The 230,686-nt window shown below is 52.7% G+C and carries 203 protein-coding genes, 12 tRNA genes, 1 other RNA gene and 4 pseudogenes (2 of these 220 cut by a window edge); 89 read left to right on the top strand and 131 right to left on the bottom strand.

Annotated elements, in window-relative coordinates:
* Window positions 1-2,579: the 5' portion of a TMAO reductase system sensor histidine kinase/response regulator TorS gene (torS, locus tag HV345_RS17110; protein WP_181635853.1), read on the bottom strand. It extends 208 nt beyond the left edge of the window; only the first 2,579 of its 2,787 coding nucleotides appear in the window; the start codon lies at window positions 2,577-2,579; its stop codon lies beyond the left edge, outside the window.
* A gap of 82 nt (window positions 2,580-2,661) precedes the next feature.
* Here torS and torT point away from each other — a divergent pair, with 82 nt between their 5' ends.
* Window positions 2,662-3,693 carry a TMAO reductase system periplasmic protein TorT gene (gene torT, locus HV345_RS17105; protein ID WP_181635852.1) on the top strand — a complete coding sequence of 344 codons (1,032 nt, stop codon included), beginning with the start codon at window positions 2,662-2,664 and terminating at the stop codon, window positions 3,691-3,693.
* Here the strand turns inward: torT and torR are convergent.
* On the bottom strand, window positions 3,666-4,358 hold the full coding sequence (gene torR, locus HV345_RS17100; protein WP_016152137.1) for a two-component system response regulator TorR: 693 nt from the start codon (window positions 4,356-4,358) through the stop codon (window positions 3,666-3,668). The two genes, torT and torR, sit on opposite strands and share 28 nt — an antisense overlap.
* A 131-nt stretch (window positions 4,359-4,489) precedes the next feature.
* Between torR and torC the strand changes: the two genes are divergently transcribed.
* The 3 genes from torC to torD are packed head-to-tail and all read left to right on the top strand — an operon-like array spanning window position 4,490 to window position 8,809.
* The gene (gene torC, locus HV345_RS17095) at window positions 4,490-5,668 is read left to right on the top strand and encodes a pentaheme c-type cytochrome TorC (protein ID WP_181635851.1); all 1,179 of its coding nucleotides are present in this window, start codon (window positions 4,490-4,492) and stop codon (window positions 5,666-5,668) included.
* On the top strand, window positions 5,658-8,198 hold the full coding sequence (gene torA / locus HV345_RS17090; RefSeq protein WP_181635850.1) for a trimethylamine-N-oxide reductase TorA: 2,541 nt from the start codon (window positions 5,658-5,660) through the stop codon (window positions 8,196-8,198). The genes torC and torA overlap by 11 nt, the downstream gene beginning before the upstream one ends.
* Complete coding sequence (gene torD / locus HV345_RS17085; RefSeq protein WP_019076213.1) at window positions 8,195-8,809, top strand: molecular chaperone TorD; 615 nt, start codon at window positions 8,195-8,197, stop codon at window positions 8,807-8,809. Before torA ends, torD begins: the two co-directional genes overlap by 4 nt.
* A 240-nt stretch (window positions 8,810-9,049) precedes the next feature.
* Here torD and uspF read toward each other — a convergent pair whose 3' ends face one another.
* Window positions 9,050-9,478 (bottom strand): universal stress protein UspF, encoded by a 429-nt coding sequence (gene uspF, locus HV345_RS17080; RefSeq protein WP_003021923.1) that lies wholly within the window; start codon window positions 9,476-9,478, stop codon window positions 9,050-9,052.
* A gap of 528 nt (window positions 9,479-10,006) precedes the next feature.
* On the opposite strand from uspF, the pseudogene HV345_RS17075 reads away from it, so the two are divergent.
* Window positions 10,007-10,165, top strand: a pseudogene (locus tag HV345_RS17075) (NapC/NirT family cytochrome c); the annotation flags it as partial.
* A gap of 61 nt (window positions 10,166-10,226) precedes the next feature.
* Window positions 10,227-11,378, top strand: a complete 1,152-nt coding sequence (locus HV345_RS17070) for an IS30-like element IS30 family transposase (RefSeq protein WP_001254932.1) — start codon at window positions 10,227-10,229, stop codon at window positions 11,376-11,378.
* Here HV345_RS17070 and HV345_RS17065 read toward each other — a convergent pair.
* From HV345_RS17065 to HV345_RS17055, 3 genes and pseudogenes are all read right to left on the bottom strand, one after another.
* Window positions 11,374-14,346 (bottom strand): annotated as a pseudogene (locus tag HV345_RS17065) (ESPR-type extended signal peptide-containing protein); the annotation flags it as partial. The gene HV345_RS17070 and the pseudogene HV345_RS17065 sit on opposite strands and share 5 nt — an antisense overlap.
* A 196-nt stretch (window positions 14,347-14,542) precedes the next feature.
* Window positions 14,543-15,121: a LuxR C-terminal-related transcriptional regulator gene (locus HV345_RS17060; RefSeq protein ID WP_131380880.1), complete on the bottom strand. Its 579-nt coding sequence runs from the start codon at window positions 15,119-15,121 to the stop codon at window positions 14,543-14,545.
* A 618-nt stretch (window positions 15,122-15,739) separates the two neighbouring features.
* A complete protein-coding gene (locus tag HV345_RS17055; RefSeq protein ID WP_016152164.1) occupies window positions 15,740-16,915 on the bottom strand; it encodes a DnaJ family molecular chaperone in 1,176 nt (391 codons plus the stop codon).
* Between the two features lie 246 nt (window positions 16,916-17,161).
* Between HV345_RS17055 and pheP the strand changes: the two genes are divergently transcribed.
* The 5 genes from pheP (at window position 17,162) to HV345_RS17030 (ending at window position 23,213) form a co-directional block, all read left to right on the top strand.
* Window positions 17,162-18,556: a phenylalanine transporter gene (pheP, locus tag HV345_RS17050; RefSeq protein WP_032931079.1), complete on the top strand. Its 1,395-nt coding sequence runs from the start codon at window positions 17,162-17,164 to the stop codon at window positions 18,554-18,556.
* Window positions 18,557-18,721: 165 nt separating this feature from the next.
* Window positions 18,722-19,963, top strand: a complete 1,242-nt coding sequence (locus HV345_RS17045; protein ID WP_181635849.1) for an MFS transporter — start codon at window positions 18,722-18,724, stop codon at window positions 19,961-19,963.
* Between the two features lie 15 nt (window positions 19,964-19,978).
* The gene (locus tag HV345_RS17040) at window positions 19,979-21,007 is read left to right on the top strand and encodes a sugar phosphate isomerase/epimerase (protein WP_181635848.1); all 1,029 of its coding nucleotides are present in this window, start codon (window positions 19,979-19,981) and stop codon (window positions 21,005-21,007) included.
* Window positions 21,004-22,155, top strand: a complete 1,152-nt coding sequence (locus HV345_RS17035) for a Gfo/Idh/MocA family protein (RefSeq protein ID WP_181635847.1) — start codon at window positions 21,004-21,006, stop codon at window positions 22,153-22,155. The genes HV345_RS17040 and HV345_RS17035 overlap by 4 nt, the downstream gene beginning before the upstream one ends.
* 77 nt (window positions 22,156-22,232) lie before the next feature.
* On the top strand, window positions 22,233-23,213 hold the full coding sequence (locus tag HV345_RS17030; protein WP_181635846.1) for a LacI family DNA-binding transcriptional regulator: 981 nt from the start codon (window positions 22,233-22,235) through the stop codon (window positions 23,211-23,213).
* Window positions 23,214-23,216: 3 nt separating this feature from the next.
* Here the strand turns inward: HV345_RS17030 and HV345_RS17025 are convergent, their stop codons facing one another.
* From HV345_RS17025 to HV345_RS17010, 4 genes are all read right to left on the bottom strand, one after another.
* Window positions 23,217-24,461, bottom strand: coding sequence for a mechanosensitive ion channel family protein (locus HV345_RS17025; RefSeq protein WP_016152170.1), 1,245 nt, complete (start codon window positions 24,459-24,461; stop codon window positions 23,217-23,219).
* Between the two features lie 64 nt (window positions 24,462-24,525).
* Window positions 24,526-25,179, bottom strand: coding sequence for an oxygen-insensitive NAD(P)H nitroreductase (nfsB, locus tag HV345_RS17020; protein ID WP_016152171.1), 654 nt, complete (start codon window positions 25,177-25,179; stop codon window positions 24,526-24,528).
* Window positions 25,180-25,298: 119 nt separating this feature from the next.
* On the bottom strand, window positions 25,299-25,667 hold the full coding sequence (locus tag HV345_RS17015) for an MmcQ/YjbR family DNA-binding protein (RefSeq protein ID WP_115190851.1): 369 nt from the start codon (window positions 25,665-25,667) through the stop codon (window positions 25,299-25,301).
* On the bottom strand, window positions 25,667-26,248 hold the full coding sequence (locus HV345_RS17010; RefSeq protein ID WP_016152173.1) for a TetR/AcrR family transcriptional regulator: 582 nt from the start codon (window positions 26,246-26,248) through the stop codon (window positions 25,667-25,669). The genes HV345_RS17015 and HV345_RS17010 overlap by 1 nt, the downstream gene beginning before the upstream one ends.
* Before the next feature lie 189 nt (window positions 26,249-26,437).
* On the opposite strand from HV345_RS17010, the gene HV345_RS17005 reads away from it, so the two are divergent.
* Window positions 26,438-27,550 (top strand): MBL fold metallo-hydrolase, encoded by a 1,113-nt coding sequence (locus HV345_RS17005; RefSeq protein WP_016152174.1) that lies wholly within the window; start codon window positions 26,438-26,440, stop codon window positions 27,548-27,550.
* Window positions 27,551-27,567: 17 nt separating this feature from the next.
* Complete coding sequence (locus HV345_RS17000) at window positions 27,568-27,909, top strand: RamA family antibiotic efflux transcriptional regulator (RefSeq protein WP_003021996.1); 342 nt, start codon at window positions 27,568-27,570, stop codon at window positions 27,907-27,909.
* Between the two features lie 21 nt (window positions 27,910-27,930).
* On the opposite strand, the gene HV345_RS16995 is transcribed toward HV345_RS17000, so the two are convergent.
* Together HV345_RS16995 and HV345_RS16990 are read right to left on the bottom strand one after the other, a co-directional pair.
* Window positions 27,931-28,179 carry a DUF1158 domain-containing protein gene (locus HV345_RS16995; protein ID WP_016152175.1) on the bottom strand — a complete coding sequence of 83 codons (249 nt, stop codon included), beginning with the start codon at window positions 28,177-28,179 and terminating at the stop codon, window positions 27,931-27,933.
* Window positions 28,180-28,245: 66 nt separating this feature from the next.
* Complete coding sequence (locus HV345_RS16990) at window positions 28,246-29,364, bottom strand: YbdK family carboxylate-amine ligase (RefSeq protein WP_019076232.1); 1,119 nt, start codon at window positions 29,362-29,364, stop codon at window positions 28,246-28,248.
* A gap of 169 nt (window positions 29,365-29,533) precedes the next feature.
* Between HV345_RS16990 and HV345_RS16985 the strand changes: the two genes are divergently transcribed.
* Window positions 29,534-30,238, top strand: coding sequence for a GNAT family N-acetyltransferase (locus tag HV345_RS16985; protein WP_103765988.1), 705 nt, complete (start codon window positions 29,534-29,536; stop codon window positions 30,236-30,238).
* A gap of 75 nt (window positions 30,239-30,313) precedes the next feature.
* On the opposite strand, the gene HV345_RS16980 is transcribed toward HV345_RS16985, so the two are convergent.
* From HV345_RS16980 to HV345_RS16965, 4 genes are read right to left on the bottom strand one after another with little or no spacing between them, the layout of a single operon-like run.
* Window positions 30,314-31,822, bottom strand: coding sequence for an FGGY family carbohydrate kinase (locus HV345_RS16980; RefSeq protein ID WP_181635845.1), 1,509 nt, complete (start codon window positions 31,820-31,822; stop codon window positions 30,314-30,316).
* Between the two features lie 32 nt (window positions 31,823-31,854).
* The gene (locus HV345_RS16975; RefSeq protein WP_181635844.1) at window positions 31,855-33,273 is read right to left on the bottom strand and encodes an L-fucose/L-arabinose isomerase family protein; all 1,419 of its coding nucleotides are present in this window, start codon (window positions 33,271-33,273) and stop codon (window positions 31,855-31,857) included.
* Window positions 33,274-33,310: 37 nt separating this feature from the next.
* Window positions 33,311-34,258, bottom strand: coding sequence for a transketolase family protein (locus HV345_RS16970; protein ID WP_181635843.1), 948 nt, complete (start codon window positions 34,256-34,258; stop codon window positions 33,311-33,313).
* Window positions 34,251-35,081 carry a transketolase gene (locus tag HV345_RS16965; protein ID WP_016152181.1) on the bottom strand — a complete coding sequence of 277 codons (831 nt, stop codon included), beginning with the start codon at window positions 35,079-35,081 and terminating at the stop codon, window positions 34,251-34,253. The genes HV345_RS16970 and HV345_RS16965 overlap by 8 nt, the downstream gene beginning before the upstream one ends.
* 316 nt (window positions 35,082-35,397) lie before the next feature.
* Here HV345_RS16965 and HV345_RS16960 point away from each other — a divergent pair, with 316 nt between their 5' ends.
* The gene (locus HV345_RS16960) at window positions 35,398-36,348 is read left to right on the top strand and encodes a sugar-binding transcriptional regulator (RefSeq protein ID WP_047358065.1); all 951 of its coding nucleotides are present in this window, start codon (window positions 35,398-35,400) and stop codon (window positions 36,346-36,348) included.
* Window positions 36,349-36,430: 82 nt separating this feature from the next.
* Here HV345_RS16960 and HV345_RS16955 read toward each other — a convergent pair whose 3' ends face one another.
* From HV345_RS16955 to HV345_RS16930, 6 genes are all read right to left on the bottom strand, one after another.
* Window positions 36,431-37,519 (bottom strand): ABC transporter permease, encoded by a 1,089-nt coding sequence (locus HV345_RS16955; protein ID WP_016152183.1) that lies wholly within the window; start codon window positions 37,517-37,519, stop codon window positions 36,431-36,433.
* 1 nt (window position 37,520) lies between these two features.
* Window positions 37,521-39,047, bottom strand: coding sequence for a sugar ABC transporter ATP-binding protein (locus HV345_RS16950; RefSeq protein WP_170976005.1), 1,527 nt, complete (start codon window positions 39,045-39,047; stop codon window positions 37,521-37,523).
* Entirely contained in the window at window positions 39,047-39,655 is a 609-nt protein-coding gene (locus HV345_RS16945; protein ID WP_181635842.1) for a DUF2291 family protein, read from the bottom strand. Before HV345_RS16945 ends, HV345_RS16950 begins: the two co-directional genes overlap by 1 nt.
* Window positions 39,656-39,666: 11 nt before the next feature.
* A complete protein-coding gene (locus HV345_RS16940; RefSeq protein WP_016152186.1) occupies window positions 39,667-40,608 on the bottom strand; it encodes a D-ribose ABC transporter substrate-binding protein in 942 nt (313 codons plus the stop codon).
* A 117-nt stretch (window positions 40,609-40,725) separates the two neighbouring features.
* Window positions 40,726-41,388 carry an enterobactin synthase subunit EntD gene (gene entD, locus HV345_RS16935; RefSeq protein WP_047415103.1) on the bottom strand — a complete coding sequence of 221 codons (663 nt, stop codon included), beginning with the start codon at window positions 41,386-41,388 and terminating at the stop codon, window positions 40,726-40,728.
* A gap of 50 nt (window positions 41,389-41,438) precedes the next feature.
* Complete coding sequence (locus tag HV345_RS16930) at window positions 41,439-43,712, bottom strand: TonB-dependent siderophore receptor (protein WP_016155941.1); 2,274 nt, start codon at window positions 43,710-43,712, stop codon at window positions 41,439-41,441.
* Between the two features lie 253 nt (window positions 43,713-43,965).
* Here HV345_RS16930 and fes point away from each other — a divergent pair, with 253 nt between their 5' ends.
* The 3 genes from fes to entF are packed head-to-tail and all read left to right on the top strand — an operon-like array spanning window position 43,966 to window position 49,319.
* A complete protein-coding gene (fes, locus tag HV345_RS16925; protein WP_181635841.1) occupies window positions 43,966-45,183 on the top strand; it encodes an enterochelin esterase in 1,218 nt (405 codons plus the stop codon).
* Between the two features lie 30 nt (window positions 45,184-45,213).
* Window positions 45,214-45,432 carry an MbtH family protein gene (locus HV345_RS16920; RefSeq protein WP_181635840.1) on the top strand — a complete coding sequence of 73 codons (219 nt, stop codon included), beginning with the start codon at window positions 45,214-45,216 and terminating at the stop codon, window positions 45,430-45,432.
* Entirely contained in the window at window positions 45,429-49,319 is a 3,891-nt protein-coding gene (gene entF / locus HV345_RS16915) for an enterobactin non-ribosomal peptide synthetase EntF (RefSeq protein WP_181635839.1), read from the top strand. The genes HV345_RS16920 and entF overlap by 4 nt, the downstream gene beginning before the upstream one ends.
* A 45-nt stretch (window positions 49,320-49,364) precedes the next feature.
* On the opposite strand, the gene fepC is transcribed toward entF, so the two are convergent.
* From fepC to fepD, 3 genes are read right to left on the bottom strand one after another with little or no spacing between them, the layout of a single operon-like run.
* The gene (gene fepC, locus HV345_RS16910) at window positions 49,365-50,186 is read right to left on the bottom strand and encodes an iron-enterobactin ABC transporter ATP-binding protein (protein WP_016152192.1); all 822 of its coding nucleotides are present in this window, start codon (window positions 50,184-50,186) and stop codon (window positions 49,365-49,367) included.
* Window positions 50,183-51,175: an iron-enterobactin ABC transporter permease gene (fepG, locus tag HV345_RS16905; protein ID WP_016152193.1), complete on the bottom strand. Its 993-nt coding sequence runs from the start codon at window positions 51,173-51,175 to the stop codon at window positions 50,183-50,185. The genes fepC and fepG overlap by 4 nt, the downstream gene beginning before the upstream one ends.
* The gene (gene fepD, locus HV345_RS16900) at window positions 51,172-52,179 is read right to left on the bottom strand and encodes a Fe(3+)-siderophore ABC transporter permease (protein ID WP_181635838.1); all 1,008 of its coding nucleotides are present in this window, start codon (window positions 52,177-52,179) and stop codon (window positions 51,172-51,174) included. Before fepD ends, fepG begins: the two co-directional genes overlap by 4 nt.
* Before the next feature lie 109 nt (window positions 52,180-52,288).
* On the opposite strand from fepD, the gene entS reads away from it, so the two are divergent.
* Window positions 52,289-53,527 (top strand): enterobactin transporter EntS, encoded by a 1,239-nt coding sequence (entS, locus tag HV345_RS16895; protein ID WP_181500120.1) that lies wholly within the window; start codon window positions 52,289-52,291, stop codon window positions 53,525-53,527.
* A 58-nt stretch (window positions 53,528-53,585) separates the two neighbouring features.
* Here entS and fepB read toward each other — a convergent pair whose 3' ends face one another.
* On the bottom strand, window positions 53,586-54,542 hold the full coding sequence (gene fepB / locus HV345_RS16890; RefSeq protein WP_016155944.1) for a Fe2+-enterobactin ABC transporter substrate-binding protein: 957 nt from the start codon (window positions 54,540-54,542) through the stop codon (window positions 53,586-53,588).
* A gap of 187 nt (window positions 54,543-54,729) precedes the next feature.
* Here fepB and entC point away from each other — a divergent pair, with 187 nt between their 5' ends.
* The 7 genes from entC to HV345_RS16855 all read left to right on the top strand — a co-directional run bounded on the left by entC (window position 54,730) and on the right by HV345_RS16855 (window position 62,142).
* Window positions 54,730-55,905 (top strand): isochorismate synthase EntC, encoded by a 1,176-nt coding sequence (gene entC / locus HV345_RS16885; RefSeq protein WP_016152197.1) that lies wholly within the window; start codon window positions 54,730-54,732, stop codon window positions 55,903-55,905.
* 33 nt (window positions 55,906-55,938) lie between these two features.
* A complete protein-coding gene (gene entE / locus HV345_RS16880; protein ID WP_181635837.1) occupies window positions 55,939-57,549 on the top strand; it encodes a (2,3-dihydroxybenzoyl)adenylate synthase EntE in 1,611 nt (536 codons plus the stop codon).
* Between the two features lie 13 nt (window positions 57,550-57,562).
* Complete coding sequence (locus tag HV345_RS16875) at window positions 57,563-58,420, top strand: isochorismatase (RefSeq protein WP_016152199.1); 858 nt, start codon at window positions 57,563-57,565, stop codon at window positions 58,418-58,420.
* Window positions 58,420-59,175 (top strand): 2,3-dihydro-2,3-dihydroxybenzoate dehydrogenase EntA, encoded by a 756-nt coding sequence (gene entA, locus HV345_RS16870; protein ID WP_016155947.1) that lies wholly within the window; start codon window positions 58,420-58,422, stop codon window positions 59,173-59,175. The genes HV345_RS16875 and entA overlap by 1 nt, the downstream gene beginning before the upstream one ends.
* A 2-nt stretch (window positions 59,176-59,177) precedes the next feature.
* Window positions 59,178-59,591, top strand: a complete 414-nt coding sequence (gene entH, locus HV345_RS16865) for a proofreading thioesterase EntH (protein WP_181635836.1) — start codon at window positions 59,178-59,180, stop codon at window positions 59,589-59,591.
* A gap of 184 nt (window positions 59,592-59,775) precedes the next feature.
* Complete coding sequence (gene cstA, locus HV345_RS16860) at window positions 59,776-61,881, top strand: pyruvate/proton symporter CstA (RefSeq protein ID WP_181635835.1); 2,106 nt, start codon at window positions 59,776-59,778, stop codon at window positions 61,879-61,881.
* Between the two features lie 63 nt (window positions 61,882-61,944).
* On the top strand, window positions 61,945-62,142 hold the full coding sequence (locus tag HV345_RS16855; protein ID WP_019076244.1) for a YbdD/YjiX family protein: 198 nt from the start codon (window positions 61,945-61,947) through the stop codon (window positions 62,140-62,142).
* A 103-nt stretch (window positions 62,143-62,245) separates the two neighbouring features.
* Here the strand turns inward: HV345_RS16855 and HV345_RS16850 are convergent, their stop codons facing one another.
* On the bottom strand, window positions 62,246-63,334 hold the full coding sequence (locus tag HV345_RS16850) for an oxidoreductase (protein WP_047358075.1): 1,089 nt from the start codon (window positions 63,332-63,334) through the stop codon (window positions 62,246-62,248).
* Window positions 63,335-63,466: 132 nt separating this feature from the next.
* Here HV345_RS16850 and HV345_RS16845 point away from each other — a divergent pair, with 132 nt between their 5' ends.
* Window positions 63,467-64,627 carry a pyridoxal phosphate-dependent aminotransferase gene (locus HV345_RS16845; RefSeq protein ID WP_181635834.1) on the top strand — a complete coding sequence of 387 codons (1,161 nt, stop codon included), beginning with the start codon at window positions 63,467-63,469 and terminating at the stop codon, window positions 64,625-64,627.
* On the opposite strand, the gene HV345_RS16840 is transcribed toward HV345_RS16845, so the two are convergent.
* The 4 genes from HV345_RS16840 to dsbG all read right to left on the bottom strand — a co-directional run bounded on the left by HV345_RS16840 (window position 64,628) and on the right by dsbG (window position 68,473).
* The gene (locus tag HV345_RS16840) at window positions 64,628-65,245 is read right to left on the bottom strand and encodes a ParB/RepB/Spo0J family partition protein (RefSeq protein WP_046275109.1); all 618 of its coding nucleotides are present in this window, start codon (window positions 65,243-65,245) and stop codon (window positions 64,628-64,630) included.
* Entirely contained in the window at window positions 65,230-66,453 is a 1,224-nt protein-coding gene (locus HV345_RS16835; RefSeq protein ID WP_181635833.1) for a phosphoadenosine phosphosulfate reductase, read from the bottom strand. Before HV345_RS16835 ends, HV345_RS16840 begins: the two co-directional genes overlap by 16 nt.
* Before the next feature lie 148 nt (window positions 66,454-66,601).
* Window positions 66,602-67,522, bottom strand: a complete 921-nt coding sequence (locus tag HV345_RS16830) for a LysR family transcriptional regulator (RefSeq protein WP_181635832.1) — start codon at window positions 67,520-67,522, stop codon at window positions 66,602-66,604.
* A gap of 204 nt (window positions 67,523-67,726) precedes the next feature.
* Window positions 67,727-68,473 (bottom strand): thiol:disulfide interchange protein DsbG, encoded by a 747-nt coding sequence (gene dsbG, locus HV345_RS16825; RefSeq protein WP_181635831.1) that lies wholly within the window; start codon window positions 68,471-68,473, stop codon window positions 67,727-67,729.
* Between the two features lie 374 nt (window positions 68,474-68,847).
* On the opposite strand from dsbG, the gene ahpC reads away from it, so the two are divergent.
* Together ahpC and ahpF are read left to right on the top strand one after the other, a co-directional pair.
* Window positions 68,848-69,411, top strand: coding sequence for an alkyl hydroperoxide reductase subunit C (gene ahpC / locus HV345_RS16820; RefSeq protein WP_004859485.1), 564 nt, complete (start codon window positions 68,848-68,850; stop codon window positions 69,409-69,411).
* A gap of 154 nt (window positions 69,412-69,565) precedes the next feature.
* Entirely contained in the window at window positions 69,566-71,131 is a 1,566-nt protein-coding gene (ahpF, locus tag HV345_RS16815; protein WP_016152210.1) for an alkyl hydroperoxide reductase subunit F, read from the top strand.
* Window positions 71,132-71,381: 250 nt separating this feature from the next.
* Here the strand turns inward: ahpF and uspG are convergent, their stop codons facing one another.
* Window positions 71,382-71,810 (bottom strand): universal stress protein UspG, encoded by a 429-nt coding sequence (gene uspG, locus HV345_RS16810; protein WP_016152215.1) that lies wholly within the window; start codon window positions 71,808-71,810, stop codon window positions 71,382-71,384.
* 187 nt (window positions 71,811-71,997) lie between these two features.
* Window positions 71,998-72,408 (bottom strand): nucleoside diphosphate kinase regulator, encoded by a 411-nt coding sequence (gene rnk / locus HV345_RS16805; RefSeq protein ID WP_005120853.1) that lies wholly within the window; start codon window positions 72,406-72,408, stop codon window positions 71,998-72,000.
* A 275-nt stretch (window positions 72,409-72,683) separates the two neighbouring features.
* Here rnk and HV345_RS16800 point away from each other — a divergent pair, with 275 nt between their 5' ends.
* Window positions 72,684-73,514 carry an alpha/beta fold hydrolase gene (locus tag HV345_RS16800; RefSeq protein ID WP_053388577.1) on the top strand — a complete coding sequence of 277 codons (831 nt, stop codon included), beginning with the start codon at window positions 72,684-72,686 and terminating at the stop codon, window positions 73,512-73,514.
* 96 nt (window positions 73,515-73,610) lie between these two features.
* The gene (locus HV345_RS16795; RefSeq protein ID WP_131405712.1) at window positions 73,611-74,234 is read left to right on the top strand and encodes a flavin reductase family protein; all 624 of its coding nucleotides are present in this window, start codon (window positions 73,611-73,613) and stop codon (window positions 74,232-74,234) included.
* Between the two features lie 41 nt (window positions 74,235-74,275).
* On the opposite strand, the gene rna is transcribed toward HV345_RS16795, so the two are convergent.
* From rna to citC, 8 genes are all read right to left on the bottom strand, one after another.
* Window positions 74,276-75,082: a ribonuclease I gene (rna, locus tag HV345_RS16790; protein WP_019076250.1), complete on the bottom strand. Its 807-nt coding sequence runs from the start codon at window positions 75,080-75,082 to the stop codon at window positions 74,276-74,278.
* Window positions 75,083-75,192: 110 nt separating this feature from the next.
* On the bottom strand, window positions 75,193-76,656 hold the full coding sequence (citT, locus tag HV345_RS16785) for a citrate/succinate antiporter CitT (RefSeq protein ID WP_016152219.1): 1,464 nt from the start codon (window positions 76,654-76,656) through the stop codon (window positions 75,193-75,195).
* Window positions 76,657-76,681: 25 nt separating this feature from the next.
* The gene (gene citG / locus HV345_RS16780) at window positions 76,682-77,587 is read right to left on the bottom strand and encodes a triphosphoribosyl-dephospho-CoA synthase CitG (protein WP_181626360.1); all 906 of its coding nucleotides are present in this window, start codon (window positions 77,585-77,587) and stop codon (window positions 76,682-76,684) included.
* Window positions 77,556-78,110 (bottom strand): citrate lyase holo-[acyl-carrier protein] synthase, encoded by a 555-nt coding sequence (gene citX, locus HV345_RS16775; protein WP_153646825.1) that lies wholly within the window; start codon window positions 78,108-78,110, stop codon window positions 77,556-77,558. Before citX ends, citG begins: the two co-directional genes overlap by 32 nt.
* Before the next feature lie 3 nt (window positions 78,111-78,113).
* Complete coding sequence (gene citF, locus HV345_RS16770; RefSeq protein WP_181635830.1) at window positions 78,114-79,646, bottom strand: citrate lyase subunit alpha; 1,533 nt, start codon at window positions 79,644-79,646, stop codon at window positions 78,114-78,116.
* 9 nt (window positions 79,647-79,655) lie between these two features.
* Window positions 79,656-80,564, bottom strand: a complete 909-nt coding sequence (locus HV345_RS16765; RefSeq protein WP_046274582.1) for an aldolase/citrate lyase family protein — start codon at window positions 80,562-80,564, stop codon at window positions 79,656-79,658.
* A complete protein-coding gene (gene citD / locus HV345_RS16760; protein WP_181635829.1) occupies window positions 80,561-80,857 on the bottom strand; it encodes a citrate lyase acyl carrier protein in 297 nt (98 codons plus the stop codon). The genes HV345_RS16765 and citD overlap by 4 nt, the downstream gene beginning before the upstream one ends.
* Window positions 80,854-81,930 carry a [citrate (pro-3S)-lyase] ligase gene (gene citC / locus HV345_RS16755; RefSeq protein WP_016152224.1) on the bottom strand — a complete coding sequence of 359 codons (1,077 nt, stop codon included), beginning with the start codon at window positions 81,928-81,930 and terminating at the stop codon, window positions 80,854-80,856. The genes citD and citC overlap by 4 nt, the downstream gene beginning before the upstream one ends.
* 389 nt (window positions 81,931-82,319) lie before the next feature.
* Between citC and dpiB the strand changes: the two genes are divergently transcribed.
* Complete coding sequence (gene dpiB / locus HV345_RS16750; protein WP_181635828.1) at window positions 82,320-83,981, top strand: sensor histidine kinase DpiB; 1,662 nt, start codon at window positions 82,320-82,322, stop codon at window positions 83,979-83,981.
* Window positions 83,950-84,630, top strand: coding sequence for a two-component response regulator DpiA (gene dpiA / locus HV345_RS16745; protein WP_016152226.1), 681 nt, complete (start codon window positions 83,950-83,952; stop codon window positions 84,628-84,630). The genes dpiB and dpiA overlap by 32 nt, the downstream gene beginning before the upstream one ends.
* Before the next feature lie 149 nt (window positions 84,631-84,779).
* Here dpiA and dcuC read toward each other — a convergent pair whose 3' ends face one another.
* Window positions 84,780-86,162 (bottom strand): anaerobic C4-dicarboxylate transporter DcuC, encoded by a 1,383-nt coding sequence (gene dcuC / locus HV345_RS16740; protein ID WP_016152227.1) that lies wholly within the window; start codon window positions 86,160-86,162, stop codon window positions 84,780-84,782.
* 451 nt (window positions 86,163-86,613) lie between these two features.
* Between dcuC and pagP the strand changes: the two genes are divergently transcribed.
* The gene (gene pagP, locus HV345_RS16735) at window positions 86,614-87,177 is read left to right on the top strand and encodes a lipid IV(A) palmitoyltransferase PagP (protein ID WP_353622555.1); all 564 of its coding nucleotides are present in this window, start codon (window positions 86,614-86,616) and stop codon (window positions 87,175-87,177) included.
* Window positions 87,178-87,366: 189 nt separating this feature from the next.
* Window positions 87,367-87,576 (top strand): transcription antiterminator/RNA stability regulator CspE, encoded by a 210-nt coding sequence (gene cspE, locus HV345_RS16730; RefSeq protein ID WP_000034825.1) that lies wholly within the window; start codon window positions 87,367-87,369, stop codon window positions 87,574-87,576.
* A gap of 51 nt (window positions 87,577-87,627) precedes the next feature.
* Here cspE and crcB read toward each other — a convergent pair whose 3' ends face one another.
* A complete protein-coding gene (gene crcB, locus HV345_RS16725) occupies window positions 87,628-88,011 on the bottom strand; it encodes a fluoride efflux transporter CrcB (RefSeq protein ID WP_003831281.1) in 384 nt (127 codons plus the stop codon).
* Window positions 88,012-88,101: 90 nt separating this feature from the next.
* Here crcB and HV345_RS16720 point away from each other — a divergent pair, with 90 nt between their 5' ends.
* Together HV345_RS16720 and tatE are read left to right on the top strand one after the other, a co-directional pair.
* The gene (locus HV345_RS16720; RefSeq protein ID WP_181635827.1) at window positions 88,102-88,890 is read left to right on the top strand and encodes a deaminated glutathione amidase; all 789 of its coding nucleotides are present in this window, start codon (window positions 88,102-88,104) and stop codon (window positions 88,888-88,890) included.
* 128 nt (window positions 88,891-89,018) lie between these two features.
* Complete coding sequence (gene tatE, locus HV345_RS16715) at window positions 89,019-89,222, top strand: twin-arginine translocase subunit TatE (RefSeq protein WP_016152230.1); 204 nt, start codon at window positions 89,019-89,021, stop codon at window positions 89,220-89,222.
* A 77-nt stretch (window positions 89,223-89,299) separates the two neighbouring features.
* On the opposite strand, the gene lipA is transcribed toward tatE, so the two are convergent.
* From lipA to HV345_RS16665, 10 genes are all read right to left on the bottom strand, one after another.
* A complete protein-coding gene (gene lipA, locus HV345_RS16710) occupies window positions 89,300-90,265 on the bottom strand; it encodes a lipoyl synthase (RefSeq protein WP_003022702.1) in 966 nt (321 codons plus the stop codon).
* Between the two features lie 206 nt (window positions 90,266-90,471).
* Window positions 90,472-91,113, bottom strand: coding sequence for a lipoyl(octanoyl) transferase LipB (gene lipB / locus HV345_RS16705; protein WP_016152231.1), 642 nt, complete (start codon window positions 91,111-91,113; stop codon window positions 90,472-90,474).
* A 96-nt stretch (window positions 91,114-91,209) separates the two neighbouring features.
* Window positions 91,210-91,473 (bottom strand): DUF493 family protein YbeD, encoded by a 264-nt coding sequence (ybeD, locus tag HV345_RS16700; RefSeq protein ID WP_003022706.1) that lies wholly within the window; start codon window positions 91,471-91,473, stop codon window positions 91,210-91,212.
* A gap of 106 nt (window positions 91,474-91,579) precedes the next feature.
* Window positions 91,580-92,791, bottom strand: a complete 1,212-nt coding sequence (gene dacA / locus HV345_RS16695; protein ID WP_003022711.1) for a D-alanyl-D-alanine carboxypeptidase DacA — start codon at window positions 92,789-92,791, stop codon at window positions 91,580-91,582.
* A 142-nt stretch (window positions 92,792-92,933) separates the two neighbouring features.
* The gene (gene rlpA, locus HV345_RS16690) at window positions 92,934-94,043 is read right to left on the bottom strand and encodes an endolytic peptidoglycan transglycosylase RlpA (protein WP_016152232.1); all 1,110 of its coding nucleotides are present in this window, start codon (window positions 94,041-94,043) and stop codon (window positions 92,934-92,936) included.
* Between the two features lie 10 nt (window positions 94,044-94,053).
* The gene (mrdB, locus tag HV345_RS16685) at window positions 94,054-95,166 is read right to left on the bottom strand and encodes a peptidoglycan glycosyltransferase MrdB (RefSeq protein ID WP_006685529.1); all 1,113 of its coding nucleotides are present in this window, start codon (window positions 95,164-95,166) and stop codon (window positions 94,054-94,056) included.
* 2 nt (window positions 95,167-95,168) lie between these two features.
* A complete protein-coding gene (mrdA, locus tag HV345_RS16680; protein WP_016152233.1) occupies window positions 95,169-97,070 on the bottom strand; it encodes a peptidoglycan DD-transpeptidase MrdA in 1,902 nt (633 codons plus the stop codon).
* Between the two features lie 30 nt (window positions 97,071-97,100).
* Entirely contained in the window at window positions 97,101-97,568 is a 468-nt protein-coding gene (gene rlmH, locus HV345_RS16675) for a 23S rRNA (pseudouridine(1915)-N(3))-methyltransferase RlmH (protein ID WP_003022725.1), read from the bottom strand.
* 3 nt (window positions 97,569-97,571) lie between these two features.
* Window positions 97,572-97,889 (bottom strand): ribosome silencing factor, encoded by a 318-nt coding sequence (rsfS, locus tag HV345_RS16670; protein WP_003022728.1) that lies wholly within the window; start codon window positions 97,887-97,889, stop codon window positions 97,572-97,574.
* Between the two features lie 254 nt (window positions 97,890-98,143).
* Window positions 98,144-98,755 carry an adenosylcobalamin/alpha-ribazole phosphatase gene (locus tag HV345_RS16665; RefSeq protein WP_137381010.1) on the bottom strand — a complete coding sequence of 204 codons (612 nt, stop codon included), beginning with the start codon at window positions 98,753-98,755 and terminating at the stop codon, window positions 98,144-98,146.
* 96 nt (window positions 98,756-98,851) lie between these two features.
* Here HV345_RS16665 and cobD point away from each other — a divergent pair, with 96 nt between their 5' ends.
* Window positions 98,852-99,946: a threonine-phosphate decarboxylase CobD gene (gene cobD / locus HV345_RS16660; protein ID WP_016152235.1), complete on the top strand. Its 1,095-nt coding sequence runs from the start codon at window positions 98,852-98,854 to the stop codon at window positions 99,944-99,946.
* On the opposite strand, the gene nadD is transcribed toward cobD, so the two are convergent.
* Genes nadD through leuS form a run of 4 tightly spaced genes read right to left on the bottom strand, consistent with a single transcriptional unit; the run spans window position 99,921 to window position 104,785 of the window.
* Window positions 99,921-100,562, bottom strand: a complete 642-nt coding sequence (gene nadD, locus HV345_RS16655; RefSeq protein ID WP_049259746.1) for a nicotinate-nucleotide adenylyltransferase — start codon at window positions 100,560-100,562, stop codon at window positions 99,921-99,923. The two genes, cobD and nadD, sit on opposite strands and share 26 nt — an antisense overlap.
* Window position 100,563: 1 nt before the next feature.
* Window positions 100,564-101,595 carry a DNA polymerase III subunit delta gene (gene holA, locus HV345_RS16650; RefSeq protein ID WP_019076260.1) on the bottom strand — a complete coding sequence of 344 codons (1,032 nt, stop codon included), beginning with the start codon at window positions 101,593-101,595 and terminating at the stop codon, window positions 100,564-100,566.
* On the bottom strand, window positions 101,595-102,188 hold the full coding sequence (gene lptE, locus HV345_RS16645; protein ID WP_016152238.1) for an LPS assembly lipoprotein LptE: 594 nt from the start codon (window positions 102,186-102,188) through the stop codon (window positions 101,595-101,597). The genes holA and lptE overlap by 1 nt, the downstream gene beginning before the upstream one ends.
* Before the next feature lie 14 nt (window positions 102,189-102,202).
* Window positions 102,203-104,785 (bottom strand): leucine--tRNA ligase, encoded by a 2,583-nt coding sequence (gene leuS, locus HV345_RS16640; protein ID WP_016155970.1) that lies wholly within the window; start codon window positions 104,783-104,785, stop codon window positions 102,203-102,205.
* Window positions 104,786-105,020: 235 nt separating this feature from the next.
* Between leuS and HV345_RS16635 the strand changes: the two genes are divergently transcribed.
* Window positions 105,021-105,503: a zinc ribbon-containing protein gene (locus tag HV345_RS16635; protein WP_003022748.1), complete on the top strand. Its 483-nt coding sequence runs from the start codon at window positions 105,021-105,023 to the stop codon at window positions 105,501-105,503.
* A 45-nt stretch (window positions 105,504-105,548) separates the two neighbouring features.
* Here HV345_RS16635 and rihA read toward each other — a convergent pair whose 3' ends face one another.
* From rihA to miaB, 10 genes are all read right to left on the bottom strand, one after another.
* Window positions 105,549-106,484 carry a pyrimidine-specific ribonucleoside hydrolase RihA gene (gene rihA / locus HV345_RS16630; RefSeq protein WP_046274594.1) on the bottom strand — a complete coding sequence of 312 codons (936 nt, stop codon included), beginning with the start codon at window positions 106,482-106,484 and terminating at the stop codon, window positions 105,549-105,551.
* Window positions 106,485-106,600: 116 nt separating this feature from the next.
* Window positions 106,601-107,326 carry a glutamate/aspartate ABC transporter ATP-binding protein GltL gene (gene gltL / locus HV345_RS16625; RefSeq protein WP_003022754.1) on the bottom strand — a complete coding sequence of 242 codons (726 nt, stop codon included), beginning with the start codon at window positions 107,324-107,326 and terminating at the stop codon, window positions 106,601-106,603.
* Window positions 107,326-108,000, bottom strand: coding sequence for a glutamate/aspartate ABC transporter permease GltK (gene gltK, locus HV345_RS16620; protein ID WP_003022757.1), 675 nt, complete (start codon window positions 107,998-108,000; stop codon window positions 107,326-107,328). The genes gltL and gltK overlap by 1 nt, the downstream gene beginning before the upstream one ends.
* Complete coding sequence (gene gltJ, locus HV345_RS16615; protein ID WP_016152241.1) at window positions 108,000-108,740, bottom strand: glutamate/aspartate ABC transporter permease GltJ; 741 nt, start codon at window positions 108,738-108,740, stop codon at window positions 108,000-108,002. The genes gltK and gltJ overlap by 1 nt, the downstream gene beginning before the upstream one ends.
* Before the next feature lie 288 nt (window positions 108,741-109,028).
* The gene (gltI, locus tag HV345_RS16610) at window positions 109,029-109,937 is read right to left on the bottom strand and encodes a glutamate/aspartate ABC transporter substrate-binding protein GltI (protein WP_047359493.1); all 909 of its coding nucleotides are present in this window, start codon (window positions 109,935-109,937) and stop codon (window positions 109,029-109,031) included.
* 357 nt (window positions 109,938-110,294) lie between these two features.
* Complete coding sequence (gene lnt, locus HV345_RS16605; protein WP_094760687.1) at window positions 110,295-111,833, bottom strand: apolipoprotein N-acyltransferase; 1,539 nt, start codon at window positions 111,831-111,833, stop codon at window positions 110,295-110,297.
* Between the two features lie 24 nt (window positions 111,834-111,857).
* The gene (gene corC, locus HV345_RS16600; RefSeq protein ID WP_005121418.1) at window positions 111,858-112,736 is read right to left on the bottom strand and encodes a CNNM family magnesium/cobalt transport protein CorC; all 879 of its coding nucleotides are present in this window, start codon (window positions 112,734-112,736) and stop codon (window positions 111,858-111,860) included.
* Window positions 112,737-112,898: 162 nt separating this feature from the next.
* Complete coding sequence (gene ybeY / locus HV345_RS16595) at window positions 112,899-113,366, bottom strand: rRNA maturation RNase YbeY (RefSeq protein WP_003835559.1); 468 nt, start codon at window positions 113,364-113,366, stop codon at window positions 112,899-112,901.
* Window positions 113,363-114,409, bottom strand: coding sequence for a PhoH family protein (locus tag HV345_RS16590; RefSeq protein ID WP_019076268.1), 1,047 nt, complete (start codon window positions 114,407-114,409; stop codon window positions 113,363-113,365). The genes ybeY and HV345_RS16590 overlap by 4 nt, the downstream gene beginning before the upstream one ends.
* A gap of 190 nt (window positions 114,410-114,599) precedes the next feature.
* Window positions 114,600-116,030: a tRNA (N6-isopentenyl adenosine(37)-C2)-methylthiotransferase MiaB gene (miaB, locus tag HV345_RS16585; protein ID WP_181635826.1), complete on the bottom strand. Its 1,431-nt coding sequence runs from the start codon at window positions 116,028-116,030 to the stop codon at window positions 114,600-114,602.
* Between the two features lie 145 nt (window positions 116,031-116,175).
* Here miaB and ubiF point away from each other — a divergent pair, with 145 nt between their 5' ends.
* Window positions 116,176-117,351, top strand: a complete 1,176-nt coding sequence (gene ubiF, locus HV345_RS16580) for a 3-demethoxyubiquinol 3-hydroxylase (protein WP_181635825.1) — start codon at window positions 116,176-116,178, stop codon at window positions 117,349-117,351.
* 103 nt (window positions 117,352-117,454) lie between these two features.
* On the opposite strand, the gene HV345_RS16575 is transcribed toward ubiF, so the two are convergent.
* The 12 genes from HV345_RS16575 to nagB all read right to left on the bottom strand — a co-directional run bounded on the left by HV345_RS16575 (window position 117,455) and on the right by nagB (window position 124,446).
* Window positions 117,455-117,529: transfer RNA gene (locus tag HV345_RS16575), tRNA-Gln, on the bottom strand.
* A 36-nt stretch (window positions 117,530-117,565) separates the two neighbouring features.
* Window positions 117,566-117,640: transfer RNA gene (locus HV345_RS16570), tRNA-Gln, on the bottom strand.
* A 43-nt stretch (window positions 117,641-117,683) separates the two neighbouring features.
* Window positions 117,684-117,760 (bottom strand) — tRNA-Met (locus tag HV345_RS16565).
* Window positions 117,761-117,781: 21 nt separating this feature from the next.
* A tRNA-Gln gene (locus HV345_RS16560) sits at window positions 117,782-117,856 on the bottom strand.
* A gap of 37 nt (window positions 117,857-117,893) precedes the next feature.
* Window positions 117,894-117,968 (bottom strand) — tRNA-Gln (locus tag HV345_RS16555).
* A 23-nt stretch (window positions 117,969-117,991) separates the two neighbouring features.
* Window positions 117,992-118,076, bottom strand: a tRNA-Leu gene (locus HV345_RS16550).
* Between the two features lie 8 nt (window positions 118,077-118,084).
* Window positions 118,085-118,161 (bottom strand) — tRNA-Met (locus tag HV345_RS16545).
* Window positions 118,162-118,383: 222 nt separating this feature from the next.
* Window positions 118,384-120,048 (bottom strand): asparagine synthase B, encoded by a 1,665-nt coding sequence (asnB, locus tag HV345_RS16540; protein WP_003835552.1) that lies wholly within the window; start codon window positions 120,046-120,048, stop codon window positions 118,384-118,386.
* 251 nt (window positions 120,049-120,299) lie between these two features.
* Complete coding sequence (gene nagD / locus HV345_RS16535) at window positions 120,300-121,052, bottom strand: ribonucleotide monophosphatase NagD (RefSeq protein WP_005121413.1); 753 nt, start codon at window positions 121,050-121,052, stop codon at window positions 120,300-120,302.
* A gap of 155 nt (window positions 121,053-121,207) precedes the next feature.
* Window positions 121,208-122,428 (bottom strand): N-acetylglucosamine repressor, encoded by a 1,221-nt coding sequence (locus HV345_RS16530; RefSeq protein ID WP_016152247.1) that lies wholly within the window; start codon window positions 122,426-122,428, stop codon window positions 121,208-121,210.
* Between the two features lie 8 nt (window positions 122,429-122,436).
* The gene (gene nagA, locus HV345_RS16525) at window positions 122,437-123,585 is read right to left on the bottom strand and encodes an N-acetylglucosamine-6-phosphate deacetylase (protein WP_032931096.1); all 1,149 of its coding nucleotides are present in this window, start codon (window positions 123,583-123,585) and stop codon (window positions 122,437-122,439) included.
* 60 nt (window positions 123,586-123,645) lie between these two features.
* Window positions 123,646-124,446: a glucosamine-6-phosphate deaminase gene (gene nagB / locus HV345_RS16520; protein ID WP_085047509.1), complete on the bottom strand. Its 801-nt coding sequence runs from the start codon at window positions 124,444-124,446 to the stop codon at window positions 123,646-123,648.
* A gap of 342 nt (window positions 124,447-124,788) precedes the next feature.
* Between nagB and nagE the strand changes: the two genes are divergently transcribed.
* Together nagE and glnS are read left to right on the top strand one after the other, a co-directional pair.
* Window positions 124,789-126,738: a PTS N-acetyl glucosamine transporter subunit IIABC gene (nagE, locus tag HV345_RS16515; protein WP_016152249.1), complete on the top strand. Its 1,950-nt coding sequence runs from the start codon at window positions 124,789-124,791 to the stop codon at window positions 126,736-126,738.
* A 187-nt stretch (window positions 126,739-126,925) separates the two neighbouring features.
* Window positions 126,926-128,593 (top strand): glutamine--tRNA ligase, encoded by a 1,668-nt coding sequence (gene glnS, locus HV345_RS16510; RefSeq protein WP_016152250.1) that lies wholly within the window; start codon window positions 126,926-126,928, stop codon window positions 128,591-128,593.
* Window positions 128,594-128,651: 58 nt separating this feature from the next.
* Here the strand turns inward: glnS and HV345_RS16505 are convergent, their stop codons facing one another.
* The 3 genes from HV345_RS16505 to HV345_RS16495 are packed head-to-tail and all read right to left on the bottom strand — an operon-like array spanning window position 128,652 to window position 133,113.
* Entirely contained in the window at window positions 128,652-129,935 is a 1,284-nt protein-coding gene (locus tag HV345_RS16505; RefSeq protein WP_181635824.1) for an ABC transporter substrate-binding protein, read from the bottom strand.
* 33 nt (window positions 129,936-129,968) lie between these two features.
* Complete coding sequence (locus HV345_RS16500) at window positions 129,969-132,077, bottom strand: ADP-ribosylglycohydrolase family protein (RefSeq protein ID WP_181635823.1); 2,109 nt, start codon at window positions 132,075-132,077, stop codon at window positions 129,969-129,971.
* Window positions 132,078-132,111: 34 nt separating this feature from the next.
* On the bottom strand, window positions 132,112-133,113 hold the full coding sequence (locus tag HV345_RS16495; protein WP_181635822.1) for a LacI family DNA-binding transcriptional regulator: 1,002 nt from the start codon (window positions 133,111-133,113) through the stop codon (window positions 132,112-132,114).
* Window positions 133,114-133,749: 636 nt separating this feature from the next.
* On the opposite strand from HV345_RS16495, the gene chiP reads away from it, so the two are divergent.
* Window positions 133,750-135,156, top strand: a complete 1,407-nt coding sequence (gene chiP, locus HV345_RS16490; RefSeq protein WP_016152254.1) for a chitoporin — start codon at window positions 133,750-133,752, stop codon at window positions 135,154-135,156.
* A gap of 49 nt (window positions 135,157-135,205) precedes the next feature.
* Complete coding sequence (gene chiQ / locus HV345_RS16485) at window positions 135,206-135,538, top strand: ChiQ/YbfN family lipoprotein (RefSeq protein WP_016155980.1); 333 nt, start codon at window positions 135,206-135,208, stop codon at window positions 135,536-135,538.
* Between the two features lie 51 nt (window positions 135,539-135,589).
* Here chiQ and HV345_RS16480 read toward each other — a convergent pair whose 3' ends face one another.
* The 9 genes from HV345_RS16480 to ybfF form a co-directional block, all read right to left on the bottom strand.
* The gene (locus tag HV345_RS16480; protein ID WP_181635821.1) at window positions 135,590-136,885 is read right to left on the bottom strand and encodes an MFS transporter; all 1,296 of its coding nucleotides are present in this window, start codon (window positions 136,883-136,885) and stop codon (window positions 135,590-135,592) included.
* A 53-nt stretch (window positions 136,886-136,938) separates the two neighbouring features.
* Window positions 136,939-138,078 (bottom strand): tricarballylate utilization 4Fe-4S protein TcuB, encoded by a 1,140-nt coding sequence (tcuB, locus tag HV345_RS16475; protein WP_181635820.1) that lies wholly within the window; start codon window positions 138,076-138,078, stop codon window positions 136,939-136,941.
* Window positions 138,065-139,468, bottom strand: coding sequence for an FAD-dependent tricarballylate dehydrogenase TcuA (gene tcuA, locus HV345_RS16470; protein WP_181635819.1), 1,404 nt, complete (start codon window positions 139,466-139,468; stop codon window positions 138,065-138,067). The genes tcuB and tcuA overlap by 14 nt, the downstream gene beginning before the upstream one ends.
* Window positions 139,469-139,565: 97 nt before the next feature.
* A complete protein-coding gene (tcuR, locus tag HV345_RS16465) occupies window positions 139,566-140,492 on the bottom strand; it encodes a tricarballylate utilization LysR family transcriptional regulator TcuR (protein ID WP_019076276.1) in 927 nt (308 codons plus the stop codon).
* A gap of 129 nt (window positions 140,493-140,621) precedes the next feature.
* A complete protein-coding gene (gene fur, locus HV345_RS16460; protein ID WP_003022836.1) occupies window positions 140,622-141,068 on the bottom strand; it encodes a ferric iron uptake transcriptional regulator in 447 nt (148 codons plus the stop codon).
* Window positions 141,061-141,147 carry a ryhB-regulated fur leader peptide gene (locus tag HV345_RS16455; RefSeq protein ID WP_049259739.1) on the bottom strand — a complete coding sequence of 29 codons (87 nt, stop codon included), beginning with the start codon at window positions 141,145-141,147 and terminating at the stop codon, window positions 141,061-141,063. The genes fur and HV345_RS16455 overlap by 8 nt, the downstream gene beginning before the upstream one ends.
* A 210-nt stretch (window positions 141,148-141,357) precedes the next feature.
* Complete coding sequence (gene fldA / locus HV345_RS16450) at window positions 141,358-141,888, bottom strand: flavodoxin FldA (RefSeq protein WP_181635818.1); 531 nt, start codon at window positions 141,886-141,888, stop codon at window positions 141,358-141,360.
* A 155-nt stretch (window positions 141,889-142,043) separates the two neighbouring features.
* Window positions 142,044-142,331: a LexA regulated protein gene (ybfE, locus tag HV345_RS16445; RefSeq protein ID WP_003022842.1), complete on the bottom strand. Its 288-nt coding sequence runs from the start codon at window positions 142,329-142,331 to the stop codon at window positions 142,044-142,046.
* Between the two features lie 128 nt (window positions 142,332-142,459).
* Complete coding sequence (ybfF, locus tag HV345_RS16440; protein ID WP_032947058.1) at window positions 142,460-143,233, bottom strand: esterase; 774 nt, start codon at window positions 143,231-143,233, stop codon at window positions 142,460-142,462.
* A 194-nt stretch (window positions 143,234-143,427) separates the two neighbouring features.
* Here ybfF and seqA point away from each other — a divergent pair, with 194 nt between their 5' ends.
* Both seqA and pgm read left to right on the top strand, forming a co-directional pair.
* Window positions 143,428-143,970: a replication initiation negative regulator SeqA gene (gene seqA / locus HV345_RS16435; protein WP_016152261.1), complete on the top strand. Its 543-nt coding sequence runs from the start codon at window positions 143,428-143,430 to the stop codon at window positions 143,968-143,970.
* Between the two features lie 24 nt (window positions 143,971-143,994).
* Window positions 143,995-145,635, top strand: a complete 1,641-nt coding sequence (gene pgm, locus HV345_RS16430) for a phosphoglucomutase (alpha-D-glucose-1,6-bisphosphate-dependent) (protein WP_016152262.1) — start codon at window positions 143,995-143,997, stop codon at window positions 145,633-145,635.
* A 71-nt stretch (window positions 145,636-145,706) separates the two neighbouring features.
* Here the strand turns inward: pgm and potE are convergent, their stop codons facing one another.
* From potE to kdpF, 9 genes are all read right to left on the bottom strand, one after another.
* Window positions 145,707-147,026: a putrescine-ornithine antiporter gene (potE, locus tag HV345_RS16425; RefSeq protein ID WP_181635817.1), complete on the bottom strand. Its 1,320-nt coding sequence runs from the start codon at window positions 147,024-147,026 to the stop codon at window positions 145,707-145,709.
* Window positions 147,023-149,221, bottom strand: coding sequence for an ornithine decarboxylase SpeF (gene speF, locus HV345_RS16420; protein WP_053388601.1), 2,199 nt, complete (start codon window positions 149,219-149,221; stop codon window positions 147,023-147,025). The genes potE and speF overlap by 4 nt, the downstream gene beginning before the upstream one ends.
* 255 nt (window positions 149,222-149,476) lie before the next feature.
* A complete protein-coding gene (speFL, locus tag HV345_RS16415; protein ID WP_114149115.1) occupies window positions 149,477-149,581 on the bottom strand; it encodes a leader peptide SpeFL in 105 nt (34 codons plus the stop codon).
* Between the two features lie 278 nt (window positions 149,582-149,859).
* The gene (kdpE, locus tag HV345_RS16410) at window positions 149,860-150,537 is read right to left on the bottom strand and encodes a two-component system response regulator KdpE (protein ID WP_049269245.1); all 678 of its coding nucleotides are present in this window, start codon (window positions 150,535-150,537) and stop codon (window positions 149,860-149,862) included.
* On the bottom strand, window positions 150,534-153,218 hold the full coding sequence (gene kdpD, locus HV345_RS16405) for a two-component system sensor histidine kinase KdpD (protein ID WP_047359485.1): 2,685 nt from the start codon (window positions 153,216-153,218) through the stop codon (window positions 150,534-150,536). The genes kdpE and kdpD overlap by 4 nt, the downstream gene beginning before the upstream one ends.
* 10 nt (window positions 153,219-153,228) lie before the next feature.
* The gene (kdpC, locus tag HV345_RS16400) at window positions 153,229-153,795 is read right to left on the bottom strand and encodes a potassium-transporting ATPase subunit KdpC (protein WP_181635816.1); all 567 of its coding nucleotides are present in this window, start codon (window positions 153,793-153,795) and stop codon (window positions 153,229-153,231) included.
* 8 nt (window positions 153,796-153,803) lie between these two features.
* Window positions 153,804-155,852, bottom strand: coding sequence for a potassium-transporting ATPase subunit KdpB (kdpB, locus tag HV345_RS16395; RefSeq protein ID WP_016152268.1), 2,049 nt, complete (start codon window positions 155,850-155,852; stop codon window positions 153,804-153,806).
* A 20-nt stretch (window positions 155,853-155,872) separates the two neighbouring features.
* The gene (kdpA, locus tag HV345_RS16390; protein WP_046274707.1) at window positions 155,873-157,552 is read right to left on the bottom strand and encodes a potassium-transporting ATPase subunit KdpA; all 1,680 of its coding nucleotides are present in this window, start codon (window positions 157,550-157,552) and stop codon (window positions 155,873-155,875) included.
* Window positions 157,552-157,641 carry a K(+)-transporting ATPase subunit F gene (kdpF, locus tag HV345_RS16385; protein WP_001670793.1) on the bottom strand — a complete coding sequence of 30 codons (90 nt, stop codon included), beginning with the start codon at window positions 157,639-157,641 and terminating at the stop codon, window positions 157,552-157,554. Before kdpF ends, kdpA begins: the two co-directional genes overlap by 1 nt.
* Before the next feature lie 308 nt (window positions 157,642-157,949).
* Here kdpF and HV345_RS16380 point away from each other — a divergent pair, with 308 nt between their 5' ends.
* The 3 genes from HV345_RS16380 (at window position 157,950) to HV345_RS16370 (ending at window position 160,799) form a co-directional block, all read left to right on the top strand.
* Window positions 157,950-158,156, top strand: coding sequence for a YbfA family protein (locus HV345_RS16380; protein WP_003022870.1), 207 nt, complete (start codon window positions 157,950-157,952; stop codon window positions 158,154-158,156).
* Window positions 158,157-158,280: 124 nt separating this feature from the next.
* Window positions 158,281-159,699, top strand: a complete 1,419-nt coding sequence (phrB, locus tag HV345_RS16375) for a deoxyribodipyrimidine photo-lyase (RefSeq protein ID WP_181635815.1) — start codon at window positions 158,281-158,283, stop codon at window positions 159,697-159,699.
* A 161-nt stretch (window positions 159,700-159,860) separates the two neighbouring features.
* Window positions 159,861-160,799, top strand: coding sequence for an Rpn family recombination-promoting nuclease/putative transposase (locus HV345_RS16370; RefSeq protein ID WP_131348052.1), 939 nt, complete (start codon window positions 159,861-159,863; stop codon window positions 160,797-160,799).
* A gap of 49 nt (window positions 160,800-160,848) precedes the next feature.
* Here the strand turns inward: HV345_RS16370 and dtpD are convergent, their stop codons facing one another.
* Complete coding sequence (gene dtpD / locus HV345_RS16365; protein ID WP_047497726.1) at window positions 160,849-162,330, bottom strand: dipeptide permease DtpD; 1,482 nt, start codon at window positions 162,328-162,330, stop codon at window positions 160,849-160,851.
* A gap of 289 nt (window positions 162,331-162,619) precedes the next feature.
* Between dtpD and ybgI the strand changes: the two genes are divergently transcribed.
* The 8 genes from ybgI to nei are packed head-to-tail and all read left to right on the top strand — an operon-like array spanning window position 162,620 to window position 168,915.
* A complete protein-coding gene (ybgI, locus tag HV345_RS16360; protein ID WP_029139454.1) occupies window positions 162,620-163,363 on the top strand; it encodes a radiation resistance protein YbgI in 744 nt (247 codons plus the stop codon).
* Window positions 163,364-163,378: 15 nt separating this feature from the next.
* Complete coding sequence (gene pxpB, locus HV345_RS16355) at window positions 163,379-164,035, top strand: 5-oxoprolinase subunit PxpB (protein WP_181598449.1); 657 nt, start codon at window positions 163,379-163,381, stop codon at window positions 164,033-164,035.
* Window positions 164,029-164,961, top strand: coding sequence for a 5-oxoprolinase subunit PxpC (gene pxpC, locus HV345_RS16350; protein ID WP_016152275.1), 933 nt, complete (start codon window positions 164,029-164,031; stop codon window positions 164,959-164,961). The genes pxpB and pxpC overlap by 7 nt, the downstream gene beginning before the upstream one ends.
* Window positions 164,951-165,685, top strand: a complete 735-nt coding sequence (gene pxpA, locus HV345_RS16345; protein WP_181635814.1) for a 5-oxoprolinase subunit PxpA — start codon at window positions 164,951-164,953, stop codon at window positions 165,683-165,685. The genes pxpC and pxpA overlap by 11 nt, the downstream gene beginning before the upstream one ends.
* 55 nt (window positions 165,686-165,740) lie before the next feature.
* Window positions 165,741-166,463, top strand: a complete 723-nt coding sequence (locus tag HV345_RS16340) for a DUF969 domain-containing protein (protein WP_003831395.1) — start codon at window positions 165,741-165,743, stop codon at window positions 166,461-166,463.
* Complete coding sequence (locus HV345_RS16335; protein WP_016152277.1) at window positions 166,460-167,455, top strand: DUF979 domain-containing protein; 996 nt, start codon at window positions 166,460-166,462, stop codon at window positions 167,453-167,455. Before HV345_RS16340 ends, HV345_RS16335 begins: the two co-directional genes overlap by 4 nt.
* A gap of 9 nt (window positions 167,456-167,464) precedes the next feature.
* Complete coding sequence (pcp, locus tag HV345_RS16330) at window positions 167,465-168,109, top strand: pyroglutamyl-peptidase I (protein WP_181635813.1); 645 nt, start codon at window positions 167,465-167,467, stop codon at window positions 168,107-168,109.
* 14 nt (window positions 168,110-168,123) lie between these two features.
* Window positions 168,124-168,915, top strand: a complete 792-nt coding sequence (gene nei / locus HV345_RS16325; protein WP_104651689.1) for an endonuclease VIII — start codon at window positions 168,124-168,126, stop codon at window positions 168,913-168,915.
* On the opposite strand, the gene HV345_RS16320 is transcribed toward nei, so the two are convergent.
* Both HV345_RS16320 and HV345_RS16315 read right to left on the bottom strand, forming a co-directional pair.
* Window positions 168,912-169,958, bottom strand: a complete 1,047-nt coding sequence (locus HV345_RS16320) for an AbrB family transcriptional regulator (RefSeq protein WP_047359477.1) — start codon at window positions 169,956-169,958, stop codon at window positions 168,912-168,914. The two genes, nei and HV345_RS16320, sit on opposite strands and share 4 nt — an antisense overlap.
* A gap of 173 nt (window positions 169,959-170,131) precedes the next feature.
* Window positions 170,132-171,415, bottom strand: a complete 1,284-nt coding sequence (locus HV345_RS16315) for a citrate synthase (RefSeq protein ID WP_016152281.1) — start codon at window positions 171,413-171,415, stop codon at window positions 170,132-170,134.
* 697 nt (window positions 171,416-172,112) lie between these two features.
* Here HV345_RS16315 and sdhC point away from each other — a divergent pair.
* From sdhC to sucD, 8 genes are all read left to right on the top strand, one after another.
* Window positions 172,113-172,517 (top strand): succinate dehydrogenase cytochrome b556 subunit, encoded by a 405-nt coding sequence (sdhC, locus tag HV345_RS16310; RefSeq protein WP_016152282.1) that lies wholly within the window; start codon window positions 172,113-172,115, stop codon window positions 172,515-172,517.
* Window positions 172,511-172,858, top strand: coding sequence for a succinate dehydrogenase membrane anchor subunit (gene sdhD / locus HV345_RS16305; RefSeq protein WP_005122550.1), 348 nt, complete (start codon window positions 172,511-172,513; stop codon window positions 172,856-172,858). Before sdhC ends, sdhD begins: the two co-directional genes overlap by 7 nt.
* Complete coding sequence (sdhA, locus tag HV345_RS16300; RefSeq protein WP_181635812.1) at window positions 172,858-174,624, top strand: succinate dehydrogenase flavoprotein subunit; 1,767 nt, start codon at window positions 172,858-172,860, stop codon at window positions 174,622-174,624. The genes sdhD and sdhA overlap by 1 nt, the downstream gene beginning before the upstream one ends.
* Window positions 174,625-174,639: 15 nt before the next feature.
* A complete protein-coding gene (gene sdhB / locus HV345_RS16295) occupies window positions 174,640-175,356 on the top strand; it encodes a succinate dehydrogenase iron-sulfur subunit SdhB (RefSeq protein WP_003022921.1) in 717 nt (238 codons plus the stop codon).
* 235 nt (window positions 175,357-175,591) lie between these two features.
* Window positions 175,592-178,393, top strand: coding sequence for a 2-oxoglutarate dehydrogenase E1 component (sucA, locus tag HV345_RS16290; RefSeq protein ID WP_016152283.1), 2,802 nt, complete (start codon window positions 175,592-175,594; stop codon window positions 178,391-178,393).
* Between the two features lie 14 nt (window positions 178,394-178,407).
* Window positions 178,408-179,631: a 2-oxoglutarate dehydrogenase complex dihydrolipoyllysine-residue succinyltransferase gene (gene odhB, locus HV345_RS16285; protein WP_016156001.1), complete on the top strand. Its 1,224-nt coding sequence runs from the start codon at window positions 178,408-178,410 to the stop codon at window positions 179,629-179,631.
* A 90-nt stretch (window positions 179,632-179,721) separates the two neighbouring features.
* Window positions 179,722-180,888 (top strand): ADP-forming succinate--CoA ligase subunit beta, encoded by a 1,167-nt coding sequence (gene sucC / locus HV345_RS16280; protein ID WP_003022927.1) that lies wholly within the window; start codon window positions 179,722-179,724, stop codon window positions 180,886-180,888.
* Window positions 180,888-181,757, top strand: coding sequence for a succinate--CoA ligase subunit alpha (sucD, locus tag HV345_RS16275; RefSeq protein WP_003022929.1), 870 nt, complete (start codon window positions 180,888-180,890; stop codon window positions 181,755-181,757). Before sucC ends, sucD begins: the two co-directional genes overlap by 1 nt.
* An 81-nt stretch (window positions 181,758-181,838) precedes the next feature.
* Here the strand turns inward: sucD and HV345_RS16270 are convergent, their stop codons facing one another.
* Window positions 181,839-182,555 (bottom strand): GntR family transcriptional regulator, encoded by a 717-nt coding sequence (locus HV345_RS16270; RefSeq protein ID WP_019076293.1) that lies wholly within the window; start codon window positions 182,553-182,555, stop codon window positions 181,839-181,841.
* Between the two features lie 184 nt (window positions 182,556-182,739).
* Here HV345_RS16270 and mngA point away from each other — a divergent pair, with 184 nt between their 5' ends.
* Together mngA and mngB are read left to right on the top strand one after the other, a co-directional pair.
* The gene (gene mngA / locus HV345_RS16265; RefSeq protein ID WP_047497748.1) at window positions 182,740-184,656 is read left to right on the top strand and encodes a PTS 2-O-a-mannosyl-D-glycerate transporter subunit IIABC; all 1,917 of its coding nucleotides are present in this window, start codon (window positions 182,740-182,742) and stop codon (window positions 184,654-184,656) included.
* A 24-nt stretch (window positions 184,657-184,680) separates the two neighbouring features.
* Window positions 184,681-187,316, top strand: a pseudogene (mngB, locus tag HV345_RS16260) (mannosylglycerate hydrolase).
* Between the two features lie 53 nt (window positions 187,317-187,369).
* Here the strand turns inward: mngB and HV345_RS16255 are convergent.
* Genes HV345_RS16255 through otnK form a run of 8 tightly spaced genes read right to left on the bottom strand, consistent with a single transcriptional unit; the run spans window position 187,370 to window position 194,124 of the window.
* Window positions 187,370-188,023 carry an aspartate/glutamate racemase family protein gene (locus HV345_RS16255; protein WP_016152288.1) on the bottom strand — a complete coding sequence of 218 codons (654 nt, stop codon included), beginning with the start codon at window positions 188,021-188,023 and terminating at the stop codon, window positions 187,370-187,372.
* Window positions 188,020-188,439, bottom strand: a complete 420-nt coding sequence (locus HV345_RS16250) for a heme-binding protein (RefSeq protein WP_016152289.1) — start codon at window positions 188,437-188,439, stop codon at window positions 188,020-188,022. The genes HV345_RS16255 and HV345_RS16250 overlap by 4 nt, the downstream gene beginning before the upstream one ends.
* 5 nt (window positions 188,440-188,444) lie before the next feature.
* Complete coding sequence (locus HV345_RS16245; protein WP_181635811.1) at window positions 188,445-189,791, bottom strand: bile acid:sodium symporter family protein; 1,347 nt, start codon at window positions 189,789-189,791, stop codon at window positions 188,445-188,447.
* Window positions 189,792-189,812: 21 nt separating this feature from the next.
* Window positions 189,813-190,625: a 3-keto-5-aminohexanoate cleavage protein gene (locus HV345_RS16240; protein ID WP_016152291.1), complete on the bottom strand. Its 813-nt coding sequence runs from the start codon at window positions 190,623-190,625 to the stop codon at window positions 189,813-189,815.
* Between the two features lie 28 nt (window positions 190,626-190,653).
* A complete protein-coding gene (locus tag HV345_RS16235) occupies window positions 190,654-191,430 on the bottom strand; it encodes a hydroxypyruvate isomerase family protein (RefSeq protein ID WP_131405733.1) in 777 nt (258 codons plus the stop codon).
* Window positions 191,411-192,217, bottom strand: coding sequence for a DeoR/GlpR family DNA-binding transcription regulator (locus HV345_RS16230; RefSeq protein ID WP_016156008.1), 807 nt, complete (start codon window positions 192,215-192,217; stop codon window positions 191,411-191,413). Before HV345_RS16230 ends, HV345_RS16235 begins: the two co-directional genes overlap by 20 nt.
* A 9-nt stretch (window positions 192,218-192,226) precedes the next feature.
* Window positions 192,227-192,871 carry an aldolase gene (locus HV345_RS16225; protein ID WP_016152294.1) on the bottom strand — a complete coding sequence of 215 codons (645 nt, stop codon included), beginning with the start codon at window positions 192,869-192,871 and terminating at the stop codon, window positions 192,227-192,229.
* Window positions 192,868-194,124 (bottom strand): 3-oxo-tetronate kinase, encoded by a 1,257-nt coding sequence (otnK, locus tag HV345_RS16220; RefSeq protein WP_181635810.1) that lies wholly within the window; start codon window positions 194,122-194,124, stop codon window positions 192,868-192,870. The genes HV345_RS16225 and otnK overlap by 4 nt, the downstream gene beginning before the upstream one ends.
* A 371-nt stretch (window positions 194,125-194,495) precedes the next feature.
* On the opposite strand from otnK, the gene HV345_RS16215 reads away from it, so the two are divergent.
* Window positions 194,496-195,389, top strand: coding sequence for a PocR ligand-binding domain-containing protein (locus tag HV345_RS16215; protein WP_181635809.1), 894 nt, complete (start codon window positions 194,496-194,498; stop codon window positions 195,387-195,389).
* Here HV345_RS16215 and cobA read toward each other — a convergent pair.
* On the bottom strand, window positions 195,368-196,156 hold the full coding sequence (gene cobA / locus HV345_RS16210) for a uroporphyrinogen-III C-methyltransferase (protein ID WP_019076302.1): 789 nt from the start codon (window positions 196,154-196,156) through the stop codon (window positions 195,368-195,370). The genes HV345_RS16215 and cobA overlap by 22 nt on opposite strands.
* A 405-nt stretch (window positions 196,157-196,561) precedes the next feature.
* Here cobA and HV345_RS16205 point away from each other — a divergent pair, with 405 nt between their 5' ends.
* Window positions 196,562-197,464, top strand: a complete 903-nt coding sequence (locus HV345_RS16205; protein WP_016152298.1) for a LysR substrate-binding domain-containing protein — start codon at window positions 196,562-196,564, stop codon at window positions 197,462-197,464.
* Window positions 197,465-197,546: 82 nt separating this feature from the next.
* Here the strand turns inward: HV345_RS16205 and cobO are convergent, their stop codons facing one another.
* The 10 genes and pseudogenes from cobO to glmS all read right to left on the bottom strand — a co-directional run bounded on the left by cobO (window position 197,547) and on the right by glmS (window position 208,700).
* Window positions 197,547-198,149 carry a cob(I)yrinic acid a,c-diamide adenosyltransferase gene (gene cobO, locus HV345_RS16200; protein ID WP_016156012.1) on the bottom strand — a complete coding sequence of 201 codons (603 nt, stop codon included), beginning with the start codon at window positions 198,147-198,149 and terminating at the stop codon, window positions 197,547-197,549.
* A 9-nt stretch (window positions 198,150-198,158) separates the two neighbouring features.
* Window positions 198,159-199,811: a class I fumarate hydratase gene (locus HV345_RS16195; RefSeq protein ID WP_065554177.1), complete on the bottom strand. Its 1,653-nt coding sequence runs from the start codon at window positions 199,809-199,811 to the stop codon at window positions 198,159-198,161.
* A gap of 58 nt (window positions 199,812-199,869) precedes the next feature.
* Window positions 199,870-200,871, bottom strand: coding sequence for a glutaminase A (gene glsA / locus HV345_RS16190; protein ID WP_181635808.1), 1,002 nt, complete (start codon window positions 200,869-200,871; stop codon window positions 199,870-199,872).
* A 148-nt stretch (window positions 200,872-201,019) separates the two neighbouring features.
* A pseudogene (locus HV345_RS16185) lies at window positions 201,020-202,301 on the bottom strand (dicarboxylate/amino acid:cation symporter); the annotation flags it as partial.
* 168 nt (window positions 202,302-202,469) lie between these two features.
* Entirely contained in the window at window positions 202,470-202,787 is a 318-nt protein-coding gene (locus tag HV345_RS16180; protein ID WP_016152303.1) for a DUF4387 domain-containing protein, read from the bottom strand.
* The gene (locus HV345_RS16175) at window positions 202,784-204,154 is read right to left on the bottom strand and encodes an acyclic terpene utilization AtuA family protein (RefSeq protein WP_016156013.1); all 1,371 of its coding nucleotides are present in this window, start codon (window positions 204,152-204,154) and stop codon (window positions 202,784-202,786) included. The genes HV345_RS16180 and HV345_RS16175 overlap by 4 nt, the downstream gene beginning before the upstream one ends.
* Window positions 204,155-204,157: 3 nt before the next feature.
* Window positions 204,158-205,399 (bottom strand): methylaspartate ammonia-lyase, encoded by a 1,242-nt coding sequence (locus HV345_RS16170; RefSeq protein ID WP_016152305.1) that lies wholly within the window; start codon window positions 205,397-205,399, stop codon window positions 204,158-204,160.
* On the bottom strand, window positions 205,399-206,844 hold the full coding sequence (locus HV345_RS16165; protein ID WP_016152306.1) for a methylaspartate mutase subunit E: 1,446 nt from the start codon (window positions 206,842-206,844) through the stop codon (window positions 205,399-205,401). The genes HV345_RS16170 and HV345_RS16165 overlap by 1 nt, the downstream gene beginning before the upstream one ends.
* Before the next feature lie 18 nt (window positions 206,845-206,862).
* Window positions 206,863-208,251 carry a methylaspartate mutase accessory protein GlmL gene (glmL, locus tag HV345_RS16160; RefSeq protein WP_047497777.1) on the bottom strand — a complete coding sequence of 463 codons (1,389 nt, stop codon included), beginning with the start codon at window positions 208,249-208,251 and terminating at the stop codon, window positions 206,863-206,865.
* The gene (gene glmS / locus HV345_RS16155; protein ID WP_181635807.1) at window positions 208,251-208,700 is read right to left on the bottom strand and encodes a methylaspartate mutase subunit S; all 450 of its coding nucleotides are present in this window, start codon (window positions 208,698-208,700) and stop codon (window positions 208,251-208,253) included. The genes glmL and glmS overlap by 1 nt, the downstream gene beginning before the upstream one ends.
* Before the next feature lie 1,217 nt (window positions 208,701-209,917).
* Here glmS and cydA point away from each other — a divergent pair.
* From cydA to pnuC, 19 genes are all read left to right on the top strand, one after another.
* Complete coding sequence (gene cydA, locus HV345_RS16150) at window positions 209,918-211,486, top strand: cytochrome ubiquinol oxidase subunit I (protein ID WP_016152309.1); 1,569 nt, start codon at window positions 209,918-209,920, stop codon at window positions 211,484-211,486.
* Window positions 211,487-211,501: 15 nt separating this feature from the next.
* On the top strand, window positions 211,502-212,641 hold the full coding sequence (cydB, locus tag HV345_RS16145) for a cytochrome d ubiquinol oxidase subunit II (RefSeq protein ID WP_181626323.1): 1,140 nt from the start codon (window positions 211,502-211,504) through the stop codon (window positions 212,639-212,641).
* A gap of 14 nt (window positions 212,642-212,655) precedes the next feature.
* Window positions 212,656-212,769, top strand: a complete 114-nt coding sequence (gene cydX, locus HV345_RS16140) for a cytochrome bd-I oxidase subunit CydX (RefSeq protein ID WP_003022970.1) — start codon at window positions 212,656-212,658, stop codon at window positions 212,767-212,769.
* Window positions 212,769-213,062 carry a cyd operon protein YbgE gene (gene ybgE, locus HV345_RS16135; RefSeq protein WP_016152311.1) on the top strand — a complete coding sequence of 98 codons (294 nt, stop codon included), beginning with the start codon at window positions 212,769-212,771 and terminating at the stop codon, window positions 213,060-213,062. Before cydX ends, ybgE begins: the two co-directional genes overlap by 1 nt.
* A 330-nt stretch (window positions 213,063-213,392) precedes the next feature.
* Window positions 213,393-213,797: a tol-pal system-associated acyl-CoA thioesterase gene (gene ybgC, locus HV345_RS16130; RefSeq protein ID WP_003831439.1), complete on the top strand. Its 405-nt coding sequence runs from the start codon at window positions 213,393-213,395 to the stop codon at window positions 213,795-213,797.
* Window positions 213,794-214,486: a Tol-Pal system protein TolQ gene (gene tolQ, locus HV345_RS16125; RefSeq protein ID WP_016152312.1), complete on the top strand. Its 693-nt coding sequence runs from the start codon at window positions 213,794-213,796 to the stop codon at window positions 214,484-214,486. Before ybgC ends, tolQ begins: the two co-directional genes overlap by 4 nt.
* A gap of 3 nt (window positions 214,487-214,489) precedes the next feature.
* Complete coding sequence (gene tolR / locus HV345_RS16120; RefSeq protein ID WP_003022978.1) at window positions 214,490-214,918, top strand: colicin uptake protein TolR; 429 nt, start codon at window positions 214,490-214,492, stop codon at window positions 214,916-214,918.
* A 64-nt stretch (window positions 214,919-214,982) separates the two neighbouring features.
* Window positions 214,983-216,239, top strand: coding sequence for a cell envelope integrity protein TolA (gene tolA, locus HV345_RS16115; RefSeq protein ID WP_016152313.1), 1,257 nt, complete (start codon window positions 214,983-214,985; stop codon window positions 216,237-216,239).
* Window positions 216,240-216,366: 127 nt separating this feature from the next.
* Window positions 216,367-217,659, top strand: a complete 1,293-nt coding sequence (tolB, locus tag HV345_RS16110; RefSeq protein WP_003022981.1) for a Tol-Pal system beta propeller repeat protein TolB — start codon at window positions 216,367-216,369, stop codon at window positions 217,657-217,659.
* Window positions 217,660-217,693: 34 nt separating this feature from the next.
* Window positions 217,694-218,212, top strand: a complete 519-nt coding sequence (gene pal / locus HV345_RS16105) for a peptidoglycan-associated lipoprotein Pal (RefSeq protein ID WP_003022983.1) — start codon at window positions 217,694-217,696, stop codon at window positions 218,210-218,212.
* A gap of 9 nt (window positions 218,213-218,221) precedes the next feature.
* A complete protein-coding gene (gene cpoB, locus HV345_RS16100; protein ID WP_016156016.1) occupies window positions 218,222-219,010 on the top strand; it encodes a cell division protein CpoB in 789 nt (262 codons plus the stop codon).
* 165 nt (window positions 219,011-219,175) lie between these two features.
* Window positions 219,176-219,251: transfer RNA gene (locus HV345_RS16095), tRNA-Lys, on the top strand.
* A gap of 26 nt (window positions 219,252-219,277) precedes the next feature.
* A tRNA-Val gene (locus tag HV345_RS16090) sits at window positions 219,278-219,353 on the top strand.
* Window positions 219,354-219,356: 3 nt separating this feature from the next.
* Window positions 219,357-219,432, top strand: a tRNA-Lys gene (locus HV345_RS16085).
* A 149-nt stretch (window positions 219,433-219,581) separates the two neighbouring features.
* A tRNA-Lys gene (locus tag HV345_RS16080) sits at window positions 219,582-219,657 on the top strand.
* Between the two features lie 32 nt (window positions 219,658-219,689).
* Window positions 219,690-219,765: transfer RNA gene (locus HV345_RS16075), tRNA-Lys, on the top strand.
* A gap of 29 nt (window positions 219,766-219,794) precedes the next feature.
* Window positions 219,795-219,920: non-coding RNA, RtT sRNA (locus HV345_RS16070), on the top strand.
* 269 nt (window positions 219,921-220,189) lie between these two features.
* Window positions 220,190-221,233, top strand: coding sequence for a quinolinate synthase NadA (nadA, locus tag HV345_RS16065; protein ID WP_181635806.1), 1,044 nt, complete (start codon window positions 220,190-220,192; stop codon window positions 221,231-221,233).
* 27 nt (window positions 221,234-221,260) lie between these two features.
* On the top strand, window positions 221,261-221,980 hold the full coding sequence (gene pnuC, locus HV345_RS16060; RefSeq protein WP_016152316.1) for a nicotinamide riboside transporter PnuC: 720 nt from the start codon (window positions 221,261-221,263) through the stop codon (window positions 221,978-221,980).
* Here pnuC and zitB read toward each other — a convergent pair.
* A complete protein-coding gene (gene zitB / locus HV345_RS16055; protein ID WP_019076308.1) occupies window positions 221,977-222,918 on the bottom strand; it encodes a CDF family zinc transporter ZitB in 942 nt (313 codons plus the stop codon). The two genes, pnuC and zitB, sit on opposite strands and share 4 nt — an antisense overlap.
* A gap of 113 nt (window positions 222,919-223,031) precedes the next feature.
* A complete protein-coding gene (locus HV345_RS16050) occupies window positions 223,032-223,406 on the bottom strand; it encodes a YbgS-like family protein (RefSeq protein WP_016152318.1) in 375 nt (124 codons plus the stop codon).
* Between the two features lie 317 nt (window positions 223,407-223,723).
* Between HV345_RS16050 and aroG the strand changes: the two genes are divergently transcribed.
* The gene (aroG, locus tag HV345_RS16045; protein WP_016152319.1) at window positions 223,724-224,776 is read left to right on the top strand and encodes a 3-deoxy-7-phosphoheptulonate synthase AroG; all 1,053 of its coding nucleotides are present in this window, start codon (window positions 223,724-223,726) and stop codon (window positions 224,774-224,776) included.
* A 154-nt stretch (window positions 224,777-224,930) separates the two neighbouring features.
* On the opposite strand, the gene gpmA is transcribed toward aroG, so the two are convergent.
* The 6 genes from gpmA to modF all read right to left on the bottom strand — a co-directional run.
* Window positions 224,931-225,683, bottom strand: coding sequence for a 2,3-diphosphoglycerate-dependent phosphoglycerate mutase (gpmA, locus tag HV345_RS16040; protein ID WP_003022999.1), 753 nt, complete (start codon window positions 225,681-225,683; stop codon window positions 224,931-224,933).
* Between the two features lie 232 nt (window positions 225,684-225,915).
* Entirely contained in the window at window positions 225,916-226,956 is a 1,041-nt protein-coding gene (gene galM, locus HV345_RS16035) for a galactose-1-epimerase (RefSeq protein WP_019076309.1), read from the bottom strand.
* Complete coding sequence (galK, locus tag HV345_RS16030) at window positions 226,950-228,098, bottom strand: galactokinase (protein ID WP_181635805.1); 1,149 nt, start codon at window positions 228,096-228,098, stop codon at window positions 226,950-226,952. The genes galM and galK overlap by 7 nt, the downstream gene beginning before the upstream one ends.
* Before the next feature lie 3 nt (window positions 228,099-228,101).
* Window positions 228,102-229,148, bottom strand: coding sequence for a galactose-1-phosphate uridylyltransferase (galT, locus tag HV345_RS16025; RefSeq protein ID WP_016156021.1), 1,047 nt, complete (start codon window positions 229,146-229,148; stop codon window positions 228,102-228,104).
* A gap of 9 nt (window positions 229,149-229,157) precedes the next feature.
* Window positions 229,158-230,174, bottom strand: coding sequence for a UDP-glucose 4-epimerase GalE (galE, locus tag HV345_RS16020; protein WP_016152323.1), 1,017 nt, complete (start codon window positions 230,172-230,174; stop codon window positions 229,158-229,160).
* 217 nt (window positions 230,175-230,391) lie between these two features.
* Window positions 230,392-230,686 carry the final stretch of a molybdate ABC transporter ATP-binding protein ModF gene (gene modF, locus HV345_RS16015; protein WP_181626317.1) on the bottom strand. Its footprint extends 1,178 nt past the window's final position, so only the last 295 of its 1,473 coding nucleotides appear in the window; its start codon lies off the right edge, out of view — the gene reads right to left on this strand; it ends in the stop codon at window positions 230,392-230,394.

Raw genomic sequence — 230,686 nt, 5'->3', positions numbered from 1 at the left:
TCGTACTCATATGCTGCGCGCGCTGCGTCAATCTCATCTAATACAGGAAGGGTGTGTTGCTTAAAGAGCGCTAACCATTCGTGCACCTTTTGCCATCCCATTAGCTGGATATCCCCGGCTAATTGCTGGGTATCTAACCGTTGGTCGTCATTTTCTAATGCAACCGGGAGAGGGGCGTTACCGTGCAGATAATGGGTAATGAGCCGACTGAGTTCATCCTGGGGAACCGGTTTTTGAATAACGCCGAGAAACAGGGTGCTGGTTCTTTGGCTTAGCGTTTCGTCGATGACGTGTGCGCTAAAGCCTATTAGCTTTAACGTCGGAAACTCGCGGGTTAACTGTTGCGCCAGCGTGATGCCGTCGATATCCGGAAGATCAAAATCAACCAGCGCGGCATTATACTGGGCGTCTTGCTGCAGTATGGTGAGCGCCGCAGCCGCACTGTCGGCAGCGGTGACCTGGGCGCCATTGAGGGTGAGCATTTCTGTACTGATGCGCTGCGTGAGGGGGTTATCCTCGATTAGCAGTAAGCGTAAACCCTGTAACGATATGGCACGTGGAACGGATTTAGCTACCGGCATCGCGCCAGCCCGTAATGGCAGACGAAGACGAAAGCAGCTTCCGACTCCCGGCGTACTGGTGACGCTCAGTTCTCCCTGCATCGCCTGCGCAAGGCTGGCACTGATAGTGAGTCCAAGCCCGGTCCCCCCACGTTTACCGCTAACCTGAACAAACGGCTGAAAAATATCGCGCTGATGGACAGGGTCAATCCCGCATCCCGTGTCCTCAACCTCAATATACCAGTCCTGGTCTTTACATCGGCTACGCAGGGTGATGTATCCGCGATCGGTAAAGCGCAGCGCGTTGTTTAATAGGTTAGTTATGATTTGCCGAATGCGGCGCGGATCGCCGCGTAGGGAGTCGGGGACATCGTCGGCAAAATCCGTAACCAGCACGACCGGGCGACCCACAACGCGACCATGCATGAGCTGAAGCGTACTTTCCAGCAAGGGTCTGGGCTCAAAAGGTTCATCGCCGATCGCCACATTTTTTCCGCCCGCTTCGATGGCGGAATAGTCCAGGATATCGTTGAGGATGGTCAGCAGAGACTCGCCAGAGTCGGTGATTGCGCGCAGATTCTCCTGATGCTGCGCCAGAGCGGGATTGTCTGAGAGCAACTGCGCAGTGCCGAGGATCCCATACAGCGGGGTGCGTATTTCATGGCTCATGGCGGCAAGAAACGCCGATTTTGCCTGGTTGGCTTTTTCGGCTTCTGCCCGCGCCTGACGGTGTTCAGACACCATAGAACGCAGTTCGGCGGTGCGAGCTTTTACCTGAGCGGCCAGATGTTCGCGATGGCTATTAAGGGCGTGAACGCTACCGCGAAAGGCATCCATCAACCGCCCGATAGTATCCAGTTCGCGAACGCCCGCGGTTTCCGGAAATGGGGAGTCAATATCACCTTCAAGCAGACGCTGTAACGCCTGGGTTTGCTGCGCCAACGGACGCGTGACCGAGCGGTAAACTACGCGCCAAAGAATGAGAATTAACAAGCACAATGACACCGCACCTAACAGCAGCAGCAGCGTTTGCCCGCGCTGGCTGGCCTGTTTGAGATGCGCCAGCCCGGTCTGATTGCGTTGGCCAATGATTTCTACCAACTGACTCACTTCGCTACTGAAACGGGTAAATTGCTCGATATTGTTCTGCGATAAGATCTGTAAGCGGGTGGTGATGTCATTATCCTGACGATACAGGGCCAGCAGATCGACATAACGGCTTATCGAATTTACAGCGCCGGCAACCTGAGTGCGTACCACCGGATCTTCAATGCGTATTTGTCGGCGGTGAAGCACTCTGACGGCGGCATTAAGCTGGGTTTCCAGCGCTGCAAGGTTATTCTGCGCCTGGTTATTCCCCAGATTCATCACCATTTGCTGCACGCGTAGCGCGCTCAGGCGCAGTTCATTCATCTGGTTATAATATTCCAGATCGATATCGATAAGCCTGTCGAGAGCGTGTTCTGCCGCCTGCCCCTGATGGCTCTCAATCAAATCATAAATGCTTGCCTGCGTAGCGCCCGCCGAGGTGGCGGCATTACTGGCCTGACCGCGCGCCATTTCGGCAACGTCGGCGGTAGCCTCAACAATATGTTGGCTGAGCTGTTGCTGCCGATCGCGCAGTTTCAGACGTTCGCCAACCAACTCCCCCTGATGGCTTAACGACTGGGCGATCTCTTTTTCCTGTTGTTCAATGGCCGACGTGTCAAAGCCCTGCTCGCGCAGGGTTTTCAGTAAAGCGGTTATTTTCAGGCTTTGGGCGGTTAACATACGCCCCTGAGCCAGCCACATATTTTCATTATCTGCGGTGGTCAGATTCTGCGCGGAAAACAGTTCCCAGGCGCTGGCTTCGCTGAGCTGGCGCGCCATGTCCATGGTCGGGATCAGCGCCTGGGTATTGGCCTGCTCAACCTGGCTGACAAAACGCAGGTTATACCAGCCTACCAGCGTACTAATGAGGGTCAGTGCCGCCATCAGCCCGAAGCCTATCCACAGTCGTTTGGTCAGAGATAAATTCACTGTCGGGTCGCCACAGATTAAAAAGGTTGAGTCCAAAAGAGGAAAGCAACTAGGATAAAGCCTTATCAATGTTGAGGCTATCATGCGCGTATTGGTTTTCCTGCTTATCACACTTTTTCCCAGCTTAGGTCACGCGACCGGGTCCGCACTGCTACGTTGGCAGGATACCCAGCAGGCAGTGCCGGAGCCGCTAACGGACGTTACTGCGAACAAAGTCTGGAAACTGTGTGCGCTGTATCCCAGCCTGAAGGATTCCTACTGGCTTTCCGTGAATTACGGCATGCTGGAGGCTGCGAAAAAATACGGCGTAAGCCTGAAGGTGCTCGAGGCGGGAGGGTATCGCCAGTTCGACACGCAAAAATCACAAATCGCTCAATGCCAGCAATGGGGCGCGGATGCCATTTTGTTGGGCAGCAGCACGACGACTTTTCCGGATTTGCAGGCGCAGGTTGGTACGCTGCCGGTTATCGAGGTGGTGAATGCTATCCATGACGCAACGGTAAAAGCCCGGGTTGGGGTTCCGTGGTTCCAGATGGGTTATCAGCCAGGCCGCTATTTGGTTAAGTGGAGCGCGGGCAAACCGCTAAAGGTCTTATTATTGCCAGGACCTGATGACGCCGGGGGCAGTCGTGAGATGGTGGCCGGATTCCGTCAGGCGATTGCCGGCAGTCAGGTGCGCATCGTGGATGTGGCGTTGGGCGATAATGATATTGAAATACAGCGTAATCTGTTGCAGGAGATGCTTGAGCGTCACCCGGATGCCGACGTGGTGGCCGGTACAGCAATTGCTGCGGAAGCGGCAATGGGGGAGAAGCGCAATCAGGGCGCGCCGTTAACTGTCGTCTCTTTTTATCTGTCGCATCAGGTGTATCGCGGGCTTAAACGCGAAAGAATCATTATGGCTGCCAGCGATCAAATGGTCTGGCAAGGTGAACTGGCGATTCAGCAGGCTATCAGAGTATTACAAGGACAACCGGTGCCGGAAAATATCAGTCCACCGATCCTGGTGCTCACCCCGAAAAATGCCGACAGCCAGCATGTAAAGTGCTCGTTGTCACCCGGCGGATTCCGTCCTGTTTATCTGTATCAGTACACGTCAGCCGCTAAAAAATAACCTTCCCCGTGCTGCGTTACCAGTAAATCAGCACGCAGCTTGTGGCGTAAACGGCGGATCAGTACGTCCACGGTGCGTAAGTCCGGATTGTCTACCCGTCGCGCCGACAGCATGCGCAGTAAACGTTCGCGACTGAGAATTTCCCCCGGATTGGTGACAAACGCGACCAGCATTTCATACTCGGCGCGGGTGAGTTTGATTGCCTCGTCGCCCAGTTCCAGAGTATGACGGGAGACGTTCAGACAATACCCGGCAAACTGATAGCAGTTGTCTTTGGCCTCCGGTCGCGCCTCGCGGGCAAGGTCGATACGCCAGAGTAAATTTTTCACTCTCACCACCAGTTCACGTAGCTCCAGCGGTTTGGTGACGTAATCATCAGCCCCCATTTCCAGGCCAACGATACGGTCAATTTGGTCACTACGACCCGTGACCAGGATGATCCCCACCGTTGAGCGTTCACGCAGGGCGCGGGTCAGCATTAAGCCATTTTCATCCGGGAGATTGATATCTAACAGAATAAGATCGACAGAGTGTTGTGACATGATTTCACGCAGGCCGGCTCCGCTGGCTGTGACCGAGACGTGATAACCTTCCTGTTCAAAATAAGCCTGTAATCGTGCCTGGGTAACGGGTTCATCCTCAACAATGACAATGTGATGCGACATCCTGGTTGTTGTCTCTTTCTGTTCATATCTGTTCACATTGTGCCGTAAGCCATTCATCCTGACCAGTGTTGCCGTTCACATTTGCGAAATAAGATCCTCTGTAACTAAACCATATATTTACAGGGGCTATTATGCGGAAACTATGGAGGGCGCTGCTCAGACCGAGCGCACGTTGGTCAGTGTTGGCGCTGGTCGTCATCGGGATGGTGGTCGGTATCGCGCTGATCGTCTTACCGCACGTTGGCATTAAATTAACCAGTTCAACCGAATTTTGCGTGAGCTGCCACAGCATGCAGCCGGTTTATGAAGAATATAAACAGTCTGCGCATTTTCAGAATGCCTCCGGGGTACGCGCAGAGTGTCATGATTGCCACATTCCATCCGATATCCCTGGCATGGTGAAACGTAAGCTGGAGGCCAGCAACGATATTTACCAGACCTTTGTTGCCCACTCTATTGATACTCCTGAGAAATTCGAAGCCAAACGTGCCGAGCTGGCGGAGCGCGAATGGGCGCGAATGAAGGAGAATAACTCCGCGACCTGTCGTTCCTGTCATAACTATGATGCGATGGATCACGCGAAACAGCATCCTGAAGCTGCGCGTCAGATGAAGATTGCGGCCAAGGACAATCAATCCTGTATTGACTGCCATAAAGGTATTGCGCATCAGCTTCCCGATATGAGCAGCGGTTTCCGCAAGCAGTTTGACCAGTTACGCGCCAACTCAAACGACGATGGCGATACGCTCTATTCCCTGGACATCAAACCTATTTATGCCGCCAAAGGGGATAAAGAACCTGCGGGCTCACTGCTGCCTGCTTCTGAAGTAAAAGTGTTAAAGCGTGACGGCGACTGGCTGCAAATTGAAATTGTGGGCTGGACAGAGAGTAACGGGCGTCAGCGCGTGCTGGCGCAATTGCCAGGTAAACGCATTTTTGTGGCCTCCATTCGTGGCGACATCCAGCAGCACGTGAAAACCCTGGAGCAAACGACCGTCGCGGAAACGAATACGCAGTGGAGCAAGCTGCAGGCCACCGCCTGGATGCAGAAGGGCGATATGGTTAACGACATTAAGCCAATCTGGGCTTATGCCGACTCGCTCTATAACGGAACCTGTAACCAGTGCCACGGCGCACCTGAGAAAGAACACTTTGACGCCAACGGCTGGATTGGCACGTTGAACGGCATGATTGGATTTACCAGTCTGGATAAACGTGAAGAACGTACCTTACTGAAATATCTGCAGATGAATGCCTCTGACACCACGGACAAGCCGCATGGCGATAAGGGAGAAAGCAATGAAAAATAACGATCTCTTTCAGGCATCTCGCCGTCGTTTTCTACTGCAGTTGGGCGGCTTGACCGTCGCCGGTATGTTAGGACCTTCGCTGCTCACACCGCGCAGCGCCAACGCCGCAGAGGTGCAGGGAACTGGCGTCAAAGAGGGGATCCTGACCGGCTCTCACTGGGGGGCAATCCGCGCCACCGTGGTTGATGGGCGTTTTATTGAAGCCAAACCGTTTGAGCGTGATAAGTACCCGTCAAAAATGATCGCCGGACTGCCGGATCACGTGCATGGTGGGGCGCGTATTCGCTATCCAATGGTCCGCGTCGACTGGTTGCGTAAACGCCATCAGAGCGATACCACGCAGCGTGGAGATAACCGCTTTGTGCGCGTTTCGTGGGATGAAGCGCTGGACTTCTTCTATCAGGAGCTGGAGCGAATTCAGAAGACCTATGGCCCGAGCGCGCTGCTGACGGCCAGCGGTTGGCAATCAACCGGCATGTTCCATAACGCCTCGGGGATGCTGGCGCGCGCCATTGCGCTGCACGGCAACAGCGTAAGTACCGGGGGCGACTATTCCACTGGTGCAGCCCAGGTGATTCTGCCGCGCGTGGTCGGGTCAATGGAGGTATATGAACAGCAAACCTCATGGCCGCTGGTGCTGAAAAACAGCAAAACGATTGTGCTGTGGGGTTCCGACCTGATTAAAAACCAGCAGGCGAACTGGTGGTGCCCGGATCATGATGTTTATGAATACTACGAACAACTGAAAGAAAAAGTGGCGCGCGGCGAGATCTCGGTTATCAGTGTTGATCCGGTCATCACCTCGACGCACGACTACCTGGGCCGCGACAAGGTTAAACACGTCGCCGTGAATCCGCAGGCCGATGTGCCGCTACAGCTGGCGCTGGCGCACACACTTTATACCGAGAAGCTCTACGATAAGCATTTTCTCGATAACTACTGCGTAGGGTTTGAGCAGTTTCTGCCTTATCTGCTGGGGGAAAGTGACGGACAGCCTAAAGATGCCCAGTGGGCGGAAAAAATATGCGGGATTGATGCCGATACGATTCGTGAACTGGCGCGGCAAATGGCGGGCGGAAGAACGCAGATTATTGCCGGCTGGTGCGTCCAGCGTATGCAGCACGGGGAACAGTGGGCGTGGATGATCGTGGTGCTGGCCTCAATGCTTGGACAAATCGGCTTACCCGGCGGTGGCTTCGGCTTTGGCTGGCACTACAACGGCGCGGGCACGCCAAGCCGCAAAGGAATTATCCTGAGCGGTTTTTCTGGCTCCACTACCGTACCTCCTGTGCATGACAGCACTGATTATAAGGGGTACAGCAGCACCATCCCGATCGCGCGTTTTATCGATGCGATTCTTGAGCCGGGTAAACAAATTAACTGGAACGGCAAAACCGTCAAGTTGCCGCCGTTGAAGATGTGCGTTTTTGCCGGGACCAACCCTTTCCATCGTCACCAGCAGATCAATCGTATTATTGAGGGCTGGCGTAAGCTGGAAACCGTTATCGCCATCGATAATCAGTGGACCTCGACCTGTCGATTCGCTGACATCGTATTGCCCGCGACGACCCTGTTTGAGCGTAACGATCTTGACCAGTATGGCAACCACTCCAACCGCGGCATTATCGCCATGAAACAGTTGGTGCAGCCGCAATTTGAAGCACGTAATGATTTCGATATTTTCCGCGATCTCTGCCGCCGCTTTAATCGTGAAGAAGCCTTTACCGAAGGGCTGGATGAGATGGGGTGGCTGAAACGGATCTGGCAGGAAGGAAGCCAGCAGGGGAAAGGGCGCGGCGTTCATCTCCCTGCTTTTGACGTTTTCTGGAATCAGCAAGAGTACGTTGAATTCGAACATCCGCAGATGTTTGTACGTCATCAGGCATTCCGCGAAGACCCCGATCTTGAGCCGCTGGGCACGCCGAGCGGTTTGATCGAAATTTTCTCGAAAACCATTGCCGGTATGCAGTATGACGACTGCCAGGGGCATCCGATGTGGTTTGAGAAAATCGAACGCTCACATGGTGGACCCGGGTCGCAGCGTTGGCCACTGCATCTGCAATCCGTTCATCCTGATTTCCGTCTGCACTCGCAGCTTTGTGAATCTGAAGCGCTGCGTAAGCATTATGCGGTAAGTGGTAAAGAGCCGGTGTTTATCAACCCGCAGGATGCCAGCGTCAGGGGGATTCGCAACGGTGATATTGTCCGTGTGTTTAACGCTCGTGGACAAGTACTGGCCGGGGCGGTTGTCTCCGACCTCTACTCGCCAGGCGTGGCGCGTATTCATGAAGGTGCCTGGTACGACCCTGATAACGGCGGAGAAACTGGGGCGCTGTGTAAATACGGCAATCCAAACGTATTAACAATCGATATCGGCACGTCTCAACTGGCGCAGGCGACCAGCGCTCATACTACGCTGGTGGAAATTGAGAAATATACCGGCAAGGTGGATAACGTGACGGCGTTTAGCGGCCCGATAAAAATGGTGGCGCAGTGCGAATATGTTCCGGCGGAGAAGGTATCGTCATGATAAAACACTCTTCCCTGACAACAGAACAGATGGCCTGTGTTTACGCCTGGCTAGCGCAGTTGTTTTCCCGGGAACGTGACGATGACAGCCTGGCACTTTTGCAGTCCAGCGAAATGGCTGAGTGGTTCGCGGTGCTAAAAGGTGAACCGTCGCTTGAAGCGGAAGTCCTTCAGCTGGAGGAGAAAATTGCTGCGCTTCAGGTGCGTGAGGACGCTACCCTCGAACTGGCGGCTGATTTTTGTAGCCTGTTTCTGATGACGGAAAAACACGCGGCGTTACCCTATGCGTCGGCTCATCTTGAAGGAGGGCCGAATTACGGGGTCATTAAACGATTGTTAGCCGATGCTGGCATGCAGGTAAGCGAAACGTTTAGCGAGTCAGCCGATCATCTGGCAATTTTTATCGAACTGCTGAGTCATCTGCATTTTTCTCTGGGAGAGTCCGGGCTTAGCCGCCAGCGTATTGATGCGCTGCGCAGAGAAACGCTGGCGGGGCTGTTACGCTGGTTACCGGAATTCACCGCCAAATGCCGCCGCTATGATGACTTTGGTTTCTATGGCGCGCTGAGTCAGCTGTTGCTGGCACTGGTCAGGCTGGATATTCAGAACTGAGTGATGGCCTAAGCCACAGAAAAACGGAAATACATTCGTTCTAATGCTTGTCATTTTAACGAAAATGAATGGCCGTAATGAGTAACTGAGAGTGGGACATCCGGAGGCAATGAATCTGTTGCCTCCGGTATATTGCTACATTTACCGCTGAGGTGAACGGAACCCTGAGCAAGAATCACATGTGCTCAATAATGCTTAACTTATAAACGTTAGTGCAAATTCGCCCCCATTTTGACCCTATCACCGCACAACCAGCACGGGACATTTTGCATGGCGTACTACGGCAGCCGCCGTTGAACCCAGCAGATAAGTGCTAAAACCAGGCTTATGTGAGGCAATAACAATAAGCTCAGCGTCTACCGCCTCCGCCAGTTTGAGGATCTGATCCTTCGGCGGGCCGTAAACGACGTGAGTCTGACTCCTGCCTGCAGGAATATTGAACTGCTTAATAATCTCTTCGAGTTTTTCGCTGGCCTTGGCCTGCAGACCGCTTCTGTCCGGGAATTCTGTTGAGTAAGCCAGCCCCAGCGAGGCATAGAACGGAACGGTAGGAATAACGGCTAAAAAGTGGACCTTAGCGGTTTTGGCATGCGCCTGGACCTGTGGAACAACATGGCGGGTTAAATCGGTTTCAGAGATATCAATGGGCACCAGAATTGAGCGATACATATTCACTACCTCCTGTTTGTTTACCTCTACCCAGAGTGTAGCGAAAATCGAATCTGTATAATAAGTGACCAGATCAAGGTTGCATGCATAAATGCGCGTCAATGATAGGTGTGTGTCACAAGTCTTGTCGTGAATGTATATCTGAGCACAACCACAAGAGGGGTATCTTCATTAATACGTGTTATCACGTAATAGAAAAGGGTTCGTTTTTATGTTTTTTCATTGTATATTTTATTATATAGCGACTATTGCCAAGGGCATAATTTTAATGCCATTCAGCACTCATTAAATTTTTATTCTGACGTTTCCATGATTAATGGTTAATTAAACCTTGGGCTTGGTTCAATCCTCTGATTTTAAAAAGGTATTTTATATTTAATTTCGTTCTTATTAATTATGCGAGCGCCTTCAAACTTACCCACATGCTGATTCTCATTTCCGTCTGCGTTTGATGAATATCAATAAGTAGCCGCGTTAGGGTAATTATTGTCTACCTATTAAAGGGTATTCGTCTTGTGGGAATAAAAGATGAGAAAAATAAATAAAACCATCCTCGGGACGATGCTGCTGTGCATTGTTCTTGGTGCTGTTATCGTTTTGGCAGGGCAATGGACGTTGCACAAAACCTCAAGCACGGAATTCTGTTTATCGTGCCATACGATGCAGGCGCCGTATGAGGAATATACTGTAGATTCAATTGGTCAACGCAACAGTTATGTGAAAACATGGGGTTGCGGAGGTTTTTTGAATGAGACGAACATTTACAGCAGAGGAAAAAGCCTCTGTTTTTGAACTATGGAAGAACGGAACAGGCTTCAGTGAAATAGCGAATATCCTGGGTTCAAAACCCGGAACGATCTTCACTATGTTAAGGGATACTGGCGGCATAAAACCCCATGAGCGTAAGCGGGCTGTAGCTCACCTGACACTGTCTGAGCGCGAGGAGATACGAGCTGGTTTGTCAGCCAAAATGAGCATTCGTGCGATAGCTACTGCGCTGAATCGCAGTCCTTCGACGATCTCACGTGAAGTTCAGCGTAATCGGGGCAGACGCTATTACAAAGCTGTTGATGCTAATAACCGAGCCAACAGAATGGCGAAAAGGCCAAAACCGTGCTTACTGGATCAAAATTTGCCATTGCGAAAGCTTGTTCTGGAAAAGCTGGAGATGAAATGGTCTCCAGAGCAAATATCAGGATGGTTAAGGCGAACAAAACCACGTCAAAAAACGCTGCGAATATCACCTGAGACAATTTATAAAACGCTGTACTTTCGTAGCCGTGAAGCGCTACACCACCTGAATATACAGCATCTGCGACGGTCGCATAGCCTTCGCCATGGCAGGCGTCATACCCGCAAAGGCGAAAGAGGTACGATTAACATAGTGAACGGAACACCAATTCACGAACGTTCCCGAAATATCGATAACAGACGCTCTCTGGGGCATTGGGAGGGCGATTTAGTCTCAGGTACAAAAAACTCTCATATAGCCACACTTGTAGACCGAAAATCACGTTATACGATCATCCTTAGACTCAGGGGCAAAGATTCTGTCTCAGTAAATCAGGCTCTTACCGACAAATTCCTGAGTTTACCGTCAGAACTCAGAAAATCACTGACATGGGACAGAGGAATGGAACTGGCCAGACATCTAGAATTTACTGTCAGCACCGGCGTTAAAGTTTACTTCTGCGATCCTCAGAGTCCTTGGCAGCGGGGAACAAATGAGAACACAAATGGGCTAATTCGGCAGTACTTTCCTAAAAAGACATGTCTTGCCCAATATACTCAACATGAACTAGATCTGGTTGCTGCTCAGCTAAACAACAGACCGAGAAAGACACTGAAGTTCAAAACACCGAAAGAGATAATTGAAAGGGGTGTTGCATTGACAGATTGAATCTACAACCGCCTTTTTGAACATCGACACCGATGCTGTCGACGCTGGCCAGATCGATAATCGATTTGGTATCGAGGATCAGGTTGCCCAGATTCCTCGCCACATAGGCGATTACCTTGTTGCCGCTGGCTTCAGAGGTGATCTTCGCGTTTGAGGTAAGGGTCGTGCTCGTGGCATTGCCCTGCGTATTACCATTCAACTGATGCGCCTGACCATCCACAACCCCGGCAACGGTTCTTTCACCGGTTAAATTGATGGTGGTTTTATCGCTGATGGTCCCTTTCGCGCCGCCTTCGATAACCAGCGCCGCAGAGTCAGTACCCTTAACGGTGAACGTTGCTTCACCGGTATCTACGTTACTGCCTGCGCCGGTGGCGAGTACGCCCACGGAATTGTTACCGCTGAGAGTCAAATCCAGGTTGGAAGTGGACTGATCTTTCGGGTTAGTGGTATTACCGGCCAGCAATGCGCCATTGGCGATACGGAAAATGGTGGTGCGATCCTGACCGTTGTCATTCATCACCGCCTGACCAATATTGGCGGTAGCGCCCTTACCATACAGGTAATAACCAATCTGATCGGTGCTGTTAAATGAGGGGCTACTTAAGCTGTCAACGTTAGCGATGGCGTTATCACGCACGTGGACGCCGATGTTACCGGCTTTATCCAGCGTAATATTAGAGTAGACGTTGACCACTGCCTGACCGTTGGCGCCACCTTCCGCCCAGATGGCGTAGTTACGGTTACCGACGCCGCCTTCACCGTCCACCACGATAGAGCCTGCAGCGCTGGTGGTGACTTCGGCATTTTTGTTATTGGCGCTAACGTGGATCCCTACGTTGTTGGTGCCATTCACGTTAATCTTGCCGTCGTTACGGATTTCCTGATTATTTTCTGCGCCGCTGTCGTGTACGGAGATGCCGTAGTTCTTACTGCTGCCCCCTTTAGAACCGCCATTGATCACGATATTGCCGGTATTGAGGACGTTGCCCGTGGCATTTCCGACCAAAATCCCTGCGGCGTTACGGACGCCGGTTCCCAGCGTGATAAGGCCGTTGTTAATCACCTCTTTGGCGCTCTTGATCATAATACCGGCGCTCAGGCTGGAACCGCCTGCCATGGTGACATCTTTAGCCGGATCGCTTGCGTCGCGACCAAGATAAATAGAGGCATTCTGAGCATTGGTAAAGGTGGCATTCCCGGCGACTTCTACGCCATAAGCGGTGCCGCTGGCAAAGGATGTACCGCTTTTACGTCCGTCTACGACGTTAATCTCGCCATTGTTGACCCCTTGCGCATCGTCAGACAATTGCATACCAATCGCCAGCGTCAGCGAAGAAGCGGGGACGTCTTTGCTCCAGGGATCGGCTGCCGAAGCGGTACCAAAGTTATCGGTGGTGATTGCCTGGTTGATGATGCCGTTGTTAGCGATCTGGCTGGTGCCTTGACCTTGCATACCAAATGCGCCATAGCTGTTGACGTTTTGGTTGCCGTCTTTATCGATAAACAGCACGGAGTTGATCATCCCGTTGTTGGTTGCCGTCGCGTCTTTTGCCAGCATGCCAATCGCCAGGCTCTGCCCGGTAGACGTTCGTAATGCGTTCAGTTCGCCAAAGTTTGTGATAACCCCGCCATCAACGGCTTTCATGACGCCATTAATACTGCCGTCAACGGCAAGAATCGCATCTTTGTTCAGGGTGCCAGAGGTGCCTGCGCCGTTGGCGTAAATAGCATGCAGCTCACCGCGGCCAGCGGTCGCGTTATTGACATGCGATAAGCCGTCTGTCCAGACGTCGTAATCCCAACTGAGCACGTCAGAGGGCTTGCTGGAATTGATCAGACCATCAATCAGCTCGGCATACTTCGTTTGTGCTGCGGTGACGGTAGTGACTTCATTCGCTTCCAGCCACAGTTGGATTTGGCTGACTTTTTCGCCTTCCGGGTTTTCCGCCGCGTCGCTGCTATTGCCCAACAGCCAGTCGTTAAATTCGGCCAACTCCTGCGTGTTGGTGATGTTAAATGTGCGCTCACCCGTTTCGACGACTTTGCCGTCCGTATCATAGCCGTAGGTCATGAGCGTGACATCATCGCCAAACACGGAGGTTTGCGCTGAGCCGGCGAAGGTTTTTTCAGGAATAACCGGTGCGGCGTTAAATTTTATAAAGTTATCGGATTGCCAGTAAACCTGGCTACCCGCGTCCTGAGCCTCCAGTAAGGAGGAGTCTTTGGCCAGTAATTCGATGGTATTGGCTTTGGCGCGTACATTGAGCGTGTCGTCGCCCAAATTCAGATTGGCCGTGGAGCCGTTTGTCGCCAGCGCGATGCCAAATTGTTTGTAGATTTTAGACTGCGTCGGATCGTAAGTGTTTAATGCCGAATCGCCAATCTGTGATTCGGTAAGAAAGTTACTTAACGCGTTGGTATCAAAGACTTTAATGGTTGTTTTTTCGCCGGGGAACGCCGGGTCGTTAATCTCAAATTCTGTGCTCTGCGAAGGCGTTGATGATTGGTTATAAGTCAGGTATTCCGCCAGCTCCTCGGCGGTAGTAATCGTTTTTACGCCCTGGTCAGGGCTGGTGGCCTGCAGGGTGATTTTGCCGGTTTGCAGTAGCTCTCTGATGGTCGTTGATTCAACAACGCCACTTTGACCCGGACTGATGGTTGGGATCGCGCCGCTGATATTGAGCGCCTGACCAGCAGTGATATCTTCATATAAGAATCCGTAGTCGTGGACACCCTCATAATCCCCAACAGAAATACCTGTCTGGTAGTCGGTAAAAATATTATGTTCACCGATGTCGATGATCGGAGTTGCTGAAGCTTGCATTGAAGCAGCGCTTAATGCGCCGGCCGTGAGTACGGCGACAGTTTTACGCGAGCTGCTTTTTTTCTTTCCTTTGGTTAATTCGGAAACGACCACCCAAATACCGAGCGCCGCGTTCCAAATAATGCTGTAAACTTTGTTCATATATAACCCTCGTCTACATTCCTGTTATGTGTATTGTTAATACATTGAGTTGTTGGCTATGGTTGGCACGCGGATGTGCTACCCGGTAATAGATTTTTGGAAATAGGATTCCCTTCCGTGCGATGCGGAATTAAAAAGTGAGCCGAAAGAAAATCTTTTAAATAATAACCGTGATAATTGTCCTTAAATAAGTCAGTTACGGCTGGCTATAGTGAGAAATGGTGTACTTGAGTCGGGAGTTATTTTTCCCGAGTTTTCTGGCAATGTTGCTTTTGTACGCCCCGATGGTTTTTTCACTTTTTTGTGATGCCCCAGCGATTTGAGTCAATGACCAACCCCGAGCAAGCATCATCATTACGTTAAATTCGTTTGCTGTGATTTTGTTATTTATTTCTTTGATATTAATTGGTTTTTTGTTTTGTGATATGTACGTCACGGCATGCAGTAACCGATCAAGGCTGGCGTCTTGATCGAGGAACAGCATGTTCCTCCCGCAAACGGTTTGAAAAATAGAAAAAGTAGCTTCATCTGCCAAAACAATAATTTTTGTGGCAGGGCGTAAAGCCATGTTGCGGATAATCCTGGCATATTTTAAAAAATCTGAGTTGTCAGGATTAATAATGATGCAATCCATTTCATAAGGGATTATGTTGACGGCAGAAAGCGTCTGAGAGGAGTAGTACGCGATATCAATATATAATGATGAACCACGTAGGATTTCTCGCATGCCTAGCCAGGGATAAATTGATTCACCCAAAAAAATAGCCTTAGACATAACGATCTCCTTGAAATTTTGGTGCAGGCGGTCGCCTCTTTTTTTAGGCTAAAAAAAGAGTTTCTTGCGACGCATGAAATGTTAATTAAATCTCGTATGACGTTCTTTGGTGTGAACGCATCCTTATTTATTGCAGATTCAACAGGTATTTTCTGTATTAATTTGAATCATTAACTATTCTTAAAGTAGATATTACACTTTGTTAAAATTTAAGATAAATCGTTTATTTCAGCTCTGAGTAAATGATTGATAGATTTCGCTTATGGATCACGCGAATAATGTTTCAGCCATTTCTATAAAGACAGGGTATTCCTATTTGTACTGGAGGGGATTTATATGAAAAATCTTATATTTCAAACAGATAACCATTCTTCTTAATGGGACTATTGGCAGGTAGGAGAATTCTTAATCAAGGCCAGGATAAAGAGAGAGGGAGAGCGGTGGGAGAGAGAAATATTGTCTTATTTGCAGTTATCGACCTAAAATTCGAGTATTTAAGTTGATAACTCTGACTTATCTTAATGGATAAGCATTTTGTGCTATTTTTATCATTTGGTGCTTAATCTTCAAACCTCCCTTGAAGATGTTGTATTTTCTGCTTGCTATCGCTGATAGAGCTTACCCCGCCAACAGCTCCTGCTCAACCTGTTGCACCTGTTGTTCCAGCGTATTGCGGATTTCCGTAAGCGCCCGTTGTTGATCGGAGAAGTAAGCCTCTTTATCCGTCACGGAGGTGGCAAGGCGCCAGGCGTTCTCAGCTTCCAGTTCGGTAATCTCTTTGAGCAGAGCGTTAATTTGTTCTCTGAGCTGCTGTATTTTGCTGCGTAAATGCTGCAGATCGTTCAATCGGTCACTCGCCATCATCGGTTCGAGGCCGCTTTGCAATTGAGTCAGTAGCGCCCGAACGGCAGCAAGGTCGGCATTTTGGCGCGCCTGGTTAAGCTGCACCATCATCTGATGCGCTTTCTCTTTCAGATCGTCCGCCACCACGTCCGGATGACAAAGACGGCTGGCCTGACGCCACAGGCGTTTTAACTCATTACGCTCTTCAGAAGAAAGTCGTTGGTCACGGCTAAAACGATGTTGCGCATCCTGCTGCTGCTCCTGATATTCATCATATTCATGGCTGGCTTCTTCCTGTGCCTGACGGGCTGCGCTGTCGTCCTGGCGAGAAAAGTCGTTTTCCAGCTCACGAATCTCCGCCAGCAGGGCGGTAATAAGCTCCGTTTGTTGCTGAATTCGTTGACGTGTTTCCACCGATTCGCGCGAATCTGAATTCTGGTTCATCCAGAGCTGCTTAAGCCTGGCCAGTTGATCAACAGCCTGGGAAATATAGTGCTGGCAGGATTGATAGTCTTGTTCCCGGCGTTTTCGCTCCGCTTCCTGTTTGCGCTGGGCGCTGGCGGCGAGCTGTTTACGCAACTCGAGGATCCGGCTCATCAGCGGCCCAAGGCGAAGATGATACAGATCGTTGAAATCATCGAGGATTTGAATGCGCGTGTTGCGCTTATCGATCAGGTCACGCAACTGTGTTTCGAGCGCTTTTAGTTCCAGTTTACTGGCGGCAATGGCAGGATCCTGCCACGTTGAGACTGCCCGTTGAGATTGCAGCCAGGCCGTGATTTCACGTAGGGCGTCACTAAAGCGCCGTGCTTCGAGCGCCTGAACGATGGCGCCTGGCAAGACTGACATAGGCTCATTTTTCAGATGATCTACCTGCTGGAAAATAATCTCCTCATCTTCCAGTTCAATAGCGCTTTTGACGATTTCCAGTCGTTTGATGATCTTATTCATGACAGTCGTTGCCTGGCCTGGCTCAAAAACGAGTGGCTGAAATACAGCGGGTTCACCCGTTTGAAAATGTTAGAAAAACAGTAAAGCGCATTCTGTGGCCTGCGATGCCTTTTCGTCCAGAATAATTCACTGTAATTATGAACAAACGCAATGCCACGGGCACAGCGGGTCCTTATTGCGCCTTGCGACAACCAGGTTGAAATGTTAAAAGAAGCCCCTTCAATAAAAACGACACAGGGGAAGGGCGTGAAAAACGCGTCAACTGCATCTGACACCAGCGTGTCTGATGCCGCGTCAACGAATGAGCCGACGCTTCAGAGGGGGTTGCAAAACCGCCATATTCAATTAATTGCGCTGGGCGGCGCAATTGGTACCGGCCTGTTTTTGGGCATTGGCCCGGCTATTCAGATGGCGGGACCTGCGGTGTTACTAGGTTACGGTGTTGCCGGGATCATCGCTTTTTTGATTATGCGTCAACTGGGCGAAATGGTGGTGGAAGAACCCGTTTCCGGATCGTTTGCCCATTTTGCCTATAAATACTGGGGACCGTTCGCGGGATTTCTGTCCGGCTGGAACTACTGGGTGATGTTTGTGCTGGTTGGCATGGCGGAACTGACCGCGGCTGGGATCTACATGCAGTACTGGCTGCCCGATGTCCCGACCTGGATTTGGGCCGCGGCATTCTTCGTGATCATCAACGCGGTTAACCTGGTCAACGTACGTCTGTATGGCGAAACGGAATTCTGGTTTGCGCTGATTAAAGTGCTGGCCATTATCGGCATGATTGGTTTTGGCGTGTGGATGCTGTTTTCCGGTCACGGCGGGGAACATGCAAGCATTGATAACCTGTGGCGTTACAACGGCTTTTTTGCCACCGGCTGGAACGGGTTGATTCTGTCGCTGGCGGTGATTATGTTCTCCTTTGGCGGACTTGAGCTTATCGGGATTACTGCCGCAGAAGCGCAGGATCCGCAGAAAAGCATTCCAAAGGCGGTAAACCAGGTGGTGTACCGAATTCTGCTGTTTTACATCGGTTCTCTGGTGGTGCTGCTGGCGCTGTACCCGTGGGTGGAAGTGAAATCCAACAGCAGCCCGTTTGTGATGATCTTCCATAATCTTGATAGCAACGTGGTGGCTTCAGCGCTGAACTTTGTCATTCTGGTGGCTTCGCTGTCGGTATATAACAGTGGCGTCTACTCTAACAGCCGTATGCTGTTTGGTCTCTCTGTCCAGGGGAACGCGCCGAAGTTCTTAACCCGCGTCAGCCGTCGCGGCGTACCGGTGAATTCACTGATCCTCTCCGGTGCTATTACGTCTCTGGTCGTACTGATCAACTATGTCCTGCCACAAAAGGCCTTTAGCCTGCTAATGGCGCTGGTTGTGGCGACGCTGTTGTTGAACTGGATTATGATCTGCCTGGCCCATCTGCGATTCCGGGCGGCGATGCGTCGTAAGGGACGTGACACGCAGTTCAAAGCGCTGCTGTACCCGGCAGGGAACTATCTGTGTATTGCTTTCCTTGGCATGATTCTGGTGCTGATGTGTACGATGGACGATATGCGCCTGTCAGCTATCCTCCTGCCGGTGTGGATCCTGTTCCTGTTCGTTGCCTTCAAACTGCTGTGTCGTAAGTCCCGCTAAGTTTCTACCGATCCCATCGTCAGGATGGGATCGGATCTTCTCTCAATGTTTATCGTGACCGCTCTCGCAATTTTGCCTTTGCTGGCAGGATCTTTATTTTGTAATCGATTACTTTTCTATTGAATCTATTTTGTAATCGATTACTTTTTAAAGGTGAGGCAAAAAATGGTGTCAACAACCGAAAGTAGTGGAAAACAGAACGTACAGTACCGGCTGCTGGTACCCCGGCTGTCGCTAATGATGTTCTTACAGTTCTTTATCTGGGGAAGTTGGTCCGTCACGCTGGGGCTGGTGATGAGCCAGCACAACATGTCGCTGCTGATTGGCGATGCGTTTTCAGCCGGGCCCATTGCTTCTATTCTGTCGCCGTTCGTCTTAGGGATGCTGGTAGACCGCTTCTTTGCCTCGCAAAAGGTGATGGCGGTGATGCACCTTGCAGGCGCGGCGATCCTCTGGTTTGTTCCGCAGGCATTGGTGGCGCAAAACGGTGCGCTGTTGATTGGTCTGCTGTTTGGCTACACGTTGTGCTACATGCCAACGCTGGCGCTTACCAACAACATTGCTTTTCATAGCCTGTCGGATAAAGACAAAACTTTCCCGGTGGTGCGGGTGTTTGGCACCATTGGCTGGATTGTCGCGGGGATTTTTATCGGCGTAACCGGAATCTCGGATACTACCGGAATCTTTACGCTGGCGGCGGTTATTTCTGTGATTCTGGCGCTCTACAGCCTGACGTTGCCCAACACGCCAGCACCGGCGAAAGGACTGTCGGTAAAAGTGCGCGATCTGTTTTGTGCGGATGCTTTCGCCTTACTCAAGGTTCGTCACTTTTTTGTCTTCTCGCTCTGCGCGACCCTTATTTCTGTACCGTTGGGAACCTATTACGCATATACCGCGTCGTTTCTTGCTGATGCGGGCGTTAGCGATGTCAGTACGGCGATGTCGTTTGGTCAGATGTCTGAAATTTTCTTCATGCTGGTGATCCCGTTCCTGTTCAGGCGTCTGGGCGTGAAATACATGTTGTTAATCGGGATGTGCGCCTGGTTTGTGCGCTACGCATTCTTTGCCCTCGGCATCAGCGAAGAGGGCCGATTCCTGCTGTATCTCGGCATTCTGCTGCACGGCGTGTGCTACGACTTCTTCTTCGTGGTCGGCTTTATTTACACCGATCGTATCGCCGGGGAGAAAGTAAAAGGTCAGGCGCAAAGCATGATCGTTATGTTTACCTATGGGATCGGTATGCTGCTTGGTTCGCAAATTTCAGGCGCACTTTACAACCGTCTGGTGGCGGGGCAAACGGTGCCTCAGGCATGGACCACATTCTGGTGGATCCCGGCAGTGGCTGCCGCAGTGATTGCCGTGATTTTCCTTTTCTCTTTCAAGTATGACGACAAAGAGCAGGCTTAATTTTCAGGAGGGGTTATGAAAACCATCAAGGGGCCTGGCATTTTTCTGGCGCAATTTATCGGGGATCGTCCCCCATTTAACACCCTGGAAGGCGTGGCAAAATGGGCGGCGGAGCTGGGCTATAAGGCATTACAAATCCCGTGTAATCACAAGTCGTTGTTTGATGTCGAACAAGCAGCCAGAAGTCAGGCCTATTGTGATGATATTCGTGGGATGCTGGCCGGGCATGGGCTGGTGATTAGCGAACTATCTACCCATCTTGAAGGCCAACTGGTTGCCGTCCATCCGGCTTACGATGACGCTTTTGACGGATTTGCTCCGCCATCTGTACGCGCTAATCCGCAGGCCAGGCAGGCGTGGGCCATCGAAATCCTCCACCAGGCCGCTGTGGCTTCGCAAAGGCTGGGGCTGACGGCGCATGCTACGTTTTCTGGTTCGCTCGCTTGGCCCTTCTTTTATCCGTGGCCACCGCATAACCGTCAGCGCTTTGAAGAGGCTTTTCTGGAGCTGGCGCGCCGCTGGAGACCCATTCTCGATCGCTTTGATCATCATGGGGTGGATGTTTGCTTTGAGATCCATCCCGGTGAAGACCTGCACGATGGCGTAACGTTCGAGCGCTTTCTGGCGCTGGTTAATCATCATCCTCGCTGCAACATTCTCTATGACCCGAGCCATCTGTTATTGCAGCAGATGGATTACCTTGGGTTTATCGATGTTTACCACTCGCGCATTAAAGCGTTTCACGTCAAGGACGCTGAGTACCATGCCAGTAGCCGCAGTGGTGTCTATGGCGGTTATCAGCCGTGGCTCGATCGCGCTGGGCGTTTCCGTTCCCTGGGGGACGGTCAGGTCGATTTCAAAACCATCTTCAGCAAGCTCACACAATATGATTTCCCTGGCTGGGCGGTACTGGAATGGGAGTGTTGCCTGAAAGACGCGCAAACCGGGGCGCGTGAGGGGAGCGATTTTATACGCCGCCACATTATTCCGGTTTCTTCACGCGCATTTGATGATTTCGCCGCTGGCGATGAGGTACGCAAATGATACAGGTTGGCATTATTGGCAGCGGTTTTATTGGGCCTGCACATATCGAGGCGTTGCGTCGACTCGGCGGTGTGAACGTGGTGGCGCTCTGCGATAGCTCGCTGGCGGTTGCCCAGGAACGTGCAGATGCTCTTCATATTCCTCACGCGTACGGCAGCGTTGAGGCGCTGCTGGCGCATCCCGGACTGCAGGTGGTGCATAACTGTACGCCGAATCATCTGCATGCCGACATCAATCGGCAGATTTTACGCGCGGGTCTGCACGTGTTTTCAGAAAAGCCGCTGTGTATGACGCCTGATGAGGCTCGTGAACTGGAAACGCTGGCGGAGCAGGTAGGAGTGGTGCACGGCGTGAGCTTTGTCTATCGTCAGTTTGCGATGGTACAACAGGCTGCCAGCATGGTCAGGCGCGGTAGCGTGGGGCGTCTGTTTGCCGTCCAGGGGAGCTATTTGCAGGACTGGATGCTGCTGGAAACTGACTACAACTGGCGGGTCGATGCCAAACAGGGCGGCAACTCACGGGCGGTTGCGGATATCGGTTCCCACTGGTGTGACACGGTGCAATTCGTCACTGGAAAACGTATTGTCGAGGTGATGGCCGATCTGGCTATCGTCTGGCCGGTACGAAAAGCCAGCATCGCCAGTAACGCTACGTTTGGCCAGCAAACGGCTGACCTGCAATTTGAGGATAAAGCGGTGACGACGGAAGATTGTGGATCGGTGCTGGTACGTTTTGACGATGGTAGCAAAGGCTGCTTTAGCGTTTCACAGGTGAGTGCCGGGCGCAAGAATCACCTGAGCTTTGAAATTAACGGTAGCCAGAGTTCACTGCACTGGGATCAGGAAACGCCGCAACAGCTTTGGATCGGGCACCGTCAGCAGGCGAACCAGATCCTGACGGATGACCCAGGATTGATGAATGCGGATGTTGCTGCCAGTGCGCACTTTCCGGGTGGGCATATTGAGGGCTGGCCGGATGCGTTCAAGAATATGATGCAGCAGTTCTATCAGGCGGTGCAGGCAGGCAAAATGCCCGCGACGGCGGGGCGTCGATTTGCGTCATTTTCTGATGGTGCGGATGTGATGTATATCATTGATGCGATTATAAAAAGCCATCAGCAGCAGCGCTGGGTATCAGTGCAGCGCTAAACACGCACCCGGTTCGCCGGGCAGTGATTTTATGGTAGCCTCAACGTAAAGCCTAAACCGCAGGACTTGTCGTCGTTATGTCTATTCAAAAAATCGCCCAGCTTGCCGGTGTGTCGGTGGCGACGGTATCGCGTGTGCTGAATCACAGTGATACCGTCAAAGCCAAAAATCGCGAGCGCGTGCTTCAGGCTATTAAAGAAAGCAATTATCAGCCCAACCTGCTGGCTCGTCAGCTGCGTACGGCACGCAGTTCGATGATTCTGGTGATGGTTTCCAACATTGCCAACCCTTTTTGTGCAGAGGTTGTTAAAGGCATTGAAGAAGAGGCGGAAAAGAATGGCTATCGCATTTTGCTGTGTAATTCCGGCTCGGATACCGCCCGCTCAAAATCGGCGCTAAAGCTGCTGTCTGGGAAAATCGTTGATGGCATTATCACCATGGATGCATTCTCAAAATTACCGGAACTGACCACGCTGATTGGCGACGCTCCCTGGGTTCAGTGTGCGGAATATGCTGATAAAGGCGCGGTTTCCTGCGTAGGGATTAACGATGTTGACGCTGCGCAGTCGGTAATATCTCACCTGGTGGAAAAGGGCTATCGACGCATTGCGCTGATCAATCATGATCTGAGTTATAAATACGCCCGGTTGCGCGAACGCGGCTATAAAGCGGCGCTGCATGCGCTGTCGCTTGAGTATCAGGCCGTAGAATACGCCAGGGAATTAAGTTCCAGCGCAGGAATTGCGGCGATGAAAACATTGCTTGCCGCAGAGGTGAAACCCGACGCGGTGTTTGCCGTATCGGACACGCTGGCCGCTGGCGCGATGCGTGCTATTTTCAATGCCGGATTACAGATCCCGCAGGATATCGCCGTAGTGGGATTCGACGGTACGGAACTGGCAGAAATGGTTTCCCCACAGCTTTCGACCATTGAGCAGCCCTCGCGGGATATAGGCCGCAAAGCGGTAGGATTGCTGCTGAATAAAATAGAAAATCCTGACGCGCAGACGGAAAGGGTGATGATGGACTGGCGCTATATTTCACGCGCCAGTACCTGAGCGTTAGCGTTGAAATGCGCCTGACAGCGCGCGAATATCATTTCCGGTGGGTGACTGATGAATGCGCAAGCCAAATTCTTCGATCACGGCGAATATATGGTCGAAAATATCAGCCTGAATACTTTCATATTCCAGCCAGACCACCGTATTGGTAAAAGCATAAATTTCGATCGGTAAACCGTGATCGTCTGGCGCAAGCTGGCGCACCATTAACGTCATATCTTTGCGAATCCGCGGATGATGACGCAAATATTCGTTCAGATAGGCGCGGAAGGTGCCAATATTCGTCATCCGACGGTGGTTTAATACCGATTCAGGCGCATCTAACTGCTGATTCCACTCGTCAATTTCCTGATGGCGCGTGGTCAAATACGGTTTCAGCAGGTGCGCTTTATGCAGCCGCTGACGCTCATCCTCATCAAGAAAATGAATGCTGGTAGCATCAATGCTGATGCTGCGTTTAATGCGTCGCCCACCGGAAGCCGACATCCCACTCCAGTTTTTAAAAGAGTCCGATACCAGTGACCAGGTTGGGATAGTGGTGATGGTGTTATCCCAGTTGCGCACTTTTACGGTGGTTAAGCCAATATCAATCACCGCGCCATCTGCGCCGTATTTAGGCATTTCCAGCCAGTCACCCAACTTCAACATATCGTTGGCTGAAAGCTGTATTCCGGCCACCAGCCCGAGGATCGGATCTTTAAACACCAGCATTAACACGGCGGCCATGGCACCCAGACCGCTTATCAATATTGCCGGTGACTGACCAATCAGCAGGGAAATCATCAATATTCCGACGACAATAGCGCTGATGAGCTTGATGCCCTGAAATATGCCTTTTAGCGGCAATTGCGATGCGGCAGGGAATTTTTGCGACAGATTGAGAATGACGTCCAGCAGGGAAAACAAGGACAACAGGGCGTACATCATGATCCACAGCTGTGCGCAGGTTACTAATATTTCTGCTGCTTCACTGCCTTTCTGTAACCAGAGTGCGGCCTGTATATTGACAATGATACCCTGCAGGGTGAATGCCAGCCGGTGAAATAACTTGTTCTGCGTGATGATTTGTAGCCACAGGCGGGAGCTGGCGTTGGCGCGCTTTTCAAATGCGCGTAATACCACCCAGTGCAAAATAACGTGAACAATAATGGCGGTGATAAAAATAATGCCAAAAATCATTACCAGTGAGGTGGTGTGATTTATTTCAATGCCGAGTTCTTCTACCTGAGATATCAATTCCTGCATAACGTCTCCTTAATAAACAGCGGTCTATGATGACCGCTGTGTAGAGCTTATGCAAATGCGGGGATTAAACTTCCGTCAGTGTTGTTTCCAGCGGCAGACGAGATTTTGGCAGCGCGGCGTTGAAATCTTCTACGCTGTGATGACCCACCGGGACCACAACTACGCTGGTGAAACCTTTTTCTTTCAGGCCAAATTCTGCATCCATCACCGCCGCATCGAAGCCTTCGATCGGCACCGCATCCAGACCCATCGCCGCCACGCCCAGCAGGAAGTTACCGACGTTCAGATACACCTGTTTTGCCATCCAGTGGTTGTCATCTTTCAGCTCTTTGCGATGCATGTCGGCAAAGAAGGTGCGGCCTTTGTGGTTTGCGGCTTTGGCTTCAGGGGTGGCGAAACGGCCATCGCGCTCTTCTTGATCCACCACGCGCTCCAGCCAGGCATCGTCCATCGCCGTTTTGGCGCAGAACACCACGACGTGGGAAGCATCCAGCATTTTACGTTCGTTGAATACAAAGCCGCCGGCTGCGGATTTCGCTACGCGCGCTTTACCTTCGTCAGTGCTGGCAACGATAAAGTGCCACGGCTGAGAGTTGGTGCTGGACGGACTAAACTGCAGCAGCGTTTTTAATTTTTCGGCCTGCTCAGCGGTCAGTTTTTTATTCGGATCGAATGCCTTAGTGGAGTAACGTTTTAAGGCGACAGAAACAATATCCATAACTACTCCTGGTGATTTTTCATACCCTGCGGGTGCGTTTTGTTTCAGTAGGGTACAGGGTTAGCAAGAAAAAGATAAGACAGGAAAATGCAAAAACACTTATCGGAGTTAACGATAAATCAACCTGGACGCAGGCGTTTTTGATCCCGCTTCGCCAGGCCGTCTACGACGCGATGCCATGAATCATTTACCAACTCCGTCAGTAATGACTCGGTAATGTCGTCGCCTGGGTAGACCGATATCCAGTGCTTCTTATTCATGTGATAGCCGGGTTTAATGCTGGGGTAGATCTGCTGGTTTAACAGTGACTTTTGCGGATCGGCTTTCAGGTTAACCAGCGGGCGTCCGCGAAGCTCTGAGACCAGCATAAAAATTTTGCCGCCGACTTTGAAGACATCGTATTCCGGGCCGAATGGCCAGCAGTGCTCGGTAAAAGGCAGTTCGAGCGCAAGGCGCTTTGCACAGGCATGTAAGGTCTGGCCGTCCATTATTTTTCCTCACGGGTGAGTGCGCGCCACATCGCCTCAAATCCCATCGAAATATATTCTTTTGCGCGAGCCGCGTCGCGGGCGGCGAACTCCATGGTGGTCTCTGCCAGAGAAAGAAACAGCGCGTCGCCAAAGGCGCGATACTCGTCAGACATAAACTCAGGTCGTACGGAGCGATGACAAAGATCGCGCAGTTCCGGGAACATATCGTCAGCCTGCTGTTCCGTTTCTTTACTGATTTTCTCGCTGACGGCCAACTGACGAATCGTGCGATGCCCGCAGGTATGGTTCAGGCCCCAGCTAATGTAGCTGTTCCAGATGTAGTGAGTCATGGTTTTGGCATCGGTCACCGATCGATCCAAATTTGCCATCATCGACTGACAAAGGTCTTGCTTCAAAAAGAGGTAAAGCTCGTTGATCAAATCATCTTTGGTCGCGAAATAGCGAAACAACGTCCCCTCCGCAACCCCTGCATTGCGGGCTATCACGGCGGTAGATGCCGCAATGCCTGATTGTGCAAATGCTGTGGTTGCAGCTTCCAGTAATGCCAGTTTTTTGTCTTCACTCTTCGGACGAGCCACTACACTTTACCCTTAAGTCTGTAAAAAACATGATTGAATCACGGCCTTTGCAGCACCGCAACGGCGAATGTCAAAGATTGAAAATCATCTTGACGGCGAACTTTCGATTTCTATAATGAGTGCTTACTCACTCATAATCAAGAGTCAGTCGCGCAAACCAGCGGAAAGGGGCGCGTTTAAGGTCAGGATATGAAGCGTCTCACAGTTTGTGTGGTTGTTATTATGCTTATTGCCGCAGCTGCAAGTTTACCGTTTGTACTCAATGCCGGGTTTGGTCAGGCCCCGCAAGGGGCACAACTGAGTTTGGTTGAACAGTCACCTCACTATCGTGATGGACAGTTTCATAACCAGGTGCCGACACCGGGCTATACCGGCAACAAAGGCATGCTGGCGGCCTGGTGGGAGTTTCTGGTCGCTAAGCGTGATAATGCGCGCCCGGCGCAGCCGTTACCGCTGGTGGCAACCGATCTCGCCGGACTTTCGCCACAGCAGGATACTCTGGTCTGGCTGGGCCACTCCTCATGGTATTTGCAGCTGGCGGGTCAACGTATCCTGATTGATCCGGTATTTAGCAATTATGCCGCACCGTTTTCATTCCTGAACAAAGCCTTTGCCGGGGATTATCCGTGGACTGCGCAGACGATGCCGGAGATCGATCTGCTCATTATCTCGCACGATCACTATGACCATCTGGATCTCGCCACTATCAAGGCGTTAATGCCGAAAATTAAGCGAGTGATTACGCCGCTCGGCGTAGGGTCGCATCTGCGTTACTGGGGGATGCGCAGCGAGATAATCGAAGAGCGGGACTGGAATCAGTCCGTCAGAGTGACGGATTCGCTGATCGTTCATGTGCTGCCTGCCCGTCATTTTTCGGGGCGCGGTATCAAGCGCAACCAGACGCTATGGGCGAGCTTCATGTTCGAAACGCCGGAGCAGAACGTTTATTACAGCGGAGATTCCGGCTATGGACCGCATTTTAAAGCCATCGGTGAGCAGTTTGGCTCGGTTGATTTGGCGATTATGGAGAACGGTCAATATGACCAGGACTGGAAGTTTATTCACATGATGCCTGAAGAGACGGCGCAGGCTGCGGCCGATCTGCATGCGAAAGCCGTGTTGCCAGGGCATGCCGGCCGTTTCGTTCTGGCGAAACATACCTGGGATGATCCCTACAAACGACTGGCGCTTGCCAGCCGTCGTCAGGATTACCGACTACTGACGCCAATGCTGGGTGAACCGGTAATACTGTCCGAACCGGACCAACCGTTTACGGCCTGGTGGCAACAGGCGACTCAATGAATACAGGGGAGAGCATGATGACGATTTCTGCTCAGGTCATTGATACGATTGTTGAATGGATTGATGATAATTTGAATCAGCCATTGCGCATTGATGATATTGCACGCCATGCGGGATATTCCAAATGGCACCTGCAGCGTCTTTTTATGCAGTACAAAGGCGAAAGCCTCGGGCGCTACATCCGCGAGCGTAAGCTGCTATTGGCGGCGCGCGATCTACGCGATACCGACCAGAAAGTGTATGACATCTGTTTGAAATACGGATTCGATTCGCAGCAGACCTTTACGCGAATTTTCACCCGTACGTTCAGCCAGCCGCCGGGCGCGTATCGCAAAGAAAATCATAGCCGAACGCATTAACGGCAAAGGGTTCTCGCGGGCCTAATCCGCCAGCGAGAACCAGCGCCGCCAGATAAAACGCAGTACAAAATATTCAATCACCCCCAGCAGTAAAAACCACAGACAAAACAGCAAAGTATAAAATTGGTTGAGATCCATCAGATGAAAGGTGGCGACGAGTTTTTGTGCCAGCACAATGCCCAGTGAGGGGGCGGGCAGCAGCAGGCAAGACAAAAAAGCCAGCAGCAGGATCCCTGCGGCGGTCATCAGTGATTCAAGCGGGTGTTTCATGGCATTGTTAAACTTGAGTTAAAAAGCCATTGTCCGGGATCTCTGTGGGCAACGCAAACGCCACGCTTACAACCCGGCCCAAATCTCACAATGTTTTTTCACCAGACCACTCAGAGATCCGCCATCGGCGACAAAATCACGCATGCTCTGCGCTTCATCATGACCATTTTTAACCTGCAGGCGTAAGGATTCAATCGCGCTGGTCGCGCCTACTTTGTCCGCAGAAGCGGCGACATTCTCCAGTAGCCGTAGCGTGTCATCTGACAGGCGGTGCCCATCGCCGGTATTGACGTCGGTGATGATTCCCGCCATGCCAAAGCGGCAGGCCTGAAAACGGTTAAATTTATACAGCAGGTAATCACGCTCCTGGTGCTTGAATGGCCGTTTAGTGAGCAACCAGTGGGCGGTAGCTTGAATAAGTCCCGCCATATTGACTGCGTGTTCAAGGGTTAGCGGAGTGTCCATGACGCGAACCTCTACCGTACCAAAGTGCGGGCTGGGGCGGATATCCCAGTGTAAATCTTTAATGCTATCAATCATGCTGGTGTAAGCCAGTCGACGAAATAACCCCTCGAATTCCTGCCAGTTATTCACCCACGGCATCGGGCCATTATCGGGAAATCCAGAGAAAATATTCAGCCGCGCGCAGGCAAACCGCGTGTCGGACGTTTGCATATAAGGCGAGGCGGCAGAGAGCGCAATAAAATGGGGAACAAATCGCGACAGGCCGTGCAGGAGGTAAATAGCATCATCGCCGTTTGCGCAGCCGATATGCACATGTTGGCCGAATACCGTCGCCTGCTGAATAAGATAGCCAAAATTTTCCAGGTTGCGCCGATAGCGTTCGTCATCGCAGACTTCCTGACGTTGCCATTTTTGAAACGGATGCGTACCGCCGCCACAGATGGCGAGGTGATGCTCGGCAGCAACCCGTGAGATTATCTGCTGCATGGCGGATAATTCAGCACTCGCCTGGTCGATATTGCGACAAACCCCGGTCGCCATCTCCAGCATACTTTCAGTGATATCGTGCTTTACTTCTCCGGCGGTGAGCTGCGGCTTTACGGCGTCAATCAGTCGGGAAGAGTCCTGGCTCAGGTCGTAGCCCGGAGGATTGACCACCTGCATTTCCAGTTCAATGCCTAACGTAAAAGGGTCAGAAACATGAAAATCGGGTAGGGACATAGTGTTCTCTTCAGCGTTGATTTTTAATCAGTATAGACGCGTCATCTTGCAAGCTGCATATAGAAGGGCCGCTGAATTTCTGTTCGATGTCAGAAATCCCCCCGCGATGCTTTGACGGCGAAATGGCCGGTGTTATAACTATTTTTTACTTCGCAACAGGGGTTGAATCGTGCCGGAAATTAATCTTTATGGACAGACCGTCGGCGATATTGTGCCTGACTGGAATGGTGCCGCCGTACTGCCGCGGGAAGAACTTGCAGGGCAATATTGTCGACTGGTTCCCCTGGATGCCGACAGCCATGCCGCCGATCTGTTTGATGCTTACGCGCAGGCGCCAGACGATCGCGACTGGACCTGGCTTGCAAGTTCTCGCCCCACGAGCGTTGAGGCCACAGCTTGCTGGGTAGAGGGCAAATCCACGGATGCATCTCTGGTTCCCTATGCTGTCATTGAACAGCGTTCCGGTCGTGCGGTGGGACTGGTGTGCTTTATGGCGATCGAACGGGAGCATGGTTCGGTTGAAATTGGTCATGTAACCTGGTCACCGCGCATGAAAAATACGGTACTCGGCACCGAAAGCATCTGGCTGTTGCTGCGCCAGGCGTTTGCGTTGGGCTATCGTCGCGTGGAGTGGAAATGTGACTCTCTGAACACGGCTTCCCGTCGGGCGGCGGAGCGCCTTGGGTTTATCTTCGAAGGACGTTTTCGCCAGAAGATTGTGCGCAAGGGGCGTAATCGCGACAGCGACTGGTTATCGATGATTGATAGTGAATGGCCCCAGTGCGACGCTGTTTTGCAGCGCTGGCTGGCTGCCGACAACTTCGATGAAAAAGGGCAGCAACGCCGATCTCTGGCGGCGTGTCAGCAACAGTAGCTCGCTTTTGAAGAATTAACAGTGCGCCCACAGTCAGTTATGGCTGCGGGCGCATTTATCATTAGCGTTGATTTATTAACGGGTTTGCCAACGGGTGCGTTCGACGGCTCCTTGCCATTCATGCCAGCGTTTTTGCAATCTCCCATGGCGCGCCATGTTTGGCTGGAACGCTACGTGTTCGGGCAGATAATCTCGCAACTGGCTGGTAGATGCACCTTGCAGCTTCTTGCGTGCCAGCAATCCGGCACCGATAGCGGAAAGTTCAGGGATATCGCCGCGCATCACCGGACAGCCCAATAAATCGGCTTGATACTGCATTAGCCAGTCATTTTTTGTTGGCCCGCCATCAACCATTAACGCGCTGAGTCGAAAACCGTTGTGCTGGCGCATCGCTAAAACAACATCGGCAATCTGATAGGTAATCGACTCCAGTGCCGCACGTACCAGATGTGCGCGTTTCACTCCGCGGCTGAGACCGTGAATCAACCCCCGGGCATCTTCATCCCACCAGGGCGCGCCCAGCCCGGTAAGGGCCGGAACAAAATAGACGCCCAGCGTGGAGTCAACCGTGGCGGGCAGCGTATTGAGCTCATGAAGCAGTTGCTCTTCCGGTAATTCGCTAAGACCTGTGCTATCGGCCATCCATGCGACGGCATCTCCCGTATGCGGAATATTACCTTCCAGTCCGTAGACCAGGGTGTCACCGTCATGCCAGGCTATGGTCGTTGCCAGCGCGCTCACCTCGGACTGCGCCGAGAATACGGGAGCCATAACGGAAGATCCGGTACCATAGGTCGCTTTGACGCAGCCTTCCATACCCAACCCATGGGCAAAAAGCGCAGCATGAGAGTCGCCAATCATCGCCAGAATAGGGATTCCATCAGGTATCCTCTCCAGACCTTTTGTTACGCCAAAATGGTGGCTGGAAGGGCAAACTTCGGGTAACGCCTGCTGCGGAATACCGAATAGATCCAACATCTCGCTATCCCATTGTCCGCTGTTGAGATTGAGCAACTGCGTGCGTGAAGCGTTGGAGATGTCGCAACGAAATTCCTTGCCGTGCGTTAAGTTCCACAGTAACCAGCTATCGATGGTCCCGAGACATATTTCCCCTTGCTGTGCGAGCGTCATACCGTTGGGAACTGATTCCAGCAGCCAGCGCATTTTAGAGGCGGAAAAGAGTGGGGCAACGGGTAATCCGGTGATGGATTTTATGTACGCCTCGTGTCCCTGTTCACGTAATGCACGGCAAAAATCGGCCGTGCGCGAACATTGCCAGGTGATAGCAGGGCCGAGAGGGCGACCGCTGGCACGATACCAGCCTATCGCCGTTTCACGTTGATTGCTGATCGCCAGCGCTGCGACGCGTTGTGCGCCGACGCAGGTAATGGCTTGTGCCACAACATCCAGCGATGCGTCCAGAAGTGCATCACCTGACTGTTCAACCCAGCCTTCACGGGGCGTGTGGATCGCCAGCGCGCGGGAGAACTTCGCGACCACGTTTCCCTGACCATCCAGCGCTACGGCTTTGGCATTGGTGGTGCCTTCATCAAGCGCAATAATAATGTCTTTTTGTGCTGACATTGTTTTCTCCAGCCCTTCGGTTTCCCTGAGTATTAGCGATGGAAAAAGGTATCCACCCCGAGATAGCGGGTGAAAGCTTCATGCAGTACCTCTGCGCTGGCGGAATGGTTCATTGCCACGTGATGCTCAAAGCCATTACGACAAATCCAGGCCAGTAGATTCTCCAGATGAGGCACCTGGATTACCGCTCGGCAGCCGACAGTGTCCAGCGGATCGTCAACCGATAGCCCTTCACCAACGTAGGCTTTGATTTCGCCGGTTAAATCGTCGGTACTCAGGCGGAAGTAGGTCAAGGCACCGCTTTTCATACGACCATGAACTGCACCGCAGGTGTTCTCTTTACCGACGGTGGTACCGATGATATCCGCCGTCCCCATCTTCGGGCTGTTCAGACTGGCTGATGCGAAATTACCGCAGTGAAAAAGAACGCATTTATCACGATCGTCGCCGAAATTATTGTTCCAGTCGGCAATGGATGCTGGACTTAAGTTACTGCTGGCGAGGGCGTACATTGACAACGCGCCCATCACATCCACTTCGCAGGCACTGGGCATTAACTGCCCGGACATCACGCTCATGATTGAGCACACGTTGATGCCTAAATTTTCCTGCAGCGAGGTCCAGCACTGGATGGCAGTCGTATCAATATCATTAGCGATGACCCATTCGCTGATAACGACAAACAGTTTTGCCATGGTGACCAGTTTGTCGGCTGGAATGGTGCTGGCGTCGGCGTTATCCATCAACAGGCGGCGTTTTTCATCCACCCGGATATCGTCGTCGCGCAGTCGTTTGATGCGGGTAAAGACTTCAGACAGATCCAGTGTTTCAACGGCAATACCCAGTCTTTCGAGCAATTTTTCGCTGTAACGGACGGTATTAAACCCGGCTGGACGTGCGCCGATAGCGCCGACGCGAACTCCGCGCATGCTGGCGACCACGCGACAGATTTGTTCGAAACGTTTCAGGTCTTGTGCAAACACCTCGCCTGACAGGTCGCAGACATGCTGGGTGGTTAGCGTAAACGGAATACCGTACTGGCGCATGTTATTGCACAGGGAGATCTTGCCGCAGAAGCTGTCACGGCGAGTGGCAAGCCCCATTTTATCCAGGTTGTCTTCCTGCGCCTGGATCAGAACCGGGACATCTAAACCGGAAAGTCTCAGCGTTTCCGCTATCGCTTTTTCATCGCCAAAGTTCGGCAGTAGTACCACCACACCGTGAATCTTGTCGCGGTGAGCGCGGAAAAGTTCAGCACAAACTTTCGCATCCTGACGGGTTTCAACACCGCCGAGTTCTGTCTGCGTTTCGTTGAGCATTATGGTGTTAATGCCCAGCCGCTCAAAGAGCACGCTGGCTTGTTCGCGGGCTTCAGCAACCAGATAGCTCGGGAAAAATCCCCGATTGCCAATAATCACCGCCATGGTCAACTGATGAGGAATTCGTGACATCGCTTTCTCCAGTAAGTGTTCTGTTGTTGTTATTGTTTTATCGTGTTGCCAGCAACAGTGCGGTGGCGTTTTTCACGACACCCGCCGCGTCAATTTCATGGCGTGCGCGCGTTGCTGCACGATCGGCTGCGATTGCATATTGGCCATCGGCAATCCCCAATCTACGCAGTGGAATGGCACAGCCAGCTTCTGCCAGCACTTCAGCCACCAGACTTCCCACGCCGCCATTAATGTTATGTTCTTCCACGCTAACCACTGCCTTGCAGTGGGTTAAAGCTGCCAGTAGCTGTTGGGTATTGCAGGGACGAATTGACGGTACACTGATTACGCTGGCGTCAATACCCGCCTGTTCCAGCACTGTGGCAGCCTCGACAATTTCATGCACAGTTGAGCCCATTGCCACCAGTGCGACATCTTTTCCTTTGCGCAAAATATCGATATTACCCGGCGCGAACTGGTAGTTTCCGTCGTGTAATTCGGGTAAGGCTTTGCCATCCAGGCGAATATAAACCGGACCTATGTGGCTTAAGGCGTAATCGAGAATCTGTCGGCATTCCACCGGACAGGACGGGGCGTAAATCTCAATATTGCCAAAACCGCGTAGCACGGAAATATCATCAATGCTGTGGTGCGTACTGGCGAGCGGTCCGTAGCTGGCCCCTGCGTTCAGGCCAATCAACTTCACGTTGGTATTGTTGTAGCAAATGTCGACTTTAATTTGCTCATTGGCCCGTGAAATCAAGAAGGGCGCAGCGTTACAGGTGACGGCGATTTTACCGCCCAGCGCCAGTCCGGCAGCAGCACCGACCAACGTCTGTTCGGCAATACCCACGTTGACCAGACGACCGGGAAATTCCTTCATAAATGGGGCGATTTTGGCTGTTGATGTTGAGTCAGCCACCACCGGCACAACATCCATTCCACGTTTGACCGCGGCAATTAACGTGTTCACCATGACGGTGGCGAGGTGTTCGCTATTACGCATCTTTCAGTTCCTCCAGCGCCAGTTCAACTTCTTCTCCTTTTGGCACGCGGTGGTGCCATTCCGGGCGGCCCTGGATAAAAGAGATCCCGGCTCCTTTGGTGGTGTGTGCAATGACGACATATGGCTTGCCTTCAGGGGTTAATCCTTCCAGCGTGCGCACCACATCGCTCATATCGTTCCCGCGACACTCTGTGACTTGCATACCGAAGGCTCGCCATTTTTCATCCAGCGGATCGGTGTTCATGATCTCTTTGGTTGATCCGGCAAGCTGGAGGTTATTTTTGTCGTTGATGATAATCAGGTTATCCAGTTTATAGTGGGCAGCGACCAGTGCTGCTTCCCAGTTGCTGCCTTCGGCCAGTTCACCATCACCGGTGACGACAAACACCCGGCGTTTGCTGTTGCTGCGTTTAGCCGCCAGCGCAATCCCTACTGCAACCGGCAGACCGTGACCAAGAGCTCCGGTATTCAATTCAATTCCTGGCGTTTTATGTTTTACCGGATGCCCCGGCAGATGCGAATCAGCGTGTTGATAGGTCGCCAGCCAGTCCACAGGAATAAAACCGGCTTCAGCCAAGACACAGTAGTAACCGCCCACAGCGTGACCTTTTGACTGGATGTAGATATCGCGCTCGTCGCTCTCTTTAATCTCCGGGGAGCAATTCAGGATGCGAAAATAGAGTGCTGTCAGCAGTTCAACCTGCGACAGGTCTGCGCCAGTGTGCCCGCCAGCCGGGCTTTCAGCATTCAACACGATAATGCGGCGACGCACGGCACGTGCTTTCTTTTCTAGCTCTGGTATTGAGAGCGAAAACGGATTCATAAGACACCTCTTGAATGTTTAATCTTGAATGAATAAATATTCCATGTGAGTGCAGTAGTGCAACTGTCTCTCTACCCACTACGTAATCTGCAGATAAAACAGTCAGTCGTTATTGGTTAGAATAAATATTCACTACTGATTTATTATTCACGATTAAAGATATGCCTTGTCTGGCGGTTTGTCTACGGCTTGTGCCACCAAATTTTGGAGAAAAGAGAAAAGGATCACACTAACGTGATAACTGGAAAGGTACTGATGACTTGTTATCTATTCAGGTATGAATAAAAATAACAGGAAGTTTATCAGAGGGAATGCCATGTCAAAGCAGGATGAACAGCGGTTGCTGGTTAAGATTGCCACGCTTTACTACGCCGAAAATAAAAAACAGTCTGAAATCGCCACGCTGCTGCATTTGTCGCAGTCCTTTGTCTCCCGTGCTTTAACGCGTTGTCAGAAAGAAGGGCTGGTGAAAATCACCGTCGTACAGCCGACCAATATCTTTGTGGCGCTGGAAAAAGCCATTGAAGAGCAGTTTGGTATTCGTCAGGCGATTGTCGTGGATGTCGGTGACAACCCTAGCAATACGCAAATTAAGCATGCTATTGGCAGTGCGGCGGCGCATTACGTTGAAACCCGCTTGCGAGCCGAGGACCTGGTTGGAATTTCCTCCTGGAGTAGCACCATTCGCTGTATGGTCGATGAGATGCACCCGCAAAATATCCGTGCGGCGGGGGTGATCCAACTGCTGGGCGGCGTAGGGCCGAATGGTAACGTGCAGGCCACGATTCTTACGCAACAGTTGGCAGCGCACCTTGGCTGTCCGGCCTGGCTGCTGCCTTCACAAAGTATTGAGCATTCGGTTGAAGAGCGTACACGGTTGGTTAACAGCCCTGACGTTGCCGCGGTGGTTGAAAAGTTTGCTGAAGTGGATGTGGCAATTGTCGGTATTGGCGAACTGGAGCCTTCTCAATTGCTGAAAAACTCAGGCAACTACTACAACGAAGAAATGTTGCGACTGCTCGCCGAGCGCGGCGCAGTAGGCGATATCTGTCTGCATTATTACGATGCAGCAGGTAACCCGGTACTCAGCCATGAGGAAGACCCGGTCATCGGAATGGAGCTTTCGCAGATCCGGGAGTGTAACCACGTGATTGCTTTGGCTGGTGGTGTGGAAAAACAGAATGCGATACGCGGGGCATTGCAGGGGAATTATATTGACGTATTGATCACCGACTACCCGACAGCCCGCAGTCTGGTGAAAGGGTGATGTCACGGTGAGTTAAACAATTGACAGCCCCAGGAGGTTCCTGGAGCTGTCTGGTTGTGCATATCAGACTTTTCAGAGGGGATTACTGGCTTTCCATCGCCGCCTTTTGTGCTACCACCGCGGCTTTTTGCTGCATCCGGTTTTGCATTTGGTCGATGATGACCGCGACGATAATCACGATACCTTTAATCACCATTTGCCAGAACTCGCTGACGCCCATCATCACCAGACCATCGGCCAGAAAACCGATAACGAAAGCGCCAATCAGCGTGCCTAAAATCGTGCCCCGTCCACCGGCCAGTGACGTACCGCCGAGAACCACTGCGGCAATGGCGTTCATCTCAAATGCCGTACCGTTGGCCGGATGGCTGGCGGAAAGCTGTGCCGAGACCACAATTCCAGCAATCGCGGCACACAGTCCGGATAGGGTATACACCCAGATTTTCACCTGTTTTACTTTTACCCCTGACAGCTCAGCAGCGCGCTCGTTATCCCCGATGGCGTAAACGTGGCGACCAAAGGGTAGACGACGAGCGACGTAAGCAATGACCAGTGCCAGCACAATCATCATCCAGATGGCCCACGGAATCCCAAACAATGTACCGGCACCAATCTCATCAAAACCGGTATTGCCGAGCTGCGGATTGCCGGAAAGCCCGGGAAAGGTTTGCCCATCGGAGGTCAGCATCGCCGCCCCGCGCAAAACGTACATGGTTCCGAGCGTACAAATAAACGGTGCGACGTTATAGTGGGTGATGATCCAACCATTCGCCGCGCCAATCAGCCCACCAATCAACAAGACGACAGGCACAATCACCCAGACGCTGGGGAAAATTGCGATGCCGAACATTGGCAATACAATGCCTTTAGTGATTAGCCATCCCGCGACCATGCCGCACAGCCCAAGCGTAGCGCCAATTGAGAGATCAATCCCGGCGGTAATAATGACAAACGTGATCCCCAGCGCCAGAAAGGCGTTAATGGCGATATGCTTGATCATAATGACCATGCTGCCGCCAGAGAGAAATCCCGGTACGGTGAAGGCAAAGAACCCGACGATTAAAAACAGTGCAATAAAAGTGCGCAGTTTTAGGATTAGTAGCAGGATATTTTCCCGAGAGAAGGCGACTGTGGAGCGAGGCGCGATGGCGGCAGATTGTAGTGTTTTCATATCAGAACCCCTGAGCACTTGCGGTTACCAGCGCCGATTCTTCGGCACGATCGCGGGCGATATCGGCAGTTAGCTTGCCGCCGGACATCACCAGAATGCGGTCAGAAACCGCCATAATTTCTTTTAAATCTGAGGTGGAGAAGACCACAGCAATACCCTGCTGGGAAAGCTGGACCATCATGCGGAACACATCGGCTTTCGCCCCGACATCGATGCCGCGTGTGGGTTCGTCAAGAAATAGAATTTTGGGATTGGTGAGCAGAGAGCGACCAATCACCACTTTTTGCTGGTTCCCCCCGCTCAGCGCCTGAATTTCAACCTCTGGCGAGGAGACTTTTATCGACAGATTGCCAATTGTGCTGGCGACCACGGCCTCTTCATCTTTGCGGGCAATGGCAAAGCCACGTTGCAGACGCCGCCAAAGGCTGGCAATGGTCAGATTGGTGGCGACGGATGAAATGGGGAAAATCCCTGTGCGCTTGCGATCCTCCGGCACCAGACTCATTCCCATACGGATGCGATCGGCGGTGGTTAAGCGTTGCGGGACCGGTTTGCTGTCGAGCCACAGTTTTCCGAGGTAGTTGCGCTCAGTACCTAACAAGCACTCGAACAATTCGGTTCGCCCAGCCCCCATAAGTCCATAGATACCGACAATTTCACCGGCGTGAACGTTAAAGGTGACGTCATTGACGACTGCGCTGCCAGCGGTATTCACGCAGGTGATATGTTCAGCTTCCAGAACCGGAGCTCCAAACGTGCGGCCGGGTTCGAGAAAGTTGCTTACCGGATCACTGCCCAACATCTCGCGCACAATCCACGGGACATCGATGTCGCTAACCTTGGCTTCGGCTTGAAATTTACCATCGCGTAAAATAGTGATCACATCGCCAATTGCCATCAATTCTTCGAGACGATGGGAGATATAGATTATCGACACGCCCTGGCGAGTAAGTTCACGGATCACGCGAAACAGAATCTCGACTTCAGTTTTACTGAGCGCCGAGGTGGGTTCATCAAGAATCAGGATATCTGCATCTTCAGCCAGTGCTTTGGCGATTTCGACCAGCTGTTGCTGCCCTACTTTGAGATTGCCAACCAGGTCGCGCGGTGATATCGGCTGATCGAGCCGGGTTAATAATTCCGCGGTGCGTTTCTCTTGCTCGGCCTCATTGATGGGGGCCACGCCTTTTTGAATCTCCCGACCGAGGAAAATGTTTTCCGCGACGGTGAGGTTCTCAAACAGGTTTAGCTCCTGATGCACCATACCAATTCCATGTGCCGCAGCATCCCGGGTGCTGGCAAAGCGCACGGGATTTCCATTGAGCGACATCTCACCGCTACTGGGTTGCTGAACGCCAGCGAGGATCTTCATCAACGTCGATTTCCCCGCACCATTCTCACCAATAATCACATTCACCTTGCCACGCCAGACCTGATAATCGACGCTGTCCAGCGCAATTGTGCCGGGAAACAGCATTGAAATGGCATGCGTGCGCAGGATGATGTCATCCGCTGAGGTATTGCGCATTAGTGAGCCTCCTGTTCCAGCGTCAGTGCTGCTGCGTTTTCCGCTTTTCCAGCATTCAACGTCACGGCGAATAGCACCGTGGCAGTTTTCCCTTGCCAGCTAGTGTCTACGGTGGGTAACTGTTTCGCCGCTTCGCGGTTATAAGCCCGTGACAGTTGGGCAAACTGAACCTGGTTAGTAAAATCTTCAAACTTGAAACCACTGGCATCGCGAATAGCATTGCCACGCATTACCGGGCCAATCTGAATCGTGACGGGCATATCATTGACCCTCACCACGATGGTGTGCTCTCGCCCATTGGTGGTGTCGACGCTATCAATCTGGCTGGTCAGGCGTACAAACACGCTTTCGGGAGCGGGTGAGGGGGCCTTCAGGCGAGTGGTCAGCGCTGAAGCATCCAGAACATGTTGCTGTGCCGCTTCCAGGACGCGGGATTGCCAGGTTTGTTGCGCGATCTGATCGGGAGTCTGGTTGTCGAAACTGGCTTTGGCCTGAGGATCGGCCGGGATAATTGGTTTGCCGTTTTCGTCGAGGTCAACTACCGTACAGGCCGTCAGCAACAGGGTGGCGCATCCAACCAGCGCGGCACCCCATTGTGTTAACGACATAGTGCCTCCGCTTAGTGGCTCAGGTTGAACTTGTTCAGCTTGCTGGCATTGGTTTCGTCAATCAGCACGCAATCCATGAGCTGTTTTTCTTCTTTCTGGGCTTTGCCGTTTTTCAGATAGTAATCCGCCTGCTCAACAGCCATTTGTGCCTGTTGCCAGCCGGGCTGCAGTACTGTCGCTTTAATATTGCTTTTATTAATGATTGAATCGCGGGTGTAGTCGCTGCCATCAAAACCGACCACGATGACATTATTTTTCCCCGCCGCTTTTAGTGCGGCTTCTGCACCCAGCGCCATAGTGTCGTTACCTGAGATCACGCCTACGATATCTGGGTTGGTTTGTAGAATGGCTTCCATTCGGGTAAAGGCTTCGGTTTGGCTCCAGTTTGCCGTCTGCTGGGCTACCATTTTCATGTCCGGATAGTCATCGAGTACATCGTGATACCCCTGCGAGCGTACATGGGCGTTGGTGTCGGATTGACGTCCCAGCAGTTCAACGTACTTCCCTTTTCCGTCCAGTAACCTGGCGAACTTCTCTGCGCCGAGCTGTGCGCCTTGATAGTTATTCGACACGATTTGCGCCACCGCGATACCGGTTTTATTGATTTCGCGATCGATCAGAAAAGCAGCTACACCCGCTGCTTTGGCTTTTTCCAGCGGCCCTACGGTGGCATCTGCACCCGCATTATCGAGAATGATCGCTTTCGCTTTACGAGCAATAGCAGTCTCAATCAGTTGGTTTTGTTTATTGACGTCATCATCATGAGAGGCAACCAGCGTGGCGTATCCCAGCTCTTTTGCTTTGGCGACTGCACCGTCGGCTTCGGCTTTAAAAAACGGGTTATCGTGAGAAGGGGTAATAATCGCAATCAGTCCGTTGTCGGCAGCATACAGCGAACCCGATGTGGTAAGGATCGAGGCCAGTAATACGGATTTAATCAAGGTCTTGTTCATCTCTTTCTCCACTTTGAATATTTATTCAAATATGATTTATTATTCAAGTTAACGATAAGTCGAGATAATCGAACTGTCTACGATTTGCGCAGCTAATTTCTTAAAAAGAGAAAAGGATCACGATCCTGATGGTGAGAATGGAAATAGCGTCACGATATTTTTATCACGCTGAAACCAATGAACGTTAACTTCTTGATTGCCGAGGTTTGCCGAAAATGACGGCATGATTTGTAATGTTAATTGCTGAGTCGTGAGTGCGGTGATTTTTGCGCTGGTGAAACCTGGTAGCCCCGATGCCTGATTGGAAAACGCCTTATACAGGCTCTCCTTTGCGCTGAATACCAGGGTTAAGGCGAGCGGAAAGGGCAGGCAGGCATGCTGCAAAATCTGATGTTCGTGGTTATCAATAATGCCATCAGCCAGCTCAACTGCGGTTTGTGGTGTAAAAATAGCTTCTATATCCAGCCCAATGGGATGCGTTGATACGACCGCCAGCGCCGTTGTTGCGCTATGGCTGATGCTGCCAAACAGATCCTGCGGCCACAATGGTTGGCGTTGCACACCGATGCCGGGCACGGTTTTGTGGCCAAATTCACGCAGTGCGTGGACTGCGGCAATACGCCCCGCTAAATGCTCAGCTTTACGCTTACGCCCACTGGAGTGGAGCTGAGTGTGGTGGGGAAGCCAGAGCAGGTCGTGCTCATGGAAAGTGTCGGGATCAAATTCGACAATGTGCAGCGTATGATCTGCGAAAGGGAGCGGGATGTGCGTTGTGTGCATGATTTCTTACGGTTTCCCTCTCCCCGCAGCGAGGAGAGGGAAAAACGTTATCAGAAGTGTGTGTTAACGCTCATGAACCACGTCCGGCCCGGTTCGTTATAGGTGTGCGCGCCTGCGCCCGCCATATAGTTCCCGGTCACGATATCGCCCGTGGTCTGGGCATTCCCTTCACGCCACAGACGTTTGTCAAAGACGTTATCCACGCCGCCGGTCAGGCTGACGTTTTTCGTCACATCCCAGGTCGCACTCAGGCCTACGATGCTGTATGGGCTGACTTCACTGGCCGAGCTACCGGTAACGGGTTTACCCTGGTAATCGTATTTTTTCGGCTGCTGTTTGCCGTACCAGGTGAAGGTGGATTGCAATGACAGATCTTCACGTGCCTGCCAGCTCAGGGTCGAGTTCAGCGTGTATTCAGGAATAATCGACAGACGCTCGCCGGTCTCTTTATTCTTACTTTGCAGCATGTAGGTGATGTTGTTAGTCCAGTTAACGGTCTCGCTAACCGGCACGTTCAACGTCCCTTCCAGACCTTCAACTACCGCTTTAGGAATGTTTTCCCACTGATAGATATCGGTATAAGTCGTTTTCCCTTTGTTGGTGATAGACGTTCTGTCGAACGGGACCGTACCTGCTTCAATCTTGTTACGGTAATCGTTGCGGAACCAGGTTACCCCAGCCAGCCAGCCGTCGCGTTTGAACTCCAGACCAATCTCTTTGTTGATACTGGTTTCGGCCTTCAGATCATCGTTGCCCATCATGTAGCAACCAATACCGGTCGCGGAGCCGGTGGCGTAGCAACCCTGACCTTTACTGTACAGAATGTAGTTCGGGTTGAGCTGATACAGGCTTGGCGCTTTATAGGCGCGCGCAATCCCCATCTTCAGGGTGAAATCATCGCCCAGACCTTGGGACAGGTTCAGGGACGGACTCCAGTTATCGCCCACAATGCTGTGATGATCGAAACGCAAACCTGGCGTCAGCATGGTGCTGTCGGTCAGTTCCATGTTGTTTTCAGCAAACAGAGAGAAAATCTCTGCGTCTGAGTACGGGCTGCGGTTGGTGCTGCTGGACCCTGGAATATCACCGCCCATAAAGGTCTGCGAATTGGACAACATGTCCTTCATGCGCTGCTGGTTCCATTCAGTACCGAGCGTCAGATTTTGGTTAACCAGCAGATCTAACGGAATGCTGATTTCACTGTGCAGCATGACGTCACTCAGGTCGGCGTCGAGGTATTTTTGTGACGCATTCGGGTCGAAAATCCCTTCGGTACCCCCCGCCAGGCCCTCCGGCGTACGGGAGTTACGCGTATGTTCATACTGCACCCAGTTACTGGTAGTGACGCCGTTATCCCAGCCGCCGTTCCAGGTCAGAGAGTAGTTCTGGCGGTAAAGACGGTTGGTCTCTTTCCCGTAGTTATCTTTCACCAGTTGGTTGGTGTTGGTGTTTTGGGTGTCGCCCGCATACAGGTTGCCCTGACGGCTATAGCCAGCTTCCAGTTCCAGTGACTGGAGCGGGGCGAAATCCCAGCGAACCACGCCGTTAATGTCTTTGTTGATCACCCCTTCACGACCAGCCGGTAAAGTATTTGAATACGTGCCGGTACGTTCTGACTGATGACCCTGGTTGATATCCCACGCGTCGGCCTGGGTTTTATCGAGATTACCGTACAAACGGAAGCTGAAATCCCCGCCCAGCGGACCGTTCAGGCTAAAGTTGGTGCGTTTGGTTGAACCTTCGTCTTTATGTTCCGGGGCGTTGAAATAGGTATCCCAGGAGCCGTGCCATTCGTTGCTGCCTTTTTTGGTGATGATATTCACCACGCCGCCAGCCGCACCGTTGCCATAGCGTGCCGCGGCAGGACCGCGCAGCACTTCAATACGTTCGATCATTTCTGGTGGCACCCATGCGGTATCGCCGCGGGTATCACGCTCGCCGCGCCAGCCCTGACGCACAGAGTTACGGCTGGTTACCGGTTTGCCGTCGATCAGAATCAGGGTGTTTTCCGGCCCCATGCCGCGAATATCGATCTGGCGGTTGTTGCCGCGTTGACCGCTGGTTGAGTTACCGGTCAGGTTGACGCCTGGCATGGTACGGATGATTTCCGACACATCGCGAGCGGGAGGATTCTTACGAATTTCATCAGCGGTAATGGTTGAAACGCCCGGTGCCTGCAGGTTCTGCTGGGCGGCGGTAACCACGATGGTGTCTTCATGAGAGACAGCGGCGCTATCGGTTTGATCTTCTGCCATCGCTGGCAGGGCTACCCCGTAAATCCCTAAATTGACCAATAAGGCCAGTGAATGAATCTTGTTGTTCATTGTATGTCCTGCTGTTCTTTTAGCCACGAGTACCAATGTGCCGTGGTGCGGCATTTGGTCTGATGTCGCCCGCATCCGCGTAAACCCTCCATTCCAGAAAAAGTACGCAGCGCCAGGCCGGTTTATAAGTGGTGAAAAACTGTGCGCGCTTCCCACAGCGCGACAATACGCTATTGCAAATGCAAATAGTTATCAATAATATTATCAATATATTTCACGCTAGATCATAAAATTTGACAATAAACATGGGGTTATGGCGGTGACGACGTTAAAGATGGGAAGCGAGGCGTGGTGGCAGTCAAAAAAAGGCCCGGAGTGGGAGCGTGAAGACAACGGAAATTATCGGGTAACCTTCTGGTGGCGCGACCCGCAGGGAACGGAAAAAGAGTCAGCCATTCATCGCGTATGGGTCTATATCACCGGCGTCACCGACCACCATCAAAATGCCACCCCGCAGTCGATGCAACGCATTGACGGAACAAATGTTTGGTGCTGGAGTGTTTCCCTCAGCGCCAACTGGCGCGGCAGTTACTGTTTTATCCCAACAGAACGAAATGATATTTTTGCCGCGCAGACGCCGGGCGAAGCGCCTGACCGAACCGTGCTGCGTGAAGGCTGGCGGCAATTGTTGCCGCAGGCTATTGCCGATCCCCTCAATCCGCAGAGCTGGCAGGGCGGTCGTGGCCATGCGGTGTCTGCGCTGGAAATGCCTGATGCACCCGTACAACCGGGATGGGATCGACCTGAAAACCCCGACTCGCCCGCAGTTTGCCTGCAATGGCGTAGCGCCAGACTCGGCAATACACGCCGCGTGTGGGTGTTTACCACTGGTGAAGCCCAGCCGGAAGCGCGTCCCCTGGCTATACTGCTGGACGGACAGTTTTGGGCACAAAGTATGCCGGTCTGGCCTGCGCTGACTTCACTCACCCATCGCGGACACCTCCCGCCCGCCGTTTATCTCCTGGTTGATACCATCGACACGGCTCACCGCAGCCGCGAATTGCCGTGTAATGCGGATTTTTGGTTGGCGGTACAGCAGGAGTTATTGCCGCTGGTGAAGACCACGACCGCGTTCAGTGACGACCCGCAGCGTACCGTCGTCGCCGGGCAAAGTTTTGGCGGGCTGTCATCGCTGTATGCCGGGCTTAACTGGCCCGCGCGCTTTGGCTGTGTGCTCAGCCAGTCAGGCTCTTATTGGTGGCCGCATCGCGGTGGTCATCAGGATGGGGCGCTCGTTGAGCAACTGAAGAGCGGAAAGATAAGCGCCCAGGGGCTGCGTATTGTCCTGGAAGCCGGGATCCGCGAGCCCATTATTTATCGCGCCAATCAGGCGCTTTATGCCCAGTTACCCTCTGCACCACAGTCTATTTTCTGGCGTCAGGTTGATGGTGGACACGATGCGCTTTGCTGGCGCGGCGGACTGATGCAAGGGCTGATCACGCTCTGGCAACCGCTTACCGACACGATTTAACCGGACGATGTTCCACGACAGGAGTTGAGTATGGAATTCAGTAATCCCTTCGATAATCCGCAGGGCCAGTTTTACATTCTGCAAAATCCCCAACGTCAGTTTAGCCTTTGGCCGCAGCAATGCTCACTTCCTGCTGGCTGGACGGTCGCGTGCGAACCCCAATCACAGGAAGCCTGCCAGCAATGGCTGGATGCAAACTGGACCGCGCTGACGCCAGCGAACTACGTCGATGTGCAGGAGGCTCCATGACTCAACGTTTACCGTTAGTTGCGGCTCAGCCGGGGATCTGGATGGCAGAAAAACTCTCCACATTGCCCTCAGCGTGGAGCGTGGCGCACTACGTAGAATTAACCGGCGAACTGGACGCACCGTTGCTGGCGAAAGCGGTAGTGGCGGGTCTGGAGCAGGCCGATACTCTAAGGATGCGGTTTAGCGAAGATAACGGCGAGGTCTGGCAATGGGTAGACTCTGCGCTTGCCTTTGCGCCACCAGAAATTATCGATCTGCGCGAAAAATCCGATCCGCATGCGGCAGCGCGCGCCTTGATGCAGGCAGACCTGCAGCAGGACATCCGTGCTGATGGCACTAAGCCGCTGGTTTTTCACCTGCTCATTCAGGTGGGAGAAAAGCGTTGGTATTGGTATCAGCGTTACCATCATCTGCTGGTTGATGGCTTCAGTTTCCCTGCCATTACCCGCCAGATAGCCGCAATTTACCGCGTATGGCTGCATGGCGAGCCCACGCCGGAATCACCTTTTACGCCATTTTCTGAGGTGGTGGAAGAGTATCAACAGTATCGGCAAAGCGATGCCTGGCAACGCGACGGCGCCTTCTGGACCGAGCAGCGAAAGCAACTCCCACCTCCGGCTTCGCTGTCTAACAAACCCCTGCCAGGGCGGTCGGCCAGCGCGGATATTATTCGTCTGAAGTTAACCGCGCCTGAAGGGGAGTTTCGCCGGCTTGCGGCACGTATGCCAGACGTTCAGCGTGCGGATCTGGCCCTTGCGCTGGTGGCGCTGTGGCTCGGACGTTTATGCAGCCGAATGGAATATGCCGCCGGGTTTATCTTTATGCGGCGTATGGGGTCGGCGGCGCTCACGTCCACCGGACCGGTTTTAAACGTCCTGCCATTTGGCGTGCAGTTGAATGCGGCAGAAAGCTTGCCTGCACTTGCCCAACGACTGGCCGCACAGTTGAAGAAAATGCGCCGACATCAGCGATATGATGCTGAGCAAATTGTTCGCGACAGCGGGCGCGCAGCCGGTGCCGAACCGCTGTTTGGCCCGGTACTGAACGTGAAAATATTCGACTATCAGCTGAATATTCCTGGCGTTCAGGCGCAAACCCATACGTTGGCGACAGGCCCGGTGAACGATCTGGAGCTGGCGCTGTTCCCGGATGAAAACGGCGGGCTGAGTATTGAAATCCTGGCCAATAAACAGCGCTACGATGCCGCGACGCTGGCGCAACATGCATCGCGTTTAACCGCGCTTATCGCGCAGTTTGCCGACAATCCGTCGCTATGCTGCGGCGATGCCGGGATGCTGTTGCCGACAGAACATGAGCGGCTGGCGAAGATTAACGACACGACCGTGGCGATCCCGTCCACCACGCTGAGCGCGCTGGTGGCACAGCAGGCCGATAAAACGCCGGATGCCCCGGCGCTGGCTGATGCCCGCTATCAGTTTAGCTATCGTGAAATGCGCCAACAGGTTGTGGCGCTGGCGCGCCGCCTGCGCGAGCGTGGCGTACAGCCTGGTGACAGCGTTGCCGTGGCATTACCGCGTTCCGTGTTCCTCACGCTGGCGCTGCACGGTATTGTTGAGGCGGGAGCCGCCTGGCTGCCATTGGATACCGGATACCCGGACGATCGCCTGCGGATGATGCTCGAAGATGCGAAGCCAAAATTGTTGATCGCGACCGAAGAGCAACTGGCGCGCTTTAGCGATATTCCGGAGCTGGAAAGTCTGTGCTACAACGCGCCGCTGCCAGAAGAGGATGCTGCACCGCTGGCGCTATCTCAACCTAATCATACGGCCTATATTATTTTTACTTCCGGTTCTACCGGCAGACCAAAAGGGGTGATGGTTGGGCAAACCGCCATCGTTAACCGTTTGCTGTGGATGCAAAATCACTATCCACTGACCGCGGATGATGTGGTGGCGCAAAAAACGCCGTGCAGTTTTGACGTCTCGGTATGGGAGTTTTTCTGGCCGTTTATTGCCGGGGCAAAACTGGTCATGGCAGAACCTGAAGCGCACCGCGATCCGCTGGCGATGCAGCAGTTCTTTGCGCAGTCAGGGGTGACGACCACGCACTTTGTTCCCTCTATGCTGGCCGCTTTTGTTGCTTCACTGACGCCGGAAACCGCGCGGGAGAGCTGTGCCTCGCTGAAACGGGTATTCTGCAGCGGCGAAGCCTTACCTGCAGATTTATGCCGCGAATGGGAACAGTTGACTCATGCGCCACTGCACAATTTATACGGGCCAACGGAAGCGGCGGTCGATGTGAGCTGGTATCCGGCCTGGGGGGACGATCTCGCTGCCGTAACGGGCAATAGCGTGCCGATTGGCTATCCGGTATGGAATACCGGTTTACGGATCCTGGACGCCATGATGCGCCCGGTGCCCTTTGGCGTGGCAGGTGATCTCTATCTGACGGGGATCCAACTGGCGCAAGGATACCTGGGGCGAGCGGATCTAACCGCGAGCCGCTTTATCGCCGATCCATTTAACCCTGGTGAACGCATGTACCGTACCGGGGATGTGGCGCGCTGGCTGGAGAATGGCGCAGTGGAATACCTCGGGCGCAGCGATGACCAGCTTAAAATTCGCGGACAGCGCATTGAGCTCGGTGAGATTGATCGGGTGATGCAGCAACTGCCAGATGTCGAACATGCCGTAGCCCACGCCTGCGTATTCAACCAGGCGGCGGCGACAGGCGGCGATGCACGACAGTTGGTGGGGTATCTGGTGTCGCAATCGGGGTTACCGCTGGATACGTCTGCATTGCGGGAAACTCTGCGTGAAAAACTGCCTGCGCATATGGTGCCGACGGTATTGTTGCAACTGGCGGAGCTGCCGCTGAGTGCAAACGGTAAACTGGATCGTAAAGCGCTGCCGATGCCGCAGTTGACGTCGCGTACGTCAGGACGTGCGCCGCGAGCAGGGACTGAAACCGCCATCGCGCAGTCTTTTGCGGCTTTGCTGGATTGCGAGGTTAATGACGTAGAGGCTGACTTCTTTGCGCTTGGCGGACATTCGCTGCTGGCGATGAAGCTGGCAGCGCAGTTGAGCCAGATTTTTGAGCGTCAGGTAACGCCTGGGCAGATAATGGTGGCTTCTACTGTTGAACAACTGAGTGCACTGCTGGAGAGCAATGATGATGAACAGTCGCAGCGTCTGGGATTCGAAACGCTGCTGCCGCTGCGTGAAAGTCATGGTCCAACGCTGTTTTGTTTCCATCCGGCGTCGGGTTTCGCCTGGCAGTTTAGCGTGCTGTCGCGTTACCTCAGCCCGCAGTGGTCGATTATTGGCATTCAGTCGCCACGACCGGATGGCCCTATGCAGACGGCGGAAAACCTTGATGCGGTATGCGAACATCACCTGGCAACGCTGCTCAGCCAGCAGCCTCATGGTCCCTATTATTTATTAGGCTACTCGCTGGGGGGGACGTTGGCGCAGGGAATCGCCGCACGCTTACATGCCAGAGGAGAGACAGTTGCATTCCTGGGGCTGCTGGATACCTGGCCGCCGGAAACGCAAAACTGGCAGGAAAAGGAGGCTAATGGGTTGGATCCCGCGGTACTGGCCGAGATCGAGCGTGAACGTGAAGCGTTTCTGGCAGCGCAGCAGGGGAATGCGTCAGAGGCCTTGTTTAATGCTATCGAAGGTAACTACGCCGATGCGGTTCGCCTGCTCACCACGGCACACAGCGTGCCGTTTGCTGGTCACGCCACGCTGTTCGTTGCTGAGCGCACCTTAGTGCCGGGGGGCAGTCCTGAACGCAGTTGGTCACCGTGGATATCCAGTCTGGATGTATATCGTCAGGACTGCGCGCATGTCGATATCATAACCCCTGAAGCGTTTGAGAAGATTGGGCCTGTCATGCGTGACCTGCTCCAAAATATCCAATAAACGTCATCGGGTCAGCGTGTTAAACGCTGACCCGTGTAGTCATCCCTATAGAGATGACTGGGTATGAATTTTCGGTGTACGCCCAAGCGGCACCACTAACGGCGTTCCGGCAACCGGATCGTCGATAATCATACAGCGCAGACCATAGATTTTTTCAATAAGCTGCGCTGTGACGATCTCCTTCGGCGCACCCTCGGCAACAATTTTTCCGTCACGCAGCGCAATCAGATGCGTTGCATAGCGACACGCCTGATTAAGATCGTGCAGAACGGCGGCCAGCGTATACCCTTTCTCCCGGTTTAGCTCACTCAGCAGCTCCAGCAGATCGATCTGATGGCTGATATCCAGCCAGGTGGTAGGTTCATCGAGCAGCATAATCGACGTTTCCTGCGCCAGCACCATCGCAATCCATGCGCGCTGGCGTTGTCCTCCGGAAAGGGTATCCACACTTTGTGACGCAAGATGAGTGATTCCCGTCGCCTGCATTGCGTTTGAGACCGCGATTTCATCCTCATTTCGCCAGCGGGTAAACAATGGCTGGTGCGGGTAGCGCCCACGGGCAACCAGCTCCTGTACCGTAATATCACCCGGCGTGGTGGCGTTCTGCGCCAACAAACCTATTCTGCGAGCAACCTCTTTGCTGGCATAGTGCTGGATATGCTCGCCGTCGAGCCAGACCTTACCGTGCGCGGGCGTCATCAGACGACTAAGCGTGCGCAGTAGTGTTGATTTTCCGCAGCCGTTTGGCCCGATAATTGCGGTGAAGTGACCGTCTGGAATCGACACATTGAGGTTTTCCGCTACGGTAAATTTGCCATAACCCAGCGTTAACTGGTCGCCACGCAAACGGGCTACTGATTCGATCATTTTTTGCGGGACTCCTGAATTAACAAGACGATAAGATAAATACCGCCGAGGCTTACGGTGACAACGCCCACCGGAAGCTGATAAGGCATAAACAGCTGTTGGGCGCATAAATCCGCCATCAACAGCAGCAACGCGCCACACAGCGCCGACAGGGTTAATCCCCAGCGCGATGTGCCGCTAATCCGCCGCGCGATATGTGGGGCGACAAGGGCAATAAACGAGATAGGGCCAGCCAGCGCGGTGGCGGCAGCGGTCAGTACAACCGCAACCAGCATCATCATCAGACGTGAGCGCTCTACGCTGACGCCAAGCGCACAGGCGCTGTCATCACCCATTTCCAGTAAACGCATCCGGCGCACCAGCAGCGTGGCGCACACCAGCATAAGGATAATCAGCGGGGCAGAAGGCCAGGTTTTGGCCCAGGTCAGGCCATTGAGCGATCCGGCGTTCCACAGTCCGGCGGTCAGCGCGGTTTCTAATGATGCCTTCAGCAGTAGCCAGGTGTTGAACGCAACCAGCATGGCGCGTATGCCGATCCCAATAATAATCAGCCGGAAGGTGTCGATACCATTGCGCCAGGCGAGCGCCCAGACCACCAGAGACGTCAGGACCCCGCCAACCATGGCCGCAAGCGCGATAGCGGTGAGATGCTGTCCGAACAGCACCATTGCCACCAGCACACCGCTCCAGGCACCGGTATTGAAACCCATCACATCCGGGCTGCCCAGCGGGTTGCGCATCAGCGACTGGAATATTGCACCGCTCACGCCGAGCGCTGCGCCAATCAATAGCGCCATCAGCACGCGTGGCAAACGCCATTCGGTCACCACCAGCGTAATACTGCGCGGCGCATCGCCAAGCAGAGCGGCAATAATTTGCTGGGTTTCCAGCGTCACGACGCCGCTACGCAGGCTCCACAAGCCAACGGCGAGACAACCTACAACCAGCAGCAGGCTGCTGACTATCAGGCGGCGGGAGAGGTGCATCATGCGCCACCCCCGCGCGGTTTCCGGCGTACCAGAAAGATAAGCACCGGCGCGCCGATAAATGCGCTGACCACTGAAACGCGCAGTTCGCCGGGGACAATCAGGCGACCGATGATATCGGCAATTAACAACAGAGAGGGGGTTGCCAGCAGGGTAACGGGCAGCGACCAACGGTGATCTGCCCCCACCAGCCAGCGCGCCATATGCGGCATCATCAGGCCGATAAAGGCGATAGGGCCGACAATCGCGGTCGCACTGCCGCACAGTACGGTAATCACCAACAGGCCAATAAACTGTGTGCGAGCGACTTTGCTGCCAAGCGCGGTGGCGGTGTCGCTCCCGAGGCTCAGGCTATTCAGAGCACGGCTAAGGAACAACGCGATAGCCGCGGCAATCAGTACCGGCATCAGGACGACCTTCAGCGTTTGCAGGCTGCGGATATCCAATGAACCGGCCTGCCAGAAACGCAACTGATCGTAGACATCCGGGTTGAGCAGGGCGATTCCGGTGGATAATCCTTCCAGCACCGCGCCCAGCGCAACGCCCGCCAGCGTCAGGCGTACCGGGCTTAACTGCCCGCCGCCCTGGCTGCCGGTAAAGGCCACTATAAGCGACGCGGCCAGCGCCCCGGAAAAGGCCATCAGCAGTTGTTCTTGCGCAGAGGAAAAGCCGAACAGCGCGGCTCCCAGCACAATAGCGAAGCTGGCACCGGAGTTAACGCCCAGAATGCCGGGATCGGCGAGAGGGTTACGCGTGAGCGTTTGCATTAATGCGCCAGCCAGACCCAGCGCCCCACCGGCGAGCAGCCCCGCCAGCGTGCGCGGCAGTCGCGCGTCCAGCACGATGGTGCAATCAGCGCTTTGACAACTGCCGGTAAGTGCATCCAGCACCACGGAGGCAGGTAGCGACTTGGCGCCAATAACCAGACTTAATACCGTGGTGAGAACAAGTAATAACAATAGTCCGGGCACGGCGAAGGCACGTGTCGCGGAAACAGAGCATGACATATCAACTTCCCTGATAATGATAGTAATTATCGTTATCGATCTTATTTGGATATGTTAGCATGTGCAGCCATCGAATGGATATTGAAAAAGTACCTGGTAAGGCTCTGTAATGAATCGACAATCCTGGCTGCTCAATCTCAGCCTGTTAAAGACCCACCCTGCATTTCGCGCCGTCTTCCTCGCCCGTTTTATTTCCATTGTCTCTCTGGGGCTACTCGGCGTGGCGGTTCCGGTACAGATCCAGATGATGACCCAGTCGACCTGGCAGGTAGGTTTGTCAGTGACATTGACCGGCAGCGCAATGTTTATTGGTCTGATGGTGGGCGGGGTGCTGGCCGACCGCTATGAGCGTAAAAAAGTGATCCTGTTGGCTCGTGGAACCTGCGGAATCGGCTTTATTGGTCTGTGTCTGAATGCGCTGCTGCCCGAACCGTCGTTACTGGCGATTTATTTGCTTGGCTTATGGGACGGTTTCTTTGCCTCGCTGGGCGTGACCGCGTTGCTGGCGGCTACACCGGCGCTGGTTGGCCGGGAGAATTTGATGCAGGCCGGGGCGATTACCATGTTGACGGTACGTCTGGGTTCGGTTATTTCGCCGATGCTTGGCGGGGTATTGCTCGCGACCGGTGGCGTGGCGTGGAACTACGGTCTGGCGGCGGCGGGCACTTTCATTACCTTGCTGCCGTTGCTGAGCCTTCCCGCGCTGCCGCCTCCGCCGCAGCCGCGCGAGCATCCGCTAAAATCGCTGCTGGCAGCATTTCGCTTTCTGCTTGCCAGCCCGCTGATTGGCGGCATTGCGCTGCTTGGCGGTCTGTTGACTATGGCGAGCGCCGTGCGCGTGTTGTATCCCGCGTTGGCGATTAACTGGCAAATGTCGAGTGCGCAAATAGGTCTGCTGTATGCGGCCATTCCTCTTGGCGCGGCGGTGGGCGCGTTGACCAGCGGACAACTGGCGCACAGCGTTCGTCCGGGACTGATCATGCTGGTATCGACCGTGGCTTCGTTCCTGGCTATCGGTCTGTTTGGGTTGATGCCGATCTGGGAGCTTGGCGTTGTCTGCCTGGCGCTGTTCGGCTGGCTGAGTGCGGTCAGCTCTTTGTTGCAGTACACCCTGTTACAGACGCAGACGCCAGAAGCGATGCTCGGGCGAATTAACGGTTTGTGGACTGCGCAGAACGTTACAGGAGATGCGATCGGCGCGGCGCTGTTAGGGGGATTGGGGGCGATGATGACACCGGTTGCTTCGGCAAGCGTAAGTGGGTTTGGGCTGGTGATTGTCGGTCTGCTACTGCTGCTGTTGCTGGGAGAAGTGCGCCGATTCCGACAAATGCCTGTGAATGCCGGATAGCGTTGTCCTCTACGGTTTGTAGGCCGGATAAGGCGTTAGCCGTATCCGGCGCTGGCGATTAAAAGAGAGCTGACAGACGTTGCAGCAGCAAGGTCGCGCTGTAGTAGTCGAGACGGAAGGTTTCCGTACCCAGGGCGTAAACACGTTTATTCTGCACGGCAGGCAGATGCGCCAGCAGCGGATTAGCATAAATGGCGTCGGCATCTTTGTTGTCGCCAGCGAACAGGAACAGCGCTTCGCCGTTCAGACCAGCCGCCAGGTTCTCACCGCCAAGCTGGATGATATCGTGGCGTTTGCCCTGACTCTGGCTGGTGTGCAATCCGGCAGGCAGCGGTGCCAGGGTGAAACCTAACTGCTCCATCAGCTTGCCCTGCGCCGACTCAGGCGTCCACAGGTTGGCGCTGTGCGCTGCAGCGGTGTATACCAGCGCGCTGACCGGTTGCGGCGGCAGGGTAATACGCTGCTTGACCGCCTGCAGTTGCTTATCAAACTCGGCAATACGCGCAGCCGCCTGTTGCTCCTGACCGGTAATTTCACCTAACTGCGTCAGCAGCGCCTGCCAGCTTTTGTCGTCGTAATTAATGATTAGCGTTGGCGCAATGGTGGACAGCTGATCGTATAGCGCGAGGGCTGAATCTCCCCCGGTGGCGCTGATCAGAATCAGATCCGGCATTTGCGCCGCCACGGCCTCAGCGCTCGGTTCGCCGATATACAGGCGGCTCAGTTTGCGCGCTTTTGCCACTTCGCTCCACTGGCGTAAAAAGCCCTGTGCATCGCCGATGCGATTGTTCGGCGTAGTAGCGCCGCTGGCGATGACCGGGGCATCAATTGCCAGCAGCGAGCCGGTGAGGGTGACGCTGGTGGAGACAATTCGCTGCGGCTTATGTTCCAGCGTATGCGTACCACGACTGTCGGTAACCTGACGCGGCCAGTCGGCGGCATAACCTGAAGAAATTCCTGAAATAGACAAACCTGCCAGTAAGAGCACGGTGCGGCAAAAAGAGGGGAGACTCACGAATCAGCATCCTGTTATCAGTATAAGTAATGCTTCTCATTTTCATTGTTAGTGGACAAGGATGCAAGCCAAAGTCGCACATTGTGCTGCCACAAGAGTTGACATACCGCCGCTTTGCTTTTAGGTTAGCGACCGAAAATATAAATGATAATCATTATTAGAGCTTTTATCATTTTTGGAGGATGATATGGAAACGTCACTGGCCGAGGAAAAAACGCAGACTATGCCGACGCTCGCTCCCGACAGTTTTTTCTTTATGTCGCCGTACCGTAGTTTTACGACGTCAGGATGCTTCGCCCGCTATGCGGAACCGGCAATTGATGGCGATTCGCCAGACAGCCCTTTCCAACAAAAAATGCATGCGCTGTTTGCTGATGCCAAAGCGCAGGGTATCGCTAACCCCATCATGGTCGGGGCGATTCCTTTTGACACCCGCCAGCCGTCATCGCTGTTTATTCCCCAGTCATGGCAGACGTTCTCCCGAACGGCGAAGCAGCAATCATCTCGTTACTTTAACGCGCATCAGTCGCTGAACGTTGTTGAACGTAAATCGATCCCGGAACAGAACTTCTTTGAAGATATGGTCGCTCGCGCGGCTGCGCTGACGGCAACCCCGGAAGTCGACAAAGTGGTGTTGTCACGCCTGATCGATATCACCGCTGATGCCAATATTGACAGCGGGGCGCTGCTGGAGCGCCTGGTGGCGCAAAATCCGGCGAGCTACAACTTTCACGTTCCCCTTGAAGACGGTGGCGTATTGATTGGCGCCAGTCCGGAACTGCTGTTACGCAAAGAAGGCGATCGTTTCAGCTCATTACCGCTGGCAGGCTCGGCACGACGTCAACCGGACGATGTGCTGGACCGGGAGGCGGGCATCCGCCTGCTGGCGTCCGAAAAGGATCGCCATGAGCACGAACTGGTGACGCAGGCCATGAAAAATGTCCTGCGCGATCGCAGCCGTGAACTGCAACTCCCTTCTTCTCCGCAACTGGTCACCACGCCTACGCTCTGGCACCTCGGCACGCCGTTTGAGGGTAAAGCCAACGCGCAAGAAAACGCCCTGACGCTCGCGTGCCTGCTGCATCCGACGCCTGCGCTGAGCGGCTTCCCGCATCAGGTTGCGCGCAAACTGATCGCCGAGCTGGAGCCGTTCGATCGCGAACTGTTCGGTGGCATTGTCGGCTGGTGTGATGCCCAAGGCAACGGCGAATGGGTGGTGACGATCCGTTGTGCGAAGCTGCTGCGTAATCAGGTACGTTTCTTTGCCGGTGCCGGGATTGTTCCGGCTTCCTCCCCGGTTGCGGAATGGCGTGAAACGGGAGCCAAACTCTCCACGATGTTGAATGTTTTTGGACTGCATTAAGAGCCTTATTGACCAGGCCTCTAAGGAGCGATAATGAGTATTCCTTTCACCCGTTGGCCGGAGGAGTTTGCCCGCCGCTATCGTGAAAAAGGTTACTGGCAGGATTTGCCGCTGACCGACATTCTGACCCGTCACGCCGACAGCGACCATACGGCGGTGATCGATGGCGAACGCCATCTGAGCTATCGTCAACTGAATCAGGCCACTGACAATCTCGCCTGCAGTCTGCGCCGTCAGGGGATCAAACCCGGCGAAACCGCGTTGGTGCAACTGGGCAACGTGGCTGAGTTGTATATCACTTTCTTTGCGCTGCTCAAGCTGGGCGTAGCTCCGGTGCTGGCATTATTCAGCCATCAGCGTAACGAACTTAACGCCTATGCCAAACAGATTGAACCGGCGCTGCTGATTGCCGATCGTCAGCATGCGTTGTTTAGCGGAGACGATTTTCTTAACGCTTTTGTGGCTGAACACAATTCAGTGCGCGTGGTGCAACTGCGCAATGATGAAGGCGAACACAATCTGCAAACGGCGATAAGCCAGCCTGCGACTGATTTTTCCGCCACGCCATCGCCTGCTGATGAGGTGGCCTATTTCCAGCTTTCTGGCGGGACTACCGGGACGCCAAAGCTGATTCCTCGTACCCATAACGATTACTACTACAGCGTGCGTCGCAGCAATGAGATTTGCCGCTTCACCGGGGAAACGCGTTATTTATGCGCGATCCCGGCGGCGCATAACTACGCGATGAGTTCGCCTGGCGCGTTGGGGGTATTCCTGGCTGGCGGCACCGTCGTGCTGGCGGCTGACCCGAGCGCCACCCTGTGCTTCCCTCTGATTGAACTGCATCAGGTTAACGTCACGGCGCTGGTGCCGCCAGCGGTGAGCCTGTGGCTGCAGGCAATTGCGGAGTGGGGGAGCAATGCGCAATTGGCTTCGCTGACGCTGCTACAGGTCGGTGGGGCACGGCTTTCCGCCTCGCTTGCGGCGCGTATTCCGGCGGAGATTGGCTGCCAGCTGCAGCAGGTCTTCGGCATGGCGGAAGGGCTGGTGAACTACACCCGTCTGGACGACAGCCCTGAACGCATCATCAATACCCAGGGCCGCCCGATGTGTCCCGATGATGAAGTCTGGGTAGCAGACGCTGACGGCAACCCTTTAGCCCAGGGAGAAACCGGGCGCCTGATGACACGTGGCCCATACACCTTCCGCGGCTACTTCAAAAGTCCTGAGCACAATGCCAGCGCCTTTGACGCCAACGGTTTTTACTGCTCCGGCGATCTGATCGCCATCGATCGAGATGGCTACATCACCGTCCAGGGACGCGAGAAGGATCAGATCAACCGCGGTGGAGAGAAGATCGCTGCAGAAGAGATTGAAAACCTGCTGCTGCGCCACCCGATGGTGATCCATGCCGCGCTGGTCAGTATGGATGACGAACTGATGGGCGAGAAAAGCTGTGCTTGGTTGGTGGTAAAAGAGCCGCTGCGAGCGGTGCAGGTGCGTCGTTTTCTACGCGAACAGGGCGTAGCGGAATTTAAATTACCTGACCGCGTGGAGTGCGTTGAGTCGTTACCGCTGACTCCGGTTGGGAAAGTAGATAAAAAACAATTACGTCAGTGGCTGGCATCACGTTCACTGGCCTGAAGGAGAATAAGAGATGGCAATTCCTAAACTGCAGGCTTATGCGCTACCCACGGCGCTTGATGTTCCGGTGAACAAAGTGGACTGGGCGTTTGACCCCGAACGCGCCGCGCTGCTGATCCACGACATGCAGGACTATTTTATCGGCTTTTGGGGCGATAACTGCCCGATGATGGAGCAGGTCGTCGCTAACATCGCCGCACTGCGTCAGTACTGCAAAGAGCATAACATTCCGGTGTATTACACTGCTCAGCCGAAAGAACAGAGTGATGAAGACCGCGCTCTGCTCAATGATATGTGGGGACCGGGACTGACGCGTTCGCCGGAACAGCAGAAAATCGTAGAGGCGCTGGCGCCGGATGAAGCGGATACCATTCTGGTGAAATGGCGTTACAGCGCATTTCATCGCTCCCCGCTGGAACAGATGCTTAAGGAAACCGGACGTAATCAACTGATCATTACCGGCGTGTATGCGCATATTGGCTGTATGACCACCGCAACAGACGCCTTTATGCGCGACATCAAGCCGTTTATGGTTGCCGATGCGTTGGCAGACTTTAGCCGTGACGAACATCTGATGTCGCTGAAATACGTGGCGGGACGCTCCGGGCGTGTGGTGATGACTCAGGAATTATTACCGACGCCGGTACCGGCCAGCAAAGATGCGTTACGCAGCATTATTCTGCCGCTGCTGGATGAGTCCGAAGAGCCGATGGATGACGAAAACCTGATCGACTACGGACTGGATTCCGTGCGCATGATGGCGCTGGCGGCGCGCTGGCGTAAGGTTCATGGCGATATTGACTTCGTGATGCTGGCGAAAAACCCGACCATTGACGCCTGGTGGACGCTGCTCTCTCGCGAGGTGAAGTAATGTCTGGATTTGACTTCGCAGGGAAAACCGTCTGGGTAACCGGCGCGGGAAAAGGGATTGGCTACACCACGGCGCTGGCGTTTGTGAAAGCGGGTGCTGAGGTGACAGGATTCGATCGTGAATTTTCTCAGAATAACTACCCGTTTGCCACCGAAGTGCTGGATGTGGCGAATGCTGAACAGGTGGCTGAGGTGTGTCAGCGCGTCCTGCAAACGCGCGAGCGGTTGGATGTGTTGGTCAATGCGGCGGGTATTTTGCGTATGGGGGCCACCGATGCGCTGAGTATTGAGGAGTGGCAGCAGACGTTTGCGGTTAACGTTGGTGGGGCGTTCAATCTGTTTCAGCAGACGATGGCGCAGTTTCGTCGCCAGCAGGGCGGCGCAATCGTGACCGTCGCGTCGGATGCGGCGCACACGCCGCGTATCGGTATGAGCGCATACGGTGCGTCAAAAGCCGCGCTGAAAAACCTGGCACTGACCGTCGGACTTGAACTGGCTGGCAGCGGTGTGCGTTGCAATGTGGTTTCGCCAGGCTCGACCGATACCGACATGCAGCGTACGTTGTGGGTCAGCGATGACGCGGAGCAACAGCGCATTCGTGGGTTTGGCGAGCAGTTTAAGCTCGGCATTCCGCTGGGGAAAATCGCTCGTCCACAGGAAATCGCTAACACGATTTTATTCCTCGCTTCCGATCTGGCGAGCCACATTACGCTTCAGGATATCGTGGTGGACGGCGGCTCCACGCTGGGGGCATGACGATGATCTGGAAACGTCATTTAACGCTGGATGAACTGAATGCCACCAGTCAGAACTCGATGGTGGCGCATTTAGGCATGGTCTATACCCGACTGGGGGATGATGTGCTGGAAGCAGAAATGCCGGTGGATAGCCGGACGCATCAGCCGTTTGGTCTGCTGCACGGCGGCGCGTCGGCGGCCCTGGCGGAAACATTGGGTTCGATGGCGGGTTATCTGATGACTCGCGACGGACAGTGTGTGGTGGGTACGGAACTGAACGCCACGCACCATCGGGCGGTTGCGCAGGGGAAAGTGCGCGGCGTTTGCCAGCCGTTGCACCTCGGGCGTCAGAGTCAAAGCTGGGAAATCGTCATCTTTGATGAGCAGGGACGACGCTGTTGCACCTGTCGTTTAGGCACTGCGGTGATGGGGTGAGTCGCCCGACAAAGTAAAATGAAATTGCAGGGTTAACGGCTAAATGAAGTGATCCAGTTAACAATGCAATGTAAATACTCAGTGATACTTCGGGTTTACATGGTTGTCAGGTTGTTAAATTCAGAAAAGATGTTATAGAAACAAAATGTAACATCTCTCTGACCAGGACAACGGAAAACCAAGTATGAATAAATCAGGGAAGTACCTCGTCTGGACAGTGCTCTCCGTTATGGGAGCATTTGCCCTCGGCTATATCGCATTAAATCGTGGCGAACAGATCAACGCGTTGTGGATAGTCGTGGCGTCGGTCTGTGTCTACCTTATCGCTTACCGTTTCTACGGCCTGTACATCGCGAAAAATGTACTGGCGCTGGACCCGACGCGTATGACGCCTGCCGTGCGTCATAACGATGGTCTGGACTATGTTCCTACCGATAAAAAAGTGCTGTTTGGCCACCATTTCGCGGCGATTGCTGGAGCGGGTCCATTAGTTGGACCGGTGCTGGCGGCGCAAATGGGCTATCTGCCGGGTATGATCTGGCTGCTTGCCGGGGTGGTACTGGCGGGGGCGGTGCAGGACTTTATGGTGCTGTTTGTTTCTACCCGTCGCGATGGTCGTTCCCTTGGCGAACTGGTGAAAGAAGAGATGGGCCCAACGGCGGGCGTCATTGCGCTGGTGGCCTGTTTTATGATCATGGTGATTATCCTCGCGGTACTGGCGATGATCGTCGTGAAAGCGCTGACCCACAGCCCGTGGGGAACCTACACCGTCGCCTTTACTATCCCGCTGGCGATCTTCATGGGGATTTACCTGCGTTATCTGCGCCCGGGCCGCATTGGTGAAGTGTCGGTCATCGGTCTGGTATTCCTGGTGTTTGCTATTATTTCCGGCGGCTGGGTGGCTGAAAGCCCGACCTGGGCACCGTACTTTGACTTTACCGGCGTACAGTTGACCTGGATGCTGGTGGGATACGGCTTTGTCGCCGCCGTACTGCCGGTGTGGCTGCTGCTGGCACCGCGTGATTATCTCTCTACCTTCCTGAAAATTGGTACCATTGTTGGTCTGGCTGTAGGGATTCTGATCATGCGTCCGACGCTGACCATGCCTGCGCTGACCAAGTTTGTTGACGGTACAGGCCCGGTCTGGAGCGGTAACCTGTTCCCGTTCCTGTTTATTACCATCGCCTGCGGTGCGGTCTCTGGTTTCCACGCGCTGATTGCCTCCGGCACCACGCCGAAGATGCTGGCGAATGAAGGTCAGGCCTGTTTTATTGGCTACGGCGGGATGCTGATGGAATCCTTTGTCGCCATTATGGCGCTGGTGGCGGCCTGCGTTATCGACCCGGGCGTCTACTTTGCGATGAACAGCCCGATGGCTGTACTGGCACCTGCCGGAACCACCGATGTGGTTGCGTCAGCGGCACAGGTTGTGAGCAGTTGGGGCTTTGTTATCACGCCTGATACGCTGCATCAGATTGCGAACGATGTCGGCGAACAATCCATTATCTCCCGCGCAGGCGGTGCGCCGACGCTGGCGGTGGGCATGGCGTATATTCTGCATGGTGCGCTGGGCGGCATGATGGATGTGGCGTTCTGGTATCACTTCGCCATTCTGTTTGAAGCCCTGTTTATTCTGACGGCGGTAGACGCCGGTACGCGCGCCGCACGCTTTATGCTGCAGGATCTGCTGGGCGTGGTGTCACCGGGTCTGAAACGTACCGATTCGCTGCCTGCGAACCTGCTGGCAACGGCGCTGTGCGTGCTGGCCTGGGGTTACTTCTTGCACCAGGGCGTGGTGGATCCATTGGGTGGTATTAATACCCTGTGGCCACTGTTTGGTATCGCCAACCAGATGCTGGCCGGTATGGCGTTGATGCTTTGCGCGGTGGTGCTGTTCAAGATGAAACGTCAACGCTACGCGTGGGTGGCGCTGGTGCCAACGGCCTGGCTGCTGATTTGTACCCTGACCGCCGGCTGGCAGAAAGCGTTTAGCCCGGATGCGAAAATTGGCTTCCTCGCCATCGCTAACAAGTTCCAGGCGATGATCGACAGCGGAAATATTCCGGCGCAGTACACTCAGTCGCAGCTGACGCAGTTGGTGTTTAACAACCGCCTGGATGCGGGTCTCACTATCTTCTTTATGGTAGTCGTTGTGGTGCTGGGTCTGTTCTCCATCAAAACTGCACTGGCAACACTGAAAGAGGACAAACCTACGTCGAAAGAAACGCCATACGAACCGATGCCTGAGAATGTCGAAGAGATCGTGGCGCAGGCGAAAGGCGCGCACTAATATTCTCTTAACCAACGAGCCCTCTCCTGAATGGGGAGGGCGTTTGTTCGACAGGGAACCACTATGTTTGAAACGCTCTCTAAAGCCGGGAAGTATTTGGGGCAAACCGCCCGATTAATGATAGGTGTGCCGGATTACGACAACTATGTTGAGCATATGCGCGTCACGCATCCGGACCTGACGCCAATGACCTACGAAGAATTTTTCCGCGAACGCCAGGATGCGCGCTACGGGGGGAAAGGCGGCGCACGCTGCTGTTAATGTTCTTCATCATTCAAGCTGCAGGCGTGTTCACCCTGGTCACTTACTCTAGTAAGCACCAGGGGGGCGCTGCGTTGCCGCCATCAGGCATCCCACACCATAATCACACCGTAAACGATTCTACCTTTTCGAAGGCTGCGCGCAGCGTCTGTGGCGTTAACGTTACCGGCAGCGCATGAATGGACTCCACCGGGCGCAGGGTGTGCGCAATCACGTTGTCGATTTCGGCGCGGTTGTTGATGTCCACGTCCAGTTGAGCCAACCGGGTTGGCAGGTTGAAGCGCTGATAGGCGGTAATTAACTGCGCCAGCACATCATCTTGTCCCAGCAGCGCGCTCTGCACCAGTATGCCGTACGCCACTTTGGTGCCATGCAAAAACTTCTCGGTCTGCGGGAGCACGGTCAGGCCATTATGTACCGAATGCGCTGCCGCCACGCGGGTGTAGCGCTCACCCAGACCGCCGACCATGCCGCCTCCGGCAATAATTGCATCCACTACATCGCAAAACGTGCGGCTTAACGTACCTTGTTGCTTATCGACCAGCGCCTGCTCGCTGCTTTCCAACAGGACGTCGCGGATCGTCTGCGCAGCATGGATACCCAGACGTACGGTCAGAGGCAGGTTTTCCGGCTCAGGCGCGAGCACAACGGCCTCGTACCATTTCGCCAGCGTGTCGCCGATCCCCGCCAGTAAGTATTCTTCAGGCGCATTGAGAACGATCTCTGGCTCGACCAGCACGAGGAAATTGGCGTCAGCGAAAATTTCGAAATGCAGCGCCTGGCCTGCATCGTTGTACCAGACGGAGAGCGGTGTCCATGCGGCGCAGGTCGCTGCGATAGTCGGAATACCGACAAAAGGCAGACCCAGACGACGAGCCAGCGCTTTGGCCGTGTCGAGCAATGTCCCGCCGCCCACACCAATCACCACGCTGCGATTGTCTCCTGACTCTTTTGCCAGTTGAGTAACATCGGTTTCGCTGCAATGTCCCGTAAACAGCAGGTGCCTTGCATCGGCAAGATGAAATGCCTCAGGCAGATAAGGGCGGGCCGCGTCGATGGCGCGTTCACCGTAAACCCATACGGCGCGTGAGAGTTGCTCTGCGGTGAAAAAATCGTTGAGTCTTGACAGGCTGCCGGGATGGGAAAAATAGTTGGCCGGGCCGGTGACGACGCGAATCTCGGTATTACTCATGTTGTGTTGTCCTTTTGGCTGTCCTGTCAATGCAGGTTATTTTTATATAGACGTCTGAACGTCTTGATTGCCAAATACTAGCATCGTGCTATAGTGGCTTCAACCACAACATCACCCGCTGGGATAACAATAATGAGTAATAACCCGCTGATTCCGCAAAGCAAACTGCCTAATCTTGGCACCACTATCTTCACGCAAATGAGCGCGCTGGCGCAGCAGCATCAGGCCATTAACCTCTCGCAGGGATTTCCTGATTTTGACGGCCCACTTTTTTTGCAGGAACGTCTGGCGTATCACGTCGCGCATGGCGCAAACCAGTATGCGCCGATGACGGGCGTACAGCCGTTGCGCGAAGCCATTGCGGATAAAACCGCGCAGTTGTACGGCTATAAACCTGATGCGAATAGTGAAGTGACCGTGACGGCGGGGGCCACAGAAGCGCTGTTCGCCGCTATTACGGCGCTGGTGCGTCCTGGCGATGAGGTGATTTGTTTTGACCCGAGCTACGACAGCTATACGCCCGCGGTCGAATTATCCGGCGGCGTAGTTAAACGTATCGCGCTGCAACCGCCGTCTTTTCGCGTCGACTGGCAGGAATTTAGCGCTGTACTCAGCGAACGTACCCGACTGGTGATCCTTAACACGCCGCACAACCCTTCCGCCACCGTATGGCATCACGCCGATTTTGATGCCCTGTGGCAGGCAATTAAAGAACGCGAGATCTTTGTCATCAGCGACGAAGTTTATGAGCACATTTGCTTCGCCGGACAAGGACATGCCAGCGTGCTGGCGCATTCACAACTGCGCGAACGCGCCGTTGCCGTTTCATCGTTTGGGAAGACCTACCATATGACCGGCTGGAAAGTCGGCTACTGCGTTGCGCCTGCCGCCATTAGCGCTGAATTACGCAAGGTACACCAGTATCTGACGTTCTCAGTTAATACGCCGGCTCAGTTGGCGCTGGCGGATATGCTGCGGGAGGATCCAACACACTATCGTGAGTTGCCAGCCTTTTATCAGAAAAAACGCGATGTGTTGGTGAACGCGCTGCGTGACAGCCGACTGGAAATTTTGCCGTGTGAAGGCACCTATTTTCTGCTGGTCGATTACAGTGCCGTCTCCACGCTTAACGACGTTGAGTTTTGCCAGTGGCTGACCAAAGAAGTGGGCGTTGCCGCGATCCCGTTGTCGGTTTTCTGCGCCGATCCTTTCCCGCATAAGCTGATTCGCCTATGTTTTGCCAAGCAAGAATCGACGCTGCTGGCGGCAGCCGAACGTCTGGTTGCGCTGTAGTTATTTTACTGTCCAGGCTTTGGAGAAGCGACGGTCGGCAAATAACTCTTGCAGACCGTTAATTTGTTTCAGACGTAAAACCTCATCGTCGTCCATACCTAACTCTTTACTGATTTTCTCTGCGCTCCATCCCAGTAGCGATAATTCACGAACGATTTCCGACATGGCATGAATTTTATGCCGCCCACGGGCACGGTTATGACGAATTGTCGCTGCCATGCGTTCATGGCGTTCACGCTGTAAACAGGTGACCGGCAGGTAGCCATGCAGGCGTGATTTCAGCGACGGTTTGCTTTTACCTAGCTCATGACGGTGGAAACCATCGACAATTTCGTATTCTTCCGCCGTGGAGTGAACTACCACGATGGGCTGCGTGAATCCGTCTGCTTCGAGGGATTTCTGCAGCAGCTTTTTCTCCGGAGGCGCAACGTTATTAGGGTTATAGTCATTGGGTGAGATATGCTCGTTTTTAATCCATAGTACACAGTCTACTGGCTCTTCACGAAAAGGGCTGACGCTGTGGATAGCCATTCTGAATTGGTTGATTGCTTCAATTCGCTCTTCTTCTGACAGCCCAGAAAGAAAACCAGTGAGTTCTTGAGTTAGTCGGTGTTGCATAAGATTCCCCATTGCTGGCGTTTTATTTTCATGCGTTCATTATAACGTTGGTAGTTTTTGGGTTTTGTTGGGCTGAATGACAGCGCCCGGCACCAGTAGTCGTTATTCAGCAGGACTTTACAGATACGCCGCCACGACGGAATATCCGCTGAGCCAATATCTTTTTCCTGAGTTTGCGGGATATTGTCCATGCCCTTTTTCTTATACCACTGCAAATAGATGGCGATTTTATTGCGATAATGCTCAGCGGTCGTTTCCGGCATACTGTTGAGTAGCAGCATGGCGTATTCCTGCCAGTTTAAATGTTCGGGTTTTAATATTTTGCGGTGCCCGTAAAAATGGTTGTCCTGACCGGCATAAATTCCGCCACTTTTTACACCGCTGACACGGGCGCACATGGCTGCCCAGCGCTCGGGTTCAATGACGTGATATAGCCATAATCCCTGACGCTGTTCCGGGCCAAAAGGTTCACAAATACGCATGTAACGTGTCGGGACACCGGCCTGATACATGAGATTGTATAAGGGATTGCACGACATTCTGGTTTTTGCGAACCAGGTCCAGATATCGGCAGTTTTCCAGTCATAAATCGGGTAAATATACCAGGTATGCCCGCCGGGGGCGCTGGTGGTCCAGGGTTTATCATCGGCAAAGCGCTGCTTTTGCGAATTGGCAATGGCGACAAAACGGTTATATGACTCATCGGCGCGGATCCCGACCATCATGCCGGCTGGACGTTTCTCTGAATACCAGTCAGCGAACTCGCGAACAAATTGTTCAAAGGTCATGCCGGGTTGATAGAAGGAGAAATACTCTGGATCGGTTATGGCATCCGTGGGAGGCTGGCGAACCCACGGAGTACCTGGTTCCCAACACTGCCATTCTGGCTGAAATTGAGAGAGGGAATTCTGGGTGGTGAGCGGTAAAGCCACCCAATAAAAGCGCTCGATGACATCGGAATAACGTGCACGAAGCGCCTCAACATAATCAATAGTGCAGGAAAACTGGGCTTCCCAGTCGATAAATAGTACGTCAATTTTTTTATGCAGTTGGCGTGCAAGCATAGCTGTCAGATGTAGCATCAGTCCTGAATCTTTCCCGCCGGAGAAAGAGACACAAACCCGAGGCAGAGTTTCCAGCGCCCAGGTTATGCGCTCCAGAGCGGCGTCCAGCACGTTTTGACCAAGCGGGATTTTATAAATAGACATATTAAGCTCATATCAGAATTATTATTCAAAACAATAACAAATGCTGACAATAAGATATGCTAATTTTTTTCAGGTGCAACGTTTTAATACATTCATGGTTGTTTTGAATTGCCTTTATTCATAAAAATTCAAAATGAATAGGTAAGCTCTATGTGTTTGTCCTTTGGTCATTTTTATCATTTATTTTATTAATTAAATTAACGAAGCCAGTATTATTGAGTGATGCTCTGTTATACATCAAAAATAAATTTATTTTGGGTAAGGGGATGTCGATACAGATCTCTTTTAAATTAAATGAGCCGGTATATTGTTCGTAAACATCTCTTGGTAGCAGACCTATGATATCTGTATTTGAAATAATATTAATGATCGTTATTAATGAGTCGCTGCGGAAACCAATATCTCGATTAGCCAGCAAGGCGCTGGTTTTTTGCCAGTATTCTTTAACGCCAGGATCTTCAGAAATAAGTTGCGTGAACTGTTCTTTTAATATTGTTTCAAGCGTGCTTTCTCCATTAATTCTTGGATGGTTTTTGTTGCAAACTAATATTGTTTCAGCAGTTTTAAATGGTGAGCATATTATCGAGCGATTACTCACTGGGGCGGTAGCAATGACTAAATCTGCTTTTCTGTAAGCCAACAGATTTTCCGTACTTTCAGCAGTGATGAGTATGTTATGGTGCTCAATTTCGACATGCGAGTCTTCTCTGAGAAAATGAATAACTTCCTCAATGTTTATAATGGTTGGCAGTTGTGGACAGTAAATAATGAATTTTTTCTTCAGACTGGAGTTATTCATGATGTTTATTGTCTGCTCCAGACTGTTGAGGTTTTTCTCAAGATGATGATGGAGGTTAATCCCCATAATCGTTGGCGTTAGGCCTTTTCCGGAGCGGATAAACAGCGGGTCATTAAATTGTGTGCGTAGCCGTTGCAGTGACTGGCTAACGGCAGAGGGGGTAATATACAAAGTTTCAGCAGCTTTAGTGATACTCAAATGTTGATAAATACACTCAAAGATAACCAACAGATTGAGATCGAACTTTTTGAGGTCATAGAGGTTAGCCATGCATACCTTCCTGTGATGGTCATGTTTTGAAAGATTTAATTTTGAAATATTTTAAGGTGTGATTATTCTTGTGATTTATGTTTGTGTGCTTAATGAATTATTAATTTAAACTAAAATAGCACATATTGCATAATTTTGACCAAAAAAGTTAATTTAAATGAGTGATTGACATGAAAATGATAACAACCACTCATCTTGTTACTTTTATTTATTACCCATGATAATGTTTAATTTCTCCTTATCCGGTAAGCCGACTTCCTGTTGTAACGTATCGTCTTTACTCATGTAATAGATAGCCGGCGTGACGTTGGCGCCTAAATCATCCATCAACTTTTGATTGATATTCAATACCTTCATCTGCTCCGGTGAGACGGAGGTCGGGATTTGTAGCTTCATTTTCCCACCGGATGCCTCATAGTCATGCCAGGTCTTGGCCGGATCTTTTGCGGCCAGAATCGCCGCGGCGGTAGCCGGGCTTTCGGGTGTAATTACGCCAACCAGTAATGTGCGCAACTGAACTTTACCTGAGTCTACCCACGGGCGAGCCTGCTGCCAGAACTGTTTGCAATAGGGACAGAAGGGATCGGCAAACACGTAGACAATGACCGGAGCCTCTTTTTTCCCATCCAGAATCCAGGATGCTTTTTCCATTCGCTGCCACATTTCGCGCCCGGCAGGGGCGTAGATCTCTTTTTCTATCAGCGTATTACTGAGGTTTTCACCTTTTTCGTTATACATATAACCGGAAATGGCGTGTTTGCCGTCAGGCGTAACATAGATAGTAACGCCCATATCCTGGTATTTTCCTAGGTAGCCCTTCATTCCACCCGGCGCGTCGAAGGGTTTGAGAATAGTAATGCCCTGTTTCTCAATAGCTTTAACGGGGGCAGGAAGTTCTTCGGCGTGCACCACGGCAGGAAGCAGGGTTAAGAGTAAGGTACGTTTAAACATTGATTTTCCTTATAAAATCAGAAGGAAAGGGGGCTAAGTTGCAAAACCTATCGCAGCCATAGGTAAGATCGACCGTCTGTCGATTGCCCTTTCTTGAGTGGGGTGATGTAATCCCAATCGCTGTTACGACCTTTGTTAAGGTAATGTAGAGCGCAACACATAGCCAGCCCTGCTGGCACTGACGTTACCTGCGGGTAGCTCGGGTAATGAGGCTCCCTGCAAAGGGGGCCTTTTTTACTTTTATCTTTAGGTTCACAACATGAGTTTGAGTGGGTTGTTAGTTAACGCTTATTGATTTGATAAAGGAAACGCATTAGCCCTGCGAAGAGATTTTCGTTAACTTATCTCTCAACGAAAACACGGAGGAAGTACAGATGTCTTTGATTAATACCAAAATTAAACCTTTCAAAAACCAGGCGTTCAAAAACGGTGAGTTCATCGAAGTAACCGAGAAAGATACCGAAGGTCGCTGGAGCGTCTTCTTCTTCTACCCGGCTGACTTTACTTTCGTTTGCCCGACCGAGCTGGGTGATGTGGCTGACCACTACGAAGAACTGCAGAAACTGGGCGTAGATGTCTATTCCGTATCTACTGACACCCACTTCACCCACAAAGCGTGGCACAGCAGCTCTGACACCATCGCGAAAATCAAATACGCGATGATCGGCGACCCGACTGGCGCCCTGACCCGTAACTTCGACAACATGCGTGAAGATGAAGGTCTGGCTGACCGCGCAACCTTCGTTGTAGACCCGCAGGGTATCATCCAGGCAATCGAAGTTACCGCTGAAGGTATCGGCCGTGATGCGTCTGACCTGCTGCGTAAAATTAAAGCCGCACAGTACGTTGCCTCTCACCCAGGTGAAGTTTGCCCGGCGAAATGGAAAGAAGGCGAAGCGACCCTGGCTCCATCCTTAGATCTGGTCGGTAAGATTTAAGTCGCATAATTTGTAGGCCGGATAAACGCAGTGCATCCGGCCATTCCACAGGCGCAGTTTGCGCCTGTTTCATTCCAGCACCATGACGCAAGTTGCATTAATGCAGTCCCGCAAAGTCGGCTTGCATGATGATGTTTTCAGAGAGGGAAGAAGAATGCTCGACACAAATATGAAAACCCAGCTCAAGGCTTATCTTGAGAAACTGACCAAACCTGTTGAGCTGATTGCTACGCTGGATGACAGCGCTAAATCGGCAGAAATCAAGGAACTGCTGACTGAAATTGCTGAACTGTCAGAAAAAGTCACCTTTAAAGAAGACAATACTCTGGCGGTACGCAAGCCATCGTTCCTGATCACCAATCCAGGTTCTCACCAGGGGCCGCGCTTTGCCGGTTCTCCGCTGGGCCATGAGTTTACCTCCCTGGTGCTGGCGCTGCTGTGGACCGGTGGTCATCCGTCAAAAGAGGCGCAGGCGTTGCTGGAGCAGATCCGCGATCTCGACGGTGATTTTGAGTTTGAAACCTATTATTCGCTTTCCTGTCATAACTGTCCGGACGTTGTACAGGCGCTGAACCTGATGTCGGTATTGAATCCACGCATCAAGCATACGGCGATTGACGGCGGTACATTCCAGAACGAAATTACCGATCGCAACGTGATGGGCGTTCCGGCGGTGTATATGAACGGCAAAGAGTTCGGTCAGGGGCGTATGACGCTGACTGAGATCGTGGCGAAAGTAGATAGCGGCGCAGAAAAACGTGCGGCACAAGAGCTGAACAAACGTGATGCTTATGACGTGCTGATTGTCGGTTCCGGTCCTGCGGGGGCGGCAGCGGCAGTGTACTCTGCACGTAAAGGTATTCGCACCGGTCTGATGGGCGAACGTTTTGGCGGTCAGGTTCTTGATACCGTTGATATTGAAAACTACATCTCGGTACCGAAAACCGAAGGCCAGAAACTGGCGGGCGCGCTGAAAGCACACGTTGATGACTATGATGTTGATGTGATCGACAGCCAGAGCGCAAGTAAACTGGTTCCGGCGGCGCAGGAAGGCGGTTTGCATCAGATTGAAACGGCATCCGGTGCGGTGCTCAAAGCACGCAGCATTATCATTGCCACCGGTGCGAAATGGCGCAACATGAACGTTCCGGGCGAAGATCAGTATCGCACCAAAGGCGTAACCTATTGCCCGCACTGCGATGGCCCGCTGTTCAAAGGCAAGCGCGTTGCGGTGATTGGTGGCGGCAACTCCGGTGTTGAAGCTGCTATTGACCTGGCAGGCATTGTTGAACATGTGACGCTGCTGGAGTTCGCACCTGAAATGAAAGCTGATCAGGTGCTGCAGAATAAGCTTCGCAGTCTGAAAAACGTCGATATTATTCTGAATGCGCAAACGACAGAAGTGAAAGGCGATGGCAGCAAAGTCACCGGCCTGGAGTATCGTGACCGCGTGAGTGGCGACGTTCACAGTGTGGAACTGGCGGGTATCTTTGTACAGATAGGTCTGCTGCCAAACACCAACTGGCTGGAAGGTGCCGTCGAGCGTAATCGCATGGGTGAAATCATCATCGATGCCAAGTGCGAAACCAGCGTGAAGGGGGTTTTCGCCGCTGGTGACTGCACCACCGTACCGTATAAGCAGATCATCATTGCGACCGGTGAAGGCGCGAAGGCCTCATTGAGTTCGTTTGATTATCTGATTCGCACGACAGTAGCATAAAAAAAGTAAGACACACCTGCAATGCCAAAACCGTCAGCCATCCGCTGGCGGTTTTTTATTTCCACGCTTTCAGATTGTCAATTCTTGAAACAATAAACCGCGTAACACATTTATTTAATGAGTCTGACCATTAGTTTCATCAAAGAAAGATGAGGCATTTTCTTTATTATATCAACCTGCATTACGTTTTCATGGTCACCCCTGTCAGGCGTTAACCTGGCAGGGGTTTTCTTTAGCAAATTAGAGGCTATTAACGTACAACCAGCACTGGCAGAGTAGCGTGGCGAACAACGCTGGAAGCGTTTGAGCCGAGCAGATGAGTGCTGATTGATGGGTTGCGCGATCCAATGACGACCACATCCGCATTCAACTCTTCACCCAACTCGTTGACGACGTCACGTACGCTGCCAAAGCGGACGTGTTGTTTAATACGGGAAGGATCGATGCTGAAGTGACCGACCATCGTTTGCAGACGGGTTTCCGCTTCGTGTTGTAGATGCTCTTCAAAACGACGGACATCGGCTGCAAAGCGGTGCAGGCTTAAGCTTGCTGAGCCTGGCAGCACATGCAGCAGATGAATAACCCCGTTTTCCTGTGCCAGAAATTCTGCATGGCGAATAGCCTTGTCGCTCAGTTCCATTTCGAATACATCAACAGGCATTATGATTGTGTTGTACATAAACATTCTCCTTGTCATTACATGAACACATATCAGCATAGTATTAAAAATGATTCTGTCAGTCACGACACAGATTTATGTTTTGCGAACAGGAGATAAGGTGAGAGTCAGGAGCAGAGGACTAACCGGAAAGAGGATGCGGATGCATCCCCTGTAAGATAAAGCGAGTGGCTTTGATAAGACAGAGTTAGCGCAGGTAGTCGCCCGCAGCTTCAGGTTGGTACTCAAGCTCGATGACTTCGAGGTGTGTTGAGGTCCCGCCTGGTAGTTCCCAGTGAATAGTGTCGCCAACGCGCAGACCCAGAAGTGCCGCGCCAACAGGTGCCATTACCGAAAGCTGTGTGCTGCTGTCAGTCATATTGGCCGGATACACCAGGGTACGCACACGGACTTCGCCATCACTCAGATTGCGGAATTTCACGCGGCTGTTCATGGTCACGACATCGTGCGGCATGGTTTCTGGTGAACACATTTGGGCACGATCCAGCTCGGCGTTCAGGGCGTCGGCAATCGGTAAACCAGCAAACGCAGGTTGCTCCAACAGGCGGTCAATGCGTTCCGCATCGAGGTCGTTAATGATGATAGTTGGTCTGGACATTTGTTACTCCATGTCGTCGATACTGCGGGTGCGCAGGTAAATAATCCCAAAAGAAAACCCTCACCGTCAGGCGGCAAGGGTTTAGCTTTTATGATGATACTGAGACTTACCCCTGGTTTGAAGTGATTTAGTTCACATTCAGGCAAATCATCAATATTGTTGCGTATGGTGTGATTTTAGCCGAAAAACGCGATCGTTCTCCAATTTGCATTATGCTTTTTAAGCGCTCGCTGCGGGCGCGTCAAACAACTCAGTGTTCCGCGACAGGAGATCTCATGAGCCAGTACGACAAACTTACCTTGAAAGACGGCAGCTATTTGCATTTTAAAGATTGGGGAAGTGGGCAGCCTATCGTCTTTAGCCATGGCTGGCCGCTGACGGCAGATGCGTTTGAGGATCAGATGCTGTTCCTCGGGTCGAAAGGATTTCGGGTGATCGCCCATGACAGGCGTGGGCATGGGCGTTCAGCCCAACCCTGGGATGGTCACAATATGGATCAGTATGCTGACGATCTGGCTGAACTTACCGCGCATCTCAATCTTAAAGATGCCGTACATGTCGGACACTCTACCGGGGGCGGGGAGGTGGCGAGGTACATTGGTCGCCATGGAACGCAGCGGGTAGCCAAAGCGGTGTTAATCGGCGCGGTGACGCCCATAATGATCAAGACCGACTTTAACCCAAATGGTGTGCCGAAAGAGGTGTTTGATGGCATCCGTGAGGGAGTGATAAACGATCGCGCTGCCTTCTTCTATGAACTGACCGCTGCATTCTATGGCTACAACCGCCCGGGCGTAAATGCGTCGAAAGCCGTTCGTGAAAGCTTTGTTGAACAGGGCTTACAAGGTTCCATCAAAGCGTTGTACGACTGTATTCACGCGTTTTCAGAAACTGACCTGCGTGAGGATCTCAAAAGGATGACTATCCCGACGCTGGTGATCCATGGTGATGACGATCAGATTGTCCCGTTTGAAACCTGCGGAAAGGTTGCGGCGGAAATACTGCCGGACGCGCAGTTGAAGGTGTATGTTGGCGGTTCGCATGGCATTTGCACTACCCATAAACAACAGATCAACGGCGATCTGCTCAACTTTATTCAATCGTAATCTTTAGCGGATTGTTCTACGCTGATCTTCTTTTTCCAGGGAGATGAGCGAAGCATAATTTGTGCTGCGCTGATGTTAACTTCAACAGAGAACGCTATGTATTTCTATCAACCATCACAAGGACACGGCTTACCGCATGATCCGCTGAATGCCATCATTGGACCGCGCCCTATTGGCTGGATTTCCTCCCGCGACAGCGACGGTCGGCATAACCTTGCACCGTACAGTTTCTTTAACTGCTTTAATTATCATCCGCCGATTATCGGTTTCGCCAGCAGCGGCTGGAAAGATAGCCTGCAGAATATTATCGACACCGGTGAGTTTGTCTGGAATCTGACGACTCTTGAGCTGGCCAGCGCGATGAACGAAACGTCAGCCAGCTTGCCTCACGGCGAGGATGAGTTTTTTGCCGCCGGGCTTAGCAAAGCAGATAGTCGGATAGTCAGCGTGCCGCGCGTGGCGCAAAGCCCAGTCAATTTTGAGTGTCGCTTATCGCAAAGTCTGCAACTGACCACCGCTGATGGTTCGCCTGTTGAAACCTGGCTGGTGCTGGGAGAAGTGGTGGGCATTCATATTGATGAAACGCTACTGGAAGGCGGCATCTACCAGACGGCGAAAGCAAAACCGGTACTGCGTGCGGGCGGGCCAACGGCGTATTATTCGATCAGTGAAACACACCGCTTTGATTTAGTTCGCCCGGATGCCCGTTCAAAACGCTAACCATATGGACCGACGCCAGTTTGCCGCGCCGGTCGTTATTTTCAGTATCCCACTTTGTCGATAATAAACTGTTTACCGCAGTTACCCGGATGCGGTTGCGGTAAGAATGACTGTGCGGATAACGTCTGGTTAATGGTGTCGGCTTTCAGGGACAACTGGATTTCTGTGAGATAGGCCGGATTGCCGTGGCAGCTTAGCTTCACGGCTTTGACGTTCTCTCTGCCCCAGCTTTTAGCGACGGCGGCGTCAAATGCGCTGCGGCTGACGGTTTTGCCGTAGTTTTCCGCGAGGAATTTGCCAGCCTCGCTGTTCTTAACCTCATTATTCATCCGTACCATCGTGCCGAAGTATGCGTCGGGATCAAAACCGAAACAGGCGCCATGTTTGGCATATTCGTAACGTTCCAGACAGGATCTCCCGCCGGCACCGGGCATTACGGCACTGAGTTTTGCCGCGCTTTCCAGTGACAGGCCCGTGTCGGGAGCCGCGCATTTACGGCTGGCGCGCGCTTCAGGCAGGTTGGGGATAGGGCGAGTCGCGCAGCCAAAGCGCATCCAGCGGCGGTTGTCTACTCCACGGGCGGCGATGGATTTTGGCAGGCTGGGCCATAAACCGTGAACGGTCAGGAAATCTGCTTTGTCCGCGCTCTCTTTTTGCAGACGACATTCGTCGGGCTCTTGACGATTTCTCTCGTGTTGGCTCTGACAAAATCCGGTTTGCCAGGAGAGGGCCAGCACGTAGCTGTCAAAATCAGCGTACTGTTTTGCCTGAAGTTCATCGGCCTGAGCCGCAGAAACTGGGAGCAGAAGTGCTGCCAGCAGCGAAGAATAACGCCATGTTGATGTCATGATGATTTCGGATACTTATATAAATTCTGAATATCATCTATTTAATCATAAAAAATGCCAGTCAGGTTTAGCTGACTGGCATCATTTTCATCAGGCGGGAACCCGAATGATTAGCTCCACATTGCCAGAATCGGCCAGCCGACCAGCAGAAGCATAGAGATGTAGATAACGCCGAAGATAGCACCCAGACGCCAGTAGTCTTTGGACTTCACATAACCGCAGCCGTAAATAATAACGCCAGGGCCAGTTGCATACGGAGTCAGACAGCCCATGATACCGATGGACAGTACCAGCAGGATACACAGGTGTTCCATCGGAACGCCCGGGATGCCTTTGCCGACGGCCAGAATAACCGGCAGCATGGTGGCGGTGTGTGCGGAAAGGCTGGCAAACAGGTAGTGAGCAAAATAGAACACCAGCACCAGAACGATCACGGTCGCGTTAGGCGAGAAGCCTTCCAGGTGCGAGCTCATCGTGTTGGCGAACCAGTCGATGAAGCCTGAACGGGTTAAACCATTCGCCATAACGACCAGCGTGGCGAGGTTAACCAGGGTGTTCCATGCGCTGTTATAACGGGTGATGTCTTTCCACGGGACAACGTGCAGCGCCAGCATCAGCGAGACTGCCAGCAGACCCACAGCGGTCGCATCAATCAGTTTACCGCCAAAGACCCACAGACCCAGGCTGAGCAGAACCAGACCGATCAGGGTCAGCTCTTTACGCGTCAGTTTACCCATGGTTTTCAGTTCATCACCAGCCCACGCGGCAACTTCAGCACTGTGAGTAACTTCTGGCTTGTAAAGAACATAGGACAGCCACGGAGCAACGATCAGCAAAATAATACCAACCGGCAGGAAGCTGAGGAACCATTGCAACCAGCTGATTTGAATACCGGCAATTTTATTGACGAATTCCAGACCCAGCACGTTAGGTGCAGCACCGGTAACGAACATAGAGGAGCTCAGGCTGGTACTGATTACCATCATCCACATCAGATATCCGCCGATACGGCGCGCGGACGGATCGTTCGGGAATGATTTAAACAGCGGCGGCAGGTTTTTGATAACCGGGAATACGGTACCACCGGTACGCGCGGTGTTGGACGGTGTAAACGGCGCCAGCAGAATGTCGATGATGACAATCGCGTAGCCCAGCGTCAGGGTGCGCTTACCCATGAATTTTACCAGGAACAGCGCGATACGACGACCCAGACCGGTGACTTCATAGCCCAGCGCGAAGATAAACGCGCCAAACACCAACCACACGGTAGTGCTGGAGAAGCCTGCCAGACCCCATTTCAGCGCTTGCTTACCCGCTTTAAACGCCGGGTCGGCCAGCTCTGAAGCATCAAACAGCAGATAGTTGCTGCCGATGACACAGATCGTTACGGCGATAAAGCTTATCGCTGTTGCCGGGATTGGCTCTAGGATCATCCCGACAATCATTGCCACGAAAACGGCAAAATAGTGCCAGGCCTGCGGGGGCATTCCATCAGGGACAGGGATAAGAAACATGACGCCCATTACGACCAATGGGGCCAGTAATTTCCATATTTTATCTTTTGCTAAAGACATGTGTGTGATTCTCCGGAAAGGATCTTTAATTGTGATAATGATGAACTTGTGAAATCTGAGCTAAGAACCAGGTGACGATCAGCAGATCGGCGCAGCCTCCTGGGCTGAGGTTGCGTTCAATGCACTGTTGGTCGAACTGGCGCAGGTATTCGAGATCGGCAGGGGTGCGAATCCCCCCTTGCTGCAATAGAGTTGTGGCCTGCTGCTGTAGCCAGCGCAGACCTTCTGCGCCGCCACGTGAAGCCACGTTGGTGTCGCCATTGATAGACATCAGCAGCAATAACGTGTCGAGTAGCGCCAGTTCAGGATCGCGGCCCTGAGCCAGCAGTGCGCGGTAGTGCGGCAGGGCATGCTGGATGACTAGCGGGTATCCCGCTTCGGCTTCGCCCCGTGCGCCGGTTAATCCCAGTTGCTGATAAAGACGTTGGCCAGCCGTGAGTTGTTGATTGTTCTGGCGCAGTTCGCGCTCGGTCAGGCCACGGCAAAATGTTGCTGCCGTTGAGCAAAGGGTTTCAGCGGTAACAGTCAGTTGGAGCTGGTGCAGGCGGCCAATGGCGGCACACAGCAGCCCCAGTGAAAAGATGCTCCCTTTATGGGTGTTTACCCCCTCGGTGGCGCGAAACATATCGGCTTCGCAGGCCATACCCAGTGGGCGCAGTCCTTTCAACACATCTTCGGGCGACAGCTGTGCGCTAAACGCCCCATATTCAATAAAACGCGGCAGCCAGGCCTGAATTGCTTCAGCGCTGCGATGAAAATCTTCCAGCGCCATATCTTTATGTGCGCCGTTGTTAATACGATCCACCAGACCCGGTTTGGGCGACAGGTTGACTTCAGTCAACATGGCCCGCCACGCAAGCGTTGCGTAAGCGTCAGGCAGATCCAGAGGAAGGACTGCGTTATTGGTTGATGTTGCGGGAATCGGCATCATGCAGCAGTGCCTCCATCTGAGAGAGTAAGTCGGAAAGCGCGTGGGTTTTACCCCGCGCGCATTCGGCAGCGCTTTGCTCGCACAGCAGACAGCGGCGGGCAGGGAGTGCGAAATGACGTCGGGACAGAATTTCCCCATCAGGGGTCAGGACATCGATGTCCCATAACCGTCCCAGCGGATGTGAATGCTCAAGTTCAATCGTGGCGAGCTTGAGATCGTGGGCCGGGGCCTCAATAGACAAAAGACCTTCCGGACCGCTGGCAGAAACCAGCGCCGTTTGCTCCCTGATAATCCAGGTGGATTTTTCCGCCAGCGCGAGCAGGGCGGTTACGCCGTGATTAAAGATGCGACGGGTTAATGCGCTGTCTTTAATCGGACCCGGTACGACCACGGTAAATGAGACCAGTGGCGCGTGATGACGCGTCAGCCAGGCATGTTGCCTTGCTTGTCTCTCATCCCGGCTGGCGAGCAGCTCGGGAATCGAAACCGCGTGTTGGGTGGCGTGTTCAGGGAGCAGGCGCATGGCTTATTCCTTCACCTGATGCACAACGTCAATCACCGAGCCATCGCGGTAACGCACAACGGCAATCACGCGGTCGGAGAATTCGATAGCGCGTGGCTGACCGGTGAGCTGCTGTGCACGTTCGCGCAGCCATTCAATGGACACCACTTTCATACCGGCTTCTTTCAGACGTTCAGCCAGTTCCGGACGCGCAGGGTTAACGGCGATACCGTGGTCAGTGACCAGGATGTCTACGCTGGAGCCTGGGGTTACGCAGGTCAGGACGTTATCAACCAGCGTCGGGATGCGTCCGCGAACCAGCGGAGCGACAATGATGGAAAGCGCAGCGGCAACCGCAGTATCGCAGTGACCGCCGGATGCGCCGCGCAGTACGCCGTCAGAACCGGTCAGTACGTTAACGTTGAAGCTGGTATCAACTTCCAGCGCACTCAGCACCACGACGTCCAGACGATCGACGGAGGCGCCTTTTGAGCCCCAGTTGGCATACTGGTTGGCACTGATCTCAATGTGGTTTGGATTGCGGGCCAGCGACTCAGCCGCGTTACGGTCAAAGCTCTGTACGTCCAGCAGTTTGCGAATCAGGCCTTTTTCGTGCAGGTCAACGATGGTAGCGGTGATGCCGCCCAGCGCGAAGTCAGCACGGATATCGCGGCTGCGCATCTTGTCTTCCAGGAAACGAGTAACGGCCAGAGAAGCGCCGCCGGTTCCTGTCTGCAGTGAGAAGCCTTCATTGAAGTAACCGGAGTTAGCAATGACGTCTGCCGCGCTACGGGCGATTAACAGTTCACGCGGGTTGGTGGTCATGCGTGTCGCATCAGCACCGATTTTGTCCGCATCGCCGACCTGATCGATCTGTACAATCAGATCCACCTGATCCTGCGTAATGCTGGCCGGGTTATGTGGATAGGTCAGCAGATGTTCAGTCAGCAGGACAACCTGTTTTGCATTTTCGGCATCGACGCGGGCATAGCCCAGTGAACCACAGCACGCTTTACCGGTATAGCCGTTAGCGTTACCAAACTGGTCACAGGACGGTACGCCGAGGAACGCCACATCAATGCTGAGTTCGCCACTTTGCACCAGGTGTACACGGCCGCCATGGGAGTGGACCTGCACAGGCTCGGCCAGCAGGCCACGGGAGATCTCTTCCGCCAGCGGGCCACGCAGCCCGGAGGTGTAAATACGGCTGACCACGCCCTGACGGATGTGCTCAACCAGCGGAGCATGGCAGTCGCTCAGGGAGCTGGAGGCCAGCGTCAGATTTTTAAAGCCCATTCTGGCGATGGCGTCCATCACCAGGTTAATCGTCAGATCGCCACCGCGAAAAGCGTGGTGGAAAGAGATGGTCATGCCATCCTGTAAACCTGAACGACGAATGGCGTCTTCCAGGTTAGCGCACAGCTTTTTGTCGCGCGGTTTTTGCGCCTGTAATTCTACTTTTGCGGTGCTCTGATAAGCGGAAAGCTCACTTTCTGCATGACGGCTCCAGGTCGCCACGCGATCCTGGCGTTGAGACTGTTCGATTTTCTGCGTCATTTTTTTGCCTTATTCTTCGCGAATGCCGGAAAGTTCTGCACGGGAGATAACCAGAAGGGCGCGCTCGATAACCGGGCTGTCGACCATTTTGCCGTTCAGGGAAACTACGCCACGGCCTTCGCGAGCGGCGGCTTCAGCGGCTTCCACGACCAGGCGCGCGTGAGCCAGCTCTTTGCGTGTCGGGGCGTACAGGTTGTGCAGGAGCTCGATCTGGCGCGGGTTGATGAGCGACTTACCGTCAAAACCCAGTTGCTTGATGTGTGCGGCTTCATGCAGGAAACCCGCTTCGTTGTTGGCATCGGAATAAACGGTGTCGAACGCCTGAATGCCGGCAGAGCGTGCCGCCTGCAAAATAGAGCAGCGGGCAAACAGCAGTTCAGTCCCTTCCGCAGAGCGCTCAGTGCGCAGGTTACGCACGTAATCTTCCGCACCCAGTGCAATACCGATCAGGCGCTCGGAAGCGTGGGCAATTTCTACCGCGCGGGTAATGCCTAACGGCGATTCGATGGCGGCTAACAGACCGGTACTGCCGGGCTCACGGCCACAGGCTTTCTCGATACGCAGGATTTCGCTTTCGATGTCGATGACATCCTGCGCGGTATCGGTCTTCGGTAAACGCACGATGTCAGCGCCGCCGCGTACCACGGCTTCGAGATCATTAATGCCCCATTCGGAGTCGAGGGCGTTTACGCGCACGATAGTTTCAACGTCGTGATACAGCGGATGCTGCAGCGCGTGGTACACCATACGGCGAGCTGTATCTTTCTCGCGCAGCGCGACGGAGTCTTCCAGGTCGAACATCAGCGCATCTGCCGGATAGATGAACGAGTTGCTGACCATGGCGGCATTGGCGCCCGGTACGAACAGCATGCTGCGGCGGGTACGGGGTTTACGTTGCTGCAAAGATTCACTAATCACTGGCAATCCTCCCATGGCAGTGCAGGAATACCGCCAGCGCGGGCCAGTAGTGATTCCAGTCGCGCACGTAAAATGCAGTCCAGTGCGCCTTTATCATCAACATTTAATTGCACGCCGCGTACGTTGTAGCGGGACAGAACGTCCAGAATGGTGGCCCGGATGGCATCACCGAACTGCTTTTCGACGCTACTGTTAACCTGCAGGTCAATATCCTGCGAATCGAGTGGGGCGATGCGAATCATCACATCACCGGACTCGAGTGTGCCTGCGACGGCTGCCTGGTTTATTTTCATTTTTCACCTGTTGCTAATGCGGGGGTATTTTGGCGGACTGCCGCACCCGATGAGGCCCGCTCAACCATGCTTTGCAGATAATGCAGCGTGGCGTCAGGGACCAGGGATGCGATAGCCGTGAGATCTTTTTTAACCAGCAGCTTGCGCACCCAGGAGGCAGAAATCGGCATCTCCTGGAAGCACAGCCGCTCAATTTCCACCAGTTCAATCGGTGGGGCGGGAAGCGTTGGGGTCTCCAGCCAGTAGCGCATATCGTTGTTGTACTGGGAGGTGACGGTGCAATACGGCTCGGTACCGACGAAGCGGTGCGTGACGCCGAGAGCCGGGGCCAGATACTGGCGGAAGATTTTCAGGTCTATTTCGGTATAGCAGTGGTTAATAACGCTCTGCTCTTTGATGAAGTAGCACGGGAATGTGGCGCGGGAAATGATGTATTCCGAACCGCGATGAACGGTTAAACGTGGAATGTCTTTTGTCCCTTTAAGCACCAGATCCAGTCGGTCTTCATACGGAAAACGCGAGGTATCTTCTTTCACCAAAAACAGATGCAGCCAGTCACATTGCGCGGCTGCTTGTTGGATCAGAAAACGATGTCCGTTGGTGAAGGGGTTGGCGTTCATGACGATACAACCAATTTTTTTCCCTTCATGGCGCTGTTTCGCCAGTGATTCAGCGTAGCGTTTCAGACGTGTAGTGCTGTTTTCCATCAGCACCATAATGCCGGGAACGCTGGTCAGCGTAGAAAAACCGCACTGCTTAAACAGCGACTCGTACTCGGTTTTGGTATAGATGAAGAGGTGCGTACAGTGGCGCTCATAGGCGAGGTTGATTAACTCGGTCGCCAGCGTCAACGCTAAGCCTTCACCCCTTACGGATTCGCAGATGGCGACGCACTTTATGATATTGCCGGCAATGCCGCCGCAGGCAATCAGGCGGTCATCACGGGTGACGGTGATAAATACTTCGACAGTTGTATCAACGCTCAAATCATTCTCTTTCAGAAATTGCGCGATAGCCGCCATCTTTTTATTTTCTGAGCGTTTAACTTGCGTGAATATATTATTACCGAACATAGTGAATAGAGCCCCGATGCTATATTTGTTACTGGGTTTCTGTTTTTGTTGCTCTGTTTAGCAACCTGATAACTTCTTGTTTGCAATTGAAGGGAATGTTTTTTTATTACGGAGTATTTCTTTTTTTCCCTGCTGCATACATCGTAAGGAGTATTTTGGAGGTAATTTTTGATTTATTTCACAATAAGTTAGAAGGTTTTAATGTGTTTTATGGTTTTAAGTTTTTTAATTAATTTAACTCCGAAATAGCGTGTGGTTTTAATTTGTTTAATTGATTTAAGGTGGGGAATCTGCAACGATCCTGTTTTATACCGCGACTTGCAAATAAAACATTTTTATTACAACTACAATGAGAAATAAGTTTCGGGTATCGTCGCTGAGGAAGAAATATGGCAGAGCAGAAAAATAAAACACGGTTTCCTTTTTTTCGCAGTCTGGCGTTTCCATTGCGTATCTTTCTGCTTATTTTGGTCGTTTCTGTTTTTATTATCGCCGCGTTAGCACAATACTTTACCGCCAGTTTTGAAGATTATCTGGCAACGCATGTCCGCGATATGGCGATGAACCAGGCCAAAATCATCGCCTCTAACGACAGTATCATCGCGGCGGTGAAGCATCGTGATTACAAGCGTCTGGCGACCATTGCCGACAAACTGCAGAGCGGGACTGACTTCGACTATGTGGTGATCGGGGATACCAACTCTGTCCGCCTTTACCACCCAAATCCGGAAAAAATTGGCTACCCGATGCAGTTCACCAAACCCGGCGCGCTGGAAAGAGGGGAAAGTTACTTTATTACCGGCAAAGGGTCGATTGGGATGGCGATGCGCGCCAAAACGCCCATCTTTGATGACGATGGCAAAATCATTGGCGTGGTCTCAATTGGCTATCTGATCAGTAAAATCGATAGCTGGCGATCGGACTTTTTACTCCCAATGGCAGGGGTGTTTATCCTGCTGTTGCTGGTACTTATGCTGCTCTCCTGGTTATTTGCCGCCCATATTCGCCGACAGATGTTGGGGATGGAGCCTAAGCAAATTGCGCGGGTAGTGCGTCAGCAGGAAGCGCTATTCAGCTCGGTATATGAAGGTTTGATCGCCGTGGACCCTGATGGGTATATCACCGCAATAAACCGCAGCGCGAGGAAAATGCTGGGGCTGTCTTCGCCTGGACGAAAGTGGCTTGGAAAACCGATTAGTGAGGTGGTTCAGCCGACTGACTTTTTCACCCAGCAGATTGCGGAAAAACGACAGGATGCGATGGTGAACTTTAATGGCCTGAGCGTTATCGCTAACCGTGAGGCGATTCGCTCCGGCGATGAACTGCTTGGGGCAATCATCAGTTTTCGTAGTAAAGATGAAATTGCTACTCTTAATGCGCAATTAACGCAGATCAAACAGTATGTAGAGAGCCTGAGAACGCTGCGTCATGAACACCTTAACTGGATGTCGACCATTAATGGCCTGCTGCAAATGAAAGAGTATGACCGGGTGCTGGCAATGGTGCAGGGGGAGTCGCAGGCGCAACAGCAACTGATTGACAGCCTGCGCGGCGCGTTTGCCGATCGTCAGGTAGCCGGTCTGTTGTTTGGCAAGGTGCAGCGTGCACGTGAACTGGGCCTCACTATGACTATCGTTCCTGGCAGTCAACTGCATCAACTCCCTGAGGGGCTGGATAGCACAGAGTTTGCAGCAATTGTTGGCAATCTGCTTGATAATGCATTTGAAGCGAGCTTGCGCACCCAGCAAGGCAACAAGATCGTCGAACTTTATTTGAGCGATGAAGGGGATGACGTGATCATCGAAGTTGCCGATCAGGGATGCGGTGTACCGGAAGCATTGCGTGAAAAAATATTTGAACAGGGTGTGAGCACCCGTACCGATGAACCAGGTGAACATGGCATCGGTTTGTATCTGATTGCAAGTTATGTGAGGCGCTGTAACGGGGTGATTACACTCGAAGATAACTCCCCCTGCGGCACCTTATTTTCTTTATTTCTTCCGAAAGTGAAAAAAAATAATGACGGAACCATTAACGCTATTGATCGTTGAGGATGAAACGCTACTGGCGGAAATGCATGCTGAATATATCCGCCATATACCCGGCTTCAGCCAGATTTGGCTGGCGGGTAATCTTGCGCAAGCGAGGATGATGATTGAGCGTTTTAAGCCCGGTTTGATTCTGCTCGATAACTACTTGCCGGACGGCAAGGGAATTACGTTGTTGCATGAGCTAACCCAGACGCGTTATCCGGGGGGCGTGGTGTTTACCACGGCGGCCAGCGACATGGAAACGGTCTCCGAGGCCGTGCGCAGCGGCGCGTTTGATTATCTGGTCAAACCCATTGCCTACGAGCGCCTGGGACAAACACTGACGCGTTATCAACAGCGCAGACGCATGTTGGCCGGTAATGACAGCGCCAGTCAAAAGCAGATTGATGAAATGTTTAATGCTTATGCGCGCGGCGAACCGAAAGGCGATTTGCCGACCGGAATTGATGCGTTAACGCTGAATGCGGTGTTGAAATTATTTGCCGATCCGACGGTACATCATACTGCGGAAACGATCGCCCAGGCGCTCACTATCAGCCGTACCACCTCCAGGCGCTACCTGGAGTACTGTGCCAGCCGTCATTTGATTATTGCGGAGATTATTCACGGTAAGGTGGGGAGGCCGCAGCGTATTTATCACGGCGGCTAATTCACGTCATCCTTGAAGCTGCCTCTTTGTGGGCTGCGTGAAGAAACCCCAGTCACATAATTATCTATGGTACTGGGGATGTCTTCACTTGCCGCCTTGATGCAGCTTAAATGATTTTGCGTATCAAGGTCAGATACTGACAGTTATCGTTAACCGCCAATCAGGGCGGACGTCGCCGGCACCATCACTTCAGTTGCGATAATCACAACCAGCAGTCCAACCAGTACCGGAACCGAGGTACGTTTCACTACTTCGAACGGAGAGATCTTTGCCATCCCTGCGACAGCGACAACCACACCGGAGACCGGAGAGATTGTGCGTCCAAGGTTTGATGCCTGCAGCATCGGGATAGCAAGGTAAGCCGGGTTAATGCCAGAAGAGTGCGCCAGTTTCGGGATCATCTCAACGAAGGCATAGAAAGGTGCGTTACCGGACCCCGTGGTCATTGCCGCCAGCATAGTCAGGATCACCAGTACCAGCATCAGAATAATGCTCGCGGAGCCAAACGAGGTGGCGATAGAAATCAGACTCTGAATAAAGCCGATTGTGCTCAGACCCTGGGCAAAAACGCCCGCCGCGACTAACAGCATCACCACATTAGCAAAGGCATCCGCCATACCACGGTAGGCGACTTCAAGACCCGAGAAAACCTTCTGGGTGTTGAATCCTCGTACGAACTCCAGTACAGCAGCGATGAGCATGCACAGCACCAGAATCGTAATGATATGCAGCTGTGGGCCCCATTTTCCATCGAAAATCAGGACGCCAACGATCGGGGTAAATGGCAAGATGGCGTAAAACGACGGGGCGGTAGTGGTAATTTCAGCCACATCTAACATTTCATGAGAAATGTTCTCTTTTTTATCCAGATAACGCTGCCAGAAAAAGTGGGCAATCGCCATAGCAATGATGGCGGCAATGGAAATTGGCAGCGTGGTTTTAAACGCGAAATCGATCAGCGGCATTTCCGCGGCTTTTGCAGCCAGCACTACATCACCGGATGTTGGCGAAAGAATAATAGCGGCTGGGGAGGCGCAAATGGCCGCTGCGGCGCCACGGCTAATCCCAACGTTAACCATGACCGGGAACAATGTCGCCATCAGCAATACGCCCAGACCGGTTGCTGAAGAGACCGCCAGGGACATCAGGCAGGCGACAAAATAGGCGGCAATCATAAGCAGATAAGGTGAATTGATATACTGCAGCGGCTTAGAGGCCAGCTTAACCACCATATCATTCGCGCCAATATGCGTCATGTAGGCGGCAAAACCACACAGCATCATAATCATCATGCCGAGATCGCCGCCACGGCTCATCAGCAAAATTTTAATATATTCAACAATGTCTGTTGCCGTATAGCCCGTAGTTGCTGCGCTAGACGGCAAAACTTTATGGCCCATCAACGCACTGATAATCAGCAAAACCAGACCGCCGACAAACAGTACGCCTGTCGCGGAATAACCTTTAATGATGTAGCGCGCTACACCCACAATAACCACAACCCCAATAAGGAGTTCAATAAATGTCAACATTGTTTCCCCTGTCGCATTGCTGCCCAGAAAGTTAAAAAACTAAAAAAAGTAAAAAGTGGTGACAGAATGTGCCTAATAAACCGATAACTCTTGCTGATTGAAATCAATAAAAATACGGATTCAAGCGATGGCTAAGCCGTTTTTTCAGCATCGCGATTAAAAAAAGAATATCACAATAAAAAACTGTGAAGCGCAGCGTTGGTGTATGTGTTTTGTGGTGATATTGATGCTTTATTGTTAATTTATTGTGATGTTATTTAACTCTCGCCGCAGGAAAGCACAATTTATTGGCAATAAAGAGAAAATAGTTCCTATGAAATGGCTCAGTAAATAAAGGGATAGGTTATAGGCTGAGGAATATTCTGATTTTTTATTTGCGCATTTTTGTTAAGCTGACATTAAGGTTGGGTTTGCTAAAATTAATAATAAATCCCAGGATGGTAATTAAGTTGTGATTGTCGCTAAACGATATTTTCTCATTTTTTCATTTCTTTTTATTCAGTTAGCTTTCACTTCCCAGGCTGCTGCTGAAGATAAAGGCTGGTTTGCTACTTTTAAAGATAATGTAAGTGAAACCTGGCAGCAGCCGGAACATTATGATCTGTATGTACCTGCTATTACCTGGCATGCGCGTTTTGCCTACGATAAAGAAAAAACGGATCGCTACAATGAACGGCCGTGGGGTGCAGGATTTGGTCAATCCCGTTGGGATGATAAAGGTAACTGGCACGGACTTTATATCATGGCGTTTAAGGATTCCTACAATAAATGGGAACCCATTGGCGGCTATGGCTGGGAAAAAACCTGGCGACCGCTGGCTGATGAAAACTTCCATACAGGTCTCGGCTTTACCGCCGGTTTCACCGCGCGTGATAACTGGAACTACATTCCGGTACCGGTGCTGTTACCGCTGGCATCAATTGGTTATGGCCCGGCAACGTTTCAGATGACCTACATTCCTGGAACGTATAACAACGGCAACGTCTACTTTGCGTGGATGCGGTTCCAGTTTTGATGGACTACCTGTATTGTCAGGTGGTTTATTGGAAAATCTCTTAAAAACATAGTGATAGGAAGTTTAACTGAAAAATAACGCGACATTTATCACTTTTTGATAAAGTTCGACTGGACAAAGTGCACCACAATTGTTGTACTGATACCCGACACAGCATTTGTGTCTATTTTTCATGTAAAGGTAATTTTGATGTCTAAGATTAAAGGTAACGTTAAGTGGTTTAATGAGTCCAAAGGATTCGGTTTCATTACTCCGGAAGATGGCAGCAAAGATGTGTTCGTACACTTCTCTGCAATCCAGACCAATGGTTTTAAAACTCTGGCTGAAGGTCAGCGTGTAGAGTTCGAAATCACTAACGGTGCCAAAGGCCCTTCTGCTGCAAACGTAATCGCTCTGTAAGCATACGACAGCAAGCATTCAAAACCCGCTTAATTGCGGGTTTTTTTCGCTTCAATGTGCGGGAGAGGCAGATACCAACCAGAATGCCAGGGCGGTCATCGCGAATGATCCCAACAGATTAACCAGTACATTCACCATAGCCCAACCAAAGCGTCCTTCCTGCAGTAAAAACACTACCTCAGCAGAGAAAGTGGAAAACGTTGTCAGTCCCCCGCAAAAGCCAGTAGTAATCAGCACTTTCCACATTGGGTCAATATTTGTCATGCGATTAAACCATGCCAGACCCATACCAATGATAAATGCGCCAAGTAAGTTTGCAGCCAGCGTACCGAATGGAATGGCCTGATGCAGCGGGTTAAACCGCATACTTAACATCCATCTTGCTACGCTACCTGTGCCACCACCGATAAAAACCGCTAAAAGGAGTTGTAACACTGCGTAATCCTGCTATTTGATTGTATAGAGGGTGAGTGTAACGCTGAATAATTGTTGTTGGCGAGCTTAACAAAGTTTTCTGGAGGGAATATGTTCGTTGCAGCAGGGCAATTTGCCGTGGGACCTTCATGGGAAAAAAATGCAGAAACCTGCGCCTTACTGATGTCTCAGGCTGCTGGAGAGGGGGCGTCGCTACTGGTATTACCGGAGGCATTGTTGGCGCGTGACGATTTAGACCCTGACCTGTCAGTGAAATCAGCTCAGCTTTTGGAAGGCGGGTTTCTGACGCATTTGTTGCGAGAAAGCGCACAAAATGAGATGACGACAATCCTGACGATTCATGTTCCCTCTGTGCCAGGCCGGGCATTTAACATGCTGGTGGCGCTACGGGCTGGTCGGGTAGTGGCCCATTACGCTAAATTACATCTCTATGATGCCTTTTCGATTCAGGAGTCACGTAATGTCGATGCAGGGGGCGTCATAGCACCGCTGCTGGACGTAGGCGGATTAAAAGTAGGGCTAATGACCTGCTATGACCTGCGCTTCCCTGAGCTGGCGCTGGCGCACGCGTTGCAGGGGGCTGAGATTCTCGTTTTACCTGCGGCTTGGGTGCGGGGATCGTTAAAAGAGCATCATTGGGCCACGCTTTTGGCGGCAAGAGCGCTGGATGCCACGTGTTATCTGGTTGCGGCTGGAGAATGCGGTAACAAGAATATCGGCCAAAGCCGGGTCATCGATCCCTTTGGCGTGACTATTGCGGCGGCGGCTGAAACGCCCGCGCTCATTATGGCCGAGGTTTCCGCCGAGCGGGTGAGGCAGGTCAGGGCACAACTTCCGGTGTTAAGTAACCGACGCTTTGCGCCACCGCAATTATTATGACGTTTTTTTAAACAAGGCTTGATTCACCTTGTTACAGATTGCTATTGTGTGCGCGCGTCGAAAGGCCGTTAATATTCTCAGGTTAATATGGCGCTTTATGTAGCCTGGTTTAAGTCAAGAAGGTATCTATGGGTGAGATTAGTATTACCAAACTGCTGGTGGTTGCCGCACTGGTTGTTCTGCTGTTTGGTACCAAGAAGTTACGTACTCTGGGTGGAGACCTGGGGACGGCAATCAAGGGCTTCAAGAAAGCAATGAACGACGATAATGCCGATGCCAAGAAAGAGGCTGATGGTAGCGTTCAGGCTGAGAAGCTTTCTCATAAAGAGTAATACTGCAAACTCTGCATGAAAAAAAACCGGCGATTTGCCGGTTTTTTATTGCTGATATGTAAGTGAGTATTACACGATTACTTCACTTCCAGCCCTTTGGCCTGCATGTCAGCATGGTATGAAGAGCGCACGAATGGACCGCAAGCAGCGTGGGTAAAGCCCATAGCCATGGCTTCTGCTTTCATCTCATCGAACTCATCCGGGCTTACATAGCGTTGAACCGGGAGGTGATGGCGGCTTGGCTGTAAATACTGCCCCAGCGTCAGCATGGTCACGCCATGGCTGCGCAGGTCGCGCATGACCTCAATGATTTCAGCATTAGTTTCACCCAGACCCACCATCAGACCCGATTTGGTCGGAATCTCCGGGTGCGCTTCCTTGAAGCGTTCCAGAAGCTTCAGCGACCAGTTGTAGTCAGCCCCAGGGCGTACATTACGATAAATACGCGGTACGTTTTCGAGGTTGTGGTTAAACACGTCCGGCGGCGTGGCTGTGAGGATATCCAGCGCGCGATCCATACGACCACGGAAGTCAGGCACCAGCGTTTCGATTTTAATCGACGGGCTTTTCTCACGAATCGCGGTGATGCAGTCAGCAAAGTGCTGAGCGCCGCCGTCACGCAGATCGTCACGGTCAACGGAGGTAATCACGACATAGCGCAGCGCCATGTCCGCAATCGTCTGAGCCAGTTTTAACGGCTCGTTGGCGTCAGGAGCAACCGGACGGCCATGGGCAACGTCACAGAATGGGCAACGGCGAGTACAGATTGCGCCGAGGATCATAAAGGTTGCTGTTCCGTGATTGAAACATTCAGCCAGGTTAGGGCAGGAAGCTTCTTCGCAGACAGAGTGCAGGCCATTTTTGCGCATTGCCGCTTTGATGCCCTGGATGCGAGTGGAGTCCGCTGGCAGTTTTATTTTCATCCATTCCGGTTTACGCAGCAGGGCTTCACGCTCTGTTGCCACATTTTTTACCGGGATAAGAGCCATCTTATCGGCATCGCGGTATTTAACACCGCGTTCCATCACAATGGGTTTACTCATAGCTTGCGTGTTCCAGTTGCGAATTACGAAGGAAAGCGTTTCAATTCAAGGGAATGTTGCATTTATCAACTATTTTTGAATTAGTGATACGCAGTATATCATTGAAACGGGCCAGAAAGCAGCCTGACAGGCTGGCAAAATGTAAAATAGTTGTTGTTTTGTGCCATTTGCCACAACATATGCCGTGGCAAACTATGACCGTATTTTCAGTCCGCAATGTACTCGTGCGGTGGGTTACCCAACAGCGCGAAGATGTTGGCCAGCAGGCGGGGGCGAATGCTCTCGGTCGTGGCCGTGCTATCCCACTGCGATACTTTCGCCATCTCCATCCCGGCATAACCACAAGGATTGATACGCAGGAAAGGCGACAAGTCCATATCCACGTTGAGCGCTAAGCCGTGAAATGAACATCCTTTACGGATACGTAATCCCAAAGAGCAGATTTTCTTCTCACCCACGTATACGCCAGGCGCATCGGCTCGCGGGTGGGCGTCAATGCCTATTTCCGCAAGGGTATTCACGACGGTTTGCTCCAGCAACGTAACCAGTTCGCGCACGCCAAGTTTACGACGCTTCAGGTTCAACAGCACATACATGACCTGTTGGCCTGGCCCGTGGTAGGTCACCTGACCGCCACGATCGCTCTGGATCACCGGAATATCTCCCGGCATCAATACGTGCTCAGCTTTACCTGCCTGACCTTGGGTAAAGACAGGATAATGCTCTACCAGCCAGATTTCATCATGACTGTTTTCATCACGGGTATCGGTAAATTCATGCATGGCCAGAGAGACTGGCTCGTAAGGTTGAAGACCGAGCTGGCGGACCAGAATTTTATCCTGATACAAAACGGCATCTCCGTAGAGAATGTTAAAGAGGGGAAAAGTATATCACAGGGGGGAGGGGTTACCCGAGCGGGGATGCAGCGGGTAACCGACAGGTTTTTACAGCACCATGCGTACGATATCGATATTGCCTAATTCTTCGTACAGCGTTTCAACCTGCTCAATGTGTGTAGCAGTGATGGTGATTGAGACCGAGTGGTAGTTGCCTTTGCTGCTCGGTTTTACCGTCGGAGAGTAATCACCTGGCGCATGGCGCTGTACCACTTCAACCACCTGATCAACCAGCTCAGGCAACGCCTGCCCCATTACTTTGTAAGTAAATGGAGTAGGGAATTCAAGCAGTTCGTTAAGTTTGGTTTTCATGTCAGCTCCGGCGTTACATCAAAAAATAATAACTCCCACTGCGCGTGGGAGTTATCTGGATACCTAGTATATGGGGACGTAAATCACACTTTCAAGTGTTCGATTTTTAGCCAAACCAGTGATGGAACATTAATTTAATGTAATCAATGATTTTCCCAAAGAAGTTGCCTTCAGGGATTTCCTGCAGCACCACCAGCGGACGCTGTTCAATGGTTTTGCCATCTAACTGGAAGTTGATAGTGCCGACAACCTGGTTTTTCTGCAGCGGGGCGTGCAGTTCAGTGGTGTTCAACACATAGCTGGCTTTCAGGTCTTTCATGCGGCCGCGCGGAATGGTCAGGTAGACGTCTTTATCAACGCCTAACGACGCACGATCGGTGTTACCAAACCAGGCAGGTTCTGAGGCAAATTCTTTACCCACTTTCAACGGGTTCACGGTTTCGAAGAAACGGAAGCCCCAGGTCAGCAGTTTTTTACTTTCGGTTTCTCGGCCTTTATAGGTGCGACCACCCATAACGGCGGAGATCAGACGCATCTGGCCTTCGGTTGCGGATGCAACGAGGTTATAGCCAGCCTTATCGGTGTGACCGGTTTTGATACCGTCGACATTCAGGCTGTTATCCCACAGCAGGCCGTTTCGGTTTAACTGACGAATGCCGTTAAAGGTGAACTCTTTTTCTTTATAGATAGAGTATTCGTTAGGCACGTCGCGAATCAGAGCCTGACCAATCATCGCCATGTCGCGAGCCGAGCTGTACTGACCGTCAGCATCGAGACCATGAACGGTCTGGAAGTGGGTGTTTTTCAGGCCCAGCGCATTCACATAGCTGTTCATCAGGCCGACGAAAGCATCCTGGCTACCGGCTGCGAAGTCTGCCATCGCCACGCACGCGTCGTTTCCGGATTGCAGGTTAATACCACGGATCAGCTGAGAAACAGGAACCTGCATGCCTGGCTTGAGGAACATCAGCGATGAACCTTTGAAGACCGGGTTGCCCGTAGCCCATGCGTCATTGCCGACGGTGACCAGATCGGTTTCTTTGAATTTCCCGGCTTTCATCGCCTGGCCGATGACGTAGCTGGTCATCATTTTGGTCAGACTGGCGGGGTCGCGGCGAGTGTCTGCGTTCTGTTCTGCCAGAACTTTACCTGAATTGTAATCAATCAGGATATACGACTCCGCATCGATCTGCGGAACACCCGGGATCATGGTTTTAATATTCAGGTCATCGGCATGGGCAGCAGAGAGAGAGGCTGCGCAGAGAGCCGCGGTGAGCGCCATACGCTGCACGAAACGAGCGGAAAAAGTGGTCTTCATGGTCTGAACTACGACGTCCGTGATGAAATTAAAAAAAGTGCCCTACTATAGCAAATGCATAACTGGCAGGCATCTGACTTTCCGCGTGACTTTGTTAATGTCATTTACAGAAACTGACAGTTCAGATACCTGATTTACGTTATTACACGCCGGTGATGAAGGACTGTAATTGCGCCTCGGATTGAAGACGCTGCTGCAATGTGGAGGCTTCAGCTTTGCTGGCAAACGGCCCCATCTGGATACGCCAGACTGCGCCGTTTTGTACCACCCGGCCAGGAACGCCAAACTGCTGGCTTAAACGCTTTTGATACTGCTGCGCGCGCGACTGCTCGCTGACTGCGCCAACCTGAACCACATAGCGTCCGTTGGCAGTTGCCGCAGGCGCAGGGGCTGTGACGGCTGCTGGTGTTGTTGCCGGCGCGGTTGACGTGACCGGTGCGGTGGTTGTCGATTGCGGCACCGGAGTCGGCTCGCTGCTTTCCAGCACGCCTGATGCGAGCGTGGTTGGCGCACCGAGGAATCCACTACTGTTTACTGGCGCACCGGTTGGATCATCGCTTTTCAGCGTGGAATTGCTGATCGGACGAATATCGCCTTGCGGCTGACCTGCATCCGATGGCGAAGGCATGCTTCCCATATTGCCGCCACCGCTTAAATCAGGACGCGCAGGCAAGGCATAAGTTTGTTTCGCGACCGTGGTACAAGCCATACCCGGTCCGGACAATGAACCATCCTGGGCGACGATGATTGGGTCGATACGCACTTTAGTGTTGTTGGAGGTGTTCAGACGATCGGCTGCGGCGCGCGAAAGTGAAATCACGCGATCGTTGCCATAAGGCCCGCGATCGTTAATGCGCACGACGATCATCCTGCCGTTTGCCAGATTGGTAATTCTGGCATAGCTGGGGACTGGCAGCGTCGGATGCGCAGCGGTCAGCTGCATCGGATCGAACGCTTCGCCAGACGCGGTTAAGTTGCTTCCTGGTTCCGCATCATAGATAGCGGCAAGTCCGGCCTGGCTAAAGCGGGAGGGATCCTGCACGATTTTGTAGCTTTTACCATCACGCTGGTAGTCCTGATTCGCCGTTGGGTTCAGGGGTTCAAAGCGCGGATCGGCCCCGCTGATTTCAACAATCGGACCATTACACACCGCAGGCTGCGGCGCGACAGCAACCTGTTGCTGACCATCATCACTCGAACACGCCGCGAGCATTCCTGCTGCGATGCAGATACCAAGCCACTGCTTACGCATTGCGTACCCCTTACACGCTTTTCGACAACATTTTTCTATGGGTGTGGATCGACATAACAATCCCGAACCCGGCCATCAGCACGATAAGTGCCGAGCCTCCGTAACTGACCAGTGGGAGTGGAACCCCAACCACGGGCAGAATACCGCTCACCATACCAATATTTACGAAGACATAAACGAATAATATCAACATTAAGCCACCCGCCATTACGCGACCAAAGGTGGTTTGCGCGCGGGCAGCGATCCATAATCCGCGCATAATCAGCAAAATGTAGAGCGTCAACAGAATCAAGATCCCCACCAGACCCAGCTCTTCCGCTAAGACAGCAAAGATAAAGTCGGTGTGGCGTTCGGGTAAAAACTCAAGCTGCGATTGTGTACCATGCAGCCAGCCTTTGCCGCGTAACCCGCCGGAGCCAATGGCTATTTTAGACTGAATTATGTGATAACCCGCGCCCAGCGGATCGGTTTCCGGGTCGAGCAGCATCATGACGCGCTGACGCTGGTAATCATGCATCAGGAAGAACCACAGTATCGGGATAAACGCCGCGACCAGAACCACCGCAACGCCGATTAAGCGCCAGCTCAAACCAGAAAGGAACAAGACAAACAGACCGGAAAGGGCGACCAGAATTGAAGTGCCGAGGTCAGGTTGGGCGGCGACCAGCAGCGTGGGCATAAAAATCAGCACCAGCGCAATGGCGGTATTTTTTAGCGATGGTGGGCAAACGTCACGGTTAATAAAGCGCGCAACCATCAGCGGCACGGCGATTTTGGCAATTTCAGAAGGCTGAAAACGCACGATACCCAAATCCAGCCAGCGCTGCGCACCTTTGGAAATGGCGCCGAAGGCGTCTACCGCCACCAACAGAATGATGCAAAAGATATAGAGATAGGGCGCCCAGCCCTCATACACCCGGGGGGGAATTTGCGCCATCACTACCATGATGACCAGGCCCATTGCGATCTGGCCGACTTTGCGCTCCATCATGCCAATATCCTGGCCGCTGGCGCTCCAGATGACCAGTGAGCTGTAAACCAGCAGAGCCAGCAAAATAAGCAACATTGTGGGATCGATGTGGATTTTGTCCCAGAATGTTTTTTTGTTCGGATTATCCGTCACGATTATTGGTCCTCCGCTGCTGCAACCGCTGGGTTTTCCGCAGGCAGATTGGTGTTGTTGTCGCCCAACATAATATGGTCAAGGATCTGGCGCATAATGGTACCCACTGCCGGACCCGCACCGCCGTTTTCAAGGATCATGGCGACAGCGACCTGGGGTTTATCATAGGGGGCGAAGGCCGTCATCAGCTTGTGGTCACGTAAACGCTCGGCGATCTTATGCGCGTTATAGGTTTCATTAGCTTTCAGGCCAAAGACCTGCGCGGTACCGGATTTCGCCGCAATTTTGTAAGGCGCGCCAGCAAAATACTTATGCGCAGTTCCGTTAGGGCGGTTCGCAACACCGTACATACCGTCTTTCGCTATTTCCCAGTAACCAGAATGAATATCGCCAACGGGCGGTTCGTGCGGCTGTACCCACGGCACCTGCTTGCCGTTTTCTGCCGTGCTCATCAACAGATGCGGGACTTTTATCAAACCGTCGTTGATAAGGATCATCAGCGCTTTACTCATCTGGATTGGGGTTGCTGTCCAGTAACCCTGGCCGATGCCGACGGGAATGGTATCACCCTGATACCATGGCTTTTTAAACCGTTTTTGCTTCCACTCGCGGGTTGGCATATTGCCGGAGCGCTCTTCGGCAAGATCGATGCCCGTATATTTGCCGTAGCCAAATTTGCTCATCCACTCGGAAAGCCGGTCAATCCCCATATCATAGGCGATTTGATAGAAAAACGTATCCGCGGACTCTTCCAGAGAGCGGGTGATGTTCAGATGGCCGTGCCCCCACTTTTTCCAGTCGCGGTAACGTTTTTCAGAGCCCGGTAGCTGCCACCAGCCCGGATCGAACAGGCCGGTATTGCGGGTGATAACGCCTGCGCTTAACGCAGAAACCGCAACGTAAGGTTTAACCGTCGAAGCAGGGGGGTAAACACCCTGTGTGGCGCGGTTAACCAAGGGGGTGTTCGGGTCATTGAGCAACCCGGAGTAATCTTTACTGGAGATACCATCCACGAACAGATTCGGGTCATAGCTCGGCATAGATACCAGCGCCAGAACGCCACCGGTACGCGGGTCGGTAACCACCACGGCGGCACGACTGCCCGCCAGCAGCGTTTCAATATACTGCTGGAGTTTCAAATCAAGGGTGAGATAGATATCGTGCCCGGCCTGCGGCGCCACTTCTTTCAACTGGCGAATGACGCGGCCGCGGTTGTTCACTTCTACTTCTTCATACCCGGTTTGGCCGTGAAGCACGTCCTCATAATAGCGTTCAATACCCAGCTTGCCGATGTCATGCGTTGCCGCGTAGTTAGCCAGCTTGCCGTCTTTGTCCAGGCGGTCCACGTCTTTATCGTTGATCTTCGATACGTAGCCAATTACGTGGGTCAGCGCAGAGCCGTATGGGTAATAGCGGCGTTTATAGCCTTTAACTTCGACGCCAGGAAAGCGATATTGATTCACGGCAAAGCGTGCGACCTGAACTTCAGTCAGGTTGGTTTTTACCGGAATTGAGGTGAAACGGTGTGAACGGGCGCGCTCTTTTTTAAAGGCAGCAATATCGTCGTCCGTCAGGTCTACGACGTTACGCAGCGCGTCGAGGGTATCCTGAATGTTGTCTACCTTTTCCGGCATCATTTCTATCTGATAAATGGTGCGGTTAAGGGCGAGAGGAATTCCGTTGCGGTCATAAATGATGCCGCGACTCGGCGCGATAGGCACCAGTTTGATGCGGTTTTCGTTCGAACGGGTCTGATAATCAGTGAAGCGAACGATTTGCAGATTATAAAGGTTGGCGATCAGCACGCCGGTTAGCAGCAAAATCCCCAAAAAAGCGACCAGCGCCCGGCGCACAAACAGCGCGGACTCAGCCGAATAGTCGCGAAAAGAATTCTGTAGTTTCATCCGCTGCTTAATCTACTCAAGAATCAATGATCACTCACGGTGATAAGGATGGTTGGTGGTAATGCTCCACGCCCTGTACAGACTCTCCGCGACCAGAACCCGAACAAGAGGGTGTGGAAGGGTTAATGCAGAGAGTGACCAGCTTTGTTCCGCTGCCGCTTTACAGGCAGGAGAGAGACCTTCCGGCCCGCCAATTAACAGGCTGACGTCACGACCGTCCAGTTTCCAGCGCTCCAGTTCGGTCGCCAGCTGCGGCGTGTCCCAGGGTTTACCCGGGATATCAAGGGTGACGATGCGGTTTTTGCCTGCGGCAGCCAGCATCTGCTCACCCTCTTTGTCGAGAATGCGTTTGATGTCCGCGTTCTTGCCGCGCTTTCCTGCCGGGATTTCGATCAGCTCAAAGGGCATATCTTTCGGAAACCGACGGAGATACTCGGTAAATCCGGTTTGTACCCAGTCAGGCATTTTCGTACCCACAGCGACAAGTTGCAGCTTCACGCATTAACTCCAGAGTTTTTCCAGTTCATACAGGCGACGACTCTCTTCCTGCATCACGTGGACAATCACATCGCCGAGGTCAACGACGATCCAGTCAGCGACATTCTCGCCTTCCACGCCGAGCGGCAGCAGGCCAGCAGTGCGGGACTCCTGAACCACGTGGTCTGCAATAGACATAACGTGACGGCTGGATGTACCGGTGCAGATAATCATGCAATCAGTGATGCTGGATTTGCCCTGAACGTCTAAGGCGATGATGTCTTGACCTTTCAGGTCATCAATTTTGTCGATTACAAAATCCTGGAGTGCTTTACCCTGCAAGTGTTCCCCCTGGGTGAAAAGAGTTAAAAACGTCTGTTAGTATACCTGAACCAGAGGCGATATCGGGACAAATGTCTCCGAATGCGCTTGTGAAGTGCGCTATCATCCCACCCCACGCCACAGAATGCATCGCCATTTTTGTAAAACAATTTCTGCAAAGCTCTGAAGGGTGGGAAAAGTCAGGCTGCGGAGAATAACAGCCTGTCATGGGGTGTCAATGGGAGAGAGGCCCTTCGGCATAAAAAACAGCGCTTTCACTCCCCGTCGCGCCATACGGCCCGGCTGTTAAGCACTTTCAGAACCGCAAAATCGTCACAAAAATCAATTGCGCTCCAGCAGCCTTGTTCGATGCGGAAATGCCACATTGCCGCAGCGGGCATGGACAGCAGACGGGCGATCAGCACGCTCAGCACGCCTTGATGACTCACCACCAGCAGATTTTGGCACGCTTTATAATCAGCAAGCTGGGCAATGAAACGTTCCACTCGCTGGGAAAACGCCTGAAAACCTTCGCCATTGGTGGGCGTCGCATTCTGCCAGTCGTTACACCATACGGCGTAATTTTCGGCGTCTTCGCGCGCCAGATCGCGATGGTGACGCATTTCCCAGTCACCAAAAAACATCTCATTAAGCTCAGGCATGTTGCGCACAGGAACTTCACGTTCTGCCAGAATCAACTGCGTTGTATGGCGGGCGCGTTCCAGTTCGCTGCACAGAACGTTGTCGACAGGGACATTGCGTAACAGCGTACCCAGCGTTTGCGCCTGAGCGATCCCCCGTTCCGTTAGCGGTGTGGGGGCGTGGCCGCTATATAAACCAGCGACATTGGCTTCGGTTTCGCCATGACGTACTAACCAGAGTCTCATGTTTTCCTCGTGAGGCTATTCGCACAAAATATGATGTTTGCCCTGATTGCGCAGTGATTTTTCACTAAAATACCCTTTTTTACGTGGAGCGGCACGATGTCTTTATTGAAGAGCGCACATGGCGGTAACACCCGAGAAGCCGCCGAATTGTTGGGCATCTTGCCTGAGCAGTTGCTGGATTTTAGCGCGAATATTAACCCGCTGGGTATGCCAGTAAGTTTAAAACGGGCGATTATCGACAATCTGGACTGCACGGAGCGTTACCCGGATGTAGATTACGCGCAACTGCATGCCGCGCTGGCGGAGCATCATCAAATTCCGTCCTCGTGGATCCTGGCCGGGAACGGTGAAACCGAATCCATTTTTACCCTGGTGCATGGCCTGAAGCCACGCCACGCGATGATCGTGACGCCCGGGTTTGCGGAATATCGTCGGGCGCTGCAATGGGGAGAGTGTACGATCCATGAGTTTGCGCTGTGCGAAGACGATGGCTGGCAGCTTACCGATGCGATCCTCGATGCGTTAACGCCTGAGCTGGACTGCCTGTTTCTCTGTACGCCCAATAATCCCACCGGGTTGTTGCCCGAAACCCGCCTGCTGCGTGAAATTGCCACGCGTTGTGAGTCGCTGGGTATCGCCCTGATCCTTGATGAAGCGTTTATCGATTTTATTGCCGGGGAGTCGGGGTTTATCCCGTTACTGCACGAGAACCCGCATATTTGGGTGCTGCGTTCGCTCACCAAGTTCTATGCGATCCCGGGACTGCGTCTGGGGTATCTGGTCAACAGTAACGAACAGGCGGTTGCACAGATGCGCAGCCAACAAATGCCGTGGTCAATTAATGCGTTTGCTGCCCTGGCAGGCGAGATTATCTTACGCGATAGCGCATATCAGCGGGCGACGTGGAAATGGCTGGAACAAGAGGGGGAGCGGTTTGATCAACAACTGCAAGATCTGCCCGGCCTGACGGCGTATCCCGGCCGGGCAAATTATCGTTTATTACGCTGCGATAATGCGGATATGGATCTGCAACTCGCGTTGCTGAAACAGCATGTCTTGATTCGCAGTTGCGCCAATTATCCGGGGCTGGATGCGCGCTATTATCGGGTAGCCGTTCGCAGCCAGGAAGAGAATAACCACCTGCTGACGGCCTTACGCAAGGCGCTTAGCGGTACAGTCCCTGTTGATTGATATAGTCAAGCACCGCGTCTGGCATCAGGTCGTCGCACGGCTCGCCCTTTTCCAGGCGCTCACGGATGAGCGTGGCGGAGATGTTAAACCACGGCGTTTCGGCCAGGTAAATTTTCCCGCAAGGCAGGTTGTGCAGGTCATCTGCTGAATGGGTCAGATGATCCTCCAGCCATTGCTGGTGTTTTTCCTGTGCCATTTCGAGTGGATAGCCCGGACGTCGGCACACGATGAGGTGGGTATTACCCAGAATCGTGTGGTAGTCATGCCAGGAAGGGAAGGTAAGCAGCGAATCCTGACCAATGATAAACGCTAATGGCACGTTCGGGCCTTGCTCCTCGCGCCACTCTTTTAGCGTTTGCGCGGTGTAGGAGGCGGTATCGCGTTTCAGCTCGCGTTCATCCAGGGAAAACAGCGGCTTATCAGCAATGGCCAGTTCAACCATACGCTTACGTTGCTCAGCGGACGCTTCGGGCTGCGCACGATGTGGCGGCACGTTATTGGGCATGATGATGACCCGGGAAAGGCCAATCAGATTCGCCAGAATTTCAACCGGTTTAAGATGACCGTAATGCACCGGATCAAAGGTGCCACCGAACAGAGCCTGCAATGATTTCATATCAACCATCAATAAAAACATCGGCCAGCGATTTATGACAGAGCAAAAGGGAAAGCCCCTCAAGTTCCGCCCACACTGACTGACCATAGTCTTGTTTAAGCGTAATTTCCGTACGCGTTAAAAGCGTAACAGCCTGACGCAGTTGCGCCGGGTTCAGCCGGTTTAGCGCATCTCCCATCATGCCCCGGCGATTTTGCCACACCCGGTGTTTATCAAACAACGTGCGCAAAGGCGTATGGGCCGACTGCCGTTTTAAGTTAACCAGCAACAGCAACTCACGCTGGATCGTACGCAGCAAAATAACCGGCTCGCTACCTTCCAGGCGTAACTGCTGCAGAATGTGCAGCGCGCGTTTGCTTTTGCCCATTAGCAGCGCGTCTACCCAGTGGAATGGGGTAAAGTGCGCGGCATCGTTAACCGCTTTCTCCACGCGAGGCAGCGTTAGCTTGCCGTCAGGCCAAAGCAACGCTAATCGTTCCAGCGCTTGCGCCAGTGCTAACAAATTACCTTCATAGCAATAGCACAAAAGCTGATTGGCCGCGTCATCCAGTTGCAGGTTGTTAAGTTTCGCCCTGGCGGCAACCCAGCGAGGAAGCTGTGCTTGTTCCGGCGTCTGGCAGCTTACCTGAACCGCGTTATTTGCAAGCCCCGTATACCATGCGGCGTTTTCCTGTGCCCTGGTGAGTTTGTTGCCGCGAACTATCAGCAGCAGATCGTCATGTAACAGAGTGACGAGTGACGCGAGCTGTTCATTAATGGCGGCATTAGGGCCATTTTCAGGCAACTGCAGAAGCAGGGTTTGACGGCTGGCAAACAGGCTCATCGCCTGGCAGAGTGAAAAAATCTCTCCCCAGTCGGTGCTGTTGTCCAGAGTGAAGGCGTGGTGTTCTTCGAATCCTTGCGTTGCGGCAGCCTGACGGATGGCATCCTGGCTTTCCTGCAATAAGAGGGGATCGTTGCCCAAGAGTAAATACGCCGCGCGCAGCCCTTCATTGAGCTGTGCGCGGAGTTGTTCAGGGTACAACTTGAGCATCAGTTACCCAGCGTGGTGGAGACACGCGCCGGAGATGACGCAGGCGCTGCGGTTTTATTCACCGCAGGCTCAGCATCAGCATTGGATGACTGAGTATCGGCCAGATGTACGCTTGGCAACTTACGAATCAACTGTTCAGCCGCTTTGTCATACATCTCTTTTATGATCATGTCCTGCTCGTTATCCTTCGCCAGTGCAGCCTGTGGGTTGTCAAAGAACGAACGATAAACTTTGGCGCTGATTGGGTAAATATCATGACCTGGAATCAGCACAGTAGCACTTACGGACATCACCATCTGGTATTCAGCCGTTTGACCGTTCTGGAATACCGATGCCGTATCTTGCGAAAGGCTGACCGCACCCAGACGTAAGGATGTCACATCTTTACGCATGGTACCGTCTTCAAGCAGCGTAACGCCGTTCAGACGCAGCTGATTACGCACCGCGCGGCTTAACGGGCCGTTCGGATCGCCAGAGTTCAGGATCATGGTTTTCATTGAGGGTGGAACCTGCGTAGTACTACGCAGATGCCAGCCACACCCGGCGGTGACAAGCACCGCCAGCGATAACAACAATGTTGTCAGAAGTCGCACGCTTCCTCCCGCGCTTAGCCAACGACCAGATTGAGGAGTTTACCCGGTACATAAATCACTTTACGTACGGTAACGCCATCAAGATATTTTGCCACCAGATGCTCCTGGCCAGCACGTTCACGAACCTGCTCTTCAGTGGCGTTTACCGGAACGGTGATTTTGCCACGTACTTTGCCGTTTACCTGAACCACAACCAGCGTTGAGTCTTCAACCATTGCTGCTTCGTCCGCCACCGGCCACGGCGCGTTGTCGATATCGCCTTCGCCTTTCAGCGCCTGCCACAGGGTGAAGCATACGTGTGGGGTGAACGGGTTAAGCATGCGTACAACAGCCAGCAATGCTTCCTGCATCAGGGCTCTGTCCTGCTCGTCTGCCTGCGGTGCTTTCGCCAGCTTGTTCATCAGCTCCATAATCGCCGCAATCGCGGTGTTAAAGGTCTGACGACGACCGATATCATCGGTGACTTTAGCAATGGTTTTATGCACGTCGCGACGCAGCGCTTTTTGATCTTCGCTCAACACATCAACGTTCAGGGCAGCAACATCTCCCTGGGACGTATGTTCGTAAACCAGTTTCCAGACACGTTTCAGGAAGCGGTTCGCCCCTTCAACGCCGGACTCCTGCCATTCCAGCGTCATATCAGCCGGAGAAGCGAACATCATGAACAGACGTACGGTGTCGGCGCCGTAGCGTTCAACCATGACCTGCGGGTCGATACCGTTATTTTTCGACTTGGACATCTTGCTCATGCCGGTATACACCAGTTCATGGCCTTCTGCGTCCTTAGCCTTAACGATACGACCTTTTTCGTCACGCTCAACGATGGCATCAACCGGAGAAACCCAGTTACGTTCGCCGTTGGCGCCAACGTAGTAGAACGCATCGGCCAGAACCATCCCCTGACACAGCAGCTGCTTAGCTGGTTCATCAGAGTTGACCATGCCTGCGTCGCGCATCAGTTTGTGGAAGAAGCGGAAGTAGAGCAGGTGCATGATGGCGTGTTCAATACCGCCAATGTAGATATCAACTGGCAGCCAGTAGTTCGCCGCGTCGGAATCCAGCATACCTTCCTGATACTGCGGGCAGGTGTAGCGCGCGTAGTACCAGGACGACTCCATAAAGGTATCGAAGGTGTCAGTTTCACGCAGCGCAGGCATACCGTTAACGGTGGTTTTCGCCCACTCCGGATCGGCTTTGATTGGGCTGGTAATACCGTCCATGACTACGTCTTCCGGCAAAATAACCGGCAGTTGGTCTTCTGGCGTTGGCAGGACGGTACCGTCTTCCAGCGTCACCATCGGAATCGGCGCGCCCCAGTAACGCTGACGGGAAACACCCCAGTCACGCAGACGATAGTTAACTTTACGCTCACCCACGCCTTTAGCTACCAGCTTGTCAGCAATGGCGTTGAAGGCCGCTTCGAAGTCGAGGCCGTCAAACTCACCGGAGTTAAACAGCACGCCTTTTTCGGTCAGCGCTTGTTCAGACAGATCCGGCTCTGCGCCTTCAGCTGTCAGAATTACCGGCTTGATGGTCAGGCCATATTTGGTCGCAAATTCGTAATCGCGCTGATCGTGACCCGGAACGGCCATAACTGCGCCTGTACCGTATTCCATCAGCACGAAGTTTGCCGCCCAAACCGGGATCTCTTCGCCAGTCAGCGGGTGAACGGCTTTGAAACCAGTGTCGACGCCTTTCTTCTCCATGGTCGCCATTTCGGCTTCAGCAACCTTGGTGTTGCGGCATTCGTCAATGAAGGCAGCCAATTCTGGGTTATTTTCAGCGGCTTTCTGCGCCAGCGGATGACCTGCAGCAACCGCCAGGTAGGTCGCACCCATAAAGGTGTCCGGGCGTGTGGTGTAGACGGTCAGCGTGTTGTCGTAACCGTTCACATCGAAGGTGATTTCCACGCCTTCAGAACGGCCAATCCAGTTGCGCTGCATCGTTTTCACGGTGTCAGGCCAGTGATCCAGGTTATCCAGATCGCGCAACAGTTCGTCAGCGTAAGCGGTGATTTTGATGAACCACTGCGGGATCTCTTTACGCTCAACTTTGGTGTCGCAACGCCAGCAGCAGCCGTCGATAACCTGTTCGTTCGCCAGTACGGTCTGGTCGTTCGGGCACCAGTTAACGGCAGACGTTTTCTTGTACACCAGCCCTTTTTTGTACAGTTCGGTGAAGAACTTCTGTTCCCAGCGGTAGTATTCCGGGGTGCAGGTCGCCAGCTCACGGCTCCAGTCGTAACCGAAACCCAGCATTTTGAGCTGGTTTTTCATGTATGCAATGTTGTCATACGTCCACGGTGCCGGGGCGGTGTTGTTTTTAACCGCTGCACCTTCGGCAGGCAGGCCGAACGCATCCCAGCCAATTGGCTGAAGTACGTTTTTGCCCAGCATGCGCTGATAGCGGGCAATCACGTCGCCGATGGTGTAGTTACGTACGTGGCCCATGTGTAGTCGACCAGAAGGATAGGGAAGCATAGACAGGCAGTAATACTTCTCTTTGCTCTCGTCTTCGGTAACTTCAAATGTGCGCTTCTCATCCCAGTGAAGCTGTACTTTGGATTCTATCTCTTCCGGGCGGTATTGCTCTTGCATGGCAGCCAGTGGTCCTGTTTTCAATACAGCTACAAACGTAGCTCTAGATGTGGTGTTTTAGATCCGCATAGCATAGCCCAAACGCCCGCGCCAAAACAGCCTTTCGCGCATTCAACGTTGAATTCCCGTAAGGATAATTCTTGCACGAATTTACACACTCTGTGGACAGTCTTGCAAAGCGTAGCGTAAATAACGTCTATTATTATAGACAGTTAACGACCCAGGAGGCGAAGCGATGAACAAGGTTGCTCAATATTACCGTGAACTGGTGGCTTCACTGAGTGAACGCCTGCGTAATGGCGAACGCGATATTGATGCGTTGGTGGAACAGGCGCGTCAGCGCGTTATGCAGACCGGGGAGTTAACGCGCACCGAGGTGGAAGAGCTCACCCGGGCCGTCAGACGCGACCTGGAAGAGTTTGCTCTGAGCTATGAAGAAAGCCTCGATGAGGAGACCGACAGCGTCTTTATGCGGGTAATCAAAGAGAGTATCTGGCAGGAACTGGCCGATATTACCGATAAAACGCAGCTCGAATGGCGCGAAGTGTTCCAGGACCTCAGCCATCACGGGGTTTATCACAGCGGCGAGGTGGTCGGGTTGGGCAATCTGGTGTGCGAGAAGTGCCACTTCCATTTAGCGGTGTACACTCCTGATGTGCTGCCGCTATGCCCGAAATGCGGACACGATCAGTTCCAGCGTCGACCGTTTGAGCCGTGATAATGTTGCCGGATGCGACGCGCTGCGTCTTATCCGGCCTACGCATTAGGCGTAAAACTTCAACCGTTCTGCCAGCAGATCGACAAAACCTTCGCGATCCACGTCCACCATTACGGTGGCGTTTGGCTTATTGCCGCTCAGGAAGTAGTAGTCAACCACGGTCATTCCCTGGGTGTATTTGCCCTGAGTTTCCACACCAACCCAGCGTTCAACGGTGGTAAACAGTTCAGGTTTCAGCAGCCAGGCAATGGTGCATGGATCGTGCAGCGGCGCGCCAATAAATCCCCATTTTTCATCTTTGTGATATTCAAAGAAGAAGTCGAGTAGCTCAGCAACGATTGTCGAAATGGGATTGCCGATAGCGCGGAACCGTTCGGTATCTTCACGATGTATTTGCGCTTTATGCGTGACATCCAGTCCAGCCATCACCACCGGAATGCCCGACTGGAACACGATCTCAGCGGCTTCTGGATCCACGAAGATGTTGAACTCAGCGGCGGGCGTCCAGTTTCCGAGGCCCATTGCACCACCCATGATCACGATACGGGCGATTTTGGGGTGCAGTTCAGGATGGCTATTCAGTAGCAATGCCACGTTAGTTTGCGGCCCGGTGGAGACAATCGTCACCGGTTCCTGACTGTTACGCAGGGTTTTCGCCATCAATTCCACGGCGGTACAGTCCTGTGGAGCAAAAGCGGGTTCAGGCAGCGCCGGGCCATCAAGCCCGCTCTCACCGTGGACGTTATCGGCAATTATCAGGTCGCGCATCAGCGGTTTGACTGCGCCACCGGCCACTGGGATATCCGTGCGGTTGAGCAACGTTAACATACGCAATACGTTACGCAGTGTTTTGTCGGGGGTCTGGTTACCGGCAGAGGAGGTTATCGCTTTCACATCCAGTTCAGGTGAAGCGAGGGCGAGAACAATTGCGATAGCGTCGTCATGACCTGGATCGCAATCAAACAGGATAGGAAGTGCCATTGTTGCTCCTTGTAAGTGGGACTTTGTGACAAGGTTAACGCTGGGCTGTGCCTGTTTCGAGAAGTGAAGAGATAAATCGTGAGGTGGCGCGCACATGGAGGTGCGCGCCAGCAAGATTAGTGCAGGATTTTCGCGAGGAAGTCTTTGGCACGGTCAGATTTTGGATTAGCGAAGAACTCTTCTTTCGGTGAGTCTTCAACAATCTTCCCTTCATCCATGAAGATCACCCGGTTCGCCACTTTACGCGCAAAGCCCATTTCGTGGGTAACCACCATCATGGTCATCCCTTCATTGGCCAGTTCAACCATGACGTCCAGTACTTCGTTGATCATTTCTGGGTCGAGTGCTGACGTCGGTTCGTCAAACAGCATAGCGATAGGATCCATGCACAGCGCCCGGGCGATGGCGACACGCTGTTGCTGGCCCCCGGAGAGCTGAGCTGGAAACTTCTCGGCATGCGCTGACAGACCAACGCGTTCCAGTAACTTTTGCGCTTTGTCGCGGGCCGGCTTTTTATCGCGTTTAAGCACTTTTACCTGCGCCAGAGTCAGGTTCTCAATAATCGACAGATGCGGGAACAGTTCAAAGTGCTGGAACACCATGCCAACGCGAGAGCGCAGTTTGGCCAGATCGGTCTTTTTATCATTCACCACGGTACCATCAACGGTGATGACGCCCTGTTGTACCGGCTCCAGCCCGTTCACCGTTTTGATAAGCGTTGATTTACCTGAACCTGACGGGCCGCAGACCACCACCACTTCACCTTTTTTCACTTCCGTGGAGCAGTCGGTCAGCACCTGAAAGTGACCATACCATTTAGAAACATTTTTCAGGGTAATCATTAAACTGTCCTTTTCTTCAAATAGCTGACCAACAACGATGCGCTCAGACTGAATACAAAATAAACGGCGCCAGCAAACAGGATCATTTCAACCTGCGTGCCGTCACGCTCACCAATGGTGGAGGCGGTACGGAAGAAGTCTGCCAGACTCAATACATAGACCAGCGAGGTATCCTGGAAGAGTACGATGCCTTGGGTAAGCAGCAGCGGCACCATCGCGCGAAATGCCTGCGGCAGAATAATGAGCTTCATTGACTGCCAATGGGTCATCCCCAGCGCCAGCGCGGCACTGGACTGCCCGCGAGAAATACTCTGGATACCGGCGCGGATAATCTCGGAATAGTACGCGGCTTCAAACATCGAAAATGCGACCATCGCTGAGATCAGGCGAATATCGGTTTTTGGCGACAGACCCAGCACGTTTTGCAGGAAGCCGGGCACAATCAGGTAGAACCACAGCAGCACCATCACCAGCGGAATGGAGCGGAATACGTTGACGTAGCCCTTCGCAAACCAGGCAATCGGCGCGAAGCTGGACAGACGCATTACTGCAAGGATGGTCCCCCAGACGATACCAATGACGACTGCCGTGACGGTGATTTTCAGCGTGATGATCAGCCCATCCAGCAGATACGGCAGGGAAGGGACGATAGAACTCCAGTCAAATTCGTACATTATTTGCCTCCCAAATTGCCAGGCAGGCGGATTTTGCGTTCGACGAGATTCATCACCAGCATGATGACGGCGTTAATCAGTACGTAGGCCAGAGTGATGGCCGTAAACGATTCCCATGCGTGGGCGGAGTAATCCAGTAGTTTACCCGCTTGCGCAGCCATATCGACCAGGCCGATAGTGGAGGCGATCGCGGAGTTCTTTACCAGGTTCATCATCTCTGAGGTCATTGGCGGAACAATCACGCGGTAAGCGTTTGGCAGCAGAACATAGCGGTAGGCCTGCGGCAACGTCAGTCCCATCGCCAGCGCGGCATTTTTCTGTCCGCGAGGCAGAGACTGAATAGCAGCACGAACCTGTTCGCAGACTCGCGCAGCGGTAAACAGCCCCAGACAAAGCATGGATGAGAGGAAGAACTGAATGTTGGGATCCAGTTCTGACTTAAACCACATCCCGATGTTTTCCGGCAGCAGTTCAGGAATGACCAGATACCAGGTAAAAAACTGGACGATGAGCGGAACGTTACGAAACAGCTCGACGTACAGCGTGCCGATCCCGGAAAGGAAACGATTTGGTACGGTACGTAAGATGCCGAATAAAGAGCCGATGAGGAAAGCGATAACCCAGGCGGTGATAGATAACGCGACAGTGACCTGGAAACCACTCCAGAGCCAGCCGAGATAGGTGGTGTTGCCGAACGGGGCTTGTTGTAAAAAAATACCCCAGTTCCAGTCTATAGACATAAATCTACTCCAGAAAAAAAAGGGTAGCAGCGCTACCCCCGAAGATTGTTATTCAGCGTTTTGCGGTTTTCAGGCCTGATGGGGAACGACCATCAGGCTTATAGTCTGTCCGTGCTGAGTAGCAATCGAGAGGGAGGGGAAGCCTCCCTGATTACACTTCATCCTTCAAGATATCTCGTTGTTGGCTGCCTTTATTCATCCCGGTTACTTACTCATGTAAGCGCCCGGGAATTCGCTCAGTTGCCGCCTCGATATAACTTGAAAGGTTTTGTGTACTCTTCTAATTAATTAGTTAAGCGCTTTATCATTCGGTTCTTTGAACAGGGCTTTCATCTCGTCTGACAGTTCGAAATTCATGTTCAGATTCTTCGGTGGAATTGGATTTTTAAACCACTTATCAAACCATTTCTCAGCTTCGCCTGAGGTCTGCGCCTTGGCGATAGTGTCATCCATCAGCTTTTTGAACTGAGGGTCATCTTTACGCAGCATGCAGCCGTAAGCTTCCTGAGACTGTGGCTTGCCGACGATCTCCCAGTTGTCTGGTTTCTTCGCCTTCGCGCGCTCGCCAGCCAGCAGGGCGTCATCCATCATAAAGGCAACGGCGCGGCCGCTTTCCAGAGTACGGAAAGAGTCACCGTGGTCTTTCGCGCTGATGATGCGCATATCCATTTTTTGTTCTTCATTCAGCTTGTGCAGCAGCACCTCTGAGGTGGTACCCGAAGTCACGACTACGGCTTTACCTTTCAGATCGGCGAAATCTTTGACGTCGCCGCCTTTTTTCGCCAGCAGACGAGTACCAACAACGAAAATGGTGTCAGAGAAAGCCGCTTGTTTTTGGCGCTCGACGTTGTTGGTGGTGGAGCCACATTCAAAGTCGAAGGTGCCGTTTTGCAGCAGCGGGATACGGTTTTGTGAAGTAATCGGGATCAGTTTCACCTGCAGGTCAGGCTTGTTCAGCTTTTTCTTCACGGCTTCAACGATCGCGTTGGAGTAATCCTGTGAATAACCGACCACTTTTTGCTGGTTATCGTAGTAAGAAAACGGTACCGATGATTCACGGTGGCCGACCACAATCACGCCGTTTTTGGCGATCTTGTCCAGCGTGCTGCCTGCCGCTGGTGCTGCGTCTTCTGCGTGCGCCAGACCGGCGGACAATCCCATGACCAGCATGGCAGTGGCGAGCTTACGTAATTGCATATCCAACTCCTTTATCGTCTGCGCCAGGGACGCATTGATACCCATTGTGATGTTGTTATTGTTTGCTACTGAAACGTGCAGTCTTGTATATGTTTGTTAACATTTAGTTTGGATGAATGTAAAGAATTTGCTGTTTTATTGTTTATTTTTGCGAAGTGCGCCGCACCATTTGGGGGCAAAAATATCTTGTTGCACTTTTCAGGTGCTACCGGCGCTCAACGTTGGTGCGACCAGGTTGCACATTCAGCCAAAACTGCATTTGTCTTGTAGAACAAAGCAATAGACGTGCCAGAATGGGGATCGGGAAATGTTTTGTGGGCCGGATAAGCGAAACGTTATCCGGCCGGGAAAGGAAGGTTACTTACGACGTTGGCGCAGGCTCATTACCACCGCACCAAAGCCAAACAGCGCGGTAAGCAGCCAGAGCGGCCAGTTACCGGTACGGGCATAAGGGGTTAAGCCCGTCGTTGGCGTCACGCTGGTGGTCAGGACCTGGCGGGTAAACTGCGGGATCATCGCCTGAATCTCACCCTGTGGACCAATCACCGCCGTAATACCGTTGTTGGTGCTACGCAGCAGAGGGCGCGCCAGCTCGAGGGAACGCATACGCGCCATCTGGAAGTGCTGCCACGGGCCGATGGATTTACCAAACCAGGCATCGTTGGAAATCGTCAGCAGGTAGTCCGTATCCGGGCGGAAATTATCCCGTACCTGTTCGCCAAGAATGATTTCATAGCAGATGGCAGCCGTCAGCTTAAAGCCGTGCGCATGCAGCTGTGGCTGCACATAAGGCCCACGGCTGAAAGACGACATTGGCAGGTCAAAGAACGGCGCTAACGGGCGTAGGATCGATTCCAACGGGACGAATTCGCCAAACGGTACCAGATGGTTTTTGTTGTAGCGGTTGCTGGAGTCGTAACTGTACGGGCTGTCTTTACCCAGCGTGATGATGGTGTTGTAGGTGTCGTAACGATTCTGCTTGTTCAGACGTGCGTCAACGATACCGGTAATCAGCGTGCTGTTTTTCGATCTCAGCAGGTCATCCATCATACCCAGAAAACGCTGCTGATTAATTTCCAGGTCCGGAATAGCGGATTCTGGCCAGATGATCAGCTGTGATTTGCCCATCTCAGGCTGGGTGGCGTCGAGATAAATCTTCAGGGTGTTGAGTAACTGACCTTCATCCCATTTGAGCGACTGCGGAATGTCACCTTGCACCATCGAGACCTGAGTGGTTTTTTCCGGCTCAAGCGTGTACCACTGGATATAGCGCAGCGGAAAGGGCAGAGCAAAGAGCACTAGCGCGGCAATCAGCGGCTTCCAGTTACGCGTCACCAGCGCCAGCGCCAGCAGGCCGCTAACCACCATCAGCAGGAAGTTAATCGCCTCAACGCCCATCACCGGAGCCAGCCCTTTTAACGGACCGTCGATCTGACTGTAGCCGAACTGTAGCCACGGGAAGCCGGTCAGTACCCAGCCGCGCAGGAATTCGGTTATTTGCCAGACGACCGGCGCGGCAATCGCCACGCGTATCCAGGTGGTTTTCGGCCACAGACGCGCCAACACGCCGGCAAACAGGCCGGTGTAGAGGGAAAGGTATGCGGCAAGCAGAACCACGAGGAACACATTAATGGGGCCCGGCATACCGCCAAACTGCGCGATGCTGACGTAAACCCAGTTGATGCCGGAGCCAAACAGCCCCAATCCCCAGAAGTAGCCGATTGCGGCAGACTGGAGCGGACGGCGATTGAAGGTAAGAGCCTGCAGGCCCATCAGCGAAACAATCGCAGCGGGCCAGATGTCATACGGAGAGAAAGCCAGCGTCCCGCAGGCACCGAATAATAACGCCAGCAGCAGGCGAATGCGCTGGCGTTCAATTAATGGGGCAAATGCCATGTAGTCTTAGATCCAGTTTCGGGTTTATTCGTCCAGTTTGGGCTGGGGTGAGTCGTCCGGAATTCTGACATGAACCTGAATAATACGACGGCTGTCGGCCATTGCCACTTTGAACTGGTAACCATCAATGTCGATAGTCTCCCCGCGCGCGGGCAGATGACCAAAGGCCTGCATGACCAGCCCGCCGATGGTATCTACTTCTTCGTCGCTAAAATGGGTGCCGAAAGCGTCGTTGAAGTCTTCAATCGGCGCCAGAGCGCGAATGGTCCAGGTGTGGCGACTGAGCTGACGGAAATCGATATCGTCTTCTTCGTCGTACTCATCTTCAATTTCACCCACGATCAGTTCAAGGATGTCCTCAATGGTCACCAGACCTGAGACACCGCCGAATTCGTCGATGACGATAGCCATATGATAACGCTGGGAGCGGAACTCTTTCAGCATGCGGTCAACTCGCTTGCTTTCAGGTACGACAACCGCCTGGCGTAACACTTTCTCCATGCTGAAGGCTTCGGCATCGCTGCGCATAAACGGCAGCAGATCTTTGGCCATCAGAATCCCTTCAATGTGATCTTTGTCTTCGCTGATCACCGGGAAACGCGAGTGGGCAGACTCGATAATGACATCGAGACATTCGTCCAGGGTCTGGTTGCGTTTCAGGGTAATCATCTGAGAGCGAGGGATCATGATGTCGCGCACGCGTTGGTCCGCAATATCCATCACCCCTTCGAGCATATCGCGCGTATCTTCATCGATAAGGTCGTTTTGCCCGGAATCACGGATCAGCTCCAACAGTTCGTCGCGGTTTTTTGGTTCACCGTGGAAAAGTTGGCTCAGTAACAGGGAGAAAAATCCCTTTTTGCTGTTTAAGGTGTCACTACTGTGTGAATTGTCGTCGCTCATGGCGTCGTATGGGTTCTCATGTTAGTTAATACAAAGCTCGTCATGCGTATATTCAGCTGTTGACGGCATGTCTCTTCATCGTACTTCAAACCAGGTAAGCCGGATAAGGCGCAATACCTGATGGCGGCTGCGCCTTATCAGGCTTACAAGATTTCGAAATGCTTATTCTTTCTCGGCAATGTACGGATCCTCATAGCCCAGAGCAAGCATAATCTCTGTTTCGAGGGATTCCATCTCTTCCGCTTCATCGTCTTCGATGTGGTCGTAACCGAGTAAATGCAGGCTACCGTGCACCACCATGTGCGCCCAGTGGGCCTCAAGCGGTTTGCCTTGTTCCTGCGCTTCTTTCTCGACTACCTGACGGCAGATGATCAAATCGCCCAGCAGCGGCATTTCAATGCCCGGCGGGGCTTCAAACGGGAAAGAGAGTACGTTGGTTGATTTATCTTTCCCGCGATAGGTCAGGTTCAGCTCGTGGCTTTCCGCGTCATCGACCAGACGAATGGTAACTTCAGACTCTTCCTGAAACTGTGGGATCACCGCATCCAGCCAACCCTGAAACTGACTTTCTGTTGGTAAACCGGATTCGTCTTCACATGCCAGCTGTAAATCGAGAATAACCTGACTCATTTTTGTTCCTGCTCCTGAGCTTCGCGCTTGCGTTCTGCAGCCAGCTCGGCTTTGCGTTTCTGTTCTGCTTCTTCCCAGGCTTCATACGCCGTGACGATACGGGCGACCACCGGGTGGCGAACCACGTCTTCGCTATGGAAGAAATTAAAACTAATTTCGTCGACTTCAGCCAGTACTTCAATGGCATGACGCAGACCGGATTTGGTGCTTCGCGGCAGGTCAATCTGGGTGATATCGCCGGTGATAACCGCTTTGGAGTTAAAGCCGATACGGGTCAGGAACATTTTCATCTGTTCGATGGTGGTGTTCTGGCTCTCATCAAGAATGATGAACGCATCGTTTAACGTACGACCACGCATGTAGGCCAGCGGCGCAACTTCAATGACGTTACGCTCAATCAGCTTTTCGACCTTCTCAAACCCGAGCATTTCGAACAGTGCGTCATACAGCGGTCGTAAGTAGGGATCGACTTTCTGGCTGAGGTCACCCGGCAGGAACCCGAGTTTTTCGCCCGCTTCCACTGCCGGGCGGGTCAGCAGAATTCGACGGATCTCCTGACGCTCAAGCGCATCGACCGCAGCGGCAACCGCAAGATACGTTTTACCTGTACCCGCAGGGCCAACGCCAAAGGTGATGTCGTGGTCGAGGATATTCGCAATGTATTGTGCCTGGTTCGGCGTACGCGGCTTAATTACCCCGCGCTTGGTTTTGATGTTCACCGCTTTGCCAAATTCCGGCACGCTGTCTGCGCTTTGCTCAAGCACTCGCGCTTCTTTAATTGCCAGATGAATTTGTTCAGGCTCAATGTCCTGCGTCTGACCGCGCATTGGGGCAGTATCGACGTACAGGCTACGTAAAATATCTGCCGCCGCGGTGACGCAAATTGGACGGCCGGTCAGCTTAAAGTGGTTATCACGGCGGTTAATTTCGATGCCGAGGCGACGTTCCAGCTGCTTGATGTTGTCATCAAATGGGCCGCAAAGGCTCAACAGGCGGGCATTGTCTGCGGGTTCAAGGGTGATTTCACGAGTGTCTATGTTCAAACTGTTCCTCTTTTGCATGTCTTGCCGGACGCTGAACATTTACCGGCATCTAAGGAAATTATTCACGCCATGGGGGAAAGGCGCAAGCATTGCGATAAATATGGGGATGATGAGGTAGATTACAAGGCCCGCCGGGGCAGCGAGCCCAAAGAGTAAGCCCGACAAGCGTAGCGCCATCGGGCATTGAAGATTAAGGCTGATAAATACCGACGCCCAGATCGTTTTCTTTGCGGGTACGCGCAATAACTGACTCAGGGGATTCAGCGATGCGCAGACCCATTTCGTCTTCGGTGCGCACCACTTTACCGCGCAGGGAGTTCGTCCAGACATCGGTAATTTCTACATCCACGAACTTACCGACCATTTCCGGGTTGCCTTCAAAGTTCACCACTCGGTTATTTTCGGTACGGCCAGACAGTTCCATGATGCTTTTACGCGATGTGCCTTCAACCAGAATGCGCTGGGTCGTGCCGACCATGCGACGGCTCCAGGCCATGGCTTGCTGGTTAATACGCTCCTGCAGAATATACAGGCGCTGTTTTTTCTCTTCTTCCGGCACGTCGTCAACCATATCGGCGGCAGGGGTGCCAGGACGCGCAGAGAAGATAAAGCTGTAGCTCATGTCAAAATTGACGTCTGCAATCAACTTCATAGTCTGCTCGAAATCCTGCGTGGTTTCGCCTGGGAAGCCAACGATGAAGTCGGAGCTAATCTGGATATCCGGACGTGCTGCGCGCAGTTTGCGGATGATCGCTTTATATTCCAGCGCAGTATGGGTGCGTCCCATCAGGTTCAGTACGCGATCTGAACCGCTCTGTACCGGCAGGTGCAGGAAGCTCACCAGTTCTGGCGTGTCACGATACACTTCAACGATATCATCGGTGAATTCGATCGGATGGCTGGTGGTGAAGCGGATACGGTCAATGCCATCGATCGCCGCGACCAGCCGCAGCAGATCGGCAAAAGATCCGATCGTGCCGTCGTAGTTCTCACCGCGCCAGGCGTTCACGTTTTGTCCCAGCAGGTTCACTTCACGCACGCCTTGCGCCGCAAGCTGGGCGATTTCAAACAGGATGTCGTCCGCCGGACGGCTTACTTCCTCACCGCGGGTGTATGGCACCACGCAGTAAGTACAATATTTATTACAACCTTCCATGATTGACACGAAAGCGCTTGGACCTTCAGCACGCGGTTCCGGTAGGCGGTCGAATTTTTCGATCTCCGGGAAACTGATATCAACCACCGGGCTACGGGTGGTACTTCCACGCACTTTGTTAATCATTTCCGGCAGACGATGCAGGGTTTGCGGCCCAAAAATAATATCGACATAGTGCGCGCGTTGGCGAATATGGTCGCCTTCCTGAGACGCAACACAGCCACCGACACCGATGATCAGCTTGGGGTTTTTCTCTTTTAACAGCTTCCAGCGGCCCAACTGATGGAAGACTTTTTCCTGAGCCTTCTCACGGATAGAGCAGGTATTCAGCAGCAGCACATCCGCTTCTTCGGCCACGTCGGTCAGTTGATACCCATGGGTGGTATCCAGCAGATCGGCCATCTTCGATGAATCGTATTCGTTCATCTGACAGCCCCAGGTTTTAATATGGAGTTTTTTGGTCATCGACTTGCTCTTGCGAAATTGTGGCTGAAATGCAGGGCGCATAGTGTACTGCTTTGGCGCGGTTGTGACCAGTATGACGGATGTCAGCCTCAAGGGGTAAAAAATCCTGTAAACTTACACAATACATGTAACAGGATAATTGACCATGACAAATCAACCAACGGAAATTGCCATTGTCGGTGGGGGGATGGTCGGCGGCGCGCTGGCGCTAGGACTGGCGCAGCATGGATTTACGGTAACGGTCATTGAACATGCCGTTCCCGCGCCGTTTGTGGCTGACGGACAGCCAGATGTCAGAATTTCGGCCATCAGCTCCGCCTCCGTGTCGTTGCTAAAAGGGCTGGGCGTCTGGGATACGGTTCAGGGGATGCGCAGCCACCCTTACCGTCGTCTGGAAACGTGGGAATGGGAAAATGCCCATGTGATGTTTGATGCCGCCGAGCTTAAGCTGCCCTTACTGGGCTATATGGTGGAAAACACGGTCCTGCAACAGGCGCTCTGGCAGGCTCTGGACGTTCACCCCAAAGTCACGCTGCGGGTGCCTGCGTCGCTGATCTCTCTGCATCAACATAACGATCGGCATGAGCTTGAGCTGGCTGGTGGCGAAAAAATCAGCGCGAAGCTGGTCATCGGCGCCGATGGCGCAAATTCTCAGGTGCGGAAAATGGCCGGGATTGGTATCCATGCCTGGCAGTATGCGCAGTCCTGTATGTTGATAACCGTGCAGTGCGAGAATTCGCCGGGAGACAGCACCTGGCAGCAATTCACCCCTGACGGTCCGCGCGCATTTTTACCGCTGTTTGATAACTGGGCCTCGCTGGTGTGGTACGACTCACCGGCGTGTATCCGCCAGTTGCAAGGTTTGAATATGTCGCAACTGCAGGTGGAGATCTCCAAACATTTCCCATCGCGACTCGGTAACGTTACGCCTGTGGCTGCGGGGGCATTCCCGCTAACGCGCCGTCACGCGCTGCAATATGTGCAGCCAGGACTGGCGCTGGTGGGTGACGCCGCGCATACCATTCATCCGCTGGCGGGGCAGGGCGTTAATTTGGGGTTCCGTGATGTGGATGCGCTGATTGACGTGCTGGTGAATGCGCGCAGCTACGGTGAGTCCTGGGCAAGTCAGCCGGTGCTGAAGCGCTATCAGAACCGTCGTATGACTGACAATTTCATCATGCAAAGCGGCATGGATCTGTTCTACGCAGGATTTAGCAACAACCTGCAGCCGCTGCGTATCATGCGTAATCTTGGGCTAATGGCCGCAGAGCGCGCCGGCGTGCTGAAACGCCAGGCACTCAAGTACGCGTTAGGATTGTAATTCAGACAGGCCTACAGAGAACGTTGTAGGCCTGGTAAGCGTAGTGCCATCAGATAATAAATGCAGAAAAGCAAAAAGCTCGCCGAAGCGAGCTTTTTTAATATGGCTGGGGTACGAGGATTCGAACCTCGGAATGCTGGTATCAGAAACCAGAGCCTTACCGCTTGGCGATACCCCAACGGGTGCATCCACAGAATGGACGGCTTTTTGAAATTGGCTGGGGTACGAGGATTCGAACCTCGGAATGCTGGTATCAGAAACCAGAGCCTTACCGCTTGGCGATACCCCAACAATTTTTTGGATTTACCGAACGAGTCGATACGTCCTTAATATGGTGGCTACGGCGGGATTCGAACCTGTGACCCCATCATTATGAGTGATGTGCTCTAACCAGCTGAGCTACGTAGCCAGATACTATCATATTCTTCGATGGCTGGGGTACCTGGATTCGAACCAGGGAATGCCGGTATCAAAAACCGGTGCCTTACCGCTTGGCGATACCCCAATGACCGTTGCGGTGAACCGCTACATCGAAGAAAAAATGGCTGGGGTACCTGGATTCGAACCAGGGAATGCCGGTATCAAAAACCGGTGCCTTACCGCTTGGCGATACCCCATCCGTGCAACGCTTACGGGTGAATGGTGCGGGAGGCGAGACTTGAACTCGCACACCTTGCGGCGCCAGAACCTAAATCTGGTGCGTCTACCAATTTCGCCACTCCCGCAAAAAAGATGGTGGCTACGACGGGATTCGAACCTGTGACCCCATCATTATGAGTGATGTGCTCTAACCAGCTGAGCTACGTAGCCATCTTTTTTTCGCGTAACCTTATCGGCGTTGCGGGGCGCATTATGCGTATTGAGCCTTGAAGCGTCAACCACTTTTTCATTGAAAATAGCTGGAATGTGACTGTTTGGTTAGGTTGCGAACAGCATGACGCAATATTCGGCAATTATTAGTTATTAATTGTTTTTTTGCACAGAAAATAGACATAAAAAAGAGCCCCGTAGGGCCCTTTTCTAAGGATTAACTTATTTATAAGCGGACTGATGTACGCCAACCGCACGACCAGAAGGATCGTTCATGGTTTTAAACGCCTCATCCCATTCGATTGCTTTGGCAGAAGAACAGGCAACAGACGGCCCGCCAGGCACACATTCCGCAGCGCTCGCAACCGGGAACAGCTCTTCGAAAATCTCACGGTACAAATACGCTTCTTTAGAAGATGGCGTATTGTAAGGGAAACGGAAGCTGGCGGTTTCCAGTTGTTGGTCAGAAACTTGCTCAGCGGCCACCTCTTTCAGGGTATCAATCCAGCTGTAACCGACACCATCGGAGAACTGCTCTTTCTGGCGCCATGCAACGCTTGCTGGCAGGTAGGACTCAAAACATTCACGCAGAACATGTTTTTCCATTTTGCCGTTGCCGCACATTTTGTCCTGCGGGTTGATGCGCATCGCCACATCAAGGAATTTCTTATCCAGGAAGGGCACGCGAGCTTCCACGCCCCAGGCCGACATAGCTTTGTTGGCACGGGCACAGTCGAACATATGCAGCGCCTGCAGCTTACGCACGGTCTCTTCGTGCAGCTCTTTTGCATCTGGTGCTTTGTGGAAATAGAGATAGCCGCCAAATACTTCGTCAGAACCTTCGCCCGACAGCACCATTTTAATGCCCATCGCTTTAATTTTACGCGACATTAAGTACATCGGGGTCGAGGCGCGAATCGTCGTAACATCGTAAGTTTCGATGTGATAAATCACGTCGCGGATAGCATCCAAACCTTCCTGCACGGTGAAGTGGATCTCATGGTGTACAGTACCCAGATGGTTCGCCACCTCTTGCGCGGCTTTCAGGTCCGGAGCGCCTTCCAGGCCTACGGCGAAGGAGTGCAACTGCGGCCACCAGGCTTCGCTACGCTCCTGATCTTCAACACGACGCGCGGCGTATTTTTTGGTGATTGCGGAAATGACGGATGAATCCAGACCGCCGGACAGCAATACACCATAAGGAACATCTGACATCAGGTGGCTTTTCACTGCATCTTCTAGTGCCTGACGCAACTCGTTTTTATCGGTAACGTTGTCTTTTACCGCATCGTATTCAAACCAGTCGCGCTGGTAGTACTGACGAATTTCGCCGTCTTTACTCCATAAATAGCTACCGGCCGGGAATTCTTTGATCGTGCGACACACGGGAACCAGAGCTTTCATTTCAGACGCAACGTAGAAGTTACCGTGCTCGTCGTAACCCATATACAGCGGGATGATCCCGATATGATCGCGACCGATCAGATAAGCGTCCTGCTCGCTGTCGTACAGAGCAAAAGCAAACATGCCTTGCAGGTCATCCAGAAACTCTGGGCCTTTTTCCTGATACAGCGCAAGGATAACTTCGCAGTCGGAACCGGTCTGGAACTGATAGCGATCGCCATATTCAGCGCGCAGCGCCTGATGGTTATAAATTTCACCGTTAACCGCCAGGATATGCGTTTTCTTCACGTTGTACAGCGGCTGAGCACCGGCGTTGACGTCGACGATGGACAGACGTTCGTGCGCCAGAATGGCGTTATCACTGGCGTAAATACCCGACCAGTCCGGGCCGCGATGGCGCATCAGACGAGACAATTCCAGGGCTTTTTTACGCAGTTCAACTGCGTCAGTTTTAATATCGAATACGCCAAAAATAGAACACATAACCTTCTCCGTTAACCTGTTGCGTGATGCTTTTTATGTTTGCTTGATAAAGAAAATGCCGCAAAGCTGGAGAGGGCGCAAGTGAATTACGGGTCAGAAAATAAAAAACGCAATGGTCATTGTGGATTGGTGAAAAAAGATTACAGAATAGACGGGTTTATTAATGAATCGATAATTTTATGGCGGTTTTATTAAATGGAAGGATTTCTTCTGGCCGGATATGACGCGGGGCGTCTTATCCGGCTTACGCATCAAATCACATCAATTTCCGCAACGGACGGGTAAATCCAGCTTGGTCTGAACGGCATGCTGTCAATGTCGTCGAGCGTCGAAACGCCAGACAATACCAGGATGGTTTCGAGACCCGCCTGGAAGCCCGCCAGAATATCGGTACGCAGGTTGTCGCCAACAATAACGGTCTCTTCCGAATGCGCCTGCATTTTGTTGAGCGCCGCGCGAATAATCCACGGGCTGGGTTTGCCCACATAAAATGGCTTGCGGCCAGAGATTTTTTCGATACCGGCGCACAGCGCACCGCAGGCGGGATAAAAACCGCGTCCGTGAGTATCTGGGTTTGTGGCGATGAAACGCGCACCGTTGGCCACAAAATATGCTGCTTTATGCATCATGTCCCAGTTATAGGATCGCGTCTCGCCAACAATCACAAAATCGGGGTTCACGTCAGTAATAGTAAACCCGGCTTTATACAACTCGTGAATTAACGCACCTTCACCTACCACGTAGGCCTTTTTCCCTTCCTGGCGGCGAAGAAAATCAGCGGTAGCCATGGCGGAAGTATAAAAGACGCTATCAGGGACATTCACACCCGCGGTGGCGAAGCGGTTTGCCAAATCCTGCCCGGTCTGTGAAGGATAGTTAGTCAGCAAAACTAACGGCAGGCCTTTTTCCAGGATCCCAGTCAGAAATTCTGCCGCACCCGGTACGGCAACATTGTCGTGCATCAGCACGCCGTCGATATCACAAATTACATTCTTAATGGCCATGGACAATCCGACATCAAAAAAAGAAGGCATTACTATACACAAAATACACTAAATCATTCGAGTTGCATCAAGGTGGCAAGTCTGAGAACCCCGGGAGCTTACTGAAGTAAGTGACTGGGGTGAGCAGATGCAGCTAACGCAGAGGCTGCTTGGTATTAGCTTTCCAGCAAACGTTGCAGCAATGTACCGTTGAGCATCGCACGCTTCACCAGCGCAAAGGCGCCAATGGCTGAACGGTGATCCAGCGTGGAACGAACCACCGGTAAATTGTGGCGAAACGCTTTCAACGCCTGCGTGTTGATACAGCTTTCTATAGCAGGCAGCAGCACTTTATCAGCCTCGGTAATTTCGCCCGCAATGACGATTTTTTGTGGGTTAAACAGGTTGATGGCGATGGCGATGGTTTTACCCAGGTGACGACCAACGTGCTCAATGACTTCTGATGCCAGGTTATCGCCTTTATTAGCCGCCTTACAGATGGCTTTAATGCCGCAATCATCCAGCGTGAGTCGGCTTGGATAACCCTGTTTCAATAAGTTCTGCACGCGGTGTTCAATAGAGGCATTGGCGGCAATTGTTTCCAGACAGCCGAAATTACCGCAGTGACAGCGTTCACCCAGCGGCTCTACCTGAATATGGCCAATCTCACCCACGTTGCCATTGCGACCAATAAAAATTCGGCCATTGGAGATGATTCCCGCCCCGGTTCCGCGGTGAACACGCACCAAAATGGAGTCTTCGCAATCCTGGCTTGCCCCGAAATAGTGCTCGGCCAGCGCCAGACTGCGAATATCGTGACCGACAAAGCAGGTGACCTTAAAGCGTTTTTCGAGTGCTTCGACCAGCCCCCAGTTTTCGACCTGAATGTGCGGCATATAGCGGATGACGCCGCTTTCAGGATCAACAAGGCCTGGCAGAATGACGGAAATCGCAACCAGCTCGCGGATTTTCCGCTGGCAGTTCTCAATAAAGGTGGCAATGGTGTTGAGCAGCGCATACTCGAGCGTTTCCTGGGTGCGCTCCGGGAGGGGATAATGCTCTTCAGCGACCACTTTACTGCTCATATCATAGAGCGTGAGCGTAGTATCGTGGCGGCCCAGGCGTACGCCAATCGCGTGGAAATTGCGGGTTTCGGTGACGATAGAGATAGCGCGGCGGCCCCCGGTGGAGGCCTGCTGATCGACTTCTTTGATCAGCCCGCGTTCAATCAATTGACGCGTAATTTTCGTTACGCTGGCGGGGGCAAGCTGGCTTTGCTCGGCAATTTGAATTCGCGAGATTGGCCCATGCTGGTCAATCAGGCGATAAACCGCCGCGCTGTTAAGCTGTTTTACGAGATCAACATTACCTATTTGAGCTTGTCCGCCTGGTGTCATTCTTTCTCTTACTCAGTAACGACCTCGTTGCCATTAACGATGGTCTTGATAATTTTAAAGTCGTGCGTGAACGCAGTCAGGTTGGCTACTTTGCCTGGCGCGATGCTGCCGAGTTGTTTGTCGACGCCAATGGCGCGAGCAGGGTAGAGCGTTGCCATACGTAAGACCTCGTCGAGAGCGATATTCGCATGTTCGACCAGATTGCGTACGCCTTCAATCATGGTTAATGATGAGCCGCTCAGTGTACCGTTCTCATCAACGCACAATCCATTACGGTAGTATATTGTTTTACCAGCGAAAATGAACTGTTCAATGTTTGCACCTGCTGGTGCGGTTGCGTCGGTGACCAGGCACAGCTTGTCGCCTTTCAGGCGTTTGGCATTACGAATGTTAACGTAATCAACGTGGAGGCCATCGGCGATGATACCGCAGTAGATATCGGCTTCATCAAGAATAGCGCCCGCCAGACCAGGTTCGCGACCGGTAATGTACGGCATCGCGTTGAACAGATGCGTCGCAAAGGTGATACCTGCGCGGAACCCGATTTTTGCTTCTTTTACCGTTGCATTTGAGTGACCCGCAGAAACCACAATACCCGCATTCACCAGCTTGGTAATGACCTCTACCGGGACCATTTCTGGCGCCAGCGTCACTTTGGTGATTACATCGGCATTATTGCACAGGAAATCAACCAGCGCAGCGTCCGGTTGACGGACAAATCCCGGATTATGGGTGCCTTTTTTCACCAGATTCAGCCACGGGCCTTCCAGATGAAGCCCTAGTGCCTGATTCGGGTGTTTCGCCAGGTATTCACGCATGACGCGAACGCCTTGTTTCATCAGGTCATCGCTGGTGGTGATAAGCGTTGGCAGGTAGCTGGTGCAGCCAGATTTTTCATTGGCTTTCTGCATGATTTCCAGCGTTTCAACGGTCACGGCTTCTGCCGTATCGTTAAACTGTACGCCGCCGCAGCCGTTTAGCTGTACATCGATAAAACCGGGGGAAACAATGGCCCCATTCAGTGAGCGCTGTTCAATTCCTGACGGTAACTCAGCCAGTGGGCAAACGCTGTCAATCAGGCCATTGGCGACAACAATCGCATGGTCATCAAGAATTTCGTGACCGGTAAAAATCCGGCCCTGGGTTAAAGCATACATTCCGACCCCCGATTTCAAAAAATGCCGCCCTGCAACTTATCGACAGGGCGGAGACATCAATTACAGACCTTTAATATTTTCCGCTTCTAACTCGTTAAAGTATTTCAGCGTCTTCACTTTCAGTTCCATGGTGGAAGGCTCATCGCAGACCACAACGGCTTTCGGATGCAGCTGCAGACAGCTGATGGTCCACATATGGTTAACGTTGCCTTCAACGGCGGCTTGCAGCGCCTGCGCTTTCTGGTGGCCCAGTACCAGGATCATCACTTCTTCGGCATCCAGCAGGGTGCCCACGCCAACGGTCAGCGCATATTTAGGTACCTGGTTTACGTCGCCGTCAAAGAAGCGTGAGTTCGCAACACGCGTGTCGTGAGTCAGCGTTTTGATGCGGGTACGGGAAGCCAAAGAAGAGGCTGGTTCGTTGAACGCGATGTGACCATCGTTGCCTACGCCGCCCATAAACAGGTGGATTTTACCGTAAGAACGGATTTTCTCTTCATACTGACGGCATTCTGCATCAATATCCGGTGCGTTACCATTGAGGAGGTTGATGTTTTCTGCTGGAATATCAACGTGATCAAAGAAGTTGCGATGCATGAAGCTATGGTAGCTTTCCGGATGCTCTTTCGGCAGGCCAACATATTCGTCCATATTGAACGTCACAACATGCTTGAAGCTTACCTGGCCCGCTTTGTGCATTTCAACCAATGCTTTGTAGGCTGTCAGCGGAGTACCGCCAGTCGGCAGGCCCAAAACGAACGGACGATCAGCCGTTGGTTTGAACGCGTTAATACGGTTAACGATATGGCGAGCAGCCCATTTGCCGACTTGTTCAGCGGTATTCAGGGGGATCAGTCTCATTCTTCACCTCAAAAGTAAATGTAAGCAATTGGCGGATTGAGTCTCTGTGCAGTATTAAGCGTAACTTGGTTTTGCATCGGTAAGGATCAATCCGTTTCGATTTTTTGAATGATAAAATAAGTTTTCGTAGTTAGCCAGTGGAAGGGAGGGTTAATAACGATATTTGGTGACTGGAATCACAAAAAACACGCATTTAATTTGCGATACGAATTAAATTTTCACACACTCTGAATGTAGATGAATGGTTAATATTGTTGTTCCAGAATCTTGCTGTCAGGAATGGTCGCACAATAAAAATATGGCTTCAAAGAAGCCTAATCGGGGTCTCGTAGGGGGAATAAAATGAATATTTTAGGTTTTTTCCAGCGGCTGGGTAGGGCGTTACAGCTCCCCATCGCTGTGCTGCCAGTCGCGGCACTGCTGCTGCGATTCGGCCAACCAGATTTACTTAACGTACCCTTCATCGCGCAAGCGGGTGGGGCCATCTTTGATAACCTGGCGTTAATTTTCGCTATCGGTGTGGCTTCCAGCTGGTCAAAAGACAGCGCGGGTGCTGCAGCGCTGGCGGGTGCGGTCGGTTATTTCATATTGACCAAAGCAATGGTTACCATTAACCCGGCCATCAACATGGGCGTGCTGGCAGGTATCATCACTGGTCTGGTCGGCGGTGCGGTATATAACCGTTGGTCTGGTATCAAACTACCTGACTTCCTGAGCTTCTTTGGCGGCAAACGCTTCGTGCCGATCGCCACTGGCTTCTTCTGTCTGGTGCTGGCTGCTATCTTCGGCTACGTGTGGCCGCCGGTGCAGAACGCCATCCATGCGGGAGGTGAGTGGATCGTAGGCGCTGGCGCGCTGGGTTCCGGTATCTTTGGTTTCATCAACCGTCTGCTGATCCCAACCGGTCTGCATCAGGTGCTGAACACCATCGCCTGGTTCCAGATTGGTGAATTCACTAACGCTGCAGGTACCGTATTCCACGGTGACATCAACCGCTTCTACGCGGGTGACGGCACTGCGGGTATGTTCATGTCTGGCTTCTTCCCGATCATGATGTTTGGTCTGCCGGGTGCGGCGCTGGCAATGTACTTCGCCGCTCCGAAAGCACGTCGTCCGATGGTTGGCGGTATGCTGCTGTCCGTTGCGATCACCGCGTTCCTGACCGGTGTTACCGAGCCGCTGGAATTCCTGTTCATGTTCCTGGCGCCATTGCTGTACCTCCTGCACGCACTGTTAACGGGTATCAGCCTGTTCGTTGCAACACTGCTGGGGATCCACGCGGGCTTCTCCTTCTCCGCAGGGGCTATCGACTACGTGTTGATGTACAACCTGCCGGCGGCAAGTCAGAACGTCTGGATGCTGGTCGTGATGGGCTTGGTGTTCTTCGTCATTTACTTTGTGTTGTTCAGCGCGGTTATTCGTATGTTTAACCTGAAAACGCCGGGCCGTGAAGATAAAGAAGACGATATCGTTACTGAAGAAGCGAACAGCAACACTGAAGAAGGTCTGGCTCAACTGGCAACCAACTACATTGCAGCAGTTGGTGGTACCGATAACCTGAAAGCGATTGATGCCTGTATCACTCGTCTGCGTCTGACCGTTGCCGACTCCGGTCGCGTAAATGATGCGATGTGTAAACGTTTAGGCGCATCTGGAGTGGTTAAGCTGAACAAGCAAACTATCCAGGTCATCGTGGGTGCGAAGGCCGAATCTATCGGCGACGAAATGAAGAAAGTTGTTGCGCGTGGCCCGGTGGCTGCAGCGTCTGGTGAAAGTGCGCCAGCAGCAGCGGCTCCGGTTGCTAAACCGCAAGCTGTAGCGAACGCAGTAACCGTTGAAACTTTAGTTTCTCCGATTACCGGTGACGTGGTTGCGCTGGAGCAGGTGCCTGATGAAGCCTTCGCCAGCAAAGCTGTAGGCGACGGCGTGGCGGTGAAGCCAACGGATAAAATCGTGGTTGCTCCGGCTGCCGGCACCATCGTGAAAATCTTCAACACTAATCATGCGTTCTGTCTGGAAACCGTTAAAGGCGCGGAAATCGTGGTCCACATGGGCATCGATACAGTAGCGCTGGAAGGTAAAGGCTTTAAGCGTCTGGTTGAAGAAGGTGCGGAAGTGACTGCAGGTCAACCGATTCTGGAAATGGATCTGGAGTTCCTGAACGCCAACGCACGTTCCATGATTAGCCCGGTTGTGTGCAGCAACAGCGATGATTTCGGTGCTCTGGTCATTAAAGCCGAAGGTCATGTGGTTGCTGGTCAAACACCACTGTATGAGATTAAAGGTAAATAACTGCTCCTGAGTAAAGTGAGTTAAGTGCCTTAAGCGGCGGGGGATATTCCTCCGCCGCTTTTTTTTGCAGCAAATACCCTCATATATCCTGTTGAAACACCTTTTTTGTGCAACTAATAGTTGTCTCCTGACGTCGCTTATAAGATCATGTTCCGTTATACGTTGTTTACGCTTTGAGGAATCCACGATGAGTGAGGCTGAAGCCCGCCCGAGTAACTTTATTCGTCAGATCATCGATGAAGATCTGGCCAGTGGTAAGCACACCACTATCCATACACGTTTTCCGCCGGAGCCAAATGGCTATCTGCACATTGGCCACGCGAAATCCATTTGTCTGAACTTTGGCATTGCGCAAGATTACCAGGGCCAGTGCAACCTGCGTTTTGATGATACGAACCCGGTTAAAGAAGATATCGAGTACGTTGAGTCGATTAAAAACGACGTTGAATGGTTAGGTTTCCACTGGACTGGCGATATTCGCTACTCTTCGGATTACTTCGATCAGCTTCACGCCTATGCGGTAGAGCTTATTAATAAAGGCCTGGCGTACGTTGATGAACTGTCAGCGGAGGAGATCCGTGAATACCGCGGCACTCTGACGCAGCCAGGTAAAAACAGCCCGTTCCGCGATCGTAGCGTCGAAGAGAACCTGGCACTGTTCGAAAAAATGCGTACCGGTGGTTTTGAAGAAGGTAAAGCCTGCCTGCGCGCGAAAATCGATATGGCTTCGCCGTTTATCGTGATGCGTGATCCGGTGCTGTACCGTATTAAGTTCGCCGAACACCACCAGACCGGCAACAAGTGGTGCATCTACCCGATGTACGATTTTACCCACTGCATCAGCGATGCGCTGGAAGGCATTACGCATTCACTGTGTACGCTGGAGTTCCAGGATAACCGTCGTTTGTACGACTGGGTGCTGGACAACATCACCATTCCGGTTCACCCGCGCCAGTACGAATTCTCGCGCCTGAATCTGGAATACACCGTGATGTCCAAGCGCAAGCTGAACCTGCTGGTGACCGACAAGCACGTTGAAGGCTGGGACGATCCGCGTATGCCGACGATTTCTGGCCTGCGTCGTCGTGGTTATACCGCTGCCGCTATTCGTGAGTTCTGCAAACGCATTGGCGTGACCAAGCAGGATAACACCATTGAGATCGCTTCTCTGGAGTCCTGCATTCGCGAAGATCTGAACGAAAACGCCCCGCGCGCGATGGCAGTTATCGATCCGGTGAAACTGGTTATCGAAAACTACCCGCAGGGCGAAAGCGAGCTGGTTACCATGCCTAACCATCCGAACAAACCGGAAATGGGCAGCCGTGAAGTGCCGTTTAGCGGTGAAATTTGGATCGATCGCGCAGACTTCCGCGAAGAAGCGAACAAGCAGTACAAGCGTCTGGTGATGGGCAAAGAAGTACGTCTGCGTAATGCTTACGTGATCAAGGCTGAACGTGTAGAGAAAGATGCAGAAGGGAATATCACCACCATTTTCTGCACCTACGATGCCGACACCCTGAGCAAAGATCCGGCTGATGGTCGTAAAGTAAAAGGTGTTATTCACTGGGTGAGCGCGTCCCATGCGCTGCCGATTGAAATCCGTTTGTACGATCGTCTGTTTAGCGTGCCAAACCCAGGTGCGGCAGAAGACTTCCTGTCCGTTATCAACCCGGAATCGCTGGTCATTAAGCAGGGCTACGGTGAGCCGTCACTGCAGGCTGCGATTGCAGGTAAAGCGTTCCAGTTTGAGCGTGAAGGCTATTTCTGCCTGGACAGCCGCTATGCAACGGCTGACAAGCTGGTATTTAACCGCACTGTAGGTCTGCGCGATACGTGGGCTAAAGTCGGCGAGTAATTCCTGCCACACTGCCTCAAACGCCGCCAACGCGACGTTTGAGGCGGATTTTTCTGTTTTACTTATGTTGCATTAACGCCTGAACCCGCTGCTGGCTGCGTTCCAGCACCACCGATGTCTCCTGCTTACCCACCGTCGCCTGATTGACCATTTCACTGAGGATCATCGAGCCGGTAATATCCCCCATCCGCGTAAAGTTCTTCTCGCCGACCGATCCAAAGACCTGCATATTCGGGTACTGGGCAATCAGCTGTTCAGGGAGAGTTCCAAAGACTTTGACGGCAGGGTTGTCCTTCCAACTGACGTTTTGCGCGGCGGCCTTCGTCACCGGCAGCATCGCCCCCGGAGACATCAATACCCAGTCAGCCGCGTTCTGCGCCTCTCCCATAAAGCTGACAAATTTTTCGGCGGCTTTCGTTTCTGCCTCAGTCTGACCGGCTGTGAGCGTTAATGATGTGATAACGCCAAATACGGCAGGTGATTTTTCGCTCGGCACGACAAAGCCTAAATCCGCCAGCGAACCATCCTGATAAATCGCTGGCAGGATATAGGTCGAATAGACCGCCATCGGCGCGGTGCCGTTCATAAAGGCGTCTTTGATCTCTGTTACGTTGTTCGAGCCGGGCATGGTATTGCGGGCCAGTTCGCGATAATAGTTCAGCGAGGCCTGCATTTCCGCTGAGTTAACCGTGATGTCGCCGTTTGCGTTGAACACATTGGCACCGTTTGAAAGTGCGAACTGAGAGAAGGTTTGTTCGCTCATGACGCTTTCAGCCGTCGGCAGCGCGATGCCATATTTTTTACTGGCGCTGTCGGTCAGCCTGCGTGCCGCTTCCAGCAGTTGCGTCCAGTTTTTGGGTTCGTTGATTCCCGCTTTAGCCAGTACCGATTTCCGATACCAGACTCCCTGTAGCCAGGCGCTGATCGGCACGCCGGTATAGGCTGTTCCGTCTTCGGTGCGAACAATGCGCAGCACACCGTCGTAGAAGGCGCTTTCACCTTGCCTGTCGATCAGCGTTTTCACCGCTTTGTGGTCGATAAGCTGCTCTTTATCCATGACTTTGGCATAGTCATGGCTGACCTCGACGACCTCCGGCAGTGACCCTGAGCGGGCGAGGGTAATGATTTTAGTATTATAGGCATCCTCTTCTACGGGAACCTGCTTCACAATAATATCCGGATTCTCTTGCTGAAAGCGGTTAATGATCCCGGCAATGACAGTCTGGCGCTCCTGCTCAACGGCGGAGTGCATAAATTCGATGCTCACCTGCTGCGGTTTATCCTCACAGCCTGAAAGCAAAACGGCGGTCATCAGCGCCAGCATTGTTTTTGATATGTTCATTTTTAATCCCTTGTTGTCGTCCATTTCCGTTGATTAACAACTGGCGCTGATATGGATAGCGTCCGTCGACAGCGCACCCGCACAAATCAGTAAACCGATCCCGCCATCCATCAAGGCTTCGCGTTCAGCGTCCTCCACGCGCAGCGTTTTACCGTCAACGGTCGCGGAGATAATCTGCCCGTTGACGCTAATATCGAACGACACAGGGCGCTCGTACACGTCGGACAACGCCGCTTCTGCCAGAACTTTGGTGCTGGTGTCGCGCACGCGGACGATCTGTAATTTTCCGTCGCGCAGGATGCGCGCGGCGTAATAGCGCCTCATCCCCTGCACCCGAAAAGCCAGACCGCCGTACTCCCCTGAATGCAGCGTAATGTCACTCTGAACGCGGTAGTTATCCCACTGCCGCGTTCCGTGAATAATCAATCCCTCGTCGTACTCTTTGGAGATGCGAAAGCTGGTGGGATAGTGGCGTGAAAAGAGATCCACGTCGTTTACCCAGGCTCGCCACCAAAAATTAGTTTCCCCTGTGGGTTTACGCAGGGTCAGCTCAGGTGCGCCGTCCCAGCGCATACTGTCGATGAGCAGGCGACCGCGGGCAACGCGGGCATCGGTGCTGATTGTTACGCCAATCTCGCCGATCGGTTGGCCCTGGCAGTCCGGGAGATCCAACGCCAGCGTTAGCGATTCACCCGGGGCTATGATCTGCGCGTCGCCGTACTGAGGCGTCAGCTGATTGTTGTCATCATAAACCCGGTAGCAGAGCCGCACGTTTAACGCGGATGTGTTATCCGGTGGCGCAATCAGGGTGGCCTGAAGACGCTGGCCTGGGTAGATAAGTGGGGTAGCCATTAAATCGTAGCTGCGCATTTCCACGATTTCAGGCGGGGTAAAGGTTTGCGTGGTCACGCTGGCATGAAGTCCGGGCGCAAGATGGCGATAGTGCAGACTCAACATCTGCCGCCCCAGGTGCGCCTCATTCTTAACCTCAACCGCGGCCGCATTTTCTTCATTAAGCCAGCGGAAACCCTGCACGCTGCCCGGTAGTGAGAAATGGTACTGCGCGCCGGATTTTTTGGCTTCAGGGCGCGGCAGACCGGCAATCTGGTGTCCCAGCCCGACCAGGTAATCGGTGATCCGCACGGCGTTGTTTATGGAGAACCCTCCGTCGGCTGAGGAGATCAGCATTCTGTCCGCCAGCGGCCCGCGCCAGTCCGGGCCTGCGTCAATACCCTGGAGTCCCAGCATAATGCCGGACAGACAGCCGACATTCCCCGCATTGCAGTCAGTGTCCCATCCTGACGTATTGACAATGCACTGGGCCTGCTGGAAGTCGTCCGGCGCGTAAAGGATCGCCATAATCATCAGCGCATGATTAGGGATGATGTGACAATTGCTGGGATATTTGTGATAGCCATAGTTGTCGTCGATTCGCTGGCGGGTCGTCTGCCAGTCGTTATCTTCCCGTCGCCAGCGACGGATATCGCCAACCAGCTGGGCTATTTGCGACTCTGCCGGGATCACGGATAGTCCAACGTCAATAAGCTGTTCGATCTCCTGGCAGATAAAGGCTTGTGATTCCATCGCGGCCCAGAGCATAGCGGCATACACTGCTTCACCGTCATGGCTCACGCTGGCGGCGTTTTTGGCAAGTTCTGCCGCCAGACGGGGTTGTCCCGGTGCGACAAGCGCCCAGCTATCAATAAAGATTTGTGCGCCAATCTGTTCGGCAATCGTTTTCCCGTTGGTCGCAATGGCACCGCTTAGCGGAGCCGGAATGCCTTTTTTGAGATTCAGCCAGGCGGTGTGTTCCGTCGAATTACCGTTGCCGCCCCACCAGAGGATGGTGCGCTTATCAATGATGTAATTAAGCCAGCAGTGCCCCATCTGTTCCGCGCTCAGATCCGGCGGCAGGGCATAATCTTCCAGTGCGCGGATAAAGGTAAAGGTTCCGGCGACATCATCGTCGGTGACAACCAGCGGACGCTTAAATTTTTCGTGGACGTAATACTGGATCGGCCCCAGCTCCTGCATAATTTTTTCGTAGGTCCATCCTTCGAAAGGGCGGCCAAGGTAGACGCCGATTAATTTCCCCAATACCCCTGCATAAACGCGCGACTCATAATCTGAAGGCAATTCCATCTGTTTGATCCTTGTGTGGTGTTTTATCAGCCGTTCAGGCAGATTCTCTTTTTACCAGGCCCCAGGGCATTTCAGTGGTGCTGCCCTGGAGCTGTGCGGTGATATCAGTTTGCGCCAGGAGGAGGGCGGCCGCTTTTTGCCCAAGCTGCTCCGGGTACTGGGCGATAGTGGTCAGGGAAGGGGTCACCAGCCCGGCGGCGGGAATATCATCGAACCCCATCACCGCAAGCTGCTCCGGGATCGTGATGCCTTTCTCCCTTGCGGCACGCATCACGCCGATAGCTATTAAATCGTTGGCGGCGAAAATCGCATCCGGGAGCGTGCCGTCATTAATCAGCTGCATCGCGATCTGATAGCCGCTCTGTTCGTTAAAACCTGGCAGAATTTTGATGCGCGGAAGGCGGCCGGCCTGGGTCATCGCCTGGCGATATCCTTCCACTCTGGCAGGCTCAGGACCGCCAGCGCTGGCGATCATCGTGATATTTCGGTGCCCCTTTGCCAGCAGATATTCGACGGCACTGCGCGCGGCAGCGGCGTTGTCGATATAAACATTATGCAGCGGTAGCGGGCCGTTTTTTTTCATTCTGGCTTCAATACGTGCAATCGGGATCCCTGCCTGAAGATACGGGGCAAAATCTTTCATCCCGACGTTAAAAAATGTCCCTACCACGGCGTCGACCCGCCCCTGCGCTGACCAGCGCAAAAAATGCAGCTCTCTTTCCCGTAATCCATCGGTGCTGGCCACGATCGCATCGTAGTGATACCTATCCGTCACCGACTGAACGCCACGGACGAGCGAGGCATAAAAAGGGTTGGCGATATCCGGCACGATGCAGGCGATCGACATGGTTTTATTGGTTTTCAGCGCTTGTGCAAAACGGTTCGGTATATATCCCAGCTGATTAGCCGCTTGCTCAACCCGGCTCACTGTCTCCTGTGGGTAGGTGTGATTTCCTTTGGTGAGTACCACGGATACCACTGCCTGTGAAACGCCAGCCAGGGCCGCAACGTCTTTCTGCGTGATGCGTTTTGTCATTTATTTATCAACTTATACGTATAACCTGCATCTTTGAATAATGGGACACCCGGTAGCTGTCAATAAAAACCTTATAAAGTGAGTGTATTTGTGTGGAAAATCCGAGGACGGTCACATCAACGACGGAGAGTGAATTCAGGAGCTCGAACGTTCTGTTTGCAGAGCGAATTAATGACGTTCGAGAATTAATTTGTTTTGCGAATGCAAAGACAATTATTAAGGGTTGAATTATATATATAATAATAAAATTGAAGATATCTATATGTATATAAAGTGTTTTTTCTTGTTTTTGTGACTTTTTTTACTCCCAAAGCAAAATGTAACAGAAAACAAGAAAATATGTGCGGTTGCTCATACTATTACATACTCGTTACAGAAAGAGATTGATAATTCGCGTCGCGAAAAATAGTCTATTCATTGTAGTCACTGAGGTTTTCTCAGCGCTACTTTTTTAATTTTTGTTTTTTCGCTGTCCGCTTTTGTCGGCAGCATTTTATACCCAATGGATTTCGAGTTGCATCAAGGCGGAGACGCAGCGCGTGCGCTGTCCCCGAAGGGGCGAGGCCAAAGGCCGAGTAAAGCCAACACCGATGCAGCTTGAAAAACGAAGGGTTATACGTCAAAGAGGATTAACATATGCGTACGTTTAGTGGCAAACGTAGTACGCTGGCGCTGGCTATCGCCGGTATCACAGCAATGTCGGGGTTCGTTGTCGCTCCCCAGGTACATGCCGAAGGATTTATTGATGACTCAACCTTAACCGGCGGCATCTATTACTGGCAGCGTGAGCGTGACCGTAAAGATGTGACCGATCACGACAAATACAAAACCAACCTTTCTCACTCCACCTGGAACGCTAACCTCGACTTCCAGTCCGGTTATGCGGCTGATATGTTTGGTATTGATATCGCAGCATTTACCGCTATTGAAATGAACGAAAGTAGCGAAAGCGGCCATCCAAACGAAATTGCATTCTCGTCAAAAAATAAAGGCTATGATGAAGATTACTCCGGCGATAAGAGCGGAATTAGCCTTTATAAAGCAGCAGCCAAATTTAAATTCGGCCCAACCTGGGCGCGCGCCGGTTACATTCAACCAACCGGACAGACTCTGTTGGCTCCGCACTGGAGCTTTATGCCAGGTACCTATCAGGGTGCTGAAGCCGGAGCCAACTTCGACTATGGTGATGCTGGTGCACTGAGCTTCTCCTATATGTGGGCCAACGAATATAAAGCACCATGGCACACTGAAGTCGATAAATTCTATCAGGCTGATAAAAAGACCAGCGTAGATTATCTGCACTCAATCGGCGCGAAATATGACTTCAAAAATAACCTGTTGCTGGAAGCCGCATTTGGTCAGTCTGAAGGCTACGTCGATCAGTACTTCGCAAAAGCCAGCTATAAATTCGATTTAGGCGGTAACCCGTTTACCACCAGCTATCAGTTCTACGGCGCGCGCGACAAAGTTGATGATCGCACCGTGAACGATATTTATGACGGTACGGCCTGGCTGCAGGCGCTGACCTTTGGCTACAAAGTGGCGGAAGTGGTTGACCTGCGTCTGGAAGGGACCTGGGTTAAAGCGGACGGGCAGCAGGGGTACTTCCTGCAGCGTATGACCCCGACCTACGCCTCATCAAACGGTCGCCTGGATATCTGGTGGGATAACCGTTCCGACTTCAACGCCAACGGCGAAAAGGCTGTCTTCTTCGGCGCAATGTATGACCTGAAGAACTGGAATTTGCCGGGCTGGGCAGTGGGCGCGTCCTACGTTTACGCATGGGATGCCAAGCCATCAACCTGGCAGATCAATCCGGATGCGTACTACGACAAAAACCGGACTATCGAAGAATCTTCTTACAGCCTGGATGCGGTCTATACCCTGCAAGAGGGGCGTGCGAAGGGCACCATGTTTAAACTGCACTTCACCCAGTACGACAACCATTCAGACATTCCAAGCTGGGGCGGTGGTTACGGCAACATCTTCCAGGATGAGCGCGACGTGAAATTCATCGTTATTGCTCCGTTCACCATCTTCTAATGCCAACAGCGGCAGGCCGGGCGCCTGCCGCATCGTTGAGGAAAGTGCTATGAAAAAACTGATACTCATCGCTGTTATGGCATCCGGGCTGGTGGCTTGCGCGCAATCCCCGGCGCCAAAAGAAGACAGCCGTCTGAAAGAAGCCTACAGCGCGTGCATTACTACCGCGCAAGGATCGCCGGAGAAAATCGAAGCCTGCCAAAGCGTGTTGAATGTGCTGAAGAAAGAAAAGCAGCATCAGCAGTTTGCCAATGAAGAAAGCGTACGCGTATTGGATTATCAGCAATGCATCCAGGCTACGCGCACGGGTAATGGTCAGTCCGTTAATGCTGATTGCGACAAGGTCTGGCAGGAAATTCGTAGCAAGAATACTGCGCAGTAAATCGAAAAATGAAACAGACAACGGGCGGAGAGTTTTCCGCCCGTTTGCATTTCAGGGTTTATATTCCACCGGTTGATAATTACGACTCAGCCGGACAAACAGCATTGCCGTGGCGGCGAGCCCGCAAAGTGCCGCACACATCAGCCACCACCCCGGTGAGCTTTTATCCCCGGTTAGCTGGACCAGCGCTGTGGATATGACTGGCGTAAGGCCGCCAAAAATCGCCGTGGCAAGACTGAATGCCAGTGAAAAACCCACCGTACGCACATAGACAGGCATCACCTCAGTGAGTGCGGCGACCATTGCCCCGTTGTACATACCAAAAAAGAACGAGAACCAAAGCAGGACCAGCGTCATGCGCGTGAAATCTGGCGCGGCGGTGAGCCAGTGCATAACCGGCCAGGTGGTGATCAGTGCAAGGATGGTAATCCCCATCAACACCGGACGACGACCAATTCGGTCAGAAATCGCCCCGCCAATCGGCAGCCAGATAAAATTAGAAATACCGACCAGCATGGTGACGATCAGGCTGTCGCGAGCGCTCAGGTGAAGTACAGCCCTACCGTAGGTCGGTGTGTAAACGGTAATAAAGTAAAACGTCGTTGTGGTCATCGCCACCAGCAGCGTACCCGCAGCGATGAGACGCCAGTTTTTGATGATGGTAGTAAAAATTTCCCTGGTGTCGGGACGGTGCGTACGTTGTAAAAAGGCGTCTGTTTCCTGAAGCGAGCGGCGGAGCACGAAGATCAAAGGAATAATCATGCAACCAATAAAGAATGGAATACGCCAGCCCCATTCAGAGATCTCATCGTGTCCCAGGGTGGCGTTCAGGCCGTAACCAATCAGAGCCGCCGCCACAATGGCGACCTGTTGACTGGCGGACTGCCAGCTGGTGTAGAAGCCTTTATTGCCAGGGGTGGCGATTTCAGAAAGATAAACCGAGACGCCGCCCAGTTCCACCCCCGCAGAAAAGCCCTGTAATAATCGGCCGAGTAATACCAGGACAGGGGCCAGCAGACCAATACTGTGATAACCGGGTACCAGGGCAATCAGCAGGGTACCGCAGCCCATAATCGCCAGCGTCACCATCAGTCCTTTACGGCGACCAATTCTGTCGATGTAAGCACCCAGCACAATTGCGCCAACAGGCCGCATTAAGAAACCTGAACCAAACACGGCGAAAGTTAACATTAGCCCGGCAAATTCACTCTCTGCAGGAAAGAAGGTCTTTGCGATATAGGTGGCGTAAAAACCGAACAGAAAAAAGTCAAACTGTTCGAGGAAATTACCGCTGGTTACCCGCAGTATTGCGCCGAAAGTTCCGGCGCGCGATGGTTGTTGTGTCATTGGGTTTGCTCCACTGTCTTATCATAATATTTATAGAGGTAAGAGTTTGCGGGTTAGTCGCCTGCGACCCCCGCCTGTTTGCCGCGCCGTTTCTCAATCGCCCACTTGAGTAAGGCTGCGCAGCGGTAAAATCCGTGGGCAAATTTTCCATAAGGAATGGTCAGAAAGAGCGCCATGACCACGCCGAGGTGAATGGCGAGCAAAATAGCCATCCAGGACGTGTCTCTTCCCGCCAGCAGCGCTAAACCGGTCAGACTGGTCAGGAGCAGCAGCAAAATAAAACCGCGATCCATCGGTTTTTGCCGTGCGTCGCCATGCAGCGGTGAGCGCTTAAAATTGAGCCATAGCAAGCCAGCTGGGCCGACAACCAGGCCAATGCCGCCCAACGAGCCCAGCATTACCGGAACGCTGAAGAACGGATAGGGCGCTTCTATACCTGCAAAGTAGTGATAGCCCGTTGCCACCACGGTGGCGGCAAAGCAGAGCATAAAACCGTAGAAGGTGAAGTGATGGAAACGGCGGCGCATCAGGGTGAAGGCATCATCTGCTTCGTTACAACCTTTGCCATGCCCACCATCGAGATACTTCAGCGTCAGCGCATTGTGCGAGGCTTCAGCAATTTCAGCGGAACGCGGTACACCCGGAGAGATTTCGCGCCAGAAGCGCAGAACACCCGCCATCAGCAGACCTATCGCCAGAATAAATACCGAACCAAACATCCATGCGAGCAGGTTATGCGGGAAAATCTGATAAAAATCCCCGGCCAGCGGAGGATGGAATAACGAGCCCTTTAAACTCATGGCGAGGAGTAAAAACAGGATCAGACCGAAAACCAGCGCCAGCGTCACAGTGATGCCTGCGCGACGATAAAGCGCGCCAAAGGCGGCGGGTTGCGCGTAGTGCTGATAGGTTTCGAGCCGCACTTCCGCCATCGCCTTCGGTACGTTGATGGCAAATTCATGAGGTGGGGCATACTGACACGCGTGCAGGCAGGCGCCGCAGTTATGGCACAAGTTAGCCAGATAATTGATATCCGCTTTACCGAATTCCAGGCGCTGAGTCATTGCCGGGAACACGGCGCAAAAACCTTCACAATAGCGGCAGGCGTTACAGACCTGCATCACACGTTCAACTTCTGCTTCCGGCTCGGTGATAATTTGTGCTTCGATGATCAGTTTCTCAAGCTGCTTCATGACGTGCCTCCTTTCGTGCTGCCAGCGCGGCTTCTTTTCCGGCAATGCGGCCAAAGGTTGTCCCGATCGACATGCCCACGCCAGCGGTGTAACCCTTGCCCAACACGTTGCCCGCCATCATCTCTCCGGCGACGAACAGGTTGCGGCTTGGCTGCCCGGCAAAGTGCACGGCAGCGCGTTCGTTCACTTTTAACCCAAGATAGGTGAAGGTGATCCCTGGCCGCAGGGCATAGCCGTAGTAAGGTGGCTGGTCCAGCGGTCGCGCCCAGTGTGTTTTCGCGGGGGTTAACGTCTTCGTCGTGCAGTTGTCCAGGACGGTATGGTCGAACTGACCTGGCTGGCAGGCGTTGTTGTACGCCGTCACGGTGTGGGTAAAGCGTTCGGCATCCAGCCCTAACTGATGCGCCAACTCCGCCAGCGTATTCGCCTGTGCGCCGGGGAATACCGGTGGCATAAAGTGGCCGATGGCTTTACTGTCGATAATGGAATAGCCAATCTGTCCTGGCTGTTGGGCGACCAGGCGTCCCCAGATGGCGTAGCGTTTGGGCCAGAAATCTTCGCCTTCATCATAAAAACGTTCTGCGTCACGGTTGACTACTATGCCGAGTGAAACGCAGTCCACGCGGGTGCAAATCCCGCCGTCATATAATGGCGCTCTGGCATCAATGGCGACGCAGTGTGACTGGGAGGGTTCGCCGATGATGTCCGCCCCGGCATCCATCATAAATTTAAGCAGTACGCCCTGATTAAAGCGTGTGCCGCGAATCAGGAAGTTATCCGCAGGCCACTCGCCGCGGGCGTTTTCTCCCCAGGCTTCGCGCAGCCATTCGCGGTTTGACTCAAATCCGCCAGCGGCAAGCACGCAGGATTTAGCGGTTATGCGCTCTTCGCCTGCCAGCGCTGCCACAAACTCACCGTTATGCAGTTCAAGCGCCTGCACCGGTGTGTTATAGCGGATTTGCACGCCTAACTTTTCTGCGCTGCGATAATAGGCATTCACGAGGGCTTTCCCGCCCCCCATAAAAAAGGCGTTGGTTCGCGCTACGTGTAAAGCACCGGAGAGAGGAGGTTGAAAATTAACGCCGTGTTGGCGCATCCAGTCGCGGCATTGTGAAGAGGTGCGGATCACCAGACGCGCCAGGGCTTCGTTAGTATTTCCCTCGGTGACGCGCCGCAGATCCTGCCAGAACTCCTCTTCAGGATAGCTTTCCACCAGTACATCCTGCGGCGCGTCATGCATACAGCGCAGATTACGCGTGTGTTGAGAATTTCCCCCGCGCCATTCCCGTGGAGCCGCTTCGAGCAGGAGTACCGAAGCTCCTTGCTCCCGGGCGGTTAGGGCAGCACATAACGCGGCATTGCCACCGCCAATCACCAGAACATCAACCATCGTATACTCCATTACCATTTAACTAATTGTTAAATTTGTAATTGAAATGTATACGCACAGCTTGTGCGGGCGCTATGACGAAGTGCTAAAGAGGGCTTTAGTTATTGTAAAGGATGGCACCTGGCCAGCTTCCTGCTTCCACCAGTTGATGCATCACTTTCGTTAGCACCACGCGGGCGGCGAGGCCCGCGGGGGTGAGCTCATCGTCCGAGAGGCTGACCAGAAAGTTGGGGCGACTCAGTATTGGATTATGGACGCCGATCACTCTTAACGTCTCTTTATCGAGATGGGAAATCGCCGCGCCGGGCTGGAGAGTTGCGCCGATTCCACTGCGAACGGCGCGCATTAGCAGCGCCAGACCATCAATTTCTGTGGCGATCTCAATGCGCAGTGCGTGTTCCTGACAAATTGCTTCCAGCCTGCCGCGCAGACCGTGGCCTGGGCTGGGCATTATCAATGGGATACTTGCCAACTGGGCTGGCGCAATATTGTCATCGGCAATATCAGCCAGTAAGGCATGAGTCCCAATCAAAAACAGGCGTTCTTCGAGAATCGGTCTGGCGCTCCAGCGCAGGATCTTTTCTTTTTGAAATACCACGGCCAGATCAATCTGGCGGGTATTAATCATCCGTTCCAGGTTGCCAGAGAGGCTTTCCACCACATGCAGGCGGACATCACTATAGCTTTCCCGCATGGCGTTAATAAAAGGCATGCCGAGAACGGAAGCGGTACTGGGGGCCATACCGACGCTGACGTGCCCGGAAAGCCGGGACTCGCGCGCGGCGAGGATTGCATCGTCTGCGTGGCGGAGCGCCAGCTGCGCCTGGGAGTAAAAAGCCAGTCCGGCGCTGGTGGGCGTCACGCCACGCGAGGTGCGCTGCAGCAGGCGAATAGCGAGTTCGTTTTCCAGGCGGGACATTTGCTGGCTGAGTGCCGAAACTCCAATATTGAGATCGAGCGCCGCGCTACCCATGCTGCCGGTTTCTACAATGCGAACAAAATAGCGTAGCTGGCGAAGTTCCATTTCGACTCTCCGGGAAGGGACAATTGATTTTACATTAAAGCAACACAGGAGTGGAGGGAAGGGGAAAAGGGGTGATAGTCGCCCATAAAAAAAGCCAACCGAATGGTTGGCTTTTCAGAAAGCATTACATTATTTACCGTCGTGAGCATGCTCATCTTCGCGGCAATCGCCTTCGGCGCAGTGACCGTAAAGATAGAGGCTATGGTTGGTTAAACGAATACCATGTTTAGCCGCAATCTCACGCTGGCGCGCCTCGATGGAATCATCGCTGAACTCGACCACTTTGCCGCAGTCGAGGCAGATGAGGTGATCGTGATGATGCTGTTGAGTCAGTTCGAAGACGGATTTACCACCTTCAAAATTATGGCGGGTCACGATACCGGCATCATCAAACTGGTTCAGCACGCGATACACGGTCGCCAGACCAATTTCTTCACCCATATCGATCAGACGTTTGTATAAGTCTTCCGCACTGACGTGATGGTTATCCGGTTCCTGAAGAACTTCCAGAATTTTTAAACGAGGAAGCGTTACTTTCAGGCCAGCCTTCTTTAATGCGGTATTGTTGTCAGTCATGCGGAATCTGTCCTGTAGCTAAACGATTCACTTCATTAACAGAAGTGACAGAAATTGCACTTGAGATAATGCGATTCATTATAGAACTGCCATGGCTAAATGAAAACTGCAAGTCTCTGGCATATATTGTTAATCAAAACGTGGTATCGCCGACAAACACACTGTGCAATACCCGATTGGCATCCGGCCATTGTACAGGGTCAGACGAAAAAGTTACAAATTTGTAGCAATTATTTTGATTGGTTTTATCTATTGATGTGGCGCAGATGGAAATCTGCGCCACACAAAATCAGGCATTGATGATTTCGTCGAGGTGCAGCTCCTCAGAGATCTGCTTAACCCATTTTTCTACGCGTCCGGCGGTCAATTCAGGCTGGCGATCTTCATCAATGGCCAGACCCACAAAGTGGTCGTCGTCGGCCAGGCCTTTGGACGCTTCAAAGTGATAACCCGCCGTTGGCCAGTGACCAACGATGGTTGCGCCGCGTGGTTCGATGATGTCGCGAATTGTACCCAACGCATCGCAGAAATATTCTGCGTAATCTTCCTGGTCGCCGCAGCCGAACAATGCAACCAGTTTGCCGTTAAAATCAATGTCTTCGAGGGTAGGGAAGAAATCGTCCCAGTCACACTGCGCTTCACCGTAGTACCAGGTTGGAATGCCGAGCAGCAAAATGTCATACCCTTCGAGGTCTTCTTTGCTGCTTTTTGCAATGTCATGTACATCGGCAACGTCTTTACCAAGCTGTTTTTGAATCATTTTTGCGATGTTTTCGGTGTTACCGGTGTCGCTGCCGAAAAAGATGCCAGTGATTGCCATGAGTAAAATAACCTCTTGAAACTTATTGAAATGGTGGTGGCGCATTGCCCACGGATAAGGGCAATCATAGCAGAACAGTCAGGCATGCGGAAACAGCAAACACGCAGGACTGCACTCTGTGCTACACGATTTATGATTTAGAGCAGAAATTCAGACTAAGCCTGACCGCGCAATGCGCTGAGTTGGTTCATCAGCATCTCTTCGATGAGTTCACTGCGACTCATGTTGCGCGCCTCGGCCAGCTCGTTCAGAGCGTCAACAGCATCAGCGTTCAGTTTCAGTTCGACACGCTTAAGCCCGCGAACTTTATCGCGTTTAAGCTGATTACGTTTGTTAATACGTAACTGTTCATCACGCGAGAGCGGATTAGTTTTGGGTCGTCCCGGGCGACGCTCCTGCGCGAACAGATCTAATGTCGTACGGTCCGTTTGTTCTTTGGCCATGATCTTGGTGACTTCGGGGAAACAATCAGCCAGGCGTCTGCCCGGATGGATAGCCCGCCATAATACATCAGCAGGGGAGACACGCCAACGCCCACGCGCGTAATCACGCGCAGACGCTGAGTTTTTAATCAGTTAGCCTGTTCGCTCAGATAACGACGGATGGCGCGCAGTACCGCCTCCGGTTTTTCCGCATGCACCCAATGGCCCGCGCCTGCAATAACGTGCGCCCGAGCCTGCGGGAATTGCGCCAGCAGTTGTTCGCGATACGCTTCGGTTACATAAGGTGAGTTGCCACCGGGGATAAACAGCGCCGGGTGTTCCCACGCCGGGATGGTCTCCCAGCCGACAATATGAGGATATTGCTCCCACAGCACGGGAACATTAAAGCGCCATTCGCCGTCCACGAAGGATTTGAGCAGAAACTGGATCACGCCTTCCTCTTGCAGATGCTGGCGCATGACGCTCGCCGCCTGCTGACGCGAAGAGGACTGCGCGTCAGTTACTGCGTTAATGGCAGCAAAAATCTCATCGTGACGGCGAACATGATAGTCAACGGGGGCAATGTCGATGGCTACCAACCGTTCGACACGTTCAGGGGCCAACGCGGTTAACGCCATGACGGCTTTGCCCCCCATCGAGTGACCAATAAAGATCGCTTTTTCGATCTGTTGATCGTCCAGCGTATCCAGCAGATCTTGCGCCATGGCCGGATAATTCATCACAGGTGAACGCGGGGAGAGGCCATGATTTCGCATATCAACCTGGATGATATCGTGATCGGCCACCAGATCGCGCGCCAGGATCCCCAGGTTATCCAGACTGCCAAACAGGCCGTGCACCAGGACGATGGGAGAATTATTGTGCAGGTTTTGCGCAGATTGCGCTCGGATATTCAATTTCATGGCAAAGTTCTTTTTTTCACACTCACGGGTTAGGGTATCATGTTGACCATTCTGCCACATGGCTGCAACAACTACGGTTACTCTGAGTTTTGCCAGCCACCAGGCTTGACGCTATCCGCTGTTGGGATTTGCCTTTACACTACGCGTGTTGACCCCAACAACTTGTATTCAGCTAAACACTGCACTGGATTAAGATGAAAACGATTGAAGTTGATGATGAACTCTATAGCTATATTGCCAGCCACACCAAGCATATCGGCGAGAGCGCATCCGACATTTTACGGCGTATGTTGAAGTTTTCCGCCGCATCACAGCCTGTCACTCCGGTAGTAAAAGAAGTCCGCGCTGTGCAAGCTGTCGTGGAAGCGAAGCCGGTTAACCCCGTAAAAGATAAAGTGCGCGCGATGCGTGAACTGCTGCTGTCCGACGAATATGCGGAGCAGAAGAAAGCAGTAAATCGCTTTATGCTGGTGCTGTCTACACTCTATTCACTGGATCAAAACGCGTTCGCCGAAGCAACGGAATCGTTGCATGGTCGTACGCGCGTTTATTTTGCAGCAGATGAACAGACGCTGCTGAAAAATGGTAATCAAACCAAACCGAAACACGTGCCAGGCACGCCGTACTGGGTGATCACCAATACCAATACCGGCCGTAAATGCAGCATGGTTGAGCACATCATGCAGTCAATGCAATTCCCTGCGGAATTGATTGAAAAGGTTTGCGGAACAATTTAATCCTTGCATTAGAAGGACCAGGCAATGGCAATCCACAACCGTGCAGGTCAACCTGCGCAACAGAGTGATTTGATTAACGTCGCCCAACTGACGGCACAGTACTATGTACTGAAACCAACGGCAGGGAACGCTGAGCACGCCGTCAAGTTCGGTACGTCCGGACATCGCGGCAGTGCAGGTCGTCATAGTTTTAACGAGCCGCATATTCTGGCTATCGCTCAGGCGATTGCTGAAGAACGTGCGAAAAACGGGATCACTGGCCCGTGCTACGTGGGCAAGGATACCCACGCGCTGTCTGAACCGGCTTTTATCTCTGTACTGGAAGTGCTGGCAGCGAACGGCGTGGACGTCATCGTGCAGGAAAATAACGGCTTTACGCCAACCCCTGCCGTGTCGAATGCTATCCTGGTCCACAACAAAAAAGGCGGCCCGCTGGCTGACGGCATTGTGATCACGCCGTCCCACAATCCGCCGGAAGATGGTGGCATTAAATACAACCCGCCAAACGGTGGTCCGGCAGATACTAACGTCACCAAAGTGGTGGAAGACAGGGCTAACGCTCTGCTGGCTGATGGTCTGCAAGGCGTGAAGCGTATGTCGCTGGATGCTGCGCTGGCATCTGGTCATGTAAAAGAGCAGGACCTGGTTCAGCCGTTTGTTGAAGGACTGGCCGACATCGTCGACATGGCGGCGATCCAGAAAGCGGGCCTGACGCTGGGCGTCGATCCGCTTGGCGGTTCCGGTATCGAATACTGGAAGCGTATTGCCAAGCACTACAACCTGAACCTGACTATCGTTAACGATCACGTTGATCAGACTTTCCGCTTTATGCATCTCGACAAAGATGGCGCAATCCGTATGGACTGCTCCTCCGAGTGCGCGATGGCGGGACTGTTGGCGCTGCGTGACAAGTTCGATCTGGCCTTTGCCAACGATCCGGACTACGACCGTCACGGTATCGTCACCCCGGCGGGCCTGATGAATCCGAACCACTACCTGGCGGTGGCGATCAACTACCTGTTCCAGCATCGTCCTCAGTGGGGCAAAGACGTTGCCGTCGGTAAGACGCTGGTCTCTTCGGCGATGATTGACCGCGTAGTGAATGATTTAGGGCGTAAACTGGTCGAAGTTCCGGTTGGCTTTAAGTGGTTCGTTGACGGTCTGTTTGACGGCAGCTTTGGCTTTGGTGGTGAAGAGAGCGCGGGCGCTTCTTTCCTGCGTTTTGACGGTACACCGTGGTCAACCGACAAAGACGGCATCATCATGTGCCTGCTGGCGGCAGAAATTACCGCAGTGACTGGTAAGAATCCGCAAGAGCACTACAACGAACTGGCAGCCCGCTTCGGCGCGCCAAGCTACAACCGCCTGCAGGCAAGCGCGACCTCCGCGCAGAAAGCGGCGCTGTCTAAGCTGTCTCCGGAAATGGTGAGTGCCAGCACGCTGGCGGGCGACCCGATCACGGCACGTCTGACGGCGGCACCGGGTAACGGTGCTTCTATCGGCGGTCTGAAGGTGATGACTGACAACGGCTGGTTTGCTGCGCGTCCGTCAGGTACTGAAGACGCTTATAAAATCTACTGCGAGAGCTTCCTTGGTGAAGAACATCGCAAGCAGATCGAAAAAGAAGCTGTTGAGATTGTCAGCGAAGTGCTGAAAAACGCGTAAGTCTTGTTTGTACTGACGCGTTTTGTAGGCCCGGTAAGCGTTAGCGCTACCGGGCTTTTTTATGCCAGGATTTAACTATGCTTATTTTTCAGTTCAAAACGCGGTGATACCAGGCCATACAGCGTCCAGCCGAGGAAGGTCACGATAGAACCATAAAGCATTGCTTCTTCGCCAGAGGAGTAGAGCGCATAGAAGCTGTACAATGCGCCAACAAACGCCACGAAGTTTGCCGGTTTCGCTTTCGACGACGGAACATTCGCCATTTTTTGAATAATTACCAGCGCGGCCATCGACAGAATATACGGAATGATGTTCGTTACCACCGCCAGGTTGACCAGCACGTTGAACTGACTGTTCAGTGACGGGCTGATAGTCATCAGCGATAAACCACTCTGGATGATCACGATAGCCAGCATCCCCTGTACCGGCGCGTCTACTTTGGTCACGCGAGAGAAGATTTTAGGGAAGTAACCCCCATCAGCCGACGATTTGAATACCTGAGCGATAGTGAACTGCCAGCCCAGCAGTGAACCGCAGCAGGACATCACCATCAGCGCCATGATCACCTTACCGACTTCCGGGGTGAACATTTGTGCGAAGGCTAAACCGAACGGTGCTGTAGAGTTAGCCAGATCCATATTCGGCACAATCCCGGCTATCACGTTGGTGGAGATGATGTAAATCACCGCAGCGCCCAGCGTACCGCCCAATACGGCGATGGGCACGTTGCGTTCCGGGTTGTCTACCACTTCAGCGTTGGCGCAGGCCGATTCCAGACCCAGAAAAGCCCACAAGGTCATCGCAATGGAAGAGCCGACAGCCGTGAAGAACGGGACGTGGTGTGGATTCCAGGAGTTAGCGTACAGCGTCGGACTGAACCAGAACCAGCCGATGATACACAAACCGACAACCGGAATAATGACGCCCCAAACGGTGATGCTGCTGATCTGCCCGGTAATGCGCGCCCCGCCAAAGTTAGCCACGGTACAGATCCACAGTACACCAATGGTTGCCAGGCCAATCTGCATCGGTGTCAGTGTGGCGCCAAACAGCTCGGTACCGTAGCCAACGGCGGAGATGGCGATAGCCACGTTGGCGATTAACAGCGAAACGCCATAAGTGTAGTTCGCCATAAAGTTACCGGATTTGCCAAAGGCGTATTCAGCGTAACCACCCATACCACCGGATTTACGGCTGAACATACCGCATTTTGCGAAGGCCCAGGCCAGCGCCATTGAACCGACAGCAGTCACCAGCCACGAGATGATCGAGATAGTACCGACTTCCGCAAGCTTGGTGGGCAACATGATGATTCCGGATCCCATCATATTAACCATGGTCAGGATAGTGAGCTGGACGACGCCCATTTTGTTGGATTTGGCTTTGCTCATAACATTTCCCCTTTCAACAGAGCGTGTTGCGCGCTTTGTTGCTTAATCACGTAGCACCACACCTGTTTACGACCGTCGTGTTCTTCGATGTAGACACCCTGGAGTTCAGGCGCAAAACCCGGTAGCAAATTGATTCCTTCTTCCAGTGCGCTGAAGTAACGTAATACTGAACCACCCCAGATTTCACCCGGAACCACACACAGCACGCCCGGAGGATAAGGCAGCGCGCCTTCTGCCGCGATGCGACCTTCAGCGTCCGGCAGACGCACCAGTTCAACTTCACCACGCAGATATGCATAGTTGGCATCCTGGGGATTCATGCTGACGCGCGGGAAATGTGCCTTACGGAACATCTCTTTCTGTAGCAGCTTCACGTTGTGACGCGCATACAAATCGTGCATCTCCTGGCACAGCTGGCGCAGGGTGTAACCGGCGTAACGGGCTTCATGCTGCTTGTAGATCGAGGGCAGAACCTCGGCTAGCGGGGCATCGGCTTCCAGCAGTTTTTCGAAACGTACCAGCAGGGCGACAAGCTGCTGCAACTTCGCCATATCTTCTGCGGGGGTCAGCAGGAACAGGATGGAGTTGAGGTCGCATTTTTCGGGCACCACACCATTTTCGCGCAGGAAGTTAGCCAGAATGGTAGCCGGAACGCCGAAGGTATCGTATTCGCCGTTACGCGCATTAATACCCGGAGTGGTGAGCAGCAATTTGCATGGATCCACAAAGTACTGGTGTTCGGCATATCCTTCAAAGGCATGCCAGTGTTCACCGGGGACAAAATGGAAGAAACGCAGGTCGCTGGCGATTTCAGCGGTGGGATAAGCCTGCCACGGTTTACCCTCTACTATCTCCGGCACGAACGGGCGGATATGGTGGCAGTTTTCCAGGATCAACTTACGAGTATCAATTCCGTTGACGACGCAGTCCATCCACATGTTGCGCCCGCTGACGCCTTCATGCATTTTGGCGTTGATGTCCAGCGCGGCAAAGAGCGGATAGAACGGGCTGGTGGAGGCGTGCATCATGAACGCGTTATTCATTCGTTTATGAGGCACGTAGCGAGACTGGCCTTTAATATGGCTGTCTTTTTTGTGGATCTGCGAAGTCTGAGAGAAGCCTGCCTGTTGTTTGTGCACTGACTGGGTGACCAGAATACCGGGGTCATTTTCGTTAAGATCCAGCAACAGCGGAGAGCAATCGGCCATCATCGGAATAAACTGCTCATAGCCAACCCACGCGGAGTCAAACAGGATGTAGTCGCACAGATGACCGATCTTATCCACCACCTGACGGGCGTTATAGATTGTGCCGTCGTAGGTACCTAACTGAATCACGGCCAGACGGAACGGACGCTCATCTTTCGAACGTTGTGGCGCAACTTCACTCACCTGTTCACGTAGATAGCCTTCTTCAAAGCAGTGCGCGTCGATCCCGCCGATAAAGCCGTACGGGTTACGCGCGGTTTCCAGATATACCGGCGTTGCCCCGGCCTGCAATAACGCGCCGTGGTGGTTTGACTTGTGGTTGTTGCGGTCGAATAACACCAGATCGCCTGGGGTGAGCAATGCGTTAAGCACCACTTTGTTCGATGAGGAGGTCCCGTTCAGTACAAAGTAGGTCTTATCCGCGTTGAAAACTTTAGCTGCGTGCTGTTGTGCGATGCAGGGAGCGCCTTCGTGAATCAGCAGATCACCCATTGCGACATCGGCATTACACAAATCGGAGCGGAAAAGTGTTTCGCCGAAATATTCGACAAACTGATTACCCGCAGGATGGCGACGGAAAAACTCGCCCCCCTGATGACCAGGACAATCAAAGGCGCTGTTACCCTGATTGACATAGTCGACAAGCGCACGGAAGAACGGCGGACGTAACTGCGTTTCATAATGGCTGGCGGCGGTTTCTAACTGCCGGCCATAAAAGGCGGTACGGGCTTCATTACATTCGAATACACCTGAGATCCGCGGCAGATGTTCAGATGGAACACGTTCTTCATTTTCGGTGGCGATAAAAACAGGAATCCCATAGCCGGTGGCGTCAATTTCATCGAGTTTTCCACGTTCAATATCATTGATGGATAACACGATAGCAGCAACATCAATGAAATTACTTTCATCGATATTTACGCAAGAACGCTGCGTAGAAAAACAATCAGGACAGGAACGGCTTACGGCAATTTTTAATTCTGACATTTTCATCTCTTTATTTTTAGGTAATAGCAGGTCCTCAATTTCTCAAATGAGAAATTGATAACTCCGGAAAAAAAGCAAAGTCATACCGCTGATAAATAAATCAGTAAATTGCTTTTTTGAAGATGCAATAAACCCTAACCGGTCCGGTCACAGGTAATACAGGGTTATGCAGGGAGAGCACTGCGGATACAGGCGTTAGCCTGCGATACAGAGAGTCAGGAAGACCTGTATACTTGAGTGCCCTTAGTCGGAAGACTAACGGGCATTAAAGAAATGAAAGTCGAAACTGTTGCGGTGGGCAAACATCATAATATGCGTTGTTCGCCTTATATGTGGCATTGTACGGCTATTATTTTCCATTTTAGTTACCTTTACTGGATAAGTGGAAGGTGCGGGTATTTTATCCAGGAAATGGCTATGAACTGTGAAGAAGATCAATAAAAAACGATCGTTTATAAAATATTTAGTCGCCATTTATGCATAGTGCGGGACAAGATGCTGTTTTGTTGTTTATATGTTATTTATTTGTATTTTATTATTTTTTTACAATATTCTACTGGCTGCATAATAAGTATTATGCAGTGGAGTGAGTAATGAAAAATATATTTATTAATTAATCAGAAAAAATGAATAAGAATTCACGGCATAAACCGATAGCCAATTCCGGTTTCGGTCAGAAAATGACGCGGACGGGCCGGGTCCTGTTCCAGCTTCTGGCGCAGGTGTCCCATATAAATACGTAGATAGTGACTATGTTCGACGGCGTTTGGTCCCCAAACCTGATTTAACAACTGGCGTTGCGTCAGTACCTTCCCGGCATTATTTAGCAGAACCGCTAACAGACGAAACTCAATCGGCGTCAAATGAATTTCCTCGTCACCACGGTGAACGAGGCGCGCGGCAATATCCACTTTGACGTTGGAAAAATGTACCACCGGTTCGGGAGACGCACCGCTGGCGTGGCGACGCAATGCCACGCGCAATCTCGCCTGTAGCTCGCCAATACCAAAGGGTTTACTGAGATAGTCATCGGCACCGGCATCCAGCGCAGCAATTTTATCGCTTTCCTCACTGCGGGCTGAAAGCACAATCACCGGAATCGCGCTCCATTGTCGCAGGTCGCGAATAAAATCAATGCCGTCGCCGTCCGGCAGGCCGAGATCGAGAATGATGAGATCGGGTTTTCGCGTGGCGGCTTCCAACAGACCACGTTGCAGCGTTTCCGCTTCATATACACGCAGGCCATCGGCTTCCAGCGCGGTGCGCAGAAAGCGGCGAATGGCATGTTCATCTTCAACAATCAGTACGTTCGTCACATATCCTCATGAAAATCTTCAAGTTCAGGGGGAATTTCCTGGGGCAGTGTAACACGAAAACAGGCTCCTCCTTGCGCGCGATTGTGGACCGAAATAGTACCGCCGTGCACGTCCACAATAGCCTGACAAATTGCCAGCCCCAGCCCAACGCCGGGCACCGATGACTCTTTATTTCCCCGGGAAAATTTGTCAAAAACGCGCTGTTCCATACCCGACGGAATACCCGGCCCATTATCCCAGACGTCCAGTTGCAGATGTGCGCCATCGACGCTGGCATCAATACCGATTTGCGCCTGTGGCCCCGCGTATTTGACGGCGTTTTCCAGCAGGTTAATCAGCACCCGTTCAAAGAGCGGACCATCGACGTGAATCAATGTTAACGGTTCAGGTAACGACAGATTTATTGGAGCAGATAGACCGGGCTCCAGCATCTGCAGGGCGCTGCCGACCACCTCTTCCAGCGTTAACCACTCCTTCTTAAGATTAAAGCCGCCAGACTGAATTCGCGCCATATCCAGCAGGTTATTAACCAGTCGGGTAGTATTCAGAACGTGCTGGCGAATCTCACTGGCCTGGCGCGCGTGCGGCGATCCCTCGCTGGCCAGATCCAGTGTTAAGATTTCCGCCTGACCGAACAACACCGTCAACGGCGTGCGCAAATCGTGGGACAGAGCAGCGAGCAGGGCGTTGCGAATGCTTTCGCGCTCGCTGGCAAACCGCGCCTGCTCTTCGCTGGCGGTCAGCGTCAGGCGCTCCAGCGCACTGGCTACCAGTAGAGTGAAGGTTTCCAGCAGGCGTTGCTGTTCGGGGATCATAAGCTGGCGTAAATTTCCCGGTTCGACTACCAGCAGCCCATGCGTTTTATCGGCGCTTTTTAACGGTAAAATCTGATACGGCACGCCCGGTAACGTGTCGGTGCCTGCACCGGCCGGTTGCCCTTTGTCAAAGCTCCATTGGGCAATAGCGTCATCCCACGGCGTCATGCCCTGTTGATGGGTGAGCGGGGCCAGCTTGCCGTTCTCTCCGGGCAGCAAAACCTGGCTGCGGGCCTGAAACGTTGAAGCGATAAACTGTTCACTGGTGGCGGCGATATCCGTCTGACTCCGACCGACGGCCAGCGCTTTCGACATCTCATACAAATGACGCGTACGCTGTTCACGATAACGCGCTACCCGCGCCTGATAACGCACCCCGGCGGTCAGATTACCAATAACCAGCCCTACCGTTAGCATTACGGCAAAGGTGAGCAGGTACTGAACGTCTGAAACGGCCAGCGTCCCGCGTGGGGCAATAAAGAAGAGATCGAAGCTGGCGACGTTAATAAAGGTTGCCAGCACTGACGGCCAGCGTCCGTAAAAGAGTGCGATAACCACCACACCCAATAAATAGATCATCACCAGGTTGGCGGCGTCAAAGGCCATTAGCCACTGCATGGCGATTAGCGTAATGATGGCGCACAGCGCAACGGCAACCACACAACCCTGAATTTGTACCCGCCATTTATCCTTAAAGGTGCGGCTATCAGCCGTTTGCAGCACAGGGCGTGAAGGGGGCTCATCGAGCGCAACAATCATCAGGTCGAGATCCGGTGCGCGATGAGCGAGTTTGTCGGCAAAGGAATCGCTACGCCACCAGCGACGCGTAGTCGGACGCCCGAGCACAATTTTTCCCAGATTATGCTCACGGGCATAGTGGATGACCGCTTTGTCTTCGGCGGGGTCGGAAAGGGTAGCTGTTTCTGCGCCTAACTCCTGAGCCAGCCGCAGAGCGCTTAAAATTGCGCGGCGTTGTTTTTCGGGCAGTCGGTGCAGCGCTGGCGTTTCGACATACACCGCATGCCAGACGCTGCCGAGACGCGCCGCCAGACGTGCGGCGGCGCGTACCAGTTTTTCGCTGCCGGTATTGTGCCCAATGCACAGTAAAATAGCGTCGCGGGTATGCCAGACTTTCTCCTCTCCCGGACGTCCTCGCCAGGCGCGCATCTGATCGTCTACCCGATCAGCCGTGCGGCGCAGGGCAAGTTCACGTAGCGCGATCAGATTACCTTTGCGAAAGAAATGCTCAATTGCTCTTTCTGCCTGACCGGCGATATAAACCTTGCCTTCGTTCAGGCGCTGGCGCAAATCGTCGGGGGGGAGATCGACCAGCACCACATCGTCGGCGGCATCGAAAAAAGGGTCGGGTACGGTTTCACGAACCTGAATGCCGGTAACGCCGCTGACCACGTCATTGAGACTTTCCAGATGCTGCACGTTAACGGTAGTAAAGACATCAATCCCGGCTTCCAGCAGCTCTTCAATGTCCTGCCAGCGCTTAGGATGCCGTGAGCCTGGCGCATTACTGTGCGCCAGTTCATCCATCAAAATGAGCGCCGGACGGCGGGCCAGCGCCGCGTCGAGATCGAACTCATTGATATGGCGACCGTGACGCGCCTGTCGCTTTAGCGGCAGGATGCTGAGGCCGTCCAACAGCGCGGCGGTCTCTTTGCGTCCATGGGTTTCCACCACGCCAATCAGCACATCTAACCCTTGCGCCCGCAGTCGCTGGGCCTCTGCCAGCATGGCCCAGGTTTTGCCGACGCCAGCACAGGCACCGAAGAAAATTTTCAGTTTTCCCCGGTGCGGGGCCGTGGTCTGCTCCAGCAGGCGATCGGGGTCGGGGCGTAAGGGTTCGTTATGCATGTCCTTTTTCTCAGTGCTTATCCAGCGCTAAATTAAGTTCCACCAGGTTCACCACCGGCTGACCAATAAAACTGACCAACGGCTTGTGCGTATATTGTGCAACCAACCGCGTAACCTCTTCAACGCTGAGGTTGCGAGCCTGCGCCACGCGGGGAATTTGCCAGGCCACCGCGGCTGGCGTCAGGTTGTTATCCAGCCCGCTGGAAGAAGCCGTTACCAGCTCTACCGGGACGGCAGGACTGGCCTGCGGGTTGGCGGCACGCAGTGCGGTAATCCGGCTTTGCAGCTGTTTATCCAGTTCCGGGTTGCTGGCTGCCAGATTACTGCCGCCTGAAGCCATTGGATTATAGGGCATTTCAGCTGTGGCAGACGGACGCCCCTGAAAATAACCGGCAGCGGTAAAATGTTGCCCGATGAGCTCAGAGCCGCGAACAATCTGACCTTCGCTAAGAAGCGAACCGTTAGCCTGGTGGGGAAACCACCACTGCCCCAGCGCGGTCGTCAGCAACGGGTAAGCCCCGCCGGTGATAAGCATCAGGAAAATCAATGTTGATAATGCAGGACGTAATCCACTCATCTGAAACCTCACACCAGACCCAGCAGGGTCAGCAGTAAATCAATCGCTTTGATACCGATAAACGGCACAACCAAACCGCCCAGACCATAGATCCACAAATTGCGGCGCAACATCGCGGATGCGGACAAAGGTTTGTAGCTCACGCCTTTTAGCGCCAGCGGGATCAGAAAGACGATAACCAGCGCGTTAAAGATAACCGCGCTGAGGATCGCCGAGTCTGGCGAATGCAGTCCCATCACGTTCAGCGCATTGAGCTGCGGATAGGTGGCGGCGAATGCGGCCGGGATAATAGCGAAATACTTCGCGACGTCGTTGGCAATACTGAAAGTGGTCAGCGAACCGCGCGTCATCAGCATTTGTTTACCAATGTGCACTACTTCAATCAGCTTGGTGGGGTTGGAGTCGAGATCCACCATGTTACCTGCTTCTTTCGCTGCCTGGGTTCCAGAGTTCATGGCGACCGCAACGTCGGCCTGCGCCAGGGCAGGAGCGTCATTGGTTCCGTCGCCGGTCATTGCCACCAGACGACCTTCCGCTTGATACTGACGAATCAGCGCCAGCTTGGCTTCCGGCGTGGCTTCAGCTAAGAAGTCATCCACTCCGGCCTCAGCGGCGATCGCGGCAGCGGTCAGGCGGTTATCGCCGGTGATCATCACCGTTTTAATCCCCATTTTGCGCAGTTGAGCAAAACGTTCTTTGATCCCGCCTTTCACAATATCTTTCAGCGCAATCACGCCCAGTACGTGGGAGCCTTCGGCAACCACCAGCGGCGTTGCGCCAAGGCGAGCGACGCTTTCGACCTTCTGCTCCACATCGGCGGGAAAGTGGCCGCCGTTGGCTTCAACGTGCCGACGAATGGCATCGACCGACCCTTTGCGGATCATTCGGTTGTCGATGTTGATGCCGCTCATCCGGCTTTGGGCGGTAAACGGCACAAAGGTAGCGTGTAGCGATTGCACGTCGCGAATACGCAGATTAAAGCGCTGTTTTGCCAGGATCACGATGCTGCGGCCTTCCGGCGTTTCATCGGCCAGCGATGAAAGCTGTGCGGCGTCGGCCAACGTTTTTTCGTCCACGCCGTGGGCGGGCAGAAAATCCGAAGCCTGACGGTTACCCAGCGTAATGGTGCCGGTTTTATCCAGCAGCAGTACGTCTACGTCACCTGCCGCCTCTACCGCACGTCCGCTGGTAGCGATGACATTCGCGCCCAGCATGCGGCTCATCCCGGCGACGCCAATCGCTGAGAGCAGTCCGCCTATCGTTGTAGGGATCAAGCACACAAGCAAGGCAACCAGCACCGTGATGCTGACCGCACTACCACCCCATGCGGAAAACGGCCATAGCGTGGCGGTCGCCAGCAAAAAGATAATGGTCAGGGCAATCAGCAGGATCGTCAGGGCGATTTCATTGGGCGTTTTACGCCGCTGCGCGCCTTCAACCATGGCGATCATCCGGTCGAGGAACGTTTCACCGGGGTTTACGCTGCATTCGATAACCAGCCAGTCGGAGAGGATGCGGGTCCCGCCGGTGACGGAGGCGAAATCGCCACCGGATTCACGAATCACAGGCGCAGATTCACCGGTAATGGCACTTTCATCTACTGATGCGCCACCTTCAATGACCTCGCCGTCACACGGGATAATATCGCCAGCTTCCACCAGCACGATATCCCCTTTCCGTAAATCATCGGCAGGAACGTGATCCATTGCCGCGCCGTATTTGGGTTCGCGAAGTTTACGGGCAAAGGCGGTTTTTTTGACTCCCTTTAGACTATTAGCCTGAGCTTTACTGCGACCTTCCGCCAGCGCCTCAGCGAAGTTGGCGAACAGAACGGTAATCCACAGCCACAGACTTATCGCGCCGGTAAACCACGGGCTACCCTGCATATGACCTGTTGCCATCGCCACCGTTAACAGGGTTGTTAACAAACTGCCCAGCCAGACGATGAACATCACCGGGTTACGCCACTGGGTATGTGGGCTTAATTTTTTCACGGCGTCCATCAGCGCCTGTGCGACCAGAGAGGGTTCGAACAGCGCCAGTTGCTTGCGACTCATAGTAATGTGCTCCGCATCACTCAGTGTAATGACAGGTATTCTGCGACCGGGCCAAGCGCCAGGGCAGGAACAAAGGTGAGAGCGCCAACCAGTAACACCGTACCGATTAACAACCCGACAAACAGCGCGCCGTGGGTAGGTAGCGTGCCTGGGCTTGCTGGCTGGATCTTTTTACTGACCAGCGACCCGGCAATAGCCATCACGGGGATGATCACGCCGAAGCGACCGAAGAACATGCACAGGGCCAGCAGGCAGTTCCAGAACGGGCTATTGGCGCTTAATCCGGCAAAGGCGCTACCGTTGTTGTTCGAGGCTGACGACACGGCATACAGGACTTCACTAAAGCCGTGAGGACCTGGATTAAGCATGGCGCTGCGCCCGGCATCGCTCATCATGGCGATCGCTGTCCCGAGAAGGACCAGCGTAGGGGTGACCAGAATCGCCAGCGCGGTCATTTTCATTTCGCGCACGTCGATTTTCTTACCCAGATACTCCGGCGTACGGCCAATCATTAACCCGGCGATAAATACCGCCAGCAGCACGAACAGCAGCATGCCGTACAGACCTGAACCCACACCGCCGAAGACCACTTCACCAATCTGCATCAGCCACATAGGTACCATGCCGCCCAGTGCGGTAAAGGAGTCATGCATCGCATCGACAGCCCCGCAGGATGCTGCCGTGGTGACGACGGAAAAGAGACTCGTGGCCAGCACGCCAAAGCGGCTCTCCTTGCCCTCCATGTTGATATTGCTGTCGGCACCGAATGCCATCAGGTGCGGGTTGCCCTGAACTTCGGCCCACATCACGACGGCAACGCAGACCGCAAAAATCAATGACATGGCCCACAGTAAGGTCCGCCCCTGACGACGATCGCCCACTACATCACCAAAGGCAAAACACAGCGCGGTGGGAATTAAGAAAATAGCCAGCATCTGTACCAGATTGGTCAGTGCGGTTGGGTTTTCAAACGGATGCGATGAGTTAGCGTTAAAGAATCCCCCTCCGTTAGTGCCGAGCATCTTAATCGCTTCCTGTGAGGCGACTGGCCCCATTGGCAGCAGCTGTTTCACCCCTTCAAGGGTGGTGATGGGCTGATAAGGCAATATGTTTTGCAACGTACCTTGCTGAATGAAGAACAGGGCAATGAGCAACGCAATAGGGACGAGGATCCACAGCGTAATGCGAACCAGATCGACCCAGGCGTTGCCCAGCGTGTTCATACTCTGGCGTGTGAAAGCGCGGGTCAGGGCAAAAATCACCGCAATTCCGGTCGCCGCAGACAGGAAATTCTGCACAGTCAACCCAGCCATCTGGCTGAAATAGCTTAAGGTGGTTTCGCCAGCATAGGATTGCCAGTTGGTATTAGTGACAAAACTCACCGCCGTATTGAGCGCCAGATCCCACGAAAGCCCTGGTAGTTGCTGGGGATTTAGCGGCAGCAGGTTTTGCGCCATCAGCATCGAAAACAGGACCAGCAGGCCCAGCGCATTGAGAGCGAGGATAGCCAGCAGATACTGCCGCCAGTTCATCTCCTGCTGCGAGATGCCCAGACCGCGCCAGAGTAAATGCTCCGCGCCAACCAGACCCGGCAGGGGCGTATTGTTGATCAGTCGAGCCAGCCCAAATCCCAACGGTCTGGCGATGACAAATAGCACCAGCAAGAAACTGGCAATGAGTAAAAATCCTTGGGCTGCCATCAGAACGCCTCCGCATTGATCAGGGCATAGACCAGGTAACCTAATAATAAAAAGACCAGCACAATGCCGGTTATCACGCCTGCACTCACAGTGCACCTCCAGTGGCATAAATGTGATAACCAGAGCGTAGGTTTTTGCTTGCAAAGATTTCGCAAAAATCAGCGGGTGGGGTGTAAAAAAAGTATAAAAATGGCAAAAACCATTATTTAACTAATGGTTAGTATTAATTTAACTTTTATGTAACTTAATTACGGTTTTATGCTAAACGGAGCATCAATAGATAAAAATAAGTGGTCGGATGAGTAGCAAAATTACACACAAGGCGGTATTATTTTCATCAGTTAACCAAGTTTATTTTTCCGGTGCTATTCACCGAACAGATATATGGGAGAGGATTATGGACTTTTATAAAGAATATCCAGCACACATTGTTTTCTTGCGCCGTACCTTTGCCGTAGTGGCGGGCGTGCTGGCGCTACCGGTCATGCTGTTCTGGAAAGACCGCGCTCGTTTTTACAGCTACCTGCACCGCGTCTGGTCTAAAACCAGTGATAAACCGGTGTGGATGGAGCAGGCTGAAAAAGCCACCTGCGATTTCTACTAAGTTATCGTTCTTGCTCAAGAAAACCGCTCACAGTAATGTGGCGGTTTTTTTTATGCGCCGACGTCTACACTTGTCGGTGTAATAGATAACGAGTGGCAATGATTAATTTATATCCGGGAGTATTATGACCACCCATCTGGTCTGGTTTCGACGTGATTTACGTCTGCATGACAACCTCGCGCTGGCGGCGGCTTGTCGGGATCGTACTGCGCAGGTCATCGCGCTATATATCTCTACTCCTGAGCAGTGGAAGGCGCACGAAATGGCCCCACGTCAGGCGGCATTTGTGAGTGCGCAGTTGAATGCGTTGCAGACGGCGCTGGCGGAAAAAGGCATCCCGCTTGTGTTTGATGAAGTCGCAGATTTTGCGGCCAGCGTGGAAACCGTTAAAAACGTCTGCGCACAGCATAGCGTCAGCCGATTGTTTTATAACTATCAATACGAAATAAACGAACGTCAGCGTGATGTCGCCGTTGAGAAGGCATTACCCCATGTGGTGTGTGAAGGGTTTGACGATAGCGTGATCTTGCCTCCGGGGGCGGTCATGACCGGCAATCACGAAATGTATAAAGTCTTTACACCGTTTAAAAATGCCTGGCTGAAGCGGATTAAAGAGGGTATTCCAGAATGCGTTAGCGCGCCGAAGGTGAGAGAAAGCGGCGCTCTTGACGCTCCGTTAACATCAATAACGCTGAGCTATCCGCAGCAAGATTTTGATGCGCAGCGGTTTGTGGCAGAAGAAAAACTGGCTATCGCGCAATTACGCCAGTTTTGCCAGCAGGCCGCGAGAGAATATGAGCAACAGCGTGATTTCCCCGCGGTTGACGGTACCAGTCGATTATCCGCGAGCCTGGCGACAGGGGGATTGTCGCCGCGCCAGTGCCTGAATCGACTGCTCGCGGAGCAGCCGCAGGCGCTTGAAGGAGGGGAAGGCAGCGTCTGGCTGAACGAACTTATCTGGCGTGAATTTTATCGTCATCTGATGACTTACCATCCGGCGCTGTGTCGGCATCAACCGTTTATCCGTTGGACCGATCGCGTGCAATGGCAGAATAATCCGGCACATTTGCAAGCCTGGCAAACAGGGAACACGGGATACCCGATTGTTGATGCGGCGATGCGTCAGCTCAACGCCACGGGCTGGATGCATAATCGATTACGCATGATTACGGCCAGTTTTTTAGTGAAAGATCTGCTGATCGACTGGCGTAAAGGCGAGCAATATTTTATGTCGCAACTGATCGATGGCGATCTGGCGGCCAATAACGGCGGCTGGCAGTGGGCGGCCTCAACCGGGACCGACGCCGCACCGTATTTCCGTATCTTTAACCCCACGACTCAGGGCGAAAAATTTGATCGCGACGGCGAGTTTATCCGCCAGTGGCTGCCGGAACTGCGCGATGTGCCGGGTAAAGCCATTCATGATCCGTGGACGTGGGCTGAAAAAGCGCAGGTTACGCTTAACTATCCTCGTCCGATTGTCGATCATAAACAGGCAAGACTGGCGACGCTGGCGGCCTATGAGGCGGCGCGCAAGGGATAAGTATGTGACGGATTTCTGCGTAATGCCTTCCAGCAGAATGAACATGTTGCAGTCGGGAGCTATTAGCGCTGAAACGTGCTCTCAGTACCGTGAATACCCTGCTGCATAAGTTTTCCCTCAGCAGTAAATTTCCGTCATCTTCATTCAGATGACGGAAATTAATGACAACGCCAACGACATCCACACCGCACGATGCGGTGTTTAAAACGTTTTTACATCATCCCGAAACTGCGCGGGATTTTCTCGACATTCACCTGCCAGCTGAACTGCGGACACTTTGCGATTTGAATTCGCTGAAGCTGGAGTCAGAAAGCTTTATTGAAGCGGATTTACGTTCGCGCTACTCCGACGTGCTCTGGTCTTTGCACACTCGCGACGGCGACGGTTATGTCTATGTGGTTTTAGAGCATCAAAGTTCAGCCGAGCCGCATATGGCTTTTCGTCTGTTGCGTTATGCGATGGCGGCGATGCAGCGCCATCTGGACGCAGGGCATAAGGAACTGCCGCTGGTGATACCGATGCTGTTTTATCATGGCTGCCGAAGCCCCTATCCGTACTCGTTGTGCTGGCTGGATGCCTTTGCCGACTCCGTGGCGGCAAGACAACTTTATTCCAGCGCATTTCCGTTGGTGGACATAACGGTAGTACCCGATGATGAGATCATGGCTCACAGGCGAATGGCGCTGCTGGAATTAATGCAAAAACATATCCGTCGGCGGGATTTGATGGGGCTGGTAGAGCAACTGACCACGCTGCTACTTACGGGATGCGCTAATGACACGCAATTACAAGCGATGTTTAATTACATTCTACAATCTGGCGATGAATCTCGCTTTAATGAGTTTATGCAAGAGATGACACAACGGATCCCCCAACACAAGGAGAGGCTGATGACTATTGCAGAGCGGTTACGGTTAGATGGATTACAGGAAGGTCTACAACAAGGACTACAACAAGGACTACAACAAGGCAAAGAAGAAGGAAAACAAGAAGCGGCATTACGTATAGCGCAAACCATGTTGGAACAGGGAATAGAACGCGAAATGGTAAAACTGGTGACCGGTGTTTCAGAAGCGGATTTGGCTGTAAACCATGCATAATCTCCAGAAAAACAGGCCCGAATCTTATTACATCATCGGGCCTGTAAACTCAGGACTCTACCGCCAGCGGACGATTTCTGAACTTCAACGACTGGTACAGCCAAATCAGCAGTACCAGCACCACACAGGCCAGCGCGCCCCAGGTTATTTCGCTAAAGACATCAATATATGCATTGATGGAATAGTTGATAGCGCCCGCTGAGTCAAACGAACCTTGTGAGGTTTGATCGGCGATAACGCCGGCCAGGTAGTTGGCGATGGCCCCGGAAAGCAGCATGTAAATACCCGTTAATACGCCGGTCACCCCTGGGATCTCGATACGTGTAATCTGAGACATAGCCACCGGATCGATAAACAGCTCGGCAAAGCCCATGACCGCCAGCCCCAATACCATCAGCGGCATGGAAGAGTGACCGTAAGTCGCGGACCAGCGGGCGCTCAAGGTCAGAATACAGAATCCGGCGCTCATTAAACCGAGGCCAAGGGCAAATTTACCCCAGATACGTACGGTACGATTACCGCTAACGCTTTCTTTGACCACCCAGGCCAGCACAATACCGCACAGCATAACGGCAAAGGCGTTAACCGACTGGAACATCGCGGTAGGGACGGAATATCCCAGAATATCGCGGTTAACGAAGCGGTCGATATACAGGCTAATCGAACTGCCGCCCTGTTGAGCAAAGGCCCAGAACAACAGACTGAAGAAGGTCAGCGTAACGATAAGCCCCAGCTCTTTGCGCTGTTTCTGGGTCTGCGCCTGGCGGTAAATCTTCGCCAGAACCGCCAGACCAATAACAGTAGCAACGATCAGTGCGTAAACGGACCACTCTTTCCAGAACAGAACGGTAATCAGCAGCGGTGCTGCAACCAGCAGAACTAACAACCAGGCCCAGTTTGGCAGCATATATTTTTTCGCACACAAGACGGCCTTGTTGACGCCGGTGGTATGGGCGAAATGGCGATTACCGCATACGAAAATCACCAGCCCCGCCAGCATGCCAATCGCCGCCAGCGCAAAGCCCATCGCCCAGCTGTACTCTTCCTGCACGTAGCCGCAGGCAATAGGCGCGATGATTGAACCAATATTACCGGCAGCGTAGAGCAGAGAGAACCCACCGTCACGGCGAGGGTCTTCAGGCTGATACAACTCGCCTAACAGGCAACTGATGTTGGATTTAAACAGACCGTAGCCACAGACAATAATCGCCAGCGACAAATAAAGGAACGCCGGGGCCATTTCGCTGGCGCCCAATACCAGATGCCCCACTGCCATTAAAAATGCGCCGATCATCACCGCCATTCGATTGCCGAGCACTTTATCGGCCAGGTATCCCCCAAGAATGGGCGTGACGTAGACCAGCGAGCAGTAGGCGCTGAACAGTTCATATGCGTGATTATCGTCGTACTTAAGCTGGTTAGTGAGATACAGGATCAGCAATGCACGCATGCCGTAAAAACTGAAGTATTCCCAAATTTGTAGCGCAACGACGTAATAAATCGCCCGTGGTTGAGATGCTTGTTTATTCATTCTTTTCTCGAAGTAAATGCCTCGCGACAGGCTGAACGTGCCGCGCGAGTGTGTTTCCTTAAAGTTTTAACTTTGATACAGATCTGATTATTTTTGCAATATGCTGTCTGATTGCATAAATATACATGAATTAGATCGCGTGGGGGTAAGCAAATTGCGTTCAAATCGGGTGTGATTGTTTCTTGATGTGTCAGTGAAATGTCTATCGACGAACGCAAGCGGGGACGCTATTTTAACCTAAGCTGTGTTGCTGATTGGGCAGGCAGAATTTATGACTACGAGGACGATGATGAAAAACACCGAACTGGAACAACTGATCAACGACAAACTGAACAGCGCCGCCATTAGCGACTATGCGCCGAATGGTTTGCAGGTTGAGGGCAAAGAGACGGTGCATAAAATCGTGACCGGCGTGACTGCAAGTCAGGCGTTACTGGACGAGGCGGTACGCCTGCAGGCGGATGCGGTCATCGTTCATCACGGTTATTTCTGGAAAGGCGAATCTCCGGTTATTCGCGGAATGAAGCGCCATCGTCTGAAAACGCTGTTGGAAAATGATATCAACCTGTATGGCTGGCACCTGCCGCTGGATGCTCACCCGGAACTGGGTAATAACGCGCAGCTGGCAGCGCTGTTGGGGATCACCGTCATGGGTGAAATCGAGCCGCTGGTGCCATGGGGAGAACTCTCCATGCCGGTTCCGGGGCTGGAGCTGGCATCGTGGATTGAAGCGCGTTTAGGCCGTAAACCGTTATGGTGTGGTGATACCGGGCCGGAAAAAGTTCAGCGCGTCGCCTGGTGTACAGGGGGCGGTCAGAGTTTCATTGATAGCGCAGCCCGGTTTGGTGTCGATGCCTTTATCACCGGTGAAGTTTCAGAGCAAACCATTCACTCAGCCCGCGAGCAAAGGTTGCATTTTTATGCTGCTGGTCACCATGCGACCGAACGCGGCGGCATTCGCGCATTGAGCGAATGGCTGAATGAAAATACCGATCTGGACGTAACCTTTATCGATATTCCTAATCCAGCGTAATAAAGAGGGACGAAAGTGCAGCGAGCGCGTTGTTATCTGTTAGGTGAAAGTGCGGTGGTTCTTGAGCTGGAACCTCCCATTACGCTGGCGACTCAGAAACGCATCTGGCGTCTGGCCCAGCGTCTGGTTGATGCCCCGAATGTGCTGGAAGCTATTCCGGGAATGAACAATATCACGGTTACCCTGCGCGACCCGAAAACGCTGGCGCTGGATGCGATTGAACGCCTGCAGCGCTGGTGGGAAGAGAGTGAGGCGCTGGAGCCGGACTCGCGCTTTATTGAAATTCCCGTGACCTATGGCGGTGAGTTCGGCCCCGATCTGGCAGAGGTCGCCCGGCACAGTGGATTAAGCGACAAGCAGGTCGTCGAACTTCATGCGTCGGTTGATTATGTGGTGTGGTTTATCGGTTTTCAGCCGGGATTTCCCTATCTCGGGAGCTTACCTGAACCGCTCCATACTCCGAGGCGTGCGGAACCGCGTCTGCTTGTTCCGGCAGGTTCTGTCGGTATTGGCGGATCCCAAACGGGGGTCTATCCGCTTTCCACGCCAGGTGGATGGCAATTGATTGGCCGTACCTCCGTTGCGTTATTTGATCCAAAACGGCATGAGCCGATTCTGTTACGGGCTGGCGATACCGTGCGTTTTGTCCCGCAGAAGGAGGGGATATGTTAAACATCATTCGCGCTGGCATGTACACCTCAGTACAGGACGGGGGACGCCATAGTTTTCGTCAATCCGGAATCAGTCACTGTGGCGCGCTGGATAAACCGGCGCTGAACGTTGCTAATCTGCTGGTGGGTAATGATGCGAATGCCGCTGCGCTGGAAATCACACTGGGGCAGTTGGTGGTGGAATTTGAAACCGATGGCTGGTTTGCCCTGACCGGTGCGGGATGTGAAGCGCACCTGGATCGTACTCCCGTATGGAGCGGATGGCGGCTGCCGGTGAAAGCCGGGCAGCGTCTGACGCTAAAACGTCCACATCACGGCATGCGCAGCTATCTGGCGGTAGCGGGCGGTTTTGATGTGCCCGAAGTAATGGGCTCGCGCAGTACCGATCTCAAAGTCGGAATTGGCGGGCTGGAAGGGCGTCTGCTGCGCGATGGCGATCGGCTGCCAATTGGCGCATCGACCCGGCAATTCAGCGGGCCGCAGGGCGTAAAACAGCTGATGTGGGGCAACCACATTCGTGCGCTCCCCGGGCCTGAATACCAGGAGTTTGACGAAGTATCGCAGGCTTCTTTCTGGCGCTCCCCGTGGCAACTGAGTCCGCAAAGCAACCGTATGGGGTATCGCTTGCAGGGGCAGTCGCTGACGCGCACGACCGATCGCGAGCTATTGTCGCATGGTTTGCTCCCTGGCGTAGTGCAGGTTCCGCATAATGGTCAGCCCATCGTGCTGATGAACGATGCTCAGACGACGGGCGGCTATCCGCGTATCGCCTGTATCATCGAAGCGGATATGTATCATCTGGCGCAGATCCCGCTCGGCCAGCCGATCCATTTTGTGCAGTGTTCGCTGGAAGAAGCGCTTAAGGCGCGCCACGATCGGCAGCGTTATCTGGAACAGTTAACATGGCGACTTAACAATGAAAATTGATCTCAACGCAGACCTCGGTGAGGGATGCCCTAACGATGCAGCGCTGCTGCAACTGGTGTCATCAGCCAACATTGCCTGTGGGTTTCACGCCGGTGATGCGCAGACGATGCTTTTAAGCGTGCGCGAAGCGCTAAAAAATGGCGTAGCGATAGGCGCGCATCCGAGTTTTCCGGATCGGGAAAATTTTGGCCGTAGCGCCATGACCCTGCCTGTGGAAACGGTGTATGCGCAGACGCTGTATCAAATTGGTGCGCTGGCTGCCATCACGCGTGCGCAGGGCGGCGTAATGCGTCATGTTAAACCGCACGGTATGCTTTATAACCAGGCGGCGAAAGATCCTCAGTTGGCGGATGCTATTGCTAAAGCGGTGTATGCCTGCGATCCGTCGCTGGTTCTGGTAGGGCTGGCGGGAAGCGAACAGATTCGTGCGGGTGAACGCTATGGTCTGGTAACACGTCAGGAGGTTTTTGCCGATCGGGGTTATCAGGCGGATGGCAGTCTGGTGCCGCGCAGCCAGCCGGGCGCATTGATTGAGGATGAAGAGCAGGCGCTGGCGCAAACGCTAGAAATGGTGCAATCCGGCAGAGTAAAAAGCCAGAGTGGAACGTGGGCGAGCGTGACAGCCCAGACGGTATGCATTCACGGGGATGGTGAGCACGCACTCGCTTTTGCCCGTCGCTTGCGAGCCGCATTCAATGCATGCAATATTCAAATTAGCGCATAAATTTATTCATACAAAACAATAATATATTACACAACAACATATACAGGACTGAATTATGGGAGAGGTAATTTCTCTCTGGCCATTGACGGGGATCGCCGTCATCGTGGTCGGATTTCTTTTACGTTTTAACCCGGTATTGGTGGTCATTATTGCCGGGATCGTCACGGGGCTGGCGGCGCATATGCCGATCGCCACTATCCTTGAGAAGCTGGGTGAAGGTTTTCTTAACACCCGCAACCTGCCATTTATCCTGCTGATCCCGCTGGCGGTTATTGGCCTGCTGGAACGCCACGGACTCAAAGAGCGTGCTCAGGCGTGGATTGCAAAAATCCGCAGCGCCACCAGTGGCCGTCTGCTTATTGTCTATCTGTTCATTCGCGAAGCGACCGCTGCGTTAGGGTTGACCAGTCTAGGGGGACATCCGCAGATGGTGCGTCCGCTGCTGGCGCCGATGGCGGAAGGAGCCGCAGAGAAAAATCACGGCGAGATACCTGGGGCGGTACGCTATCGTCTGCGCGCCATGTCAGCTGCGACCGATAACGTCGGACTGTTCTTCGGTGAAGATATCTTTGTTGCCTTCGGCGCCATCATTTTTATGCACAACTTTATGTTGGAGTCTGGTGGGATCCAGACCGAACCGCTGCATATTGCCTTGTGGGGGATCCCAACGGCAATTTGTGCATTCCTGATCCACGGTACGCGTCTGTGGCGTCTGGATAGCTATTTGCAACGTGAGGTGGCGAAAGCGAATGCCGCAGCGAAAGGGGAAGCGAAATGAATTTTCAACAAAGCTATCTCTACTGGCTGGCGGGAGCGGTATTACTGATTGTGGCGCTGATGTCCTGGCAGGACAAAGCGAACCCGCGTCGCTTCACCACCGGCCTGTTTTGGGGCATATATGGCGTACTGTTTCTGCTTGGCGACTGGACATACTCGCTGTTTGGCGACAAACGCACGGTGCATATTGCCGTTGGCGTTGCTGTGGTCGTGCTGGCCCTGATCGCCGGTTTTGGCGGCGTGAAGCTGGGAAGCTACCATCAACGAACGCAGCAACAGCGCGAAGAAAGCGCCAGTCGTCTGGGTAATCGCCTGTTTTTCCCGGCGCTGGCAATTCCGGTGGTAACGGTTATTGGCGTGCTGATGTTCAACCATATTCCGGGCTTACAGGATGCGCTGTTTGGGCCGGGTAATCACGCCACTCTGGTGACGCTCTTTTCCATGACCGCAGGCTCGTTGATTGGTCTGGCGATGGCGATAAAAATGACCCATGAGCGGGTTCATCAACCGATTCAGGAGGCGCGCCGTCTGCTGGACTCCATCGGCTGGGCGTTCATCCTGCCGCAGATTTTGGCCACGCTCGGGCTGTTGTTTACGGCAGCGGGCGTAGGCAGCGGTATTTCCTGGCTGACGCAAGAATACCTGGCGGTGGATAGCCGCTTTATCGCAGTGGCGGTGTACACCCTCGGCATGGCATTGCTGACGATGGTCATGGGCAATGCGTTTGCCGCTTTCCCGATCGTGACCGCCGGAATTGGTATTCCGATCCTCGTGCTGCAGCACGGCGGCAATCCGGCAGTAATGGCGGCAATTGGTATGTTCTCTGGCTATTGCGGGACGTTAATGACGCCGATGGCGGCAAACTTTAACATTGTTCCTGCAGCGCTGCTGGAGCTGCCGGATAAAAACGCGGTGATTAAAGCGCAGGTGCCAACCGGCATACTGCTGTTGCTGGTCAACGTGTTCCTGATGTATTTCCTGATGTTCTTGTAAGGTGACAGGATGAAAACAGTACTCATCACGGGATTTGAACCCTTTGGCGGCGAGTCAGTTAACCCTTCCTGGGAAGTGGTCTCGGGCCTCGACAATGCTATCATCGGCGGATGCCGCGTCGTTGCCCGCCAACTGCCGTGCGTCTTTGGCGAGTCTCTTGTCGTACTCAATGGTGCGATTGACGCGCTGTCGCCATCACTGGTGCTGGCGGTGGGGCAGGCGGGTGGGCGCACGGATGTCACCGTGGAGCGCGTGGCGATCAACGTTGACGATGCGCGTATTGCGGATAATCAGGGTCAACAGCCGGTAGATGTGCCGATTGTGGCCGATGGTCCGGCGGCATGGTTTAGTTCGTTGCCGATCAAAGCGATGGTTGTTGCCATGCGCAACGCGGGAATTCCGGCTTCGGTTTCCCAAACCGCGGGCACTTTCGTTTGTAACCACGTGATGTATGGCCTACTGCATAAACTACGTGACGTTCCGGCGGTGAAGGGAGGATTTATTCATATCCCTTATTTGCCGCAACAGGCTGCACAGCACCCCGGGGCGCCAAGTATGGCAGCGGACACGGTGCGCCGGGCGCTGGAAGTTGCGATTGCCACCGCGTTGCAGGTGGAGAGTGATATCGCAGTGACGGGCGGTGCAACACATTAAAAAAGGACAGTATTATGCCTGAAGGCCCGGAGATCCGCCGCGCGGCGGATAACCTGGAGGCGGCAGTCAAAGGCAAACCCCTGACCGATGTCTGGTTTGCCTTTGAGCAGCTAAAACCGTATCAATCTCAACTGATTGGGCAGAGTGTTACCCAGCTTGAAACGCGGGGTAAAGCATTGCTGACCCATTTTTCTAATGGATTGACGCTGTACAGTCACAATCAGCTCTATGGCGTGTGGCGAGTGGTGGATACCGGCAAAATACCGCAGACTTCGCGGGTTCTGCGTGTCAGGTTGCAAACACACGACAAAACTATTCTGCTCTATAGCGCCTCTGATATCGACATGCTGACGCCGGAACAGCTCGCTACCCATCCGTTCCTGCAACGGGTTGGGCCGGACGTTCTGGATTTACGTTTAACGCCCGATGACGTGAAAGCGCGTCTGTTATCCCCGCGTTTTCGCAATCGCCAGTTTTCTGGCCTGCTGTTGGACCAGACGTTTCTGGCGGGATTAGGTAACTACCTGCGAGTAGAGATTCTCTGGCAGGTAGGGCTGACCGGGCAGCATAAAGCGTCGATGCTCGGAGATGAGCAGTTGGATGCGCTGGCGCATGCGCTGCTTGATATTCCTCGTTTGTCCTATAACACCCGCGGGCTGGTGGATGAGAATAAACATCACGGCGCGCTGTTTCGCTTTAAGGTCTTTCACCGGGATGGTGAAGCCTGTGAGCGCTGTGGCGGAACCATCGAAAAAACGACGCTCTCTTCACGACCCTTTTACTGGTGTCCAGGATGTCAGCACTAAGCGGGATGCTTTGGCGCGTGTAGCGAAATAAACCGCGCCACCGCCGGGCCAGTCAATAAAATACTGAATAGCCGCAGGGTTTGCATCGCCATGATCAGCGCCATATCGGCGTGACTCCCCGCGGCAATCACCGCAACAGAATCCACGCCGCCTGGACTGGTCGCCAGATAGGCGGTAAGAAAATCTATCTGCATGTAATGCGCCAGTCCCCAGGCCATAGCGGCGCAGATCGCCATCAGGGAAAAAATGGACAAGAGGATTTGCGGTAAGGGGCGCAACGCCATTAAAAAGATCTGCTTGTCAAAGCCCAGGCCAATTTGCCAGCCGATGGCCATATAGGCAATCGCGAGCAACCATTCCGGTAGTTCGATCACCATCACGCCACCAGCATTCAGCAATGCGCCTGCCAACATCGGTAGCAACATGACGCCAGAGGGGATACGCAATACACGTCCGGCCGTACCGGCAACGGCGGCCAGCGCCAGGGTACTGAACAGATTGCTGCTCAGCGGCGGAAACCAGACAATTTGCTCACTGACCGTTTGGGCCTGGTCGCCCATCATCACTCGGGTGACCAGTGCCGCCGCACCAACCACCAACAGTACGCGCAGATACTGCATAAACGCCACCAGCCGGATGTCGGCACCATATTCCTGCGCCATCGCCACCATTGCCGCCGCACCGCCAGGTGATGAGCCCCATGCACCGGTGTTTCCCGGTAGGTTACTGTAGCGAACCAGCAGCCAGCCGATTACCGCGCTGCTGATAAGGGTCGCCAGCAGGATGATAATCACCATCGGCCAGTGGGCCGTAAGGGTCGTTAAGATTGAGCCCGTCAGGTTTTGGGCAATCATGCAGCCGAGAATCGCCTGTGCGCCAAGAAATGTGCAGCGGGGAGGGTGCAGTGAGATGCCGCGCATACTGAATATGATGCCGACGATCATCGAACCGAGCAGCAGCGGTCCTGGAAGGTGTATAAACAAAAAGAACAGGGAAAGAAGGAGCGATAGCAGAAACAACAGGCTCCACTGCAAAACAGGCATCCCATGCTCCTGAGTGAAATGACGGAAATCTCAGTAAATCATAGAGAAAGCATGATGAGAATAAAATAATATGCATCAAAAAAACAGGTCGGATTCTGGCTTCAATGCCTTGTCCGACCCGGGAGAATTAATGGCTGTAAGCCGGACAGGCGCTGGCGCCATCCGGCAGACAATTAACGCTTAATATCAGACTTAAAATCGCGCTTGTCGTAGCCGGTGTACAGCTGACGCGGACGAGCGATTTTCATGCCGTCGGTGTGCATTTCGTTCCAGTGTGCAATCCAGCCCACGGTACGCGCCATGGCGAAGATAACGGTGAACATGGAGGACGGAATACCCATCGCCTTCAGGATGATGCCGGAGTAGAAATCTACGTTCGGGTAGAGTTTCTTCTCGATGAAGTACGGGTCGTTGAGCGCAATGTGTTCAAGTTCCATCGCCACTTCCAGCAGATCATCTTTGGTGCCCAGTTCTTTCAGTACTTCATGGCAGGTTTCACGCATGACGGTGGCGCGCGGGTCATAGTTTTTATAAACACGGTGACCAAAGCCCATCAGGCGGAAGGAATCATTCTTGTCTTTCGCGCGGCGAACAAATTCCGGAATGTGTTTAACAGAGCTGATTTCTTCCAGCATTTTCAGCGCAGCTTCGTTTGCGCCGCCGTGTGCTGGTCCCCACAGGGAAGCAATACCGGCCGCGATGCAGGCAAACGGGTTAGCGCCAGAAGAACCGGCGGTACGAACGGTAGAGGTTGAGGCGTTCTGTTCGTGGTCAGCGTGCAGGATCAAGATACGGTCCATTGCACGTTCCAGAATCGGATTCACTTCGTATTTTTCGCACGGCGTGGAGAACATCATGTTCAGGAAGTTACCGGCGTAGGAGAGGTCATTACGCGGGTACACGAACGGCTGTCCGATGGAATATTTGTAGCACATCGCTGCCATGGTCGGCATTTTGGACAGCAGACGGAAGGCGGCGATTTCACGGTGACGCGGATTATTCACATCCAGCGAGTCGTGGTAGAACGCAGCCAGCGCCCCGGTAACACCACACATAACGGCCATCGGGTGAGAGTCGCGGCGGAAACCGTGGAACAGGCGGGTGATCTGTTCGTGGATCATGGTATGGCGAGTGACTGTGGTTTTGAACTCGTCGTACTCCTCCTGCGTCGGTTTTTCGCCGTACAGCAGGATATAACACACTTCCAGATAGTTCGACTCGGTCGCCAACTGATCAATCGGGAAGCCGCGATGCAGCAAAATACCTTCGTCACCGTCGATGAAAGTAATTTTGGATTCGCAGGATGCGGTAGAGGTGAAACCTGGGTCAAAAGTAAACATCCCTTTTGAGCCAAGACTACGAATATCAATAACATCTTGACCGAGCGTACCTTTCAGCACATCCAGTTCAATAGCAGAGTCACCATTTAGAGTGATTTTTGCTTTAGTATCAGCCATTTACGGTCTCCTTAGCGCCTTATTGCTTAAGACTGCTGGAACTCACATTTGCCTTCGTACATCAATGAACCGTTACCAGTTTGTTATTTGGCTCGCCGCTCTGCGAAAGAGGGGATAACCTGGGTACAGAGCTATGGGCGCTTGCAGGTAAAACGGTCTTTTCATGGCGAATAAACTGCAAATCAAGAACTTAGCAATCCGAATTATTAAACCTGTCTATCACTAATAACTGTCCTGACTGTATTGGTCAATACTTCCACACTGTTACATAACTAAATGTCCGGTGAAAGAGTGACCCCATAACTTTTACGCATTATATGCTTTTTCTGGTGTCGTTTGTAACAACTTTGTTTAATGATTGTCAAATTAGATGGTTAAAAATTAAAATAATGTTGTTATCGTGACCTATGTCACTGTTCGGGATAAAACCCGACAAACTATATGTAGGTTAATTGTAATGATTTTGTGAACGTCCTATACTGCCGCCAGGTCTCCGGAATACCCTGCAATCCCGAGCCAACCAGCGTTGTAACGTGTCGTTTTAGCATCTGGAAGCAGTGTTTTATATGACGCGTAGTTATAGTAAGGACGCTGTCTGACCCGCACGCAGACCGGAGGAAGGAAATCCCGTCGTCTTTCAGGCTACAGGTGTCTTCATCTTCTGTACCCGAAGTCCAAAGGGAATAATAAGAACAGCATGTGGGCGTTATTCATGATAAGAAATGTGAAAAAACAAAGACCTGTCAATCTGGATCTACAAACGATCCGGTTCCCAATCACGGCGATAGCGTCCATTCTCCATCGCGTATCCGGAGTGATCACCTTCGTGGCGGTCGGGATTCTGTTGTGGTTATTGGGTACCAGCCTTTCCTCCCCTGAAGGTTTCCTCGCGGCGTCATCCATTATGAATAACTTCTTTGTGGAGTTAATTCTGTGGGGGATCCTGATTGCGCTGGCATATCACGCCGTAATGGGCATTCGCCATCTGTTGATGGATTTTGGCTATATCGAAGAAACCCTCGAAGCAGGGACACGTTCCGCCAAAATTTGTTTCGTTATCATTGTCGTGCTTTCACTTCTCGCAGGAGTCCTCGTATGGTAAGCAACGCCTCCGCATTAGGACGCAACGGCGTACATGACTTCATTCTGGTCCGTGCTACCGCTATCGTTCTGACGTTATACATCATCTATATGGTCGGCTTCTTCGCCACCAGCGGCGAACTGACGTTTGAAGTCTGGACCGGTTTCTTCTCATCGGCATTCACCAAAGTCTTCACCCTGCTGGCTCTTTTCTCCATCTTGATTCATGCCTGGATCGGCATGTGGCAGGTGTTGACCGACTACGTTAAACCGCTGGCCGTGCGCCTGATTCTGCAACTGGCTATCGTCGTTGCGCTGGTGGTTTACGTCATTTATGGATTTGTTGTGGTGTGGGGTGTGTAATGAAACTGCCAGTCAGAGAATTTGATGCTGTTGTGATTGGTGCCGGCGGTGCAGGTATGCGCGCGGCGCTGCAAATTTCCCAGAGCGGTCAGACCTGTGCGCTGCTCTCCAAAGTGTTCCCAACCCGTTCCCATACCGTATCTGCGCAAGGTGGCATCACCGTTGCGCTCGGTAATACCCATGAAGATAACTGGGAATGGCACATGTACGACACCGTCAAAGGGTCGGACTACATTGGTGACCAGGACGCTATTGAATATATGTGTAAAACCGGTCCGGAAGCGATTCTGGAGCTGGACCGCATGGGGCTGCCGTTCTCTCGCCTCGATAATGGCACAATTTATCAACGTCCGTTTGGCGGCCAGTCGAAGAATTTCGGCGGCGAGCAGGCGGCACGTACCGCGGCAGCGGCAGACCGTACCGGCCATGCGCTGTTGCACACGCTGTATCAGCAGAACCTGAAAAACCACACCACTATCTTCTCCGAGTGGTACGCGCTGGATCTGGTCAAAAATGCCGATGGCGCGATTGTTGGTTGTACCGCGCTGTGTATTGAAACCGGTGAAGTGGTTTACTTCAAAGCCCGCGCAACCGTGCTGGCGACCGGCGGTGCTGGCCGTATTTATCAGTCCACCACCAACGCCCACATCAACACCGGTGACGGCGTCGGTATGGCTATCCGCGCTGGCGTGCCGGTGCAGGATATGGAGATGTGGCAGTTCCACCCAACCGGTATCGCTGGCGCGGGTGTTCTGGTAACAGAAGGCTGTCGTGGTGAAGGTGGCTACCTGCTGAACAAACACGGTGAGCGCTTCATGGAGCGTTATGCCCCGAATGCGAAAGACCTGGCGGGTCGTGACGTGGTGGCGCGTTCCATCATGATCGAAATCCGCGAAGGTCGCGGCTGCGACGGTCCGTGGGGGCCGCACGCCAAACTGAAACTCGACCACCTGGGTAAAGAAGTTCTGGAGTCCCGTCTGCCGGGTATTCTCGAACTGTCCCGTACCTTTGCTCACGTTGACCCGGTGAAAGAGCCGATCCCGGTTATTCCAACCTGCCACTATATGATGGGCGGTATTCCGACCAAAGTCACCGGCCAGGCGCTGACCGTGAATGAGCAGGGCGAAGATGTGGTGATCCCAGGGCTGTTTGCCGTCGGTGAAATCGCCTGCGTATCGGTTCACGGTGCTAACCGTTTGGGCGGCAACTCACTGCTTGACCTGGTGGTATTTGGTCGTGCTGTGGGTCTGCATCTGCAGGAATCTATCGCAGAGCAGGGTGACCTGCTGGATGCAACCGAAGATGAAATCGACGCTTCTCTGGCGCGTCTGAATCGCTGGAACGGTAACCGTAACGGTGAAGACCCGGTGGCAATTCGTAAAGCGCTGCAAGAATGTATGCAGCATAACTTCTCGGTATTCCGCGAAGGCGATGCGATGGCGAAGGGCCTGGAAGAGCTGAAAGCGATTCGCGAACGCTTGAAAAATGCCCGTCTGGACGATACCTCCAGTGAGTTCAACACCCAGCGCGTTGAGTGTCTGGAGTTGGATAACCTGATGGAGACCGCGTACGCCACTGCAGTATCTGCAAACTTCCGTACCGAAAGCCGTGGCGCGCATAGCCGCTTCGACTTCCCGGAACGTGATGACGAAAACTGGCTGTGCCATTCCCTGTACCTGCCAGAGTCGGAATCCATGACGCGACGTCAAGTCAATATGGAACCGAAGCTGCGCCCGGCATTCCCGCCGAAGATTCGTACTTATTAATGCGGAGACAGGACAATGAAACTCGAGTTTTCAGTTTATCGCTATAACCCGGATGTTGACGACGCTCCGCGCATGCAGGATTACACCCTGGAGGCGGAAGAAGGGCGCGACATGATGCTGCTGGATGCGTTGATGCAGCTCAAAGAAAAAGATCCGTCGTTGTCGTTTCGTCGCTCATGCCGTGAAGGGGTCTGCGGCTCCGACGGTCTGAACATGAACGGCAAAAATGGACTGGCCTGTATCACACCTATTTCTGCGCTGAATCAGCCGGGCAAAAAAATTGTCATTCGCCCGCTGCCAGGTTTACCGGTTGTGCGCGATTTGGTGGTAGACATGGGACAATTCTACGCACAGTATGAGAAGATTAAGCCTTACTTGTTGAATAATGGGAAAAATCCTCCGGCTCGTGAGCATTTACAAATGCCAGAGCAGCGTGAGAAGCTCGATGGGCTGTATGAATGTATTTTGTGTGCATGCTGCTCAACGTCCTGCCCATCATTCTGGTGGAACCCGGACAAGTTTATTGGCCCGGCAGGCCTGTTGGCCGCGTATCGCTTCTTAATTGATAGCCGCGATACCGAGACCGACAGCCGTCTGGAAGGTTTAAGTGACGCTTTCAGCGTATTCCGCTGTCATAGCATCATGAACTGCGTCAGCGTATGTCCTAAAGGGCTGAACCCGACGCGCGCCATCGGTCATATTAAGTCGATGCTGCTCAAACGTAGTGCATAAGTAGTTGTAGTTGCCGGGGAAGAGATTCCCCGGCCGTGCAGGGAAACCTCTAAAAACTGCCACATTGATAGCAATAATCGCAGCCTGAACGACGACGATTATTAGACAGTTTTTAAAGGTTCCTTAGCGGACGCAGATGACACGACAGTCCGCAACAAGTGAACCCCGGCACGCACATCGGTGTGCGTGGTAGTATCCACGGCGAAATAAGCATACAAATGCTTAAGGGATCACGATGCAGAACAGCGCTTTGAAAGCCTGGTTGGACTCTTCTTACCTCTCTGGTTCTAACCAGAGCTGGATAGAACAGCTCTATGAAGACTTCTTAACCGACCCTGACTCGGTAGATGCTAACTGGCGTTCGACGTTCCAGCAGTTACCTGGTACCGGAGTCAAACCGGATCAACTCCACTCAAAAACACGTGATTATTTCCGTCGACAGGCGTTGATTACCCCACGTTACTCTTCTTCTATTTCCGACCCTGATGCCAATGTGAAGCAGGTTAAAGTCCTGCAGCTCATTAACGCCTATCGTTTCCGCGGTCATCAGCATGCGAATCTCGATCCGCTGGGACTGTGGCAGCAAGAAAATGTGGCCGATCTGGATCCCTCCTTCCACGATCTGACCGATGCGGATTTCCAGGAAAGCTTTAACGTGGGTTCTTTTGCCGGTGGCAAAGACACGATGAAGCTGAGCGACCTGGTTGTCGCGCTGAAACAAACCTACTGCGGCCCGATTGGCGCCGAGTATATGCACATCACCAGCACCGAAGAAAAACGCTGGCTTCAGCAGCGTATCGAGTCTGGTCGTACTGCGTTCAGTAGTGAAGAGAAGAAACGCTTCCTCAGCGAACTGACCGCAGCGGAAGGTCTGGAACGCTACCTGGGTGCAAAATTCCCGGGCGCGAAACGCTTCTCGCTGGAAGGCGGTGATGCGTTAATCCCAATGCTCAAAGAGATGATCCGCCACGCCGGTAATAGCGGTACCCGTGAAGTGGTACTGGGTATGGCGCACCGTGGTCGTCTGAACGTCCTGGTTAACGTGCTGGGTAAAAAGCCGCAGGATCTATTCGACGAATTTGCGGGCAAACATAAAGAACACCTCGGCACCGGTGACGTGAAGTACCACATGGGCTTCTCATCGGATATCGAAACCGAAGGCGGTCTGGTGCATCTGGCGCTGGCGTTTAACCCGTCGCACCTGGAAATCGTTAGCCCGGTGGTTATCGGTTCCGTACGTGCACGCTTGGATCGTCTGGACGAGCCGAGCAGCAATAAAGTGCTGCCAATCACTATTCATGGTGATGCGGCAGTAACCGGTCAAGGCGTGGTTCAGGAAACCCTGAACATGTCGAAAGCGCGTGGTTACGAAGTGGGCGGTACCGTTCGCATCGTTATCAACAACCAGGTGGGCTTCACCACCTCTAACCCGCTAGATGCACGTTCTACACCGTACTGCACCGACATCGGTAAGATGGTTCAGGCGCCGATTTTCCACGTGAACGCGGATGACCCGGAAGCGGTCGCTTTCGTAACGCGTCTGGCACTGGATTTCCGTAATACCTTTAAACGCGATGTCTTCATCGATCTGGTGTGCTACCGCCGTCACGGCCACAACGAAGCCGACGAGCCAAGCGCAACCCAGCCGCTGATGTATCAGAAAATCAAAAAGCATCCGACTCCGCGCAAAATCTACGCTGACAAGCTGGAAGCGGACAACGTCGCTACGCTGGAAGATGCGACCGAAATGGTCAATCTGTATCGTGACGCGCTGGACGCAGGCGAATGCGTGGTGAAAGAGTGGCGTCCAATGAATATGCACTCCTTCACCTGGTCGCCGTACCTCAACCACGAATGGGATGAAAACTACCCGAACAAAGTTGAGATGAAGCGTCTGCAGGAGCTGGCAAAACGCATCAGCACTGTGCCTGAAGCGGTGGAAATGCAGTCGCGTGTTGCCAAGATTTACGGCGATCGTCAGGCCATGGCCGCAGGCGAGAAGCTGTTCGACTGGGGTGGCGCAGAGAATCTGGCTTACGCCACGCTGGTTGATGAAGGTATTCCGGTACGTCTGTCGGGTGAAGACTCTGGCCGCGGAACCTTCTTCCACCGTCATGCGGTGATTCATAACCAGGCGAATGGTTCAACGTACACTCCGCTGCAGCATGTGCATAACGGGCAGGGCACGTTCCGCGTATGGGACTCCGTGCTGTCTGAAGAAGCGGTGCTGGCATTCGAGTACGGTTATGCCACGGCAGAACCGCGCACCCTGACTATCTGGGAAGCGCAGTTCGGTGACTTCGCCAACGGTGCGCAGGTGGTTATCGACCAGTTCATCTCTTCCGGCGAGCAGAAATGGGGCCGTATGTGCGGTCTGGTTATGCTGCTGCCACACGGCTATGAAGGTCAGGGTCCGGAGCACTCTTCCGCGCGTCTGGAACGTTATCTGCAACTTTGCGCTGAGCAAAACATGCAGGTTTGCGTCCCGTCTACCCCGGCACAGGTTTACCACATGCTGCGTCGTCAGGCGCTGCGCGGAATGCGTCGTCCGCTGGTAGTGATGTCACCGAAGTCGCTGCTGCGTCATCCGCTGGCGGTGTCCACGCTGGACGAACTGGCAAATGGTACCTTCCTGCCAGCCATTGGCGAAGTAGATGAACTTGATCCTAAAGGCGTGAAGCGTGTCGTGATGTGTTCTGGTAAGGTTTATTACGACCTGTTGGAGCAACGCCGCAAGAACGACCAAAAAGATGTCGCCATTGTGCGTATCGAACAGCTCTATCCATTCCCGCATAAAGCGGTGCAGGAAGCGCTGAAACCGTTTGCTCATGTACATGATTTTGTCTGGTGCCAGGAAGAGCCGCTCAACCAGGGCGCATGGTACTGCAGCCAGCATCATTTCCGTGAAGTAATTCCATTTGGGTCAGCTCTGCGTTATGCAGGTCGCCCGGCCTCTGCCTCTCCGGCAGTAGGATATATGTCCGTTCACCAGAAGCAGCAACAAGATCTGGTTAATGACGCGCTGAACGTCGATTAAATAAAGGATAAATAATGAGTAGCGTAGATATTCTTGTTCCCGACCTGCCTGAATCCGTAGCGGATGCAACGGTTGCAACCTGGCACAAAAAACCGGGCGATGCAGTACGTCGTGATGAAGTACTGGTAGAAATCGAAACTGACAAAGTGGTACTGGAAGTACCGGCATCAGCGGACGGTATTCTTGATGCGGTTCTGGAAGATGAAGGGACAACCGTCACTTCTCGCCAGATCCTCGGTCGCCTGCGTGAAGGCAACAGCTCTGGCAAAGAGACCAGCGCCAAGTCTGAAGAGAAAGATTCTACTCCGGCACAACGCCAGCAGGCGTCTCTTGCTGAACAGAACAACGATGCCCTGAGCCCGGCGATCCGTCGCCTGCTGGGTGAGCATAATCTCGAAGCCAGCGCCATCAATGGCACCGGCGTCGGTGGTCGTATCACGCGTGAAGATGTTGAAAAGCATCTGGCCAAAGCACCGGCTGCGAAAGCAGAAGCCAAAGCGCCGGCCGCCGCGCCTGCGCCACAGGCTCAGTTGGGCGCTCGTGGCGAAAAACGTGTTCCGATGACCCGTCTGCGCAAACGCGTAGCTGAGCGTCTGCTGGAAGCGAAAAACTCCACCGCCATGCTGACCACGTTCAACGAAGTCAACATGAAGCCAATCATGGATCTGCGTAAGCAGTACGGTGACGCGTTCGAGAAACGTCACGGTATCCGTCTGGGCTTTATGTCTTTCTACGTGAAAGCGGTTGTTGAAGCGCTGAAACGCTATCCGGAAGTGAACGCGTCCATCGACGGTGATGACGTGGTTTACCACAACTACTTTGATGTCAGCATGGCGGTCTCCACGCCGCGTGGCCTGGTCACGCCGGTCCTGCGTGATGTGGATCTGCTGGGTATGGCTGACATCGAGAAAAATATTAAAGAGCTGGCAGTTAAAGGTCGCGACGGCAAGCTGACGGTCGACGATCTGACGGGCGGTAACTTCACCATCACTAACGGTGGCGTGTTCGGTTCCCTGATGTCTACCCCGATCATCAACCCACCGCAGAGCGCCATCCTGGGTATGCATGCCATCAAAGATCGTCCGATGGCCGTAGACGGCAAGGTTGAAATCCTGCCGATGATGTATCTGGCGCTGTCTTATGACCACCGTTTGATCGATGGTCGTGAGTCAGTAGGCTTCCTGGTAACCATTAAAGAGTTGCTGGAAGATCCGACGCGTCTGCTGCTGGACGTGTAGTAAATAAGAGTATCACCTGCCCCGTAGGTCTGGAGGCTTATCAGGCCTACGGGTAAAAGATAACGATTACCTGAAGGATGGACAGAACACATGAACTTACATGAATATCAGGCAAAACAACTTTTTGCCCGCTATGGCTTACCGGCACCGGTGGGTTATGCCTGTACTACTCCGCGTGAAGCTGAAGAAGCTGCATCTAAAATCGGCGCAGGCCCGTGGGTAGTGAAATGTCAGGTTCACGCTGGTGGCCGTGGTAAAGCGGGCGGTGTGAAGGTTGTGAACAGCAAAGAAGACATTCGTGCTTTTGCTGAACACTGGCTGGGTAAACGTCTGGTCACTTACCAGACAGACGCCCATGGTCAACCGGTAAATCAGATTCTGGTTGAAGCAGCGACCGACATTGGTAAAGAACTTTACCTCGGCGCAGTTGTTGACCGTAGTTCCCGTCGCGTGGTCTTCATGGCCTCTACCGAAGGCGGCGTGGAAATTGAAAAAGTGGCTGAAGAAACGCCGCACCTGATCCACAAAGTAGCGCTCGATCCGCTGGCCGGTCCGATGCCTTATCAGGGTCGTGAACTGGCGTTCAAACTGGGTCTGGAAGGTAAACAGGTTCAGCAGTTCACCAAGATCTTCATGGGTCTGGCGACTATCTTCCTTGAGCGCGATCTGGCGCTGATCGAAATCAACCCGCTGGTGGTGACCAAGCAGGGTGATCTGATCTGCCTCGACGGCAAACTGGGCGCTGACGGCAACGCGCTGTTCCGCCAGGCTGACCTGCGTGAAATGCGCGATCAGTCTCAGGAAGATCCGCGTGAAGCACAGGCCGCACAGTGGGAACTGAACTACGTCGCTCTGGACGGCAACATCGGTTGTATGGTTAACGGCGCGGGCCTGGCAATGGGCACCATGGACATCGTTAAACTGCACGGCGGCGAACCGGCTAACTTCCTCGACGTTGGCGGCGGTGCGACCAAAGAGCGTGTAACCGAAGCGTTCAAAATTATCCTCTCTGACGACAATGTTAAAGCCGTACTGGTTAACATCTTCGGCGGTATCGTACGCTGCGACCTGATCGCGGACGGTATCATCGGCGCGGTAGCAGAAGTGGGCGTTAACGTTCCGGTCGTGGTACGTCTTGAAGGTAACAACGCTGAACTCGGCGCGAAAAAATTGGCTGATAGCGGCCTGAATATTATTGCAGCGAAAAGTCTGACGGATGCAGCTCAGCAGGTTGTTGCCGCAGTGGAGGGGAAATAATGTCAGTTTTAATTAATAAAGATACCAAGGTTATCTGCCAGGGCTTCACCGGTAGCCAGGGGACATTCCACTCTGAACAAGCGATTGCTTACGGTACGCAAATGGTCGGCGGTGTTACGCCGGGCAAAGGCGGCACCACGCATCTGGGTCTGCCGGTGTTCAACACCGTACGTGAAGCGGTAGAAGCGACCGGCGCAACCGCCACCGTTATCTACGTTCCGGCTCCGTTCTGCAAAGACTCCATCCTGGAAGCTATCGATGCAGGCATCAAGCTTATCATCACCATCACCGAAGGTATCCCAACGCTGGATATGCTGACTGTGAAAGTGAAGCTGGATGAAGCTGGCGTACGCATGATTGGCCCGAACTGCCCAGGTGTTATCACCCCTGGTGAATGTAAAATCGGCATCATGCCGGGCCATATTCACAAGCCTGGTAAAGTCGGTATCGTTTCTCGTTCCGGTACGCTGACCTATGAAGCGGTTAAGCAGACCACCGACTATGGTTTTGGTCAGTCTACCTGTGTGGGTATCGGCGGCGACCCGATCCCAGGCTCTAACTTCATCGATATCCTGAAGCTGTTCCAGGAAGATCCGCAGACCGAAGCGATCGTCATGATCGGTGAGATCGGCGGTAGCGCGGAAGAAGAAGCAGCGGCGTACATTAAAGATCATGTGACCAAGCCGGTTGTGGGTTACATCGCGGGTGTGACTGCGCCGAAAGGTAAACGTATGGGTCATGCTGGTGCGATCATCGCAGGTGGTAAAGGTACGGCGGATGAGAAATTCGCTGCGCTGGAAGCCGCTGGCGTGAAAACCGTTCGTAGCTTGGCCGATATCGGCGAAGCGCTGAAAACAGTGATTAAGTAAGAAAAAAAACAGCCCTGACTCTCTGCATAGTCAAGGGCTGGTCCCGTTTCGACATGGTTGGCCATCTGATGATGGCCTTTTTTAATGGCGTCGTTTTGCCACCAGCGTAAATTTATAATCGTCGCTTTTGAAGGTGTTGCGGCTGTATTCAAAAACACGACCATCGAGCAGAAACCCGCGAGAGATTTTCTCCAGCACTGGTTTCCCCTGCGGCATGCCCAGCATTTCTACAGTATCTTCATCCGGAATAACCGGGATCAGTTCCTGCTCGCTGCGATCGATAACCATCTTTTTGATCTGTTCTATATAGTGATATTTAGAATTTTCCATCACCTCCCAGGTGAGATCGGGAAAGAGGGCGAGCGGCATCCATGTCTCTTCGAGGGTAACGGCTTTCTGCTTAATAAAACGAACCCGTTTTACATGCCAGACTTTATCTTCAGCCGCCAGCTGTAGCCACTCGGCCAGCATCTCTCCTGCTGGAATGACCTCAAAGACCTTCACTTCGCTGTGCGTTTCAACCTGACGGTCGGCAAGCTTCTCATAAAAACTGGTGAGCTGATAAATGTCGTAATTGACGCGCTCCTCTTTCACATACCAACCGCTGCCCTGAATGCTCTCGATAATATTCTGTTCCGTTAGCAGCTTGAGTGCTTGCCTGATGGTCACGCGGCTGACCTCGAAACGGCTCTGTAGCGTAGATTCTGTGGGAAGTGCATCACCTGGTTTTAATTCACCTTTTGCAACTTGTTCGCGCAGAACGTCGGCTATCTGGCGGTACATCGGTTTTTTGCTCATCTCTTTTCGCTTTTGTCGGCAATAAAGTCAGATATTCAAGACAAATTATGCGTACATTTTATCAATAGTAAATAATACAAATTAAATACAAATATTGTCTCGTTAGTGAAATTGATCACGTAAAGGTATTGTTTTGTCTGCGACAATCGCGGCACATAATAATGACAATCCTCTGAGGACCATGATGAATTTGACAATACTGTCCCACCCTCGCGCAGTCTGTGTGCAGGCGAGATTTACCGATCGTGACGATGCCATTCGCCAACTTACGCAGCGGCTGACCGAATTAGGCAAAATCACCGATGCCGACGCTTATCTGGCGGAAGTTTTTCACCGCGAATCGCTGGGACCTACGGCGCTTGGCGAAGGATTGGCGGTACCGCACGGTAAATCGTCGGCCGTGAAAGAGGCGGCTTTCGCGGTGGCGACGCTGAGTGAACCGATGGACTGGGAAGGTATTGATGGCCCGGAGTCTGTTGAACTTATTTTTTTACTGGCGATCCCGCCAGATGAAGCCGGTTCGACCCATATCCAAATCCTTACCGAACTGACCACCTGCCTTGCGGATGAGGATCTGCGTGCTCGCGTCATGGCGGCGACCAGCGCCGAAGCGGTGCTGGCGGCGTTAGTGGTCGAAACAGCGCCGCAGGCCGCAGTGGCGACGGCGGATGCGCCAACGATTGTTTGCGTTACCGCATGTCCGGCGGGCATTGCGCATACCTATATGGCGGCTGAGTATCTGGAGAAAGCCGGCCGACAAATGGGCGTTAACGTGGTGGTGGAAAAACAGGGTGCCAATGGCATTGAAGACCGCTTAACGGCTCAACAACTGAATGATGCGCGCGCCTGCATTTTCGCCGCAGAGGTCGCTATTAAAGAAAGTGAACGTTTCAACGGTATCCCGGCGATCTCCGTTCCGGTTGCCGAACCGTTGCGCCACGCAAAAGCGCTGATTGAACAAGCGTTAGCGCTGGAGCCCCTGCAAAGCCAGCGTGTTTCTCAGCCACAGACAGAGGTGAAAAAGGGGCTGAAAACCGACCTGAAACAAGCACTGCTGAGCGGAATTTCGTTTGCCGTGCCGTTAATCGTCGCCGGAGGGACGGTACTGGCGGTGGCGGTATTGATTGCACAGATTTTCGGCCTACAGGATGTGTACAGCTTAGAGAAGTCCTGGCTGTGGATGTATCGCCAACTCGGCGGCGGGATGCTGGGCACGCTGATGGTTCCGGTACTGTCGGCCTATACCGCTTATTCGCTGGCGGATAAACCAGCGCTGGCTCCAGGCTTTGCGGCGGGTCTGGCGGCGAACTTAATCGGCTCGGGTTTTCTTGGCGGTGTTGCCGGTGGCCTGATTGCCGGTTATCTCATGCGTTGGGTGAAACAGCATCTGCGATTAAGCAGCAAATTCAATGGCTTTTTAACGTTCTACCTCTATCCGGTGATTGGCACGTTGGGCGCGGGTAGCCTGATGTTGTTTGTGATTGGCGAGCCTGTCGCCTGGATCAATACCTCGCTGACTGCCTGGCTAAATGGGTTATCAGGCACCAACGCGCTATTGCTCGGTATGATCCTGGGCTTTATGTGTTCGTTTGATCTTGGCGGTCCGGTCAATAAAGCGGCGTATGCCTTTTGTCTGGGCGCGATGGCCAACGGCGTATTCGGCCCCTACGCCATTTTCGCTTCGGTAAAAATGGTTTCTGCTTTCACCGTCACCGCTTCAACCATGCTGGCGCCACGCCTGTTCAAACAGTTTGAGATTGAGACCGGTAAATCCACCTGGCTGCTCGGCCTTGCCGGGATTACCGAAGGCGCGATTCCGCTGGCGATTGAGGACCCGATTCGGGTGATTGGTTCTTTAGTGATGGGGTCGATGGCGACCGGAGCCATCGTTGGGGCCATGGGGATTGGGCTTTCGACCCCAGGTGCCGGGATTTTCTCGCTCTTTTTACTTATCCCCGCAGACCTAAGCGCGGTGATGGCCGCCGCAGGCTGGTTTGGCGCTGCGCTGATTGGGACGATTATCTCCACGGCGATTTTACTGCTCTGGCGGCGTCAAGCGGTTAAACAGGGGAAATACGTCACCGATAGCGTGATGCCGTAAGCACTTACTCAACAGGAAATGACGATGAAAGCAGTATCTCGCGTTCACATTACGCCGCATATGCACTGGGACCGTGAGTGGTACTTCACCACCGAAGAGTCGCGTATTTTGCTGGTTAACAATATGGAAGAGATCCTGACTCGCCTTGAGCAGGATGCAGAGTACAAATATTACGTGCTGGATGGTCAAACGGCGGTGCTGGAAGACTATTTTGCGGTGAAACCTGAAAACCGGCAGCGGGTTAAAGCGCTGGTGCAGGCCGGGAAGCTTATTATCGGCCCCTGGTACACGCAAACGGATACGACCCTCGTTTCCGGTGAGTCAATTGTCCGCAATCTGATGTACGGTATCCGCGATTGTATGGCCTTTGGCGAACCGATGAAGATAGGTTATCTACCTGATTCATTTGGGATGTCCGGGCAGATGCCGCATATTTATAATGGTTTTGGTATCAACCGGGCTCTGTTCTGGCGTGGGTGCTCTGAACGTCATGGCACCGATAAAACCGAATTTTTATGGCAAAGCGCTGACGGTAGCCAGGTCACGACACAGGTGTTGCCGCTGGGCTATGCGATTGGTAAGTACTTACCCGAGGATGAGGCCGGGCTGCGTAAGCGACTTGACGGCTACTTCGAGGTGCTGGAGAACGCCTCTGTGACTAAAGAAATCCTATTACCCAACGGGCATGACCAGATGCCGTTACAGCAAAACATCTTTGCGGTGATGGATAAACTGCGTGAAATCTACCCGCAGCGAAAATTTGTCATGAGCCGCTTCGAGGAGGTTTTTGCTCATATCGAAGCGCATCGGGAGACGTTGGCTACCCTGCACGGCGAGTTTATCGACGGTAAATATATGCGCGTGCATCGTACGATTGGCTCCACACGAATGGATATCAAAATTATCCATGCGCGTATTGAGAATAAAATCGTTAACCTGCTGGAACCGCTCGCCACGCTGGCCTGGAGTTTAGGTTTTGAATATCACCACGGTCTGCTGGAGAAAATGTGGAAAGAGATTTTAAAGAATCATGCCCACGACAGCATCGGCTGTTGCTGTAGCGATAAAGTGCATCGTGAAATCGTTTCACGCTTCGTGCTGGCCGAAGATATGGCCGACAATTTGATTCGTTTTTACCTGCGTAAAATCACTGACAACATGGCGCACAGTGAAGAAGACAAGCTGGTGATGTTCAACCTGATGCCCTGGCCGCGTGAGGCGGTGATCAATACGACCGTACGTCTTCGCGCCAGCCAGTTTCGCCTGCTTGATGGCAGTGGAAATGAAATCCCTTATTTTATTCGTGGCGTGCGCGAGCTTGATCCTGGTCTTATCGACCGGCAAATCGTCCATTACGGCAACTACGAGCCGTTTATGGAGTTTGATATTCAGCTCAACCAGATCCTACCTTCGATGGGGTACTGCACGCTGTTTATCGAACCGCATGTTGTTGGCCGTCAGGCGATACCCGCTCCGGCGACCCAGGCACTGTTGGAGAACGCGTTCTGGCTGATCGATCTCAATGACGATGGAACGCTACAGCTACGCGATAAGGATTCAGGGATTGTTTATCAACGCGTACTGGAGATTGAAGAAAGCGCCGACGACGGGGATGAGTACGATTACTCCCCCTCGCGCGAGGATTGGCGCCTCACGTCTGCGGGCGTTGCGTTTGAGCATGAAATTATCCGCGAGGGATGGCAAGACCGGGCAATCATTCACTATCGGATGGCGGTTCCGGCGGATCTGGAGGCGCGCGCGTCACGTCAGCGCAATGGTGAAGTTAGCATCGAAATAGGTGTTACGCTAAGCCATAACAGCCGGCGGATTGAGGTTGATATTCGCATTGACAATCAGGCTGACGATCACCGAGTTCGGGTGCTTATCCCCACGCCATTTCACACTAATGACGTGTTGGCTGATACCCAGTTTGGCTCGCTGCTACGGCCTGTTCACGATGAAGCGATAGCCAACTGGCAGGCTGAGGGATGGAAAGAAGCGCCGGTGCCGGTCTGGAATCTGCTCAACTACGCCGCGCTGCAGGAGGGGCGTCATGGACTCGCGGTGTTTAGCGAAGGATTGCGTGAATTTGAGGTAGTGGGTGAGGAGAAAAAAACGTTTGCCCTCACACTGCTCCGTGGCGTCGGCTTACTCGGAAAAGAGGATCTCTTATTGCGTCCCGGCAGGCCGTCAGGCATAAAAATGGCGGTACCGGATTCCCAGATGCGGGGGGGGGGCTGCACGGGCGCTTTTGCCTGTTTAGTTATAGCGGGACGCCGCTTAACGTTGGCCTGGCTCAGCAGGCGCGTGCCTGGCTGACGCCCGTGCAGTGTTATAACAAAATCCCGTGGGATGCGATGAAGCTCAACAAAGCAGCATTTACTGTTCCCGATAGCTACAGCCTGTTGAGTATGTCACCGGTTGGCTGTCAGCTTAGCGCGCTAAAAAAAGCAGAGGACAGAGATGAAATCATCCTGCGTTTATTTAATCCCTCTGACAGCGTCAGCTGCGATGCCGCCGTGTCGTTTAGCCATAGCGTAATGCGTTGCCGCGAAACCGGTATGGATGAAATACCCGCTGGCGAGCAGAGCGATACGAAGGGAATTAACGGCGTGTTTCGGCCAGGGCAGTCGCGGACGTTTAGTCTGAAACTGGCCTGAAAGAAGTGATGAGTCAGCGCCAGCAATCTTATGCTGGCGCTGACCGGCCGCTATCAGGATGATGCCAGTGTTTTCAACCAGCGAATTCCGCTTTCCGGCGAGGTCATTACCGGCACCGGCGGGGAAGGGAGTTGCTGTAAAACGCGCGCCATCGAGGCTTGCGCCAGCATCACAACATCCGCCTGGGTAAAGGCGCTCTGTAACCCTTCACTGACGATACGGTCATGGGTATCCATATCTCCCGCCAGCAGCGCGTGGAATGCCTCCTCCATTAATATAGGCGTAATGGTTCGCGATTTACCGCTCTGCTGCACTTTGCGCTGTACGTAATCCAGCGTTGGCTTCAGCGTGGTTGCCACGGTCGCCAGTACGGCGATCCGCTCACCTTTTTCAATCGCCTCTTCCACCATTGCGCAGTCAATGCGTGCGAGCTGCAGTGGGGTCATAAACTGGCATTGCTCCACCGCAGTACCAATTGAGGAGCAGGCGGTAATAAAGATATCGCAGTCCGCCTTTTCGGCAATATGCACATAGTCGGCGATGCGGGCGGCAATATTGGGCGTCACGCCCTGGGCCTTCATTACCTGCTTGATCATGGATTCTTCTACCAGGTGCATGACTTCCACATCCGGCATGATGTCGGCAATCAGCTGTTGCATCATCGTAAGCGTGGCGGCACTGGTATGCAGCATGGCGACCTTTTTCATTGGGCAATCTCCTTAAGTAACGTTTCCGCGACGGCCAGCGCCGCATCATGATCTTCCTGCGCGGATAAACCGCCTACCGCGACGGCCCCAAGGCATTTTCCTTGGTGCAGAATCGGGATCCCGCCCGGCAGCGCCGTAAACAGCGGGTCGGCAAAATAACCAATATCCAGTTGCTCTTTCTGCAGTCGCTGTAAAAATGCCTGCGTGGTACAGCCCAGGCGACTACTGGTGCGTGCTTTGCGCTGGGTTAACTCGATGGTTAACAGTTTGGCGTTATCCATCCGCGCAAAGCTGAGTAGTTCGCCATTGGCATCGCATACGGCCACGCTTAACGGGCGTTTTGCGTAACATGTTTCGGCGAGGTCGAGCGCAGAGGCCACGGCGCGCAGGGCATGCCCCAGAGTGAGAGTTGTCATCGTGATTATCCTTTTGACAGATTTTCGCAAGCGGGTTGAACGGGATCTTTGGCTGCGGCGGCCTGCGCCTGTTTGGCGTCTTTCTTGCGCCAGTAGTTCGCGAGCAGCGAGCCGCTGACGTTGCCAAGCGGAGTCATCACCGCCGAGGCCAGGCCAACCGTTGCCAGTTTGCCCATCGCTGCGGCAAGCCCGGACGCCATGCCGCCGTTTTGCAGGCCGACTTCAAAGGCTACGGTGCGGGCAGACTGTACGTCCATGCGGAAGATCCAGCGGCTCATCAGATAGCCAATCAGGAAGCCGCCGAGGTTATGCATCAACATGGCGAAGCAGAGCAGGAAGCCGACCTGCACCAGGTTCTCGCGCCCGGCTGCGGCTGCGGTGGTCGTAAAGAAAATGATCCCCATCATTGAGATGGTCGGCATGATTTTCTTCACGCCCGCCACGCGGCCATACAGCCAGTTGTAGAACAATGCCCAGACGAGACCGCCTGCCACGAAGTTGAGCACCACTGCGTACATTTGCACGTCGGCGCTGGCGTGACCAAACAGCGCGTCCCAGCCGCCAGCAATCATATACAGCAGCCAAAGAGCGCCGATCCCGGCCAGCATCTGGACGACACGGCGTCCGCGCACGCCCGCATAGGTTTTCAGATAGTCATGCAGAATTGCCGCGCCGATGGGGATCAATACGATTTTCACCACATCCATTACCATTGCGGTGAGCTGGATATCGATCATCGACCCCGCCAGCAGATTAACCCACAGCGGCGTCATCACCGTCGCCGCCAGCGTTGAGACTGCGGCGATCGAGACCGCCAGCGCCAGGTTGGCGTTCGCGATATAGACCATGACGGTAGAGGAGAGTCCGCTTGGGCAGGCGCCAATCAGCAGAATCCCGACCGCCACCTCAGGCGGAAAGTTAAAGATAAGCGTAATGCTCAGGCCGAGCAGAGGCATGATGACGAAGTGGCAGAAGGTGCCAATAAACACCGCCCACGGCATTTTGGCGACGTCAATAAAATCCTGGATCGTTAGCTTAGTGCCCATGCTAAACATGGTGGCCTGAATGACGAGAAACACGATCCATTTATGGGTGATATTGAAACCGCCCCAGACGATCAGATCCGTAGACCAGGTCATGGCGGCGACAAACCCGGCGATGATCCATAGCGTAAACTGATAGCTGCGTAGACCCGGCCAGTAGCCTGCTCCGGCGGCGAATCCGGCGGTGAACATCACCAGCCCTGGCTGCCAGAGCGCCGCGGACTGGATTAGCGCACCGATAATCGCCAGCGCCGCGCCCGCAACGCTGACGCCGAGTCCGGTTTTGTGAATAACAGTGGTCATAGTCATGTTGAAATGTCCTTGCTGTTGTTATTGCTGCCGGGATGGAATAGATAACATGTGCCGCGCAATTTCTGGCGTGGCGACTTTTTTATCCATGCTGCGAATGAGCGTGGCGAGTTTGGCAACCTGCTGGTAATTATGCTGTGCTTTTTCTTCAGCGCTTAAATAATAGCTATCCTCAAAGCCGATTCGTACTTCACTGGCCCCCATGCCGACGGCGGCGGCAATAATATCGAAGTTCTTTCTGCCAAAATGAGTAATACCCCATAAGGCATCGCGCGGGATCATGCTACGCAGAGCAATTAAAGCGTCAATGGTTGCTGGCGTACTGCCGCGATGGCCGAGGACGATATTAAAGAGCATGGGTTTTTGGAATTTTATTTTATCTTCAAGGTTCAGGATGTTATTAATCATGCCAATTTCAAAAACTTCAAATTCTGGAATAATATTGCGCTCGACTATTTGCCGGGAGCAATATTCCACGTCCGGACCGGGATTAAAGTACACCGCATCTCCGAGGTTGACGGAACCGACGTTCAGCGAAGCCATCTCTACGCCGGGGCAGGAGAGTGGCGCGCAGCGTTCGGCGATGGACATTGAAGAGACGCCGCCGGTAGACGCCTGAATAATCAGGTCTGAATGGCGCATGACGTTATCAATGGTCGCCTGAAAATCGGTGGTATCCGGCGTCAGGCGACCCTGTTTATCGCGAACGTGTAAATGCACGATGGACGCGCCATGCTCAACGCTGGCGAGTATTTCCTGCGCCAGTTCTGCGGGTATAACTCTGGGGCAATCCGCGGCAACGGGTGCCAGCGAAATAATAACAGTATCCGACATATTTCCCTCCGGTACAGAGATATTTAAATTATAGGTAAGGCGTTATCCAGTTTAATGAGTCGGGCCCTGATGTTGATGGTTGATATTCACAGCCAATCCAGCCCTGGTAATTCATTTTTCTAATAAAATCGAATAGCCATGCTTCATTTAATTCACCTGTTCCCGGTTCATGGCGATAGGGGACAGAAGCAATTTGAAAGTGTTTAATTAAGGTGAAGTAGCGTTCAATATTTTTTGCCACATTGCCATGAATTTTCTGACAGTGGTAAATATCAAACTGTAAACCGATATTTTTCTTGCCAACCTCTTGAATAATAGATTCGGCCAACGGAAAGCTGTCAATAAAATAACCGGGCATATCCTGCGAATTTAACGGTTCAATCAGCACATCGATTTCCGCTTCAGCCATCATATCGCAGGCGATACGCAGCCGGTTGGTCAGGAGAGTGCGCTGAGCGTGAAGCGTCAGATCGTCGCAGCGCGAACCGGCCATAACGTGAACCCGACGACAGCCCAGCGCCGTGGCGTAATCACGCGCCACGTTGAGGCTATGGTGAAATTCCGGGTCTCGACCGGGCTGCGCGGCCAGTCCCCGCTCACCTTGTGCCCAGTTACCCGCCGGTGCGTTCATCAGCACCACCGGCAGGGATGTTTCCCGCTGTGCAGCGTGCAAATGCGCCAGCGGGTGCTGCCAGAGAAATAGCCCTTCAACGCCGCGAAAACCAGCCGCCTGCGCCGCCGCAAATCGCGCCGCTATCGGTAAATCTGTAAACAACCAGTCGAGGTTAGCCGCTAACTTCAGCATGGCGCGCACCCTCCCGGTTATCAACCAGATGCAGCTTAACGCCCTGGCTGGCAATAGTTTGCTGGGCGTTTTCCGGTAACCGGTTATCAGAAATAATGTCGGTTAACTGTTCCAGCCCACAGATATGGAACATGCCGTATTTGCCAAACTTACTGCTGTCGCAGACCAGCACCCGACGCCGGGAAACGGTGAGTACCGCTTCTTTAACCGAGGCTTTCCCTTCGCTCGGCGTCGACATGCCGCGTTCGGTATCCCACGATGAGGAGCTCAGAAACGCCACGTCAATATTAATGGTGCGCAGAAAACTGGCGGCGCTTTTTCCAAGGCATGAGCGGTTACGCTGATCCACCAGACCACCGGTGTGATAGAGCGTGATGTGCGGCATATCCATCAGATAGTGGCTGATGGAAAAATCGTTGGTTACTACCGTCAGATTGAAACAGTGGCTGGCGGCGACCGCTTTCGCCACTTCAAACAACGACGTTCCGGCATCCAGATACAGCGTTTGTCCGGGCTCAATGAGCATGGCGGCGAGCTGGCCCATTTTACGTTTCACGTCATGATTCAACTCGGCTTTTTCCCGCCATGGCAGCTCGGATTTCAGCAGGTTATTCAGCTTCACTCCGCCGTTAATGGCGATAACTTTGCCTTCTTCTTCCAGCAACTGGATGTCGCGACGCACGGTCATATGCGACACGCTCATCAAATCTGCCAGTTCATTAAATGAGGCGGCATTTTTTTCGTGCACGTAGCGGTAGATAAAATCACGTCGTTGCTCGGGGATCATTATGTCACCTCACGCTTGCCGGGAATGTTCAAGTTCGGCCACCGCTTCTTCTGAGAGCGGAACATAGCCAAGCGGTTTTAACGTCAGCCAGATGCGGGCGCTGTCTTCCAGTTCTTCAGCGTTAAACACCGCCTCACGCAGCGAGCGACCGCTTACTACCGGCCCGTGATTGGCCAGCAGCGCGGCCGTATGGTCTGCCGCGATTTCACTCAGTGCGCTGGCAATGCCTTCATGGCCAGGCTTGAAATAGGGCAGCAGCGGTAACTGCCCGACGCGCATCACATAGTACGGCGTTAACGGCGGCAGGCAGTTTTTCGGCGTGGTGCACGGCAGGCAGGAGAGCGCGGTCAGCCATGGAGAATGCAGGTGCACGACAGCACCGCAGGATGGCCGATGTCGATACCACGCCAGATGCATGGGCACCTCTTTTGAGGGTTTGTCGCCGCTAAGATGAACGCCGTTGGCATCCAGTCGACTTAGCGTGGCAGGATCAAGCTCGCCCAGACAAGAGTTGGTCGGGGTCACCAGATAGCCGCCATCTGGCATTTTGACGCTAAGATTGCCGGAACCGCCGCTGCTGTAACCGCGCATAAACAGGGAACGGCCATAGTGGACGAGTAGTTCGCGCAGTTGGTGTTCACTCACCGAATTCATAATGCGTACTCCTGGGCAGTAAAAAAGAAATCGTCGTCACCAAAGTTGCCTGACTTCAGCGCCAGCGCCAGACCGGAGGAAAATACCCACGGCACGCCTGGCGCAATGGCTTTGCCGACGGACAGACGCTTCACCTGCAAGGCTTCCACAACGGTGCCGGAGGTTTCTCCGCCCGCGACGATAAAGGTGTTTACACCCGCAGTTCGTAGCTTTGAACTCAGCCGGGCAAAAGCGTGTTCGATTGCCTGGCTGGCGACCTGTTCGCCGTGCTCCTGTTGAATACGTTTGAGTACGTCTGGCGGCTGGGTGGCGTATATCAGTGGCGCTAATGAGTCGCTGATATGCGTCATCGCCCAGGCGCTCAGTTCATCGGTGTAGCGTTCGGCATCAGACAGGCAGCGGGACACATCAAGCAAACGAGACGCTGCTGCGGCCTTATAGCGATTAACCTGACGATTGCTCATTGCCGAACAGCTACCGGAGAACACCACCGTTTTGGCAGGCAGTGGAAAAGAGTCCGGCGGCATGGATTGCTGGCCTCCGCTGCAGGCGGCCAGCGCGCCGCCGAGCCCGGAGCCCCCGGCTAACAGAGGGCTGGCATGGAGAGCTTGCGCCAGCGTGTTGAGATCTGCTTCATCCAGCGTATCGACGATAACGTGACGCGTACCTTCAGCCTGAAGTTGGGCCAGGGCGTAAGTGACCGCTTCCACACCTTGACGCAGGGTCGTGAGGTTGATGCAACCAACCGCGCTTGGCGTTTGCGCGCTCAGCAGGCGCGGCAGGCTGGCATCGTTCATTGGATTGAGCGGATGCTTTTCCATCCCGGATTCGTTAAGCAGTACACCGTGTACAAAAAGATGACCATGCACCACCGTGCGTCCGTTTTGCGGCAGAGCAGGGCAGTGGACGATCAGCGGAGCCTGCAGATCGTTCATCAATGCATCGCTGACCGGGCCAATATTGCCTGTTGGCGTGGAGTCAAACGTCGAACAATATTTAAAATAAATCTGGCGGACATCTGCATTTTGTTTCAGCCAGCGGGCACAGGACAGGGATTGGGCGACGGCCTGTTCTGCGGGTAATGAGCGGCTTTTCAGCGAGATGACGATAGCGTCAACCTCTTCATTCCAGCATTGCGCGGGATCGGGCATACCGGGCAGAAGCGCGACGCGCCACCCCTGCTGCGCCATAAAGCTTGCAATGTCCGTTGCGCCGGTAAAATCGTCGGCGATAACGCCTGTGGTGACGGCCATGGATCAACTCCGTTCAGATTGTTTGCTAATTGAACATATTATTCAGGAGGGCCTTTCACATTCACATGATGATTATCACAAATAAGCACATCATCGATTCAGATTAAAAACGGGTAATTTATTGAAAATAATGAAGTTAGGTGTTGGGTGTTGCGAAAAGAGTCTCACAAGAGAGTGTGAAGATTCGTTAATCTTTGAGAAAGCGAAGTCGCGGTGTGCTGCAGAGTATTATCGTGGTCGCTATAATTTTCTTGCCAATTGATCATAATCATCTGCACAAATGAGATTATTTTTTGCGGTGAGCATCATTCTTTCCTGAGGCTAATTTTTGCATATTAGCGGCCTTAATATTATTAATGCCGGAGGATAACGTGCCGCTGAAAATCCAGGATGACTATTTACACCGTTTTTTCTCTATCGCAGAACTCTTCTCCCGAGCCACTGGGTTAGCCACAGTCGTCGTTGATATAAACGGTATAGCGTTGTCTGAATGTCATAATTTTAATTCGTTTTGCACATTAATGCGTGCGGATGAGCGCTATCGAGCAGGTTGCCAAAAGTGCGACAAGTACTGCGCTTTTGAGGCATTAAAACAGCTTAAACCCAGAATACTCACCTGTCATGCAGGGCTAAGCCTGTTCTCGATGCCATTAATTCATGAGGGACACCTTTACGGTTTTATTATCTGCGGGCAGGTGCGGGTAAAATATCAGGAATATAAAACTATCGCTATTGATAACAAAAACTCATGGATTAATAACCCCGAAATTAAAGCAGGGTGGGGCCAGTCTGCGATGGTGGATAATAATGTGCTGGTGGCGTCGGCAAATTTGTTAAGTTTTATTGTTGATAATTTTGAGAAAGAACAATTGATCTCTGAGAAGATTGTAGTTCCGGCAACCCGTTACGCTCATCATTATTTCACTGAGCCTTCACGTCACGAGAAAAAACTTATGGCGGCGCTGCGTTATATTGACGAGAATTTGTATGGTGAGTTGTCTTTGGAATCTGTCGCGGCTCATGTGTGCTTAAGCGCGAACTATTTCAGCCGGTTTTTCAAGAAACGCCAGGGTGTTAATTTTAAAACCTGGGTGAGTCAGAAAAAAATGCAAAAAGCAGGGGAGTTATTACACGATCCGGTTCATTCCATAGACAGTATTGCCAGGAAATTGCAATACGCGCAAACCAGTTACTTTTGCCGCGTTTTCCGGGCGGCGCATCAAACGTCGCCCCAGTCTTTTCGTCACGCCAGACTTTCGCAGTAAAGATTGTCTGGCAGCGTGATGGCTTCAGGTATAAAAGAGAGCCGATCGCTCAGGGTCACTACATCTCCGATTACAATCAACGCCGGTGGAACAATATTAGCTTCCTGTGCCTTGCTCAATAATGAACCGAGCGTGCAGGTCAGGCGACGTTGATTTTCTCGGGTCGCGGACATAATTAGCGCGGCGGGCGTGTCTGCTGATTTTCCGCCCATCAACAGCTCTTCACAGATAAACGCCAGATTGGCGATACCCATGACGATGACCAACGTGCCGTTAAGTTTCGCCAGTTGACGCCAGTCCTGCTGCTGATTGCCTTCCCGCGTGTGGCCAGTCACCACGTGAAAGCCGGAGGCAAAATCGCGATGCGTCACTGGGATACCGGCATAGGTCAGGCCGCCAATCGTAGAACTAATACCCGGTACAACTTCAAAAGGGATGCCCATTTCAACCAGATCCTCAACTTCTTCAGCCCCACGGCCAAATACATACGGATCGCCACCTTTGAGGCGCACAATGTTGTGGTGTGTTTGGGCATACTGGACCAGCAGTGCGTTGATTTCATCCTGGGGAACGCAATGGAATCCTGGATTTTTGCCGACATTGATAAGCAGGCAGTCAGGTAATGCCCATTCCAAAATTTTAGGATTGACCAGCCGATCGTAAATAATGACGTCGGCCTGTTTAATGCACATCATTGCTTTGAGGGTCAGTAATGAAATATCACCAGGACCTGCTCCAACGAGCCAGACCTTTCCGAAAGTTTTCACAATGTGTCCTTTATCACGTCTGTCAAAAAATGGCACAAACGACATCAATAAATGATTAAAAGCAGTCGTTTGCCCGTAAGTTATAACGTGAAATTATCCAGGATTAGCGCATGGATAATATTGATTAATCTCGCAAAGTTTTTTCTGCAATAAACAAGAAGACTTGAAAAATTATTAAGAACTTATTGGCACTATTTACTTAGGTTTAACCTTATTTAAATTGTGTTTATTGTTGTGCTTGAGTATTATTGGTTAATATTTATCCGCCATCAGTGTGAGCAAATCATGGATTGGATCAATGACATCAATGGAGAAAATAAAATATAACTCTCGGTGCTTATCTGGGTGCCTTGAATTATTTTTTATAAATTAAACTATTTTTGTACGCTGCATATGGAAGAGGTTATGAGAGGAAAAATACCCAAGACGGAGTTGCTGGTAACTTTTGAAGTGGTTGCGCGTCACGAAAGTTATACCCGGGCAGCTGAAGAGTTGGCGTTAACACAAAGTGCTGTTTTCCGCCAGGTGAATGCACTGGAGGATTTTCTTAATACCGCGCTATTTAATCATGCCAAAAAACGTATTTTTTTAAATGCGGCCGGCAAACACTATTTAAGTATCGTTAAAGAAACGTTAAATAAACTCGAGCGCGATACGACCACAATAATGACCTGGCAACCGACCGTACAGGTTATTGAGCTGGCGGTAAATCCGACGTTCAGTACGCATTGGTTGATCCCCAACCTGCGCGAGTTTAACAAACTCAATCCTGATATTATTGTGAACATCCATTCGCTGGCGAATATCGGTGATTTTCTTAATCGTGAGTATGATGCGGCAATTATGCGCGAAGATTTCTACTCACCGTGGTCAGAGGTTGAGTACCTGTTTGAAGAGGAAATTCTGCCAGTTTGCAGCCGCTGTCTGCTGGCCGAACCGGAACGGAAACTGTCAGTCCACGAACTGCTGAACGAATACCCGCTGTTGCACCAGAGTACGCGAATCAAAGGCTGGCAGGAATGGTTTGCGCTGTCCAACGTCAGCAGTCCGCTGGTAAATAAAGGCCCGAGATTTGATCTGTTGTCGATGTTGATTGCGGCGGTCCGTTCTAATCTGGGGGTTGCGCTGCTTCCTCGTTTTGCCATTCAGCACGATCTGGATAATGGTGATATGGTCATTCCTTGCGACGTTCCGATGCGCACCGGGAACCGTTTCATTATGACGTGGCGTGAAGAGAAATCGGAGTCTGCGCATTTACAGACATTTCGTAACTGGTTGCTCAGTAAGTCCGTGGTGTCGGCTACCTGATTGTGGTTTGCGCTTTATCAGGCCTACAAAGATTGGTAGGCCGGATAAGACGCGTTAGCATCGTTATCCGGCAAAAGAACGGCTACCAGTCGATTCCAATCTGTGCCTGAATCCCGCGGTCAAACGCGTGCTTGACCGGGCGAATTTCACTGACCGTATCGGCCAGTTCCAGTAACAGCGCATGGCATCCGCGCCCGGTCACGATGACGCTTTGCTCCGCAGGGCGATTTTCGATGGCGCTGATAACCTCCTGGGTGTCCAGATAGTGGTAAGCCAACATGTAAGTAAGCTCATCCAACACCACCAGATCGTACTGCGGATCAGCCAGCATGCGCTTACTTTCCTGCCAGACTACCGTTGCCGCCTCGATATCCGCTTGCCGATTTTGGGTTTCCCAGGTAAATCCGGTGCCCATAATATGAAATTCGACACCGAGCGGTTGCAGCGTGTTGTACTCGCCATTATCCCACTGGCCTTTAATAAACTGCGCGATGCCAACGGTTTTTCCGTGACCAACCGCGCGCGTTGCCGTACCAAAGGCTGCGGTGGATTTTCCTTTACCGTTGCCGGTGAAGACAATCAGGATCCCTTTCTTCTCCGTTGCCGCCGCCACGCGGGTATCAACCTGTTCTTTCAGTTTCTGCTGACGCTGGCGGTGTCTGTCATTATTGGCTCGCGCTTCCATGGTGACTCCTTAATGTCCTGCCGGACAGGTTGCGCAGCGATGCTGCTGCTCAAACTGGCTAAAGAAGTTATTGCCTTTATCATCCACTAATACGAAGGCCGGCATATTTTTAACTTCCATCATCCACACCGCTTCCATTCCCAGCTCGGGATATTCAAGGCAGTGCAGGCTCTTCACGTACTGCTGCGCCAACAAGGCTGCGGCGCCGCCAATGCTGCCAAGGTTAAAACCACCATGTTTGCGACACGCATCCGTGACTTGCGCGCTGCGGTTGCCTTTCGACAACATGATCAGACTGCCGCCCGCGGCCTGGAAAGCATCGACGTAACCGTCCATGCGCCCGCCGGTTGTAGGACCGAGCGAACCGCAGGCCAGATTACTGGGGGTTTTAGCCGGGCCCGCGTAATAGACGATATGGTTTTTCATGTAATCTGGCATCGGTTCGCCGTTATCCAGGCGCTCTTTGATTTTGGCATGCGCGATATCGCGAGCCACAACAATCGGGCCGTTTAACGATAAACGCGTCCCAATTGGCAGAGTGGTGAGATCCTGCAGGATCTCGCGCAACGGACGATTCAGATCCAGTTGTACGGTCTGGGCGCTATTTTCTACCCGCTGTGAATCGGGAATAAATTTGCCCGGATTATGCTCGAGTTTCTCCAGCCAGATTCCGTGTTTGTTGATTTTGGCCTTGATGTTGCGGTCGGCTGAGCAGGAGAGAGCCATGGCGATAGGGCAGGAGCCGCCGTGGCGTGGCAGGCGGATCACCCGGATATCGTGGGCAAAGTATTTGCCGCCAAACTGCGCGCCGATGCCAAACTCGCGGCTGGCGTTAAGCAGCTCGGCTTCCAGCGCCGTATCGCGGAATGCCTGACCCAGTTCGTTCCCGCTGGTGGGCAGGTTATCGTAATATTTAGTTGAAGCCAGTTTGGCAACCTTCAGCGTCTGGTCGGCGGACAAGCCTCCAACGACGAAAGCGATGTGATACGGCGGGCAGGCGGCTGTACCCAGTGATTTCATTTTTTCGATCAGAAACGCGGTGAGCTTTTCCGGCTGCAGAATAGATTTGGTTTCCTGGAACAGCGCCGCTTTGTTAGCAGAGCCGCCGCCTTTGTTGACGAACAGGAAACGGTATTCGTTACCCGGCGTGGCGCTGATGTCGATTTGCGCCGGCAGGTTAGTCTGGGTATTGACCTCGGTATACATGTCCAGCGGGGCATTTTGCGAGTAACGCAGGTTGTTTTCGGTGAAGGTGGTGTACACGCCTTTGCTTAATGCTTCTGCGTCATCGCCGCCGGTCCAGACATGCTGTCCTTTGCAGGCCACAATGGTTGCTGTCCCGGTATCCTGGCAGTTGGGCAGGACGCCTTTGGCCGAAACCTCAGCATTGCGTAGCAGTTGCAATGCGACGTACTTATCGTTACTGCTGGCCTGCGGATCGTGCAGAATGCTGGCTATCTGTTTTAAATGTCCGGCGCGCAGGAAAAATGAAGCCTCATAAAATGCCTGCTGGGCTAATAAGGTTAGCGCTTCTGGCGCAACCTTAATCACTTCCTCTCCGTCTAACTCCGTTACCGCAACGTGCTGGTTACTCAGTAATTCATATTCGGTATTATCTTTACTCTGAACAAAGAGTTCCTGCCAGACAAATGGTTTAGACATGTTTACATCTCACCTTTTAGTTAATATGTCGGATGGCGCTCACGCCATCCGTAATTGCTTAATGCGCTAAAAAGACATTGGCTTTTGTCGCTTCGGCGACATATTCGATCGTTTTCTGGGCGCGAACGCTGTTACCGGCTTCATCCAGCGGCGGAGAATAGACGGCAATCGCATATTCGCCCGGGACAACGGCGACCATGCCGCCGCCGACGCCGCTTTTTGCCGGGATGCCCACGTTGTAGAGCCATTTACCGCTGCCGTCGTATAGTCCGGCAATCGCCATTTCTGCCAGCACCTGCGGAACATATTTTTCATTCAGCAACTGCTTGCCGTTGAATGGAGATTTGCCTTTGTTCGCCAGTACCGCCCCCATTTTGGCCAGTTGCTCAACGGTGATATCCACCGAGCACTGACGGGTATAAATTTCGACAGCTTCGTCGGTATTGCCATAGAAGCTGTTATAGGATTCCATCAGCTTCGCCAGCGCCTGATTGTGCTGGTTGGTTTCCATCTCGGATTTAAAGACCGGCTCATTAACCGTGAGCGTGGCGTCGGCCCAGACGTTCAGGTTGTTGAGGATTTTGTTCCAGCGATCGGTTTTGTCTTTGGCTTCAATCAGGCTCACGGTGCTCATCGCCCCGGCGTTTACCAGCGGGTTCTCAGGCGCGCCTTTGGTCAGCTCAACCGCTAAACCGGAGTTGAAGGGCATGCCGGTGGCATTGGCCCCGAGTTTATCCAGCACCACCTGAGGGCCGTGCTGTTCCATGGCGAGCGCCATGGTGAAGACTTTGCTCAGGGATTCCATGGGGAAGGGTTTGTTAACATCGCCAACCTGGTAGATCTTGCCGTCCACCGTGGCAATGGTGATGGCAAAGTTATTCGGGCTGTAGGTCGCCAGGGCAGGGATGTAGTCGGCGACTTTTCCATCGTGGTTACTTTTATATTTTTGATGTGCCTGGTCGATAAGCTTTGCGTAATCCGGCGTGGTTTGCGCGAGAGTCGTTGCGCTAAACAAAACGCTGAAGGAAAAAATACTCACGCCGAGAAGAGTTTTAGTCATGGTGCAATCCTGTTGGTGTGCTCATCATGGTGCCGGATGGCGGCTTACCGCCTTATCCGGCCAACGGATAGTTAAACGTTATGTAGGCCGGATAAGCGCAAGCGTCATCCGGCAATAACGTGGTATCAGGACAACGCGACTTCTGTTTCGGTAACCGGACGTTCTTGTTCCGGGGTCTTCACTGGTGCAGTGCCACGACAACCCTGGCCGAAGTGTTCACCTTCCCAGCGACCTACAATGGCAGCACCCATTGCGTTACTCATGACGTTGGTTGCAGAACGACCCATATCAAGGAACGGATCGACGCCCATCAACAGGATCAGACCAGCTTCAGGAATGTTGAACTGGTTCAGGGTTGCGGCGATAACCACCATTGATGCACGCGGTACGCCCGCCATCCCTTTAGAGGTCAGCATCAGGATTAACAGCATGGTAATTTGCTCGCCCATACTCAGCTCAATGTTGCACGCCTGAGCAATAAAGACGGTGGCAAATGAGCAGTACGCCATGGAGCCGACCAGGTTAAAGGAGTAACCGATAGGCAGAACGAAGCTGGCGATTTTTGAAGAAACGCCGAATTTTTCCAGCTTGTCCAGGGTGCCAGGGAAGGCGGCTTCTGAGCTGGAGGTAGTAAAGGCCAGCAGTGCAGGCTCGAGGATTGATTTGGTCAAACGCGCGATGCAAGGCCCGACTATCATGGTTGACAGGCCAATCAGGATTGCCCACAGCATACCCAGGGTCAGATAGAATTCACCCATGAAGATCCCGGCGCTGACCATCACACCCAGACCACGTTCGGCAATCAGACCAGAAATAGCGGCAAAAACGGTCAATGGTGCAAACAGCATGACGTAGCCCGTCAGCTTCAGCATCACGTGTACCAGTGAATCCAGAACCTTCACGATAGGCTCGGCTTTTTCACCAATCGCGGCCAGGCTGCAACCGAGGAAAATTGAGAACACCACGATCTGCAGAATTTCATTACGCGCCATCGCATCGACAATACTGGTCGGTACCGCGTGCGAGATGAACACTTTCAGCGTGAATGGCTCTGACTTAACGGCGGCAACAGCCCCGACGTCATGTGGCACGAAGTTGATCCCCGCGCCTGGCTGGAAGATGTTAACGATAACCAGACCCAGTGCAATTGACACCAGAGAGGCGCAAATAAACAGGAAGAAGGTTTTCGAAAATATACGTCCCAGCGTTTTGGCATCGCCCATTTTGGCAATACCAACAACCAGAGTTGAAATAACCAATGGCGCGATAATCATTTTTACCATGCGTAAGAATATAGTGGTAAAAATAGAAATATCTGCTGCATAGGATTTTGCGGTTTCAGCCGCGGCCATATTATTTATGGCCACCCCGGCAATCATGCCGAGTATCAGGCCTAATATGATCATCTTCGTTAAACTTATTTTCTTCATGTGTACTCCATCGGATAAAGGCTGGTAATTGGAATTGTGTAGGGTGGCGTGCGCCTGAGCCTGGACAGCAGCTCAGACGCACGCCTGTTGTGACCAACCGCATGAATAATTCGAAGCACTGTGATACCGCTGAATTCTGTGCTCCAATGGTTGTTATTGTGTTTTTTGTTACAAGTCGAACTCAATACTTAATAATGGAGCGTGTTGCTGCGCACCATAAACATCATTATCACCGACGTTGCCGGAAATAATATCGCGCGGCATGACGATTTTTACGGCATTCGCCGGATCGAACCACACGATATTGTGAATAAAGTCAGGTTCAACATTATATAAACTGGCAATGAGCTGCGGCGTTAATTGCTCGCAGGCTTTTACCCGCTGATAGTCTTCCCTGGTTTTAAATAAAATATCTAAAACCAGTTCGTACGGTCCGGCGTTTTTGGAGCGAATAACCTGCGCCAGTGAACAAATTGAGTGTTTCATGCCTGAACTCCTTCTGGCGTCACCTGTTCAATGTGGAAATCAAATCGCAGCGCATCGCTCGCTTCAATCAGGTGATAGATCGAGAACTCATACACCGGTCCACTTTGAATATCAGATGGCGAGAACGGGAAGGCGAGGTTGCCCGCAGTCGCAATGCGATTTTCATAGCCGTAGTGCAGCAGGGTAGAGCGTACCAGCGAGCAAACGCTGTTGGCGATATCCTGCGTCGGCGCAACGACATCCAGTAAAATCCCCAGCTCATGACCGGCGGTTTTCATCGGTTCATGGTTGCCCATCACACCGTTCTTACCATACAGGTGGAACGTCATGCGGATACTGTCGTCATTCAGTGAGAGGTTACGCGCCACGCTTGCCTGTACCTCTTCGAGAATGGTGTCAATCCCGGCAATCATAATTGGGTCGCGCGTTCCGGCGATGGTCAGGCAACGGAAGCCAACCTGACGCGCGCCTTCCAGTTTCAACGCATACGGTGTTTCTTCATGACGTGAACCACTGACATACACTTCGCCCTCGTTAACCTGGGTAAAGGTGCACGCTTTCAGGTTCAGCACGCCGCCTGGTCCTGGCAGGAAGTACGGATCGGACTTCTCATACAGGGTGTGCGCCGCAGCGGAAGTTTCAGTGAACTTACGCTTGGGATTGAACGCCTTCAGCGTAAAGCCGTTGTCATCAATGATCCCCATCGCACAATCTGAGCCGGAGCCAGGGGTGGCGGCAATGGCAGCACACTCAAGGATCTTCCCGCAATGAAGTGCCAGACCTTCATCAAAGCCCTGCATTATTGGCAGCGCGGCGAAGCAGGCCGGATCGTAGGCACGTCCGCCCAGCACCACCTGCGCGCCAGCTTCGAGTGCACGCTGAAAAGGCTCGACGCCCATCTGCGCGACAATGTAGGTGCTCTCTTCAATTGCATCGTGAGTCAGTTCAGGCACAAAATCGAGCGCGGTGATTTTGCCGTTATCCAGCGCCTGATGAACGATTTCTTTGTCGACATCAGACGGGATTAACGCCATTGAGAAGGACAGTTTTTCTTCCTGTGCGATCTCATGGATTATCTGGCGACACCACTCCAGATGCGGAGCTGCGCCAGAACCACCGGCCGTGCCGATCACTACCGGGATGTTGTTCTTCACGCCTGCCACGATCATATAGCGCAGATCGCGTTTCACACCGGCCCGGTCGGTAAAGGGTTTACCCGCCCCCAGATAGTGGGGGCCTGGATCGGAGGAACCTGCGTCAACAGCAATAAGATCCGGTGACTCTTCCATGGCTTTACGAAAACTTTCTTCCGGGAAGCCATAACCCAGGATAGCCGTAGGCGATAAGATCTTAAATGTGCGTGCCATCTCTTAATCCTTAGTTTGCAACAGCGCGATGGTGCGGTTCATTTCGTTAAACACGATGTTGAGACCTTCATCGAAACCCATACCCGGCTTGATCAGCATGCGCATTGGACGCGCAGCCAGCGCGACGTGTACGCAGGTACGCGCACTGATTTCCGTTTCGTTACAGGTACCGCCTTGATAGGCTTCCATTCCGTGTTTGTTGCAATACAGCACCGCATCGACGATGTTGTGAATACCGCCCAGATCCGGGGTCTTGATCTGCACCATGTGGCAACTGCCCGCGTCGGTGAAGTCCACGATATCCTGATAGGTGTTACACCATTCATCCGCAACAATTTTCACGCCGGAACCCAGACGGGTAAGCTCCTGAGTGATCTCGGTGAGCATGCGGATCTGATCCGGCTTGTTACCGGCATCTACCGGGCCTTCAATGTACAGCGGCAGGCCTTGAGCTTCGGCTTCCAGGCTGGCGATGTATTCGGCGCAACGCACCGGATCCATATCGAAGATCAGACCGATGGTGCCGTAGACATCAATATGCAGCGTCGGGTGATAGGTTTCGTTGGTGCGCAGGCTCAGGATGCGGTTTGATAACCAGCGGACGTACTCACGCAGTTTTTCGCCTTTGAAGCCCAGCTTCTCTTCTACGTTATTGATCAGCGCATGCGGCAGGACGTCCACACCTTTGAGGATCATCTTGTCGACGGCGATATAACGGTCGTCGCCGCTCTGGCCAAATAATGGAATGGCTTCCGGGACGCACGGCAGTTGCCATTCATCACAAACCACTTCTGCTTTCAGACGACCGGTAGCCAGTGCCGCCGCGTCGAGCAGCGCCTGAGACAGACCATAACGTACGGCGGTATGCAGCAGATGGCCGTCAATACGCAGTTCGTCAAAGAAACGGGCGTTGGTCAGGAACGAATCAACGTCGCGCCCTTCCAGCAGCGGTTTGATGTGATCGTTAAGGAACGGAATGAAGTTTTCAGCCAGGAACAGCGGATCGCGTCCACCTGCACCTGAATATTGCACCGCTGCACAATCGCCCACCGCTACCGCGCCGTTTTCCAGAATCAGCTGTACGGATACGCATTCACCCGCCTGACGAACAGACGTAAATCCAGGCGTTACCGGAGCGCCGGTATAGATAAACCCGTCATGACCGGCGCCGTTTTTGATGGCCTGCTGATCGTCAAAATAAAATGAGGAGTAGCCAGCTGTGAAAAGGGCCTGTTTAATTTTCATTATGGTCTTCCTATTAATTTACTGTGGGATACGGCGTTGATGTCATCAATGACCATCTGGAAAGAAGGCTTGCGGCCTTCGAAATGCGCGCGCTCTGCGACGTAGTCGTGGTGCAGGGCGAGAATGTCTTTCGGCAGCGGAACGGAGCCGGCTTCGAGAATACGGATGGCGCCTGTGTTATCGCGAACAGGCAGGATCTTACCGGCGTTACAGGCGGCAGGCGCGAAAGGTACATCCAGTACGCCTGCTTCAAAGGCCAGCACCGTACCGCGCGCAATGTCGCCATTGCCCAGTTCGAAGACTTTCTTCAGCACCGCGCGGACTTCGCTCTTAATCAGATCAACTTCCTGCTCCACGGCAGCGCACTGCGGGAATTTCTGGTCGCTGACCATGTTGAGCATCTGGCGCGAAGCTTTCAGACCCTGGGCGTTCGCTGCCGCCGTTGGGATACCGAACGCTTCGTGCGGGCTTTTGGTGATCACTTTGGTGGCACCTGACATACCGGCAACCGCTGCGCCCCAGGCAATAACGGAGAAGGCTTTTGCTTCATCTTCCGGGAATCCGCCCATCCACTGGTGGAAAACGGTACTCAGTTCGTAATCGTCAAAACCGTGGTTATGGAAATATTCGTGGGAAAGTTCGCGCAGCGCCTGAATCGCTGCAATATCCTGCGTTAGGCTACCGACCTGGCCGTAGCCAACGGTAATTGACTTGACGCCTTGTTCCAGAGCCAACAGACCTTCGATAATCGCCACCGAGTGGGACATAAACGGTGGGATCAGGGTGCCGGTCAGTGGGCCAAACGGTTCACGGTTGATACGAATACCGTTCTCTTCGTACAGGCCCATCAGGCGGTCGCAGTACTGCCAGTCGCGGATGGATTTTTCCAGAGTGACACGTTTAGCGTAAGGAATGTTGTAGGAGATGCCGCCGCCTTCGTAGCTGGTAAAGCCACTGGCCATGGCGATTTCTGCCAGCAGGCGCGCATCAGGCGTGCCGTGACGAACCTGGATCGGTTTTTCCAGCGCTTCAGTCATACGACGGCAGGCAGCAACCCCGTGATTGACGACCGGTAAACCATTCAGCTTGGAAGTACCTGCTTCGATAGATTTCTGGATCCCGACAGCGGCTTCTTCATAGCGGTTCAGACGGGTATAGGCATCGATAGTACTCGGCAGGAGGTCGCACTCTTCCTGCAATGTTTTGAGCAGCGCAATATGCTCATCCATTAATGCTACGCCTGCGCGCGGCTGGCTCAGGGTTTTCCCTTCCTGATCGGCCTTCAGCAGAGCAAGGGAGAAGCGCTTTTTATCCGGAATTGATTGCTGGTACTTCACGCCATCTTCGAAGTTCTCAACGTCTTTGCCGGTTTCCCAGGTTTGTAATACCTGATGCCTTTCGGTCATGAATTCGTCATGGGTCAATTTTTTATTTCGAAGTTCCATTCGTAGCTGCCTTAAGTTTTATAGGGTTAAACACTGAATGCTGGTGCGAGCAGCGGCTTGCGGGTACAGCCTGGCGACGTTTGCCAGTAGCGGGAGCAGGCCATTTGAATCGCGGTAATACTCAAACTGATTCGGTAACAAAATTCTTTTACCCTGGTCGTCCAGCTCCCGGTATTTGAGCCAGCTATGGATATCGAACTGGCTGGCGCGAGAGAGCCATCCCCCTGAACCGACGACTTTGCGTACGGTGGTGAGATCGCGACCCATCTGTAAATCCACGTTACCCACGCAGGTGCAAACCTGCTTTTTAGTGCCCGCGTGGCGCTCAGCGGCATAGCCCACGCACAAACCTGCCAGCAGGGTGTCGAAATATTTCTCCTCCTCGCTGAGCGGCAGGTAATCCGGTTGCCCAACCAGATGACGCAGGTAGCGGTAAAACGCTTCCTCGCGCTGCGGTTGTTGGGCGAAGATGACTTTCACCATATCCTGCGTGCTTTCTCCCACCACGACGGCGGAAACGCGCATTCCCAGGTCGCCTTCAACGGTACGTTTGACGAACGGTTCAGGAACACCATGCAGGACGGTATCGGGGGAGAGGGTATTCGCGCTGGCCGAATAGACATCCGTGGTGGCTCCGCCCATATCAATCAGCATGAATTCCTTCCATGCGCTGTCGTAATCGCTAATGGCTTTGACTAACTCATATACCGTCCATGGCGTCGGCATTGGCTCTTCGCCGGTTTCGCCGACGATGACGTCCAGACCTTTACCTTTGACAATGCGTGACAAGAACACATCGCAAATCGCCTGGCGCGCGGCAAACGGATTCGGGTGATCGAGATCAGGCAGAATGTTGTCTACCGTGGTCAGATCTTTATGTCCCAGAATCGTTTGTATTTCGTCCTGAATGTCCCGGTTTCCGGCGTAGATAATGGCGCAATCAAGCGTTGAGCCTGCCAGCGCATGCGCATTCGCCAGGCCGTAGCTTTCTTCGCCACCGTCTGTACCACCGGTAAACAACAGAATGTCTGGCGGTGATGATTCCAGCTCCTGGATGTCATGCCGGTTCAGTTTGTACGAATAATATTGCGCGATTTTCGCTCCTGCCGAATGGGCGGTAACTTTTGCTGATTCCAGCGTAATGGAAGGCACCAGCCCCATTGCTGCAACGGCAAGTCCACCCTTGGCCGAGGAGGAGTATTTCAACTGCACTTCACCACTTTTCAGTAACGGGCGAGCATCGGCAACGTTCAGCACCTGATTCAGGCTGGCAAAAAAACCGTCTGCCAGATGATGTGTGGTGGTTGGGGTCAGGACATGGTTTACCAGGGTTAATTCCTCGCCTTCATGGGCGAAGAGGGCAGCCTTGGTCCATGTCGATCCGATATCGACAGAAACTGTTTGCATCAGATAGCCTCTTCCAGGCAACGCTGCTCGAGGCCATTGTGTTGGCGAATATCATTGGTGATAAGCGCGCAGACATCTTCCAGGTCGTGGCTCGGTGCGAAGACGCGGTTAAAACCCATCTCCTTAAACTTCACTTCCACATCGCCGAAGTCATGTTTACCAACTACCAGGTTGCCACCGACGTACAGCAGAATGTCGCCGAGGCCGCGTTCGATGCAGCGCTTACGTAACCCGAGGCAGTCAATGTCGCCATGACCGTAGATAGAGGACACCACGATGGCATCGGCGCCTGTTTCAATCGCGGCATCAATATATTCATCCTGGCTCACCATCACCCCGAGGTTGATTACGTGAAAATCATGAGCAGTAAAAACGCGATCCAGAACTTTATTACCTACTGCATGGCAGTCAGCACCGATGACGCCAATAACAAGTGTAGATTTCTTCATGGGTAATCCTCTGTAGGGCTGATGGTCAATAAGTGAAAATTATTTTCTAATATTTAGAACATGGCTTGTGACAACCTCTTAATAGGGTCGGAGTTTCTGTGTAAGCGGAAAAGGAAGCAATTGATCTATTTTCAAAATATCCTGCGCAAAATGATTGTTATATTTTTTATTTGTAAAAAACCTTGTTTATCAGGTGGTTGGGTTTTGTTTTTGCGGCTTTTTTTAATTTACCAGGAAAATGACAAATAAATGACTTGCCATGTTTGTGATCGAAATCTTATTTTGTTGTGCGTCTCATTCATGTGTCATTTTTTATAATTTAAAAAATTATCTTTACTAAATAACTTGTGAACGGGATAACGGTTTTTTATTTTTTAATCTTATATGACATAATTATATTTTGTTAAATTTAAGATAAAAATGATAATGAATTGTTTGTGGCATATTTAAACGTTGCCACATAAGAGAAAAAGAGAAGTGAGTGATAACTTTCAGTGATGCTTTAAGCGAAACGCCTGCGCTGTGCTGAGGACGTCAAACCCAATGCGTCTGTCAATGAGGTACGCTTTCGCTTCCATTTGAGATAGTTACATCTTGGTGTTAATTATAAGTAAAATTTAAATGAATAATTTGTATGAAATAACAATTCCATGACTTGCTAAACAAAAAACTGTGAGCTACCCGGCAATAGTGACTCTTTATCTGCTGGCAATTTTGTCAGTCGGGCGGGTTAAAAGATCGTGTAGATTTAAATAAATATCCTATCATTTGTAGTAACGGCAATTACTCATTGAAAAACATACCGTTAACATGGCGTTCACTAGTCGCCTGACTGTTAAACACTATTAACATTAAATTTGAAAATTGATTTAAATCAATGTTTAAAACTTGGTAAACAGCCTCAAAAGAGGTTAAATTGCTGCAGATCAAATTGGTCTGAAAGTGATAAATTAGCTATAAATTGATCACTATCGAAAAATGCAAATTTACCTCGATAAAAACCTGTTTATTGTAAGGATTTTACGGCGTAATATAATTGCGGGATCAATTTGAGTGTTTTATTAACATGTTTGTAACCTTTCATCATTGTCCTTTCTTCAAATGAGAAGAAAGAGCAGCGGCGGAGGGAAGCAGATAAATTTGTATTGGGGCATGCGTGTGACCCTTTCTAACGGGGTTCACTCTCGGAGTCTTCATGCGATGAGCAAGGAGTCATGATGTTAGATATAGTCGAACTGTCGCGCTTACAGTTTGCCTTGACCGCGATGTACCACTTCCTGTTTGTGCCACTGACGCTAGGTATGGCGTTCTTGCTGGCCATCATGGAAACGGTCTACGTCCTTTCCGGCAAACAGATTTATAAAGATATGACCAAGTTCTGGGGCAAGTTGTTTGGTATCAACTTCGCTCTGGGTGTGGCAACCGGTCTGACCATGGAGTTCCAGTTCGGGACTAACTGGTCTTACTACTCCCACTATGTAGGGGATATTTTCGGTGCGCCGCTGGCGATCGAAGGTTTGATGGCCTTCTTCCTCGAATCCACCTTTGTAGGTCTGTTCTTCTTCGGCTGGGACCGTTTGGGTAAAGTCCAGCATATGTGCGTCACCTGGCTGGTGGCCCTGGGTTCTAACCTGTCCGCACTGTGGATTCTGGTTGCGAACGGCTGGATGCAAAACCCAATCGCCGCGGATTTCAACTTTGAAACCATGCGCATGGAGATGCTGAGCTTCTCTGAACTGGTGCTCAACCCGGTAGCACAGGTGAAATTTGTTCACACTGTGGCATCTGGTTATGTTTGTGGCGCGATGTTCGTTCTGGGGATCAGCTCCTACTATATGCTGCGCGGTCGTGACTTCGCGTTTGCTAAACGTTCTTTTGCAATCGCCGCCAGCTTTGGTATGGCTGCTATTCTGTCTGTTATCGTTCTGGGTGATGAATCCGGTTACGAAATGGGCGACGTGCAGAAAACCAAACTCGCTGCTATTGAAGCAGAATGGGAAACGCAGCCTGCACCGGCTTCCTTTACCCTGTTCGGTATTCCGGACCAGGATGCGCAGGAAAACCATTTTGCGATTCAAATTCCTTATGCGCTGGGCATCATTGCCACCCGCTCTGTTGATACACCGGTCATTGGTCTGAAAGACCTGATGGTGCAGCACGAAGAGCGCATCCGTAACGGGATGAAGGCGTATCAACTGCTGGAAGAACTGCGTGCGGGTACTACCGATCAGGCCGTTCGCGACCAGTTCAACAGCATGAAGAAAGACCTGGGTTATGGTCTGCTGCTGAAACGCTATACGGATAACGTCACCGACGCGACCGAAGCGCAAATTCAGCAGGCAACGAAAGATTCTATTCCTCGCGTTGCGCCGCTCTACTTCGCTTTCCGTATTATGGTGGCGTGCGGCATTCTGATGCTGGCAATCATCGCAGTGTCCTTCTGGACCGTGATTCGTAACCGTATCGGTGAGAAAAAATGGCTGCTGCGCACCGCGCTGTATGCGATTCCTCTACCGTGGATTGCCATTGAATCCGGTTGGTTTGTTGCAGAGTACGGCCGCCAACCGTGGGCGATTGGTGAAGTGTTACCAACAGCCGTAGCGAACTCTTCGCTGACCGCTGGCGACCTCATCTTCTCGATGCTGTTGATTTGCGGCCTGTATACCCTGTTCCTGGTGGCTGAACTGTATCTGATGTTCAAGTTCGCACGCCTTGGGCCGAGTAGCCTGAAAACCGGTCGTTATCACTACGAGCAGTCCACTGTGACTTCTCAGCCGGCACGCTAAGACAGGAGTCGTCAAATGATCGATTATGAAGTATTGCGTTTTATCTGGTGGCTGCTGGTTGGCATTCTGCTGATTGGTTTCGCGGTCACTGATGGCTTCGACATGGGGGTGGGCATGCTCACCCGTTTCCTCGGTCGTAATGATACCGAGCGTCGAATTATGATTAACTCCATCGCCCCGCACTGGGACGGTAACCAGGTTTGGCTCATCACCGCGGGTGGCGCACTGTTCGCTGCCTGGCCGATGGTGTATGCCGCTGCGTTCTCCGGTTTCTATGTGGCGATGATCCTGGTACTGGCGTCTTTGTTCTTCCGTCCGGTCGGTTTTGATTACCGCTCCAAGATTGAAGACATGCGCTGGCGCAACATGTGGGACTGGGGCATCTTCATTGGTAGCTTCGTTCCACCGCTGGTTATTGGCGTGGCGTTCGGCAACCTGCTGCAAGGGGTTCCGTTCCACGTAGACGACTACATGCGTTTGTACTACACCGGTAACTTCTTCCAGTTGCTGAATCCGTTTGGTCTGCTGGCGGGTGTCGTGAGTGTTGGGATGATCATCACCCAGGGCGCGACCTATCTGCAGATGCGTACGGTAGGTGAACTGCATCTGCGTGCGCGTGCAACATCGCAGGTTGCGGCACTGGTCACTATGATCTGCTTCGCGCTGGCTGGTGTGTGGGTGATTTACGGTATTGACGGTTATGTTGTGACCTCAGCACTGGATCATCATGCCGCCTCTAACCCGCTGACCAAAGAAGTGGCTCGCGTGGCTGGCGCATGGATGGTGAACTTTAACAATGCACCTATCCTGTGGCTGGTTCCTGCACTGGGCGTAGTTCTGCCGCTGTTGACCATCCTGACTTCTCGTATGGAGAAAGGGGCATGGGCGTTCGTCTTCTCTTCACTGACGTTAGCCTGCATCATCCTGACGGCTGGTATCGCAATGTTCCCGTTTGTGATGCCATCCAGCACCATGATGAACGCAAGTCTGACCATGTGGGATGCAACGTCCAGCCAGCTGACGCTGAATCTGATGACGTATGTAGCTTGTGTGTTCGTTCCGATCATTCTGCTGTACACCGGCTGGTGTTACTGGAAGATGTTCGGTCGCATCACCAAAGAAGATATTGAAAGCAACACCCACTCTCTGTACTAAGTAAGGAGCTTAAAATGTGGTATTTCGCATGGATTTTGGGAACGCTTCTTGCCTGTGCATTTGGGATAATCACAGCGCTGGCGCTTGAGCACGTTGAATCAGGCAAAGCCGGACAAGAAGATAGCTGATGACCAACATTATCGCGATGCAGTATAACGCGATGGACAAGCGCCCCTTGCGGGCGCTTTCCTTTGTGCTGGCAATCGTGTTGGCTGGTTGCATATTCTGGGATCCGTCACGTTTCGCGGCCAAAACCAGTGAGCTGGAAATCTGGCATGGTCTCCTGCTGATGTGGGCGGTCTGCGCAGGCATCATTCACGGCGTTGGTTTTCGTCCTCGCGCCGTACACTGGCAGGGCATTTTCTGCCCGCTAATCGCAGATATCGTCCTGGTTGTTGGTCTGATTTTCTTCTTCTTTTGAATAAGAAACATCCTTAAATATTTATGGGCTTGCATAAGCCCATAAATTTTTACTCTCCGTTTACTTTCCCCCATTCCAAACCACCATTCCCGCGCGTATAGTAGCGAAGTTTGAAAGCATTAACCTAAGGTTGTGCCCTGGAGTTGTGTGCGGTGGCGACACTGGACCATCAGGACGCAACTTAATTGCATTACCGGGATGTAAAGTGAATACAGCGCGATATACAACGACATTCTTGAAGCATCGCGGCGGCAAGAACGCGAGTCACCAGGCGCTTACAAAGTTAAGCGACCGGTGTGAGTGGGCGAAGCCAACAAAGAGGCAGTAAGAATGAACAAGTATATGTTTCGATGGCCGGTTCGTGTCTACTATGAAGACACCGATGCCGGTGGGGTGGTATACCACGCCAGCTACGTCGCTTTTTACGAAAGAGCACGCACAGAAATGCTGCGTCATCATCACTTCAGTCAGCAGGTCCTGTTGGCCGAACGTGTAGCCTTTGTGGTGCGCAAGATGACGCTGGAGTATTTTGCGCCTGCCCGGCTCGACGATATGCTCGAAGTCCAAACCGAAATTACGTCAATGCGTGGCACCTCATTGGTTTTCACGCAACGCATTGTCAACGCAGAGAACACCGTGCTGAATGAAGCCGAAGTTCTGATTGTTTGCGTTGATCCACTCAAAATGAAGCCTCGTGCGCTTCCCAAGTCTATTGTCGCGGAGTTTAAGCAGTGACTGACATGAATATCCTTGATTTGTTCCTGAAGGCAAGCCTTCTGGTTAAACTTATCATGTTGATTTTGATTGGTTTCTCAATCGCATCCTGGGCCATTATTATCCAGCGGACCCGTATTCTTAATGCGGCTTCACGTGAAGCCGAAGCATTTGAAGACAAGTTCTGGTCCGGCATTGAATTGTCGCGCCTGTATCAGGAAAGCCAGGGGCGTCGTGATAACCTGGTGGGCTCGGAACAAATTTTCTACAGCGGATTCAAAGAGTTTGCGCGTCTGCATCGGGCGAATAGTCATGCGCCGGAAGCGGTCGTTGAGGGGGCATCCCGTGCGATGCGTATCTCGATGAACCGTGAACTGGAAACGCTGGAAACGCATATTCCATTCCTCGGCACCGTCGGCTCCATCAGCCCGTATATCGGTCTGTTCGGTACCGTTTGGGGGATCATGCACGCATTTATCGCGTTAGGCGCGGTAAAACAGGCAACGCTGCAAATGGTCGCACCGGGTATCGCGGAAGCATTGATTGCAACGGCTATCGGTCTGTTTGCGGCAATCCCGGCGGTTATGGCTTACAACCGACTGAATCAGCGCGTAAACAAGCTGGAACTGAATTACGACAACTTTATGGAAGAGTTCACCGCGATTCTGCACCGCCAGGCGTTTACCGTTAGCGAGAGCAACAAGGGGTAAGCCATGGCCAGAACGCGTGGACGAGGTCGTCGCGAACTCAAGTCCGAAATCAATATTGTACCGCTGCTCGACGTACTACTGGTGCTGTTGCTGATCTTTATGGCAACCGCGCCGATTATTACGCAGAGTGTGGAAGTCGACCTGCCGGATGCGACCGAATCGCAAGCTGTCAGTAGTAACGACGAACCGCCGGTCATTATTGAAGTTTCCGGGATAGGGCAATACAGCGTGGTCGTTGAGAAAGATCGTATGGATCAACTGCCGCCGGAGCAGGTTATCGCGGAAGCGAAAAGTCGCCTGCAGACCAATCCGAAAACGGTCTTTTTAATCGGTGGTGCGAAAGACGTGCCTTATGATGAAATAATTAAAGCGCTGAACTTGTTACACAGTGCAGGCGTAAAATCGGTTGGCTTGATGACGCAGCCAATCTGATGACTGCGTTTTGCTGGCTTGAAAGATAGCGCGTAACAGGCGAACAGTTTTTTGGGAACCGAGAGTGTCAAAGGCAACCGAACAAAACGACAAGCTCAAAAGGGCGATAATTATTTCAGCGGTGCTGCATGTCATTTTATTTGCAGCGCTGATCTGGAGTTCGTTCGATGAGCACATTGATGCTTCAGCCGGCGGCGGTGGCGGTTCGTCCATCGACGCCGTTATGGTCGATCCTGGCGCCGTTGTGCAACAGTACGACAGGCAGCAGCAACAGCAGGCAAGTGCTAAACGTGCAGAAGAGCAGCGTGAAAAACAGGCGCAGCAGCAAGCTGAGGAACTTCGCGAGAAGCAGGCGGCCGAGCAAGAGCGACTGAAGCAACTTGAAAAGGAACGTTTAGCCGCGCAGGAAAAAGTGCGCGAACAGGCGGAACAGCAGAAACAGGCCGAAGCCGCCGCCGCGAAAGCGCAAGAGCAACAGAAACAGGCTGAAGAAGCTGCGGCGAAGGCTGCTGCAGACGCGAAGGCCAAAGCTGATGCTCAGGCGAAACAAGCGGCAGATGCCGCGAAGAAAGCCGCTGCGGACGCACAGAAAAAAGCAGAGGCTGAAGCCGCTAAAGCCGCTGCTGATGCGAAGAAAATTGCCGAAGCACAAGCTGCTAAGGCTGCCGCAGACGCTGCGAAGAAAGCTCAGGCTGAAGCCGCTAAGCAAGCAGCAGCCGAGAAAGCTGCTGCGGAGAAAGCAGAAAAAGCCGCTGCCGCGAAAGCTGCCGCTGCTGAAAAGGCTGCGGCTGATAAGAAAGCCGCAGCGGAAAAAGCAGCAGCAGATAAAAAAGCTGCAGCCGAGAAAGCCGCTGCCGATAAGAAAGCTGCGGCAGATAAAGCGGCGGCTGCGAAAAAGGCTGCGGCCGAAAAAGCAGCTGCAGCCTCTGGCGTTGACGACTTGTTGGGTGACTTAAGCTCCGGTAAGAATGCACCGAAATCAGGTGGTGGAGCGAAAGGAAACGGTCAACCGGCGAAAGATAGTGGTACAAGTGGTGCAAATGGCGGTGCATCTGGCGCTGATATCAGTGCTTACGCATCTCAAATTCGTAATGCGATCCAGAGCCGTCTGTATGGTGCCGATTTGTATGCGGGTAAATCTTGCGTATTACATATCAAGTTAGCACCCGATGGTCTGTTACTGGATGTGACCGAAGAGGGCGGAGATCCGGCATTGTGCCAGGCTGCGCTGACGGCTGCGAAAACAGCCAGAATTCCTAAACCGCCTAGCCAGGCTGTTTATGAAAAAGTCAAAGATGCCAAGCTGGACTTTAAACTGTAATAACGTCCCTGAGAATTCAGGGGAAACGGTCTAAGGTTGAGACAGCGTTCTGGTAGTTTTGTGTATTTGAGTTTGTTAACATTCTGCTAAATTATCGTGGGCTTTCCGTCCAGATAAGGGAGATATGATGAAGCAGGCATTACGAGTAGCATTTGGTTTTCTGATGCTGTGGGCAGCGGTGCTGCACGCAGAAGTACGTATCGAGATCACCCAGGGGGTGGACTCGGCACGCCCGATTGGTGTTGTCCCCTTCCAGTGGGCAGGGCCGGGTGCTGCACCTGAAGATATCGGTGGTATCGTAGGCGCTGACCTGCGTAACAGCGGTAAATTTAATCCGTTAGACCGTTCTCGCCTGCCGCAGCAGCCGGGTACCGCACAGGAAGTTCAACCTGCCGCATGGTCTGCGCTGGGTATTGATGCCGTGGTAGTAGGTCAGGTTACGCCTAATCCGGATGGTTCCTACAGCGTTGCATATCAACTGGTAGATACCGGTGGCGCACCGGGTACCGTACTGGCACAGAACACCTATAAAGTGAACAAGCAGTGGTTGCGTTATGCGGGTCATACTGCAAGTGACGAAGTGTTTGAAAAACTGACCGGTATTAAAGGTGCATTCCGTACCCGTATCGCTTATGTTGTTCAGACGAACGGCGGCCAGTTCCCGTACGAATTACGTGTATCCGACTACGATGGCTACAACCAGTTCGTGGTACACCGTTCTCCGCAGCCGCTGATGTCTCCGGCATGGTCTCCGGACGGTTCAAAGCTGGCATACGTCACTTTCGAAAGCGGCCGTTCTGCGCTGGTTATTCAGACGTTGTCTAATGGCGCGGTTCGTCAGGTAGCGTCGTTCCCACGTCACAACGGTGCACCTGCGTTTTCTCCGGATGGCAGCAAACTGGCGTTTGCCCTGTCTAAAACCGGTAGCCTGAACCTGTATGTCATGGACATTGGTTCCGGTCAGATCCGTCAGGTGACGGATGGTCGCAGCAACAACACGGAACCTACCTGGTTCCCGGACAGCCAAAACCTGGCCTTTACCTCTGACCAGGCCGGTCGTCCGCAGGTATATAAAGTTAACGTCAACGGCGGTGCTCCGCAGCGTATTACCTGGGAAGGTTCGCAAAACCAGGATGCGGATGTGAGCAGCGACGGTAAGTTTATGGTAATGGTAAGCTCAGCCAATGGTCAGCAGCACATTGCCAAACAAGATCTGGTAGCGGGTGGCGTACAAGTCCTGTCGTCAACGTTCCTGGATGAAACGCCAAGTCTGGCACCTAACGGCACTATGGTAATCTACAGCTCTTCTCAGGGGATGGGATCCGTGCTGAATTTGGTTTCTACAGATGGGCGTTTCAAAGCGCGTCTTCCGGCAACTGATGGTCAGGTTAAATTCCCTGCCTGGTCGCCGTATCTGTGATAATAAATAATTGATTAATAAAGGAATCATTGAAATGCAACTGAACAAAGTGCTGAAAGGGCTGATGATTGCTCTGCCTGTTATGGCTATTGCAGCGTGTTCTTCTAACAAGAACGCCAGCAATGACGGCAGCGAAGGCATGCTGGGTGCCGGCACTGGTATGGATGCAAACGGCAGCGGCAACATGTCTTCTGAAGAGCAAGCGCGTCTTCAGATGCAACAGCTGCAGCAGAACAACATCGTTTACTTCGATCTGGACAAGTACGATATCCGTTCTGACTTCGCTGCAATGCTGGATGCTCACGCTAACTTCCTGCGTAGCAACCCGTCTTACAAAGTCACCGTAGAAGGTCATGCGGACGAACGTGGTACTCCTGAGTACAACATCTCCCTGGGTGAGCGTCGTGCGAACGCCGTTAAGATGTACCTGCAGGGTAAAGGCGTTTCTGCTGACCAGATCTCCATCGTTTCTTACGGTAAAGAAAAACCTGCAGTACTGGGTCATGACGAAGCGGCTTACGCCAAAAACCGTCGCGCCGTACTGGTTTACTAAGAGAATTGCATGAGCAGTAACTTCAGACATCACCTGTTGAGTCTGTCGTTACTGGTTGGCATAGCGGCCCCTTGGGCCGCTTTTGCACAGGCGCCAATCAGTAGTGTCGGCTCAGGCTCGGTCGAAGACCGTGTCACTCAACTCGAGCGTATTTCTAACGCTCACAGTCAGCTTTTAACCCAACTCCAGCAACAACTCTCCGATAATCAGTCCGATATCGATTCCCTGCGTGGTCAAATTCAGGAAAATCAATATCAACTGAATCAGGTTGTTGAGCGACAGAAGCAGATATTGCTGCAGATGAATAATCTTGGCAGCGGTAGTGCGCCTGCGGCACAGTCTACAGGTGGCGATCAGAGTGGGGCGGCAACCCCTGCACCTGATGCGGGAGCTGCAGCAACGTCAGGGGCTCCCGTGCAAACTGGCGATGCGAATACCGATTACAATGCAGCGATTGCTCTGGTGCAGGATAAATCCCGCCAGGATGACGCAATTGAAGCATTTCAGAACTTCATCAAAAAGTACCCGGACTCTACTTACCTGCCCAATGCGAATTACTGGCTGGGTCAGTTGAATTACAACAAGGGTAAAAAAGATGATGCTGCGTTCTATTTTGCTTCGGTAGTTAAAAACTTCCCAAAATCACCTAAGGCTGCAGACGCGATGTATAAAGTCGGCGTCATCATGCAGGACAAAGGTGACACAGCAAAAGCTAAAGCGGTTTATCAGCAGGTTATCACTAAATATCCTGGCACTGATGGCGCGAAACAAGCGCAAAAACGCCTTGGCGCGATGTAATGACCACCATGCGACCAGAAATCGTGTTATTTCTGGTCGTGTCGTGTGATTCCTAAGCAGTTGAGTTATTTACATCGAAATTTTTGTTGCGCTAAAATCTGAAATCAGTAATATATGCCGCCGTTGCCAAGGGATATCAAACAGCCCGAAAGCGGCGAAAAAAGTGGGGCGTTAGCTCAGTTGGTAGAGCAGTTGACTTTTAATCAATTGGTCGCAGGTTCGAATCCTGCACGCCCCACCACTTAATGCAGTATCCAGCGTAGTATCGGGTGATTAGCTCAGCTGGGAGAGCACCTCCCTTACAAGGAGGGGGTCGGCGGTTCGATCCCGTCATCACCCACCACTCGGGGCGTTAGCTCAGTTGGTAGAGCAGTTGACTTTTAATCAATTGGTCGCAGGTTCGAATCCTGCACGCCCCACCAACTTTAACATTGTACTCAGGTGTTAAACGTGAAGGATAACGTTGCTTTAGCAACGGCCCGTTAGGGCGAGACGAAGTCGAGTCATCCTGCACGCCCCACCAATTCTTATATTGGTGTCGAGTAAAAAATTTTTCAGGTGACATCCGAGCGGGTCGTTAGCTCAGTTGGTAGAGCAGTTGACTTTTAATCAATTGGTCGCAGGTTCGAATCCTGCACGACCCACCATCCTGAATAATTGAAGCAGTAAACCCCATACGGGGGCGTTAGCTCAGTTGGTAGAGCAGTTGACTTTTAATCAATTGGTCGCAGGTTCGAATCCTGCACGCCCCACCAGTGTAAAAAGGCGCCCTAAAGGCGCCTTTTTGCTATCTGCGATTTATAAGATTCGAACCTGCAGCAGGTTCGGGTCGAACGCAGTGAGACAACGGAGCCGTTCACGGCGACGGCCCGAAGGGCAAGCGAAGCGAGTCATCCTGCACGCCCCACCAGTGTAAAAAGGCGCCCTAAAGGTGCCTTTTTACTATCTGCGATTTATAAGATTGCCTGATGTCCTTTGCTTTTCAGCCTACAGACGACACTACTCCTGTAGGCCGGATAAGACGTCAGACGCCATCCGGCATTCATCACACGCAATTATTGTGACTTTTCTGCGCCAATCCGCTATCTTGTTTAGCATACAAAACAAATCAAACCGAATATGGCGTGCGTCACGCTTTTAATCGGTTATTTCGTTAAGCCAGTGAAACGAGAAAGCAAGATGAGCGTGATGTTTGATCCAGAAGCAGCAATTTATCCGTTTCCACCGAAGCCAGTACCGCTAAGTGTGGATGAAAAGCAATTTTATCGTGAAAAAATCAAGCGCCTGCTGAAAGAGCGTGATGTCGTTATGGTCGCGCATTATTACACCGATCCTGAAATTCAGCAGTTAGCGGAAGAGACCGGGGGCTGTATTTCTGATTCTCTGGAGATGGCGCGGTTCGGTGCAAAGCATACTGCCTCTACGCTGCTGGTTGCGGGCGTGAGGTTTATGGGAGAAACTGCCAAAATTCTCAGCCCGGAAAAGACCATCCTGATGCCGACCTTACAGGCGGAATGTTCATTAGATCTGGGCTGTCCGATTGACGCGTTCAGCGCATTTTGCGACGAGCATCCGGATCGTACCGTGGTGGTTTACGCCAATACCTCTGCTGCCGTTAAAGCACGTGCGGACTGGGTCGTGACTTCTAGTATCGCGGTTGAACTTATTGAACATCTTGATAGTTTAGGTGAAAAAATCATCTGGGCTCCGGACAGACATTTGGGCAACTACGTGCAAAAACAGACCGGCGCAGACGTGCTCTGTTGGCAGGGGGCCTGTATCGTCCACGACGAGTTTAAAACCCAGGCTTTAACACGCATGAAAGGGCTTTACCCTGATGCCGCGGTGCTGGTGCACCCGGAGTCCCCTCAGTCTATCGTTGATATGGCAGATGCGGTTGGCTCAACCAGCCAGCTCATCAACGCGGCTAAATCGTTACCGCATAAGCAGTTGATTGTGGCGACTGACCGGGGCATTTTTTACAAAATGCAGCAGGCCGTTCCGGATAAAGAGCTGCTTGAAGCTCCGACGGCTGGCGAGGGGGCAACCTGTCGCAGCTGTGCGCATTGTCCGTGGATGGCGATGAATGGCCTGAAAGCGATTGCTGAGGGCCTGGAACATGGCGGCGCGGCTCATGAGATACATGTTGAGGACTCGCTGAGAGAAGGGGCGCTGTTGCCGTTAAACCGTATGTTGGAATTTGCGGCTACACTTCGAGCGTAATTATTTATTTTTGCTCTGGGGGAAAAGATGGACTTTTTTAGCACGCAGAACATTCTGGTACATATTCCGATTGGCGCGGGTGGTTACGATTTGTCGTGGATCGAAGCCGTGGGGACGATCGCCGGGTTGCTGTGTATTGGACTGGCGAGCCTTGAGAAAATCAGCAATTACTTCTTCGGTCTGATAAACGTCACGCTGTTTGCAATTATCTTCTTTCAGATCCAGCTCTATGCCAGCTTGTTGCTGCAAGTTTTCTTCTTTGCCGCAAATATCTACGGCTGGTATGCCTGGTCCCGGCAAACCAACCAGCATGAAGCGGAACTGAAAATTCGCTGGCTACCGCTTCCAAAAGCGATCGGCTGGCTGGCGGCTTGCGTGGTGGCGATCGGCCTGATGTCGATCTATATCGATCCGGTCTTTGCGTTCCTGACAGGCATTGCAGTGAATATTATGCAGGCATTGGGATTACAGGTTGTTGTGCCTGAACTACAACCCGATGCATTCCCGTTCTGGGACTCCTGCATGATGGTGCTGTCGATTGCAGCGATGATACTGATGACGCGCAAATACGTTGAAAACTGGCTGCTGTGGGTGATCATTAACGTCATTAGCGTTGTGATCTTTGCCCTGCAAGGCGTATATGCCATGTCGCTGGAATATATGATCCTGACGGTTATCGCCCTGAACGGTAGCAGGATGTGGATTAACAGTGCACGTGAGCGGGGTTCCCACGCGCTTTCTCATTAATGGTGATGATGTGAATGGCCGGACACGCCCTGATACAGGTGGCAGTCCGGCCCATTGCACGGCTGATACTCCATCTGGATTGTGGCGTGTTCAATCTGGTAGTGATGGATAAGGAAATGCTGAATACGCTCCAGCAACGCATCGTGATCGTGTGGCGGGATCACCTGAACATGCAGCGTCATTACCGGTTTTTCGCCCACCATCCAGACATGGACATGGTGAACGTTGCGGACTTCAGGAATATCCCGGCTGAGATGGCGCTGCAGTGCGGCGATATCCAGCGTCAGCGGGGCACCTTCCAGTAATTCATTAACGCTATCTTTTAGCAATCGCCAGGCGCTACGCAGCACCAGCACGGAAACCAGAATCGAGAGAATTGGGTCCGCGGGAGTCCAGCCCGTCCAGATAATAATCAGCGCAGCGATGATTGCCCCGACAGAGCCGAGTAAATCGCCCATCACATGCAGCGCCGCGGCGCGGACGTTCAGATTTTTCTCTTCACTGCCGCGATGTAAAACCCAAAAAGCGAGCACGTTGGCCAGTAGACCCGCGACAGCAATAACCATCATCATGCCGCCAGCCACGGGGCGAGGTGTCTGGAAGCGCTCAATCGCCTCCCAGACGATTAAAATGGTGATAACGACCAATGCGATGGCATTAACAAATGCGGCCAGCGTCGTGAGCCTCAGCCAGCCGAAGGTGTGTCGTATTGTGGGCGGGCGACGGGAAAACCGGACGGCCAGCAGCGCGAAAAGCAGCGCCGCAGCATCCGTGAGCATATGCCCGGCGTCGGCCAGCAAGGCCAGTGAACCAGAAAGTATTCCACCCACCACTTCAACCAACATAAATCCGGCTGTAATGCAGAATGCGAACATCAGTCGGCGGGCATTATTGTCCTTGGGTTGCTCAGAGGAAGTATGAGTATGTGCGTGCGCCATTATGCCATCCCTTTGTTATTCTCATCTTTACTGTATGCCATCATACCGTTTTTGGGATGATAAAATTAAAAAGGAGAGCTATTGCTCTCCCGTTATTAGCTTTAATTTCAGCGTTACTGCGTGGTGCCATCAGTTTTTGTGTCAACATCATTGTTGATGCCGTTTCCGGTCTCAACCTTCTTATTCACATCAGGGCAGCGACCGTCCTTACACATCGTGTTTTTGTGCATCTCATCTTTGGTCATCCCTTCATGGTTCATTGATGAACCGTCCGGGTGCAGCATTGTGCCACCTGAATTCACGTTACTGTTGTCGACATTATTTGGCGCCACGTTTTCGCGGGCGTCTGGGGCGACTTGTCCTGCATCAGCCGAGGAATTTGCCTGACCGTTATTGGACTGCGCGTTGCTTTCGGCAGCCAGTGCCGCGCCGCTGGCGAGGCTGAGTGTAGCGGTAAGGAAGAGTGAAGCCAGCTTTGTCATATGCATAATATGCTCCTGTTAAGGTCGATATGTCGGATAACGTCTTCCAACAGTGCATGTGCCAGTTACATCATTAATATGTGGTTAATCGTTTTGCTATGGAAATTAAAACCAGCATAGAATCTTGAAATCTATGAAAATTAAAGTTGTTACAGTTAGAAATTGTAGTTTGGATCTCGTTTTTCGCTACTTTATTGCGTTTTTTTGGCCAATTCCAGGATTAATCCGTCCAAAGTGTAAAACCCCGTTTACACTTTATGACTGAAGATATAGATTGGAGGGATTGCATTCATTTATATAAGTATGGCAACGCTGGAATAATCATGAATTATCAGAACGACGATTTACGCATTAAAGAGATCAACGAGTTATTACCACCAGTCGCACTGCTGGAAAAATTCCCCGCTACTGAAAATGCCGCCAATACGGTGGCTCATGCCCGTAAGGCGATTCATAAAATTCTGAAAGGGAGCGACGATCGCCTTCTGGTGGTGATTGGGCCGTGCTCTATTCATGATCCGGCAGCTGCCAAAGAGTATGCCACTCGTCTGCTGGCGCTGCGCGAAGCGTTAAAAGGTGAGCTTGAAATCGTCATGCGCGTCTATTTTGAAAAACCGCGTACCACCGTTGGCTGGAAAGGGCTTATCAACGACCCGCACATGGACAACAGCTTCCAGATCAATGATGGGCTGCGCATTGCGCGTAAACTGCTGCTGGATATCAACGACAGCGGATTGCCGACTGCGGGTGAATTCCTCGATATGATCACCCCACAATATCTCGCCGATCTGATGAGCTGGGGCGCAATTGGGGCACGTACAACAGAATCTCAGGTGCACCGCGAGCTGGCATCGGGTCTGTCCTGCCCGGTTGGTTTTAAAAACGGAACTGATGGCACCATCAAAGTGGCGATTGATGCAATCAACGCTGCAGGGGCACCGCACTGCTTCCTGTCTGTCACCAAATGGGGTCATTCAGCGATCGTGAATACCAGTGGTAATGGCGATTGCCATATCATTCTGCGCGGTGGCAAAGAGCCGAACTACAGCGCTCAGCACGTTGCGGACGTGAAAGAAGGCCTGGTCAAAGCAGGACTCTCTGCGCAAGTGATGATCGACTTCAGCCATGCCAACTCCAGCAAGCAGTTCAAAAAGCAGATGGATGTTGCGAAAGATGTTTGCGGACAAGTCGCCGGTGGCGAAAAAGCAATTATTGGCGTGATGATCGAAAGCCATTTGGTGGAAGGTAATCAGAATCCGGATAGCGGTGAGCCGCTAACCTACGGTAAGAGCATCACCGACGCCTGCATTGGTTGGGAAGATACCGATGCGGTGTTGCGTCAACTGGCGGATGCGGTAAAAGCGCGTCGCGGTTAACCAAGTCCCATAGGCCTGAGAAGCGTAGCGCCATCAGGCATTCCGTTGCAGACTGCCGGATGGGGCGATGCCTTATCCGGCCTACATTTTCTGGTAGGGCCGAAATAAAAAAGCGTGGAGAAATCCACGCTTTTTCTTTAACTTACCGCGAAAATTACTTCGCTTTACCCTGGTTCGCAACGGCCGCCGCTTTTGCTGCGATCTCGTCAGCGTTACCAAGATAGTAGTGTTTGATCGGCTTGAAGTTTTCGTCGAACTCATACACCAGCGGTACGCCGGTCGGGATGTTCAGTTCAAGGATCTCATCTTCGCCCATGTTATCAAGGTATTTAACCAGTGCACGCAGAGAGTTACCGTGAGCGGCGATAATTACGCGCTCACCGCTTTTCATGCGCGGCAGAATGGTTTCATTCCAGTAAGGGATAACGCGATCGATGGTCAGCGCCAGGCTTTCGGTAACCGGTAACTCTTTGTCGGTCAACTTCGCATAACGCGGATCGTGACCCGGGTAACGCTCGTCGTCTTTGGTCAGTTCCGGCGGGGTAACCGCAAAGCCGCGACGCCACTGCTTAACCTGCTCATCACCGTATTTTTCCGCGGTTTCTGCTTTGTTCAAACCCTGCAGCGCACCGTAATGGCGTTCGTTCAGTTTCCAGGATTTCTCAACCGGCAGCCAGGCCTGATCCAGTTCGTCCAGTACGTTCCACAGGGTGTGGATGGCACGTTTCAGCACGGAGGTATAAGCAAAATCAAAGCTGTAGCCTTCCTCTTTCAGCAGTTTTCCTGCCGCTTTTGCTTCGCCCACGCCTTTCTCGGACAGATCAACATCATACCAACCGGTAAAACGGTTTTCGTTGTTCCACTGACTTTCACCGTGACGTACCAGAACCAGCTTAGTTACAGCCATACATTCACTCCTATAAATCATATCGAATGATAATAATTCTCATTATATTGCCGTAATGTGTAAGCGGCAATGCTTACGCATAACCATAGCGAAAATAGCGCTACAGTGTAAGGTTCTTGTGAACTCAAGGTTGCGATTTTGTCTTTGAGTGGTGGGGATTTGAGCGGTTCTACTGTGATTAACAAGCACCAGGCCCGAAAAGATACGTCATCGGGCCTGGGAGGGGAAACGATCAGGCTGGAATAAACTGATATTCCGTCACGCTGGCATACTCTTCACCCGGACGCAGGAAGCAATCCGCCTGTGGCCACTCGGGGTGGTTCGGGCTGTCCGGCAGAAATTCACTTTCCAGCGCCAGGCCTTGCCAGTCTTCGTAGGCCTCTGGCCCGCGGGAAGGCGTACCACCGAGGAAATTACCGGAGTAAAACTGCAATGCCGGGGCCGAGGTGTAGACCACCATCTGCAGTTTTTCATCCTGTGACCACAACTGAGCGACCGGCGTACGCGCGTTGCCCTGTGCCTGAAGCAGGAAGGCGTGATCGTAACCTTTCACCTTGCGCTGATCGTCATCGGCCAGAAATTCACTACTGATGATTTTAGGGGTGCGGAAATCGAACGTGCTACCGGCGACGGATTTCAGTCCATCATGCGGGATACCCATTTCGTCAACCGGTAAGTACTCGTCCGCCAGAATTTGCAGCTTATGCTGGCGCACATCCGTTTTATCGCCGTCGAGGTTAAAATAGACGTGATTCGTCAGATTCACCGGGCAGGGTTTATCGACCGTGGCACGATAAGTTATCGAAATACGATTATCATCAGTCAGGCGATACTGCGCGGTGGCGCAAAGATGGCCTGGGAAGCCCTGATCGCCATCGTCAGACGTTAAGGCGAACAGCACCTGACGGTCATTCTGATTGACTATCTGCCAGCGACGTTTGTCGAAACCGTCTGGTCCGCCGTGCAGTTGGTTATTGCCCTGACTTGGCAGTAATTCAACGGTTTCGCCAGCAAAGGTATAGCGGCTGTTGGCGATACGGTTCGCGTAGCGGCCAATCGAAGCCCCCAGAAATGCAGCCTGTTCCGGGTATTGTTCCGGACTGGCGCAGCCGAGTAATGCTTCGCGCACGCTACCATCGCTAAGCGGAATACGCGCAGAGAGCAGGGTCGCGCCCCAGTCCATGAGCGTGACTACCATCCCTGCGTCATTGCGCAGGGTGAGCAGGCGAAACGGTTGACCGTCCGGAGCCTGCACGGGGATTTCGTTTAACATTGTCCGGCTCCTTGTGAAGGTTTGCAGACGTAGAATGTTTCTTTAATACCGGTTTTTGCCTCGTACTGTGCGGCGACAGCCTGCTGAACGGCAGGAACCAAATCTTGCGGGATCAGCGCCACGATGCAGCCGCCGAAGCCGCCGCCGGTCATCCGCACACCGCCTTTATCACCGATGGTCGCTTTGACAATCTCTACCAGCGTATCAATTTGCGGCACCGTGATTTCAAAGTCATCGCGCATTGAGGCGTGAGATTCCGCCATCAGCTGGCCCATGCGCAGCAGGTCGCCTTTTTCCAGTGCCTGTGCGGCTTCAACGGTACGCGCATTTTCCGTGATGACGTGGCGCACGCGTTTGGCAACAATCGGATCCAGCTCGTGGGCGACAGCGTTAAACGCTTCGAGGCTGACATCACGCAGCGCTGGCTGCTGGAAGAAACGCGCGCCAGTTTCACACTGTTCGCGACGGGTGTTGTATTCGCTGCCGACCAGCGTGCGTTTAAAGTTGCTGTTGATGATCACCACCGCTACGCCCTCAGGCATAGAAACGGCTTTGGTGCCCAGCGTACGGCAGTCGATCAGCAGCGCATGATCTTTCTTGCCAAGAGCGGAGATCAGCTGATCCATGATGCCGCAGTTACAACCGACAAACTGGTTTTCAGCTTCCTGGCCATTCAGGGCAATCTGCGCGCCGTCGAGCGGCAGATGATAGAGCTGCTGGAGTACCGTACCAACAGCGACTTCCAGTGAGGCAGAAGAGCTTAAGCCCGCACCCTGCGGGACGTTACCGCTGATCACCAGATCCGCGCCGCCAAAGGCGTTATTGCGCTTTTGCAGATGCTTTACCACGCCACGCACGTAGTTTGACCACTGCTGGCTGTCGTGGGCGATAATCGGCGCATCGAGAGAGAACTCATCAACCTGATTGTCGTAATCAGCGGCGATGACGCGTACTTTTCGATCGTCGCGCGCCGCGCAGCTGATGACGGTTTGATAGTCGATGGCGCAGGGCAGAACGAAGCCGTCGTTATAATCGGTATGTTCGCCGATCAGGTTTACACGACCCGGTGCCTGAATAGTATGGGTGGCAGGGTAGCCAAACGTTTCTGTAAACAGAGATTGTGTTTTTTCTTTCAGACTCATTATTTACACTCCGGATTCGCGAAAATGGATGTCGCTGACCGCACGCAGTCGCTCAGCCGCTTGTTCTGCAGTCAGATCTCGCTGGGTTTCTGCCAGCATTTCATAACCGACCATAAATTTACGCACGGTCGCGGAACGCAGCAGCGGCGGGTAAAAGTGCGCGTGCAACTGCCAGTGTTCGTTTTCTTCACCGTTAAACGGCGCGCCGTGCCAGCCCATGGAGTAGGGGAATGAGCACTGGAACAGGTTGTCGTAACGACTGGTCAGTTTTTTCAACGCCAGCGCCAGGTCAGCACGCTGCTCGTTGGTCAAATCGGTAATACGCAGCACATGCGCTTTCGGCAGCAGCAGCGTTTCGAACGGCCACGCGGCCCAGTAAGGGACAACCGCCAGCCAGTGCTCAGTTTCAACGACCGTACGGCTGCCGTCTGCCAGTTCACGTTGGACGTAATCAACGAGCATCGGCGCGCCCTGTTCGGCGAAGTATGCTTTCTGTAGGCGATTTTCACGTTCAGCTTCGTTGGGCAAAAAGCTGTTGGCCCAAATTTGACCGTGCGGGTGCGGGTTCGAGCACCCCATCGCCGCGCCTTTATTCTCAAATACCTGCACCCAGGGATAGGTTTTCCCTAAGTCTTCGGTCTGCTCCTGCCACGTTTTTACGATTTCTGTCAGCGCAGGGACGCTGAGTTCTGGCAGCGTTTTGCTGTGATCGGGCGAGAAGCAAATTACGCGGCTGGTACCGCGCGCGCTCTGGCAACGCATCAACGGATCGTGACTGTCCGGCGCGTCCGGGGTATCGGACATCAGCGCCGCAAAATCATTGGTAAAAACATAGGTCCCGGTGTAATCCGGATTTACATCACCGGTAACGCGCGTATTGCCAGCACACAGGAAACAGTCCGGGTCATGTGCAGGCAGTACCTGCTTAGACGGGGTTTCCTGTGCGCCTTGCCACGGGCGTTTGGCGCGATGCGGTGATACGAGGATCCACTGCCCGGTGAGCGGGTTAAAACGGCGATGTGGATGATCGACAGGATTGAATTGCGTCATGATTGGTCCTTAATCCGAATATCCTTGCGGGTGGCGTGACTGCCAGTGCCAGGTGTCTTGTGCCATTTCATCCAGTGTGCGGGTCACGCGCCAGTTAAGCTCGCGATCGGCTTTGCTGGCATCTGCCCAGTAAGCCGGAAGATCGCCATCACGGCGCGGGGCGAAATGGTAATTAATGGGTTTACCGCAGGCTTTGCTGAAGGCGTTGACCACGTCCAGTACGCTGCTGCCGATGCCTGCTCCGAGGTTGTAAATATGCACACCCTGTTTGCCCGCCAGTTTTTCCATCGCGACGACGTGGCCGTCGGCGAGATCCATCACGTGGATGTAGTCGCGAACGCCGGTGCCATCTTCAGTTGGGTAGTCGTTGCCAAATATGGCAAGGGACTCGCGGCGGCCCACGGCAACTTGTGCGATGTAAGGCATCAGGTTGTTGGGAATACCTTGCGGATCTTCCCCCATATCGCCCGACGGATGAGCACCAACAGGGTTAAAGTAGCGCAGTAAGGCGATACTCCAGTCGGGGTGTGCTTTTTGCAGGTCGGTCAGGATTTGTTCTACCATCAGCTTGCTTTTGCCGTACGGACTTTGCGGCGTGCCGGTGGGGAAGCTTTCAACGTAAGGAATTTGCGGCTGATCGCCATAGACGGTCGCGGAGGAACTAAAAATGAAGTTTTTCACGTTGGCGGCGCGCATTGCATTCACCAGACGCAGGGTGCCATTGACGTTGTTGTCATAGTACTCCAACGGCTTGGCAACCGATTCTCCAACGGCTTTCAAACCCGCAAAATGGATGACCGTGTCAATGGCATGATCGTGCAGAATCTCGGTTATCAGCGCTTCGTTACGGATATCCCCTTCCACGAAGGTCGGCTGCTTGCCACCTAAACGCTCAATGACGGGCAAAACGCTGCGTTTGCTGTTGCAGAGATTGTCCAGGATCACCACCTCGTGACCGTTTTTCAACAACTGCACGCAAGTGTGGCTTCCAATGTAACCGCTACCACCTGTAACCAATACTCTCATAATTCGCTCCGTTAAGCCTATGGTATGCAATAACCATAGCATAACAAAGATGCGAAAAGTGTGACATGGAATAAATTAGTGGAATCGTTTACACTCCATAATTTTCACGCATTTTTAATGGTTATTTTATTTTAAATCATTATGTTAGGTTGCTATTTCAGCGTTTGTCTGAAAAAAAGCAGAAAAAAAGGGCGTGATAAACGCCCTGCAATGAAAACTAACGCAGAGACGTTAGTCGATAGGCGTAGATGTCGTTCTCGGGCACAAACTCCAGTCGATGGGTAATGCAGGCTGGGGCATCTTCGGCGTGGTGAGAGACGAACAGCAGTTGAGTTTCACCTTCACCGATTAGCACATCCACAAAACGGCGAATCAGTTGGCGATTGAGCGGATCTAACCCTTGCAAAGGCTCGTCAAGGATCAACAACGTCGGGTGTTTAACCAGCGCGCGAACAATCAGTGCCAGCCGCTGCTGTCCCCAGGAAAGACTATGAAATGGCGCATCCGCGGTA

The sequence above is a fragment of the Citrobacter sp. RHBSTW-00986 genome (assembly GCF_013783065.1).
Lineage (GTDB): Bacteria > Pseudomonadota > Gammaproteobacteria > Enterobacterales > Enterobacteriaceae > Citrobacter > Citrobacter braakii.
Note: the sequence above shows the minus strand (reverse complement) of the source record. Positions and strands in the feature narration are given on the sequence as shown.

Coding starts and splice junctions, on each gene's coding strand:
- torT (WP_181635852.1), top strand. CDS start 2,662: ATGCGCGTATTGGTTTTCCTGCTTATCACACTTTTTCCCAGCTTAGGT.
- torR (WP_016152137.1), bottom strand. CDS start 4,358: ATGTCGCATCACATTGTCATTGTTGAGGATGAACCCGTTACCCAGGCA.
- torC (WP_181635851.1), top strand. CDS start 4,490: ATGCGGAAACTATGGAGGGCGCTGCTCAGACCGAGCGCACGTTGGTCA.
- torA (WP_181635850.1), top strand. CDS start 5,658: ATGAAAAATAACGATCTCTTTCAGGCATCTCGCCGTCGTTTTCTACTG.
- torD (WP_019076213.1), top strand. CDS start 8,195: ATGATAAAACACTCTTCCCTGACAACAGAACAGATGGCCTGTGTTTAC.
- uspF (WP_003021923.1), bottom strand. CDS start 9,478: ATGTATCGCTCAATTCTGGTGCCCATTGATATCTCTGAAACCGATTTA.
- HV345_RS17070 (WP_001254932.1), top strand. CDS start 10,227: ATGAGACGAACATTTACAGCAGAGGAAAAAGCCTCTGTTTTTGAACTA.
- HV345_RS17060 (WP_131380880.1), bottom strand. CDS start 15,121: ATGTCTAAGGCTATTTTTTTGGGTGAATCAATTTATCCCTGGCTAGGC.
- HV345_RS17055 (WP_016152164.1), bottom strand. CDS start 16,915: ATGAATAAGATCATCAAACGACTGGAAATCGTCAAAAGCGCTATTGAA.
- HV345_RS17045 (WP_181635849.1), top strand. CDS start 18,722: ATGGTGTCAACAACCGAAAGTAGTGGAAAACAGAACGTACAGTACCGG.
- HV345_RS17040 (WP_181635848.1), top strand. CDS start 19,979: ATGAAAACCATCAAGGGGCCTGGCATTTTTCTGGCGCAATTTATCGGG.
- HV345_RS17035 (WP_181635847.1), top strand. CDS start 21,004: ATGATACAGGTTGGCATTATTGGCAGCGGTTTTATTGGGCCTGCACAT.
- HV345_RS17030 (WP_181635846.1), top strand. CDS start 22,233: ATGTCTATTCAAAAAATCGCCCAGCTTGCCGGTGTGTCGGTGGCGACG.
- HV345_RS17025 (WP_016152170.1), bottom strand. CDS start 24,461: ATGCAGGAATTGATATCTCAGGTAGAAGAACTCGGCATTGAAATAAAT.
- nfsB (WP_016152171.1), bottom strand. CDS start 25,179: ATGGATATTGTTTCTGTCGCCTTAAAACGTTACTCCACTAAGGCATTC.
- HV345_RS17015 (WP_115190851.1), bottom strand. CDS start 25,667: ATGGACGGCCAGACCTTACATGCCTGTGCAAAGCGCCTTGCGCTCGAA.
- HV345_RS17005 (WP_016152174.1), top strand. CDS start 26,438: ATGAAGCGTCTCACAGTTTGTGTGGTTGTTATTATGCTTATTGCCGCA.
- HV345_RS17000 (WP_003021996.1), top strand. CDS start 27,568: ATGACGATTTCTGCTCAGGTCATTGATACGATTGTTGAATGGATTGAT.
- HV345_RS16995 (WP_016152175.1), bottom strand. CDS start 28,179: ATGAAACACCCGCTTGAATCACTGATGACCGCCGCAGGGATCCTGCTG.
- HV345_RS16990 (WP_019076232.1), bottom strand. CDS start 29,364: ATGTCCCTACCCGATTTTCATGTTTCTGACCCTTTTACGTTAGGCATT.
- HV345_RS16980 (WP_181635845.1), bottom strand. CDS start 31,822: ATGTCAGCACAAAAAGACATTATTATTGCGCTTGATGAAGGCACCACC.
- HV345_RS16975 (WP_181635844.1), bottom strand. CDS start 33,273: ATGTCACGAATTCCTCATCAGTTGACCATGGCGGTGATTATTGGCAAT.
- HV345_RS16970 (WP_181635843.1), bottom strand. CDS start 34,258: ATGCGTAATAGCGAACACCTCGCCACCGTCATGGTGAACACGTTAATT.
- HV345_RS16965 (WP_016152181.1), bottom strand. CDS start 35,081: ATGAATCCGTTTTCGCTCTCAATACCAGAGCTAGAAAAGAAAGCACGT.
- HV345_RS16960 (WP_047358065.1), top strand. CDS start 35,398: ATGTCAAAGCAGGATGAACAGCGGTTGCTGGTTAAGATTGCCACGCTT.
- HV345_RS16955 (WP_016152183.1), bottom strand. CDS start 37,519: ATGAAAACACTACAATCTGCCGCCATCGCGCCTCGCTCCACAGTCGCC.
- HV345_RS16950 (WP_170976005.1), bottom strand. CDS start 39,047: ATGCGCAATACCTCAGCGGATGACATCATCCTGCGCACGCATGCCATT.
- HV345_RS16945 (WP_181635842.1), bottom strand. CDS start 39,655: ATGTCGTTAACACAATGGGGTGCCGCGCTGGTTGGATGCGCCACCCTG.
- HV345_RS16940 (WP_016152186.1), bottom strand. CDS start 40,608: ATGAACAAGACCTTGATTAAATCCGTATTACTGGCCTCGATCCTTACC.
- entD (WP_047415103.1), bottom strand. CDS start 41,388: ATGCACACAACGCACATCCCGCTCCCTTTCGCAGATCATACGCTGCAC.
- HV345_RS16930 (WP_016155941.1), bottom strand. CDS start 43,712: ATGAACAACAAGATTCATTCACTGGCCTTATTGGTCAATTTAGGGATT.
- fes (WP_181635841.1), top strand. CDS start 43,966: ATGGCGGTGACGACGTTAAAGATGGGAAGCGAGGCGTGGTGGCAGTCA.
- HV345_RS16920 (WP_181635840.1), top strand. CDS start 45,214: ATGGAATTCAGTAATCCCTTCGATAATCCGCAGGGCCAGTTTTACATT.
- entF (WP_181635839.1), top strand. CDS start 45,429: ATGACTCAACGTTTACCGTTAGTTGCGGCTCAGCCGGGGATCTGGATG.
- fepC (WP_016152192.1), bottom strand. CDS start 50,186: ATGATCGAATCAGTAGCCCGTTTGCGTGGCGACCAGTTAACGCTGGGT.
- fepG (WP_016152193.1), bottom strand. CDS start 51,175: ATGATGCACCTCTCCCGCCGCCTGATAGTCAGCAGCCTGCTGCTGGTT.
- fepD (WP_181635838.1), bottom strand. CDS start 52,179: ATGTCATGCTCTGTTTCCGCGACACGTGCCTTCGCCGTGCCCGGACTA.
- entS (WP_181500120.1), top strand. CDS start 52,289: ATGAATCGACAATCCTGGCTGCTCAATCTCAGCCTGTTAAAGACCCAC.
- entC (WP_016152197.1), top strand. CDS start 54,730: ATGGAAACGTCACTGGCCGAGGAAAAAACGCAGACTATGCCGACGCTC.
- entE (WP_181635837.1), top strand. CDS start 55,939: ATGAGTATTCCTTTCACCCGTTGGCCGGAGGAGTTTGCCCGCCGCTAT.
- HV345_RS16875 (WP_016152199.1), top strand. CDS start 57,563: ATGGCAATTCCTAAACTGCAGGCTTATGCGCTACCCACGGCGCTTGAT.
- entA (WP_016155947.1), top strand. CDS start 58,420: ATGTCTGGATTTGACTTCGCAGGGAAAACCGTCTGGGTAACCGGCGCG.
- entH (WP_181635836.1), top strand. CDS start 59,178: ATGATCTGGAAACGTCATTTAACGCTGGATGAACTGAATGCCACCAGT.
- cstA (WP_181635835.1), top strand. CDS start 59,776: ATGAATAAATCAGGGAAGTACCTCGTCTGGACAGTGCTCTCCGTTATG.
- HV345_RS16855 (WP_019076244.1), top strand. CDS start 61,945: ATGTTTGAAACGCTCTCTAAAGCCGGGAAGTATTTGGGGCAAACCGCC.
- HV345_RS16850 (WP_047358075.1), bottom strand. CDS start 63,334: ATGAGTAATACCGAGATTCGCGTCGTCACCGGCCCGGCCAACTATTTT.
- HV345_RS16845 (WP_181635834.1), top strand. CDS start 63,467: ATGAGTAATAACCCGCTGATTCCGCAAAGCAAACTGCCTAATCTTGGC.
- HV345_RS16840 (WP_046275109.1), bottom strand. CDS start 65,245: ATGCAACACCGACTAACTCAAGAACTCACTGGTTTTCTTTCTGGGCTG.
- HV345_RS16835 (WP_181635833.1), bottom strand. CDS start 66,453: ATGTCTATTTATAAAATCCCGCTTGGTCAAAACGTGCTGGACGCCGCT.
- HV345_RS16830 (WP_181635832.1), bottom strand. CDS start 67,522: ATGGCTAACCTCTATGACCTCAAAAAGTTCGATCTCAATCTGTTGGTT.
- dsbG (WP_181635831.1), bottom strand. CDS start 68,473: ATGTTTAAACGTACCTTACTCTTAACCCTGCTTCCTGCCGTGGTGCAC.
- ahpC (WP_004859485.1), top strand. CDS start 68,848: ATGTCTTTGATTAATACCAAAATTAAACCTTTCAAAAACCAGGCGTTC.
- ahpF (WP_016152210.1), top strand. CDS start 69,566: ATGCTCGACACAAATATGAAAACCCAGCTCAAGGCTTATCTTGAGAAA.
- uspG (WP_016152215.1), bottom strand. CDS start 71,810: ATGTACAACACAATCATAATGCCTGTTGATGTATTCGAAATGGAACTG.
- rnk (WP_005120853.1), bottom strand. CDS start 72,408: ATGTCCAGACCAACTATCATCATTAACGACCTCGATGCGGAACGCATT.
- HV345_RS16800 (WP_053388577.1), top strand. CDS start 72,684: ATGAGCCAGTACGACAAACTTACCTTGAAAGACGGCAGCTATTTGCAT.
- HV345_RS16795 (WP_131405712.1), top strand. CDS start 73,611: ATGTATTTCTATCAACCATCACAAGGACACGGCTTACCGCATGATCCG.
- rna (WP_019076250.1), bottom strand. CDS start 75,082: ATGACATCAACATGGCGTTATTCTTCGCTGCTGGCAGCACTTCTGCTC.
- citT (WP_016152219.1), bottom strand. CDS start 76,656: ATGTCTTTAGCAAAAGATAAAATATGGAAATTACTGGCCCCATTGGTC.
- citG (WP_181626360.1), bottom strand. CDS start 77,587: ATGATGCCGATTCCCGCAACATCAACCAATAACGCAGTCCTTCCTCTG.
- citX (WP_153646825.1), bottom strand. CDS start 78,110: ATGCGCCTGCTCCCTGAACACGCCACCCAACACGCGGTTTCGATTCCC.
- citF (WP_181635830.1), bottom strand. CDS start 79,646: ATGACGCAGAAAATCGAACAGTCTCAACGCCAGGATCGCGTGGCGACC.
- citD (WP_181635829.1), bottom strand. CDS start 80,857: ATGAAAATAAACCAGGCAGCCGTCGCAGGCACACTCGAGTCCGGTGAT.
- citC (WP_016152224.1), bottom strand. CDS start 81,930: ATGTTCGGTAATAATATATTCACGCAAGTTAAACGCTCAGAAAATAAA.
- dpiB (WP_181635828.1), top strand. CDS start 82,320: ATGGCAGAGCAGAAAAATAAAACACGGTTTCCTTTTTTTCGCAGTCTG.
- dpiA (WP_016152226.1), top strand. CDS start 83,950: ATGACGGAACCATTAACGCTATTGATCGTTGAGGATGAAACGCTACTG.
- dcuC (WP_016152227.1), bottom strand. CDS start 86,162: ATGTTGACATTTATTGAACTCCTTATTGGGGTTGTGGTTATTGTGGGT.
- cspE (WP_000034825.1), top strand. CDS start 87,367: ATGTCTAAGATTAAAGGTAACGTTAAGTGGTTTAATGAGTCCAAAGGA.
- HV345_RS16720 (WP_181635827.1), top strand. CDS start 88,102: ATGTTCGTTGCAGCAGGGCAATTTGCCGTGGGACCTTCATGGGAAAAA.
- tatE (WP_016152230.1), top strand. CDS start 89,019: ATGGGTGAGATTAGTATTACCAAACTGCTGGTGGTTGCCGCACTGGTT.
- lipA (WP_003022702.1), bottom strand. CDS start 90,265: ATGAGTAAACCCATTGTGATGGAACGCGGTGTTAAATACCGCGATGCC.
- ybeD (WP_003022706.1), bottom strand. CDS start 91,473: ATGAAAACCAAACTTAACGAACTGCTTGAATTCCCTACTCCATTTACT.
- dacA (WP_003022711.1), bottom strand. CDS start 92,791: ATGAAGACCACTTTTTCCGCTCGTTTCGTGCAGCGTATGGCGCTCACC.
- rlpA (WP_016152232.1), bottom strand. CDS start 94,043: ATGCGTAAGCAGTGGCTTGGTATCTGCATCGCAGCAGGAATGCTCGCG.
- mrdA (WP_016152233.1), bottom strand. CDS start 97,070: ATGAAACTACAGAATTCTTTTCGCGACTATTCGGCTGAGTCCGCGCTG.
- HV345_RS16665 (WP_137381010.1), bottom strand. CDS start 98,755: ATGAGACTCTGGTTAGTACGTCATGGCGAAACCGAAGCCAATGTCGCT.
- cobD (WP_016152235.1), top strand. CDS start 98,852: ATGTCTTTATTGAAGAGCGCACATGGCGGTAACACCCGAGAAGCCGCC.
- nadD (WP_049259746.1), bottom strand. CDS start 100,562: ATGAAATCATTGCAGGCTCTGTTCGGTGGCACCTTTGATCCGGTGCAT.
- holA (WP_019076260.1), bottom strand. CDS start 101,595: ATGCTCAAGTTGTACCCTGAACAACTCCGCGCACAGCTCAATGAAGGG.
- leuS (WP_016155970.1), bottom strand. CDS start 104,785: ATGCAAGAGCAATACCGCCCGGAAGAGATAGAATCCAAAGTACAGCTT.
- HV345_RS16635 (WP_003022748.1), top strand. CDS start 105,021: ATGAACAAGGTTGCTCAATATTACCGTGAACTGGTGGCTTCACTGAGT.
- rihA (WP_046274594.1), bottom strand. CDS start 106,484: ATGGCACTTCCTATCCTGTTTGATTGCGATCCAGGTCATGACGACGCT.
- gltL (WP_003022754.1), bottom strand. CDS start 107,326: ATGATTACCCTGAAAAATGTTTCTAAATGGTATGGTCACTTTCAGGTG.
- gltK (WP_003022757.1), bottom strand. CDS start 108,000: ATGTACGAATTTGACTGGAGTTCTATCGTCCCTTCCCTGCCGTATCTG.
- gltJ (WP_016152241.1), bottom strand. CDS start 108,740: ATGTCTATAGACTGGAACTGGGGTATTTTTTTACAACAAGCCCCGTTC.
- gltI (WP_047359493.1), bottom strand. CDS start 109,937: ATGCAATTACGTAAGCTCGCCACTGCCATGCTGGTCATGGGATTGTCC.
- lnt (WP_094760687.1), bottom strand. CDS start 111,833: ATGGCATTTGCCCCATTAATTGAACGCCAGCGCATTCGCCTGCTGCTG.
- corC (WP_005121418.1), bottom strand. CDS start 112,736: ATGAGCGACGACAATTCACACAGTAGTGACACCTTAAACAGCAAAAAG.
- ybeY (WP_003835559.1), bottom strand. CDS start 113,366: ATGAGTCAGGTTATTCTCGATTTACAGCTGGCATGTGAAGACGAATCC.
- miaB (WP_181635826.1), bottom strand. CDS start 116,030: ATGACCAAAAAACTCCATATTAAAACCTGGGGCTGTCAGATGAACGAA.
- ubiF (WP_181635825.1), top strand. CDS start 116,176: ATGACAAATCAACCAACGGAAATTGCCATTGTCGGTGGGGGGATGGTC.
- asnB (WP_003835552.1), bottom strand. CDS start 120,048: ATGTGTTCTATTTTTGGCGTATTCGATATTAAAACTGACGCAGTTGAA.
- nagD (WP_005121413.1), bottom strand. CDS start 121,052: ATGGCCATTAAGAATGTAATTTGTGATATCGACGGCGTGCTGATGCAC.
- HV345_RS16530 (WP_016152247.1), bottom strand. CDS start 122,428: ATGACACCAGGCGGACAAGCTCAAATAGGTAATGTTGATCTCGTAAAA.
- nagA (WP_032931096.1), bottom strand. CDS start 123,585: ATGTATGCTTTAACCCAGGGCCGGATTTTTACCGGTCACGAAATTCTT.
- nagB (WP_085047509.1), bottom strand. CDS start 124,446: ATGAGACTGATCCCCCTGAATACCGCTGAACAAGTCGGCAAATGGGCT.
- nagE (WP_016152249.1), top strand. CDS start 124,789: ATGAATATTTTAGGTTTTTTCCAGCGGCTGGGTAGGGCGTTACAGCTC.
- glnS (WP_016152250.1), top strand. CDS start 126,926: ATGAGTGAGGCTGAAGCCCGCCCGAGTAACTTTATTCGTCAGATCATC.
- HV345_RS16505 (WP_181635824.1), bottom strand. CDS start 129,935: ATGAACATATCAAAAACAATGCTGGCGCTGATGACCGCCGTTTTGCTT.
- HV345_RS16500 (WP_181635823.1), bottom strand. CDS start 132,077: ATGGAATTGCCTTCAGATTATGAGTCGCGCGTTTATGCAGGGGTATTG.
- HV345_RS16495 (WP_181635822.1), bottom strand. CDS start 133,113: ATGACAAAACGCATCACGCAGAAAGACGTTGCGGCCCTGGCTGGCGTT.
- chiP (WP_016152254.1), top strand. CDS start 133,750: ATGCGTACGTTTAGTGGCAAACGTAGTACGCTGGCGCTGGCTATCGCC.
- chiQ (WP_016155980.1), top strand. CDS start 135,206: ATGAAAAAACTGATACTCATCGCTGTTATGGCATCCGGGCTGGTGGCT.
- HV345_RS16480 (WP_181635821.1), bottom strand. CDS start 136,885: ATGACACAACAACCATCGCGCGCCGGAACTTTCGGCGCAATACTGCGG.
- tcuB (WP_181635820.1), bottom strand. CDS start 138,078: ATGAAGCAGCTTGAGAAACTGATCATCGAAGCACAAATTATCACCGAG.
- tcuA (WP_181635819.1), bottom strand. CDS start 139,468: ATGGTTGATGTTCTGGTGATTGGCGGTGGCAATGCCGCGTTATGTGCT.
- tcuR (WP_019076276.1), bottom strand. CDS start 140,492: ATGGAACTTCGCCAGCTACGCTATTTTGTTCGCATTGTAGAAACCGGC.
- fur (WP_003022836.1), bottom strand. CDS start 141,068: ATGACTGACAACAATACCGCATTAAAGAAGGCTGGCCTGAAAGTAACG.
- HV345_RS16455 (WP_049259739.1), bottom strand. CDS start 141,147: ATGAATCGCATTATCTCAAGTGCAATTTCTGTCACTTCTGTTAATGAA.
- fldA (WP_181635818.1), bottom strand. CDS start 141,888: ATGGCAATCACTGGCATCTTTTTCGGCAGCGACACCGGTAACACCGAA.
- ybfE (WP_003022842.1), bottom strand. CDS start 142,331: ATGGCCAAAGAACAAACGGACCGTACGACATTAGATCTGTTCGCGCAG.
- ybfF (WP_032947058.1), bottom strand. CDS start 143,233: ATGAAATTGAATATCCGAGCGCAATCTGCGCAAAACCTGCACAATAAT.
- seqA (WP_016152261.1), top strand. CDS start 143,428: ATGAAAACGATTGAAGTTGATGATGAACTCTATAGCTATATTGCCAGC.
- pgm (WP_016152262.1), top strand. CDS start 143,995: ATGGCAATCCACAACCGTGCAGGTCAACCTGCGCAACAGAGTGATTTG.
- potE (WP_181635817.1), bottom strand. CDS start 147,026: ATGAGCAAAGCCAAATCCAACAAAATGGGCGTCGTCCAGCTCACTATC.
- speF (WP_053388601.1), bottom strand. CDS start 149,221: ATGTCAGAATTAAAAATTGCCGTAAGCCGTTCCTGTCCTGATTGTTTT.
- speFL (WP_114149115.1), bottom strand. CDS start 149,581: ATGGAAAATAATAGCCGTACAATGCCACATATAAGGCGAACAACGCAT.
- kdpD (WP_047359485.1), bottom strand. CDS start 153,218: ATGCATAACGAACCCTTACGCCCCGACCCCGATCGCCTGCTGGAGCAG.
- kdpC (WP_181635816.1), bottom strand. CDS start 153,795: ATGAGTGGATTACGTCCTGCATTATCAACATTGATTTTCCTGATGCTT.
- kdpB (WP_016152268.1), bottom strand. CDS start 155,852: ATGAGTCGCAAGCAACTGGCGCTGTTCGAACCCTCTCTGGTCGCACAG.
- kdpA (WP_046274707.1), bottom strand. CDS start 157,552: ATGGCAGCCCAAGGATTTTTACTCATTGCCAGTTTCTTGCTGGTGCTA.
- HV345_RS16380 (WP_003022870.1), top strand. CDS start 157,950: ATGGACTTTTATAAAGAATATCCAGCACACATTGTTTTCTTGCGCCGT.
- phrB (WP_181635815.1), top strand. CDS start 158,281: ATGACCACCCATCTGGTCTGGTTTCGACGTGATTTACGTCTGCATGAC.
- HV345_RS16370 (WP_131348052.1), top strand. CDS start 159,861: ATGACAACGCCAACGACATCCACACCGCACGATGCGGTGTTTAAAACG.
- dtpD (WP_047497726.1), bottom strand. CDS start 162,330: ATGAATAAACAAGCATCTCAACCACGGGCGATTTATTACGTCGTTGCG.
- ybgI (WP_029139454.1), top strand. CDS start 162,620: ATGAAAAACACCGAACTGGAACAACTGATCAACGACAAACTGAACAGC.
- pxpC (WP_016152275.1), top strand. CDS start 164,029: ATGTTAAACATCATTCGCGCTGGCATGTACACCTCAGTACAGGACGGG.
- pxpA (WP_181635814.1), top strand. CDS start 164,951: ATGAAAATTGATCTCAACGCAGACCTCGGTGAGGGATGCCCTAACGAT.
- HV345_RS16340 (WP_003831395.1), top strand. CDS start 165,741: ATGGGAGAGGTAATTTCTCTCTGGCCATTGACGGGGATCGCCGTCATC.
- HV345_RS16335 (WP_016152277.1), top strand. CDS start 166,460: ATGAATTTTCAACAAAGCTATCTCTACTGGCTGGCGGGAGCGGTATTA.
- pcp (WP_181635813.1), top strand. CDS start 167,465: ATGAAAACAGTACTCATCACGGGATTTGAACCCTTTGGCGGCGAGTCA.
- nei (WP_104651689.1), top strand. CDS start 168,124: ATGCCTGAAGGCCCGGAGATCCGCCGCGCGGCGGATAACCTGGAGGCG.
- HV345_RS16320 (WP_047359477.1), bottom strand. CDS start 169,958: ATGCCTGTTTTGCAGTGGAGCCTGTTGTTTCTGCTATCGCTCCTTCTT.
- HV345_RS16315 (WP_016152281.1), bottom strand. CDS start 171,415: ATGGCTGATACTAAAGCAAAAATCACTCTAAATGGTGACTCTGCTATT.
- sdhC (WP_016152282.1), top strand. CDS start 172,113: ATGTGGGCGTTATTCATGATAAGAAATGTGAAAAAACAAAGACCTGTC.
- sdhD (WP_005122550.1), top strand. CDS start 172,511: ATGGTAAGCAACGCCTCCGCATTAGGACGCAACGGCGTACATGACTTC.
- sdhA (WP_181635812.1), top strand. CDS start 172,858: ATGAAACTGCCAGTCAGAGAATTTGATGCTGTTGTGATTGGTGCCGGC.
- sdhB (WP_003022921.1), top strand. CDS start 174,640: ATGAAACTCGAGTTTTCAGTTTATCGCTATAACCCGGATGTTGACGAC.
- sucA (WP_016152283.1), top strand. CDS start 175,592: ATGCAGAACAGCGCTTTGAAAGCCTGGTTGGACTCTTCTTACCTCTCT.
- odhB (WP_016156001.1), top strand. CDS start 178,408: ATGAGTAGCGTAGATATTCTTGTTCCCGACCTGCCTGAATCCGTAGCG.
- sucC (WP_003022927.1), top strand. CDS start 179,722: ATGAACTTACATGAATATCAGGCAAAACAACTTTTTGCCCGCTATGGC.
- sucD (WP_003022929.1), top strand. CDS start 180,888: ATGTCAGTTTTAATTAATAAAGATACCAAGGTTATCTGCCAGGGCTTC.
- HV345_RS16270 (WP_019076293.1), bottom strand. CDS start 182,555: ATGAGCAAAAAACCGATGTACCGCCAGATAGCCGACGTTCTGCGCGAA.
- mngA (WP_047497748.1), top strand. CDS start 182,740: ATGAATTTGACAATACTGTCCCACCCTCGCGCAGTCTGTGTGCAGGCG.
- HV345_RS16255 (WP_016152288.1), bottom strand. CDS start 188,023: ATGAAAAAGGTCGCCATGCTGCATACCAGTGCCGCCACGCTTACGATG.
- HV345_RS16250 (WP_016152289.1), bottom strand. CDS start 188,439: ATGACAACTCTCACTCTGGGGCATGCCCTGCGCGCCGTGGCCTCTGCG.
- HV345_RS16245 (WP_181635811.1), bottom strand. CDS start 189,791: ATGACTATGACCACTGTTATTCACAAAACCGGACTCGGCGTCAGCGTT.
- HV345_RS16240 (WP_016152291.1), bottom strand. CDS start 190,625: ATGTCGGATACTGTTATTATTTCGCTGGCACCCGTTGCCGCGGATTGC.
- HV345_RS16235 (WP_131405733.1), bottom strand. CDS start 191,430: ATGCTGAAGTTAGCGGCTAACCTCGACTGGTTGTTTACAGATTTACCG.
- HV345_RS16230 (WP_016156008.1), bottom strand. CDS start 192,217: ATGATCCCCGAGCAACGACGTGATTTTATCTACCGCTACGTGCACGAA.
- HV345_RS16225 (WP_016152294.1), bottom strand. CDS start 192,871: ATGAATTCGGTGAGTGAACACCAACTGCGCGAACTACTCGTCCACTAT.
- otnK (WP_181635810.1), bottom strand. CDS start 194,124: ATGGCCGTCACCACAGGCGTTATCGCCGACGATTTTACCGGCGCAACG.
- HV345_RS16205 (WP_016152298.1), top strand. CDS start 196,562: ATGAGAGGAAAAATACCCAAGACGGAGTTGCTGGTAACTTTTGAAGTG.
- cobO (WP_016156012.1), bottom strand. CDS start 198,149: ATGGAAGCGCGAGCCAATAATGACAGACACCGCCAGCGTCAGCAGAAA.
- HV345_RS16195 (WP_065554177.1), bottom strand. CDS start 199,811: ATGTCTAAACCATTTGTCTGGCAGGAACTCTTTGTTCAGAGTAAAGAT.
- glsA (WP_181635808.1), bottom strand. CDS start 200,871: ATGACTAAAACTCTTCTCGGCGTGAGTATTTTTTCCTTCAGCGTTTTG.
- HV345_RS16180 (WP_016152303.1), bottom strand. CDS start 202,787: ATGAAACACTCAATTTGTTCACTGGCGCAGGTTATTCGCTCCAAAAAC.
- HV345_RS16175 (WP_016156013.1), bottom strand. CDS start 204,154: ATGGCACGCACATTTAAGATCTTATCGCCTACGGCTATCCTGGGTTAT.
- HV345_RS16170 (WP_016152305.1), bottom strand. CDS start 205,399: ATGAAAATTAAACAGGCCCTTTTCACAGCTGGCTACTCCTCATTTTAT.
- HV345_RS16165 (WP_016152306.1), bottom strand. CDS start 206,844: ATGGAACTTCGAAATAAAAAATTGACCCATGACGAATTCATGACCGAA.
- glmL (WP_047497777.1), bottom strand. CDS start 208,251: ATGCAAACAGTTTCTGTCGATATCGGATCGACATGGACCAAGGCTGCC.
- glmS (WP_181635807.1), bottom strand. CDS start 208,700: ATGAAGAAATCTACACTTGTTATTGGCGTCATCGGTGCTGACTGCCAT.
- cydA (WP_016152309.1), top strand. CDS start 209,918: ATGTTAGATATAGTCGAACTGTCGCGCTTACAGTTTGCCTTGACCGCG.
- cydB (WP_181626323.1), top strand. CDS start 211,502: ATGATCGATTATGAAGTATTGCGTTTTATCTGGTGGCTGCTGGTTGGC.
- cydX (WP_003022970.1), top strand. CDS start 212,656: ATGTGGTATTTCGCATGGATTTTGGGAACGCTTCTTGCCTGTGCATTT.
- ybgE (WP_016152311.1), top strand. CDS start 212,769: ATGACCAACATTATCGCGATGCAGTATAACGCGATGGACAAGCGCCCC.
- ybgC (WP_003831439.1), top strand. CDS start 213,393: ATGAACAAGTATATGTTTCGATGGCCGGTTCGTGTCTACTATGAAGAC.
- tolR (WP_003022978.1), top strand. CDS start 214,490: ATGGCCAGAACGCGTGGACGAGGTCGTCGCGAACTCAAGTCCGAAATC.
- tolB (WP_003022981.1), top strand. CDS start 216,367: ATGAAGCAGGCATTACGAGTAGCATTTGGTTTTCTGATGCTGTGGGCA.
- pal (WP_003022983.1), top strand. CDS start 217,694: ATGCAACTGAACAAAGTGCTGAAAGGGCTGATGATTGCTCTGCCTGTT.
- cpoB (WP_016156016.1), top strand. CDS start 218,222: ATGAGCAGTAACTTCAGACATCACCTGTTGAGTCTGTCGTTACTGGTT.
- nadA (WP_181635806.1), top strand. CDS start 220,190: ATGAGCGTGATGTTTGATCCAGAAGCAGCAATTTATCCGTTTCCACCG.
- pnuC (WP_016152316.1), top strand. CDS start 221,261: ATGGACTTTTTTAGCACGCAGAACATTCTGGTACATATTCCGATTGGC.
- zitB (WP_019076308.1), bottom strand. CDS start 222,918: ATGGCGCACGCACATACTCATACTTCCTCTGAGCAACCCAAGGACAAT.
- HV345_RS16050 (WP_016152318.1), bottom strand. CDS start 223,406: ATGCATATGACAAAGCTGGCTTCACTCTTCCTTACCGCTACACTCAGC.
- aroG (WP_016152319.1), top strand. CDS start 223,724: ATGAATTATCAGAACGACGATTTACGCATTAAAGAGATCAACGAGTTA.
- gpmA (WP_003022999.1), bottom strand. CDS start 225,683: ATGGCTGTAACTAAGCTGGTTCTGGTACGTCACGGTGAAAGTCAGTGG.
- galM (WP_019076309.1), bottom strand. CDS start 226,956: ATGTTAAACGAAATCCCCGTGCAGGCTCCGGACGGTCAACCGTTTCGC.
- galK (WP_181635805.1), bottom strand. CDS start 228,098: ATGAGTCTGAAAGAAAAAACACAATCTCTGTTTACAGAAACGTTTGGC.
- galT (WP_016156021.1), bottom strand. CDS start 229,148: ATGACGCAATTCAATCCTGTCGATCATCCACATCGCCGTTTTAACCCG.
- galE (WP_016152323.1), bottom strand. CDS start 230,174: ATGAGAGTATTGGTTACAGGTGGTAGCGGTTACATTGGAAGCCACACT.